We start from the raw sequence: 192,151 nt of genomic DNA, 5'->3' as shown, positions 1-192,151 counted from the left end.
TCTGCTCATCCGAGAAGCGGCTGCGTTTCATGTTCTGGTCCTCTCTTTAGGCCAGAACGAACTTCAAACCGGATTAAGTCAAAGGGGCAACGTCACTCTCGTCGAAATCTTCTCACCAGCCGAATGCGCAAACTACTTCAAGGCAGCAGGATATGAACCAGATTAAACCGAACGTGCTCTAGCTTGTCTTGATACCATGAAAGAGAAATATGGATTCCGTCGACGGCAGCACAAATTTCTCAACGGAAAAGCCATCAAACGATGGACCATATCTTTCTGTCACCGTTTCACTGGTCTTGAAATAGCGTACATGTCCGAATGCGTAGAAGCTTGGCACCGAGAAAATGCAGAATGTACCGGACCTAACCCAAGATATCAGTTCAAGATCCTTGTCGACATGCTCGAGTACTTCCGTGCAAATAACGGTGTCATAGGCTACGCTCTCGACTAACGACGTAGTCAGCGCGTTTCCTTGTGCGAATGTGAAAGGTAGCTTTCTTTCAGTGGCTTGCCGAACGGCCACGCTACTGAAATCCATACCTAGATATTCGCATTTAAAACGCTTGGCTAAGAAGGCTGCAAATTGTCCTGGCCCGCATCCAATGTCTAGAATGCTTCTACTGCCGTTGGTCGTCAGGAGATCAACAATCCGCTCCCACATCTGACGATAGGAGGTGTCCTCGCCGTCCTTACGATAGGATGCAGATTTCTCATAGATGTCGTCGTAATATCCGGCGGATGCTTCTATCGAACCACCGCCAGTGTGACCCCATCTTTCTAGTTCGCGAGTCGCAGTTTGCCACGCGTCGTTACTTGGATCGATCTTGATTGCCTCTGTATATGCTTTCCGCGCTTTCTGATGGTCTCCGACGAGTATGAATGCCTGCGCTAACCGGGCATGCCACCATGCCGGCGATGCCTCGCCTTTGAGATCAATAGCTGCAGAATATAGTTCAATTGCCTTGGAGAACTGTCCTGCGGCTTCTTCCAATTTTGCTTGCTGGACATAGATAGTTGCGCTCGCGCGCTTTTGCCCACTTTGTTGGCTCATATCTGGCCCGCCGCGAAATCTATCACGGGTACTCTTGCTCGGGTAGTGGATGCGCCATCCTCGCTATTGTATGTGAGCTTGGGATAATATCGTTGCTATATTTCTTGCGGCAGTGCCATCACCGTAAGGCAGAGCTTCGCTACCTTTTTTTCCGATCGCGTTCAGTATCGCGGTTGAAATGTCCGCTTGGGCTGGAGAAGCCAATCGATTCCAGCCCAACTCAATGAGTTCGACCCATTCCGTTTCGTCACGTAGCGTGACGCAAGGCACCTTATAAAAGAAAGCCTCTTTTTGCACTCCGCCGGAATCGGTAGCGATGACCGCAGCCTGGGATTCGAGCGCGACCATATCCAGATAGCCGAGAGGTGCTAAGGTCTTTACGTTGTTGAACGCCAACCCGCTCTCTCTCATGCGGCTAGCGGTGCGCGGATGCAGCGGAAGTATGACCGGCATTGTAGCGGCAACGGTTTCTAATCCGTCGACCAATCGTTTTAAGCGAGTCAGGTCGTCGGTATTCTCCGCGCGGTGAAGTGTGGCGAGAACATATCTTTGTGGTTCAACGCCGGCGACAGACAGTATGTCTCGTTTCGAGGCTGCCTCGGCAAACTGCAGTGCGGCATCGTACATTACGTCGCCGATCTGAAATATGCGATCAGATACGACGCCTTCTCGCGCAAGGTTTTCTGCCGCCACATTGGTCGAGGCGAACAGGATATCGGAAAGCTGGTCGGCGACGATGCGGTTGATTTCTTCCGGCATCGCACGATTGAAGGAACGGAGGCCTGCTTCAACGTGAGCTATCGGGATGTGGAGCTTCGCCGCCACCAGAGCCCCTGCCAGCGTGGAATTGGTGTCACCATAGACCATTACTCTGTCCGGCTTCAGTTCCTGAAGAACTGGCTCGATCTGCTGAAGCATTGTACCGGTCATGGCGCCGTGTCCGCCGCCATTTACGCCGAGATGGTACTGAGGCGCCGCAATGCCAAGCTCTTCGAAAAACACGTCAGACATGTCTGTGTCAAAGTGCTGGCCGGTGTGGATAAGGATCTCATCGATTCCGGCCCCCGAGAGGGCTTTGCTCACTGGCGCAACCTTAATGAACTGGGGTCTTGCTCCAACAATCGTAACCAAACGCACAGACGATACCTCCATGTTTTTTTGGTCAGTCGCACGTCTAGCTAGGCGGATCAAGAACAGACGGGCACTGAGCGTCTATCCCAACCACCACCAGCAGCCGGTCACCGAGCCATCAGAGCGATGGTCGGCGGTATGTCCCACTTGCGCGTTTTGCCGCGCCTATAGCTCCCTCCCTTTGCCGCTCCTGAGCGGTATCCACGATCACGAATCCAATCGGCGCAGGGTGCCAGGGCGTGGATCAAGAACAATGAATGCGAGAACATGGCCGTTGCGTGGCGCGTCTCCAGAGTGAATGGGCTTATCGCTAATAATACTGGCCGCAACTGCACTACTGATACCTCCGATCTCGGAACAGGCAATATCCTCAGAAACAACGATGCTATCTCGTAAACGAGTGCCTTTTGAGGATTCGGCGCCAGAACGGCTCTTTTGGGGAATCTGTTACCGGAACGATGTTATGCCCATTATTATTTAAGGCGCAGTGCTGTGTAAAACTTACACCGGCTTTCCTGTACACATCCATTGAAGACCACCGCTCAGTGTACCCTCTCCACTTTTCTGCCCAGGGAAGCAGATTGGGGTACCGTTTAGACAAGCTCTCTAGGTTAGTAACATGCATCCAGTGATAGACATTTCGGTTAATCCCACCGACCTTTTTCTTGAAGTTCGTCGGATATCCGAGTAGCGGAATATCATTCCACGATATCGGGATGCTCACGTTGTTAACACCGTGTGAGAGGTGAAGAGTCCGCACTCTTTTCCATTTGTTGATTCGGGTACGAGCCATATTTGCAGAAAGTGGGCAGTAATCAGCGTAACCAAGCTCGTGATAGATTTTTGTCGCGACCGGGGTGCTGATTTCCAGTTCCATCTTCCACTCTGACGGCCATGTTGCGCGGCTGATAACCGTTCGGATCTCGACTGACCGAGATTCATCGGTGCCAGATATGTAGCTCTCCCAGTTGGGCGACTTCATCTCTCCTTTCTGTGCAAACCAGTATTGCTTATCGCCACCCAGTACTGCGCCGCTTTTAATTCTGATTTCTATGCGCTTGCTGGCCACGATGCGCTGGTCAACAAATCCTGCGAGTTGGTATCTTGAATTGGCTAGGCGAGGTATGTCGTAGAAGGGCAACAGCTGCTCTAGAGCGGATATGCTTCCTTCGAGAAATTCCGATGCTTCGGCAAACCCCGATGCTCTTGCGTACGCATCGATTTGTATCAGGGCGGTAGTCCATCCATTCAGAATGAATACTGGCAATTCATGGGGAAATTCTTCGATCACAAATCCTCCTCCGAATTGCCGCATGACCCCGCCCGAGTTCACCGGCAATCTCAGACTTTCGAAAACCGCTTGAGCTACCACTTTGAAGTCGTCGTTACCTGTGGCAACCCCCAATTCGTAGAGGGGCATTAGATATCGGGCTTGAGTTAGCCCCGAATAGTGCTTCCCTCTCGTGGGGGCCAGCTCGTTTTCTTCATACCAGAAGACACGTCCGCCTTTGAAATTCTCCATCCTCTCAATGGCGGCTCGTCCAATTCTCTCGGCGGCCAGCAAAGCCTCCTGGCTCTTGTTCTTTTTGTACATCCACAAATAATCGCGGAGCATATACGCTCCATAAATGGGATGAGCTATCGTGCCGGAGTTTGTTCGTCGGGCCGGGAAACCATCCTCAAGCGAAACTGGTTTGTAGAATTCGTAAGCAGAACGGCGTGAGGCCGGAAGCGGATGAAAGCCATCAATTGTGAAAAGGTCCACGCCGGTCACCCTTTAAATTGCATGGCTGTGCCTACCATAGCAGCTGGTTCCAATGCAATTTGCAACTGAGACTAGCCTATGTGACTCGCTGTTCAGCGCAAGGGTGACCCAACCCGTCATTGCTGTCGCAGCGCGGTTGATTAGCGGGTGACGGCCATGGCGGAAGCGCAGGTGCTTCGCTCTGACAACAATCGGCGGCTTACGTCTCTGCGCTCTATGAGACGTCGTGGGCGATCAAGGCCATGGACCCGCTGCCGGAAGACGTGGCGGACGATGCACTGTGGCCATCTACCTAAACAGCCACCACCACCCACCTGCGAACGCGACCATCAGCAGCATGTCCACCATGTCGGTTTTCTGCGGCCGTACTGTGGTGATCGCCCAGCTTCATCATCACCAACGACAAGCCATTTGCCCGTCAGGTCGCCGACCACAACCGGACCTGCGCGGCGCAGCCGGCTTGCCGGAAATAGCATTCGGAAATCGGGGACGCTCGCAGTGAACATGGAAGAGGAAGCGATGGGACAATCCGCACAGAAGCTCATCGATAGCGTCATCGTCACCGCACTGGCGCGGTTGTCGATGCTCCTGGCGCTACCGACGCTGGGGCTGATCTTCTGGCTCTGCTCGAACTGGCAGGGCGACAAGCTGGCGACGATGCAAATGCAGATCGAGCAGACGCTGCACGATGCCACGGAGACGTCCCGGCTGGCGCTCAAGCTCTCCGACCGTCTCGTCGCGGTGGAGACGAACTAGGCACTATTCCGTGCTCGTGCGGTCAATTTGATCGGTCAGTCAGCAGGTCTGCCGTGGTGGTGCCGAGCGCCTTGGCCAGCTTTGCGACCACGGTGATCGTGGGGTTTCTCACCTGCCGCTCAACACCCGAGATATAGGTGCGGTCGATCTCTGAGGTCGGCAAGCTCTTCCTGGGACCAACCCAGAAGGCCTCGGGCTGCCTTGATGTTTCGGGCCAGTATCGCGCAAACGTCTTCCATGCCCAAGATAGGGCAGATATGTAGACGATGAGACAACGGACTGTGAGTCTCATTTTGCTTTCAAGTTACACTCGTTGACTATAGGCTACATCGCATTTTCATCGGGGATGGTGCGATGTGGGATACATTCGTCCAAGCATTTTCGTGGCTGCTACTAATCTCTTCGGAGGACAGGCACTCGTCTTCGTCGGCCTCATGCTCTGGACGATCTGGACCGACGCGATCAAGCCGAGACTAATCCCCGCCGACGTCATCGCCCGCGTAGCTGACGACATTATTGCCAGCTATCGCGCCCCTGAGCTTGAGGCTTTCGCCCGCCACGAGCGCGCGTGGTACGACAGCGACGGCGCGGAGCAGACCTATTGGTATCGCGTGCGGAAGGCCGTCAGGCGGCGGCTAGAGCGGGCGTAACACCTGTCCGCTCGCCGAACGTTGGCGATGTCCTCGGTCGCCTCGCAGCGAACCTGCAACCGCTACTTCTCATTGGGTAATCGTCTCTCCTCTAATCCCCCTAATTTCTTAACATTAAGCGATTTGAGGATTAATGTGAGGGAAATGAGGAAAGGTGCTGAAATGCAAACACGGTCTATCGATATTGATTTCGAGGTGCACAAGGCGATTGAGTTGGAGCGCTGGAGCTTCGATGAAACGCCCAACGAAGCGCTGCGGCGAATGCTGGGCATTGATGCTTCCGAAACCCAACGGCCTGAGTCCGAGTCGGTCACGCCCATCGCTAACGGACGCCCTTGGGTTGGCAAGGGGAAGTCGACGGGGTTGATCCTCCCTCATGGAACCGACCTCCAGATGGACTATAACGGCCAGCGGTTCACTGGGCACGTGGATAACGGTACTCTTGTGCTTGAAGGACAGCGGTTCTCCAGCCCGTCTGGAGCTGCCGATGAGCTTTGCAGAACGCGGGACGGTAGGAAAACGCGTCTCAACGGCAAGGAACTGATCCAGGTCCGGCTACCCGGCGAGAGTGGTTGGGTGTTGCTGAAGGAATATGAGCAGCGATTGCGCCGGAAGGCGAAGGCCGCCTGAACAGCAGGAAGCCTAGGCGTTATTCCGAGGGTGTGTTGTTGTTGGCGGCAAGGGGGGACGAAGCCGATGGAATATGTGACGCAGTATGATCCACCTGAAAAACGGCAAGCCAAAGCGCAAGGGGGCGTTGAGGAGCGGTTGACGGAGGCGAGTATAATGCTCGCAATGGCCCGCTATATCCTCGACAATGCCACAGAAGCGAAGGTGTCGATCCACCCTGACGGCGAGCACGCGAAGCGCTTCGATATTCCGGCTTGGCTTGGCACCGCTGGATTCGAGAAAACCGCGTCGCTTGGCAGCACTTCTTACGGCGGAACTTATCAGCGTGGACATGAGACTGTGATCGTCAATCCTCGGTCTGGCGTCGGAGACGTGGTAGGAGTGGTAGACGGCCGGTCCATCGTCATCGAATGCAAGGGCGGCACAATCAACAGCACTCACGCTGGCCAGCTATCGCGCCTTCGCCGTGGGCTATGCGAAGCGGTCGGCTTGTTGATGGCCCGTCCCTTTGATGGGGCGCGAGAAATCGCTGCGGTTTCCTGGACTCCAGAAACTGAGCGCCTCGCTGCGCGGATGGTGTCACGGTGTTCGCGAGCTGGAATTGAACTCGCCCTTGTCAGGCGTGACGGAGCAATCGTCTGGGTAGCTGAGGACTGAGAGAAGTGGTGCCGCTTGCGTGACTCGAACACGCGACCCCATCATTACGAATTATTTTTCGTAACAATATCAGAGATTTAGATGCTCTGCGAAATCGTTGGACCCCCTTGGACAAACCATTGGCCAGAATTCACTTTCAGGAGTCGAGCGATAGCATGGGGTATCACCCTGTTGTCACCCCTTTGATCCCGCGACACTACTAGAAGCCTACAGTTCACCGCGTGCCCTACTAATCGGTAGCGCCCCCCCCCGCCGGACCTCCCCCCATCAACGGCGTTCACAGTCTGGACCGGGGGCGGGAGTCCGTTGGCGTCGGGATGTCGCGGAAACGACAGGATAAGGTCGGTCGAATTCAGCCCTAATACCGCCAGCGCGTGGCTGCGGCTTCAGAATTGCTTCCCAACCTCTGGTCATGGGTAAGCTGCCCTGACTGGATATTGCAGCTAGGAATTGTATCGGGTGACTGACAGCCTGCGAGAGTTCTACGAAAGCCTGAATCAGGAGGAGCGAGCTCTCGCGGCTGAAGTCGCAACCGATCGACTCGGATTGCTGATGCGGATCGCGGTCAATGAGCTTGATCTCGATTTCGAAGGTGTGGATGTCGGAACCGAGCCTACCGGGGCCGACGAAGAGCGATCGTACCTCATGCGCATCGGCGTGGTCCGAATCGTTAAGTTGGCGATGCAGGCACACGCTCGCTTTGACGCGCCAACTGTCACCATACGGCGCAACCTTACATACTCGGGTGCGGTGCTCTCGCTGATCGGTGTGGCCGGGGCAATCGAGCACGGCCGACGAATAGCGCAGAGCTTAACCGCAAAGGGAGGGTGGATAGAGAGGCTGCCCGATCGTTTTCGTATCGTGCTGCCCGCGAAGCTAGCTGATCTCGAGCTGCACGAACGCGAGCTCGAGCGTGTTCAGAAGAGGCACTACCGAAGAACTTTTGCGGAGGACTACGAAACGACGGTCGGCGCCAAAATAGGCGACGAAGTCAGGTCTCTGCTTACCGATCTCGTCTATCCATTCGCGGAGCACTTCATTGGGTACGAGGCCGATCCAACGCTGGATTTCTATTTCTTCGGTCCCGCTTACAGCGACATGCTGCTCGCAAAGGGTTTTGACACATTCCACTTCTCGACAGCCTTCGGTGGCATCACCTTTGGGAACTACCAGCTTGCAGCTATCTTCATCGTATCAGTGGCAATGAAACACCGTGCATACGTGCGAGCACTCCTAGACAAGGAGCCTTCGATCAGGATTGAGGACGTCCTCACCGTGTCGGTTGAGACCCCAGGTTTTCTCGAGGGAATGCAGGCGTTTATCAATGAGTTTGGCGAGCAGCTCTACGGCCACGAGCCCGTCACGAATGACACCGTGCGCAGCATCTTCGACGTACTTTCCGTGAGCAGGCGAAATTTGTCGCTGCTCGATCGGCCGGGGGCTCCGATACCTCCGTTGATCCAGTGCTCCGACGATCATGTCATCAGACCCCTTGCGGGCGCTGATAGTGATGAAGTCATGCTGTTCCTTCTGAATTCATTGCAGCATAGTTTTCCGAAGGAATATGACCGAGCTCAACAGGCACGGGAAGGCGTGATGCAGCGAGCGGCTGAGAGGGTTATTCTGTCGGTGCTCCCAGCGCTGGAATTCCGCGGCAACATCAAGCTGAGGCAAGCCGACAAGGTTTTGACGGACATTGATCTGGTGATCGTCGACGCAGCAAACAATCGCGTGATTCTTGCGCAGCTAAAGCATCAAGACCCATACGGCGCAGATTTCGCGACGATGCTGGCGAGAACCGACCGGCTCAACCGTCAAGTTAGCGACTGGGTTCACAAGGTGCGTTCGTGGCTCGCCGCCGTGAGCACGGCCGAGCTTCGTGCTACTTTGCGGCTCGCATCCGGCTCTGCGAGACCCGAGGTTAGCCTACTTATTCTCACGCGGCATTACGCGCATTCGCTCCGAAAAGTTGTGGGCGGCGATGCCACATTTTCCAACTGGAATCAGCTCGTCACGGCAGTAGCGAGGCTTCAAGGACGAGCTGGCGAAGCCACGATGGGCGATTTGATGAAGGAGCTGAAAGTTCTGAGTACTCCGGAAGAGGAAGAGTATTTGCCGGAGCCGTCCAGTGTTTGGACTGTCGGGAACTTGCGTTTCACGGTCGAGCAGGAGCAAGCCTAGAGGCCAATGCGCTACGCCGAGTGGGCCGGAGCTGGGTTTGTGGGCGACCAAAGCTTGCTCCCTGTGAAATTGTTGTAGGATGATCGTCCCTCTGTTGTTATGGTCCTGGCGCTTCTGGACAAATCCAGATATTGTGCCTGTTAGGGATTGGCCCGAGTTTTCGTTGATCGCAATAAAGTAAAAATGGAAATTATCGCGCCTCTATGCCCGGAATATAGTAATATCGGGATCGTACATGAAGTCTTATAGTTTTGCGGATTTGTTCTCAGGCTGCGGCGGGCTGTCTCTTGGACTGTCGCTGGCAGGGCTGAACGGCAAGTTCGCGATTGAACGCGATCCGATGGCCTTCGAGACGTTTTCGGCCAATTTCATAGACAACGCCTCGCCAAAGGTCGCTTTTGATTGGCCGAATTGGCTCGCCAAGCGGGCGTGGGACATTGAGCTCCTCCTTGCTCAGCACAAGGATGACCTGATCAAGCTGCGAGGCACTATTGACGTGCTTGCTGGCGGTCCACCCTGCCAGGGTTTTAGCTTTGCTGGACGTCGCGTCGAGGACGACCCCCGGAACCTCCTCTTCAAAAAATACGTGGAGGTCGTGGACGCACTCCAGCCACAAGCCCTCATCCTGGAAAACGTACCAGGGATGCGCGTAGCCCACGCCCGTCGAAACATAGTGGGCCTTCCTGTTCCTGGTGAACACGCGGAAAAGCCAAGGTCTTTCTATGACAAGCTTGTCGATAGCCTCGATGTCGCTGGATACAGGATGGAGGCAATGTTGGTGGATTCCTCGCGGTTCGGTGTACCCCAGCGTCGTTCGCGCTTAATAGCAGTCGGTATCCGGAAGGACTTGTGCGAATGGCTAGATGGCGGAATTAGGAGACTATTCGTACTGCTCGACGAAGCGCGACTCACGCAGCTTCAGGAACTTGGCCTTCCCGAGGCCGTCAGTGCCTCTAGCGCGTTGTCCGACCTGGAGACTGTCGGTCGCGAGATGATCGCCTGCACAGACCCGGAATCCTCCAGCGGCTTCCGTGAGGTAAAGTATGGCAAGCCTACTACGACATATCAGAAGCTCATGCAGGCTGGCCATCAGGGAAACATGGACAGCATGCGGCTTGCGCGGCATCGGGACGACGTTCAGGAGCGGTTTCGTCGCATTCTGGTCGAGTGCCGCAAGGGTGTCCGCATGGACAACGAAAGCCGCAAAACCTATGGCCTGAAGAAGCACCGGATTTACCCGATGGCGAGCGACGAACCAGCGCCGACGCTGACCACCCTGCCAGATGACATTCTGCACTACTGCGAACCTCGAATATTAACCGTCCGCGAGAGCGCTCGTCTCCAATCTTTCCCGGATTGGTTTGTGTTCAAGGGAAAGTTCACGACCGGGGGCGACCGGCGCACCAAGGAATGTCCGCGCTACACACAGGTCGGCAACGCCGTTCCGCCGTATCTCGCGCGCGCTATTGGCATAGCCGTTCAAAATCTCCTTGAAGAAGTCGCGAGTAAGAAATCGGCGGTTGGTCAGGGCATAGCGGAGTTGCCAATAGCAGCGACGGCCTAGGGGGGCGTATGACTGGGGAAATCACCGAGGCGCCGTTTCCGGCGCAACTGCTGAATTGGGCCGGAAACCGGTCTGGTGGCGTGCGGCGCCTGTTCGACGCGGGTAGCGGCCGGCCAGGCCAAGCTGTCTTTGAGACCAACCTTTTGCATCGCCTTGAGGCATGGGCCAGATCGATTGCGTCGGAGTCCAACGGGGTCCCGCGCATCTTATTGCTGGTGGGGGGGCCTGGGAACGGGAAGACTGAGGCAATCGAATCCACCGTAGGCTGGCTCGACACGGCGCTTGGCGCCGAAGGCGAGCTTGCAGCGAAGCTCAAGAAATCATTCTTCCCGCCTGAGGGCACAGCCGTACCGAGGCTTGTTCGCGTGGATACATTGGGTCTCGGGGGCCGCTCGCGAAGGCTTGGCTTGTCGATCGTTCAGGATGCCTCTGCGGTAGTCGGTGCCACTGGGAAGCAAGCCGCGCAGCTCTTGCTCGATGAACTCGATGCAGTCCAAGCCGCCGGCGCCGAGGAGGCCTACTTGTGCTGCGTCAACCGTGGCGTGTTGGACGATGCCCTGATCGAGGCGATCGACCATGAGCGCGAGGGGCCGCGCCACTTGCTTGAAGCCGTCACGCGTGCAGTTAGCCTGACGCCAGACGCGCCCTCCTGCTGGCCGCTTGCCGGGTTTGCCGACGTAGCCGTTTGGCCGATGGACGCCGAATCGCTGTTGCTAAGGCCGGTGGCCGGCGGTGAGGAACCGGCGCGAAGCCTGTTTCGCACGGCATTGGATGCGGAGAAGTGGCCAGCAGCCGGCTCGTGCGCTGGCGGCACTTCCTGCCCGTTCTGCGGAAGTCGCGAGCGGCTAGCACACGGGCGCGCAGAAACGTCGCTCCTGCAGATTCTTCGATGGTTCGAGGTGGCAAGCGGAAAGCGCTGGAGCTTTCGCGATATGTTCTCCCTTGCATCCTACCTATTTGCCGGCCACCGGGTATCCCCACGCGAAGCAAGTCTAGAGCCGTGCGAATGGGCGGGAAAGCTCTTCGGTCTCGACGAGATTGCGCGCCGGAGCGGCAAGCCGTCGAGGGAACAATCGACCGCGATATTCCACTTGGTCGCGTCGCAATACCAGCACGCGCTATTTCACCGCTGGGAGCGCGACGCTGGCCCCGCCCTCCTCCGAGAGATCAAGGAGCTTGGGCTCGAAGACGACAATACTGCAATGGGCTTGCAGTGGTTTTTGTCGTCTCGTCGGACGGCATACTTGCCCGCAATGATAAGCAGCGCGCTCGACGGAGTGGCTGAGCTTCTGGACCCCGCCCTTACCGATCCCGACACGGAAGTGCAGGTCACAAAAAACACCCGCTTTGCTCTGCGCGAGCTTGACGTTCGGTTCAGCCGATCAGTGCTTGAAGGCCTTGACTATATTAGAAAACTACAAGTGCTCTCCAGGCTTGAGGTCGACCTGATCGAACGGCTGGCCAAGCTGGACGCGGAGCTCTCGCTTGGTGGCGTACGCCGAAAGCGGCCCGCGTCTGCCACCAATGTCCAGCGCTTCCTCCGTGACTTTGCATGCCGCCTAGTGCGACGCGCCCTTGGTGCGAGGACCGGCGCCGTACTCGACGCGCCGATCCTGAATGACTTCCAGCGAGTAGTGGAGGACACCGCTGGCGATGACCTATTCGACGTCGCGCAGGAAGTCGAACAGTTGCTTAACCGGAATCAGGACTTCGAAATCTCTTTGACGACGACGTTTGGCCAACCTCTTCCGCCGATGATTCGGCGCGCTACTCTGGTCGTGCCGTCGCGCTCGGTGCAGCCACACGATTCCAAGAAGGCCGGCCGGCCCGTGTCTCCGATCTGTTTCTTGATGGTTGGCGATGGAAGGTCGGGCCAGCCCATCGCGTTAACCTACGACCTCTTCAAGGCGGTGAAGGAACTTGAGAAAGGGATGTCGGTAGCGTCGCTGCCCCGGACCGTGCTTGCGCTGCTGGACACGACGCGAGCGCGCCTTTCAGGCCCGATCGTCAGGGACAAGCTCGTACTCGATCGCGCACGCATTCGGATTGGGTCAAGCGGTATGTCGGTTGTTCAACGGCGATCTGGATTCGCCGTTCGAAAGGAAGGCGGGGGTCGATGACACTAGCAAGATTCAGGGACGAACCCTGGCGCACCTCCCATCCGGCCTATCAGGATTCAGCGCTCGCGATGTCGCCTGCTCCCGAATATGCAAGCTCCGAAGTCATTCTGTCTTCGTTGTACCGGCACATCGGTCTGGAGGGTGCAACTGAGCGCACCGTGCCCCAACGCGGGCGCGACCTCGACAAGGAAGTCCAATGGTATCGCGACCGCGCGCGCAAGCCAGATTCGGCTTCACTCGACGCAGACACCTTCCACGTGCTGCTCCACTCCGTCCTCGAAAGCCCCAAGCTCCCCAATCAATCCTCGAAGCGTTTCTTGCAGGTCACTCCGCTCGTGCCCCAAGCCACCGTCTTTTCCGGATCGGCGAGGCTCAGCAGCAATTCTTGGCCGGCTGGTGCGTTGATCAGGCGCATGGTGTGGCTTGGGGCGCCGGACGTGGCAATAGCGAACGCTACTTGGCAGGCGCTGTTCGAGGCTCTTTCAGTTGCCGAAGCCGACGACATATTCGCCCGCTTCCTGCAAGCCGAGATCGAGGCTTGGTCGCCACAGCCAGCCTGGGCGGCTGTTGAGCCCGGCGAACAATCGACGCTCGATCCAACCGACACAAGTGGACTGGACTACCCAGCACGGCGCTTCGTCCGTGACCTTGGCTCGATCATTTCCGCCAAGGATTCCATGACCCGCCGACAATGGACCACCCTTCTGGAGGCGATTGTCAGGCTCGCTGCGGTCGCGCATGTAACTTGGCTGTGCGACGTCCATGCTAGGTTGTGGGATTGCATAAAAGGGGCGCTCGACGGCGGCGGGCCCATCGACGAAGCATCGGCGCGCTCAGCAATTTATCCCAAGACATTCCAGTTCCTGTCCTATGGTGATCGCGCCCTTCCCGGCATCAAGGACCGCGCGTCAGCCTTCCTGCAGGCCCGTCTTGGGCTCAACGCCACTCTATGGGCACTTCAAACCGTCGGTATTGAGATTGCGTCAATATCATCGGCAAGGGCCGTCGCAGAGGTTTGCAAGCGTGTGCGGGCGAGCGTGACAGAGATAGAGGCGACGGGAATTCGCGAGGCGTTGGCCGAAGTATCCGAACGTGAGACCCGTACCCTGCTGTGCAAAAAGGGAATCGGATCGAACATCATGGAGTTCGCGCGCCATGTCCTCGGCCAGCGGCAAGCTGCGAACCCCGCCTTGCGTGCATATGATCAGGGATTCGTGCTTCGCAAGCGCGGGACGAGCAATTCGAGCCCTTGGGTCGTCGGCCTGGGTCCTGTCAGCGTCCTGGCGCTCGTGCATTGTTCCCTGGCAGGCACCACGGGTCCAAGGTCGGTGCGCCGCCTTTCGCAGCATCTGGCCGGATACGGGACGATCGTCGACCACAGGGATATCGCGACGAACGACCTTGGTCACCAGTTGCGCATGCTCGGGTTGGTGCTCGACAGCCCTGATGCAGAAAGTGGCATGCTGCTCGTGCCGCCTTTTCCTAACCGTCTGGAAATAACCGCATGAATCATTTGGCATCTGCCATCGCGGACCTCATTCGCGACAAGCTCGCCCAATCGCCTGACGGCGACCAAGGCGAAGTGCGTTTGATCTTTCATGGTCCTCAAAGGGAGACATTGTCCGAAGTCTTTGACCTATTAACGGCCGATGGCGTGGTAGGTTCTAGGGTGCCCATATTGCTTCAGCTGCCTAGTTTGGCCGTGGGAGAGGAAAATCCACCGGTCGGCGTGTCTGGTCGGTGTGACGACACCCACTTGCTCAACCTACGCAATTCACCCTCCCAGCCCACATTTCTGGCCCTTGTTCCTCCGGGCCACCACAGCATGCGCTCGGTGACGTCAACGACCGACGAATTTGGCGTCGCGGCCGCCAACAACGGAGGCAACGTGCCGTTCGAGGATTGGTGGGCAGACGAGTTCGTTCAGGAACTAGTGCGCGTCGGCATTCGTAAGGCGGGTATCATGGACCCGCAGCAGCGCGACGACGCGCTCATATTGATTGGCCGGGCGGCTTCTGCCGCAGACGAAATGGATCCCGAGCGAACCCAACGCGCTGCAGCCTGGAAGGTCCTGTCGCGCCTATTCTCGGCGACGCCGGGCTCGACTGGCCTCACGCCGGGACAACAGGTCAGCCTTGCTTGCGGCATGCCACCGATGCATGACGGCGGAATATCGTCTCGCGATCAGTTGGGCGTCTTGGAGAAAATCGCGGATGCCATGTCCGATGGATTTGGCCCCGGCGTTCGCCGTGCGCAGGAGAACGCGAGCGATGAAGATAGTCGCCACCTCGATGCCTTCCTGACCCACTTGCGCGAGACCTGCGACCTTCCGACGGCCTTCGAAAGGGCGACGGCCGCCTACTACGCTCCGGACAATGGTTTGAATATGCCGGCAGCGCCGAATTGGTGGAGCGCACTGACAACCGAGAAGTGGTCGGAGTTGCTCACCGAGGATGTCGCCGCGCAGGGCGACATTCGAATGGGTTGCTCGAATAGCCTTGTCCCATTGGCAAAGGGCATGCCCATCCTCGTGGAGGGCAGTGTTGCACTTACCTTCGAGACAGTGGGCAAGGACGCGACAGATACCGTCGTGTCAATTGAGCGCGGCAAGGGCAACAAGCTTGGGGAGGTTCGGGTTGGCGACGAGGAGACTGCCTTCCTTGACGAAGCGCCGCCGGACCACAGGACGCCCCTTCGGTACGCGGCATCTGCCGAGGGTTTCAAGCCCGGGGCGATCAAGATCGTGTCGCTCGCGACCTGGCAACCCGGAATTTTCGTTGCCTGTCGGCTCGCCCGCAAGCTGACCCCGCCACGCAAACCTACGCGTCGCGCCAAGGGGGCACCAGAGCTGGAAGCCAGCCTGACCGTGCCTGGCGGTGGACGCTACGAACTGATGGTGTTCACATCGCCGGGAGTGAACCTGGCTGCTGAGGCGACTGGCACCGCGGACGATACCGAGGATCGCCTTGATGCCATGCAGCAGCTTTTCGTCCGTCCTGTGCGCCAGGGACTTCATCAGATCGAAGTTGAAGCAGAAACGAACTATCAAGTTGACATTGGCTTCAGCAAGCCAGCGGCGGACGGCTCGGTCTCGCACGAGACCTGCCGTGTATTCCTCGCGGTTGAGGACGTGGTCGAGCAGGGCTGCCGGAGCGAATTTGAGCGATTGATTCGTGCCAATCGCCGAGCAATCGAACCTTCAGAAGCCAAGCCTGTCGTCCAGCTGAACCGAAGTGCCAGAGCTTCCAGCCTGCAGGATTGGATGCTATCCGAAGACTCCGTGGGTAGATCGTACCTGCCGATCGTGCTTGCCGACGACTATGTAGATGCTTGGGTCCAACCCGTCTGGGGTACTGGCACCGGACCAATCTTCTCAACTGGGCGTTTCCTGCAGGACCCGCGCCCGGACGCCACCGAGTTCCAGCCGCCAGTTGGCTTCGTGGAAGCGAGGCAGCAACTTGCGGCGCGCATTCGGGGTTCTGGTGACCAAACCGGGCTGATGGAGTCGGCCGAGCTCGGCAAGTGGCTTGCTAGCGATGAGGACTTCCGCGCCGTTGTCGAACGGTATCTCGATGCCTACCAAGCTTGGCTGGCCGCCGAACCCGACGTAGCATGCTGGGTCGATGTGGGTATTGTCACGTCGCTGGATGATGATCGCAGGACAATATCCCGGGTCCCCGACGCGATTATCTTATCGCCGCTGCACCCCCTGCGTCTTGCATGGCACGCGGTTGCCCAAGGTGTGCTGCTAGAGGCTGAGTCCGGCGGCAATCCTTGCCCTGCGGTGAGTGTCCTAGATCCAGACTGTGTCCCCGACCTCTTGACGCTCTCGCTTAGATCGCCGGGTGGTATCGAGAAGGTTGATTTCCTGGCAGTTGAAAATGGCACCGACTATTGGTCGGTTTTGTGGAATGGCGAGCGACTTGGTCGCCTTCCCAGCCGCTCTCGAATCGCCCCCTTCGGCGAGGGCTTCGGCATCTCAGTCGGCGGCATTTCCGTTGGCTTTAGTGCGGCACAGGTCGCCCGCGCGCTGGAGGACGTGTCGGGCCTTTTGGCGGCGAAACCAGCTATTGGCGTCGTGGTGGCGAGTGCCGGTGGCACCACTGATGCATGCAATGAGGGACTTATCACTTGGTGCTCGGATCGTTACCGCGACGGCAACGGCCGCGCACTCCGCCAAGGGGCGGGGCCACGCGTCGTCGAAATATACGACCACCGCGACGGGGACTCGCGTCCCGACGACGCAACAATCGCAAACTTATCGGAGGATACCCGCAACGGCGTCCGGTGGTTCGACGGACAGCCAGCGACGGCGCGGCCCGATCTAGGTATTATCGCACAACTCGACATGTCCGAGCCCAGCACCGCTGCGGTTTCGGGTCGATCACCACTCGGGCATGGCGGCCTACTTCGGCATCGTGTCCGGCGTCAACTCCCTGGCGCGTTCCTAAGCGAGACGCGCCAGTCGCTCCCGGGGTCGAATTCTGGAGATGTTCTCGCCGACAAGGTCGCCGCTTGCCTGGGCACTTTGGAAAGCCTTGGCGATCGTCCCACCGGAATGCGGTTTGCGCCGAACGTCAATGTGGTGCGCGACATGCTCGAGACACGCCGGACCGACTTCGTCGCGGTCTCCTCCTCAGCGATTGATCCGGCTTGCTTCCTCGGCGGATGGCTGGAGGACGCATATCTTTGGGACTATGATATGCCATCCTATTCCCATCGGGCCGGCGATACGAACGGCTACTACCTGCTGTCGAGGGTCAAGCAGGCAGATCGCGAAGCTCTTTCAAAGGCGCTTAGCCGCCTCCCGGGATGCGCAGCCATCGAGCCGAACCAAGTTCAGGACGTTTTGCTCGAGATTGCTCGGCGCGGCATCCCCACGATTAGGGGCCTGGCCGGCGACAATGCCGGCGCAACGGGCGATCTGGGCTTGTTCGTAGCCGTTCGGTTGCTGCAGGATCGATTTAGGCTATCCAACATAGGCGAGAGCCTAGTTCCGGTCATCGACAGCTCAGGCGATGACATCACCGTCTGCATAATCGTGCCAGTCGATCCATTTCGGGGATATTTCTCAGACCTCGCAAAATCCTTGGGCAAGGATCGGAAAGACGCGTCTCTCTCTCGTCCTGACCTTCTGGTCGTGGGCATCCACCTCGGGACAAATGGCGTCCGAATTCACCTCACGCCTATCGAGGTGAAGTGCAGGCCTGGATCTGTGTTCCCGCAATCGGAGGTGAACGACGCGTTGGAGCAAGCGCGAACCTTCTCCAGGCTTCTTGCCAGCATGCTGCCGCACGACGGTCAGCCTGTCGCCTGGGCCATTGGGTTTCAGCATCTGCTGCTCTCGATCATCGGTTTCGGCATGCGAGTCTACAGCCAACATCCAGATGTTGTTGGCCGGGAGGCACAATGGACGTCGCTTCATGAACGCATCGCATCAGCCATCCTCGATCCACGACCATGCGTCTCGGTCGATCAGCGCGGGCGGCTGATAATTGTGGATGACAGTCCGCGCAGCGGAGCGCGCGATCGCGACGACGATGGTTTCGATGAGACCATCACAATAGGCAGTAGTGACGCTGGCCAAGTCGTCGCGGGCGATCCTCTGGCGTTCTATGAAAGTGTCCGGGCTAAAGTCGGGCAATGGGATCTCTTCCCAATCGTCGGCGAGTTCACAACCGGCCTCGTGGAACCCCACACCGACCCTAACGTGAAAGCAACCCCTGAGGCGCCGTTGGAGTCCAGCGGAGATGATGTCGCGGGGGCGGTGCCGGTCGAGCTGGCGCCGGTTCTAGCTTCGGCAGAGAGCTCTGCCTTGGCCACGCCGGACGAGGCTTCGACTGGGATCGTGCTGTCGATTGGCACCACTGTTGACAGTTTCCGACCCGGCGATGTCCAACTAAATATTTCGGATACCCGATTGAATCAGCTCAACATGGGCGTGGTCGGCGATCTGGGCACTGGCAAGACGCAGTTGCTGAAGTCGCTGATTTTGCAAATATCTGATGCATCGGCTGCCAATCGCGGCATCCGGCCGCGCTTCCTGATCTTTGACTATAAGCGGGACTATAGCAGCCCGGAATTCGTCAAGGCCACGGGCGCACGCGTGGTGAAGCCATACCGACTGCCGCTCAACTTGTTCGACACGAGCACTATCGGCGATGCCGCCGCGCCCTGGCTCGATCGGTTCCGCTTCTTTGCCGACGTGCTCGACAAGATCTATACTGGCATCGGCCCCGTACAGCGTGACAAGCTCAAGCGAGCCGTCCGCGCTGCCTATGACGCATGCCTACCTGGGCAGCAACCAACGCTCTACGATGTCCATGCTGCCTATGCCGAACTGCTTGATGGTAAGTCGGATTCGCCTATGGCGATCATCGACGACCTCGTCGACATGGAGGTGTTTGCTGCCAAGACAAGTGAGACACAACCATTCGACGAGTTTCTAGATGGCGTCGTAGTCATCTCGCTCGATGCCCTAGGCCAGGACGATCGCAGCAAGAACATGCTCGTAGCGGTAATGCTCAACATGTTCTACGAGAACATGCTTCGCACGCCCAAACGACCTTTCATTGGCAAAGGCCCGCAGCTTCGTGCAGTGGACTCCTACCTGTTGGTCGACGAAGCCGACAACATCATGCGGTATGAATTCGACGTACTGCGCAAGTTGCTGTTACAAGGCCGAGAGTTTGGGACCGGCGTTATCCTGGCATCGCAATACCTACGGCATTTCAAGGTGAATGCGACGGACTACCGTGAGCCGCTGCTTAGTTGGTTTGTCCACAAGGTCCCGAATGTCACCCCGGCTGAGCTTTCCGCGCTCGGGTTGACGGGCAGCGCCGCCGAGATGGCCGAACGGGTCAAATCGCTCCAAGTCCACCAGTGCCTATATAAGTCGTTTGACGTACCAGGCGAAGTGGTTCGGGGCTTGCCCTTCTTCGAGCTCGAGGCACGCCGGGGTACTGGGAACGGGTAAATAGTTGGGATGGTGGACACTCTAACCCCTGCTCAGCGTTCAGAACGTATGTCGCGAATTCGGTCGGCCAATACAAAGCCGGAAGTCGCGCTCCGAAAAGCGCTCCACCGACTAGGCTTTCGGTTTCGCCTGCATGGACGTCGCCTGCCAGGCAAACCCGACATCGTCTTGCCGAAGTATCGCACCGTTATATTCGTGCATGGTTGTTTCTGGCATCGACACGAAGGTTGTAAGATTGCCACGACACCCAAGACCAACACCGAGTTTTGGGTAGAAAAATTTAATCGGAACACTTTGCGTGATGCGGCAACGGCTGAGGAGTTGAAGAGGTCCGGGTGGCGAGTGATAATCGCTTGGGAATGCGATCTTGGCTCCGCCGAAAAAGTGGCGGCCAGATCGATTGAAATCGCCGAAGAAATTTGCAGCGGCGAGCAAAGCCATACCAGCTAACGGCGATTAGGATGAGGGCCACTGGCTAAACTGAAACGGCCGTTGCTCATGTTGCGTCCGCTCGCGCGCGTGCGCATATCGGATGGCGTTGGACAGGGTTTTCTGTCTTTGGATCAAAACTCTTTTTATGTCATAAGTCTCTGATATCACTAGTAATTTCACGTTATTGACGTTACGTTGAGTTGAGGCCAACAGGAGGTCTCAATGCCAAACTTACGTCTGACACGCCGCGCAGTTGATGAAATTCCCCATCCCGCCAGCGGCCAAGTTTTCTACCGCGACACTACGCTGACCGGCTTCGGTCTTCGCGTCGGCAAGCAATCCAAGGTCTACTACGCCGAGGGGTACGTGAACCGGCAGACCCGGCGCGTCACCATCGGCCGGGCCGATCTGTTCGCGGCGGAAATCGCCCGCAAGCGGGCGATGGCGCTCCTCGCCGAAATGGCGGAAGGCCACGACCCGAACGCCGGGAAGCGCAAGGAGGCGGTGGCCAAGGTCACGCTGGCTGACGCGTTCGATGGCTTCTTCATCGCTCGTCCGCACCTTTCGCCGCATACGGTGCTGAACTACACGAGGACCGCCAAGCTCCACCTCAAGGCATGGCGCAAGAGGCCGATCAACGAAATCACCCGCCAGATGGTGCTAAAACGGCATCAGGAGCTTTCCACCGAGATCGGGAAGACCACGGCCAACAACGTGATGCGGCATCTACGGTCGGTCTACAATTTTGCCGCCGCGACCCACGACGAGCTTCCGCCGAACCCGGTGCAGATTCTGACTCAGGCTCGGGCATGGCACCGCGAGCAGCGTCGGCAGACAGTCGTGGCGGCGCTGGACCTGCCGATGTGGTGGAAGGCCGTCATGGCCGAGCCGGACTATTCGCGCGACTTCCTGCTCATGGCGCTGTTTACCGGGATGCGCCGGGGCGAGTTGACGGCCCTGCGTTGGGACAACGTGGACCTGATCGCTCGTACGCTGCACCTGCCGACGACCAAGAACGGCGATCCGCTGAACCTGCCTCTGTCAGGGTTTCTCGTGGACCTGCTGACGGAGCGCAAAAGGCACGCGGGCGAGTCAGCATTCGTGTTCCCCGGCCCTGGTAAACAGGGGCACGTGATGGAAACGAAGAAGTTCCTGCTCCGGGTCAGCGCGGGGTCCGGCGTCAGCTTCACGCTGCACGACCTTCGGCGCACCTTCATCACCATCGCCGAAAGCCTCGACGTTCCTTACTATGCGCTCAAGCGCCTGCTGAACCATCGTGCTAACGGCGACGTGACGGGCGGCTATATCGTCGTGAATGCCGAGCGCCTGCGCGGGCCGGTGGAATTGGTCGCAGCCCGGATATTGGAGTTGGCCAATGCAAAATGAGGACAAATCGGGGAGCTTGGCCACCCCTTACGCCGATGGGCGGCTTGACCGCGAGCGCCGCTCCAGCGCCCGCATTGCCACTGATGGCCAACAGCGCAAGCTTCAGGAATTCGCGGCGGATGTCGCCATTGAATTCGACTTTGAAGACGCTGATCTGCTCTATGCCTTTCTGGTCCGCATGTGGCTGCTGATGGAAACCGGCTCAGCAGTTGCCATCAGCAACGGCAAGGTGGGTGTGCCGACCGATCAGCCAGAATTCAAATCGACGCATGACAGGTTGGAACGGCTGCGGGACCATCTGGCCGAGGCGGCGGCAATCCTTCGCGAAGTCCCGGATAACGAAACGCTCGGCGCCGTGCTGCACCACTCCGATAATTCAGGGGCGATGGATGAACATTACGAAGCCCTGCTGTCCCTGCTGGAAACCTGCAACCGGGCGGCGAACCTTGAAGGACGCGCCGGGCGTCGGCCAAACGAAGATTGGGTTCGTGACTTCTGTGTCGCCTGTCAGCAATTCTGGCTTCTGGCAGGAAAGACCGGCACCGCCATCGTCTTCCATACCGCTTTCCCAACTCCGATCACCCGCTGGACCGAGCGCGTTTATGTCGGTCTTCGCCGGCTCAAAGGCTTGCGAGACGACCTTTCCAAGTTGAAATCGACGGCGAAGGCGCTTTCCGCTTATCGGGGCTGAATCCAGCCCGATTTCCGGTGATATTTCCAGGCAGCTCGACACGGCATCGTCCTCCTATCAACAACAGGAGGACGCCATGTCCGACCGATCAAATCGACTGCTCACCACCAAGCAATTGCCGGACATCACGGGTCTGAGCCGGAGCTTCTTCGAGAAGGGCCGCATTTACGGCTATGGCCCACCCTTCATCCGCGTTAAGTCCGGCAAGCGCGCCGGCAAAATCCTCTACCGGCCTGCCGATGTCGAGCTTTGGCTTGCCTCGCAGGAGTTCGACCCGGAGGAGACGCGTCATGGCTGACCGTCTCGAACCTAATTCCGATCACGCGATTAACTACCTTCTCTGGATTAACCCCGATGCGCCGATCTATCTGGAACACATGGAAAGTGCCGGGCGAGAAAGTCCCACTGTGGAAACATACCAGCAGCACGATGCCGATTCCGCCAAGCGGTTCGTGACCGCCAATAACGGGCACGAGTTTCAGCGGAACCTCTATTACATGCCCAATGCGCGGCTGCTGAACGGAAAGCGCGCCAAGGCCAATGTGTCCGGCTCGGATTTTCTCTGGGCAGACCTCGACGGCAAGCATTTCCCCGGCAATGAAGCCGAGCGGTTGGATACGATCCTCGCGCTGCTGACAGAGGACAAGCGGAGACCCAAGGGCGTGCCGCCGCCGACGGCCATCATATTCAGCGGCGGCGGCTATCAGGCGCTGTGGAAGCTCAGCGAACCGATTCCCTCCGAGCAGGCTGAAAACATGAACAGGGCGCTTCTCGAAGCCTTCGGCGGCGCGTCGGGGCCAATCGCCGTCAGCCAGCTATTACGCCTACCGGGGACGGTGAATTGGTTGAATGATGGGAAACGCGCGGATGGACGCAAACCGGCATCGGCGCTGTTGCTGGACCCGCCGAATTTCTCGAAGCCGCCTACGACCTACCGGGCCGAAGATTTCAAGCTGCGGCTGCCGAAGGATAAGGCGCTGACCGTACCAGGAAGTAGGCAAACCGACATCATGCCGACTGAAATAGCGCCGCTTCCGCTACCCGAAGATCTTGGCGAGATCATTCCGTCGAACCTGAAATGGGTGCAAGTCATGGTTACGGGCGAAGACCCGCCCGACAAGACCTATCCGTCCCGCTCGGAACGTATGATGGCCTGCCTATGCTGGATGCTTGGCAACGGCGTTCAGCCGGGACATGCCCTGTCGATCCTGCTCGATCCCGACTATGCCATCGGCGCGCATGTCCGCGAGAAACCCAACTCGCTGCGCTACGGCCAGCGTCAAGTCGCCCGCGCGCTGATGACGATCCAGGCGGGTCGAGAGGACTGGCCGGAGGTGGACGAAAAGCTCCAGCCGATCAGGGACCATCCCGCCAACATACGTTATGCGCTGGCACGCCTTGGCGTCGAAGTACGGCGCAATATCTTCTCCTTCACGAATGACGTAGAAGGCATCGGGCTAGAAGGCCGCGACCTCAATGACGTGGCAGACATCCTGAGCAGCCGCTTTCAACTCAGCCTCAAGTTCAAGGCTTCGACGGCGGCGATCAAGACCGAGCTTGTCGCCATCGGCCACGAGCAGACCTATCATCCGATCATCGAGTATTTCGATGGCCTTGTATGGGATGGAAAGCCTCGCATCGATGGCCTATTGCGCGACTATGCCGGCGCCGACGACACGGAACTGAATCGCGAGTTCGGAGCCAAGTTCATGATTGCCGGCGTACGCCGCGTGAAGCGGCCCGGCGTCAAGTTCGACACGATGCTTGTGTTCGAGGGCAGTCAAGGCACGGGCAAGTCCAGCTTTGCTGAAACTCTCGCCGTGCGTGACGAATGGTTTTGCGGAAGCTTAAGCCTCAAGAGCGACGACAAGACCAAGGCCGAGCTTTTGGCCGGCGCGTGGATCGTCGAGGTGCAGGAGATGGATGGCATCCGAAAGGCGTCGTCGCACGAGTTGAAGAAGTTTCTGTCGACGCGGCGGGACAAATATCGCCGCGCCTACGGTCGGGATGCTCGCACCTATCCGCGCCAGTACGTGATTATCGGCAGCACCAACGATGAGAAATACCTGTTCGACCAGACGGGGAACCGGCGCTTCTGGCCGGTGCGCGGCGGGCGTATCCAACTCGACAAGCTCCGCGCCGACCTGTATCAATTACGGGCCGAAGCGGTGGTGCGCGAGGCTGCGGGCGAATCCATTTCGCTGTCCGAGCATTTGTGGAGCGCCGCGTGCGAACTCCAGAACTTGCGACTGGTCGAAGACGCCTTCGCCGGCGTTCTGGAAGATTGGTTTGCAGGCAAGACGGGCCGCGTCTCGATGGACAGCGTGAAGTTCCTGCTTGGCTTCGAGGGCGGCAGGCTCTCGTCTGTCGAGGTACAGCGGATCAAGGCTGAGATGGCGCGCCTCGGCTGGGAAGACCGCACCAATCGCCTCTACGATCTTGCGCAGCGCGAGCAGACCCAAAGGCGCGGCTTCGCGCGCGGGAGGCTCGATGAGCGCAAGGTAGAGTGGCTGGCGAAGCGGGGCGAAGGCGGCATGACGACATTGGTGCCGCTTACCAATCCTGCTGCCCAAAAGGAGCCGCCGTTTTGACGATGCTTGCGGACAGGCTGGCCGTAACCTGTAACGCCAACCTAAGCCCGGCAACATTTTGCAGCGCCAATTGGCCGGGGGAGTGCACCACTCCCCCGGTTTCTTATAACTTTCAGACCTTAAGTTACAGGTTACAAGTTACGCGCCGGGCAATGCCGCCTGCGCTTTGGGCTTTGTGAGCCGGCGATGACTGCAATGGCTTCAGACGCCCCTCAGAGCGCCGCTGGCGCGGGTTGGGCAGGTTGAGGGCTGGCGCGGCGGGTATGCTGCCGCGTCTGGCGCCCCTCAGATGTCCTCCGAAGCCGTTACCCCACAAACGCCTTCAGCATCTTCGCGGCGCGGTCGAGTTGGTCGTCGTTCATCCGGGACAGGGTGCGGTGAATATCGGTTAGAAGCCGTGCCCGCTCCCCGGTGCCCGGCATTGCGTCGGCGCCGAACAGGACGGATGCGGGGATGTCGAGTGCGGTCGCAATCTTCTCGGCCGTCTCGAAAAGCGGTGCAGCCACACCCCGCTCGATCTTGCCGATGGTCTCGCGTGAAATACCGGTCTGCCCGGAAAGCTGTTCAAGGGTCCAACCCTTGGCTTTCCGACGATGACGCACATTCGCGCCGAATAGTCGTTGAAGCTCCATACGCGCACCTCTCTCGGACAGAGGCGGCAACGCAGGACACAAATCGAGAAATGAGAGCTTTGTATTCTCATAAATGAGAACTATTAAATCTCTTTCATATCAAACAGGATGCTGTGGTTTAGTTCTTGATGGTTGGTGATATTCTACTCAAGGCTGTAGGCTGGCTGCTGATCGCCTTCTTCGGCGGGCAGGCCGTCATTTTCATCAGTCTGATCCTGTGGACGATCTGGAACGATGCCATCAAGCCGAGGTTGATCCCCGCCGCAGACATCGACCGCGTGGCTGATGATATCATCGCCAACTATCCCGACCCAGAACTGGAGGCGTTCACCCGCCATGAGCGCGCGTGGTACGACAGCGACGGTGCGGAGCAGACCTATTGGAATCGGGTGCGGAAAGCCGTCAGGCGGCGGCTACAGGACAAGCGGACATAGGGATGACGATCCGTGGGGAGATCGGGGAAGTGGTGCCGCCTGCGTGACTCGAACACGCGACCCTCGCATTACGAATGCGATGCTCTACCGACTGAGCTAAGGCGGCTCACCAAGCGCAGGGCAACCTACTATAGCCCTACTATTTTCTTCACTCCTCCGCCAACCCGCTGGCTTCGAACCTCATTCTCGGGGCGGACCCGCTAATTACGAATGATGTGCTCTACCAACTGAGCTAAGGCGGCGACCGGCTTTCGCAACGTGGCGCGAAACGGTGAGCGGGTGATAGCCGCATTGCGCGGCAAATTCAAGCGGCCTTCGCGCGGATTCTTCACAGAGTTGCATGATGGCGTTTCCGTCTGTTCCGGTGGAGATGTCTTTCCGGCCAAAGGTGCGACGCATCGGGCGTTGGATGATGCTGGAACGTTCTGATTGGCCATGATTCGTTTGCTCCGCAATCAGTCCGGATGGCTGCTCGGCAGCAACAGGGCGCGGTTTCGCGAAGGGTGAAGGTCGGGGCAGCCGCGGAAGTTCCAGGCCTTTTCCCCGCCAAAATACCGGCCGAAACCTTATATTGATGCCGCCGGGCGTTGCCTGATGGGCCGGCGGCGTCTAACCATCATGCAGGAACGACCCGCATCATGAGGAAACCGGTTTGGACCCGATCGAAAAGGCGATCCGCAACGCCTTCGAAAAAGGAAACGCCGACGACCGGGATTTTCGCGAGAAAGTCTACCGGGCGGCCTTTGCCGCGCTCGATCGCGCCCTGAAGGCGAATCCCGATCTCACCGTCGAGGCGGCCATCAACCGCCGCAAGGCGCTGCAGGCCAGGATTACCGACATCGAATCCGAATTCCAGCCTGCAGTAGCGGCGCTCGATCCGGCAGCCGGAGCTGCCCGTACCGCGCCGAGCCTCGATGAGGTGCGGCCCGGAAGGGGCGGCATGGCGCCTGATGTCGCCATCGAGCGGCGAACCGGAAACGCCTCGGTACGTGGCAAGGCTGCGCCTGCAGGCAAGGCAAAAGACGCACGGTCAGAGCGCCGGCCGCGCCGCTCGCGCTTTCCGTTCGCAGGGCTGCTCAGCACGCTGGTGGTTCTTGCCGTGATTGGCTTTGGTGGCTGGTGGGCGTGGCAGGCAGATCTGTTGAAGCCGGCCGGCAACGGCAATGACGGACCTGCCCGGATAAGCCAGGGCCAGGGAGGCGATGGTGCGCCTCTGAAGCCCGGACAATCGGACCCGAGCCGGGCGTGGATCGATGTGTTCACGCCGGCCGACGCATCCAGCGTGACGGCGCCGGGGCAGACCGCGGCCGATGTGATGCAGGATGGCTCGGGCAGTTTCCTGCGCATCCGCTCAGGTGGCCCGGACGCGGCCGTTCTGTTCGATGTCGGTCAAGGTGTGCTGGAAAGGCTTGCAGGCAAGCAGGCAACCTTCGACGTCGTCGCGCGCGGCGCCGATGGCAAGCCGACGCAGATGTCGGTGGAATGCAATTTCGGCGGCCTCGGTGGGTGCGGCCGCAAGCGCTATGCCGTGGGCGCCGATCAGGGGGATTTTCTGTTCGAGCTCGATTTCCGCGCGCAAAGCCCTGGCGCAGGCGGCACCATTGCCGTCAATTCGGATGTGACCGGCGAGGGCAAGTCGGTCGACATTTACGAGATCCGGGTGTCCGTGGCGCAGTAGCGCCTCAATCCAGCAATGCCTGCAGCGTCTCGATACGGTCGGCCTCGCCGGCCGGTTTGTCCCAGCGCAGCCGCGAGATGCGTGGAAAGCGCATGGCCACGCCGGATTTATGCCGCGTCGAGCGGTTCAGCCCTTCGAAGGCGATTTCCAGCACCAACCCATGCTGGCGGTCGGCGCGCACCGAGCGTACCGGGCCGAAGCGCTCGATCGTGTTGTCGCGCACGAACTTGTCGATCTGGAGCAGTTCCTCATCGGTGAAGCCGAAATAGGCTTTGCCCACCGGCACCAGTTCTTCCCCGCCGTCCGGCCCGGTCCAGACGCCGAATGTGTAGTCGGAATAGAAGCTGGAGCGCTTACCGTGGCCGCGCTGCGCATACATCAACACCGCGTCCACGGTGAAAGGGTCGCGCTTCCATTTGAACCAGGGGCCCTTCGGCCGGCCGGCGAGATAAGCGGAATCGCGCCGCTTCAGCATCACACCCTCGATGATCGGATGTGGCGGGTTGCTGCGCATCTCTTGCAGCGCCGGCCAGTCGGAAAACAGCGCCAGCGGCGAGAGATCGAAACGAGCTGGGTCGAGCCGGCTGACGAAGTCCTCAAGCCGCGCCCGGCGCTCCAGAAAGGGCAGGGTGCGGATATCTTCCGGGCCTTCCTGCAACAGGTCGTAGCAGCGGATGAAGACGGGATAGCGTTCACGCATCTTTGTGGAAACCGTCTTGCGGTTCAGTCGCTGTTGAAGGTCTGAAAAGCTGCCGGTCTCGCGCTGCGGGTCGCCCACCAGCAATTCCCCGTCGAGCGCCCCTTCGAAGCTGATCGCCTCCACCAGATCGGGGAAGGTCGGCGAGATGTCATCGCCGCTGCGCGAATAGAGCCGGCGGATGCCGCTTTCACACACTGCCTGAACGCGGATGCCGTCCCATTTCCATTCGGCGGCATAATCAGCCGGATCAAGCTTTTCGAGATCGCCGTCGCTCACCGGGTTGGCGAGCATGACGGGACGAAAAAGGGCCTTTGCGGCCGTTTCCGGTTTCGGACCTTTGCCTTCCAGCCAGGCAAACAGCTCGGTGTAGGGCGGCGTGAGCCCGTGCCAAAGTTCCTCGATTTGGGAGACATCGACATTTCCGAGGTTTGCGAGCGCCTGCTTTGCGAGTCGCGCCGAAACGCCGATGCGCAAGCCCCCTGTCACAAGCTTGATGATGGCGTAGCGGGCCGAAATGTCGGCGCGGTCGAGCAGGCGGGCCAGAACGCGCGGGCCGTCGGACCGGCTGGCGGCTTGCAGCGCGCCCACCACATCGGCCAGTGTAGGACGGATATTTAAAGTATGATATGCGGGCGGCTCGGGCCATACGAGGGACACGGTCTCGGCAAGGTCGCCGACATAGTCGTAGGAATAACCGAACAGAACCGGGTCCATACGCTCGGTTGCCAGCGTGCGCAGCATGGCTGGCTTGACTGCCGCAATCGACAGCTCGCCGGTGAGTGCTGCAAGCGCCAACCCCCGGTCGGGGTCTTCGACGGTGTGGAAATAGTCGGTCAGCAGGGTCAGCTTGCCATTGCGGGCAGGCGTCAGCACGAGGCGATCGAGCAGTTCGGCGAAGCGATGCATCAATCGCCCTCGTCCTCGTAGCCCACCAGATGCAGCGGCTTGGCGGCGATGCCGTCCAGTTCGCACCACCGCACCAGAGCCTCTTCGCGGCCATGCGTCACCCACACTTCGCCCGCACCGGTTTCGGTGATGGTTTCGGTGAGTTCGTCCCAGTCGGAATGGTCGGAGATGATCAGTGGCAGTTCCACGCCGCGCTGCCGGGCGCGCTGTCGAATGCGCATCCAGCCCGACGCAAAGCAGGCGACGGGATCGGGAAAACGCCGCGCCCAGCGGTCGGAGAACGCTGCGGGCGGGCCGATCACGATCTCGCCGGCGAAGTCCTGCCTGTCGCCGGTCTCGACCGTTGCCGGTTGGAGATCGCCCAGTTCGACGCCTCGACTTTGATAATAGTCGCAGAGCTTTGCCAGTGCTCCGTGAATATAGATGGTACGCTCATACCCGGCCTGCCGAAGCAGGCTGATGACCCGCTGCGCCTTGCCCAGCGCATAGGCGCCGACGAGATGCGTTCGGTCGGGAAATTGCTCGGCCGATTTCAGGAGCCTTGCGATCTCGTCGGACGGGTGCGGGTGGCGGAATACCGGCAATCCGAAGGTCGCTTCGGTGATGAACACGTCGCAGGGGATTGGAATGAACGGCGCGCAGGTCGCATCAGGCTGACGTTTGTAGTCGCCGGAGGCGACGATGCGCATGCCGCGATGTTCCACGCAGATCTGTGCGGAGCCCAGTACGTGGCCAGCGGGCTGGAACGTCACCTTCACGTCATTCAATGAAATCGTTTCGCCGAGGCGCATTGCCTGCGTCGATCCGGCGAATTCCTGGCCGTAGCGCAGCGCCATGATGTCGAGCGTTTCGGCGGTTGCAAGCACCGCGCCATGCCCTGCGCGGGCGTGGTCGGAATGGCCATGCGTAATCAGCGCGCTCGGCACCGGCCGCACCGGATCGATGAAGAAATCGCCCGGCGGACAATAAAGGCCTTCCGGCCGGGGGGAGAGAAGGTCGGCTGCGCGCATTGGCTCAACATAGGTATTTGCGCAGGCGGGAAAAGCCCGGCGTGACAGACGCAGCTAAAGAATGATCCCGTTTTGTTCGCAAAATCGCTTGGCGGTTTGGTTCTGTCGCGCTAGTTCTGGCGCGTGAACGACCAGAGCCGACCCGAGCCGAGCGAGCAATCCGCCATCCTGCCTGAACCGTTTCTGAAATGGTTCGCCGGCCGTGGCTGGCAGCCGCGCGCGCATCAGCTCGATCTGCTGGCGCGTGCGCAAGCTGGAAAATCGGTGCTGTTGATTGCGCCGACGGGAGCGGGCAAGACGTTGGCTGGCTTCCTGCCCACGCTGGTCGATCTGGCGAACCGGCCGAAGCGCCGGCCGGGGCAGGCGCGGCGAGGTGTCCATACGCTCTATATATCACCGCTCAAGGCGCTGGCCGTCGACATCGAACGCAATCTCGGCAAGCCGGTGGCCGAGATCGGCCTGCCGATCACCCTGGAGACGCGCACGGGCGACACGCCCGCGCACAAGCGCCAGCGCCAGAAGCTGGTGCCGCCGGACATATTGATGACCACGCCGGAGCAGCTTGCGCTGCTGATCGCCTCGTCGGATGCGCCGCGCTTCTTCGAGGACCTGCGCTACATCGTGCTCGACGAGCTGCATTCTCTGGTGACTTCCAAGCGCGGCCATCTTTTGTCGCTCGGGCTGGCGCGGCTCCGCCGCTTCGTGCCCGGTCTTCAGGCAATCGGGCTGTCGGCTACAGTCTCCGATCCGGATGAACTGCGCCGCTGGCTGGTGCCGCAGGATTTATCCTCCCGCTTGTGGGGAGGATCGGCACAAAGCGCCGGGGTGGAGATAACCCCTTCTGCGGACGCCCCTCCCGAGCGTAAGACGCCCATGGCCGACCTGATCGAGGTGGCCGGTGGCGCGAAGCCGGAAATCAGCATTCTGGACTCGCAAGAGCGCGTGCCGTGGGCGGGTCACTCGGCGCGCTATGCCATCCCCGAAATCTATGGCGCCATCCGGCGGCACACGACCACGCTGCTTTTCGTCAACACCCGCAGCCAGGCCGAGTTCCTGTTTCAGGAACTGTGGCGCGCCAACGACGACAATCTTCCGATCGCGCTGCATCATGGCTCGCTCGATGTCAGCCAGCGTCGTCGCGTCGAGAAGGCGATGGAGACGAACAGCCTGCGCGCCATCGTCGCCACCTCCACGCTCGACCTCGGTATCGACTGGGGCGATGTCGATCTGGTCATCCATGTCGGCGCGCCGAAAGGTGCGAGCCGGCTCGCCCAGCGCATCGGCCGCTCCAACCACCGCATGGACGAGCCCAGCCAGGCGATCCTCGTCCCCGCCAACCGCTTCGAGGTGCTGGAGTGCCGGGCGGCCGTGGAAGCCAACTATATCGGCGCGCAGGACACGCCGCCGCTGGTTGAAGGCGCGCTCGACGTGCTGTGCCAGCATGTATTGGGCAGCGCGGTTGGCGCGCCTTTCCACGCCGACGATCTTTTCAAGGAGGTGCGCACGGCAGCGCCCTATGCTGCGCTCGACCGCCACACTTTCGACCGTGTGGTCGATTTCGTCGCCACCGGCGGCTACGCACTGAAAAGCTACGAGCGCTATGCCCGCATCAAGCTGACGAAAGACGGCACCTGGCGCATCAGCCATCCGCGCGTTGCCCAGCAATACAGGCTCAATGTCGGCACCATCATCGAGGTGCCGGCGCTTACCGTGCGCTATGTGCGCGAGGGCAGGGGCATGGTGGCGCGCGGCGGGCCGGCGCTTGGCAAGATCGAGGAGGCGTTTCTGGAAACGCTGGTGCCGGGCGACACCTTCCTGTTTTCCGGCAAGGTGCTGCGTTTCGAAGGCATCCGCGAAAACGAATGCTTTGTCTCCAATGCGCCGGGCAAGGATGCCAAGGTGCCCTATTATGGCGGCGGCAAGTTCCCGCTTTCCACCTATCTGGCCGAGGTGGTGCGCGCCATGCTCGCCGATCCGCGGCGCTGGAAGCAATTGCCCGATCAGGTATCGGACTGGCTGCGCCTGCAATCGGAAAAATCCATCCTGCCGAAACGGGAGGATCTGCTGATCGAAACTTTCCCGCGCGGCGGGCGCCACTACATGGTGGCCTATCCCTTCGAAGGGCGGCCGGCGCACCAGACGCTCGGCATGCTGCTGACACGCCGGCTGGAGCGGGCCGGTGCGCGTCCGCTTGGCTTCGTTGCTACCGACTATGCGCTGGCGATCTGGTCGCTCGGCGACATGGGCCGCATGTTCGGGCGCGGGGAACTGCCGCTCGGCCAGCTTTTCGACGAGGACATGCTGGGCGACGATCTCGACGCCTGGCTGGCCGATAGCTGGATGCTCAAGCGCACCTTCCGCAATTGCGCGCTGATCTCGGGGCTTATCGAAAAGCGCCATCCGGGGCAGGAAAAAAGCGGCCGGCAGGTGAATGTCTCGGCCGACCTCATTTATGACGTGCTTCGCAGCCATGAGCCCGATCATATTCTCTTGCAGGCCACGCGCGCGGATGCCGCCATGGGGCTTCTCGATGTCAGGAGGCTTGGCGACATGCTCTCGCGTATACACGGTCGAATCGTGCATAAGGGGCTGGAGCAGATCTCGCCGCTGGCCGTGCCGATCATGCTGGAGGTGGGCAAGGAATCGGTGCAGGGCGATGCCGATGACACACTGCTCCTGGAAGCCGAGGACATGATCAAAGACGCCATGGGCACCCAATGAGCAGTCTGGCGCAGCGGGCGCGTCAACCGCGCGATGAGATAATCGTGATCGCCGGCGAGCGCGTGGTGTGTGATAGGCGCGGCGTGCTGTTTGCGCCCGATCTCGACCTGCTGGTGGTCTCCGACCTGCATCTGGAAAAGGGGTCGTCTTATGCGCGGCGCGGCGCGCTGCTGCCGCCCTATGACACGGCTACCACGCTTTCGCATCTTGCGGCCGTCATCGAGCATTACAATCCCCGCAACGTGATCAGCCTTGGCGACAGCTTTCACGATGGCGAGGGAGCCGCGCGCCTGCCTGAAATCTTCCGCCGCAGGCTGGAAGCGCTGATGGCAGGCCGTGACTGGTTCTGGGTCGCCGGAAATCATGATCCTCAGGCACCCGCCGGCCTGCCCGGCGACACGGTGGCGGAAATCCATGTCGGGGGCTTAAGCTTCCGTCATGAACCATCTGCCATGCCTGTCGAGGGTGAGGTCGCCGGTCACCTGCATCCTTGCGCCCGCATCGTCCAGCGTGGGCGCTCTGTGCGCCGGCGCTGCTTCGCCAGCGACGGCAGCCGTATCGTCATGCCGGCTTTCGGCGCCTATACCGGCTCGCTCAATGTGCTCGACCGTGCCTATCACGGGCTTTTCAACTGGGAGAGTTTCCGTGCCTATATGATGGGCTCCAGCCGCATCTTCGCTATTTCCGGCGCCATGCTGATGCCGGGATAGGCCTCAATCCTTCCTGAAGATGATACGCCCGAGCCAGCCGGTGAGCATGGCGAGCAGCACCGCCAATATGCCGAAGGACAGGCTGTGGTTGGTGGCGAAGCGGTAGATGGTCTGCTCGAAGCCCGACTTGTAGATGGCGAGCTGCGCCGAGGTTTCCTTCACGAACACGCTGTTGCGGAACAGGAAGGCCCGCGCGCGATGCGTGCCTACCGGCACGTTGGGGGCCAGCAACAGGCGCGCGCGAAACAGGTTTGCCGACAGGAACTGCACGCCGCCGATGCGCTCGCTGTAGAGGCCGGTTTTCTTCTTGAGTTCGCGCAGCGCCTGCGTGAACTCCTGTATCGTGGCCGGATTGTCGGTGGTGTCGGCCGGCTGGATGTGCAGGTTGTTGGCACCCAGCGAAAGCTGCCGGTATTTCTCCGGCTCGGAAATATCCTGCCAGGGCCGGGTGGTGGCAACCGAGTAGGAAGAGGGCACGTTGTCGAAGGTCTCGGACGCGGTGTTGATCCACATGCCGAGCACGCGATCCTTGCGGCGCACGACAACCGGTTTGCTCGGCCCTTCCAGCACCACGATCACGTCGTAGCGCCCCTGACGGGCCAGAAGCGGATCGGAATTTTCGATCGCTCCGAAAATGGTCAGGTCGGCGCCGGCGAAGTCGGCGGTGATGGCGATGCGGTCGGTGGAAAGGCCGATCTGGATCGTTTCCAGCGGCGGCTCGATGGCAAGTGCGGGAGCGATGACAGACGAGAATGTGAAAGCGAGGGCGGCAACCGCCGCCGCCAGCTTCATAGATGGCCTCCGCTGAGGCCGCTGAGCGAATAGAGATTGGCCGGTTTCACGAACAGGTCGAAGGCCAGGCGCAGCGCCACCGCCAGCACCAGCATCGCCAGCAGGGCGCGCAATTGCTCGCCGCGCAATTTCTGGCCGGCCTTGGCGCCATATTGCGCGCCCGCCACGCCACCCACCATCAGCACGAAGGCCAGCACGATGTCGACCGTCTGGTTCGTGGTGGCGTGCACGATCGTGGTGTAGGCCGACACGAAGATGATCTGGAACAGCGACGTGCCGATAACGACATTGGTCGGCACTTTCAGCAGATAGATCAGCGCCGGCACCATGATGAAGCCGCCGCCCACGCCCATGATGGACGACAGGAAGCCGATTGCCGCCCCCAGCCCCAGCACGGGGATGACGCTGACGAAAAGCTTGGAAGCGCGAAAGCGCATCTTCAGCGGCAGGCGGTGTATCCAGTTGTGCTGCCCCGACTTCTTGAGCGTCGGTGCAGCGCCGCTTTTGGTCTGGCGGATGGCGTTGACGCTTTCCACCAGCATCATGCCGCCCACCGAGCCGAGCAGGATCACATAAAGCAGAGAGATGAACAGGTCGAGTTGGCCGATGGCGCGCAGCACCGAGAACACATAGATGCCGAATGTGGAGCCGAATATGCCCCCCAAAAGCAGCATCGTGCCGAGCTTGAAGTCGAGCGTGCCGCGTTTGACGTGGGCCAGCGCGCCGGAAAACGATGAGGCGATGACCTGATTGGCGCCGGTCGCCACTGCGATTGCGGGTGGAATGTTGTAGAAGATCAGGAGCGGGGTGATGAGGAAGCCGCCGCCCACCCCGAACATGCCCGACAGGAATCCGACCGCCGCTCCCATGGCCAGAAGCACTGCGATGTTAGCCGACAATTCCGCGATCGGGAGATAAATTCCCACCGTTAAACTCTACAACTATGCGCCCGCCGGCGAAGCCTGTTTCTTGCCTTGGGTGATTGCACGCACTTGCGCCGACAATGCGGCGAAGCATAACTTCGCTGCACTCTAAAACGAAAAGCATGTCAACAGGTTAACATTCGCGGCGTTTGGCTGGTCACATAGCGCCATCCAGGACCTTGGTGGACAGGCCAAGGCCCCGCCACCTTCCGGTGACAGGGCCTTGGCTGATTGCGGCAGCGTGCGGGTTATTTCAGTGCCGTCAGGGCACGCACGACCTTCTCGTCAACCTCGCCGGTCGGCTCCAGGCCATTGGCTTTCTGGAACGCGGCCAGCGCGTTCCTGGTCTTCTGGCCCATCATGCCGTCGGCGTTGCCGGCGTCGTAGCCGTTCTTGTTGAGGATGTCCTGGATCGTACGCACCGCCTGCTTCATGTCCATCGAGGCGGTGGTGATCTGGTCAAGCTGCCAGGCTTCCGGAATATCGACCGTGTTGACGGCGGCGTCGAGCGGCATGGGCTTCCACAACTCGGCGGCGGCCTTGGCGCGGCTGAACTGCTCGGGCTTCAGCGCCTTCGCGATCTCATCGCGCTTGTTGGCGGCGTCCTTGTCGCCGGCCTTGGCCACCAGCGCGAACCATTTGTAGGACTCCTCGAGGTTCTGCGTCATGCCGACGCCCTTGGCGGCGAGGATGCCCAGATTGAACTGGCTGTCCGTGATCCCGAGCTCGGCCGCGCGGTTGAACCAGCGCACGGCTGCCTCGTTGTCGGGCGTGCCATCGGCACCCATGGCAAACAGCACCGCCAGATTGTGCATGGCGCTGGCATTGCCCTGATTGGCGGCGAGCTGATACCACATCTTGGCCTTGGCAAGGTCGGTTTCGACGCCGAGGCCCTTTTCGTAGAAATTGCCGATGCGGTATTGCGCCGGGGCGAAGCCCGTTTGCGCGGCCTTTTCGTACCAGTCGGCTGCGGTCTTCATGTCGGCTGCGACCTCGCGGCCATCGGCATAGCGCGAGGCGATCTCGAATAATGCCTTGGCGTCGCCGGTCTCAGCGGCTTCGCGCAGCGCCACCGGTCCGATTTCGAGCGGGATCACGATGCCACTGGTGGCGATCTGCGAGCCGGGGGCCGATGCTGTCGGAAGCGAACCGGTCACCGTGCTGGTATCGGGCTGATCCATCTCGGACGCAGGCGTGCCGGCAGCAGCCGGATCCGGTTCTGTCGCAGGCGACAGGGGTTCGAGCGGCATAGCAACGGGGGCGGCAGCAGACTCGGGCTGAGTTGTCGTGTCGGTCGACGTTGTGGCGGTGGTGGCCACAGCCGTGGCGCCCCCCTCGGCGGCAACGTTTTCCGCCCTGGCGGGCGCGTTCGCCGTGGTTTGGAAGGAAGGCGCGGGCGCATCAGTGGCGATTTTCGTGGCATCGGCCATCAGCGTCTTGCCGATCTGCAGCCCGGCCAGCGCCATCATGATCGCGGCGGCGGCCATCAGGATCGGCTTGCGCCGGGACTTGATGAACTCGCCGATACGCACGGCGCGCACGGGGCCTCCGGCTTCAGTGCCGCGCTTCAGCGTCTCGGCTTCGGCCGCGGCTGCCTGTGCCGCGCGGCGGGCGGCGGCGATGAAGTCGGCCTTTGCGGCGTCCGTCTCGACGGGCTTGACCTGCTGGCGCTCGTCGCGCACGCGCCGCATGATCGCGTTGAGGTCTGGCGCGCCGGAACCGGGTTCCAGCGGGCGATTTGCGAAAGCCGGATCCAGCGACTCGTCGAGATCCACGGCGGGAGCAGTTTCGGCAAGGGCAGTCGCGGCTTCCGGCTGGTCCTCGGACTTGATGGTCTTGTCGCGCTTGCGCCGGAACAGGCCGCCGAAGCGGGGGCGGGCAGTGGGCTCGGCGTCATCCGCCGTCTCGTCGCCAAGAGCGGCGGCGACGGCGGCATGGGCTGCCTGCGCCGGTGTGCGCTTGCCGTCGTCTGCCTCCGGCGTCTGCACGGCGTCATCGATCGGTGCGCCCGCCAGCGGCAGCGGCGCATCGACGTCGAGTGAGGGCGTTTCCAGAAGGGCAAGCTTGGCCTTGGCAGCGGGCTCGGACTGCGGCACGGGCGTGTCATGCTGGCTCTGTTCGAGCGAGCCGAGCCGGTCGACGATCTTGAGCAGCGTGTCGTGGATCGCCTCGAAGGTCTTGGTATTGCGCTCATCGGAGCGCCGGGTGAGCGTTTCCAGCACGCGCAGGTCTTCCGCGAGACCCGAAACCGCTTCGTTCTGCACTGTCGAGCCGGTGAGGGAGCGCACGGCGTTCTCGGCGGCATGGCGGGCCGCTTCCAGCAGCGTTTCGTGGCTGTTGGCGATGGAGCGTTCGATGTCGTCCAGGCGTGGCGCGATGTCTTCGAACTCGGGCAGCGGGCTTGCAGGCCGTGCCAGATGCTCGGACAGCGCGGTGACCTGCGCCTCGAGGTTGCGGACCAGATCGGGGTCGATGCCGGCAAACTGCTGCGCGGAATAGTCGAGACGGCGAGAAATGTCGTCGAGCCGCACCTCCAGCCCGCGAATGGACTCGTCGTCGGCTGCGGACTTTTCCGCGCCGATGCGGTCGGCAAGTGCGGCAAAGCGGGCATCGATGGCTTCCATGAGGCCGGTATCGTCGAAGCTGGCGGTCTGCCCGCGCTGATCCAGCCGGTCGGCCACTTCGTCCAGCCGCCGCTCCAGATCGCGGAACAATATGTTGCCCTGTTGCAGAACGTCGTCCTGGCGACGCTCGATCATGCTTGAAAACAGGTCGAGCCGCTGCTCGATGCCCTGGAAGATGCGGTCGGCGTCCGGCGCGGCTGGCGCATGGTCGATCTTGTCGGCTATGGTCGCGAGCTGCTGGCCCAGCCGTTCCACCGCCGCTTCGGGCAAATGTGTGTGCTGGGAGATATCGTCAACACGCTGCGACAGCAGGTTCAGTCGCTCCATCACTTCACGGTTGGGCCGATCCTCGACAACCACTTCCTCGATCTGCCTGGCCAGCGACGAAATCCTGGCTTCGATGCGCTGGAAGGGTTCGGGGTCGAAGCTGGTCTGGCTGATGGTCGCCGTGGACGCCACGATGGCGCGCGAGATTTCATCCAGCCGCTCCTCGATCTGGCTGAAGGTCTCGCTGCTGCCGTGCTCGCTCTGGCGGGCGAAGTGATCCACTGCCCCTGCCAGCATGCGCACCTTTTCTTCCAGTGAGCGCAGCGAGAGCGATTCCGGCAGGTTGTCGAGGGCCTGGCTGATCTGTTCCAGCCGCAGGGTCAGCGCATCGATCGCCGGGTCATGCGATTGCGCGGCCACGCGTCCTTCGAAATCGGTCCAGCGGCGGTCGAATTCGTCCCAGCGGCGATCGACAGAGCGAACCGTCTCTTCGCGAGCGAGCGTATCCAGCGCGCCCTTCACCTGCTCCAGTTCCAGCCGCAGCAGGTTGAGGCTCTTGTCGTCCGCGCGTTCTGAGAGCGCGTGGATCGCACCGGACAGGCGTTCGAACTCGACGGCAAGCTCTTCCGTGTCTGGGGTGGCGGTCGGTTGGTTCGTGCGCTCGATATCGTGCCGCATGGCTTCGAATTCGCGGCGCATGCCGGAGGCGACCTGTCCGCGCAGATCTTCGCGCAGGGCCTGCAATTCGGTTGCGATCTTGCCGAAAGCGGCAACGCTGTCTTCCTGCGCGCGGATGCGCTCGAGATCGCGGGCAAGGTCCTGGTAGGGCGCTTCGCCGGCAGCCGTCATGCGGCTTTCGCGCTCGCGCAGCTCGGCAAAACTGCGCGGCTGTTCGCGAACCGGCGCGACGCGCGGGGGGATGACCTGCTCGCGGGGTGCCTCTTCCGGCTCGGTGTGGCGGTTCAGGCGCTGCTGCAAATCCTCCAGCGAGCGGTTCAGCTCCTCCAGCGTGGAATACGACCTGCGTGGCCGCCCGGCGTTGAGGGTGTCGAGATAGGAGCGCTTGCTGTTCATCGAAACGTCCGCCGGTTGCTGGCGATAGCCAGTAGGAAATCCTGCGTCGGAACGGATTGCGCGCTTGCCCCTGCGATAACGTGTCGAGAGTTTGCCCCGCTCTCCGGAAGGCGTGAACAAATCGATACGGGATAATTCACGACAGGCCGACAAGCGCACCTTTCCTCCAACGTGGTAAACAACGCGTTAACCCGAAGGTGGTGTCGGTCATGATTGCGCCCGAAAAGACGTTAAAACAGTTTCTTCTTATGGACGCTTGCCAGACGAAGGCTTGGTAAGTATAGCATTTACGTAAACGTAAGCGGTGTGCGATATGCGCCCGCTGACGCTGAAATCCTGAAGAAACCGGAAGCCACGCGACAGGAGCCGCAGCCCCGCAGCTTCCCTAGCGCGTCGCTTGTCGACGCGTGCCAAACGGGCAAACAGAAAATGACGATGAAACTGATGAAGGCCGACAAGCCAGCCGCGACGCATGACGCCGCCAATGATGAAACCGCCGACGAACTCGCCCGCATTGGCGAGATCGCCAAGAAATATGGCGTTACCCTGCGCACGCTTCGCTTTTATGAGGACAAGGGGTTGCTGAGCCCCAAGCGCGACGGTGCCACCCGCCTCTACACCCGTCGCGAAGAGGTGCGCCTGAAGCTCATCCTGCTTGGCCGCAAGGTCGGCTTCTCGCTGCGCGACGTGAAGCAGATGCTCGACCTCTATGAGCCGCAGGGAAGCAATGTGAAGCAGCTTCGCCTTGCGCTCGACAAGTCCGAAAAACAGCTCGGCCGGCTGAACAAGCAGCGCCAGGCAATCGACGAGGCCATCGGGGAACTGACTGAAGTGATGACGGTGGTGCGTGAGAGGCTCGCCGAGGCGCGCCCGATGCCTGTCGCAGCCAACGGCTGAACCTGTCCACTGCCACGGCTATTGGAGCCGCGTGACGCCACTGGCGCCGCGCGGCTTTTTCTTTTTGGCGCACAGTGCTTGATGCAACTGGCTTTCGAGGCTGTGAATACGTTACGAATTGACGTTTACGCAAACGTCAATTATTGCTGGTGACCGGAAAGCGGACTTGACGCTTCACTGGCAAGCGCCAACTGCCGCGAAGTTGTGGAGGTGGTGTGATGCCGTCATACAGGGCGCCGGTTGCCGATACGCTTTTCGTGCTCAGGGAGGTGCTCGGTTACGACCGGCACAGCAACCTTCCCGGATTTTCCGACGCCTCGCCCGATGTGCTGGAGGCCATCCTTGCCGAAGGCGCAAAACTTGCCGAAAACGTGATCCAGCCCACCAATCGCACCGGCGATATCGAGGGTTGTGCGCGCCATGATGACGCCTCGGTGACGACGCCGGCGGCGTTCAAGGAGGCATACGGGCAATATTGCGAAGGCGGTTGGCTGGGGCTTGCCGCGCCGGTCGAATATGGCGGGCAAGGCCTTCCCTACACGATCCATTCGGCGGTTACCGAATATATGGTTTCGGCCAACATGGCGTTGATGATGTATCCGGGGCTTACACAGGGCGCTATCGCTGCACTCGTCGCCCACGGAACCGACGAGCAGAAGGACACCTGGCTGCCCAGGCTGGTCGAAGGCTCGTGGACTGGTACCATGAACCTGACCGAACCCCATTGCGGCACCGATCTTGGCCTGCTGCGCACAAAGGCGGTGCCCAATAGCGACGGCAGCTACAGGATTTCCGGCCAGAAGATCTTCATCTCGGCAGGCGAACACGACCTGTCCGCCAACATCGTGCATCTGGTGCTGGCCCGCATCGAGGGTGCCCCCGCGGGCACCAAGGGCATATCGCTGTTCATCGTGCCGAAATTCCTGCTTGATGCAAACAGTTTGCCGGGCAAGCGCAATGGCGTCTCCTGCGGCTCCATAGAGGAAAAGATGGGCATCCACGGCAATGCCACCTGCGTCATGAATTATGATGATGCCATCGGCTATCTGCTGGGCGAAGAGAATGGCGGGCTGAAGGCCATGTTCACCATGATGAACGAGGCCCGTCTCGGCGTCGGCCTGCAGGGCCTGGCATTGTCGGAAGCTGCCTATCAGGCCGCGACCGCCTATGCGAAGGAGCGCTTGCAGGGCCGCTCCCTGTCCGGCCCCAAGGCGCCCGACAAGCCGGCCGATCCGATCATCGTGCACCCCGACATCCGCCGCAACCTGATGACCATGAAGGCATTCAACGAGGCCGGCCGTGCGCTGGTGCTCTGGACGGCGCTGAATTCCGACATCTCGCACCGCGCGGACGACGAAGATCAGCGGCAGGCGGCGGGCGACTATGTCGGACTGATGACGCCGGTGGTGAAGGGCATGCTCACCGACAAGGGTTTCGAGCATGCTGTGATGGCGCAGCAGGTGTTCGGTGGTCACGGCTACATTGAAGAGCACGGCATGAGTCAGTTCGTGCGCGATGCCCGCATCGCCATGATCTATGAAGGTGCCAACGGCATCCAGGCGCTCGACCTCGTCGGCCGCAAGCTGGCTCTGGATGGCGGCCGCGCGCTGCAGGCGTTCTTCAAGGAGGTCGGCGATTTCTGCGAGGAAAATCGCGCCGACGAGGAGATGGCTCCCTACACCAAGACGCTGAAGAAGGGCCTCAACGATCTGCAGGCCGCCACCATGTGGCTGATGCAGAACGCCATGGCCAAGCCAGACAATGCGGGCGCGGCCTCTACCGACTATCTGCATCTCTTCGGCCTCGTCGCGCTTGGTTATATGTGGGGCCGCATGGTCAGGGCCGCCCATGACAAGCTGGCCAACGGCGCGGGCGATAACGCAGCCTTCTACGAGCACAAGCTGGTCACTGGCCGTTACTTCATGGAGCGCGCCATGCCCGAGACGGGAGCGCATCTGGCCCGCATATCGACCGGAGCGGACGCCATGATGGCGCTGCCGGCGGAGGCGTTTTAACCTCAATTCCTTTAGGAGTTAATCGTCATGCCTACGTCGCCCCCTCTCAAAAGAGGAGATCTGCTCGATGACGACCAATCCCGCCGAAGTGCTTAGCCTGCCCAAACCCGCCTGGGCCACCGAAGATGTCGCGATGCTCTACGACATGGCGACCAAGTTCCTCGCGGCCGAGATCGCGCCGCGTTACGAGGAATTCGAGAAGGCCGAAATCTTCGACCGCGAAAGCTGGTGGAAGGCCGGCGAGGCGGGGCTGCTCTGCGCCTCCATGCCGGAGGAATATGGTGGCTCGGGCGGCACGTTTGCGCATGAAAGTGCGATCATGGAAGCCATCAGCCATGTCGGTGTCGATGGTTTTGGCATCGCGCTGCACAATTCCATCGTTGCGCCCTACATCCTCCACTATGGTTCGGAGGAGCAGAAGACAAAATGGCTGCCGAAGATGGCGACCGGTGAGTTGATCGGCGCCATCGCCATGACCGAGCCGGGCGCAGGCTCCGACCTGCAGGGCGCAAAAACTTCCGCTGTCAGAGACGGCAGCCAGTATCGCATCAACGGCTCCAAAATCTTCATCACCAACGGCCAGCTCGCCAATCTCATCGTGCTCGTCACCAAGACGGATCCGTCCAGGGGCGCCAAGGGCACCTCGCTGATCGTGATCGAGACCGACGAGGCCGAGGGTTTCGAGCGCGGCCGCAACCTCGACAAGATCGGCCTGAAGTCCAACGACACGTCGGAACTCTTCTTCAACGATGTGCGCGTGCCGACCTCCAATCTGCTCGGAGCCGAGGAAGGGCAGGGGTTCGTCCAGCTCATGCAGCAACTGCCGCAGGAGCGCTTGCAGATCGGCGCAACCGCCATTGCCATGATCGAGCGCGCACTGGCCGTGACCATCGACTATGTCAGGGAGCGTCAGGCGTTCGGCAAGCCTATCCTCGAATTCCAGAACACCCAGTTCAAGCTGGCCGAACTGAAAACGGAGGCCACCATCGGCCGCGTCTTCTACAATGACTGTGTCCAGCGCCACATCAATGGCGGGCTCGACCCGGTCACGGCATCCATGGCCAAATACTGGCTGAGCGAATTGCAGGGCAAGGTCGTGGACGAGTGCCTGCAATTGCACGGCGGCTATGGCTACATGAATGAATACCCGATCGCGCGCATGTATCGGGACGCCCGCGTGCAGCGCATCTATGGCGGCACCAACGAGATCATGAAACTGCTGATCGCGCGGAGTTTGTGACGAGGAAAGTTGAACCACCCCGGCCCTTCCGGCCACCCCGCTCCTGCCGATCCGGCGGAGGTGTCGAGGCGAGGCCCGGACGGGGCGAATGATGCAAGCGAAGCCATGGCACCGTCGTCAGGTTTCGCTTTCGAGGAGAAAAATATGGCTGACGCTTTTGTCTATGATGCCGTGCGCACCCCGCGCGGACGCGGCAAGAAGGATGGCTCGCTGCATGAGGTCCCGGCCGTGCGGCTGGCGGCCCGCACGCTGGAAGCCATCCGTGATCGCAACGGGCTCGACACCTCGGCGGTCGATGACATCATCTTCGGCTGCGTCGATCCGGTCGGTGAGGCGGGCGCGGTCATCCCGCGCGCGGCCGCCTTCGAGGCCGGCTACGACACACGAGCGCCCGGCATGCAGATTTCGCGCTTCTGCGCATCCGGCCTCGACGCCATCAACCTGGGCGCGGCCAAGATCGCCCAAGGCGCCGATGACATCGTGATCGCTGGCGGGGTCGAGAGCATGAGCCGCGTCGGCATGGGCATGTCGGGCGGCGCCTGGTTCATGGATCCTTCGGTCGGTCTGCCGGCCTGGTTCGTGCCGCAGGGCATCTCGGCCGACCTTATCGCCACCAAATACGGTTTTTCGCGTGATGACGTGGACGCCTATGCGGTTGAGAGCCAGAGGCGCGCCGCCAATTCCTGGGAAAAAGGCTACTTCAAGAAGTCGGTGATCCCGGTGAAAGACCAGAACGGCCTCACTATTCTCGACCATGACGAGCATATGCGCCCGACCACCGACATGCAGGGGTTGGCCTCTCTCAACCCATCCTTCGTCATGCCGGGTGAGATGGGCGGCTTCGACGCGGTCGCCGTGCAGAAGCATCCCGAGATCGAGGCGGTCAACCATGTGCACCACGCCGGCAACTCGTCCGGCATCGTCGACGGTGCCGCTGCCGTGCTGCTCGGTTCCAAGAAGGCCGGCAAGGCGATGGGACTGAAACCCCGCGCCCGCATCCGCGCGTTCGCCAATATCGGCTCCGAGCCGGTGCTGATGCTGACCGGCCCGGTTGACGTCACCGAAAAGCTGCTCAAGCGCGCGAAGATGAAGCTGTCGGATATTGACCTGTTCGAGCTCAACGAGGCCTTCGCCTCGGTCGTGCTGCGCTACTGCCAGGCTTTCGACATTCCGCATGACAGGATCAACGTCAATGGCGGCGCCATCGCGATGGGCCACCCGCTCGGCGCCACCGGCGCGATGATCTTCGGCACCGTGCTCGACGAACTGGAGCGACGCGACCTCAACACCGCGCTTGTCACGCTCTGCATTGGTGCGGGCATGGGCACCGCGACGATCATCGAACGCGTCTGACCACCCCTTACCCTCCCCTTGTGGGGCGGGTCGGCGCGTCTGCGCCGGGGTGGGAATTATGATGAAGGGCACAGCCACCGTCACGACCATGCGCTGACGCCACCGGATTTCAAGGAGGGACCACTCCAATGGCTGAATACAAGAATTTCACCGTCGAAACCGACCCGGACGGCATCGCTCTCGTCACCTGGGACATACCTGACCGGTCGATGAACGTCTTCACCGAAGAGGTGTTGGACGAGCTCAACACGATCATCGATCAGGTCGCCAGTGACGCGGCAATCAGGGGCGCGGTCATCACCTCCGGCAAGGAGTCTTTCTCGGGCGGTGCGGACCTTACCATGCTGCAGAAGATGCTCGGCCTGTTCTACAAGGAGAAGGCCAGGGATCCCGAAAAGGCGATCAAGCTTCTGTTCGACAATGCCGGCCGCATGAGCCAGCTTTTCCGCAAGCTCGAAACCTCCGGCAAGCCATGGGTCTCGGCCATCAACGGCATCTGCATGGGGGGTGCTTTCGAGATGTCGCTGGCTTGCCATGGCCGCGTTGCGGCCGAGGGCGACAACGTCAAGATGGCTCTGCCGGAGGTGAAGGTCGGCATCTTTCCGGGCGCCGGCGGCACCCAGCGCGTGCCGCGCCTTGCCAATCCGCAGGATGCGCTGCAGATGCTCACTTCGGGCCAGAACCTCTCACCGCAGCGCGCCAAGGCCATGGGCCTCATTCACGCCGTGGCCGATCCTGCAAAGCTTATCGAGGCTGCCAAGGCGATGATTGCCGCCGGCCTGAAGCCGGTGCAGCCCTGGGACGAGAAAGGCTTCAAGCTGCCGGGCGGGCCGGTCTATTCGGCTGCGGGTGCCAATCTCTGGCCACCGGCAATCGCCATCCTGCGCCGCGAAACCTACGGCAACTATCCCGCCGCCGCCGCTATCCTGAAATGCGTCTATGAGGGCCTGCTGGTGCCCTTCGACACAGGCCTTAGGATCGAGCAGCGCTACTTCACCGAGATCATGCGGAGCAGGGAGGCGGCGGCGATGATCCGCTCGCTCTTCGTCTCGCTGCAGGAGCTCAACAAGGGCGCGCGCCGCCCCGAGGGCGTTGCTCCCACCAAGTTCAGGAAGATCGGCGTTATCGGCGCCGGCTTCATGGGCGCGGGCATTGCCTATGTCACCGCCAGGACTGGTATCCCGGTCGTGCTCATCGACCGCGACATGCCCGCGGCCGAGAAGGGCAAGGTGCACTCCGCCGACCTGATGGACGGTCTGGTCAAGAAGGGCCGCGCCAAGCCGGAGGAGAAGGAAAAACTGCTCTCGCTTATCACGCCGAGCGACGACTACGCCGCGCTGGATGGCTGCGACCTCGTCATCGAGGCGGTGTTCGAGGATTCCGAGGTCAAGAAGACGGCCACCGGGAAGGCCGAGGCGGTGCTGAAGTCGTCGGCGATCTTTGCCTCCAACACATCGACCATCCCGATCACCTCGCTTGCCAGGAACTCGGCGCGGCCGAAGAATTTCGTCGGCATCCACTTCTTCTCGCCGGTCGACAAGATGATGCTGGTGGAAATCATCCTCGGCAAGAAGACCGGCGACAAGACCCTTGCCATGGCGATCGACTATGTCCGCGCCATCAGGAAGACGCCTATCGTGGTCAATGACACGCGCGGCTTCTACGTCAACCGCTGCGTGCTGCGCTACATGTCGGAAGCCTTCAAGATGCTGATCGAGGGTGTACCTGCCCCCATGATCGAGAACGCCGCGCGCGCGGCGGGCATGCCGGTCGGCCCGCTGGCGCTTGCCGACGAGACGGCCATCGACCTTGCCCAGAAGATCATGAAGCAGACCATTCGCGATCTTGGCGAAAAGGCGGTCGATCCCGAGCAGATGAAGCTCATCGACACGATGGTCGACAAGCATGGCCGCTTCGGCCGCAAGAACGGCAAGGGTTTTTATGACTACCCTGAAAAGCCCGCCAGGAAGCACCTCTGGCCGGGCCTGAAGGACCTCTACAAGCAGCAGAACCCCGACAAGATCGACTACGAAGAATTGAAGCAGCGCTTCCTCGTCGTCATCGCGCTCGAGGCCGCGCGCGTGATGGAAGAGGGCATCGTCACCGACCCGCGCGAGGCCGATGTCGGCTCGATCCTGGCCTTCGGCTTCGCGCCCTATACGGGGGGTACACTTTCCTACATCGACGGCGTCGGCGCGAAAGAATTCGTCAAGCTCGCCAAGGCGTTGCAGAAGAAATATGGCGCGGAGTTCAAGGCCCCCAGGCTGCTCCACGACATGGCCGAGAAGGGCGAGACCTTCTACCAGCGCTTCAACCCCTATCCGAAGGACGAGGCCAGGAAGGCAGCCTGAGGCGGGTTGCTCACTCCTCCTGAGACAGATAGATCGCAGGCCGGGCGAGATTTCGACCTCGTCGGCTTGCTGCATAAATCGTCGCTTCCCTGATGCGGGACACATGGCGGCATCACACAGGTGAATTGAAATGTATGTCTGGGCACGTCTTGCCAGGATGGCACTCACAACCGGCCGTCGCGGCGACTATCGCATGGGCGACGAAAGCCGGTTGAGCTTCCGCTGCCTGCCCACCGACATCGATTTCAACTGGCACCTCAACAATGCGCGCTACATGATGCTGGCCGATGTCGGCCGCATCGATATCTTCTTCCGTGCCGGGCTGATTGCCAGGGCGCGCGAGAAGGGCTGGGCGCCGATGCTCGGCGGGTTGCAGACCGTCTTCGTGCGCGAAATCCGGCTATGGCGCAAATTCGATGTCGTCTCTACCGTCGAGACGTGGGAAGGCACGCAGATCGTCGGCCGACACAAATTCGTGCTCGACACGGGCGAGACGGCAGCGTTGATCCTGACCACAGCCGGCATCTATGACCGCCGCAATCGCCGCTTCATGGAGTTCGACGAGGTGCTCACCGCGCTCGGCCGCTGTGCCACGCCGCGCCCGCCGACGGAAGCCGAACGCATTTTCATGGCTTCCCATGCGGGTCTGCGTGTTTTGGCAAAGCAAGGTGGTTAGTCCCCTTAAAACAGGCGCATCCACAGCGTCAGCACGATGAACCCCGCCAGCACCGCGCAGGCGAACAGGTCGCTGATCATCGCGACGTTCTGCTTGATGTTCCGGTCGGTGTCCGTGGCATGGCGAACACCCGCTATGCCATAAAAGAGCGTGCCCGCGATTGCCATCGGCATCACGAAGCTCGGCGCGGCAAGCGACAGCGCGCCGACGACGCCTGTCGAAAAATTCGCCACGCCAAGCTCGCGTACGAAGGGCAGCGCATCGTTGTTTTCGATGCCGAATATCTGCCTGGAGGTGAAGCCGGGCTTGAAGAACTGGTTGAGCCCCGCCAGCAGAAGCCTGATGCCGACCATCCAGAACACGAACCACCGGCCCACGAGCGGTAGCAGCGCAGCGGTACTCTCCAGACTGGCATATTCCGACAGGATCGACCCGATCGGCAGGATCACCATCACAAGCAGAATGGTCACGGCATACATAGCTGTCTCGAACCGGTTGGCGGCCAAGGTTATGGATATGTGGCGCCGATCCGCACGGTCAAATGATCGATACTGCCGGCGCCACATTGCTTTCACCAGGGGCGACGAAGTGCTAGATTGGTCCGGTAATTGCGTATGTCAGGCCTGAAAGGATTGACAATGCGTATGTTGCTGAAAGTCTCGATCCCGGTTGCCGAGGGCAATCGCGCCATCAAGGATGGCAGTCTCCCCAAGATCATCGAGAAGCTGCTTGGCCAGCTTCAGCCGGAAGCGGCCTATTTCACGCTCGAAAGCGGCAATCGAACCGCCTTCATCGTCTTCGACCTGAAGGATACGACGGCGATGCCTGCAATCGCCGAGCCGCTTTTCATGGGCTTCAACGCGACGATGGATATGATGCCGGTGATGAACGTCGAGGACATGAGGACCGGCCTCAAGGCGATGCTGGAGGCGATGTGAACGTGCCGCCGGCCATCACCAAAGGAGGAAAGAGGGCGCTTGGCGCAATGGAAACAGCGCGACTCTGGACAAGCCCTATGCCGGGCGGTAGATAAAAGGAAAGGTATTTTTTCCTGTTTCACGACACAGGACCATGACTATGCTCTCGCATGAACGGGTTTGGGCCGCTATCGATGCGTTGGCCGAGCGCTATTCGCTTTCGGCCTCTGGCTTGGCGAAGCGGGCGGGACTCGATTCCACCGCCTTCAACAAGTCGAAGCGGGCTTCGCCGGACGGTCGCCCGCGCTGGCCGTCTACGGAATCGCTGGCCAAGATCATCGAGGCGACGAATTCCTCGCTGGAGGAATTCCTGGGTCTGATTGAACCGCGCGTGAAGAGCGAAGGCCTTCCTGTGCAGGCTTCCTCCGTGCCGCTTATCGGGTTTGCGCAGGCGGGTGCTGGCGGTTTCTTCGACGATGCCGGTTTCCCCGCAGGCCATGGCTGGGACATGATCGATGCGCCCGTGCGGACCTCGGGCAGTTCCTATGCGCTGCAGGTGCAGGGCGATTCCATGTTGCCGCTCTATCGCGACGGCGACGTGCTGATCGTGGAGCCGGACGCAACCGTTCACAAGGGCGACCGCGTGGTGGTCAAGACGCGCTCGGGCGAGGTGATGGCCAAGGTTCTGGCGCGCCGGTCGTCGAACGCAATCGAACTGGTTTCGCTCAACCCCGAGCATCCGAACCGCAATCTCGGTATTGAAGAAGTGGAGTGGCTGGCGCGCATCGTCTGGGCGAGCCAATAACATATCGAAAGGAACGGGCGATGCGTCCTGGTATCTTTCTCGGTTCCGTCGTTTTCATCGCGGGTCTTGGCATTGCCATCATGGCGGGCGGCCAAGCGGTGAGTTCCGACCAGGCGGCATCGTCGACACCGGGGGAGGACGAGGCCGTCTTCGGCAGCTTCGAACAGAAGGAGCCCGGCCCGCTGGATACGGCTGCCGATGCCGTTGTCGATGCGCTTGTCGGAACACATCATCCCAACGAACGGGTCGGCGCAAGCGGGAAAACGCTCGCGCAGGCGGCCACACAGCAGGCCGTAGCGCCTGACGCCCCCGCGGCAACAAGCAGCGGGTCCAACGCCACCGCCATGCAATACAAGAAGAAGACCCTCTATCGACCGGTTGCGGTCGATGCCGGTACCATCGATGCGATGGGCTATCGGCTGGTCATAGCCGGCGTCATTCCGCTCGAGCCGGAAGCCAAATGCGATTTCGAGGGCAAGGCGTGGCCGTGTGGCGTGCGTGCGCGCACTGAATTCCGTGCCTGGCTGCGCGACCGGGCGGTGACCTGCGAGGTGCCGACCGAGCCGTCGAGCCGCGCGATCTCGACGCACTGCCATATCGGGACGGACGATGCCGGCAAGTGGCTGGTGGAAAACGGCTGGGCCCGCGCTGAAACGGCGGGCCCCTATGCCGGGCTCGGCAAGCAGGCGCAGGATGCAAAGCGCGGCGTGTTCGGCAAGCCGCCGGCTCTCATGCCCGAAACCCTGGTTTCGCCGGAAGCCGCCAACCTGCCCGAACCACTGCCGGCGCCCGATATTACGGCTACGCCGCCAGCTGACCTTTCAGGGCCTTCTGAATGAGTTCGCGCGTTTCGGCGATGCCGTAGAGCGCGACGAAGGAACCGAAGCGCGGCCCGCGTTCCTGCCCGATAAGGACCTGATAGATCATCTGGAAGAAAGCCACGGACACGCCCGGGCCACCTTCGGGGCTCTTCTTGGCGTGGTCCTGATAGCGTTCGATCTGGCGCGCGACGTTGAGCGCGGCATTCTGCACCGCCTCGCCGTCGGCGCCTTCCGGCAACGCAGCCAACGCATCGGAAAGCTGCGCCAGCGCGTCGCGCTCGACGTCATCGGGCGCGCGGTAGGATTTGGTCGGCTTCACGAAGTCGTCGAAGTAGCGGATCGCGTAGTCCGCCAGCTTGTCCAGTTCGGGATGCGAGGCGGGGGTGACACCCGGCGCATAGCGCGAGATGAAACCCCACAATACATCCTTGTTCTGCGCATTGGACGCGCTGACCAGATTGAGCAGAAGCGAGAATGGCACCGGCAGGTCGATGGCCGGTGGGTTGCCGTCATGCATGTGCCAGACCGGGTTGCCGAGGCGGTTCTTCCAGTCCTGCTTCGGATAGGCCGCAAGGAAGGCGTAGTACTCATCCACCGCCTTGGGGATGACGTCGAAATAGAGCTTCTTGGCCTGTCGCGGCCGCTGGAACATATAGAGCCCCAGGCTTTCGGTCGGCGCATAGGTCAGCCATTCGTCGATGGTCAGGCCATTGCCCTTCGACTTGGAGATCTTCTGGCCGTTCTCGTCCAGGAACAGCTCGTAGACGAAATGCTCCGGCGCCCGCCCGCCGAGAATATTGCAGATGCGGTCGTAGATGGAGGCATTGGTCTGGTGATCCTTGCCGAACATCTCGAAATCGATGCCGAGGGCGGCCCAGCGCATGCCGAAGTCCGGCTTCCACTGCAGCTTCACATTGCCGCCCTTGACCGAAAGCGTGGTTTCGGTTCCGTCCTCGTCGTCGAAAGTGATGGTGCCGGCCTTGGCATCGACATGCTTCATGGGCACGTAGAGCACACGGCCGGATTTCGGCGAGATCGGCAGGAAGGGGCTGTAGGTCGCCTGTCGTTCCTCGCCCAGTGTCGGCAGCATCACCGCCATGATCTTGTCGTAGCATTCGGCCGCACGCAGCAGCATCTCATCGAAGCGGCCGGACTTGTAGTATTGCGTTGCGCTGGCAAACTCGTAGTCGAAGCCGAAAGTGTCGAGGAAGCGGCACAGCATTGCATTATTGTGGTCCGCAAAGCTTTCATAATCGCCGCCGAATGGGTTCGGCACCGCCGAAAGCGGAATGTGCAGGTAGGGTTCGAGCGCGGCACGGTCCGGTACGCTGTCGGGAATCTTGCGCATTCCGTCCATGTCGTCGGAAAAGCAGATGAGCTTGGTGGCTACCTTGTTTTCGGTCAGCACGCGGAAGGCGTGGCGCACCATGGTCGTGCGCGCCACTTCGCCGAACGTGCCGATATGCGGCAGGCCCGAAGGGCCGTAGCCGGTTTCGAACAGAACCGTTTTGGGGAACTCGCGACCTTTGTAGCGCGCGATGATCTTGCGCGCCTCCTCGAACGGCCAGGCTTTGCTTTCGGCGGCCGCCGCGAGGATTTCGGGGTTGAGATCGATCATGTTTGATCCCGTCATGTCGCTGTTCCTGCATCGTTTGCCGGCATTGTCAGCCGGCGCAGCGTGTGTGTGGAGGGTTTCGTCATTCTGCCTGCCGGCCAGCGGCGCTGGCGAGGGAGGTCATCACAGGTCTGTAAGCGTGCGGGGAGAAGGCGTCAACGATCTGCGCGGTTTTTCCTTGCGGCGGGCCGGGTGGCTTCCTACCTTCGACCCGCCCGCAACGAGGATTTTTCGCAAGAATGAAGACCCCCACTGCTCATGAAGCCATCATCTATCTCATGGTGGTCACCTCCGCTTCCGACAGCGACATGACGGATGTGGAACTGGCGCGCATCGGCGACGTGGTGCGCACTTGGCCGGTATTCGAGGATTTTGACGAGAACAGGCTGATCAGCGTGGCGCAGGATTGCCAGAAATTGCTGCATGAGCCGAAGGGGCTTGAAGGCATCATGGCGATTGCCGCCAAGGCCATTGCGCCCCGGCTCCACGATACGGCTTACGCGGCTGCGCTGGAGGTGGCGACGGTCGACCTCGAAATGCGGCTGGAGGAAGTGCGCGTTCTGCAATTGCTGCGTCGCCATTTGGGGCTTGATCCGCTGATCGTCACGGCGATCGAGCGCACGACCAAGGCTCGCCATCGCATGCTCACCTGATGTCCTGGCGCGTGCCCTAGTAAAAGCTCACCGGAAAATAGCGCAGATAGAGTTCCGTGAAGGTGCCCTTCACGGAGATGGAATGCAACGCATAGTTGAGTGCGTTCGCCAGCGCGGGATTATTCGCCTTCACTGCTATAGCGAGCCCGGTGCCCAGATATTCGGGCGCCATATAGGGACCGCCGGCAAAGCTGCAGCAGCCGGCCGCGTCCGAGCCGGCAAGCCAGAAACCGAGCTTCATGCCGTCGCCGAAAATGCCGGCGATCTTGCCCGCCTTGAGGTCGTTGAACATCATGTCCTGACTGGCATAGGTCGCGGCTTTCACGTTGGGAAAATAATCCCGCAGCATCCTCTCATGCGCCGAGCCGGCGACCACGCCGATCTGCTTGCCGGTCAGTTTACCATAGAGCGGTTCGTTCAAGGCCGATGTCGTCGGCATCACGAAACGTGCCGGAAACCGTAGATAGGGTCGAGAAAAGGCATATTTTGTCCGCGCTTCCTGCGTCACCGCAATGCCCGCGATGATCGCTTCTCCTTCATCCTTTTGCAGCGCGCCGTCGAGTTCGCCCCACGGCAATGCCTGGATCTGGCATTTGTCGGCAATTTCCAGTTCGGCGCAGATCGCGCGGGCCAGATCTACATGCAGGCCCGACAGCCTGCCTTCGCGATCGAGGAAATTGAAGGGCGGGAAATCCGTGGTGGTCAGGAAACGCAGCCGCGGGAGTGTCGCAAGGTCGAGCCTGGCAAGCTTTTCCTTCGCGTCCCACAATATCGGCGCTCGCGGTTCCTCGGCTCGTGACATGCTGCCGCAGAAGGCGAGGGCGCACATGATGGCGAGGGATAGCGGACGAAGTTTCACAGGCCTCTCTGGGTTGCGCGAAAGGATGGGGACGATTGACCCTGCCTGTTTTCATAGCGCCAAACGATGGCGATTCCCACCCTGTCGTCGCGGTTCCGGGGTGTTGTCCACCTGGGCAAAATATTCAACTTTAAGTAAGTGGCAACAGTTACAAAAGCATGCCTACGATTCGACGGGGTCTGCAACATTGAGGGTGTGTTGCCGTGGGCGATTGTTTGAAAACGCCATCCAGGTATGCCGGCGTGGGGCTTTGCCCGGCGCCGACGGGAAGCTCTGGTGTCCGAAGGCCGCGTTGTTTGCCCGTGCTGCACAACGCGGTTTCGGGCAACCGGCTTCGGAGGTGGCGCGATGGCTCTCATTGATGTTTCCGCCCATGGCTGGCGTGCGGCCCCGCTACCGCAGCTGAAGCAACGCCGCGCTGGCGCACGTGACGCGGTTCGCGCTGGCGCTCCGACATCGCAGGCGTTCTCCGGTCACGCGGAATGGCGCCCGCTGATCGAGCGCATGGGATTGCCTTCCGATGCCGCGTTGCGCATCGCCATGCAGGCGAACGTCAATGACACGGATTTCCAAAGCGAGCTTCTCGCCTCGGGAGCCGTGAGCGAGGAGGCATTCTTCCGCGCGCTGGCGGACGATCTCGGGCTACCTTTCGTGAGCAGGATCGACCCTGACAAGCTCATCATTCGCGAGGAGCAATGTCTGATGCTCCTGCGTCGGAATGACGGCCGCAGGCTGGTGAAGGTCGAGGAAGCCGACGGCATCGCCTATCTGGTCGCCCCCGAGCGGACTCGGATCAGCGTGCTGCATGCTCTGTTGAGGCGAAATCCGGGTGTGCGTGGCAGGTTGCGGGCTACGACGACCGGAGAGTTGCGTTCCGCGTTGCTGAAGCGAGCCGAGCAACCGTTGATGCGCATCGCCGTCCGCGACCTGTTCGACCGCTATCCCGAATACTCCGCGCGCATTGGCATCACCGCGTGGCAGGGCATGGTGTGGGGCGTGCTGGTCACGGCCTTCGTCATAGCGATGGTTCTGGCGCGCGATATTGCATATGCGGTGGCACATGGCCTGTTTTCGCTGTGCTTTATTGCCTGCATCGCCTTGCGCTTCGTCGCTGCCCGTTTCGTCACGCCACCGTTGCGGCCGCGCATTTCACCGGCGGAACGGCGCGAAATGCCGGTCTATTCCGTACTCATTGCCCTTTACGATGAAGCCGTCATGGTGCCGAGTCTGCTGGCGGCACTGGAGCGTATCGAATGGCCGCGCAGCAAGCTGGAAATAAAGCTCTGCTGTGAAGCCGACGACCGGTCGACGCTCGCTGCCATTCGCGCCTGCGCGTTGCCTTCCCATATCGAGGTGATCGAGACGCCGCCGCACGCGCTGCGCACGAAGCCCAAGGCGCTCTCCTATGCGCTGCCTGTCACGCGCGGCGACCTGATCGTGTTGTATGATGCCGAGGATCGTCCGCATCCGGCGCAGTTGATCGAGGCCTGGCAAAGATTTCGCGACCGTGGCCCGGAACTGGCCTGCGTGCAGGCGCCGTTGGAAATCGCCAACCGCGAGGCGTCTGTCATCTCGCGCATGTTCTTCTTCGAATATGCAACACTGTTTCGCGGGCTGCTGCCCTGGTTGTCGCGCCGGGGGTTGATGCTGCCTTTGGGTGGTACGTCGAACCATTTCCGGCGCGAAGCGCTGGAGGCTGTCGGCGGCTGGGATCCGTACAATGTGACGGAAGATGCCGATCTTGGCCTGAGACTGACGCGCTGCGGCTATCGGGCCGAGACGATCGATTGTCCGACGCTGGAGGACGCTCCGGAAGATTTCGGCACCTGGCTGCCTCAGAGGACCAGATGGTTCAAGGGATGGGTGCAGACGTGGCTGGTGCATATGCGCAATCCCGGGCGGCTTGCCGAAGAGGTGGGCTGGGGCTCTTATGCGGTGGCGCAGGTGCTCTTTGCCGGGCTGATCGTCTCGGCAATGATGCATCCGCTCCTGGCGGTGATGTTGCTCGATGTGCTTGTGGACATAAGGGCAGGGCAGCCGTTGGGTGCCTGGCGCGCCGTGCTGTTGCCGTTCGACATGGCCAACATTGCCTTCGGCTATATCTCCTTTCTGCTGCTCGGCTGGTACACGCTGCGCTCGCGTGAGCGCCGGGGCTTCTGGAAGATCATCCTGTTCGTGCCTGTCTACTGGTTGATGATCTCCGCTGCTGCCTGGCGTGCGATATGGCAATTTTGGCGGTGTCCCCATCATTGGGAGAAGACGCCGCATCGCAGCCCGGCACCGTTCAGGGCGAAGTGAAATTCAGGAAATCTTCTTCAGGAATTTCGTTCCCTTACCGATGATCTTCTTGTCGGGCACGCCGATGCCATCGGCATCGCGTCCCGGATAGGGCAGTTCGAGCAGAATGTGCCGCATCACCGCCAGCCGGGCGCGGCGCTTGTCGTTGGCACGTACGATCGTCCATGGCGCGTGGTCGGAATGGGTGCGCTCGACCATCTGGTCGCGCGCTTTCGTGTAGTCATCCCAGCGTATCATGCCGGCGACATCCATCGGCGAGAACTTCCAGTTGGTCAGCGGGCTGTGCACGCGGTCATGGAAGCGCTTGAGTTGCATTTCCTGACCGATGTCGAGCCAGAATTTGAAGAAGCGGACGCCGTCGCGAACGATCTGCTTTTCGAAGCGCGGGGTTTCGGCAAGAAAGTGCTCGTGCTGCTCGGGCGTGCAAAAACCCATCACCGGCTCGACGCCCGCGCGGTTGTACCAGGAGCGGTCGAAGGTCACGAACTCGCCCGAGGTCGGGAAATGCTCGACATAGCGCTGGTAATACCATTGTCCGCTCTCTCTTTCGGTCGGCTTGGTCAGCGCCACGTTGCGCGCGATGCGCGGGTTCATATAGGAGCGCAACACGCTGATGGTGCCGCCCTTGCCTGCGGCGTCACGGCCCTCGAACAACACCATCACGCGCTCGCCGGTCTTCTGCATCCAGGCCAGCAACTTCACCAGTTCGATCTGCAGGCGCTCCTGCATTTCCTGGTATTCTTTCAGCGGCATCTTTTCGTCATAAGGGTAACCGCCCGACTTGAGGGCCTTCTTGTCGATCCAGTCGGGCAGTTTCGGGTCTGCTATGTCGAACACGCGTTCGCGCCCGTCCACCCTGAGCGCGAGTGGTTCGATGCGAGCGGTTGCTTCGGGGGCGCTTTCCATGCCGGGGAGCCTTTCCTGTTTCGCAACTCATGCTATTGGGTGCAGGGCATCTGGTCCAGAATTGGAGTCGGGACGTCGCATGAGCGAAAAGGGCAGCGGGCGCGACAGGCTTTTCAGGCTTTTGGTCCATCGGTTCCGCCAGAACCGCTGGATGCTGGCGGCGGCACTTGCGGTGGCTATCGCCGTGCATCTGACCGCCCCCTCGGGCGCATGGCTGGTGGCAGGTGTTCTGGCGCTCTTCGTGGTTGCCGCGCTGGCGCCGAGCCGCACCGCCGACCAGAGACGTGTAGAGGCGGCCGAGGTCGCCAATGGCGCCGGGCTTGCCGGCCTGTCGAGTGAAAATCTTGCCGCAGCCGTCACAGATCCGCTGATCGTGTTCGATGGCGCGGGTGCCGTGGTGCATGCCAACGCTGCCGCGTCGGCAGCCTTCGGCGCGCTGTCGCCGGGCATCCTGCTGTTGCTCAAATTCCGCGCGCCCGAGATGCAGGAGACGATCCAGGCAGTCCTTTTCGGCCGCGAAACCGCGCGCGAGACCGACTATGTCGAGCGTGTGCCGATCGAGCGCGTTTATCGTGTCACGGCCTCGGCGGTGGGGCGCAATACCGGCCTTTACGTCATGGTCTTCAAGGACCAGAGCGAGGCGCGCCGCATCGACCGCATGCGGGCCGACTTCATCGCCAATGCCAGCCATGAGTTGCGCACCCCGCTGGCCTCCGTTTCGGGCTTCATCGAGACGCTGCGCGGCCCCGCCCGTGACGATGTCGCCGCGCGCGAGCAGTTCCTGCAGATCATGCAGGCGCAGACGGCGCGCATGGCCCGCCTGATCGACGACCTGCTCTCGCTGTCGCGGCTGGAAATGAAACCCTATTTCAGGACCGGCGCAAAAGTCGAGCTGAAGGACGTTCTGGACAGCGTTATCGCCTCGCTGGCGCCGCTCGCGGCCGATTCCGAGGTCGTCATCGAGCGCGACTTCTCCGACACCGCGTCAGCGGTGTTCGGCGACCGTGACGAGCTTATCCAGGTATTCGAGAACCTCGTGGAAAATGCCTGCAAATACGGCCAGAAGGGCGGGCGCGTCGTGGTGTCCGTCGCGGGACCGGAGGCCGATCCGGAAGGTGAAACGACGGTGACGGTTCGCGATTTCGGGCCGGGCATCCCTGAGGAGCACATCCCGCGCGTCACCGAGCGCTTCTATCGCATAGATGCCGAAACCAGCCGCGCGCAGAAGGGGACCGGCCTCGGTCTGGCCATCGTCAAGCACATCCTCACCCGTCACAAGGCATGGCTGTCGATCAGCTCGAAGCTGGGCGAGGGTGCAGCCTTTACCGTTCATTTTCCGCCGGAGTGATATGCGGTTGCTCGGCCAGGGCGCGGACGAGGATACTCCAATGACAACAATGTCTCGAACGGTACGCTGGCTGAGGCTTCTCGCGATCGCGAGCCTTTTCAGTCCCGCCCAGGCCTTCGCCGCTTCCAAGGGCAAGGTTCCCGAATGCACAGTCATTCTCGATGCGGCGTCCGGCAAGGCGCTTTACCGGGAAGGGGCGTGCGGCGAGCGGTTCAACCCTTTTTCGACCTTCAAGCTACCGCTGGCGCTGATCGGCTATGATGCGGATATCCTCGAGGATGCGCACACGCCGAACTGGGACTACAAGCCTGAATTCAAGGCGGTCAAACGCGACCGGAAGACGGTCGATCCGACGATATGGGAAAGGGACTCCGTTCTCTGGTTCTCGCGCGAGATCACGCGGCGCCTGGGCGAAGAGCGCTTTTCCCGTTACGTTTCGAAGCTCCAGTACGGCAACATGGATGCTTCCGGCGATCCGGGAAAGAACAACGGCCTTACCAATGCATGGCTTATGTCGTCGCTGAAGATTTCTCCCGACGAGCAGGCCGCTTTCGTACGGCGTATGCTCGTCCGGGAACTTCCGGTGTCGGGCAAGGCCTATGCCATGACCGCCGCCATCATCCCGCAGTTCCAGACAGGGAATGGCTGGGTTGTCCATGGCAAGACCGGCACCGGCTGGCTGCCGGGCAGGGATGGCAAGGCCGACCGAAACCGTTCCCTTGGCTGGTTCGTTGGTTGGGCGGAGCGGGACAATCGCCGGATCACTTTCGCGCGTATGCAGGTGGGCACCGGGAGGGCAAGCTCGCCCAAGGGACCGGAACTTAGAGCGCGTTTCCTCGACGAGTTGCCGGCACTGATGAAATAGATGCTGGAAAGACAAGCGTCGCTGTGTCGGCGCTTGTCCGTTCGCGGCAGGCAGCCTGTCTCATCAATGTTCTTGCGTAGCATCGCCCGCAAAAGCCGGACAATGCTGTGCGCTGAAGTCGTCCCCGGCTAAGCATTCTTTTTTCCGTCATGCAGGTGGCGTATGAACTGGGATTCAGGATCAAGATTCCCTGACGGGGCATTCGAGGAAATGCATCCATGCAGTCACATCACATTGTCCGCGCTTACGACGACGAACTGAAATATCTGACGCGCAAGATCGCGGCGATGGGCGGCCATGCCGAACGGCTGGTCGATCAGTCGGTGGCGGCGCTGGTGAATTCAGACACCTCGCTGGCGCGCAAGGTGATCGAGGATGACGCCATTCTCGATCAGGCGCAGCGTGAGATCGACGACAAGTCCATCCTCATCATCGCCAGGCGCCAGCCGGTGGCGGCGGACCTTCGCGAGATCATAGGCGCTATTCGCATCGCAGCTGATCTGGAGCGCGTCGGCGATCTCGCCAAGAATGTCGCTAAGCGTGTCGTGGCGGTGGCGGAAGGGCGTCAGCCGGTCAGTCTGTTCCGGGGGCTCGAGGCACTGGCCGAACTGGCGCTGACCCAGCTCAAGGAAGTGCTCGACGTCTATGCCTCGCGTTCCGTGGAACGCATCGAGTTCGTACGCGCCCGCGACAACCAGATCGACGCCATGTACACCTCGCTGTTCCGCGAACTGCTGACCTACATGATGGAAGACCCGCGCAACATTACGCCCTGCACGCATCTGCTGTTCTGCGCCAAGAACATCGAGCGTATCGGCGACCACGCCACCAACATCGCCGAGACGATCTTCTATGTCGTCACCGGCGATCAGATGCCCGCCGACCGCCCCAAGGAAGACAAGAGTCACCACGTGACGCTGCCTGTGGAGCACAAATAGGGTTTGCCCCCAATAAAAAACGCCGGGCAAAAAGCCCGGCGCGAGGTGGGAGCATTCTGCGGTAATCGGGGTCAGCGCGCGCGGCGGCGCTCCGCGGCCGGCTGGAAAGCGATCTTGGAGTGGTACCTGCAATAGGGGCCGGTCTCGCCGGCTTCGTTGCCGCAGAAGTGAAATTCTTCCGTCAGCGGGTCGCCGTTCGGCCATTTGCAGGTGCGCTCGGTAAGCTCGACGAGCTGCAGGCGGCGCGAGATCGGCACCACGACGTCTTCCACCGGACGCAGATACTGGCGAGCGACCGGCTCGGCGTCGAACTGCGCCTGCAGCGCGGTTGCGCCAACCGTGGCGGTGATGGTGCGCGTGGGCGCGGCGGCCGGGCGCGGCGCGGTCTTCACCGCGGTGGCGGTCGGCGCCTGCACGGTCTTTTTCTGGCGAGCCGGGGCGGCGGTTGCGCGGCCACGGCTCGACAGCTTGAGACGGTGCACTTTGCCGATGACCGCATTGCGGCTGACGCCGCCGAGTTGTGCTGCGATCTGGCTGGCACTCAGGCCTTCGGCCCAGAGTTTTCGTAAGGTTTCGACGCGCTCGTCAGTCCACATGAGAATGTGCTCCTGCTGCAAAGTGCGGCTCCCGGAATCCATTCCCGCCCCGGCCAATGCCGGGTCGACACCACATATACACGGGTGAATGAGTTTGCCGCACGAAATCTAGTTATTTCTTGATCGCAAATTAGCTTATCGGCCGACTCGGTGACAAGAGTCCGAGAAGCCACACGAATCCGTATTTTGGGGTTTTCCCCAACTTGCCCGCGAAATCGGTCCGCAGATCGCGGGGAATTCGGCTGGTTCAATACTTGTAGGCGACGTTTTCGTTGACTTCATGGCCGAAAACGAAATATGCCGGTCAAGGCCGCCATTTGGGCGGCTTTTTGGTTTTCGGCATCTGGAGATGCATGCAATGAGCGGTTCGGCGCTATACGATACTTTCGCGCGCGCGCCCCTGGCCTTCGAGCGGGGCGAGGGTTCCTGGCTGATCACGCAGGACGGACAGCGATATCTCGATTTTGCCGGCGGCATTGCCGTCAATTCGTTGGGCCACGGTCATCCGGCGCTGGTTGCCGCGCTGACCGAGCAGGCCGGCAAGCTGTGGCACACCTCCAACCTCTATGAAATCCCCGGCCAGACGCGCCTGAGCGAGCGGCTGGCGGCTGCGACCTTCGCCGACAAGGTGTTCTTCACCAATTCGGGCGCCGAGGCGCTGGAATGCGCCATCAAGACCGCGCGCCGCTACCAGTATGCGAATGGCCACCCGGAAAAGTTCCGCATCATCACCTTCGAGGGCGCCTTCCATGGCCGCACGCTGGCGACGATCGCCGCCGGCGGCCAGCAGAAATACCTCGAAGGTTTTGGCCCGAAGGTCGAAGGCTTCGATCAGGTACCGTTCGGCGACCTTGAAGCGCTTCAGAAAGCCATCACGCCCGAGACCGCGGCCCTCCTGATCGAGCCTGTTCAGGGCGAGGGCGGCATCCGCGAGGTGGCGGTGTCATTCCTGAAGCGGCTGCGCGAACTGTGCGACGAGCATGGCCTGCTGCTTATCCTCGACGAGGTGCAGAGCGGCATCGGGCGCACCGGCAAGCTGTTCGCCTATGAGTGGAGCGGCGTCGCGCCCGACATCATGGCGATCGCCAAGGGCATCGGCGGCGGCTTCCCCGTAGGCGCCTGCCTTGCCACGGCCAGGGCGGCCGAAGGCATGACGGCCGGCGTCCACGGCACCACCTTCGGCGGCAATCAACTCGCCATGGCGGTCGGCAATGCCGTGCTGGACGTGGTGCTGGAAGAGGGTTTCCTCGAAGATGTGCAGCGCAAGGCGCTGCTGATGAAGCAGGGGCTGGCGGCCGTGGCCGACGAGTTCCCGGACGTCATCGAGGGCGTGCGCGGCTCGGGCCTGATGCTCGGCCTGAAATGCAGGATGCCCAATGGCACGGTCAACGCTGCCCTGCGTGACCAGAAGTTGCTGGCGGTTCCCGCCGGCGACAATGTGATCCGCCTTCTGCCGCCGCTGACGGTCTCGGACGACGAGATCCGCGAGGCGCTGGAGCGAATCCGATCGGCAGCCGGGAGCCTGTCCGAAACCACCGCATAAGCTGAAACCGAGCCAGAGGTTCGAAATGACCAGTGGTATCCGCCACTTCACCGACCTTTCCACCATTTCCGCAGGCACGCTGCGCGGCATTCTCGACGATGCCAAGGCGCGCAAGGGAAGGCTGAAGGCCGGTGAACGATCGCGACCGCTGGACGGCAAGGTTCTGGCCATGATCTTCGACAAACCCTCGACCCGCACGCGCGTGTCGTTCGATGTCGGCATGCGCCAATTGGGCGGCGAGACCATCATGCTCACCGGCACGGAAATGCAGCTTGGCCGTTCGGAGACCATCGCCGACACCGCGAAGGTACTGTCACGCTATGTGGACGCGATCATGATCCGCACCACGTCGCATGACCGGCTGGTCGAACTCACCGAGAACGCGACGGTGCCGGTTATCAACGGCCTCACCGACGATACCCATCCCTGCCAGATCATGGCGGACGTGTTGACCTTCGAGGAGCATCGCGGCCCGGTTGCCGGCAAAACCTTCGCCTGGGTAGGCGACGGCAACAACGTGCTGCATTCGCTTCTGGAGGCATCGGCCCGTTTCAGCTTCAACCTCAATGTCGCCGTGCCGGAAGGCAGCGAGCCGATGCAGAAATTCATCGACTGGTCGCGCGACAATGGCGGCAAGCTGCATTTCACGCGCAGCGCCGAGGAAGCGGTCGAGGGCGTGGACTGCATCGTCACCGATTGCTGGGTATCCATGGGCCAGGAGCATCGTGCGCGCGGCCACAACGTCTTCTTGCCCTATCAGGTCAACGAGGCGCTGATGAAGCGTGCCAAATCCGATGCGCTGTTCATGCACTGCCTGCCTGCCCATCGCGGCGAGGAAGTGACCGACGAGGTGATCGACGGGCCGCATTCGGTGGTGTTCGACGAAGCCGAAAACCGCCTGCACGCCCAAAAGGCTGTGATGGCCTGGTGTCTGGGCGCCCACGCGTGATCCCGATGGCGTGAAGCCGCACGACAGGACGAGCGAACTCCGGCGGCGCGCAAAAGCTTGATCCGGCGGCCCTGCGTGCCTATTTGCGCCACATCACACTCGTATTTACGCTGAAACATGCGGCCCGGCGACATCGCCGGATGCCGCGACAAGGGATTTGGTCCATTGGCTGATAAAGAACGCAAGCTTGGCGAATTCGGCTTCGCCGGAGACGACGCGGTTGTGCCCTTCGAGGTCGGCCCGCTCGATGTGCGCGGGCGCATCGTGCAGATCGGGCCGCTTCTGGACACGATCCTGGCGCGGCACGACTACCCCGAGCCGGTGGCGCGGCTTCTGGCCGAGGCCGTCGTCGTCACCGTGCTGCTCGGCACTTCGCTGAAATTCGAGGGCAAGTTCATCCTGCAGACGCGCACGGACGGACCGGTCGATATGCTGGTGGCCGATTTTGCCACGCCTCATGCCGTGCGCGCCTATGCGCGCTTCGATGCCGAACGGCTGGAAACGCTGCTGGCCGCCGGCGAAAGCGCACCCGAAACGCTGCTGGGCAGCGGTGTTCTGGCGCTTACCATCGACCAGGGGCCGCACACCCAGCGCTACCAGGGCGTCGTGCAGCTTGAAAACACCTCGCTGGAGGAAGCGGCCAAGACCTATTTCCGCCAGTCGGAACAAATCCCGACCGATGTGCGCCTTGCCGTGGGCAAGCAGGTCGTTCCGGGCTCCGGCGGCCGTGAGCACTGGCGCGCCGGCGGCCTCCTTGCGCAGTTCCTGCCCAAGGCGCCGGAGCGTATGCGCACGCCCGACATTCATGGCGGGGATGGCGATCACGACCATGCCCCGCGTGAGTTGGCCGACAATGCCTGGCAGGAACTACTGGCGCTGTCGGCGACGATAGAGCCGACCGAATTGCTCGACCCCATGGTTGGGAGCGAGCGGCTGCTGTTCCGGCTCTTCAACGAGCATGGGGTGCGTGTCTTCGACAGCATCGAGGTGCGTGACCAGTGCTCGTGCTCGCGCGAGAAGATTCAGGGCATCCTGGGCGGGTTTTCGGCCGAAGAGATCGCCGAAAGTGTGGAAGATGGCGGCGTGATCCGCGTCAATTGCGAATTCTGCTCGAAGAAATACGAATTCGAGGCAGCGCAATTAGCCCCTACCGCTTGATCTGCGCGATGCTCCCATGGTTCCGGCGAGCGGCCGGAACCATGGGCAGCATGCCTGTAAGGGAGGTCAGTTCACCGTGCGCGACGTATCGGGCAGGTCGAGCGAGAAGGCGGGAATGTCCACATCGAACAGTTCGTCGCGTTCGTTGCGCATGGTGTAGCGGCCGACCATGATGCCCGACGGTGTGGTAAGTGGGCAACCCGACATATACTGATAACTGTCGCCGGGGTTGAGTTCGGGCTGTTCGCCGACAACGCCTGCCCCGCGTACTTCCTCCACGCGTCCCAGCGCGTCGGTGATGTGCCAGTAGCGTGAAAGCAATTGCACGAAATCGTCCGACTGGTTGGCGATCGTTACCCGATAGGCCCAGACATAGCGGTTTTCCTCCGGGTCGGAGCGTTCCTCGAGATAGAACGGCTCGACGCTCACTTCGATGTTGCGCGTTATGGCGCGGTACATGGCATCGGCACTCCTCAATCCCTGCGACAGAATCTGTTGCTATGCCCGGCAGGGTCAACAGCTTCCGGCATCATCATCGCGATTGTGATTTCCGCATGGCGGCGCGCCGCGTCCATCGGGCGCAATGCCGCAGCTGGCTTTCTCCAGCGTTGCCTGGTCCGTAGCCCGTGCGAAAACCCTGTCGCGCTTGCGGCCTCCATATCATAGCCTTCTGCAAGGAGAGGTCAGGGGATTCGTGTGAAATCAGTTCTTTGGTGTTGGCTGGTCATGGCCTTTTGCGCCGCGACACCGGCGGCCGCACAGGGCCAGTGGCAGGCAGTCGAGAAGGTTCAGACCTATGCAATCAAGGGCAAGACGGGGCCGGAACTCTATGCCTCGATAGGCGAGCACGGCCCGCAGGTCGGAAGCCTCAAGCTGCGCACCATCGCGCACACCAACTTCAAGCTCACCTGGTCGCGGAATTATCAGCGGCAGGATGACGGCTCCTGCGTGCTGGTTTCAGCGCGGCCCAATCTTGCCATCACCTACATGCTGCCCAAGCCGCGCGGGAAGCTGCCGGCCCTGATCCGCAAGAACTGGGATATATTCTACGCCGGTGTGCATGCTCATGAGCGGGTGCATGGCGAGATGATCAAGGATATGGTCAGGGAGATCGAGAAAGTCAGCATCGGCTTTTCCGCTCCAGACGATCCGGATTGCCGCAAGATCAGGACGGAGCTGACGAAACGTCTTGCCGAGATTTCTCTGATGCAGCGGCAGCGTAGCCGCGATTTCGACCAGGTCGAAATGAGCGACGGCGGCAATGTTCACCAGCTCATCCTCGCTCTGGTGAACGGCGGATAGGCAGGGTGTCTCGCAACAGGTTCAGGAGGTGGGCTCTTCCGTATAGGCCGCGAGATTGCCGAGTGTGGAGGCCATGCCCGCCTGATGATCCTCGACCCGTATGCCCTCCGGTACGTTCTCGCATGAAATGGTTACTTCGGTGCCGCCCGGAACCGGTCGCAGGCTGGTAGTGACGGTCATCTTTCCGGAGAATGCGGGATCGTCGGATAAGAACTCGATGATTTCCACCACGCGCTGGTCGGGAACCAATTCCTGGAATTGCCCCTCGAATATATCGGCGTCCCTGGTCGTCTTGCCCTGCACTGCGTGGTCGTCGCCGGAGTAGATGAAGGCCATGCGAAACGACCCGCCTTCCCGCGCGTCGAAGGCATGAATTCGTGCCGTCATTCCCGCAGGCGGGCGCCATTTCACGACGGCGTCAGGGTCGAGCAGCGCCTGATAGATGACCCGCGGCGGGGCGTGCACGATGCCCGAGGCGGTATCCATTCTTCTGGGGGGCATTCGATCCTCCTTCCAATGGATGATAGCGGCATCGCCGAAGAAAATCGAAGGCAAGGCGGCATTGCGCCGCCATCGCCCACGAATTCAGTTTTTAGGCTGCCGCCGCCTTCAGCGCGCGGTCGATATCCTTCAGCAGGTCATCTGCATCCTCGATGCCCAGCGACAGGCGCAGCGTGCCGTCGCTGATGCCGAGTTCAGTCCGCGCTTCGTCTGTCAGGTTTTTGTGCGTGGTGGTGGCCGGATGCGTGATCAGGCTCTTGGAGTCGCCGAGATTGTTGGAAATGACGATCACGTCGAGCGCATTTTCAAAGGCGAAGGCCGATTTCTTGCCGCCCTTGAGGTCGAAGCAGATCATCGTTGAGCCGCCCTTCATCTGCTTCCTGACAATGTCGGCCTGTGGGTGGTCGGCGCGGCCCGGATAGATAACGCGTGCCACCTCCGGACGTTCGGCCAGAAAATCGGCTACCCTGGCGGCATTTTCCGACTGCTGGCGCACGCGCAGCGGCAGCGTCTCAAGGCCCTTCAACATCGTCCAGGCGTTGAATGGCGAAAGGCTCGGGCCGGTATGGCGGAAATAATCCTGCAGGCTTTCCTCGATCCATTGCTTGTCGGAAAGGATAACGCCGCCGAGGCATCGGCCCTGGCCGTCGATATGCTTGGTGGCCGAATAGACGACGACATGCGCACCAAGCTGCAGCGGCTTCTGCATCAGCGGGGTCGCGAAGACATTGTCGACGATGAGCCGCGCGCCGATGGAGTTGGCAAGGGCCGCCACCGCCGCAATGTCCACCACTTCGAGCGTTGGATTGGTCGGACTTTCGAGGAAGAATATCTTCGTGTTGGGCCGCACGGCCCGTTCCCAGTTGGCGATGTCGCGGCCGTCTACCAGGGTTGCCTCGATGCCGTAGCGGGGCGCGAGGGTCTCCACCACCCAACGACAGGAGCCGAACAGCGCGCGCGCCGCCACGATGTGGTCCCCTGCCTTCAGGCTGCACAGGATCGCGGCCGTTACCGCTGCCATGCCGGACGCCAACGCGCGAGCTTCTTCCGCGCCTTCCAGCGCGCACATGCGCTTTTCGAACATGTCGACGGTCGGATTGGCGTAGCGCGAATAGATGAAGCCGGGATTTTCGCCCTTGAATCGGGCTTCCGCCGCTTCTGCGGTCTCGTAGACATACCCCTGCGTGAGAAACATCGCCTCGGCAGTTTCGCCGAATTCGGAGCGAAGCACTCCGGAATGGACAAGTTGGGTTGCAGGTTTCCAATCGCGCTTATCGTTCGTCATAGCCCTGATCCAAACACAAAAAAACCGGCCGCGAAAAGTCGCATGCCGGTTTGCAAACGGCCCTTTAGCGACTTGTTTAACGTGGCTGCAAGCCGACCGGCAAATCACCACGGGATAACGCCCCTTTAGACCTCGTGCCGGCTTGCGTCAATGGCACACATCATTAAACCTCCTTCGACCAAATTTCATGGAGCACGTATTGGCCAAGGCAGGCATTCTCCCGGATCGGGACATCGCGGCACTCTTCCAGTCGGGGGCACTGACCTCCGCACGCCCGCTCGACGCCGACCAGATCCAGCCGGCCAGTCTCGATCTGCGTCTGGGCGAAAAGGCGTATCGTGTGCGTGCGAGCTTCCTTCCCGGACCCGGCCACAGGGTTGGCGAAAAACTCGAGCGCCTGAAGCTGCACGAGATAGACCTGACTGAGGGCGCTGTGCTGGAAACCGGCTGCGTCTACATTGTGCCGCTCCTGGAGGGGCTGGTGCTGCCGGCTGACATTTCCGCCTCGGCCAATCCGAAGAGTTCCACGGGTCGCCTCGATATTTTCACGCGCGTGATGACCGACCATGGGCAGGAGTTCGACAAGATTCCGGCGGGTTATGCCGGGCCGCTTTATATGGAAGTCAGCCCGCGCACCTTCCCGATCATCGTGCGCACCGGTTCGCGCCTGTCTCAAATCCGTTTCCGCATCGGCAAGGCGATCCTGACGGAAGCCGAACTGCATGAACTGCACGGCGCGGAGACGCTGGTGGCCTCCGAGACTCCGAATATATCGGGCGGTGGCATCGCGCTTTCGATCGATCTCCAAGGGGGCAGGGAAGGGCTGATAGGCTATCGCGCCAAGCACCACACCGGGCTGATCGATGTCGACAAGCGTGCCGCTCAGGACGCCGATGACTTCTGGGAACCGCTCTATCGACGCGGCGCTGGCGAGTTGGTTCTCGATCCGGATGAGTTCTACATCCTCGTCAGCCGCGAAGCCGTGCACGTGCCGCCGGGGCACGCGGCCGAGATGACCCCGTTCGATCCGCTGGTGGGTGAATTCCGTGTCCACTATGCCGGGTTCTTCGATCCGGGTTTCGGTCATTCCTCAGCCGGCGGCACGGGCAGCCGCGCGGTACTGGAAGTGCGCAGCCACGAAGTGCCGTTCATTCTGGAGCACGGGCAGATCGTCGGACGCCTCGTCTATGAGTGCATGCTGTCACGCCCGAAAGCGCTTTATGGCGCAGACCTCGGCTCCAATTATCAGGCGCAAGGGCTGAAGCTCTCCAAGCATTTCCGGGTATAGCCGGGTTCCACGTCGCCGACCGGTCGCAACCGAAACAACAGGATCATATCGAGGTCGCAATTGGGGGGTTCGATATGCGAAGCGGCCGTGCTAAGCATATTCACGGCATCGCAGGAAAACTCGCCGTGAGGCTGGGAATTCTTCTGTCGCGGGCGGGGATTATCGATTGCTATGTACCTGCGGCAGCCAGGGATGATGCGGCATCGCGACGTGAGCATTGCATTTGATCTGGAACGGCTCGAGGAATAGAGGGACAGTCGCTGCCGTGACAAGATATTATTTGCGTCAGTATTTTGTCGCGATTTGCGATGCCCTTATTGCGCTCGCATCCTTTTATGCTGCCTATGCCGTGGTGATCGGCTATCCGGCGATGCTCTATCGTGTGCCGGGTCTGCACGAGAAGGCGATTGGCTTTACCGCCATCTGCGGCGTCTGCTTCCATTTTTTCTCGGTTACACGCGGCTCATGGCGATTCGTGTCGATCCCGGAACTGACGGCGCTCATCAAGGCGGTCGTCTGCGCGGTCCTTCTCTACACCATGGCGGCATTTCTGGTGTCGCGCGCTGACAACGTTCCCCGTAGCGTCCCCGTTCTTACGGTGCTTTTCCTGATCGGTGGCCTTTCCAGCATTCGCTTGGGATACCGTCTTCTGGTGGATGGATGGGACATTCACCTTTTGGGGCGTCGCCGCGCCTATCACAGGGCGGATCGCAATATCCTCATCTGCGGACTGACGGAAGAAGCGGAGGGTTTCATCCGTACCAGCCAGCGCCTGCGCAGCCGGCAGATGGCAGTCGTTGCCGTTATCGAAGACGGCAAGAAGATAGGACCGCGCTCGGTCCAGGGCGTGCCGATCTATCACAGCCTCGAGGCACTGCCGACGCTGGTCAGCCGTTATGCCAAGAACGGTATCAAGGTCACGGAACTGGTGGTTGCCGAGCGCCAGCCGAACCGGCGGCGGCTGAATGAATTGCTTGAACTCGCCACCTCGGCCGGCATCAAGGTATCCCGGCTTCCTGATGTGACACAGACTGCGTCCATCACCGCAAGTTCGCTGTGGGAGTTGAAGCCTATTGAACTCGGCGATCTGTTGGGCAGGCCGGAAGTCAAGCGGGATGTGGAAGACGTGGCCCGTCTGATCCGGGGTTGCGTCGTGCTTGCCACGGGCGCAGGGGGCTCGATCGGCTCGGAACTTTGCCGGCAGATCGCGGCTTTCCAACCGCGACGGCTGATCATCACCGACAATTCGGAATTGCACATCTATCTGCTGGACAAGGAACTGCGGGAGACTTTCCCGAATCTCGATATCGTCACCCGCATCGTGAATGTTCGCGAAGCCGAGCGTGTTTCCGAGGTTTTTGCCGAATATCGCCCGGACGTCGTTTTCCACGCGGCGGCCTTGAAGCATGTGCCACTGGTTGAAGAAAATCCGCTGGAAGGCATCAAGACCAACGTGCTCGGCACGCGCAACGTTGCCGACGCCGCGCTCGAATTCGGCACCTCCGCATTCGTGATGATCTCGACCGACAAGGCCGTCAATCCGACCAATATCATGGGAGCGACGAAGCGCGCAGCCGAAGCATATTGTCAGGCGCTGGACGTCGTTTCGTCCAACACCACCTTCAGGACCGTCCGCTTTGGCAATGTCCTGGGATCGAACGGGTCGGTCGTCCCCCGCTTCCAGGAACAGATCAATGCGGGTGGCCCTGTCACCGTCACGCATCCGCATATAGTGCGCTATTTCATGACGATACCGGAGGCAGTGCGACTGGTGCTCCATGCATCCGCCCATACGCAGTGGTGCAAGGGAGAACGCGGCAAGATCATGGTGTTGGACATGGGCAAGCCGGTCCGCATCGTGGATCTTGCCGAGCGGATGATCCAGCTTGCGGGTTTGCGCCCGCGCATCGACATAGACATCAAATTCACAGGTTTGCGTCCCGGCGAAAAACTGTTCGAGGAGCTCTTCGATCCCTCGGAAATCCAGGATCATCAAGACGACGAGGCGTTCGTGGTTGCATCGCCCCGTGTCATTGATCGTGCCCTGCTTCATCAGACGTTGTCGGGCATCGAGGCCGCTGCGCTGAGGGAAGATGCGAAAAGAGCGGTTGATCTTCTTCTGCACATCGTTCCCGAATATCACAAGGAAACGAACTCTCAGGGCGCTCCCGCTGTTTCAGCGCGTTAGGTCATGTGATGATAAAAAAGATTGACGCGAGCCGCTCGCCCTGAAAAACGAACGCAATCTTAAAAAAGCGATGCGGAGGCGAGGCAGGACGCCTACTGCCTCCGCGCTGCAGGTAAACTGACCGGAGCGCTGCTTTGGTCGATCTCTGTGGAGATGGGAACGTTGAACACACATTCCACCGCAAGCTTGAATCTGGCTGCTGGCTTTGAGCAGAAAACCGCGCGGATCGGTATTTTGGGTCTTGGCTATGTCGGCCTGCCATTGGTGCTTCGCTTCAGTGAAGTCGGCTACAAGGTCGTCGGTTTCGACATTGATCAGGCAAAGGTCGATATGCTGGCGCGCAAGCGAAGCTATATCGATCATATTTCAGCAGAAAAAATCGGAGTTGCCATCGATAATGGTTTTGAGGCAACGACCGATTTCTCGCGTGCGGCGGAAGTCGATGCACTGATTGTCTGTGTCCCCACGCCGCTCAACAAGCACCGCGAGCCCGACCTCAGCTTTGTCATCGATACGGTCGAATCCATTGTGCCCCATCTGCGTCCCGGCCAGGTATTGTCGCTGGAAAGCACGACCTATCCGGGCACGACGGAGGAGGAGCTGCTGCCCCGCGTGGAATCGCGAGGCCTCAGGGTGGGTAGCGATTTCTTCCTGGTTTACTCGCCCGAGCGCGAAGATCCCGGCAATCCGAATTTCACCACCCGCACGATCCCCAAGGTCTGCGGCGGGCACACTCCGGCCTGTCTCCAGGTCGGGCTTGCCCTGTATGGGCAGGTCATCGACCGCGTGGTGCCGGTGAGATCGACGCGTGCGGCCGAACTCACCAAGCTTCTGGAAAATATCCAGCGCGCCGTGAATATCGGTCTCGTCAACGAAATGAAGATGATCGCCGACAAGATGGGCATCGACATTTTCGAAGTGGTCGATGCCGCCGCAACCAAGCCGTTCGGCTTCACGCCCTATTATCCGGGGCCAGGCCTGGGCGGCCACTGTATTCCGATCGATCCGTTCTACCTTACGTGGAAGGCGCGCGAATATTCTCTGAACACCCACTTCATCGAACTCGCGGGCGAAATCAATCGCGATATGCCGCAATGGGTTGTAGGCAAGATTGCCGATGCGCTCAACGAACGTAACAAGCCCCTCAAGGGGAGCCGCGTGCTGGCGCTCGGCATTGCCTACAAGCGCGATGTTGACGACATGCGCGAGTCGCCCTCTGTGATGGTCATGGAACTGCTGCGCGACAAGGGGGTACATATCGAATATTCCGATCCCAATGTCCCGGTTTTCCCGAAGATGCGGGAACATCGCTTTGATCTCTCATCGGTGGAGTTGACGCCAGAGTCACTCGCCTCCTACGACTGCGTGGTCCTGCTCACCGACCACTCCCGCTTCTCCTATGATCTCATCCTCGAGCATGCTCAGCTGATCGTCGATACTCGCGGCAAATATCGCGACGTCCGCGAAAAGGTCGTCAAAGCCTGATAAAAAGCGAATTATGTCTGGTATGTGATCGCGCAGTCTGCCTTCAAATGCCGCCGGTGCGACGAAGCAGGGCGTACCTGGAAACTGCTGCCTGCGAAGGACTAGGCTCGTGCGGATCGCTTACCTGACTTTCGAAAAACCCGGATCGGGAGGCGTCGGAAGAAAGCTTACCCTGCAGCGGCGCTTCTGGGAGCGTGAGGGGCATGTCGTCCGTCACATCGTGTTGCGCGCACATGATTGCGCGGAAGAAGGCGGCGTTCACTTTCCTATACGCAAGACCATCCTGTCGCCGCTGTTTACTGCGAGTCTGAATGCAGGGCGGATTCGTGAGGAATTGAAGCAATTTGCGCCGGATGTCGTTTACATGCGGCAGATGTTGCGCTGGCCAGGATTGCACAGGATACTCAAAGGGTATCCTGTGGTCGAGGAGGTCAACTCCGATATCAATGGCGAGCTTCGTAGTTCGGGGAGGGTTGGGCTCGTGAAATTTGCCCTGCATCGCTGTGGACAGATTTTTATGCAGGGCATCGTGAGTGGAGAAGTTTTTGTAACTCGGGAGCTCAAAGCGAGGTATGGTACCTGGCATACGCCAAGTTGCGTCATCTCCAATGGAGCGATATTTCCGAAGAGCCTTCCTGACAAAATTCCTGTTCGTGATGCGCCCAGTTTGATCATGGTCTGCAGTTCTGATCAGGATTGGCACGGAATAGATATATTATTCGATATCTGCAGGAATCTTCCTGAGTACAAATTTCATATAGTTGGCCCATTTAAAGATTGCGGTGCGAATAATATTTTGTTCCATGGGGTGATGAACGACGCTGATTTGCGCCAACTATACAAAAAAATGGACTTTGGAGTTGCTGTGCTTGCGCTTGGGCGCAAGAAGATGACGGAAGCCTGCCCTCTGAAGGTTCGTGAATACGTGGAAAATGGGCTTCCGGTCATTGGCGGTTATGATGATACGGATTTGGGAAGCGCGCCTTACTTTCTGAAGATCGACCCCGAAAGCGATGATGTAATTGCGGAGATTCGGAGATTTGTCGACCGCTGGCGTGGAAAGGCGTTTCCATTTTCCGATGCGGAAAAGCGTCTCTCTTTTGCTTGTAAGGAAAGATCCAGGCTAGCTTTTCTGCAAAAGGTTTCAACTGTTGCGTAAGGACAAGAAAATACTTGTCGTAACCAATAGCTATCCGGCCTTGGGAACCGCCGAAAAGAGTTTTTTGATAGAGGATCTGCGTGCACTTCTAGCAAGCGGATTTTCCGTTACGCTTCTGCCGATAAGGGTTTGCTACAAGATCGACCTGGATTTGCCTGACGGGATTGATGTTGATTGCAATTACGCAAAAAGCTTCTCGTCAAGGAATATTGTCGGACGAGTTGGAGATTTAATATTAGATAAACTCTTTTGGGGAGAGGTTTTGGGGAGGCCAAAGCAGGCATTGCTATATAGATTTTGGAAGGAAAGTATAAGGCTTTCGGTGGGGCGGAAGGTTTTTCAAAGGTATTTAGAGCGTTTCGATGTTTTTTATACGCATTGGTTTACCGCTGATACAGCAGCGTTGGCCTGTGCGGGGGCGCGTCCGCTGATTACCAGAGCTCATGGTTACGATCTCTATGAAGAGATAGCCGTCAATAGTGGGCATATACCCTATCGCCGCCAATTGATGGATCGTGTGGATAGGATTGTCGTGTTGTCAGAGGCGGCAAAGCGCTATGTGATTGATAGATATGGGATACCTGCAGAGAGAATACTGAGAAATTCATTGGGTGTTTCCGATCAGGAGCATTACAACGAAGGAAGGCTCACCGAAGCCATCACCTTTGTTTCCTGCTCTTTTTCTGCGCCGGTAAAGCGGCTTCGTTTGATTGCCGATGCGCTTGCGGCATTTGCCCGAGCGCATCCCAATCTGAAGGTGACCTGGCATCATCTGGGGGCGTCGGAACGGCAAATCGGAATCGAAGGTTTTGTGGCGCCTGCGAACATGAACATTCAAGCGCGGCCGGCAATGCCGCGCGAACAGGTTCTCGATTTCTACACCCGTAATGAAGTCTCGTTCTTTATTAACCTGAGTTCTTCCGAGGGCATGCCCTTTGCAATGATGGAGGCGATGAGCTTTGGAGTGCCAGTCATCGCCACCGCCGTCGGAGGCGTGCCAGAAGCAGTCGGGAAGGGGGGCGGCGTTCTGGTGCCTGTCGACGCTTCCGCCGACGCTATCGCGCAGACTATCAACAATACGATCCGGCAGCCGGATTGGCGAGCGCGGTTGGGCGCAGAAGCCAGATTATGCCAGAGGACACATTACAGCGCGAAGAAGAATTCGCAGGCGTTTGCAAGCTTTGCTGCCTCGCTGTGCGAGTGAAAATCTTCGTTGAAGCAGCGGTGTGAGCGAGGTCGCCGGATGATTTTGTCCAATCTACCGCGTGACATGGGGTTCGTAACGCTTTAACGAAAGCCAGCCCCGCAACAACAACCTGGACAGGAGCATCATGGCATCCATCGCACATGTCGGCTACGGCTATTGGGGCAAGAATCTTGCCCGCAACTTTGCCGAGCTCGGGGTTTTGACCGCCGTTGTGGATTTTAATCCTGAGGCGGCAGCGGCAGCGGCCAAGGCACATGGCGCCCGCGCCGCATCGTTCGAAGAGGTGCTGGCCGATCCCGCCATAGACGGTGTTTCGATCGCCAGCCCTGCGGAGATGCACTTTGCGCAGGCAAGGGCTGCGCTGGAGGCCGGCAAGCACGTCTATGTGGAAAAGCCCCTGTCTCTGGACGTTGTCGAAGCGGAGGCATTGTGCGCGCTGGCTGAAAAGCGTGACCTGCGTCTGATGGTCGGACACCTGCTGCAATACCATCCCATCTATGTGCGCTTGCGCGAACTGGTGCATGCAGGCGAGTTGGGAAGCCTGCGCTATGTGTACTCGAACCGGCTTTCACTCGGCAAATTCAGGCGTGAGGAGAATGTCCTGTGGTCCTTTGCGCCACATGACATTTCGATGATCCTTGGTCTGTTCGGCGCCGAGCCCGCGCATGTCACCGCGCAGGGCAACGTATCCTTCACGCCGGGTGTTGCCGATATGGTGACCGTGCAGATGCATTTCCCCGGCGGGGGCAGCGGTCATGTCCAGACCTCGTGGATGCACCCCTTCAAGGAGCAGCGGCTGGTCGTTATCGGCGAAAAGGCCATGGCCGTTTTCGAGGACAGCGAGCCCGACTGGAACGCCAAGCTGAAAATCTATCGTCATGCGATCGACACCAGCGGTCCGGTGCCGATGCCGACCAAGGCGGATGCCGAGCGAGTCGTGGTGCCGCAATCCGAGCCGTTGAGAGCCGAATGCCGGCACTTTATCGAAGCGATCGACGGTGGCCTGACGCCGCGCACTGACGGTGCGGAGGGCCTGAGCGTGCTGCGCGTGCTGGATAAGGCCGAAAAGGCGCTGGCTGAAAATCTGAAACTTCAGGATATGAACAAGGCAACCGCGTGATGGACCAGAAATTTTTCGTCCACGAAAGCTCCTATGTCGATGATGGCGTGACGGTGGGAGACGGCACCAAGATCTGGCATTTCAGCCATATCCTGGGCGGCACCCGCATCGGTCGCAATTGCTCCATCGGCCAGAACGTCATGATCGGCCCGGACGTTTCGGTGGGCGACAATTGCAAGATCCAGAACAATGTCGCCCTCTATAAAGGGGTGGAACTGGAACAAGGTGTGTTCTGCGGCCCCTCCTGTGTGTTCACCAATGTGCTCAATCCGCGCGCGGAGATGGAGCGCAAGGACGAGTTCCGCACGACAAAGGTGCGCCGCGGCGCAACCATCGGTGCCAATGCCACCATAGTATGCGGCAATGAACTGGGTGAATATTGCCTGATCGCCGCCGGAGCGGTGGTGACGAAGACGGTGCCGGCATATGCGCTGATGGCGGGCGTTCCGGCGCGTCGCAGGGGATGGGTGTCGCGCGCGGGAGAAATCCTGGACGACACGCTGACATGCCCGCGCACCGGTGAACGCTACGAGCAGCAAGGCGAGACGCTGCGTCTCATCGAGGAACCTGCGGCCAACTCCTGATCGTCGGGTAACAATGCGGGTCATGCGAAGTGCACGACCCGCTTGCTCCTTCCGCTCGACCGGAAGGGGTCTTTTCAGCTTTCAGCTTCATCCGCTTGCTCGTATTCCACGCCGAGTGCGTCAAAATAATTGCAGGCATCCTCATCGCGGCGTGTTCCGATCAGGAGCACATTGTAGCGCCCGGCACTCTCGCAGGTGACGTTGAGCACGCATGCCGCTTCATCTACGATGCCATAGGCCCGGCCCAAATGTCCGGCAGGGCTCACCCAGACCTGCGGATTTTCGTTGAGATGGGGCCAATAGGCGGGCAAAGGAATGCTTAAGGTTCCGCTTTCCTCCGCTTCGATGTCGAAACGATAGATGTTTTCGCCGCGTGTAGGTGCCTCCACGAAGCAATGCCGCAGACGATGCGTGCCGCGCAGTTCGGGGTTCGGGTGGGCGATGTCGAAGGAGCCGGTGGTCTTGGAAAGGCTTCCGCCCACATGCAGTCTGGCGCTGGGGGCTGCAACCCCGATACCGACATTACCGGCCGATGTGATGACCATGCGCTGAACCCCGGTATTGGTGGTCTCGGAATAAGCGGGCGCGGTATAGAACTGCAACTGTGTGGCATCCGGCAGGTTCCAGCCGCCGCCACCGAAAAACACCTCGCGCTGGCCGTTCGTCGCACCACGATCCCACGAGCCGAAACAGACAAAGGGCGTGTTTGCATTGTCATGGCGGGCGCCGCACACCATGCCGCCCTTGGCCGTGGCGTCCGCATTGCTGTTCGACACGGTGATCGACAGATAGTCGCGGCTGGTCACGTGCAATCGTCCCTTCGCGGTGGCGGTGCCCAGGCCAACATCGCCCGACGACGGGTCGATGCTTAGCGCGTCGGTCCATGCCGAGCCATCGGCAGAGACCTTGATCTGGAACCGGTCGGACCCGAAACAGCCGATACCCGCGCGTGCCGACCAGTCGCTTTGGAAGAAGATAGCGGCCTCCTTGGCCACATCCGCCTTGTTGACGGTTATCTGCATGTTGCCGCTACCGGGCACAGTGTCGTCATGGCTGAAGAGTACGGCATCCGATTTCACGGCAAGTCTGTTGCCGTTGTCAGGCGCGGAGTTGATACCCAGGCTTTCGAGTTGCATGGTTTGCGGGTGACTGTCGTTCAACGACTGCCAATCCGAGCCATCCCATACGAGCAGTATTTCCTCGTTTTCGATCCAGCAGCACCAGCCTGTGCGTGGGGTGAGGCACAGCCATGTGCCATCGACGAAGCTCGCAATCGTATCGTCCCATCCGGTCCAGGCGCCTTCGCCCTCGTGCACCATGTAGCGATCACCCTCGGCGGCACCGGCTGGAGGCGTGGAAAGCTGGCGGCTGATGACGGAAAGCTGCACGAGCCCGTCCAGCATTTGCAGCGCTTCATTGTGGGTCACATGCTTCTGTGCCTGCGAGGGCATCAGGTAGGGGAGGGCGAGGTTGGGGGTGTTTTCCATGACATGTCCTGCGCTGGGGGTTTCTTGCGCAAGTGTATGGAGTGTGTGGAGATGGGGGATAAATTCCTGTCTCTACCAGAAAATCATCTCACCGAGCGTTCCGGATCGCTTCGAGATAATTTGCGGCGATCGTCTCGTAATCATAGTGTTGTCTGACAAAGGAGCGGCCGCGCGCTCCCATGGCATGGCGTTCATCGGCGCGCATGCCGATAAGGCGTTCGAGCGCGGCGGCAATCCGTACAGGATCGTCACTTCCGGTCACGATACCGCATCCGGAAGCTGTGACGGGATCGCCGGCAGCGGCCAGCGGCAGGACGACGGGAAGTCCGGCCTCCATGAAATCCATGATCTTGTTGAAGCTGATGCCATATTGGTAAAGCGCTTCATGGTTGCGCGCGCCGGCATAGCCAATGTCGCATTGACCAGTCAGCCATAGCGCTTCGGTCTTGGGAACCAGGGAAAAGAAGGCGATGTTGTCGAGGTCCAGTTCGCGCGCCTGTGCGACAAGCTGTGCAGTCGTGCCGCCGCTACCCGGCAGCAAAATGCCGTAGCGGTCTTTCAGGCCGCGGGTATTGAGTTGCGCACTTGCATCGAGCAGCCGATCGAGCGCATTGGGTATCCCCTGCGCTCCGGGGTGAATGATGATAACGCGCCCTTGGCTGCGCCATTCGCGGATTTTGTCGGCTGCAGCCTGCCCGACTTCGCTTTCCGGGGCGGAAGCTTCCAACGGATTATTGGCGACAACTCCGTTGGGCGCATGAATGAACTTGCCTCGCGCCAGCCCCTTCTTTCGCATATGCGGTTCCGCGCCTCCCGGAAGGGAAGCGACAAGATCGGATCTGGTATAGGCGAAACGTTCCGCGAGACCCGCCAGGAGAACGAAAGGATGGAAAGACGAAGTTCCGGTGATTTCCGTGATCGAGAGAGGCCAGATGTCCCGTACCTCGAATACCAGTTTTGCGCCGTATCGCCTGGCAAGCCTGAAGGCCGGGAAAACGGCGAAAGGATGCGGTGAACTGACAATCACGACATCCGGCTTCGACAGTTGATATTTCTCCGGTGTGGTTTTGAATATCGACATGCAGAAATCGAGCATGTTCAGCAGCCGCTTTGTGCCGTTTCCCTTATAGGGGCGGGCGTTCAGGCCTATGTATTTCAGGCCGTCGACAGTCTTTGTTTCGGGCAGGGGCGTATCGCTATCCAGAAGGTGATGGAAGCGGGCTACGAATACGGTGGTTTCGATGCCCATCCGCATCCATGCCTGCCCGAGGTTATAGGCCCTCGCAAATTTTCCTATTCCGGGACCGCCGGCATAGTGATTGAAGTACCAGATGTTCACGCGTCGCTCTGGGTCATCGAGTGTTGTCCGATCTTACCCTGTCACCCCTGCCGGCGCCGAATGCGGTTGCCAGGATCAAGTTTATGTCCGTCTTCAGTGACATGTCTTGCAGGTAGGTTGCATCGAGCGCTGCCAGCCGCACGGGATCCGACATATCCACTCCTGCAACCTGGGCCACGCCGGTGATGCCTGGGCGAAGGCGCTCCAGTCCGTAACCGCGGCGTGCCTCGATGAGCCTCGTTTGCGAGGGCAGACAAGGGCGGGGTCCTACAAAACTCATCTCCCCGCGCAAAATGTTCAGGAGTTGGGGCAGTTCATCGAGCTTCAGTCTCCGCAGGTGCTTGCCCAAAGGCGTAATCGCGGATGCACCCATTTCATGGCTCGGCAGGTTTCGCGTGTCACGATGCATCGTGCGCAGCTTGAGGCACACGAATGAGCGCTCATATCTGCCCACGCGCGTCTGCCGGAAGATGGCCGGTCCGGGAGAGGTCAGCCGAATGGCAATGACACAACCGGCTATTATCGGGCTGGCAACCACCAGGCCAATGACCGCCACGACAAGATCGAAGGAACGCTTCATGAAATATCCGCTTGAATTCCCGTTCTTATCAGAAATGCCGGCTGCGCAGGCAACTGCCGTCGCGAGCTTTGCGCGTTTTACCCAAGATGACGACGTCTCTTCATATATTCCTTCCCTGATTGCCTGATGGCCTCAGGTAAACCCTGGGAAGGATGAAAGCCGAAGGTATCGTAAAAGCGGGAAGCATCGACCCTGAGGTCGCCGGTCAATCCCGCGATCTGTCGACGCCGGCCGGTGATCGTTCCAAGCATGTCGAAGAATGCCGAGGGGCAGGAGAACAGCCGCGCCCGCATGCCCATTCCGGCCCTCAGTTCACGCATGAGGTCGGGTAATGAAATTGGCGAGGGGTCCGCGAGGCAATAGTTGCCGGAAGCGGTTATCGGCTTGTCGCCGTCGCAAAGTACGGCAATGGCCTCGGCAAGCGTGCGTACGCTGATGAAGCTCCTGCAATTGCCGATGCCGGCAAAGGGCAAGGGCAGTCCGGTTGCCGCAAGTGCCTGAAGACTTGCCCAGTTGCCCCTTGCATCGGCGCCGACAACCAGCGGCGGCCGCAGTGACACGGCAAAAGCGCCTGCTTCGGCCAACCGACGCACATGCCGTTCCGCCTCCCGTTTCGATCGCCCATAGGCAGTAATCGGCTCACTATTAGTCCGATCACCTATTGTTTCCGGTGTGGAGTTGCCGGTGATCGCCGCAAGACTGCTCAGATGGATGAAAGTGGCGATGTTCGAGCTTAGAGCTGCCTCGCACAGCGCGCTTGTTCCCTGCGCATTGGCCAGCATGAATTGTTCCTCGCGGTCACTTCGGTCGCCGGCGGCGATGTGCGCCAGCCCCGCGAGATGGACCACGGTATCCGCCCCGGCCATCGTTCCCGAGAGTTCGGATGCCGATGTCATATCTGCAATTTCGGTTACCGTGATGCGTGGTTCGTTCCGCCACTCGACGGGGCAACGGCCAATATCGCGCACCACAAGAAGCAGGTCTTTGTCTTGTGCGACGAGATGGGAGACGACATGCCGCCCCACGAACCCCGTCGCTCCCGTAACGAGTATGCGCTGCGTGGTCATTCAGTGGCTGATCCCTGGTTGACTGTTGCGGCAATCGCGCTGGTTGCTCCTGCCTTCCCCTTCGTATAAACCGCAAGCCTGTCGCTCAGGCGCGTCTTGGTCTGTCGGCGCCGGGCTATCCACGACAGAAGAGAGCTATCCCACATGGCAATACCGTTCATCGACCTCGCCGCGCAACAGGCGCGTCTGCGTAGCAATCTGGATGCCGCCGTTTCGCGCGTGCTCGACGAGGGCCAATACATCATGGGCCCGGATGTAGCACGTCTGGAAAAGCAGCTTGCCGAATTCTGCGGCGCCAAGCACGCATTGTCCTGCGCCAACGGCACCGACGCGCTTCAGCTTGCCCTGATGGCGCTGGGCGTGAAGGCAGGCGATGCGGTGTTCGTGCCGTCCTTCACCTTTGCCGCCACCGCCGAAGTCGTGCCTTTCGTCAACGCGACGCCTGTCTTCGTGGATTGCCTTCCCGACACCTTCAATATGGACCCGGAAAGCCTCAAGCGCGCGATCGTCCATGCAAAGACTGAGGGCCTGACGCCGAAATGCGTCATTCCAGTCGATCTTTTCGGTCTGCCTGCGGACTACGACGCCATTCTGGCGATCGCGCGGGAAAACGACCTCAAGGTGATCGGCGACAGCGCACAGGGCTGGGGCGGCAACTACAAGGGACGGATCACCGGTTCGCTGTGCGACATCTCCACCACCTCGTTTTTCCCCGCAAAGCCGCTCGGCTGCTATGGCGACGGCGGTGCCGTCTTCACCAATGACGATGAGCTTGCCGCATTGCTTGATTCCTATCGGGTCCACGGCAAGGGTTCGCACAAGTATTATAACGAGCGCATCGGCATGAACAGCCGCCTGGACACGCTGCAGGCGGCGATCCTGATCGAGAAGCTCGCCGTCTATGCCGACGAGATCGAGAAGCGTCAGGTTGTGGCGCAGCGTTACACGGCGGCGCTCTCCAACCGCTACGAGACGCCCTACATCCCGGAAGGGCTGGTCAGCATCTGGGCGCAATACACGCTCAAGACAGCCTCGGCAGAGGAACGGGACACCCTGCAGGCGCGCGCCAAGGCCGCCGGCGTGCCGACCGTGATCTACTACCCCGTGCCGTTGCACAAGCAAAACGCCTATAAGCAGTTCCCGAGTGATCCGGCCGGGCTGGGCGTCAGTGAGGACCTTTCCAGTCGCGTCGTCAGCCTGCCCATGCATCCCTACCTAGAGGCCGACGTGCAGGATAAGATCATCGCCGCGGTCATCGGCTGACGATTCCACCTAAGGTGGCCGCTCGCGTCATGCGCGGGCGGTCGCAAATTCGTGTTTGTCGGTATGCGGTGTAAAACTGCAGCAAAACCGCCCATCAGGAAACGGGCCGGAACGTCGTTGAAATATTGAAATGATTTGGAGCGGGTAGCGGGAATCGAACCCGCGCGTTCAGCTTGGGAAGCTGACAGGCTACCATTACATCATACCCGCGCAGCGCTTCGCTTATCATAGAGCCGCGTTGACCGGCAATCGCAAATCGCGAGACGGTTGCATTGCCAACAGGCTGATGCTTGAACCAGCGACCCAAAGTCGCCTATCTCCAGTCAATGGCAAAACCAAACGCGAATCGCAGGAGGACGACGGTGTCCGATTTTACGCGCTTTCTGGGTGATACGCCGCTTCGGATATTCCTCAAGCTGGTGGTGGTGTCGTTCCTCGTCGGCATCGTGATGAGTTATTTCGGCTGGTCGCCCTATGATGTCGTCTATCAGATCCGCGATTTCGCCCTGCAGATCTGGAACATGGGCTTCAAGGCCATAGACCGCTTCGTCGGCTATTTCCTGCTTGGCGCGGCTATCGTGGTGCCGGCCTTCATCATCCTGCGGCTGTTCAGCTATCGCCGCTGAAGACCGGCTGCGCACTTCGGTAACGGAGATGCTTCCTTGAACCACGCTCCGGCCGTTCAGCTTTCGAAGCCATTCGAGGTGAGCAATCGCCTCGTGCTTGCCATTGCCGTTCCGATGACGCTTGCCTACAGCACTACGCCGCTGCTTGGCCTTGTCGATACGGCGGTGGTGGGGCAATTCGGCGATGCCGCCTTGCTCGGCGGTCTTGCGGCTGGCGCCATCATTTTCGACGTGGTGTTTTCCAGCTTCAATTTCCTGCGCTCCGGCACCACGGGGCTGGTTGCGCAAGCCTTCGGACGCGACGATACGCTGGAACAGCGCGCGGTGTTCCTGCGGGCCTGTATCATCGCGATAGTCTGCGGTCTGGCGATGGTGCTGCTTTCGCCCTTCATAGCGACCCTGGGCGAATGGTTCATGGGGGCGGCGTCCGACGTCACCGCTGCTATGGACACCTATATTCGCATCCGGCTGCTGTCGTCGCCTGCCGCACTGCTCAACTATGCGATCCTCGGCTACTTCCTCGGGCGCGGCGAAGCCAATCTTGGCCTGCTGCTGCAATTGGTGCTGAACGGCGTCAACATTGTGCTGTCCATCTGGCTCGGGCTGCATCTGGGCTGGGGCGTGGCCGGCGTGGCATGGGGCACGCTGTGCGGCGAAACGATCACCGCGCTGCTCGGGCTGACGATCATCGCCCGGCGCTTTTCCCTTATGCCGAAGGTGGCGTGGGGCAGCATCTTCGCGCCGGCAGCCATGCGACGCATGCTGGCGCTCAACGGCGACATCATGATCCGTTCCTTCGTGTTGATGGGTGCCTTCACCTTGCTTACGAGGCAGGGCGCGCAGCTTGGCACGCTGACGCTCGCCGCCAATGCGGTGCTGATGCATTTCTTCATGGTATCGACCTATTTCCTCGATGGCTTCGCCACGGCGGTCGAGCAGCTTGCGGGCAGGGCGGTGGGAGCCCGCTATCTGCCGGCGTTCAACAAGGCGATCCGGCTGACCCTGCTTTGGGGGTTCGGCATGGCCGGCGTCGCCAGCGTCCTGGTGCTTTTGTGCGGCGACCATCTCATTACCGTCATCACCACGGCCGAGGAAGTCAGGGCCGAAGCGGCCTACTACCTGCCATGGGCCGCTTTCGCGGCGTTGAGCGGCGTCATGGCCTTCCAGATGGACGGTGTCTTCATCGGGGCAACCTGGTCGCGCGATATGCGCAACATGATGCTGCTGTCATTCGTGGCTTTCGCCGCTGCGCTTCTGGTGTTCGGGCATTACTTCGGCAATCACGGCCTTTGGGCCGCGCTGCATGTCTTTCTGATCACGCGCGGGCTGAGCCTGCTCGCCATCCTGCCGCGCAGCGTGCGCGCGACCTTTGCGGGCTGATCAGTCGAGCGGCCGGTCGGCCCAGTCGGCAAGCCGCGTGTCGCGGATTTCACGGATGGTTGCGATGTTCTGCGTTTCCAGAACGCGCCCCATATCCGCAACCACGCGCCCGGGCAGGGCGGGACCGGCATAGATCATGCTGGTGTAAAGTTGCACGAGGTCGGCGCCGGCGCGGATTTTCTCCAGCGCGGTGTCCGCCGAACTGACACCGCCCACGCCGATGATTGCGCGCTCCGGCCCCAGCAGGCGGCGCATCTTGGCAAGCACGACGGTCGAGCGTGCAAACAGCGGCTTTCCGGAAAGGCCACCGATTTCGTTGCGTGCGCTACTTGCCAGTGGCGGCCTGCCGATCGTGGTGTTGGACACGATCACGCCCTCTACGGCCTTCTCGGTTACTTCGGCGGCGATGTCTTCAAGGTCGCCTTCATGCAGGTCTGGCGCGATCTTGAGGAAAACCGGCGTCTTGCGGCCCAGCCGCTCGGCTTCCGTGTCGCGCGCGTCCATGACGCGCGCCAGCAGTTCCGCCAGGCTTTCGCGCGCCTGCATGTTGCGCAGGCCCGGCGTGTTGGGCGAGGAGATATTGACGGTCAGGTAGCTGGCATGGCGCGCAAAGCGCTTCACGCCCAGCTCATAGTCGGCGACACGGTCGGCACTGTCCTTGTTGGCGCCTATATTGACGCCGACGATGCCTGAACGCCCGGCGCGTGCGGCAAGGCGTTGCTCGCAGCGCGCATGGCCCTCATTGTTGAAGCCCAGCCGGTTGATGACCGCATCGTCCTGCGTCAGCCGGAAGATGCGCGGCTTCGGGTTGCCCGGCTGCGGCAGCGGCGTGACGGTGCCGATCTCCGCGAAACCGAAGCCAAGGCGCAGCAAGGCGTCTGGCACCTCGCCGTTCTTGTCGTAGCCCGCCGCCATGCCGAGCGGGTTGGGAAAATCGAGCCCGCACAGCGAAACCCGCAGGCGTGGGCTGGGACGCGTAGCGGTGGGCAGCGCGAGCCCGCATTTCAGTGCCCTGATCGAAAGCCCATGTGCCGTCTCGGGGTCGAATGAGAAGAGCAGGCCGCGGCCGAGCGTGTCGAAAAGGCTCATCAGGCTTCCAGTTCGGGAAATTCGTGCGCGCCATCATCGCCGAGCGGCAGCGGCTTCACCCAGATCACGCTGTCGAGGTCCAGCGGCGCATAGAGGTGCGGGAACAGCGCGCCGCCGCGCGAAACCTCATATTTCAATGCAGGACCGAGCTTTCCCGTGTCGATGGCGACGAGCAGGAGGTCCGGTTGCCCGCCAAAATGCTTGGCAGCGGTGTCCTTCACCTGTTCGGCCGTGGAGAAGTGAATGAAGCCGTCGGCAATGTCCACCGGCGCGCCGGTGAAGGTGCCCGCAGCTTCGGCGTCCCGCCAAAGCGCCTCGGGTGCAATTTTGTAGATGACCTGTCGCATGCGCGCCCTATAGTCCGAAAGACGCGGCGGGAAAAGCCTTGGGCGCGTGGGCGGGCCCGATTTCCGACGCAAATAGCGACCAGCCTGTCAGGGCTCGCGAATGGAGATGATATATGCGTTGCCTAGCCATTGCCGTCGCGGCGGCTTGCCTGTCGCAGACCGTGACCGGGGCGAGCGCCTCCGAGGATCGCTACCGTTTGGAAAAGAAGGACGGTGGCTATGTCCGCATGGACACGCAAACCGGAGCGATGTCGCTGTGCGAGGAGCGCTCGGGACAACTGGTCTGCAAGCTCGCCGCCGACGAGCGTGACGCCTATCAGAGTCAGATCGAGCAGTTGCAGGGCTCGCTTAAGACGCTCGAAGATCGGGTAACCGCACTCGAAAAGGGACGCGTCGCCGTGCCCGCGCCCGGCCTTCCCAGCGAGGAAGAATTCGAAAAAGGCATGGGTTATATGGAGCGCTTCTTCCGGCGCTTCATGGGGATAGTGAAGGATTTCGAGCAGGAAGAGAACAAGCCCGGCCAGAACCAGCCGGCAGATCCCAACAAGACCTGACGCGGGTTTTGCAGGCGGGATGGCTGGATGAGCGCTCCGGCCACGCTTCCTGCTTGAAATTCGACCTTCCCTCGCCGCATAATTGCGCGCTGATCCCGCGACCAACAACAACGACGAGCGAGGATTGTGGGAGGGCCATTTGCCGTCAGGCTACAAATTCGTGATTGCGGACGATCACCCGCTTTTCCGGGGGGCGATGAAGCAGGCGCTGCTGGGTGTCGGCGATGTGACGACCATTCTGGAAGCCGGGGATTTCGAATCGACCAAGGCCCTTGTCGCGGCCAATGAGGATATCGACCTGTTGCTGCTCGATCTTTCCATGCCCGGCACGAGCGGCCTGTCGGGCCTGATTTCGCTGCGCGGTATCCATGCGGCCCTGCCGATGGTCGTGGTGTCCGCGCACGACGATCCCGAAACGATCCGGCGTGCGCTGGAGCTTGGCGTTTCCGGCTTCATATCCAAGTCGGCCAGCATGGAGGAAATCCGCGAGGCGGTGCAGACCGTGCTTTCCGGAGGTATCGTCGCGCCGGCCGGCATCGATCTCGGCGTTGAACGCGATCCCGAGATTTCCGACCTCATCAAGCGCCTGCAATCGTTGACGCCGCAGCAGGCGCGCGTGCTTGGAATGCTGGCGGAAGGCCTGCTCAACAAGCAGATCGCCTATGAATTGTCAGTGTCGGAGGCGACCATCAAGGCGCATGTCTCCGCGGTGTTGCAGAAACTCGGTGTCGACAGCCGCACGCAGGCGGTGATCCTGCTGTCTCGGATCGGCGGCGATTCGCTGGCCGCAGCCGTGCAGTAATTTATTCGGCTGCGGGGGCCATGCGCCGCAGGCGCATCATCATGGAGCGCAGCACGGCCGGCTTGACAGGCTTGTTGATGACCGGGACGTCCGACATTTCCGCGGCCGTGCGCACTTCGTTTGAGCGGTCGGCGGTGAGGAGAACCGCTGGTATGTCCTTGTCGTAGCGACCGCGCAGTTGTGCGATCACGTCGAGGCCGTTTTCCCCGTCGAGGTGGTAGTCGGCAAGGATCAGGTCGGGTCGCCCGGCCGGCGGCACGGTCTCGATGGCGCGTGAGCCTGAATAGGTTTCGACCTTGCAGCCCCAGCCCTCCAGCAGCATGCGCATGCCTTCCAGAATGCGCGGGTCGTTGTCGACGCACAGGACGTTTAGTCCGTTCAGCACGGCTCCCGCCACGGGTTGCGGCTTGCTCTCCGCCGGCGGGCTTTCCTGCGCCGCCTGCGTGACCGGCAGGATGACGGAAAAGCGCGTGCCGTTTCCGGCTTCGGAGAACATGCGCAGTTCCAGTCGCAGCACGCGGGCGATGCGGTCCACGATCGAGAGGCCAAGCCCCAGCCCCTGCGCCTCGCGCGCGCCTTCGTCCAGGCGGGTGAATTCGCGGAACACCGTGTTCAGCTTGTCGGCGGGAATGCCGATGCCGGTGTCGATGACCTGGATTTCGGCCAGGTCGCCGCGTCGTCTCACGCCCACCACGATGCGGCCGCTGCGCGTATATTTGATGGCGTTGGAAACAAGGTTCTGCACCAGCCTCCGTAGCAGGTTGCGGTCCGTTTTCACCGCCAGCGATGAAGGCACGATCACAAGGTCGAGCTTCTTTTCGGCCGCCAGCGGCTGGAAATCGGTGGCGAGCTGGCGCAGCAGGCCGTCGAGACGGAACACGGTATCGACCGGCTTCATCGCGCCTGTGTCGAGACGTGAAATGTCGAGCACCGCGCCGAGAATGGTTTCTACCGATTCCAGCGAGGATTCGATATTGGCAACGGCGCCGCCGACCGGGTTCTTGCCGGCGGTTTCGAGCAGCGACGAGCAATAGAGCCGTGCCGCATTGAGCGGTTGCAGGATGTCGTGGCCGGCGGCGGCGAGGAAACGCGTCTTGCCGAGATTGGCTTCCTCGGCCAGCATCTGCGCCTGCGCCAACTCTTCATTCACACGCGTGAGTTCGACCGTACGGTCGCGCACGCGCTGCTCCAGCGATTCGTTTGCGCGCTTGAGCGCCAGATCCGCCGCGACCCGCGCTGATACATCGGCATAGGTGGCGACGATGCCGCCGTCCGGCATCGGGTTGGAGCGCAATTCGATGATGCGGCCGCTGCTGCGCAGATCGAGCTGCCAGGGACTTTCGAAATTGGTGAGGCGGTTCAGCACGGCACGGCGCGTTTCCGGCGTGATGTCGCCGCGCGCGACCAGGAAACGCAAGATGTGATCCAGCGAGACGCCGACCTGGCCCATTTCGTCGGGCAGGTCGAACAGTGCGCGGTACTGCCTGTTCCAGCAGGTCAGCCGGAAGTCCTTGTCGAAGACGGTGATGCCCTGTTCCATCTGGTCGAGCGCGATCTGCAGCAGGTCGCGATTGTGCTGCAGCGCTTCCGTGGCGTCGTCGAGCAGGCGGAAGGTATCGCGCGAGGCGCTGTCATGGCGCTTGAACAGCAGCGACAGGACGAGGCGCGCCGAGGAGGAGCCGACCGCGCTGGCAAGCAATTGCTCGGAAAAGCGTACCACCTCCATGCTGGCCTGTTCATTGCCATGCAGTTGCACGCCATTGTCGATCTCGAAGCGCTGGAAGGAACGCTCCGCACGCTCGACGCCGAGGTAGCGCGAGATCGTGTCCTTGAGGTCGTTGACTGTCACGGCCGTGCGGAAGCGGCGCAGGCTCGGCATCGGGCTGGTGTCGCGTGGCACGAAGATCGCAGCCTGGATGCGCTCCAGTGGCACCGACGCGCGCGACAGCGATCCCAGCACGAAGAACAGCGTGTTGATGGCAAGGCTCCACATCACGCCATGGTTGAGCGGTTCGGCGACCGTGCCGAAAAGCGATTGCGGCCGTAGCGCCTGCAAGCCGAACAGGCCATTGGCGATGATCGGTGTTTCGGGCGGCACCAGCGAGGGCAGCAGCAGCGTGTAGGCCCACACCCCAATGCCGGCGATCATACCGAGCGCCGCGCCGCGCGCATTCGCGCCACGCCAGATCATGCCGCCGATGAAGGACGGCGCGAACTGCGCGATTGCCGCGAACGACATCAGACCGATCGAGGCAAGCCGGGCGTTGTTGGTGCTTTCGCGATAATAGAGGAAGGCCGCGAACAGGATGATGAAGATCGAGGCGCGCCGGATATTCAGGATCAGTGCCGACCAGTCCTCGCTTGCGCCGGCTTCGGATTTCATCAGGCGGCGCAGGAAAAGCGGGATGACGAGGTCGTTGGAAATCATGATCGCCAGCGCCACGCTTTCCACGATCACCATGGCGGTTGCCGCCGACAGGCCGCCGATGAAGGCGATCATTGCCAGCAGGTCGCGGCTGGCGAACAGCGGCACAGAAAGCACGTAAAGGTCGCTGCTGGTGCGGTCGCCCACCATCACCAGGCCGGCGAAGGCGATGGGCAGCACGAACAGGTTGATGGCCACCAGATAGAGCGGGAACACCCACGTCGCCTTGCGCAACTCGCTCTCGCTGCGGTTCTCCACGATCATCACGTAGAATTGCCGTGGCAGCATGATAATGGCGAAACCGCTTATGACGATGGTGACCAGCCAGGTGCCGAGCGAGGTCGAATAGGACAGCGACCGCCCCACTTCCGCATTGGCGGCGAAAGCCTCGATCATCCTTGAGGGGCTGCCGAACAGGAAGAAGGTGACGACGATGCCGACCGTAAGGAAAGAGGCGAGCTTGACCACCGATTCGACCGCGACCGCCAGCACCAACCCGTCCTGATGCTCTGTGGCGTCGGCGTGCCGTGTGCCGAACAGTACGGCAAACACGGCCAGCAACATGGCCACGATCAGCGAGATGTCGCTGACGAAGGGGTCGAAGGAAGGCGGCGCCCCGTTATAGTGCTCGACCATCAGGCTGACCGAGCCTGAGATCGCCTTGAGTTGCAGGGCGATATAAGGCACCGCGCCGATGGTCGCGATCAGCGTGGCAATGCCTGCCACGGCAAAGCTCTTGCCATAGCGCGCGCCGAGAAAATCGGCCACGGAGGTGATCTTCTCCGCTTTGGCCAGCTTGACGATACGCTTCAGGAGAGGAAAGCCGAAGGCGAAGACAAGGATCGGGCCGATATAGATGGCCAGGAACTCGACCCCGCGACCGGATGCCTGGCCGACGGAGCCGAAGAAGGTCCAGGACGTGCAATAGATGGCGAGGCTGAGGGCATAGATGCCGGGGCGCGACAGGCCCGCGCGCCGGCGCGCGGCACGGCGGTCGCCAATGCTGGCAATGCCGAAAAGCAGCGTCACATAGGCGACCGCTATGATGACGACGACCCAGCCCTGCACGCTTTCTGTTCCTCCCGGCTTTCGCTTGCCATGCGTTTAAGGAGGCAAGCACAGCTAACTCCGCCTGTCCATCAGCCGTTGGAAGCTATTGGGGAAGGTGTGATGCTGTCGGAAGAAACGTGCATTTTCAGCATTTTGCAATTCAGGGTTTTTGTTATGATGCATGCGTTGGCCGTTCGCGAGGGCGGATTGGCGCGGCTGCGATCACCAAGGAGGGACCGGTGCTAAAGGAATTCCAGGAGTTTATCTCCAAGGGCAATGTTATGGACCTTGCCGTTGGCGTCATCATCGGCGGCGCGTTCGGCCTGATCGTCAACTCGCTGGTCGGCGACATCATCATGCCGATCGTCGGCGCCATTTTCGGCGGCTTTGATTTTTCCAACTATTTCCTGCCGCTGTCGTCGAGCGTTACCGCCGACACGCTGGCGGAAGCCAAGAAGCAAGGCGCCGTGTTCGCCTATGGCAACTTCATCACCGTGGTGATCAATTTCATCATCCTGGCCTTCATCATTTTCATGATGGTCAAGGGCGTGAACAATATGCGTCGCCGGCTTGTCGCCGAAAAGGCGGCCGAGCCTGCCGCACCTGCGCCCGATGTGGTGCTGCTGACGGAAATCCGCGACCTTCTGGCCAGCCGGAAATAGTTCTGGGGCAATGGAAGTTTCAAAACCCCGGCACGATTCCGGGGTTTTCTGTTTGCGCTTCGGGCAAAACCGGCTAGCAATTTCTTGTCATTGCAAGGATCAGCCATGTCTCTTGTCGAGAGTCTTCGCCCCGAGGCACGTCTTGCCCCGGAAAGCGGCATTGTTGCCGTCGCCAATTACGGGCGTGGCCGCGAAGGGCTCATTCCGCTCTGGGTAGGCGAGGGCGACCTGCCGACGCCGGCTTTCATTTCGGATGCGGTGACGAGGGCTCTTGCGGCCGGGGAGACTTTCTACACCTGGCAACGCGGTATTCCCGAACTGCGCGCCGCGCTGGCGCGCTACCATCAGCGGCATTTCGGCCGTTCATTCGCGGAGGAGGAATTCCTGGTCACTGGCGGGGGCATGCAGGCAATACAGCTTGCTATCCAGGCCACGGCCGGCGCTGGCGACGAGGTGATCTATCTTTCGCCGGCATGGCCGAATTTCGCCGGTGCCGCCGGCGTTGCCGGTGCGCAACCGGTGGCCGTCATGCTGGATCAGTCCGGCAATGGCTGGTCCTGCGACGTCGGCAAGATCGAGGCCGCGATAACCGGCCGGACCAGGGCGATTTTCCTCAACAGCCCGTCCAACCCGACAGGCTGGACCGCCGACCTCGAGACACTGAAGGCAATCCTCGATATCGCGCGTCGGCACAATCTCTGGATCGTCGCCGACGAGATCTATGCGCTGTTCTATTATGGCGGCCCGCGTGCGCCATCCTTCATGGACATCATGGAGGAGGAGGACCGCATCCTTTTCGTCAATACATTTTCCAAGAACTGGGCGATGACCGGCTGGCGCATCGGATGGTTACGCGTTCACCCATCGCTGCAGCAGGTGTTCGAGAATCTCATCCAGTATTCCACCTCGGGCGTCGCGCCTTTCATGCAGCGCGGCGCCGTCGCGGCGCTGGAGGAGGGGGACGGCTTTCTGAAGTCCCAGATCGAACGGGCGCGGCAGGCGCGCGACCTTGTCTGCAACATTCTCGGCGAAACCGGGCGGGCGCGCATCGACGCCCCGCAGGGAGCGTTCTATCTGTTCTTTTCGATCGATGGCGTCGAGGATTCGCGTTCTGCCGCATTCGAGATCGTCGACAAGGCCAATGTCGGCCTCGCGCCGGGTACTGCCTTTGGTCCGGGCGGCGAAGCCTACTTCAGACTCTGTTTCCACCGCCGCCTCGATCAGCTTGAAGAGGCCGCCACGCGCGTGGCCGCGTGGATAAAGCGCAGATGATTTCGTTTCAGTGCGGTTGCGGAGCCTTGCCGGAGTGGACTATGCAGTCTCCAACCGCGATACCGGGAAAGTACATCCGATGACAGACAATCAATCCTTCAAACTCACAAAGCATCCTTCGCCGACCTCGCCGGAAAAGCGCGCGGCGCTGATGGAGAATCCGGGCTTTGGCAAGATTTTCAGCGACCACATGGTGACCATGAGCTGGAATGCCGAGCAGGGCTGGCACAATGGCGAGGTCAAGGCGCGTGCGCCTTTTGCCATCGATCCGGCCGCGGCCGTGCTGCACTATGCGCAGGAAATCTTCGAGGGCATGAAGGCCTACCGCACCAAGGACGGCATCGCGCTGTTCCGCCCGGAGGAGAATGCCCGGCGCATGGCCATGTCGGCCGAGCGCATGGCCATGCCGGCTATTCCGGAAAAGCTGTTCATCGAAGCGGTCGAGGCGCTCGTGCGCGCCGATGCCGACTGGATCCCCGAAGGCGACGGCAGCCTTTACATCCGACCGTTCATGTTTTCCAGCGAGCCATTCCTCGGCGTGCGCCCGGCTTCGGACTATATTTTCTGCGTCATCGCCTCGCCGGTGGGCGCTTACTTCAAGGGCGGTTACAAGGCCGTGACCGTCTGGGTTTCGGACGACTACACGCGCGCGGCCCCCGGCGGCACCGGCGCTGCCAAGTGCGGCGGCAACTATGCCGCCAGCCTGATCGCGCAGGCCGAGGCGACCAGGAACGGTTGCGACCAGGTGGTGTTCCTCGATGCGGTCGAGCATCGCTGGGTCGAGGAACTGGGTGGTATGAACGTGTTCTTCGTGATGGACGACAACAGGCTGGTCACGCCGCCGCTGGGTGGAACCATCCTGCCCGGAATCACCCGTGCCTCGATCATCAAGCTGGCGCAGGAAGCAGGCCTGACGGTCGAGGAAAAGCCCTATTCCTTCGAGGAATGGCGCAAGGACGCGGAGAGCGGCAAGCTGCGCGAGGCTTTTGCCTGCGGCACGGCGGCGGTCGTGGCCGGTATCGGCTCGGTGCGCTTCAAGGACGGCTCGTTCTCGATCGGCAACAGCGGTGATGGCGAAGTGACCGCCAGGTTGCGCGCCAATCTCGTCGGCATCCAGCGCGGCAGTGTCGATGACGCGCACGGCTGGGTGCACGTGGTGCGCTGAAGCGCGACCCATCGTTTTGTGGAACGAAGAAGGCCCGGTCGAATTTCGACCGGGCCTTCTTTCATTCCGGGGTTTGCCGTGCCGCTCAGCCGCCCGATTTCGGTACCAGCAGCGGAATGATCCGTTCTGACTTGGCCACGGACGGCTGATCCGAAGTGCGATAGGGAATACCCAGTGCATTCCAGGTTTCGACCAGCGCGTCCTTGAGCGTCTCGATCAATGCGTCGTCATGGAAGGGGGTGGGCGTGATGCGCAGCCGCTCCGTCCCACGCGGCACGGTCGGGTAGTTGATCGGCTGGATATAAATGCCGTGGACACCGAGCAGGCGGTCGGACGCCATCTTGCACAGCTCCGGATCGCCGACCAGCACCGGCACGATATGCGTCTCCGACGGCATCACGGGCAGGCCGGCGTCGCCGAGGATCTTCTTGGTCTGCGCGGCTTGGCGCTGCTGCGCATCGCGCTCGACCTGCGAAGTCTTCAGGTGGCGGATGGAAGTGGCAGCGGCCGCGGCGATCGCCGGCGGCAGGGCGGTGGTGAAGATGAAGCCCGGCGCATAGGAACGCACCGCATCGATTATTGCGCTCGACCCGGTAATATAGCCGCCCAGCGTGCCGAAAGCTTTCGCCAGCGTGCCCTCGATGATGTCGATGCGGTGGGCAAGGCCGTCGCGCTCGGTGATGCCGCCGCCACGCGCGCCATACATGCCGACCGCATGGACCTCGTCGATATAGGTCATGGCGTTGTATTTGTCGGCCAGATCGGCAATCGCCTCGATCGGCGCAATGTCGCCATCCATCGAATAGACCGACTCAAAGACGATCAGCTTGGCACGTTCGCGCCCGGCGGCCTGCAGCAGGCTTTCCAGATGGGCCACATCATTGTGGCGGAAGATTTTCTTTTCCGCTCCGGACCGGCGCACGCCCTCGATCATCGAGGCGTGGTTCAGTTCATCCGACAGAATCAGGCAGTTCGGAAGGAGCCGGGCAATCGTCGAGATCGACGCTTCGTTCGAGACGAATCCGGAGGTGAAGACGAGGCCGGCTTCCTTGCCATGCAGGTCGGCGAGTTCATGCTCGAGTTCGACCAGCGGATGGTTGTTGCCGGAAATGTTGCGGGTACCGCCGGCGCCGGAGCCCATATGGCCGGCTGTGTTCTGGAAAGCTTCGACCACGCTCGGGTGCTGGCCCATGCCGAGGTAATCGTTGGAGCACCAGACGGTGATTTCCTGGACCTGGCCGTTCGCCCGGTAGAGGGCGCGCGGGAACTTGCCGACGATACGTTCCAGATTGGCAAAGACGCGGTAGCGTCGTTCGGCGTGAAGCTGGTCGATCGCTTCTTCGAAAAATCGCTGATAATTCATCATGGCTTCCCGGATTTCGGCAGGATCATAATGATGGCATGCTTTCCCGTCTATTCCATGAAATCGGGCAAAATGCCACGCCACCTTTGGTCGAAACATAGGGCTGTGTTAGCTGCTTGCCTTGATCCATGTCAAAAAAATGCGGTGGACGCACAGCACGACCGTGGATGGCATGCAGAAGGGTCCGATCCACAGTTTCCGGACTCGTCCGAAATGACTTTCCGATCGCGCGGTTCTTCGGATATGTAACTGGAATGTAGCCACCGTTGACGCGCATGGGCGGCAATGAAGCAACAGAAAAGAAAACTTTGAAATGCTGCCAATACTTGTCATAAACCTTGAGAGATCACGGGAGAGATGGGAGAAAATAGCTGAAAGCGGAAAGCGCGCAGGGTTGGCGATCGAGCGGGTCCCGGCTGTCGAAGGCGCCAGCATTCCTCCCGAGGCCCGGCCGGATTTCGATCCGGTGATGTTTCGACGCAACCATGGCGCGGTCGTGCTCGATGGCGAATATGGATGCTATCGCAGCCATCTGAGCGCGCTGCAAAGCATCGTCGACAACGGCTACGAACTGGCAGTGATTGCCGAAGACGATATTCAGCTTGCGGGTGATCTGGACAAGCGGGTCGAAGCCATCTTCGAAGCCTGTCCGCAAATGCAGCTTCTCAAGCTGGTCAATCATCGTATCAAGGGCTTCATCAGCTACGGTAAATCGGCGCTGGGCGACGAGTTCGGCAGGTGCATTCATGGGCCGCAGGGCTCAGGCGCCTGCTATGCGGTCACACAGGAGGGCGCACGGCAGCTTTTGCGCGCCCTTGCGACGATGGTACTGCCCTTTGATGTGGCCCTGGAGCGTGGCTGGGCTACCGGCGTGAAAACTTTCACCGTGCGTCTTCCTCTTGTCGCATTTGAGGATACAAGTCGGGCCGACACGACGATCGCGACCCGGAAAGACTATTCCGGCGCGAAACTGCCAACGCTGATGCGGGTTAGCGTTTTGTTTTTCCGGGCGCGCGAATATGTCTCGCGATCTGTCTATGCAATGAGTGGGAAATGAACACGATCATGGACCGCCCCGTCCTCAGGATCCTTGAAAACACCTGCATTGTCGTTCTGTTTCTCGTACTGGTTTCCGCCGCCTGGGTGGAGAAGGACAGCTATCGCTATGTCGCGATCACCCTCGTCCTGTGGGGGCTCGTCGCCTATGTCCGGGCCGATTTCAAGCCGTCGATAGGCTGGGCAGGCTTTGCCTGCATTGGATGGGCGTCATTCGTCGCAATACGTTATGTCGTGCTGTACATGAACCCTACAGTCCGTACCTATGGCGGTTCCGAAGGGATTTACCTGTTGCCGATCTTCTACATCACGGTCGGCTATATGATGTTCCGCTATTGGAAGTTTCTGAATCTCACGATCGTGCTGTTCATGCTCATCAGCCTGGCCATGGCGGCGATCACCTTGGACGGGATTTCGGTGTTCGACAGCGAACATCATGCATTCCTGATGATGAAGAATACCATCCACAGTTCGGTGGGCGCGGGGTTCCTCATTCTGGCGGCGCTCAATTTCAGCCGCTACGCCTACAAGCATGTCGCGGACGCCAGGCGTCGGTATGTCTATGAGGCGATTTCTTATCTCATTATCGCACTGTGCTTCGTCGGGCTCTATGGCGCAAAGTCCAAAGGGGTCTGGGCCGCGATGGCAATTGCACTCGTCGCGCAGGGATTGCTCGCGATACCCCGGATAAAAGGTGCGCGAGGCTGGGTGGCCGCAGGCGGATTCGCCGCCGCGCTGGTAGCTTTCGCCATCGTTCTGGATGGGGGCATCTGGAAGACGCTCGGTCCGACCTATGCCAGCGCCGACAGCATCGTGGGAGACATGGTCCGCAACGGCCAGCCGATTGACGCGGTGCAGGCGGCCATTGCGTCAGGCACTGTCCCAAGCAGCATGAACATTCGCCTCATGCTGTGGTCCAATGCGCTTGAGGTCTGGTCGCACAACATCCTGTTCGGCAGCGGTATCGCGTGGAAAGACCTGTGGGCTCATACGCAGTACCGGGATGTCGGCTTCGACCTCATCCACAACGGCTATCTGGAAGTTGCCGTCAGGTACGGGCTGCTGGGCTTGGCCTTCTATATCGGGCTCTATGCATGGGCGATCGCAAACGTACGATCGGCGTACAAAAACGACCTCATCCCACGCGAGGCCTTCGATTTCTATATCGTCTCGATGGTGTTTTTCCTGGTCACCATCTTCACCAATTCCAACAATCGCCTCGCCATCGGCGAGAGCTATATGATGGTTGCCGCCGCTTTCGGGTTCTGCTGCTTCTATTCGCTTCAGCAGACCGCCCGACAAAGGGTGGCTGTTGCGAATTATGCACAAGCCGGGGCTGACGCATGAGTGTTCTGGTAACCGGCGGCGCCGGCTACATCGGCAGCCATATGGTGTGGGAGTTGCTGGACGCCGGCGAACAAGTCGTCGTTGTCGATCGCCTTTCCACCGGTTTCGACTGGGCGGTCGCGCCTGAAGCCACGCTGGTGACGGGCGACATCGGCGACGATGCGCTGATCGACACGGTGATTCGGGAGCATGAAGTCGATTCCGTCATCCATTTCGCCGGATCGGTCATCGTGCCGGAGTCTTATGCCAACCCGCTTGTCTATTACGAGAACAACACCTGCAAGACGCGTTCGCTGATCGACGCGGCGGTGCGCGGGACCGTGCGTAACTTCATCTTTTCCTCGACCGCGGCCGTCTACGGAGCCGTAGGGCTGGAGCCCTTGCGCGAGGATACACGGCCGGCGCCGGAGTCGCCCTACGGCCTTTCGAAGCTGATGAGTGAATGGATGCTGCGCGATGCGGCCGCCGCGCATGGTCTCCGCTATACGGCGCTGCGCTATTTCAACGTCGCCGGTGCGGACCCGCATGGCCGCACAGGGCAATCCACATCGGGCGCGACCCATCTCATCAAGGTCGCCTCCGAAACCGCGCTGGGCAAGCGTTCGGGCATGAAGGTGTTCGGCACCGATTACGCGACGCCCGACGGCACCTGCGTGCGCGATTACATCCACGTCTCCGATCTTGTTGCTGCGCATCGGCTCGCGCTGCAGAGGCTGCGCGATGGCGGCGGCAATCTTGTTGCCAATTGCGGCTACGGTCGCGGGTATTCCGTGCTCGATGTCGTGGAGAGTGTGCGCCGCGTCCACGGGCGCGATTTCGAGGTAACGATGGATGCCCGCCGGCCCGGCGATCAGCCGTCGGTTATTGCGGATGCGGGCCTTGCCCGCAGGGAGTTGGGCTGGGTGCCGGTGCGGGACGATCTCGATGCCATCGTGGGCGATGCGCTGGCATGGGAGCGCATGCTGTCCGGCAAGAATTCGGTGCACCGCGCTTGACGCGGCAATCCGGCAAGCAAATGGAGCGTGAGTGACGACCAAAGAGCGTCGTCACGTTCCGGCGGTATTGGCGAGGGGGTGATTTCCATGAAGATTCTGGTGCTGGGCGCCGGCGTGGTCGGTACGGCGGCCGCTTACTATCTGGCGCGCGACGGCCATGAGGTGACTGTGGTCGAGCGCCACCCCGCGCCGGCACATGGAACCAGCTACAGCAATGCCGGGCTCGTTTCTCCCGGCGATGCCTATTCCTGGGCGTCGCCGGGGGCCTTGGCGGTGTTTCTGAAATCGCTTTACAGGCGCGATCTTGGCATCAGGGTGCGGCCAAGCCTCGATCCGGCCTTCCTGTCATGGACCTGGCGATTCCTGTTCCAGTGCACCGAGGCACGGGCGCATGCCAACACGGATGTGAAGCTGCGGCTGGCCCTTTATTCGCGCCAATGCATCAACGAGATCACCGCCGAAACCGGGATCGACTTCGATGAGCGGCGCAGGGGCATCGTCTATTTCTACCGCGACCAGAAGAGCCTCGACGCCGGCGCGAGGCATTTCCGTTACCTTGCCGAGCGAGGGCTGGAGATCGAACTGGCCGACCGCAAGCGGCTGTTCGAGGTGGAGCCGGGGCTGGCTCATTCAGGCGATCGGATCGCGGGCGGTATCTATTCACCAATCGACCAGACGGGCGATTCCAGGATGTTCGTCACGCGCCTTGCCGAACTGGCGACGGCACGGCACGGCGTGAAGTTCCTCTGCGACACCGCAGTCGAAGGGCTGGATATCGAGGCCGGGCGCGTGCGCGCGGTCCGTACCGCCAAGGGTCCGCTTACGGCAGATGCGGTGGTGCTCTCCATGGGGCCGGAAAGCGGGGTTTTCGCGCGCAAGGTTGGTGTCGACCTGCCCGTTTATCCGGTGAAGGGCTATACCGCGACGATACCGCTTGAGGACCCGGCACTGGGGCCGACCATGGGCGGTGTCGATGAAGATCGCTATGTTGCCTATTCGAGGCTCGGAAATCGCCTGCGCATGGCCTCGACCGCCGAGTTCAACGGCTTTGACCGCAGCTTCAGGCCGGATGATTTCACCCGCATGTTTCGTTCGGCGCGAGAGTTGTTTCCGGGTGCTATCGACGAAAAAAAGGCCGAGTGTTGGGCAGGCCTGCGCCCGATGATGCCCACTTCCGTGCCGGTTATCGGTCGTAGCCGCTACGACAATCTCTATCTGGACACGGGACATGGCCATGTCGGCTGGACCATGGCCTGCGGCTCGGGAAAATTCCTTGCCGATGTCGTCGCGGGCCGCACGCCGGACATCGATCCTCAAGGGCTTCTCCCCACTGCGTAAGCCCGCGAAGCCGCATCGCAGCAGGCGAAGCAATGGATTTCTTCAAGACCGCGCCGAGGCGACCAGCGCGGTCTTGTTATTTTCCGCCGCTTCCACAATCATCGACCCGGTTGGCCCAATCAATTGCCCGGTTTCGGGGCTGTCGCCCAAGCGGCAAAGCAGGCCACGTTGAACAAAAAGCGCAGCTTGGCCGAGGCCGAAGACTGCGCAAGGGGTTGAATGAGGAAGGAGTCCACCATGTCGAAAGTGATCAAGGGCGGCACCGTCGTCGCCGCGGATCGAACCTATGAGGCCGACATCCTGATCGAGGGTGAGCGCATCGCCGCGATCGGGCAGAACCTGTCCGGCGACACCGTGATCGATGCCAGCGATGCCTATATCATGCCCGGCGGCATCGACCCGCACACGCATCTCGAAATGCCGTTCATGGGCACCACGGCAGCCGAAACCTGGGAAAGCGGCACCTTCGCCGCCCTGTCGGGCGGCACCACCATGGTGGTGGATTTCGTTATTCCCGGACCCGACGGCATGCTGGCGGCTCTGGAAGAATGGGAGGGCAGAGCCACGCGGCAAGCATCGTCCGACTACTCCTACCACATGGCGGTCACCGACTGGTCCGAGCAGATATTCCACGATATGGGCAAGGTGGTCGATCACGGCATCAACACCTTCAAGCACTTCATGGCCTACAAGGGCTCGCTGATGGTGAACGACGATGAGATGTTCGCCTCGTTCCAGCGTTGTGCCGCGCTTGGCGCGCTGCCACTGGTCCATGCCGAAAACGGCGACATCGTCGCGGCCTTGCAGCAGAAATATATCGACGCGGGCATTCCTGGCCCCGAGGCGCACGCCTATTCGCGTCCGCCGGAGGTCGAGGGTGAGGCCACCAACCGCGCCATCATGATCGCCGATGCCGCCGGCGTGCCGGTCTATATCGTGCATGTCTCGTGCGAGCAGAGCCACGAGGCCATCCGGCGTGCGCGACAGAAGGGCATGCGCGTCTTCGGCGAACCGCTGATCCAGCATCTGACGCTCGATGAAAGCGAATATCAGAACCCCGACTGGATGCATGCCGCCCGCCGCGTCATGTCGCCTCCGTTCCGCGACAAAAACCATCAGGACAGCCTCTGGGCTGGCCTCGCCGCCGGTTCCTTGCAAGTGGTCGCGACCGACCATGCCGCCTTCACCAGCGAGCAGAAGACGCTCGGCCTCGATGATTTCCGCAAGATTCCCAACGGCACCGGCGGGCTTGAGGATCGCATGCCGGTGTTGTGGACGCGTGGCGTGGAAACCGGCAGGCTGACGATGAACGAGTTCGTGGCCGTTACCTCCACCAACATCGCCCGCATCCTCAATATCTATCCGCAGAAGGGAGCGATCCTGCCGGGTTCGGATGCCGATCTGGTGGTATGGGATCCGAAACTATCCAAGACGATTTCGGCCGGCAACCAGAAATCCATCATCGACTACAATGTTTTCGAGGGTATCAGGGTCAACGGCATGCCGCGTTACACGCTGTCGCGTGGCGATGTCGTGTGGTCGCATGGCCAGAATGACCAGCCGCAGCCGGGGCGCGGCAAGTTCGTCAAGCGTCGCCCGTTCCCGGCGGTCAACCAGGCACTGTCGAAGTGGAAGGAGATCACCGCGCCGCGCGCCGTGACCCGCTCGGCCGAGCATATGCCGATCGGCGTCTGAGGCGTCGCATTTGATGTCAATCCCATGCGGCCGCCGCATCCGGCAGATGCGGCGGCCGCTGTCGTCTATTGATTTTCGGTAATCCCGGGATCGGCAGCGCCGGTTGGTCATTTATGCCATGCCGCCGACCGTCTTTCGCAAGCGACGCGAAGCATAGTTTCAAGTAATCCCTGGTGCCTTGGTTGTAGAGCGCGGCCCCTTGCGAACTTTACCTTCCGCAATTGAGGGTCCCGCGATTAAATCTTTGTAATGTGCCGAAAAGCTCTAAATATGGCGACTTCACGCCCTACCTAGAATGGCATCGAATGATCCGTGGCGAGCGAAGAGCGGAAGCGCACTGACGGCTTCCGCGACGCTGGAAGGGCAGTTCCGGCGGAACGCGCCACGGCACGATCAACCACAGTAGGGACCAGAAAAATGTCCTCCTCAATCCTTCGCAAGCACCGCGTCGTTGCCCTGTTGGGCGCGGCATTGATCGTAACCCCGCTCCTGCTGTCGCCCGTCTTGCGGGCGGATGCCCAGGCAACGCTTTCCCCAGTCGCAAGCATCGTCACGCCAGGTAAGTCTTTCGCTCCCATCGTCACTGCCGACAAGCCTGCCGTAGTCACCATCATGAGCAAGATGCAGGTGGCCTCGTCGGATAACAATGGCGGCTCGCCGTTCGAGCGCGGTTCGCCTTTCGACGAATATTTCCGCCAGTTCTTCGGTCAGCGCGGCATGCCGATCCCGCAACCGCAGCCGAAGAGCCAGGAAGCTGAAGCACTGGGCTCCGGTTTCATCGTTGATCCCAGCGGCCTCATCGTCACCAACAACCATGTCGTCGAGGGCGCCTCCGAGATCAAGGTCATACTCGATGATGGTACGGAACTGACCGGAACGCTTGTCGGGCGCGACGCCAAGACCGATCTGGCTGTTATCCGCGTCAAGAGTGACAAGCCGTTGCCGACGATCCAATGGGGCGATTCCGACAAGCTGCAGACGGGTGATCAGGTGCTGGCGATCGGCAACCCCTTCGGCATCGGCACGACAGTGACGGCCGGCATCGTGTCGGCGCGTGGCCGCGACCTGCATTCGGGTCCTTATGATGACTTTATCCAGGTCGATGCCGCCATCAACCACGGCAATTCCGGCGGCCCGCTGGTCGACATGGAAGGCAAAGTCGTGGGCATCAACTCGGCCATCTATTCGCCCAATGGCGGCAATGTGGGCGTGGGTTTCGCCATTCCATCCGATCAGGCCGAGCCGGTGGTTGCCAAGCTCATCACGAGCGGCTCGATCGAGCATGGCTTCATCGGCGTACAGATCCAGCCGGTGACGCCGGATGTTGCCAATGCACTGGGCCTCAGCACGTCGTCGGGTGCGCTCATTGCCAATGTCACCGATGGCTCCCCGGCGGCTGAAGCTGGGCTGAAGACGGGTGACATCGTCACCGGATTCGGCGGCCATGAGATCAAGGATCCGAAGGATTTGTCGCGCGCGGTGGCCGATGTCAGCCCCGGTACGAAGGAAAAGATGACGATCTGGCGCGACGGCAAAAGCATGGATGTCTCGATTTCCGTCGGCAACAATGACAATGACGAAAAGACGGCGGAGACGCAAAGCAGCCCAAGCCAGACACCGGACGGCAGCTACAACGTGCCCTCGCTCGGGCTGTCGCTTGGTGACATCGACCGCCAGGTGCGTGAGGCGCTGAACCTCTCCACTGGCGAGAAGGGGGCGGTGGTGGTGAACGTCAATCCCGACAAGGCCGGCGGCGAGCAGGGCATGCGGGAAGGTGACGTGATTCTTTCCGTCAATCAGGTGCCGGTTCACAACGCTAGAGAAGCTAGCCGGGCCGTTGCCGAAGCGGCGAAGTCCGGAAAAAAGTCGGTGCTGCTGCTGGTCGATCGCGGCGGAACCCAGACTTTCGTGGCGATTCCTTTCGGCCGCGCCTGACGCATTTCAGCTCGAAACCGACCCATCCGGGCCTAAATGTCCGGATGGGTTTTTCGTGCGCATGGACGGATTGCCGTCAAAAAGCCGCGAGAGACTTGCTTAAGGTCGCCGTTCGCTGTGAAAACCCGGCGTGGAGTGGATTCGTATATGTGCTAGTCCATCGAGACCGTCAACATCTGGAGGCCGGCGTTCATCCATGAGTGAGCCTATTGTCGGAAAAGCGCGCCTGTATCAGCGTTTGCGCGCCTATTCGGGGCCGGTCGTCGCCATAGTGGTGACAGTGGTTGCGTTGTGGCTCTTTCACCGGATGACGGCGGGGTTGCGGCTGGCGGACATCAAGGACGCGCTGGGCATGATGTCGCGCTCGAGCATCGCCATTGCACTGCTTGCCACCTTCGTCAGCTATTGCGCTCTGGCCAGCTACGACATTGTCGCCTGTCGCATCGCCGCGCCCGGCAAGGTGCCGTGGCACAACGCGGCGCTGTCGGGCATGAGCGGCTATGCCTTCTCCAATTTCCTCGGCTTTCATCTGTTCACGGGCGGCGTGGTGCGGTTTCGTACCTATTCGCGCAGCGGGCTGGATGCCGGCGAAATCGGCCAGGTGGTGTTGCTGAGCTGGGTCGGCCTGTGGCTGGCCTTCACCGCGGTGGTGGGGCTGGCCTTGCTGTTCGATCCTGAAGGCGTGTCGCTGCTGCGTATCATGCACGCCTCGGCGGATCGCGTCATCGGTTTCGCCATCATTGCCACGCTGGTGGCGCTGTTCTTCTACGCTGGCCCGCAGGGGCGTGAATTGCGGCTGCTGAGCTGGCGCTTCCCGCTGCCGCCGCGCGGCATGCTGGTGCTGCAGCTTGTGGTGGGCGTGATCGATCTGGTCGCCTCGTCGGGCGTGCTTTTCGTGCTTTTGCCGGCCGATGCGCAAGCCGGCCCGGCCCTCTTCCTGACCGTCTATATGAGCGCCGTCATTCTGGGCTCGATCAGCCACGTGCCCGGCGGCATTGGCGTGTTCGAGGCCACCCTGATCGCGGGGTTAGGCTTGCAGGGGCGGGCCGACATACTCGCATCGCTGCTGGCCTATCGGCTGATCTACTATTTCCTGCCCTTCTTCATTGCCGTGGTGATGCTGGCGGCTGCCGAAGCCGGCATGATACGCGGCAAGCTGGCCGCCCGCTTCGTCGGCCCCACAAGGACGATCAAGGCCATGGTGCCGCTGGTGGCCGCCACCGTGGTGTTCATCTCCGGCGTCATCCTGCTGTTCTCGGGTGCCACGCCCGGCTTGCCGGGCCGGTTGGAAACGCTGGAACACTGGTTGCCGCTGCCTCTGGTGGAAACCTCGCACTTCCTGGGTAGCCTTGTCGGCCTGGCCCTGCTGGTGATCGCTCATGGTCTTCAGCGGCGGCTGTTCTCGGCATGGGCTGTGGCGGTGGGAATGCTGATGGCCGGAGCGGTGTTTTCGATCGCCAAGGGCTTGGATTGGGAAGAGGCGCTGACATTGGCGCTCGCGGCCGTGTTTCTGCTGCTCTCGCGAAGGGCGTTCTATCGCCGTGTGCCACAACGCATCTCCAGCCTTTCCTGGGAGTGGCTGGGGCTGGTGACGCTGGTGCTGGTCGCCACGATCTGGCTCGGCTTCTTCTCGTATTCCCACGTCGAATATTCCAACGAGCTGTTCTGGGAGTTCGCCTGGGAGGGCGGAGCGTCGCGTTTCCTGCGGGCCATGGTGGGTCTCGTGGTGGCGGCTGCTGCGCTCGGCGTGGCGACACTCATATACCGGCCCCCGCCGAAGTCGAAGCAGGCCGGCAAGCCCGAATCAGACGCAATCGCGGCGGTCATCGCCCACTCACCCGACACCCAGACCAACATTGCTTTCCTCGGCGACAAGGAATTTCTCTGGTCGCCGGATGGATCAGCCTTTCTGATGTATGCTCGGTCGGGCCGCTCGCTGGTTTCGATGGGCGACCCGGTCGGCGATCCGGAGCAGGTCGAGGACCTCATCTGGCAATTTCGCGACATGGCCGACCATGAGGCCATGCGGGCCGTTTTCTATGCGGTGCGCCCGGACAACCTGCCAGTTTATCTCGACATGGGATATGCGCTGCTGAAACTCGGCGAGGTGGCGCGCGTAAAGCTTGAGGATTTTTCGCTGGAAGGCCCAAAAAACCAGGAGCACCGCTATGCCGAACGCCGCGCCGCCAAGGAGGGGCTGATCTTCGAGGTCGTCGCGCGCAAGGACGTCCCCGCGATCGTGGAAGAATTGAGGCAGGTTTCGGACGCATGGCTGCGGGAGAAGGGCGGCAGCGAAAAGGGTTTTTCGCTCGGTCGTTTCGATCCGGCCTATCTGGCGCATTTCGATTGCGCTGTCATGCGCGACAGCCGGCACGGAAATCGGATCGTGGCCTTTGCCAACATCTGGCGCAGCGGCGGCATGAACGAAATATCCGTCGACCTGATGCGCTATCTCCCGGGCGCTTCGAAAGTGCTCATGGATGCGCTGTTCGTGCAACTGCTGCTCTATGGCAAGGAGCAGGGCTATCGCTGGTTCAATCTCGGCGCGGCGCCCTTGTCGGGACTTGCCGATCACGCGCTGGCGTCGCGCTGGAACCGCATGGCGACTTTCGTCTTTCGCCACGGTGACGACTTCTATCATTTCGAGGGATTGCGTGCCTTCAAGCAGAAGTTCTCGCCAGTGTGGACGCCTCAATATCTGGCCTGCCCGGGCGGGCTCAGCATACCGCAGGTGTTGCTCGACCTGAATGCCCTGATCTCCGGCGGTCTGGGCCGGCTCATCGGCGCCAGTTCGTTAAAGCCGAAGCGGCGGCGTCAACGCATGAAGCAGGTGGCTTGAGCGCCGTCCGCGGTTCAGCTCCGGTTTGAAATGCCTGCTTTGGCACGCGCGACGAGTTCCTGTTCATTGCGGCGTATGAACACCAGCCCGGCGACCACGAACAGGAGCGTCGCGACGAGGGCAAGCGCGCTTGCCGGCCCGGCGACTGCCCTGACGCGCTCGCCGAAGAAATAGGCGCCACCTCCAAACAGGACCGCCCAGCAGATGCCGCCGGCTGCGTTCATGGCCAGGAAATGGGACCAACTCATGCGGTTGGCGCCGGCAAGCACGGCGGCGAATATGCGCAGGAATGCAACGAAGCGGCCGAAGAAGACGATCTTGCCGCCATGTTTCAGAAACAGATATTGGCCAATCCGCAGCCTGCCTTCGTCAAGACGCACATAGCGTCCATATCTGGTAAGCATTTTCAGCCCGACCGTGTGGCCGACCAGATAGCCGATATTGTCGCCGATTATCGCCCCTGCGGCGGCCACCGCGATGACATCGACCAGTTCCATGCCGTGTGTGGCGCCGGCATAGAGAGCCGCCGAAACCAGCGCGGTCTCGCCGGGCATGGGAACGCCCATGCTTTCTGCGGTTACCACGGCAAACAGCGCCCACAAACCGTAGGTATGCATCAGCTGATGGAGCAATGTTGGCGAGATGAGTTCTGACATGGGCTTCGAAAATCGCGTTAGCGGGAATATGTGGCTGATCGGCGGCAGCGGGAGGGTCGTCCCGCAAAAATCCCGCCGGTAGCGTCCCGGTTGCGTCGTGGCCTCAGTTCCCGGTGACGTTGAGTGTGCGATATGATATTAACGCCGCATCGATAACAGGAGAGGTCTTCGATGAACAAACGCTTGTCTCTGGCTGCGGTTCTGGCGCTCGGCACGCTTGCCCTTGCCGGTTGCAACACGCCGCAGGAGCGCGCCTTGGGTGGCGGCGCCGTCGGCGCCGGCGTGGGAGCCTTGGCCGGACAGGCCATCGGCGGCAATACCGGCAGCACCGTGGCCGGTGCGCTGATCGGCGGCGTGGCGGGAGCCGCGCTGGGTGTAGCCACCACGCCGGGGATGTGCGTCTACCAGCAATATGACCGCCGTGGACGCCCGCTTTATGACCGTTACGGCAATCCGCGCACCTATGAGGCGCGCTGCAACTGATCGCGGCATGCCGATCAGTTTTTACCGCCCGTCTCTTCGGCTGAAGAGGCGGGCGTTTGCGCTGCTGGCTTCGGGTGGTGAGCGGTGGTGCCTTCAACGTTTCCGAGGATCGCCGGGGGAGGCGGGCGGAGGGTCCCGTGAGGGTGTCTATCGTTCGCCGGCGATGTCGCGACGCACCTTGTCGAGTTCCTCGGCATAGCGGCGCAGCATGTGGCCTTCGGTGAGCAGGGCGATCACCTTGCGCCCGACGAAATCCTGCACCACCGCCAGTTCCTCGCCGCCTGCGCGCGCGCACGTTTCGGCCGCGGCTTTCACGTTCATGGTCGGCACCAGAACCGTGTCGCGGTGCCTGGCGAAATCGACGACGGGCTCATGGTTCACATCGGCGGAGGGCGGTTGGGCATGGATTTCGGCGACGATGATCATGCCCAGATATTTCTTGTCGGGATCGACCGCGATGACGCGCTGGGTGGAGCCCAGTGGCACCGCTGTGCGGAAATCGGCCACCGTCATGTCGCCCGGAACGGTGCGCACGTCCTCGCGCATCATGCTGCCGACGGTTAGGTTGCGCATCCAGCCGATGTCCTGCGCGCCGCGGATCGTCTCGCCGCGCAGATGGAAACGCCAGGTCGAGAAGGAGAAGCCGAAGGTTTCGCGCACAAGCAACGACGAGACGATCGCCGCCGCAAGCACCACGCCGGTGAGCGCGAGATTGCCGCTGGATTCCAGCGCCAGGAAGGTCATGGTCAGCGGCCCGCCGATCACACCCACGGCCAGCGATGTCATGCCAACCATTGCCGAGACCAGCGGGTCGATGCCGATTTCCGGTGAAAGCACGGCCATTCCGGCGGCGAATATCTTGCCCAGCAGCGCCCCGAGGAAGAGCGAGGCGAAAAACAGGCCGCCGCGAAAGCCTGAGCCGAGCGACACGGCAGAGGCCAGCAGCTTGAGCAGGAATATCTGGACGATGACGGCGAGGCCGTAATTCATGGCCAGTTCCCGGTGCAGACCGCCATGGCCGCTCGATAGCACCTGCGGCGTCAGCAACGCGAGCATCCCGACGATCAGGCCGCCGATTGCCGGACGAAGCCAGGGCATGATACGGGCCTTGATGAAGAACCGTTCCACCAGCGTCACCAGCCGCATGATGCCTATGGAAACGCCACCGGCCAGCAGGCCCAGGATGATGAAGGGTACATATTGCGCCGCTGTCATTGGCGGAAGCTGGCCCAGATCGATCGGAAACTGCACCCCGCCCATATAGCTGGCGGTCAGTGACGCGCAGATCGCCGCAGCCATCACGGGCGCGATATTGGCGATCGAATAAACGCCGATGATAAGCTCGAACCCATAGAACGCGCCGGTAAGCGGTGCGCCGAAAGCGGCCGCGATGGCGCCTGCCGCGCCGCAACCCACCAATATGCGCACGTCGCCGCGCCGCAGCCCGAATTTCTGCGCGATCCATGAAGCGATGCCCGAGCCGGTCTGCGTGTAGGCGGCCTCGAGGCCGACGGATGCGCCGAAGCCGCTCGACACCATGGTCTGGCCGGCGACGATGAACGTATCGGTCATGGACAGCCGGCCGCCATAGAGCGCATTGGCTTCGATAGGATCCACCGGTGTGCGGTAGCGGCGCAGCTTGAGATATATGACGCTCAGGCCGAGGACCGCGCCGCCGGCGGCCGGCACCAGCGCCTGCCAGGGGCTGGACAGCGAGAACATCGCTGAAAGCCGTGCTCCGGCAGGCAGGCCGAAAAGCACCCAATGCATGAATTGCACGATGGAACCCAGGACGGTGGCGAGCGCGCCGGCGATCACGCCCACGACACAGGCAAGCAGCACGATGGTGATGCCGCGCGCGGTGAGAAACCGCCATGTTTCGCGAAGTTGGATGCGCAGTCGTCTGTAGGCGATGGCGGTCGGGGTCTCGGAATGCACGGCGACGTCCGTTCGACGGGAAACGAAATTGGCAATGGCACCCGTCATAGGACAATTTCAAGGTTGACGAAAACCGGCTTGTTTTCAAAGGCGTGGCAAAATTGTCCCATCGCTCGGGTTTCGTTCAGCCGTGGAGCCGCATTTGCGCCGGGCGGGCCAGAGGTGGAACTGCTGGCAGTCTCCACTGTTATCGGCTGCGAATGGCGATCAAAGGCGAAGCCATGCAGGCGATGGTGTTGGAAGCGGTCGGCAAGCCGCTGGTGTTCACCGAACGCCCCGATCCATTACCGGGGCCGGGCGAGATTCGTCTGGTGGTTGAAGCCTGTGCCGTTTGCCGCACTGATCTTCATGTCGTGGATGGCGATCTGCCTGATCCCAAATTGCCGCTCGTGCCGGGGCACGAGATCGTGGGGCTTGTCGATGCGGTGGGAGAGGGCGTCGATCCGGCGCGTGTCGGTCGCCGCGTGGGTGTGCCGTGGCTGGGGCATGCCTGTGGCGTGTGCGGCTATTGCCGCAACGACGCGGAAAATCTCTGCGACGCACCGCAATTCACCGGCTACACGCGCGATGGCGGCTTTGCCACGCACGTTTTGGCGGACGGTGATTTCACATTCGATCTCGACATGGAGGCCGATCCGGTCTCGCTGGCGCCATTGCTGTGCGCCGGACTGATCGGCTGGCGCTCACTGAAACGGGCGGGTTCGGGACGCAGGATCGGACTCTATGGCTTTGGTGCGGCAGCGCACATCATCGCGCAGATATGCGTGTGGCGGGGCCGTGAGGTCTATGCGTTCACCCGGGCGGGCGACAGGGAGGCGCAGCGTTTCGCGCGCGACCTCGGCGCAGTCTGGGCAGGCGGTTCCGGGACGCTGCCGCCCGAACCGCTTGACGCGGCCATCATCTTCGCTCCGGTGGGTGGGCTGGTGCCACAGGCTTTGCGTGCTGTCCGCAAGGGAGGATGTGTGGTTTGCGGCGGCATTCATATGAGCGATATCCCGGCCATGCCCTATTCGCTTCTTTGGGAGGAGCGAGAACTGGTTTCCGTCGCCAATCTGACGCGGCAGGATGGGCGAGAATTCTTCCCCGTTGCAACGGAGGCGGGCGTTCGCACCCACACAACGACCTATCCGCTCGACCAGGCCAACCTTGCTCTGGCGGATCTGCGTGCCGGCCGCTTCAGCGGAGCGGCGGTGCTGGTTCCGTGACACCGGTTACGGCTCATCGGGGCGGGGCACTCCTGCAAGTTCTATGCGCTCGGGCCGCAGCAGCTTGAGGCTGCCGTCGCCAGTTGCGGCGATGGTGTGGATGTAGAAGGCGGTCGGCATGTCGTCAGTCGCCTCCATGACGGGCGACGGGGCCGAGACGATCAGCAGGCCCTCGCACTGCCCGATCCAGTCGATATGCCGGTGTCCGTGCATCAGCACGGCGCGTCCGGCAAAAGGCTTCAGCCGGCGCAGGAACCAGTTCCCGTTGATGAGGGCGGTGCCGATGCGTTCCGACAGCGCTTTGGTCGCGTGAGGATATTCGATGGCATGGTGATGCAGCAGCACCAGCCAGCGCGCCTGCGGGTAGTTTTTTGCCACATGCTCGAATGCGCGCACCTGCTCGGCCGAAACCAGGCCAAGTGCGTTGGTGAAGGAAAAATGCGTGTCGGCATTGGAATTGAACAGTACGAGGCCAAGGCCGCTTGCTCCGTCCGGAGGCAGGATCATCGGAAATATCTCGCTCCAGAGTGTGGACAGCCGGCGTGAGAATCTCGGCCGGGCGGCATCGGCGAAACGTTCGATGGCCGGGCGCCAGGCTTCGAGCGCGGTGGCCAGGCTTGCGCCCAGCGTTCTGCCTTCGTGATCCACGACCCGGACGCGTGTGCCTTGTACCCATTCCATGCCGGACAGCATGCGCAACTGCCTCAGGCGCGGATTGGGGCTGGTAGGCAGGTCCATGCGCGCCGGGTTGGCGCGATCCACGATGTTGAGGTCGTGATTGCCGGGAATGATGAGCACCCTGTCGGCAAGGGTGGGATGCGCCTCCATGATCGTGAAGAATTCGGTCCATTCGGCCATCCGCCCGGCATCGGTGATGTCGCCGGTGATCAATATGTGGTCGAGCCGCGCGGCGCGGTCGATCTCTTCGAGCCTCACGAAAAGGCTGCGCAGACGGTCGTTGCCGCGCGGCCCGGCGCGGCCGCTTTCGATGCGGAAACCATAAGGCTCCCCGACGATATGGATGTCGGAGAGGTGAACGATCCGCCACCGCCGGGCATCGGCCGGGGCGGTATCGAAGCTTTCGAGGTCGCGCGGCTGCGACATGGTGGTGTCGGCAAATGCCCAGGTCAGTGCTCCGGCCGCCAGATAAACGCAGATCACCGCCACGCTGTTGGCGAGCGCGACGCGCGCCAGTTGCTCGATCGAGCCGACTTCCTGCAAGGCGCCGAACACATGGGTCGACGGCCACACCGCATAAAGCAGAAGCAATGCGAGCAGCGACACGAGAATGCCCGCGATGGCAGCGGCACCGGCGCGCCATCGCACGCGTGTCATTTGTGATGCGCCGGCAGGCAGCAGACGTTCCGCCAGGTGCCGCAGCCCTTCGCGACAGGCCCCGTAGCCGGGCTGGACGACGATCGAAGTCAGCGCCCAGAAGCTGTGTTCGGCAAGCCGCAGGAAGGCCCTGCCGCCATACCAGCCGACGGCAAGCACCAATAGAAGGATCAGCAGGGGCACAACGCCGTCGAGCGGTTCGAATACACGATCCGATAGCGTCTGGAACCAGGCGGCGGCCGCGATGGGAAACAGCCCGAGGAACAATCCGGGCAGGATCAGCAGGAGGAGCCACGCTATCGCCAGTTTCAGCAGGCTGATCTCGATCAACATGCTGCCGGCAATCGACGCAAGCGACCGCTTCTTCGTACTGGAGGCGTCGTCTTCTATGTCGCCGAACCGCGGGTCGATGAGGGGTCTCATGCCGTCACCCACCTCGGTTTCCGCCCGGCTCAGGCCGTGGTTCGAATCCGCCAGGCGCGGTAGAGCAGGCTGAGCGCATAGAGAATGAGCAAGGCCGTGACGATGCGCATCAACGTCGCCGCGCTCGACAGTGGCATGAACAACAGTGCAAGGCCGAAAATGGCATAGAGGCCGCCGCTGACCATGGCCGGCAACGGGCTTGCATAGCGATCCCGGTCAATTAGGCTCGATACGATCTCGACGAGCCCGGCAACGAGCGCCAGCAGGCCGACACAAGTGGCCAGGAAGGACAGGCTGAAGACATTGGTAAGCAGGCCGCTGGCCAGCACGATCACCCCTGCAACGATGCAGCAGAGATTGCGGATCAGCACCAGTTGGCCCCCGGCATTGCGGGATGCCCACGTCTCGCCGGACGCCAGCCCGAGAGCGCCATCGACCAGAAGCAGGCCGCCGCCGGCCAGCAACACGAATTTTACCGCTTCGGCGGGATAGAGGAAGGCGAGTAGCCCTGCGGCGATCATCACGATGCCGCGGAGTGCCGTCATTGTCGCCTGGTATCGCCTGGATTCGTTGGTTGCCATCGGTCCACGCTCCCTATGTGCGTTGCGAACGCTATCCAGCGTTGCGCCCTGCGTTGTTAAACGGATTACTTCGGAAGTCTCAGCGCTTGGGTCTCAAATGTGACTTGCACAGTATCCTTGATGCTTTCTTCCTAATGCGGAAATTTTACCCGAACTTGTGCCGCTCGGCTATGCCGGGATTACGTAGGCGTCCAGCGACAATGCTTCGATCACGCTTTGTTATCAAGAAGGTGACTGGCCGCCGCCACTCCGGCCCCTAGCTATTGCCGAAAATGTGCCTGTGTCGCTGCAAAGCCGCCGCTCTCCGAGCGATCCGGTTCGACCGCTGCGGTTGCGGAAGGTGACGCGAGGCACCTGTTCTTGCAAATAGCACTCGTGCGTTCCCCGGAAGGCGCGTCTGATGCTGAAGCGCATGATTGTCATGCTTGTCCTGACAGGGCTGGTTCTGGGCGGTATTTTCGGTTTCGAGGCGTTCCGGTCGTCGATGATCCGCAAATACATCGCCACGCTGTCGAATCCGCCGCAGACCATATCGACCATGACTGCGGGATTGCAGGAATGGCAGCCCAAGCTTGAGGCCGTGGGCAATGTGCGCGCGGTCAACGGGGCAAGCATCAGCGGACAGGTCGCAGGCACCGTTTCGGGCGTGCATTTCAAATCCGGCGCGGATGTGAAAAAAGGCGACCTGCTTCTGGAACTGGAGGCAAGCGACGACATTGCCCATCTCGACGCGCTGAAAGCGACGGCGGCGCTGGCCAAGATCAACCTGGATCGCGACACCAAGCTTGCCAGGACGGACACGGTGAGCAAGGAGGTGGTCGATACCGACAGGGGCAACTACCTCAATGCGCAGGCACTGGTCGAGCAGCAGCAGGCACTGGTCGATTACAAGTCCATAGCGGCTCCGTTCGATGGACGGCTTGGCATCAGGCAGGTCGATGTCGGGCAATATCTCGCCGCCGGCACAGCCATTGTCAGCCTCCAGCAACTCGACCCGATCTATGTCGATTTCTATGTTCCGCAGCAGGCGCTGGCGCAGGTCAAGGTCGGCCAGGCTGTCATGGTCAGGGTCGATACGTTCCCTGACAAGACCTTTCCGGGGCAGGTTGCGGCCATCAATTCGCAGGTCGATCTCGCCACCAGAAATGTCCAGATCCGCGCCAATGTGCAGAACAAGGACAAGTTGTTGCTGCCCGGCATGTTCGCGACCGTGGATATCGAGGTGGCCGCGCCACAGAAGTTCATCACACTGCCGCAGACCGCGATTGCCTACAATTCCTATGGAAACATCGTCTACATCGTGGACGACAAGGGCAAGGACGCCAACGGTCAGCCGCAACTGGTGGCGCGGCAGACATTCGTGACCACCGGTGCCACGCGCGGCGATCAGGTCGCCGTGCTCAACGGCGTGAAAGAGGGTGAGACGGTGGTGACAGCCGGGCAGGTGAAACTGCGTAACGGCGTGCCGGTCAAGATCGACAACACCGTCCAACCCACCAACGATCCCAACCCCAAGCCGGTGGACCAGTGATGCGCCCGGATCGCTCACGCGGCAGTCGAAAGGATCGGCGGTCATGAAGTTCACCGACATCTTCATCCGCCGCCCAGTGCTGTCCATCGTGGTCAGCCTGGTGATCCTGGTTCTGGGCCTGCGCGCTATCGGCTCGCTGCCGATCCTGCAATATCCGCGCACCGAAAACGCGGTCGTCACCGTCACCACGACCTATTATGGCGCCGACCCCGATGTGATTGCGGGCTTTATCGCCACGCCCCTGGAGAACGCCATCGCCCAGGCCAGCGGCATCGACTATATGAGTTCGACCAGCCAGAGCGGCGTCAATGTCATCACGATCTATCTGCGTCTGAACTACGATGCCGACAAGGCGCTGACCGAAATCAGCACCAAGGTCGCCTCGGTCATCAACCAGTTGCCGACCGGTACGCAGCAGCCGGTGCTGAACGTCAAGATCGGCCAGACAGTCGATGCCATGTATATGGGCTTCGACAGCGACGTGCTGCCGCGCAACAAGATCACAGACTATCTGGTGCGCGTCGTGCAGCCCAAGCTGCAGGCCGTGCCCGGCGTGCAGACGGCCGAAATACTCGGCGGCCAGAATTTCGCGCTGAGGGCGTGGCTGGACCCAGCAAAGATGGCAGCCTATGGCCTGACCGCCACGGATATATCCAACGCCCTGCAGGCGAACGATTATATTTCCGGCCTCGGCTCCACCAGGGGGCAGATGGTGCAGGTCAATCTCACCGCTTCCACCAGCCTGCATAGCGCCGAGGAGTTCGCCAATCTGATCATCAAGCAGTCCGGCGGCGCGGTGGTGCGGCTGAAGGACGTGGCCTATGTGAGCCTCGGCGCCGACGACTATGAATCGCAGGTGGCATTCGACGGCAAGCAGGCCGTCTATATCGGAATCCAGGTGGCGCCCAGCGCCAATCTGCTCGACGTGATCGCCGGCGTGCGCAAGGTGTTTCCCGAAATTCAGGCGGAACTGCCCCAAGGGCTGCGCGGCGCGATCGTCTACGACTCGACCGACTTCGTGAACAGCTCTATCCGCGAGGTGGTACGCACGCTTGTCGAGGCGCTGCTCATCGTCACGCTGGTCATCTTCGCGTTTCTCGGCTCGGTCCGCTCCGTGCTGATCCCGCTGGTGGCTATTCCGCTGTCGCTGATCGGCAGCTTCATAATCATGCTTGCGCTCGGCTTTTCCATCAACCTGTTGACGCTGCTGGCGCTTGTGCTCGCCATCGGACTCGTGGTGGACGATGCCATCATCGTGGTGGAGAACGTCAACCGGCACATCGATGAAGGCGTGAAACCCGTTCCCGCCGCGATTGCGGCGGCGCGCGAACTGGGAAATCCTATCATCGCAATGACCGTGGTGCTGGTTGCGGTTTATGTTCCCATTGGGTTCCAGGGTGGGTTGACGGGCGCGCTGTTCACCGAATTCGCCTTCACGCTGGTGGCTGCAGTGACCGTTTCGGCGATCATCGCGCTGACGCTGTCGCCAATGATGTGCTCGCGCATCCTGAAGGCGCGTGACGAGCGCGGTGGTGGCTGGCAGGAGCGGCTGACGGCGTTCATCGACCGCACTTTCGAGCGCGTGCGTAACCGCTATGAGCGCTGGCTGCACGGCAGCTTGAACTATCTGCCCGTGACGGGGGTGTTCGCCGTAATCGTGCTGGGGAGCATTTATTTCCTCTACGCCGGCGCCAAGAGCGAGCTGGCGCCGCAGGAAGACGAGGGCATCATCATCGTCTCGTCCACGCCAGCCGCCAATGCCACGCTCGACCAGAAACTGCTTTATTCCCGTCAAGTCTATGGCCTGTTGGCGCAGCACCCGGAAACGGCTCACGTCTTCCAGATCGACGCCCCCGGCACGGCCATCGCCGGCATGGTGTTCACGCCATGGGACAAGCGCACCCTGACCACCAACGATTTGCAGCCGGTGGTGCAAAAGCAGATGGACAGCGTGGCGGGCGTGCGCGCGGCTGTGTTCCAGCTGCCGCCGCTGCCGGGCAGTCAGGGGCTGCCGGTGCAGTTCGTTCTGACCACCACCAACTCCTTCGAGCGGCTCAACGAAGTGGCGCAGAACTTCCTGCAGGAAGCGTTGAAGAGCGGCATGTTCATCTTCCTCGACAGCGACCTGAAGATCGACAACCCGCAATCGGTCGTCGAGATCGACCGCAACAAGACCGCACAACTCGGCCTCAAGATGAGCGACGTCGGCGCAGCCCTGAGCAGCATGCTGGGTGGCGGCTATGTGAATTATTTCAGCCTCGACAACCGCTCCTACAAGGTCATCCCGCAGGTGCAGCAGCGCCATCGGCTGAATCCAGACCAACTGATGAACTACTATATCGGGGCTGCGAACGGCGTGCCGATTCCGCTGTCCACCGTGGCGAAGATCACCACACGGACGATCCCTGAATCCATCAACCATTTCCAGCAGTTGAACAGCGCCACGATACAGGGTGTAGCCGCCCCCGGCGTCTCGCAGGACGAGGCGCTGACATTCCTGCAGAACCTGGCCAGGCGCAGCCTGCCGCAAGGCTACACGGTCGACTATGGTGGATTGTCGCGTCAGTATATCCAGGAGGCGTCCGGTTTCGTCACCACCTTTGCCTTTGCCCTCATCATCATCTATCTGGCGCTGGCCGCGCTGTTCGAGAGCTTCCGCGATCCGATCATCATTCTGGTGTCCGTGCCGATGTCGATCGCCGGCGCGCTGATCTTCATCAGCATCGGTCTCGGCGGCGCAAGCCTGAACATCTACACCGAGGTGGGGCTGGTGACGCTGATGGGCCTCATCAGCAAGCACGGCATTCTCATCGTCGAGTTCGCGAACGAACTGCAGCATCAGGGCAAGTCCAAGCGCGAGGCCATCGAGGCGGCCTGCGGCATCCGCCTGCGCCCCATCCTCATGACCACTGCCGCCATGGTGCTGGGCGTGGTGCCGCTCATCATCGCCACCGGCGCGGGCGCGGTTTCGCGTTACAATATGGGCCTGGTCATCGCCAGTGGCCTCGCCATCGGCACCTTGTTCACGTTGTTCGTCGTGCCTGCGGTCTACATGATGATCGCGGCCGACCATTCGAAGCGGGCGGAGGAAGAAGAGTCGACCGCTCCACAAGCTCAGGAGTAAATGGGCATTCAGTTCTGGATAGCGCGGCCATGCGGTTGACCCTTCATGGATTGGTGTCGATAATTTGCCGACTCATGAATGTCAGTGATCTGTCGTCCGGCGACAGGCTGGAGAGGGGGAAACATGAAATCGTTCGTTCGTTCCGTGTTGGCTGCGGCCATGGCGTCGTTCATGGCGGTGAGTTCCGCCCATGCGCTCGTCGTCTATTCGAGTGTTGACGAAGAAAACGCCAAGAAACTGCTCGACGCCTTCACCAAGTCCACCGGCGTGGACGTGCAGATGGTGTTCCTGTCCTCCGGCCCGGCGCTGTCGCGTATCGAGGCCGAAAAGGCCCGTCCGCAGGCCGACGTCTGGTTCGGTGCGCCGAGCGAGAATCATATGCTGGCCAGGGAGCGTGACCTGACCGAGCCTTACGCCTCGCAGAACGCCTCGGCGCTTTCCGACGAGTTCAAGGACAAGGACGGCTACTGGCACGCCATCTACACCAACCCCGTCGCCGTTGGCGTCCGCACCGACATTCTCGAAAGCCGTGGCGCGCCGATCCCGGCCTCGTGGGAAGATCTGAAGAATCCGGCCTATAAGGGCCTGATCCAGATGCCGTCGCCACAGTCTTCCGGTACGGCCTATGCGGTCATCCTGACCCTGCTCAAGGAGCGCGGTGAGGACGGTGCCTTCGAATATCTCAAGGCGCTCAACCCCAACATCCAGACCTATACGCAGAGCGGTACCGCTCCCAGCGGCGCGCTGGGCGTGGGCGAAACGCCGATCGCCATCCAGTTTTCGCCGGGCTTCCTGAAGCTCGCCGACGAGGGCTATCCGGTCAACGTCGTGTTTCCGAGCGAAGGCGTCGGTTACGAGGTTGCCGCCATGTCGATCCTCAAGGGCGCGCAGAACATGGATGACGCCAGGAAGCTGGTCGACTGGATGACCTCGGCCGAAGGGCAGGGCGAGCTTGCCGCTACCAAGACCTACTTCCTGCCGATCCGTGGCGATGTGAGCGGCGGCGAGGGCGTTCCGACCCTCGACAAGATCAAGCTCGTCTCCACCGATCCGACCTTCGCCGCCGAGAACAGGCAGAGGCTTGTCGAGCGCTGGACGAAGGATGTGCTCGGCCAGTAAGGCGCCTTAGACCATTGTTTGCGAAAGCGCGTTCTGAACTGCGGTTGCTGGCGCGGGATCCCATCCTTCTCGCGCTGCTTGCCGTTGTCGCGGTATCGATCGTCCTGTTCGTCGTCTATCCGCTGGTCAGGGTGTTCCTGGCCAGCTTTCAGGTGGACGGCAACTGGACGCTCGAAGGCTATGCCGCACTTGCCGAGCGCAGGCTTTACCGCAACGCGCTGATCAACAGCCTGAGTGTCGGCGTTCTTGTCGGCCTCCTCGGCGTCGCCATAGGCTTCATCGCGGCACTGGTACTGACGCGGCTGGACGTGCCGGGCAAGCGCCTGCTGCACTACATAACCATCCTGCCCATCGTCTCGCCGCCCTTCGTCAGCGCGGTGTCGATCCTGTTTCTGTTCGGCTTCAATGGCCTGGTGACAAAGCAGCTTCTGGGTTTGCAGGATTTCTCCATCTATGGCTTTCGGGGCGTGGTGCTGTCGCAGGTCTTCACCTTTGCACCCATCGCCTATCTGTCGATGCGCGGCGTGCTGGCCTCGATCAGCCCGACGCTGGAGGATGCGGCGCTCAACATCGGCGCCACGCGCTGGCAGGCCTTCTGGAAGGTCAGCTTTCCGCTGGCGCTGCCCGGCATCGCCAGCGCCTTTCTGGTCGTCTTCATCGAATCCATGGCCGATTTCGGCAATCCGCTGGTGCTGGCGGGAGCGGGCTTTCCCATGCTCGCGCCGCAGGCCTATCTGGAGATCACCGGCTCGTTCAACCTGTCGCGTGGCGCAACGCTTGCCATCGTCCTGCTGATACCGTCGCTGACGGCCTTTGCCATCCAGCGCTATTATCTGGCCAAGCGCCAATACATCACCGTCACGGGCAAGCCGACGGCCTCGACCACAAAGGTGGTGAGCGAGCCGGTCAAATGGCTGCTCTTCGGCTTCGTGGTCCTGTTCGCGTTGTTTGTCACCGCATTCTATGCGGTCATCCTAGTCGGCGCGCTGACCAAGGTGTGGGGCTTCAACTACACGCCGACGCTGCAGCATTTCGTCTATGTCTTCAATGTCGGCTTCGACACGGTGAAGGACACGTTGATCGTGGCGCTGATCTCCACCCCGGTCAGTGGCCTGTTCGGCATGTTGGTGGCCTTCCTCGTAGTACGTCGCGTGTTTCCGGGCCGCACGGCGCTGGAGTTCGGATCGATCCTCAGCTTTGCCGTGCCGGGCACGGTGGTCGGCATCGGCTACATCCTGGCCTTCAACGCGCCGCCGCTGGTGCTCACCGGCACACTGACCATCCTCGTGCTCTGCTTCGTCTTCCGCTATGTGCCGGTCGGCATCCAGTCGGGCATAGCCGTGCTGCGGCAGATCGATCCCTCAATCGAGGAGGCGGCGCAGAATCTCGGCGCCGATGGCCTGACCACGTTCCGCAAGGTGACGCTGCCGCTCATCGCGCCGGCCTTTTTCTCCGGTCTCGTCTACGCGTTCGTGCGCGCCATGACGGCGATCAGCGCGGCCATCTTCCTGGTTTCGGCCAACTGGAACCTGATGACCGTGCAGATCCTCAACCAGGTCGGCTCGGGCCGGCTGGGCGTCGCGGCCGCTTACAGCGTGGTGGTGATCGTGATCGTCCTCATCGCCATAGCCGTGATCAGCACGCTCGTCAGCCGCTGGTCGCGCCACACCTCCATGGTGAGAAACTGATGACTTTGGGTATTCGCATTGCAGGTCTCAACAAGACCTTCGCCGGCCATGACGGGGTGCCCGTCGCCGCGGTCAAGAGCATCGACCTGAACATAGAGGAGGGCAAGCTGGTCACGCTGCTGGGGCCTTCCGGTTGCGGCAAGACCACGCTTCTGCGCATGATCGCCGGCTTCGAAGAGCCGACCGAGGGCGACATCTGGTTCGGCGACCGGCGCATGAACGATGTGGCTCCCAATGCGCGCGATGCCGCGATGGTGTTCCAGTCTTATGCCATCTTCCCGCATCTCGATGTGTTCGAGAACGTCGCCTTCGGCCTCAGGCTGCGCAAACTCCCGCGCAAGGAGATCGAGGAACGCGTGATGCGCGTGCTGGAGCAGACCGGCTTGTCCGGCTATGCTCGCCGCTCGCCCAACCAGCTTTCCGGCGGCCAGCAACAGCGCGTGGCGCTGGCGCGCTGCATCGTCATGGAGCCGCGCGTGCTCCTGTTCGATGAGCCACTGTCCAATCTCGACGCCAAGTTGCGCGAGCAGATGCGCGTGGAAATCCGTGAGTTGCAGCAGCGACTCGGCATCACCAGCGTCTATGTCACACACGATCAGGTCGAGGCCATGAGCATTTCCGACCGCATCGTCGTCATGAACGGCGGTGTCGTTGAGCAAGCCGGCACACCGCATGAGGTCTATGCCCGTCCGGCGACCCGTTTCGTGGCCGATTTCATCGGCAAGGCGAATTTTGTCTCCGCAAGGATCGCGGAAGCCGGCAGCGTTGAAATCGCCGGTACCCGCTTCGGCATGGAGGGGCTGCCGCAGGCGGCCGTCGCCAAGGATGTCACGCTGGTCATCCGGCCGGAAGCGGTACACCTGTCGCGCGACAAGGGCGATTTTGCCGGAACCGTGCGTCGGGTGATGTTCCTCGGCAATATCGCGGAGTATCTGGTCGATGTGCCGGGTGCGGGCGAATGGCTGGTCGACAGTCCCAATCCTGCCGAAACCGGACTGTTCGCGGTGGGCGAAACCGCGCATCTGACGCTTTCGCGCCCGTCGATCCACGTTCTGGGCTGAGGCCCTCCGCTTATGAAGGGGGTGATGAAAACCGGGAACAGAGCCCGCGGACAGCCAGTTTCCGATTTCTACAGGCTCATTCCTTCAGCCCCGCCAGGCGTTTCAGGAGCGGTCCCTGCAGGACTTGCGAATGCCCGACAGCGCAGAATGCAAAATTTCTCAACGATTGTGCGGCGCGGCTGCTGGTTTGGGCCATCCGCAGCATTCGCTCGCTAAGAGTGATCCAGCGCCTGCCGACTGGCCAACGCTCTGCCGTATAGTCCGCCAGCGTGCAGTCGCCAAGCCGGCGCACGAAGCAGGCGGCGTCCTCAATGCCGAGGTTCATGCCACGCGCGCCAATGGGCGAATGGGCATGGGCGGCGTCCCCGCCCAGAAATGCGCGGGCGCTCTGGTAGCGTTGCGCCTGCCGTGCGGGAATATGGAATGCGTCGGTGCGCAGAAGCTGCGAAACCCGATAGCTGCCCGGTATTCGCGCGAGGGCATCTGTCGTATTGGAAACTGCGCGAAAGCGGTTGTCTCCGATCGGGATGATGAAACCCACATCGCCGTTTTCATGCAGGAAAGCCTGGGCCGTCAGTGGCTCATACGGCCAGTTGGCGATTTCCGCGTCGGCGATGCTCCATTGCCGCTTGTGGGTGTAACCGTCGAAGGAGACACCCATGGCCTCGCGCACGGTGCTACCTACGCCATCGGCGCCGAAAACCTGATCGAAGCGGGCCTCCTGGAGACCGTCCGGTGTGTCGAGGCGCACCTCGATTGCCTCCGCGCCCTCGCTCATGCACACCAGTCTGGTACGCCACTCCACGCGCGCGCCGAAATCCCACAACACGTCGGCCATTATGGCTTCGGTATCCTTCTGGGGCAACGACAGCAGGAAATCGAATCGATGCTCGAGGGAGGAGAAGTGGAACACGCCGAGTTCGCGCCCGCCAAAATGGAAATGAAATCGCCGAATTCGCAATGCCTCGGACAGGAGCCGCTCTGACGTGCCGGATGGCTCGAGGATGTCCAGACTGTGCGGGCTGATGCCTACTGCCTTGCTGAGCGGGGTAGGGCCGTCCTTGCTGTCGATGATACGGGGCATGATGCCTTGCCGAGTCAGTTCGAGCGCTGCCGTCAGGCCGGTTGGGCCTGCGCCGACAATCAGGATGTTCGGACGCGCCAGAAAGCCCGCTATCAATTTCGTCCCCAGTACTGCGCCGTCGCTTCAAACTGCACTTGCACCGCCGATCGTGTTGCAACCGACGACGTGTGCGGACGACAACGCGCGACAACGACGATCGTTGCCAGAAACTTTGGCGTCGTGGGGATAGCCACGGAACGCCAAGCGACACGCGGCTTTGATGATTTTTTAGGAAAATAATGGTGCCCAGACGCGGATTCGAACCACGGACACGCGGATTTTCAATCCGCTGCTCTACCAACTGAGCTATCTGGGCCCGGAGGGAAGTCTTGCAACCCCCGAAAGCAGGCGGGTTATAGCATGAGATTTGCGCCTGTCCAGCGCCTGAATGCCGATTGTGCAAAGAAATCGGAAGGGCTTCGCCTGACGCGTGGATATCGAGCGCGGCGATCGGTTCTTCGCCGCGAAAAGCTACGAAAACAGGAGGTTGCGACACTTGAGGGTGGGCGCATGTCTCCGTTGCCGATACGGATTCCCGATGATACGGAGCCCGCTATCCGAATCGCAGACGAGGCGTCTTGGTGAAGGAGAGGCTGCGCTTGCGAAATGGGCACGGTGGCGCGCAGGGACTGGCAGGTTCAAGGTGGCTACAGCAGCCCAAGAGTCCTTCCAAAGATAGAAACCGGTTTTCGTTTGGAGACACCCGGTAGGGATGGACGCGACGGATCACCAAAGGTGGAACAATGGCGACCTATTCCTTGTCGTCTTCCTCTTCGCCTTCGCGTCCGGGGATGACATAGCTTCCCGAAAGCCAGCGGTTGAGGTCCACCTGCCTGCAGCGGTCTGAGCAGAACGGATAGGAGTCGCGCGTCGAGGGCTTGCCGCATTCGGGGCAGGCACGCTTCGGCCGTAGCGGCGTGACCTTGCTGGCGGTGTTCCTGGTGTTCATGCGCGCGGCCCCGCCAGCCAGCCGAAATGCACCGGAAAGCCCTCGGCGGTCAAAAGGCCGATCGTTTCATAGAGCGGCAGCCCGACGACATTGCTGTAGGAGCCCACCAGCTTGACGACGAAGGTGCCGGCAAGTCCCTGTATGGCGTAGCCGCCCGCCTTGCCGCGCCATTCGCCGGAGGCGAGGTAGCTTTCCAGTTCCTCGCGGCCCAGGCGCTTGAACCGCACGCGCGTTTCAACCAGGCGCTGGCGCAGCTTGCCGTCGGGCGTGATCAGGCAGACACCGGAATAGACGCGATGCGAGCGGCCGGAAAGCAGGCTGAGGCAGTTGTTGGCATCATCCACCATCTCGGCCTTGGGCAGGATACGCCGGCCCACGGCCACGACCGTATCGGCGGCCAGCACGAAGCTGCCGTTGTAATCCGTCTCGGATTTCAGCGAGGCATGCGCCTTCTCTGCCTTTGCCTGGGAAAGGCGCTTGGCAAGCGAGCGTGGATGCTCGGCGCGCAACGGCGTTTCGTCGATATCGGCCGGCAGAAGCCTGTCCGGCTCGATCCCGGCCTGCTGCAGAAGCTCGATCCGGCGCGGCGATGCCGAGGCAAGCACAAGCTTCTTTATGGCGCTCATCATGGACCTGTCGGTGGACGCAGCGATGCTGCAGCCTATTTGAAACGATAGGTGATGCGACCCTTGGTGAGGTCGTAGGGCGTCATTTCGACGAGAACCTTGTCACCCGTCAGCACGCGGATACGGTTCTTGCGCATGCGGCCGGCCGTGTGAGCAATGATTTCATGTTCGTTTTCAAGCTTGACGCGAAACATCGCGTTCGGAAGCAATTCCGTCACGGTGCCCGGAAACTCGAGGACTTCTTCCTTCGGCATTCTTTACCTTTGGTTTGGATGACATTCGACGACGAGGTCGGAATTTGGCCGGAACCTATATGATTACGGTCACTTTGTGAACACGCTTAATCATACGCCATTTTCCGCCTCGTCAGCCAGAAGACGATTGGCGATCCGTGCCTTCAGCCGCTCGCGAACATCGCGATAGGCGTCGAGTATCTGTTCACGCGTGCCGGTGACCGTGGTCGGGTCGGCGGTCGGCCAATATTCCACGTCGATGGCCATCGAACGGGTAAGTTCCAGCGCGGCGTGGTGCGCTTCCGGCGCGAGGGTGACTATGAGGTCGAAATAGTCGTCTTCCAGCTCTTCCATCGTGCGCGGCTGACGATCGTTGAGCGAGAGGCCCTCTTCTGCGAGTACCGCGTCCACGAAGGGATCGCGCTCGCCCACGCGCACGCCGGCGGAGGCAATGAAGGTGGAGGCCGGAAGCACCTTGCGCGCAAGCAGTTCGGCCATGGGCGAGCGCACGGCATTCATGCCGCAGACAAAGAGGATGGAGCGGGGCGCGGCTCTGGTCAGGATCAACCTCGCCAATGCAGCACGCAGACCAGCGTGAAGACGCGCCGGGCGGTGTTGAAGTCCATGTCGATCTTGCCGGCCAGCCGGTCCCTCAGCGTTTGCGAACCCTCGTTGTGGAGGCCGCGTCGGCCCATGTCGATCGCCTCGATCTGGCTGGGGGAGGCGGTGCGAATGGCGGCATAATAGCTTTCGCAGATCATGAAATAGTCTTTCACGATCCGCCGGAATGGCGTTAGCGACAGGATATGCGTCGTCACCGACTCGCCGCCCTCGCGCGCGATGGCGAAGACCAGTTTCGAATCGATCAGCGACAGCTTCAGCTTGTACGGACCGCCACCCTCGTCATTGGCCGGCTGGAAGCTGTTCTCCTCGATCAGGTCGAAGATCGCCACCGCCCGCTCATGCTCGATGTCGGGCGTCGAGCGACCGATCGATTCGTCGAGCTCGACGTCGATCAGTCTGGAGCGATGGCGGGCAAGATCGTGCATCCTTCACTCTAAAGATTGAGGCGGATCGCGACGGAGCGTCCGTGGGCTTCCAGTCCCTCGGCCTTCGCAAGGGCGATCGCGGCAGGCGCCAGCGCGCGCAACTGTTCCGGGCCGAGCTTCAGCAGCGAAGTACGCTTCATGAAGTCGAGCACATTGAGGCCGGACGAAAAGCGGGCCGAGCGGGCGGTGGGCAGCACGTGGTTCGGCCCCCCGACATAGTCGCCGATCACTTCGGGCGTGTGGCGGCCAAGGAAGATGGAGCCGGCATTGCGGATCCTGGGCAACATGGCGTCGGGGTCCGCAATGGCGAGCTCGAGATGTTCGGCCGCGATGCGGTTGGCCAGCGGGACCGATTCGTCGAGCGAACCGACCAATATGATCGCGCCGAAGTCGCGCCAGCTCGCTGCGGCGGTTTCGGCGCGCGGCAGCGTTTCGAGCTGGCGCTGGACGGCCTTCTCCACCGCTTCGGCGAAGACGTCGTCGTCGGTGATCAGGATGGATTGGGCGGAGGCGTCGTGCTCGGCCTGCGCCAGAAGATCGGCCGCGATCCAGTCCGGATCGTTGTCGCTGTCGGCAATCACCAGCACCTCGGAGGGGCCGGCGATCATGTCGATGCCGACAGTTCCGAACACCTGTCGCTTGGCGGCTGCCACATAGGCATTGCCGGGGCCGACGATCTTGGCGACCGGGCGGATCGTTTCGGTGCCGTAGGCCAGTGCGGCGACCGCCTGCGCGCCGCCGACGCGATAGATTTCCGTGATGCCGGCCAGATCGGCCGCCACCAGCACAAGCGGGTTGATGACGCCGCCGGAAGGGGGCACGACCATGACGATGCGTTCCACGCCCGCGACCTTTGCCGGCATGGCGTTCATCAGCACCGAGCTGGGATAGCTGGCGGTGCCACCGGGCACATAGAGGCCCACGGCTTCCACCGCCGTCCAGCGCGCGCCGAGTTCCACCCCCAGCGCGTCCACATAGTGGTCATCCTGCGGGCGCTGGCGCTGGTGATAGTCGCGGATACGGTCGCGCGCGAAGGTCAGCGCTTCCGCGGTTGCCGGGTCGGCATCGCGATAGGCCTGCTCGATCTCCGCGCGTGTGACGGCGATGCCGATCGCGTCGAGGTCGGCGCGATCGAACTTGCGCGTATAGTCGGCCAACGCCTTGTCGCCGTGTTCGCGCACCGTGGCGATGATGTCGCGCACCACGGCCTCCACGTCGGGCGAGGTTTCGCGCTTGGTGGTCAGGAATGCCGCGAAGCGTGTCTCGAAATCGGGATCGGAGGTGCGAAGCGTGATGGCCATGGAAAAGTTCGGGTGCTTTCAGATCTTGTGGAGGGGACGGGAACTGGCCTGCCAGACGCCGTCGAGATCGGCCAGGCGGGCCTCGATGCACTCGACTTCGAGCGCGATCGTGCCGCCACCGGAGAAATCAAGCTCGATGATGCCGGCCGGGTCCTCTTTCGGCTGGAAGCGTAGCGCCAGCAGCGACAGCACGTCCTCCGGTTTGTCGCGGGCAATACCGGTGGATTTCACCGCCAGCACGCGCGCGAAATCCAGAACGGCGCGACGGCGCTGGTAGCGGGGACGCAGGAAGCCGCTCCGGCTTTCCCAGGCGAAGCGGTTCATCGGCAGCATGAAGCGCTTGTTGGCGGCCGAATATTGCAGGCCGCCAATCTTCATTACGGCATCCTGCACATGAGCCGAAACGATCTTCAAATCCTGGTCGTCGAAGGCGACGAGTCTTAGCTGGTCCATATCCGCATCCGCGCCGAAGGCTTCGATCTTGTGTTATGCGCTCTTGGCCGTACACGCAACCGAAACGCCTATCGGCGGATGTGGATGCAGCCTTACGACGAAATGCGTTCGATGATCGCGCCGCAGCCCGACAGCTTTTCTTCCAGCCGCTCGAAACCCCGGTCGAGGTGGTAGACGCGGTTGACGGTGGTTTCACCTTCGGCGGCAAGCCCCGCGATCACCAGCGACACGGAAGCACGCAGATCGGTTGCCATGACCGGCGCGCCCTTGAGCCGGGTGACGCCGTCTACGATCGCAGTCTGCCCGGCAAGCGTGATATGCGCGCCGAGGCGAGCCAGTTCCTGCACATGCATGAAGCGGTTTTCGAAGATCGTCTCGGTGATCTTCGACTTGCCGCGCGCCATGGTCATCAGGCCCATGAACTGCGCCTGCAAATCTGTCGGGAAGCCGGGGAAGGGCTCGGTGATCACATCGACCGGGTCGATGCCGGTGCCGTTGCGGCGCACGCGGATGCCGTTTTCCACCGCCGAAATCTCGGTGCCGGTCTGGGCAAGCGTATTGAGCGCGTTCTGCAGAAGATCGATGCGGGCGCCTTCCAGAACCACGTCGCCGCCGGCCATTGCGACGGCCATGGCGTAGGTGCCGGTCTCGATGCGGTCGGGAATCACCTGATGGCGCGCGCCCGACAGCGCTTCGACGCCCTGAATGGTGATGGTGGAGGTGCCAGCACCCTCGATCCTGGCGCCCATCGCGACCAGGCATTCGGCGAGATTGACCACTTCGGGTTCACGGGCGGCGTTTTCCAGCACCGTCTCGCCGCGGGCCAGCGTGGCGGCCATCATCAGCACATGGGTGGCGCCGACCGAGACCTTGGGGAACACATAGCGGTTGCCAGTGAGGCGGTTCTTCGCCCTGGCGATGACATAGCCGTTTTCGACGTCGATTTCCGCGCCGAGCGCCTGCAGGCCGTCGATGAAGAGATCGACGGGCCGCGTGCCGATGGCGCAGCCGCCCGGCAGCGATACGCGTGCCTCGCCCATGCGGGCCAGAAGCGGGCCTATCACCCAAAAGCTCGCCCGCATCTTGGAGACGAGTTCATAGGGCGCGGTTGTGTCCACGATCTGGCGGGCGGAGAAGGTGATGGTGCGGGAATAGCCTTCCTGCTGGCGCTCGCGGCGGCCATTGACCGTATAGTCGACGCCGTGATTGCCGAGAATGCGGATGAGCTGTTCGACATCGGCCAGATGCGGCACGTTTTCCAGGGTCAGCGAATCGTCCGTCAGCAGCGAGGCGATCATGAGGGGCAGCGCCGCGTTTTTGGCGCCGGAGATGGGAATGCGGCCCTCCAGATGATTGCCGCCGACGATTCTGATGCGGTCCATACGAATCATTTCTCCGGGAAGCGGCCCGGTTTTAAGAGATTTAACGTTGTGGTCCGTCTAGACCATGCTCAAATGCCGTTCAAGGATAGCTGGAAAAGGTCGAGAACCCCCGCCACCCCGGTGGATTCACGTTACGCTGGGTCATCCTTGCCGGCCGCCGCGATGCCATCCGGCCTTTCGTCGGCGGCGCCTGTGCGGCGCGAGCGCGCCTGCGCCTTGCGTTTCAGGAGATTTGCGCGCAGTTCCGCCGCCAGACGTGCCTTCCGTTGGTCCTGAGTGGTGGCATGCGTCTTGCTGTCTTTCGTGGTCATGGCGGCTGCCCGAACGAGTCCCCCTGTTCGATCGTGAATGAGCGAACGCAATACATAGCATTGTGGCTGCGCCATGTCCGCGTGAAAAACATTCACAATAAGCGTCGAACATAACTTGCACTCTCGGAATTCCTGTGGCAGAAGTCCGCCGCATTCGAGGCGCTGCCGTAGCTCAGTGGTAGAGCACTCCCTTGGTAAGGGAGTAACCGGAGTGGCACCAATCCATTTTCCCGAACAATTTCATGACGATAGCACATAGTCGCATTTCGACTGGTGTAAGGTCTCGTAACCAAAATAGCGCCTTTTCGGTTACCCGAAGAGGTTGATCACATGGCCAATCTTGCGGGCGCGCGCCTCTGCCATCTTCTCGAAGTGGTCGGGACCGCCCTTGATCCACTCCCTTTCCTCGGCTGCTTCTTCACGCGACACGCCGAAGGTCCAGCGATGGTGGCCGAAAGGATTTTCGATCGCCACAACGTACCCCTTTTCCATGCCGCAATAGAGACACCAGATCAGCCGCCCTTCGAATCCGAACGGCGCTGAAAGCTCCCGGTCGCATTCGGCGCAAAAGCAGCCGAAACCTTCGCCGCGCTCAACAGCAGCATGACCGCTATGCGCGAAGAACTCTGGCGCCGAGTGAACAATTTGAAGATGTGCGATCATCCGGCCCTCTTTCTCCCCTTCTTCCCAAAAACCTTGTCGATCACTCCTGAGCCAGACTCTTCGTGCGCGTAGTGATTGAGCAGCACTTGGGGATCGCTCCAGCGGCCTTTCTTCGCCGTCGTCACCACGTCGATGCGGTTCCTGACGATCATCTCTGTGGCGAAGCTGTGCCGGCCGGGCTGATGTGTGCCGAGGTATGGCAATTTCGCTTTTTCGCAGATCCGTTTGATGCCTTTGTAGACCGATCCGCGAGAGATGAAGCCGAATAGACGATTGTTCGGCTTCATGGCACCTCGACCGCTGTCACGCTTGCCAGATCGCTTGCGCGACCATGGTATGCGCTCTTCCCACTCGATCAACCTCTCCTGTCTCCATATCCGAAGTTGCTGGATCTCGTAGACCATTTCGATGGTGATATCGGCCTCGCCGTCTTCCCCGTTCTTCATGTCGCGGAAGATGACCCTTCTCTCGACCAGATCGACGTCGGCCGAATCGTCCTCCAACTTGAGCGCGTCGGAAATGCGCGCGCCGGTCTGGAACATAAACAGCATCAAGGCGCTCAGACGCGGATCATCGCTGTGCTTGCGGAAGGCGTCGATGTAGGATCGATCGACGGCGCGTTTCGGCGCCGCTTTCGAACGCCGGGAAATACGGTCTTTCTTGGAAAAGCCCTTGATTTTCACCTGCGGGCAGCGGCCGGCGTCGGCGCTCAGGTTGATCACCGCCTTTGCCGGCGTGATGACCTGGCGGTTCCACGTCAGATAGGTGGCTTCGGGATATAGATCGATTGCCGCGGCGCGGACCATTTCGCCGGTCATGTCGGAAATGCGCGTTCCGCGGAAATGGTCGAGGATCGGAAGGATGAATCGGTCCGACTTGCCGGCGTTCAGGTATGCCTCGACGGCTTCCTCGAACAAATATCGTGCCTTTGGGCCGAGATCTCGATCGCGTTTCGCTTCGTTTTCTCGGTTCAGGCGGATTTCGTGCGCTGCGTCTTCGTCAGTTTCTCCCGTACTCTCGTGTACGCGCTGCTCACCTTCGTAGGTCCTGACCGTCCCGGTGAGCCACCAGAACCTCCCTCGCTTGTAGACCGTGAGCGCCATGACGATTTACTCCATACAAACAACTCGTCGATCTGCCTGGGCGAAATGAGCACCTTTTTATCGACATGGTAGCAGAGGCCGGCCTTGATGGCCTTCTCTCGAAGGGTGCGGGCAGACATGCGGATACCGCGCGCGGCGAACTGCTCTGACCAGAACTGCGGTGGACGGGCGACGGTCAGAATCTCTGGCGGCTGATCGTTCATGCCGCCGGCCCCAGCAACAGCGGCGGCATCGGCTCACCAGCGTATGCCGAAGCGATCCGTGAACGAACATGATCGCCAACCGTGATGCCGTCTGGCATTTGGATATGAGCGAGAAAGGCATCCTCGAATGTCTCGATGCCAGCTTCGACCGATTCAAGCTTCGCCTTGATGCAAAGGAACAGCGCGCGCCACCGTGAGCGGCAGGCTTGCTCCCATGCGTCGAGCGCTTGCTTGTCTGATCTCGCCCATCGTCCAGACGGCGTTTCAGTGAACTCTTTCGACTGACGATTCGGAAGCGGCAGCTTGAAGACGACACGCCGCCCTGACATCTCGAAAGCGATCATAGCCGCCTCGCTCGTCTCGAACGAAGCAAAGCTTGATGCGCCGTAGCGCCTGAGCGTGTGCTTGATCTCGCCTTCGGTCTTGGAAACGGCAACCGACGTGTTTTTGGCGTAAGTCATCAGATGATCTCCTCAGCAGCAAACGCAATCGCTCGATCCCATAGCTCCGGCGGCAAGTCCTCCCATTCCTTTCGGTGTTCCAGGCGTACGCGAACTTTGTCGGCTCCGTCACAGGCAATTCGGTTGCCCAAGTCTTCGACGACATCGTTCGGATTGATTTCGACACGATCAGCGAGCGTCAGACATTCTTCGCAGACGACTTCACCTTCAACAACCTGACCGCCGCAATCCGGATGTGTCTCGCATCCGCATCGCTCGCAGCAATGGCCGAGATTGGCTTCGAACCAATCGGCAGGGCAGATGCTGTTGGGGTTGCGCCCGTCCCAGATGGGAACCCGCGTCACAAAATCAGGATCGAATGTAGGATCGTATTCCTCGTCGTAACCTTGATCCGCCACCCATTCAGCGAATGCTTCCTCGGCGCTCCTGGCAAAAAAGGTCTGCCAGTCATATTCGCCGGGTGTGCCGACCACGTAGGCGAGCAAGGACGGCGTTTCTGCTGCCGCTGGTATTGGGAGTGGTAAAGACGGCAGAAGCGCTCCAGCGGCCACGGACGAGGCGCCCAGCAGCAAATTACGGCGTAAGATGTTCATGAGGTCACTTCCTCGTCAATTGAAGGCTCCAACCCGACGACGCCAAGCGCGCGCCGGTCGTATGGCCACTCTGTGGTTGGTATGACGACCACGGCCTCATTGTCGGGGTGGTAGTGCTCGAGGGCGTAGGCAGCGGCGATCAGGCGATCGTCTGGTGTGACGCTGATGCTGATCGATCCCCCTTCAACCTTCTGACGTTCCTTGGCTGCATCATTCCCGGCAAGCACGATCGATTTCGCTTCAAGCATCTCGGCGAGCGAGACGCCTTCCAGCGTTCCGATCTGCTCGCGATCCTTCAGGCCCATTTTGAAAAAGGCGCGGTCATTGATGGCAGAGATGATCTCCTGGGCGCGCTCTGGGGTCATCATTTGATCTCCGTGATCATGTCGCGCGCCGCGGCGAATACCTCGCTGGGATAAAACAACCGGCGCGTCGGCCGCGGTTCGCCTTCGTCATCGATGTCAATGAAGTGCCAATGGACGAGCTGGCATAGCGCGCTCCAGGCGCATTCCTCGTCCCACTCTGGCTCGTAGTAGCCGCTGACGGCACCGACCATGATAGTGCCTTTCCGGGGATGCGACGGCGGGTGCATGTATATCCAGCCGCGACCGTCGGCCGCCGGATTCTTGATCTCGCCCTGGATGATCAGATCAGCATGGACCGAACGGCCGCGCTCGAAATGCTTCCGCGCAGTGATGTAGCAACCGTGGTAGTTGTCGTGCTTCGCTGAGCGAAACTGCTTCCTGTCATCGCCGAGGAGCGGCAGGAGCGGCGCGGCGCGCTTGGAAAGCTTTTTGAGAATGCGGAGGTTCATGCCGCTCGCCTCCGCGCCCGAATGATCCTGCCGATCTGCATCATGGAGACTTCAACGGCTCCTGCGGAAACCGCCAGCGCTCGCTTGGAAAGCGCAATGTCGAAATGCTCGTGCGCCGTACCGGCCTTCTGGAGCCACCTCCGGTCGACAGCGATCAGGTCTGCCATCGCCAGAAGCTCGGCGGTGGTGTCGGCGACCATGTGGCACATCTTCATTCGGCCGTAGGACGCGCGCATGTTGTCGACAAATACTGTCATGAGGCGTTGTCCTCCAGGTATGTCGCCAGCTTTCGCAGGATGGTTGGATCGTCTTTCGCGTGACCGAGAATCAAGTTGCAGTGGTGGCAAAGCCAGCCACGAAACGCATTGGAGATATGACAGTGATCGAAACAAATCTTCCCGCCGGCACCGCAAACATCGCAAGAGATTGGCTTTGGCCGTCCCGCTAATTCTGCCAATTTACGTTGTCTGCGCTTCGCGTATGAGCGTCGCGCCAAAGCGTTTGCCTTTTCCCGGACTTCCGGCCGATTCTTGTTGGCGGCGAACCACTTTTGATGTCGTTTCATCGCGCCCTTGGGATCCTCCTGTCGCTTTCTGCGCTCACGATCCCTTATCTTTTGGCGGTTCCGTTCACGATAGCGCTGAACAGCCTCTCGGTTTTTACGGCGACGGGCCTCTTGCGTGCATTCGCAGACTGTCATTTCTGCCCCGCCATCGTCTTCTCATGCGCTTCCATGTGCTCGGGCAAAGCTCTGCCGCGAGAATCGTCCTTCTCGATCTCAGCCCATGGATAGCCTTCGCGAACCATCTGCCGATCGAGGCGCTGGTCCTCTTCACGAATCCTCGCCGCTCGCGCTGGCGACCGCACGCTGCCATAGAGATGATTGTCAGGATTCCAGTCCTGTCCGCTGATCGCCTCAACAAGCTTTATGAGTTCGTGCTGCCAGCGCATGTGACGGACGTGGATGAAACGATGATACCGGCCGGCGCAGTCACCGCGGAACCACACGAACCAAGCGGTGTCTCCCATCGTGTCGCCTGCGCTGTTCTTGTAGCGCATGTCGGCGACCTCGATGCCGATGTCCTCGAAGGACGTGAATCGCCCGTCACCGGCGGCAGCTTCGCCCAGCCAGAGCAACCAGTGCTTCGATGGCTGGCGGTCGAGCTGGTGCCATTTGAAACCGACGGCTTTCAGCCATTCCTCGGTGATGGGGAGAGAATCGCTCATGACCGCCACCCCAACAGGTCATATACCTCGAACCAGCGCCATTTTGGATCGTGCCGCCGCTGAATCGCATGGTAGGGATTGTGGCCCAAGGACACCCACGGCCGATCGCGCACGATCTGGAAATGCCACTCGCCGAAGCGAATGTTGACGAGGCAGTTGCTCATAAGAGGCTCCCCTGCGAACCTGCAGGACGCGGCCGAGATGGCTTTGCATCCTGCGGCAGCATCCACTTCGCGGGCGGGACCGGGCCATCGCCCTTCGCGAAGGGCAGCAGCTCGCGCCAGTCGAAGAAGCCGAGCCGGCCACCGACCGGGATGAATTCGACCGAGCGCGCGTCGGCTACGACCAGCCCCTTCGGTCCGAAGAACCAAGGGCTGTCCATTTCGGTTACGATGTCGATGATCGTGGCGATGCCGACGATGCCGCCGCGATGCAGTTCTGCCGCCGGCGGGCAGGTGAAGCCGCAATGCTTGAACCATGCTGCCGCGTCCTCGTATTCGTCGCGTGTCATGCCGCTGGAGGCGTGGATCGCGAAAGGGCCGCGGAAGTGGAGACCGGGATTGCCTTTCCGCCAGGATCGGTTCTCAACAGGCTTCCAGCCGAGAGCGAGAGCTGTCGCCCAAGGTTGGCGAACTGACAATGCAAAGTGCGGTAGGTCGATCATGATGCCCGCCTTTCCTGCCGAAATGGCTGTTCAAGAGCGAGCTTCGCGAAGTGGGCATGAATCTTTTCGGTGACGATCTCGACTGCCGGCTGACCACCGTTGCCGAAAATTCCTTTGACGAGTTCATCGGCCGCTCCAACTGGACCGAGCGGGCCAAGCGAAGGGTGATCCTTCATCTGGTGTGGGCCACGATCCCAATTGTCGAAGACCCGTTTCTGGGCGATTGCCAGCGCCTTCTCCTTCGTCATCGAGACGAAAATCCGCATCCCGACCGGCGGGACGAAATTCGGTATGAACACGTCCTCTCCCCAATCGGCATGGCTCATGTTGCCTGCGCCCGACCGCTTTCCGATGCCGAATGGCGACACACCATCCCGGCTGTTCCAGATCCATTCGATTTCGCCACCGTCGTCGCTGACGTATTTCATGAGCGCGTAGGCTTCGCCGAACTGGCGGGTGAGAATGCGATCCTTCATGCCGCGTCCCTCAATCCAGCCGAATGCAAGAACTGGAGCCATGCCCATTCGAGACACTTCTTGGCTTCGACCTCACAGGTCGACTTGCCTCCGGTCGGGCGCGATGTCCCATTCAGCCAGAAGCGCCAGCGCCAGTGGATTTCTTTACCGGCAGGCGGGAATACGGCGCCGATTACCATCTGATCGGATACGGCGAGACGTCGCCCAGCCGGGCATTGTGGCGCTTTCCAGTGAATCATGTTCCCCTCGACTGCGATTGCCGGACACTAACAAGTAACCAAATTGGTTACAAGTGAATCCTGCAAACTTATGCCTTGATGTTGGTATGCTTGGTAACGATATCAGCGCCCCCGTCGGCCCGAGAGTCGATCTCGGTCATGCTGGCTGCTATCTCCTCAGCCTTCGCCAGCTTGATATCCTTCGCATTGCCGCATTTCGGGCAGGCGGATCGGGACATGACCTTCGCTGCCTGATCAAGCCGCATCGGGAGATAAACTACTGGCCATACATGACCGCAGTCACAGCGGCCGTAGACGGCGTTCCCGGTCTTCATGCCATGTTCTCCACTATCTTGGTTGGCAGTTCATCAAAACGTGCAATCGCCCATTGGATGGCATGGCAACTCCAGATGAACTGATACGAATACTCCTCGAGCTCGTGGTCCCAGAAATCGACGAATTCCTGATCGCTGATATGGCATTTCCAGTCGAGCGCCTGCCTCACCGCTTCGTTGGTGGTGCTTGCTCCGAGGATGCCAGTCCACTCGTCGGCAATCGCCTCCCATGATCGGGCGCGATCTTCATCGCTGCCGAAGGTCCACTGAGCGAAGTCGTGCTCCAGGGCGGCCTTGTAGAGATCATGGCTGAAGGTACGGTGTCCGCCGTGCCTGTCGTGAGCTGTCAGCTTCTCGGCCCAATAGCCCGAGTTGATCCGCTCACCGCGGAAGAACTCGAACATGTCACGCAGCCGGGCAAAGACGAAGCTGCCCATGTCCCCGCTGATGCAGAGATAGCCCGGCCAGGTCGTGATGTTGAAATGGTAGGTGAAACTGCCGGATTGACGGAACGACAGGTGGCGAAACACCCCGTCCGCGTGGTGCACCGTCATCTGGTGGTTGGTGATGTTTTTCAGAAATGTCGCCTTCATGGCATCTTCGTTATCCAAGGTCACGTTACCACCTTTGGCCTTGCATTGTGTTCAACGCCATCGAGGAGCCGGCCGGCGCGGTGCTTGCCGACCTTCTCGATTTCAATGAGGCCCATGCCGGGGAAATCTCGGTTCTTGTCGCAATCGGCCTTGTTGATCACCTTGCCGGCGAGCGTTAGGTGCAGCTTGCTGCCGTGATGTTCCCAGCCCTTCGCAATCCATTCTCCATTTTGCTTGTGGTGAAACGGCACCCCGGCGGCGGCGCAGCGATCGCGAATGGCCCGAAACCAGCTAGGATGCGACGGCCGCGCTTTGTGCATTCCCTGATCGGTTTCGCCGCCGGTAATGACCCAATCAATCGAGGGAACATCGGCGTGCCCGATCAAATCCATGGTGCGTGCCAGAATGGTCGGGGTCCACGGCATGAGCGGACCAAGCAGCGGTTCGCATGACAGGAAATTGAATGCGGGTTTCAGACGGTCGGTAGCATAGAGCAGGTGCGGCTCGTTGAGTTCGGCGCGCTCCTGGTCCTCGATTGTTGTTCCGATCGCGGCGTTGCGTGGCCATGCGGAGCGCTCGCGAGGAAGCGTTGAAGTCCATCGCGTGCCGTCCTCTTTCAACCGCTGAGCCTCCTCGTAGAGTCGGACGATCAACTGCGGCCGCTTCGTCAACAGCAGCCACGTGAGGTTCGGCGTTGCGCGGATCAGGTCGAATAGATCACGTCGCCATTCCACGGGCACCTGATTGTCGAAAACGTCTGCCAGCGATGAGCAGAAGACGAACGGGCGCTTGCCGCTTGCCGCTGCCTTCCGGTCCCACGCCTTTGGCTTCGACCAGTTGCCGGGGGAAGTCCGCACGCGCGTGCCGTTGCCCTTTCCAGGCGCGCCCCACTGGACGCGGCCATACCGCTTATCCATCAGGGCCTCGGCATAACAGCCGTCGCAAGCCGGCGAGACTTTGGTACAGCCGATCCACGGATTAAAGGTGGCGTCACACCATGAAATTGCGGTGATCTCACCCATGGCTATGCCGCCTTCTGTGCTTCGGCATCGGCTTCGACCTCGATGAAGCCCGAGACGACATACAGCACGTCGAACCGATAGCCGGGGTTGGACTTGGCGAGGATTCGCGCCTGTTCCTCGGCGGCTTCCTGACTGCCGTATTCATACGGCCACTGCGACGGGCGAATCCTGTTCGTGCCGTCGCCACGGCGGAAGACGAAAAACCCGCCGCCGATGACCTCGCCCTTCCGAGCCTTCCTCGGGTCTTTCAGCCACCCGCCGTTTTTGTTTATCCCTGTCATTTTCCTCTCCTGTGGTAGGGTTACGCTGCCATGCCCGCGTTTTTTGCGAGTTCCTTCCGGGTGACGCCGATCATTTTCGAAATGACGTCCAGTGTCCGATCCTTGCTTTCCTGAAAGGTCTTCCTATCCATCGCTCGGTAGGACTGGCTCTTGGCCGTGAATCGAGTGACGGTGCATTCGTGGACGACGATGACGGCAAACTCGTCGGTCGGCTCCATAAACGCAGCGACACGCACTGCATCTTCTGGCGTTTCCAGAACGACAGAATGGCTGTCGTGGTATCCTGCCTTGATCAATGCATAGTGCCGAAGATGTTCGGTCGAAGGGAACCGATCATGGTACTCGGGAAGCTGGAGCCAGCATTCTTTGATCTGAGCGAAATAGTGCCTGTGGCTCTCGCCGGATCGATCTGCGGCCTCAGTGAGGCGGTATGTTTCACCAATGACGTAGATCTCGTCGGCGCGCTTGGCCTGATGCGGATTTGCTGGAATGAAGCAATCGCCCATCCACTGGAACAGGATTGGGCTGGCGCTCATTGGAACAATCCCGGCAGCCAGCGGAGAAGCATGTTGAAAAGCATCCCGGCTGCAAACCAATGGCCCTTTGCCGCAACCGCTTCGACGATCCGAAGCTTCCTCGACTTGGGCTGTTCGGGCTCGACCTCAGGTTCCTTCTTCTCTGATTTCCCGAGATCCTTCCAATGTTCGATCGGCAGAACGTAGGCGCCGGCGCAAATATCGGCGATACGCTGTAAACGCTTGGCCGCCTCAAAAGGCCCTTCCAGTCTTGTCATGCGGCGGGCTGACGCCTCGATCAGTTCACTGCAGAACAACGTCGACGCTTGTTCCACCTGCGGATCAACTTGATTTCTGGCGCTGAAGAAACTGTCGGTCATGCCGCCTCCGTGAGGCTGGCAAGCATCAAAAATGATGCCCAGGCTCTATCCAGTGCGATCTTTGCAGCGAGTTCTGTCGGTTCCTGCCCTGTTGTTGCGCAGACTTTGCCGTTCACCCACAAGCGCCATCGCCATTTGTGCTCCAGGCCGAGTGGCGGAAACACAGCACCGACGTCGATGTGTCCAGACACAGCAACTCGTCGATCGCCATCGTAGGATGGAGTGCGCCACTTGATCATACCGTGCGCTCCACACCCGGCACGTCGCCGTTATAGGGAGCAAATCCACGGAACTGGATGCCGGTATGCAGCAATTCATCCCATCTTCCGTCGCTGTCGCGATAGATGATCCGCTTCTCCCCGTAGTAGGCGAGGCATTCGCTGACGACGCGCTCGGCATCGTTCGTGACACTGGGCAGGTCGTCACGGCAATTGTCGGTAATGAACACGAAACCGGGCGTCACGGCCCATTCGGAATAGGACGCGTGCTTCATCCGATCTTCCTCCTGCTCTGCATCGGGCGGCTGGGCCACTTTCGCTTGCGCTTGTTCTGGCCGGTCTTGCCCTCCAGTCGCCTGGTCTTCGCGATCTCAGGAACGTCCTGGCTCGCAGTCTTGTCGGCATGGGTCGCCTTGTTCAGCGCGACGATGTAGTTGAGGTCGCAGGAGGCAGGGACCGTATCCTGCGTTTCAGGGTCCCACCGCCGACGCTGCAAAGCTGGCGAATGGTCGAAGTCGACGCCTTCTTTGAGCGGGTTGAGACGCGCGCCGCCCGGCTCCCTTCCACTCTGCCTGACGATGATCTCAATCTTTTCCCTGGTGGTTAGCGCGCGCGGCCGCCAGCCTTCGGGCGGACCGAAGACCTTGGCGCCGTGATCTGGAGCTATGGCGACACGCGAAGCCATGTCAGCCAGCCAGCAATGTCTTGGCTATCGCAGGCGATTCCTCCTGCGGTACCGGCTCCGGCTCGTAAGCGCGGATTCGGTCGACCAAGGCTGCGAGTTCTTCGTTGAATATAGCCACGGCGCGCGACATCTCGGCGATGTAGGTTTCATCGCGATAGGCGCGCTTAATGAAGAACGGCATACCGGGCCAGTAGACCGCTATGTCGATCCATTCTCGTTCCGCGACCCACAGGGCACCCTGACACTGAGCCTTGTGCTCGGGCGGGAAAGTCCCCCGCTCGATGCACTCGATCACAAGATCCGGCAGCTTGGACTTGATCTCCAGCATGCCGTTCTGGCCAACCAGCGAATCCGGAGAGCAACCCTTTTCGCCGTTGCGGATGAAGCCGACCTGCTTGACCTCGGCGTTTGTCAGGAAGGCGTATAGTTTGCGGGCTTCCGGCTCCACGGCATGGCCGCGTTCCATGTGGGAATTGGTGTACCCTTCTGTCGGCTTGCCAGTGATGACTTCGCCGGCCAGCTGGCGCATGTATTTCGCGCGGGTCTTACTGGCGGCTCCGCCCACACCGGACGCCATGACGGTAGCAAACATGCTGGCTGTCGCAATGCCAACTCGGCAGGCGTACCATTCAGGCGTACCCTGATCACAATCGAAAACCTGCATGGTCAACGGTCCTGCCCTCCCGTCTGGTGATTACGATGGCCGTAGGTGCGCAGGTTCTGGACGGCATGATCGAACCGTGAGGCCGGCAGATCGGGGATGGCCTCGATGTCGTAGACCTCGCAGAACTTTGGGGTCCACGCGCCGACTTCCTCGATCAGTCTCTGGAGTTCCCTGACCTGTTCCTCGCTGATCGGGCCATCTCCAGCCCGTCCATTGGCGATGGCGTTCCCGTCGTTGTCATCGCCAGTCGAGATGTTGAACAACATGCAAAGCAGGTAACGGCGCCCATAAGTGGCTGTGCTGCCAAAGGCTTGCGTTCCGGTCTTGTTGACAGTCCCCTTCGCTCCGGCACCATCGACCGGGATGCCGGCAATGTCGCTCTCGACATGACCGCCCGAATGGCTGATCTGCCACTTGATCTGGAGTTCGCCCAACTCATTGTAGCCGCACGGCTGAAATGTGACGCCGAAACCATGCGCGTGAATGATCGGCATGGCCTGTTCTTCGATAGCGGCAAGGTCGGCATAGTTCGATTTTGTATGGGTATTCCGTTGGTTCCGCGTGACGACCGGCAGTTCTTTTTGGCAAGCCGACATGGCCGCGAAATAGGCATTGCGCGCAGCAATCGCTGCGTCTTCCCGAGCCTGCAGGCGAGCGCGATCCTGCGCCTCGTAGTACATCGCGAAGACCTTTTCGGCCCGTTCGACCGGGAGACTCGGGTCCATCACAAGGCGCGACAGGATGGAAACAACCGGGTTGTCGCTTTCGGCCGCAGGTCGGGGCGCTACGGCCCGGTTCTGCGGTTCCTGAATATCAAGAGCGGTGCTCATCGTGTCGGCTCCTAAAATTTCATTGTGACGTGCGGGATCTCACCGGCGATGATCGCCAGCACGATTTTCTTGGCCATGGGTTCGCCTGCGCCCTGCGCCATAAGTGCGGCCTTAGCCTCGCCCATGATCTTTCCTCGATGCTCTCGGTCGGCGGCGCGCTCCTGGTCCTCTCGGCGGCTGCGCTCCAGCGCCTCAAGACGCTCGCGTTCCTCTCGCTCGGCTTTTTCACGGACGGCCCTTGCTTCGGCCTCGGCGCGGTCGATAGCATCCTGCGCCTTGCGCCGCTCTTCCTCGCGGGCTCGCTCAGCCGCGGCTTCCTCGCGGGACTTCTGCTCCGCCTTTTCACGCTCCCGGCGTTCCTGTTCCAGGCGCTCATGTTTGGCGGCTTCGGCGGCGAGACGGTCTTTCTCCATCCGCTCGGATTCCAGACGATCGCGCTCGGCCTTTTCGGCGCGCAGTTTTTCCAGTTCGATCCGATCGGCTTCGGAACGCTGATGCGCCTCATAGGCGGCTTTCACCTTGTCGAGAGCGATCCGATGCGCCACGCGCGCCTGATCCTCAAACTCGCCAAGCTCCGAATTGATGACGATTTTCTCTTCGAGTTCACGAAGCAGGATCAGGAAAGGCTGGGGCTCGCCGCCGATGAAACCGTTGCCGCAATCCTCAATCGCCTTGAGGATCGACTTGCAGTATTCGACGCGCGCCTCTTCCTGTTTCTCCCAATTGGTGAGCGGCTTGCGCGCCTCATCGGCGAGCGCTTCCATATCCTCACGAACCTGCCGGCGCTTTGCATTGACCGCATTGATCTGCGCGCTCGCGTCTTCATTGAGCTTCTTGCCGGCAGCATCGATCGCGGTCTTCTTTTTCGTCACCGCATAGGCGCGTGAAGCGATTTCCTTGCGGCTGGCGGCAGTCGACAGATCCGGCTCAAATGCTTTGATCTCGGCGGTGAGTTGACCGAGGAAGCGTGCATAGAGGTCGTCATCGATCAGCAACGCTGATGGGTTCGTCTCGACGATCGACGCGATATCGGGACTTTCGATGTGTTTGTTCACTGGTCTATTGCGTCCTTCTGCGTTTCACGTGTAACCAAAATGGCACCTTTTAGCGCAAGCGAAAGCTCGCCTCGCACAGTGCCCGCTGTGGTAGGAATTGCCGGCCGAACAGGCGCTTGGGCAGGGGACGAGCCCGTTCGGCCGGAAACGCGCAGATACTCGATACTGGACAAACCGAAGGAATATGAGGGAACGCGGTTGCATCGGTTATTTCCTTCTACGCAAGAAGGAATGTAACCAAAATGGCGCTTAATGCAATAGGGGAACCGGTGTGGTTACAAAAGAGATGAAAAAAAATCCATCAGATTGTGGAAATCTTTAGCTTGGCGCGGCCAAGTATGCTGATTTCGTCAGCGCTGAAGGTTTCATCGGGTACTCCGGGCATGCCTGAGCGTGCAATGATCTCACCCGTCTTGGTAATGACAAGTAGTCGGAGCTGCGGTGAGCCGTTGAAGTCCACGCTGTAGATGCCAGGGTTAGTGGCGGTTCGTATCGAGGTATCAAGGATTACAAAGTCACCACGTTTTGCTACCTCGCCGGGTAGATCGGACTCGACGATCATGATTTCGAAGTGATCGTGTGAAATTCCAGGCAGGATGCGAGATAGCAAGGCTCTGTCGATCGACATAGCCGGCATATCGGGTTCTTTGAGTTGGCTTTCAGACACCTCGTGGATGTTGATCGCGCGTTCCTTGAGTTTCGAAATGTCGGCTTTGTACAAGTCGAACGGAGAGCAGCCAAGCGCGGTGGCTAACTTGCGCGCCCACTCCATCGTCAGCTTTCGCTGGTCTTTCTCAAGGCGCCCGATTTGCTGCTTTGTCGCACCCACACGCTTGCCGAGTTCCTCCTGCGTGAGGCCGGCATCGAGACGAAGGCTCTTGAGCATGTTCTTCATGCTTCGCCATTAGCTCAAAAATATCCACAGGGGAACCAGACTGGTTCTTGACAAGTAGCCAAATTGGTTACAAATCAGATCCATGGATATTGTTCATCCCCTGAAGATTTGGCGCAAGGCAAATGGCCTTTCGACCATTGAGGTTGGCAGACGTCTCGGCTGCACACGGCAAACTGTGTGCCGCTATGAGGCTGGAACCCGAATTCCTGAGCGTTCTGTGCTCGACCGGATCATTATCATGACTGGCGGTTCTGTGACCGCAAACGACTGGGTGGGAACCCAGGCGTCTCAGGTTCTGTCTGGTCAGAGCGCGGACAAGGAGGCTGCTGATGCTTCTTCGGCGAACGCAGACTGATCCGAGGTACGATCAACAAGTTTCCCCGGTGCGAGCGAAGCGCATCGACACGCTCAACAACTCCCCATCCCGCGAGGCCAAGCGGTTCCCAGCAGTCGTCAATGTCGTGCGTCATTCGCAGCCTCCTTGTCACGGCGGCGAAACTGGCACGGAATCTATCGGAGGTGTCCAACAGAACGTCCGAGATTCCCAACAAGCCGTTCCTTCTCCTGTTTTTCGTGAGGAACCGATGCAAAACATTGCGTACGAATTGCAACAAATGGTCTTTCAGGCTGCGGGTACGATCCACCCAGGAATGTCAATCAAGGCGCAGTTGAACGCCGCTTGCGACAATCTTGGCTATCCGCGCGGAAACTGGCGCGTGCGAGAAGCATGGTATGGCACCGCCGGCAACTGGCGCGGTGAAGCAATCTTCGACATGATCGGCCGCTACAATCGGCTCGTCCAGAAACGTGCTGCTGGGGGGCGCGGTAATATGGCTTTGCCGCCTGCAGCCAACGATCCTTTCACCAACCTTTGTACATCCGTGGAGACTACCTGATGAACGCGGCTTACGACGCCTATTCACCGCGCGTTCCATCGAAGGCGCAGAAAGCTGCAGCGAAAGCCGTCACCGATCCGCGTGGTCGCGATCCCTCTGATCGTGCAACGGGCGAGATGTTCGATGATGAAGAGACTGGCGCGGCGGCAGCGCAAACCATTGCTGCCGGCCAACTCCGAGCCTTCATCGAGCGCATCGAACGGCTTGAAGAGGAAAAACAGACCGTCGCCGACGATATCAAGGACGTCTATGCCGAGGCAAAGGGCACCGGCTTCGACACCAAGGCCCTGCGCGCCATCATCCGCCTGCGCAAGAAAGATCAGGCCGAGCGCCAGGAAGAGGAGGCGATCCTCGACCTCTACAAGGCCGCTCTCGGGATGGAATGACGTACATTTACCGTGGGCTGATGATCCCCGGCCCATGGTTTCGTTCCCGGCAACAAAAGGGAGGCTTGGGAATGAAAGAAGATACACGATCGGCATTTGCCAGAGAGGTCGAGTTGATCCTTACTGGTCTATGCACGGTAGCAAGGAATGAAGGGGAGGAGGCAGCTGAAAGGCTTGCCAGAGCCCATCTCAGTGCATCTGTTGCGTTCCTGGAAGAAACATCAGGAAACGAACGAACGTTGCAAATCCTTGCTTCCACGATCGGCGCAATTCGGCCCACGCGTTCGGGCCATAGTTGATCGGCATACCATTTGTACTTCGTAGGAATGCCGCTCTGTCACAGTTGAGAGAGCGACATGAATGACACAAAAGCGTGGACATGGCGCCACGCCATAACGAGGTCAGGACTGCCGCCGACCACGCGGCATGTCTTGCTCACCGTTTCCCTGTTTATGAATGAAGTTGGCGGTGGCTGTTACCCAACTCAGAAGCAGCTTGCCGAAGCCACAGGCTTGTCGGAGCGTGCGGTGCGCGAGCATCTCGACGTTGCGCAGCGGGCCGGATGGATTCTGCGCTCGGAACATGGCTTTCGCGGACAGAAATGGCGCAATCACGAATATCAGGCGTGCTGGCCGGACCCACAAAATGTAGAAAAAGGTGCGGAACCAGATGCCGGTCCTTTTTTGGAAGGTGCGGAACCTGACGCAGAAAGGTGCGGAACGTCACGCCAAAAGGTGCGGAACGTGGTGCCGCCTACCAGTCCAGACACCAATCCAGATACCAGTCCACCAGACGCGCAAGCGCGTGGGGGTGAGGATCAATTCGATATTTTGTGGTCTGGCTGGCCGAAGGATCAGCTTCCCGACAATCAAGGGTCCGCCCGTAAGGCGTTCCTTGCCTTGAGCGTCGAGGATCGTGAGAAAGCCGTTTCCGGCGCCGACCTCTATCGGCAAACGATGCTCAAGCGCAGCAAACCTCGCCGGATGATCCCGTATCTCCGCGAGGCGTTATTCCTCGATTTCCACGACAACCCGACCATCGATAAGGACGGCGATTTCGTCTTCAAACCGGGTCATCCAGAATGGTCTGCATGGCTTGGAGTCATCCGACGCGAATACGGCGACGCAGCGGTTCAGCGGGCTGTGGCTCGTGGGTTTCTGTGCCGGAAAACAAGGTGGCCCGAGGGCTATTCGCTTGACCAGAAAGTAACCAAAATGGCACCTTACAAAAGTGATTTGGTTTCGGAGCCGGTAACCTCGGGCGCGCAATGACAAGCCTCTTTCGTGATAGTCCGCGGGACCTTGAGAAAAGGATCGATCGATTGATCGAACACTTCCGCCATGCGGAAAGCATCTTCTTCGTACAGGCCAAGCGTGGTCTGCCGACGCCTCGTGACCTTCTCTGGATATTGATCACCGATGCGGTGCGCACGGCACAGCATATGCCGGATCTGGATCGTGCCGCCGTGTCTCGGGTCGGTTCAGCCATGCCGGCGGCGCGCGATACCGAAAGCGATGCTCACCAGCGTCAGCTCTCGCGGCTGATGGACGGCATGCCAGAATATGACGCAACAGGCGTTCGCGTCGTGGTTCACGAAACCGACGTTGATCGGATGGTCGACATACTGGACCTGCTTCGTTTCGTGGTCGGAGGCCACAATGGCAGGGACGTGTTGCGGATGAAGCGATGCGTTGTAGCACGTGCTGCCGGACTGACTATCGAACAGTGCGGTCGCGTCTACGACAAGCATCGTCAGGGCTTCGACCGAAGGGCGATGTGGGACATTCGCACCCGTGTCCTTGGACAGATTTTGGCGGGGATTGAGCGTGAATTTGGCCTCGTCCGCACGAGCAGGTCGTTTCGTCGCCTCACAGTTCGGGAAATCGAACAGCGCGCCAAGGCCCGCAAGCACAGGGAGGCTGAGGCAAATGCGGAATGACGTCGCTATGCCGCGTGATGTCCTTCGCCGCCGGAAGATCGGTGGTTATGCCGCGCTTTGCGCCATTGGCATTGATGCCGAACCGGGCGTGTTCCGTGTAGGCGCAGTCGAAGACGTCGAAGTTCTGCTGTCCCGGCTCCAACTCGGAACTTGGCATGATCTCCATTTTTCCCGGCTTCTCTGGACGCCGGGTATTGAACTGGCGCGCACCGTAGCGGCCGACGCTGAGAAGTTCCTGTCCGACATCGGCGCGCATCTTGGAAGGCACTGGTATCGAACCGATCTTGACATCATCGATGACTTGTTCACGGCAGGGATAACCAAGCTCAACGCCAAGGCTTGGCATCCTCACGAATTGCTGGCCCGTCTTCAGACCCAGGCCAACCGCGAAGCAGATCGCTTTAGCGAGGGGGTCTTTTAGATGTTCCCAACAGCGGACCAGATAGCTATCGCTGTGGTGAGAGCCTGCCGACTGACAGGCAACGACCCCATTCGCACCGTATCGTTTTCAGAAACTTCCCGAGGCCGCTTCATCGCAATGGCGGCGCTACTCGAAGCGTTCCCTGATGCTCGTCGGATTGGACTTGGCCAATGCTTGCGATTTCCGACGCCTCGCGCCAGCCAGGCTGCCGTCATCACCGCCAGGAAACAGAAATGGTGGCGCGACGATTGGGTTGACGAGATTGTCGGCGTTCTCGTCAGCGATCAATACGATGATGAAGACGGCGAAGCGTCTGAGCCGAAAATCGTGGCAGCGCCTGCGCCCAAAACTGTATCGCTGCAACCAGAAATCCACTTCGACCAAACCGAGCGTCGGCTGATCTCCCGCATGTGGAGCAAGGGCGCCAACGCGGCATGTATCGGCGCTGCTATAGGCGCCGATGGCGACATGATCCGCATGTTCGCAAAGGCCAACCCTCACATCTGTCCGGCACGAGGTGAGGTATGAGCATCATCGTTCGCCTTCTCCGGATTTCCCGCCGCCTGCGCCGCCGCGCAATCCCGCGCGTCGTCTGCACTGGCATCACCATGAGGATAGATCATGTCAAAGGTTAAACTCCGCGCCGTCACCGACGAAAACCTTGATGTCGGACTCGATGATACCTTCGTCGAGGAAGCAAAGACTGAAATCCAGACACAGCATTCCGAGCCGAAAACCGTTCGGGAAATGGTTGGTGTAGCGGCTCGCACGCTCAAGCGCTGGATCGAGGAAATGCGCTCGGCCGAGGCTGATTTGGAAGCGGACAAGGCGGCAGCTACGGCCGAGTTCGAGAAGACCGTCGCAGATGCAAGGAACCTCATGGAAGATCGGCACACAAAGGCCGACCTCGACCTCAAGCAGCTTCGGGAGACGATGAAGTCTTTGGAGCCGGCCCGCGCCGATCTTGCGGAGAAGGTCTCCTGAAATGAATGACCGCGGTGACCCCGAAGACATCTGTGCCGAAGACTACGAACTGGAATCCTTCCGGACCGATAGCGGCGCGAGCATCATCCACCTGTGGCTTATCGTCTTCGGGATCCTGCTCGTTCTTTGCGTCACGATATTCTGGTTCATGACCGCAAGCGAGGCGCACGACGCGACGGCCGAGCGGAGCTACGCCATCGAATGTTGTCCCAACCGGGACTGTGGCCAGGTTCCGGCAGACTGGATTTCGGGAGGGCCGGACGGAGTCCGCATCATCCCAACCGGCGAGGTCATTCCCTATTCGGATACCAGGATCAAGCAAAGCCCGGATGGGCAGATCCATTGGTGTCGACCGCCGGAAGTCCCGTCGCCCCGTACGATCTGCATCTATCTACCGTTGGGAGGAGCGTAGTGGGCAAGCGATCGTCATTCCCCCGCAGGCCGCAAGACGCCTATGACACGCCGGCAGACGCCGTCCCCGCGCTGATCCCGCATCTGGTCGGAGTTCGGACCTTTGCAGAGCCATGCGCGGGCAACGGTTATCTGATCCGTCATCTTTCTCACTTCGGACTCGAGTGCATCTATTCCTCCGACATCAAGGAAGGCGTGAACGCGCTCGACGTGAGTGATTTCGGCAAGGTTGATGCTGTGATCACCAACCCGCCATGGTCGCGGGACGTACTGCACGCGATGATCCTGCATTTCCAGGCCATTGCTCCGACCTGGCTCTTATTCGATGCTGATTGGGCCTACACGTCTCAAGCAGGTCCCTTCCTCGACCAGTGCAGCCACATAGTCGCTGTTGGCCGCCTGAAATGGATCGAGGGCAGTAAGCACACGGGCAAGGACAATGCGGCGTGGTTCCGCTTTCATGCCCAGCACGTCGGTGGACCGAAACTGATCGGTAAAAGGTCAAAAACCGAACTGGCGGTGGCGGCATGATAGACGATAGAGCCAAGCTCGATATGGTTCGAGCATCGATCATCGCCAAGAGAACCTGGCTGGATAGTTTCTCCAGAGGGAGGAAGAAGCGCCCCGACCATGAGATCGAAAAGCAGAGGCATGACGTCTTGGTTCTTCTGGCTATCGAGGAGGACTACGTCGCAAAGGTCGAGAGGCGCGGATGAGACACACACGCTCGTCCGCCGAAGTCGAGATCCGAGACGCAGTGGTGAAGCGTTTCCGTGAACTCTGGCCTGACGCTCGCATCATACATGAAATGAACGTCGAGCACGGATCAAGTCGCGCCGATGTTGTCGCGGTCCAGCCTGACCGCCTCTGGATATGTGAGATCAAGAGCAAAAAGGACAAATTGGATCGTCTCTCTGGCCAGATCGCCGACTTCGGTCCGTGTTGTCATGGCATGATCGTTGCTGCGCATGAGAAATGGACCAAATCTCCGGGGATGGAGACCATGAAACACGGCATAATCAGGCAGATTCAATCACCGCTGAGCCTCGCGCTGGCCGGAACGCGTCGCTGTTATGATATCTGGGAATACCCAGAGCCGAACAGGGAAAGTCGTTGGCGCAACTGGTCCGAGCCATACCGAGCCGAAGTGCCTTGGTACCATCGAATGCTGATGTTGCTCTGGGCTGATGAAATCCGCTCCGTCGCCAGTGAGCATCGCGTTTCATGCGACCGCCGAACGCCGGCCTACAAGCTAGCTCCCGAGATTTCGCGCTTGCTTAGCGGCAAAGAAATTGAGACGGCGGTCTGCAAAATGCTGCGTGCCCGCGAGTTTGCGGAGGCTGACCCACCAATGGCGGATGAGGATAGCTCGGCCGCCGCTCGCCCCAATCTTTATCGTCAGGAGTCCATGCTTTGAACGGATATGAAGCGCGCGGTGTCTGGACCGGCTTGTATTGGCGTGGCGAGTTCAGGTGCGCAGACCAGGGGGATTTCCGCGTCGTGCAGATCAACGGCAAAGAAGGTCGTTTCGAGAGCAGAGAGACTGCCGAACTTGCGGCGCACAAGGCGCTCGCCGGCTATATGAACGGCAACCTTGTCCGTTTCGGTGGCTCCGTGTCCTTCAAAGAAGCGGCTAAGAATGCAGCGGATCAGATCTTTCGCAAAGGCGGCAAGGTCATTCCAGTGGAGCGGCGATCATGAAAGGCTTTCGAGAAGGATGGGCGGTCAAGGGTTCTAGCGCCATCGCTCACTATTTCCGGCGCCAAGGCGTTGGGATCGCCCGATCTCTGTGCGGCTCTCAGGATGCGCCTGCAGGATGGCTGCTCGCAGCCGGTCAAACGACGTGCTGCGAGCGGTGTGCCAGGATACGTGATGGGGAAGTCGCAAAACAGGCCGAGAAATCGACAGGGGACCCCCAGAGCGAGTGCGGACACTCTTTTGAGGGTGATGGAGGGGATTGCGCCTGACGCGCCTTGGCGGTCTTCTAGGGGCGAAATTAAAATGCCCGCCGCGAGGACCAGTCGCGACGGGCCGCTGCCCACGGAGAAAGCAGCGTTTTCCTTAACCCATTATCGAGGCGCCATCAGCATTACTCACGACGACCTCCCGGAACTTCCGCGATCCATCCGCATTGACGGCGATGCAAGAACGCTTCGAGCCTGTCACGATCATGCTGACCGTTGGCCAGATGCGAAACGTCACCTCCGTCATCGAGGTTGGCGAGGCGCTGCTTGACGCCAGATGGCCGGATAAGAAAAGCCAGGTCTACAAGGAAGCGGTTTCGGCCTGCGTGGCGTGGAGTGAAGGTCTTGCCACGCTCGAGAAGGTCCGTGAGGCGTTTCGGGATGCGGCCGCCGTTGCCGATGTGCTGATCAGGTAGCATCGTCGGCCTCCGGGAGATAGGCGCGAAGCAAGTCTATTTTGGCTTGCAGGCTTTCGATCTCAGACTGGAGCAGGTGCGGCGCAGCGTCCGCTATGCGCATCAATGTCTCCGCTGTCTCCTTGTGCGTGAAGGGACGTGCCGTCTCATGATGAAACCCTCGCAAAGCCGTCTGAAGCGAGGCATCATTGAGAATGTCATGGAACTGCTGTTGCTTAGGTGTCATCACGCGCTCCTTCTGCTTCGAGGGAGCGGAAGAGGGCTATCAGGAGGGCGATTGCGCCATTAGGTGATCCTGCCGGCTCCATTTCCCGCATGTAGTCGGTGCTGAATAGCAAGCGGCGCGGGCTGCTGATGCGCGCGATCCAGAGGCCGTTGTAACCTTCGAAAACGCTACGCTTCCACCCCGGCCTTACCCGCTCCACCAGCGCAACGGCTGCGTCGAGGCTGGCGGTGATTTCCGGCACGCGCATGCTGTTCATCAGCACGAAAGCGCCGTCTCGCTCTATGAGCAGAGTCTCCCCCTTGATCTGCTTACGTGTTGCATGGAACCATGCGCGGTCCTTGCCGGGAAATCGCAAGCCTAAATTCCATGAGGGCTGGTCATCAAGGCGGATGTAGCCAATAGGACCGCCATCCTCCTTGTGCTTGCCGACCGGCGAAGCGAAGAGATCGAACACGATTTCAGCATCCACCTCCCGATCCGACCCCGTCAGATTCTCCAGTCTCGCAATAAGGTCAGCGGTCATGGCTGGCTCCTTCGGTGGCGTGCTGGATGCGAACGCGAACGCGAACGATGCGGCATCCCTGCCGATAGGCTCGTTTCCAGCCCTGCCTTTCCGTCTCATCTTGACGAGCCCAATGTGCCCCTAAGTACTCGATAACGGCGGACCTTGTGTAACGGACGCTATTAGTAATTATGAACGGGTGCGGGCTTCCATTGCTCCAGGCAGCAGCCCACGCTAGTTCGTCTCGATAGATCGGATCGCCCATTTCACGCGCCTCCCTTCGGCCGAGCGGAGAGCGGAGCGGCGGTAAATGCTTTCACTGGTCCGGTTGCTGGGATAAGCGCGCGCCCTAACTCTCCGCGAACGACATATACCTCGTCACCTCTCGCCAGCTTGACCGGGATGCTTTCATTCTGGATGCCGTGGCCGCAACCGCTGTGTTCTCCGATCAGTTCCGCCAGCAGAGATTCATGGTTTTCTCCAAAGCTGACCTGTTCGCATGGGCCACCTCCGCAGGTGCATGGCTTTTCGGCCCACATGCATTCCGCCCCAGCTTCCACAGCTTCCACCTCTCCAGCAGGAACGATGCTGAAGCCGGCGGCTGTGAGGGCTGAGATGATGCGATCCGTCTTATCGAACATGCCGCAATCGCATGGGCCGCGTTCGGCTATGAAACCTGATGCGCGGCAGGCCGAACTATGGCCGCCTGGATTTAGCTCGCGCGCTATCGCGTCTCTGGCTGTCATGGTCCACCTCCCACATCATCGATGATCGGCAGGTGCTCGGATTTCCAGAGCGCCCATTCGATAATCTCAAGTCCGCAGTTATCTGCGAGGCCGCGCTCGGTGGTGGCACCCTTTGAGTCCTGCCAGCCAGGCAGGAGAACGATTGTGTCGGCTCGGTTACAGATGAAATCGCAATACTCCGCAAACGCTCGCCTCTTTGGGAAAACGCCTTCCGTCCAGCAGAATTCACGCGGGTTGTAGACCTCGTGGCCTTCCGCGCGCAGCGCAGTTGCTACGCTCATGAATAGCGTGTGGTTTTTCTCTGGCATCCCGGAGATCGGACCGCTCAAGTAGATCACGCGCTTCGCCATCTACTCGCCCTCCCGCCTTGCCGGATTTGCGAGGGCGCGGATCGCGGCGGCGGCTTTGTCAAAGCACCACGCGGTAGTCGCGTCTTCCTTTTCGCCACGACTGATTTCGGTGGGATCAGCCGGGCGCTGTACTTCGCACCGCTCCCACATCGCGTTGGCGATCTCGGAAAGGTGCTTCGCCGCTTCCTCCAGCGCCTCCCGCCTTGCCTCTGCGTCGGCAGGGGCGGGGATGGATGCGGAGAGGGCGGCGCGGGCACGCTCTATGTGATCCTCGGCTTCCTCGAGCGAATTTTGGTCTTGGCCGTATCCTGGCGTTTTGACGGCGTGATCGAGAAGCTCGACGAGCTTCTCCAGCATACCGGACAACCGCGCCTTGTCTGCGGCAAGGGCGTCGCGCTCGATGCGGGTGGCATGAAGCATTTCCTCGAAGTTATCCCGCTCGTTTTCGACGCGGCTGATCTCCGCCCGCGCCTCGGCAAGCTCGCGCTCACAGGAGGGGGCGGATACCACCACAGAGCGAATGCGCTGATCGTAGTCGGCTTGCGCGGCGGCTTTTGCGGCTTCTAGATCGTCACCGGCTTGACTGAATTTTCCTGCTTTTCCATTCCGTGTAACGCGCCAAGCGCCGCCTGCGTATGCGGTGTAAATCTCTCCGAACAGTGTTACCGCGTCGGCATCGCCGTTGCGATATTTCCCCCAATCCAGCGGCTCCACCTGTACCGGCTCGCCCCCGGCGCGGAGGGCGGCTTCGACTGCATCGATCTGCGCGACCATCCAACCTGGCTTCGCGTTCTCGGCTCTGCTGTCGAGCCAGATGCGCGCGTCCTTCACGAATTTCGCTACGGCGTCAGACATCTCCACCCTCCTTCGCGAGGGTGGAGCGGGCGACGCTGACGAGATCGTCATAGAAGCTCCACGGATCACCGGCGGGGTTTTCAGGCCGCCCCTCTGCGATGTTTGCGAGCGCCGCCTCCAGTTTCTTCACCCGTTCTTCTGCTGCCTCTGCGCGGGCAGAGAGAGCGAGGAGAGTGGTGGCGGCTTCGTGCTGGATAGGTGACGTTTCGAACCTTCGAACGAACTCGTTCGGGTTGTCGGGCTCTTCACCGGAGCCAACTGCCCCAAGGCCGTCCGTGATCGGTATACGATAGATCCCGCGCAACCGGTCCACCAGCCCAGCCACAACCCCGTCTCGCGCAGCGTGGGTGAGGTAGGCGGTTATGGCCGCGTCCAGTGCAGCGCGTTTGTCGAGCGTGGAGCCGTGATAGAGGGACCAAGCTGCTTCCAGCGACTTCGGGTCGAGGGTCATCGTGATACGCTCCTGTCTTTCGAAAAGTATGGGCAGGCCATGTTTCCCTCACATGAGCATCGTGCGGGCGTGAGCCTCGCGAAGCTGCGCTTCCATTGCCCGCGCCGTGCGCGAGACCTGGGCAAGCGTGTCGGCCAAATGATCGGCCCGGTTCGGGTCCACCGTCTTGATTGCGATCAACTCTCCGTCACGGAAACCGGATGCAATTGCCGACACGATCCGCTCCACCATGCGCTCCATACGGTTCATCGCAGCGACGTCATCCTTTGTTGGCTCCGGTCGGTTCTCGTGATCGAACATTCCGGCTTGCGCGATCCGGTCGCGAACGGCCTGCGCCGCGGCGCGGACGCCGGCCCAATCCTTGAGTTTCCCTGCGGAGAACAGACGGACGATATTCACCTGATCCACCTGCGGCAGATCGGCGATGTAATTGGCGTGTCCGAGCGGGAAGGCTCCTGAATCCACAAGCGTCTGGATCGTCTCGGCGAGATTGAGGAGCGCGGTTCGGTCAGTTATGCGGCGCGGTTGCGAGAGGCCGAGATCCTTCGCTAATCTCTGGACCGTCCAGCCACGGTCGAGCATCGCCTGAAATGCCTTCGCCTCTTCGATTGGTCGAAGATCCGCGCGGGCCAGATTCTCCACAATTGCCTGCAGCGCCATCTCATCGTCGTCTATGTCGACAACCTCACAGAGGATGGTTGGCTTCTTTCCGAGCAATCCTTCCTCTGCAAGTAGACAGTGCGCGCGCCACCGGCGCTCGCCGCCGACGATCTCATAAATTCCGCCCGGCCGCTGGCGAACCGTGATGGCCTGCATCAATCCGCGTTCTCCGATCGAGTTGGCCAGATCGCGCAGGGCGTTGGCCTCGAAAGTCTTCCGAGGCTGTGATGGGTTCGGATGGACCTGGGAGAGTGGGATGCGCTTTTTCATCACGCGCTCCCCTCGGTCTTAGCCGCCATCGCGGCGCGACCTTCGAGAATTTGGCCATATTCGCGAAGCTCGGTATCGATCAGACCCATGCGCCTCAAATCCCGCGCAGTCGGAACTTCGCCACCGTCGAGAAAGACCATTATGCTGGAGAACAGATGAAGCGCACCGGCCATGAACGCCTGCTCCAACTCCCGGCGCTGCATGTCGGACGGCTGCTCTGTCGGAAAGCAAGCAGCCATGTAGCCGACGAATCCTGCTTTGATGAGGAGGCCTTCGTCCGCCAGCTTGTGCGTCAGATTCTCGGCTTCGGTCTGGATCGGTGTCATGCGTTCGCGCCTGCGCTTTGCCTCACCCATTGGTCAGACCCTCCGCTACCAGCAGAGCACGGATCATGACGATCGCCGTATCTGCTTCGGTCCGTGTGCCGTAGATTCCCTCGTAGAGGGCGTGAGCTTCCGTGCCCCATGCGGGGCGCGGCTCTTTGCTGTTCGTGCGATGGGCAATGCGCCACGTCGCATCCATGAAGTGGAAGGCGTACATTCAGCGCCCCTCCTCAATCTTCTCTGAGAGCGGCCGGAGCACCTCTTCCCAAATCGCCTCACAGACGGGATTGGCGCTAAAGTCGGACACGACGTCCCAGCCATCGTTGCCGTAAATCAACTGGAACCAGCCGGCGCGCGTGCCGTCCTTGTCCCGGATGACGATCTGGTCTTCGTCGGTCGAGAACAGCGCGGCCATGATCTGGGCTTTGTCCGTCGAGCGTTTCACCACCCATTCCTCGCCGTCGTTGACGGACACGGCGTATCCGCGCTCGATGCAGGCACCGACCAGAGCGCGGCACAGACGGCGCTCGGCTCCGATGCGCTTGGCAAGCGCGGGGCTGTAGTTCCGATGGTCAGGATTGCGGGCATCCGCAATGGCTTCATCAAAGCCAGTCTTGATGGTCATGGTCATTCTCCGTGGTAGGGAACATGTTGCCAGAGGATCAAAATGTGTAGCCATATTGGTTACAATAATGGCGTCGGTCATCAGATGATCCGCTGGAACTTGCTCTTGAGGACTTCCGCCGAGATCGCGCAGCGTCTGCCGTCGGCTGCCTCGATCATAGCTTGGTCGACATTCTCGACATCGTTTCCGCGTACGGTCCATTGAATCCCGTTCCGATCAGTTGCCGTTGATCCGATGTAGGGAGAGGCATCGAGCGGAATGGGCTTGGCGGGATGACGGTATTGGCTCGGGATTTTGGGATGCTTCCACCCAGCGCCGCGGTCTTCCATGCCGTATTCGAAGACGTCCAGTCCGAGCGAATCCTGAAGCCAGGCAGAAAGATAACCGCGATGGCACCAATCCGCGTCCTTTTGCGGCGCCTCGTAGCAGAGCAGCGCGCAATCCTTCCCTGCGGACAGGTCTTCCAACTTTGCAACGGTCTTGGAAGGATCGAGCTTAGACAGGCTCTCGAAGAATAGCTGTTTGTAATCGCGGAGGTTCGCCGTCTGAAACCATGGGCCGGGAGCTAACTCGGGCATCCGGCGATAGCCGGCCGGGTAGGCGCGAGGAGTGCCGCGCGATACGCCGATTTTCTGGATTTCGGGAGGTAGATTAGTGAACCATGAACTTGTGTAGATGCGCATTGAGTGGCCGCTTTCTGTGGTAGGAGGTGACGATTGATATCATAGAGAACAGGCGCGAAATGTCACCATAAAGGTGTCGCAATGTAACCATTATGGCGCGTTGCTTTTGCTAAGCGCCTGGGTTAGATTCCCAGTGTCTTTTGCGCAGTCCTTCTGTGCAATCCTGTGGTAGGGATTAGACAGGCCGACTTGGGGAAACCCGGTCGGCCGCAATTTTATCGGGCGCCGTGTTTCTGTCGAAACTCGGGCGGGCCAGTGGACCCATCGGGTGACCATCTCGTAGCCATAGTGGCGCGGAAGCGACTTGATGTCGTCCATCTTTGTGCGACCGCATAGGATGCCGTTACCGGGATATTGGGGACCATCCTGCAGAAGGCGGAAGCTGGTTGCTTTCGGCTCTGCTGATACCCACAGGTCGAGATCGTCATTAAGTTCGATCCGGTGTGCGTAGTCGCATCGAAGCACCCACGCAAGGAACGCTTCGGAAAGATGGTACGGCGTTTGCAAGTCCCAGACCTTGCGGTTCTTCGCATCAATCATGGCGTAGCGCATAGCAAGCTCCGGTTGTTCATGCGGGATTCGATGACGGGCACCTTCACAGCCTCGAAGATTGCGCTGTGCCAGCGGGCAAGGTGTGTGTGGTATCGAGGGTCGAGGTTGCGTTGGCGGGCGCGTGCTGCTTCGCGTTCCAGCCATTCCAGACGATCGTTATCGGTGGGGTGATAGAGTAGCGCGCGGAAGGCATCCGCGAGCAGCATGTCGAGCGCGTAGTCGCCGGTGGCGCCGAGTGGGCTGACGTCGCCGTGCCAGTGGCCCCACATAGCCAAAGCGTCGAGAATCATAGGGGATGCCATGCCGATTACCCGCTGCTGTCGACGGACATGTCGAGGCCGCATTTGGCGCAATGGCCCCGGTGATAGCCGTAGCGCTCGCGTTCAGGATTGCTGGTGTTCACGTGCTCGTGCTGGCAGATAGCGAAGCGCGCAACGCGGCCTTTGCTACGGTCCCAAAAGATTACGTATCCTTCGCCGGTAAGCGCGCCACCTTGAGTGGTCTTGAGCCAGTATCGAGCCCAATGGCCCCAGTTCGAATTGCTGCCTTCGAACTTGGCGTTGTTGATGCCGTCGACGGTGACAAGCCCGCCGCCAGCCGCGATATGGGCGATTCCGGTTTCGAGCGGCAGTTCCTCGAAGTTCGGCAGCATAGCCTTGCCTTTGATGATCGGCATCAGGTCAGCTTCGAGATCAAAGCCGTTTCGCCGTCGCGGAGAGATTGATGTATCGGCCATCAGTCGCTCCCCTCAATCAATGTTCGCAGCAACGAGATCCGCAGTGTCGCGGCACTCAGGCAGGTTCGTCATCGAGGCGAAGTACCGCTGCACGCGCTGGGCGCTTTGGAACTGTGAAAGCCACTTCGCGCCTTCCGCCTGCCAGACCTCGTTCGAAGGGTCATCAACCAGGGCGCGGATGATCGCGTCTCCGTCAAAAGCAATGGTCGGGTGAGGATGGCGGATGCCCTCAGCGCGTCCGATCCACTCTGCACCGTGGCGCCAGCCTTCATCGTGCATGACGGTCCCGACGCGGTGGTTCACAAGGCGCTCGATGATGGCGTTGCAGCGGATGGCTGCGGGATCAGTTACGGGAATAGCGAAAGACATGGTCGACTCCGTGGTAGGGAAGATGTTGCAAAGAAATCATACCAAGTAACCAAAATGGTTACAATAGAACTATGCTAAAAATAGCTGCGGCTGCCGTCCTTCCAGAGCTTGACTGTCACGGTATTGACGTAGGTTCCGACCTCGGCAAAAGAGCCGGGAGGAAGGTCTCTGAACTGGCCTTTCATTCTCTCGACCAGCGCGCGGAAGGCCGTCGCCTTCTTTGTCTCGCGGAACTCGGTTCCGGCCGACATGATTGCTGCAATGCAGCCGTCTGGCTTGAGGAAGTCGAGGGCATGGACGAAGTGATCTATATCGCGCTCAAGATCGAAGGGCGGGTTCATCACGATTCGATCGTAAAGCCCGGTGACTGACGGTCGAAGCGACAGGAAGTCGGTGGCGTACACCTTGCGGTAGATGCGTTCCGCTTCGAGCTGGGCCGCAAGGTGCGGCTGCATCTCGACCACGTCCACTCGGTTGTCGAAGCGATATTCCTTTGCGTGACGCTCCCTGCCGCCAGACCAATTGTCCAATTCGCTGATGGTCCGTATGCAGCGCCGCGCCAGATTTCCGGTGCCGGCGCTCGGCTCAAGGATCGTCAGTGGTTCCTTGTCCTTGCTTTGCAGCAGCGGCACGCCCTTGAGGAGATCCTGGGCGGCAGCGTCCGGCGTTGGATAGAAGCCGAAATGCTTGGCCGGCGTGCGCTTCACGTTGGCGAACGGATCGGCTTCCTTGGTCATTCCGTCGCCGATGACCTCGCCGTAGTATTCGGCCAGCAGCTTGTTCACCTTCTCGACCAGATCGTCGCGCGTGAACCACAGGTGGGCATTGCCGTTCTTGTAGCCGACGACTTTGAAATACTCGCCGTGATGCTCGGACTGCCGAGGGCCATAACCGCGTCTCTCGTTGTCGATCTGGCCGATGATTCCGCCATAAGCGAGGTTCGGCTTGCGCCCGTCGAGGATGCAGAACGTCCGTTCGATGTCCATGATCGTGTCGCGCGTGGAGCCGTAGTCGAATGACCCGGAATAGCTGCTGAACGCATAGGTCAGGATCACGCGGCTGCCGACCTTGAATCCATCATGCGATCGAAAGCGCCGATCCAGCGTGGAGAATGCCGTGGCGATGCCGCGCCGAAAGATCATTTCGGCTTCGCCAGCCCACTTGTCGATTGTCGCGTAGATGTTGTCGGCCGTGACAGGAGGGATGCCCATGATCTCGTCCAGATTGACCAGTTCGTGCGTCTCGCCGCTACCGCGACGGTAGTTTTCCGGCACCCATTTCAAGCTGTCGCGCAACTCGTCCTTGGCCTTGCGGTCCATGAGCGCATCGAGGTCAGTCATCTGGACGAGGTATTGCCAGACGGAAATATCGATCAAGCGAACGGCCGTGCGGAAGAACTGATCGCGGTCGGGCAGCTTCACAGCTTGGAAGAACGCTTTCACTTCGTCTGCATCGCTGCTGTAGGCGCTGCTCGACGTGTGCTCGCCGGCGGCAGACTTCCAAAGCAGGGCGGCTTCCTTGAGTTTGGTATCGGCGCACTGAATGCTATCGAAAGCAGCATGGTAGGCGCCGACCGCCGCGTCTCGATACGCGACGATCTGCTCAATGGTGTTGCGAGGGATGATCGCGTTCATTTCGCTTCTCCGACGGGCTTGGCGCTCACGGCCTTGTGCATTTTCTGGAAGGTGAAGACGTCGCTGCGCTCGATGATGATCTCGTAGCGCTTGGAGCCGTCCGGCAGGGTGAACTCGTATTCGGTGGGCTTCGGCATCAGTCGAGCCTCGCGATTTCGTAGCTGCCGTCAGGCTGGATGATCGACAGCACCGCGCCGGGATAGAAAACGATCCGCTCGTCTCGCAGCTTTCGCTCTGCCACCGGCGGTAAGGCGCGATCTCCGGGATACTGGATGAAATCGCGGTCATCCTTGGTGAAGCCGGGATTCGGACGCCAGCCGCCATAGACGTAACGTTCATTGAATTGCTCGCGCGCCGGGCGGGGGTCATCATCGCTCAGGAAGCAAGGAACATAGCCCAGCCCATCCGGCGTCATTTGCGGATGGATCATCGTCCATCCGGTGCAGTCGACTTCGTAGCAGTTGATCGTCATGGCCTTGCTCCGCTCAACTGACATGGACATACCGGCCGTCAGGATCGTTCGCGCCGAGACCGCGATACACAAACCCCTCGTCCTCAATGGCGCGCGCGGTCAGATCGTCGTCATCCACGGCGGCGTTGGCGATCTCGGCTGCGATGGCTTTGGAAATGGCGGAACCGGCAAACAGGTTCTTGCCATCGACATAGACGCCATCGACGCTGACCTGGGGGGCGCCAGCATCAGGCACGACAGAAAGCTCAATCTCGCACTCAATGTCATAGATGACATCGATGCCGAGCGCTTCGTCGTGGATAGTGTGGCAGAAGGAATACCTCATCGGTCAGCGCTCCATGCCCAACTGACGACGCTCTGCGCGGGTTTCGGCGCTGTCGTGCCAGTTACCAACCTTGGCCATTTCTCGGGCGTCGGCCCGCTCCACTTTCGTCATCATCGCAAGGGAGCGCTCACGGTAGTTTCGGTAATAAATGCGATCAGCGGCGCGCTGGCGGGCATGCCAGTAGGCAAGGCGCTCATCGCGGCCAGCGGTTTCGCGCGGGGTGGTAGCCGCGTCGAATACCTCTCGCTTGATCCGTGCCCGGATGCCGTCAGCCTGACAGATGGTGCGGATGTTCTGTGCTGCGGTGGTCATTGGTCTGCTCCGTGGTAGGATTCGGAAATACGTTGTAACCACAATAACTTAGCAGGTAACCATATCGGTTACAAGGATAATAGCTTAAAAGGCCATCGCAAATTGACCTGATTTCTCCATGCGAACTGCAACACCAGAAGGTGTGAGGCGTGGCAAATTCGCGAGAAACCCGCGCTTTCCCCAAGCCGGATCGCCCTTGCGGGAATCGATCATTTCCTGCGGTGATGGCCGATGTGTTTCCTTGCCTTGATGGAAGGTCAGGCCGAACGGCGGCTTATGCAGCTTCGGCTCGGCAAGGCGCTTCCCATTGCCGTCGGAAAGCAGGCTGCTTTCCATGACGATGCGGCAGAGTTCATCAACCTCCATCTCCCCCTCGTCGGTGAAATAGCGCTCATGTGCGATACCGCCGATCATGAACGATCGATACCCTGTTTCACTGAAAAACGGTCGGTCGAGGTCGATAACCCTGCCGTCGAGGCCGGGACCGCCGAACAGGCCGGGGTAACGCACATCGGTCCGGCATCCGTGAACCGTCAACACAAAGCGCCCCGGCTGGCCGTGCATCGGGACTTCTCCGGGAATGGCGGCAAGCTGTTCGCCAAGCCATTGCGATGCCGAAATCCAGCAATCGAACCGCGACCGGCTGCGCGGGGGCCAAAGACGTCCGCCATTCTCGTGCTCTTCGCTGCGGCCATGCTCGGTGATGCGGTAGAGCACGTCGATGCAGGCCTCGATTACGAGATCGTATGGTCGCCGCCCAGCCTTGTCGCCGCGCATCATCGCGTGGTGGTATTGTTCGAGGGCTTCACTGGCGATCTGGACGAGATATTCGTTGCTGCCATCGCGGAGCATGGCGACGTTTTCCTCGATCTCCCGCCGGTGTTCTTCCGCTTCGATCTGCCAAGGCTGCTTCTTGGTAGCTTTCTTCGCCATGTCATGCCTCCATCCATCCTTCACCGTGAGGGCAGCGGAATGCCTTGGCGCAATGGCGTCCGCTCCCTCCCCATTCAAAATCGAGCGGATGCCAGACGCCGCAATGCCTGCAGGGGGCGCACAGCATCTGGCACCAGCCCTCACCATCGTAGAAACGCCGAATTGTCGTCGCGCCGTCGTCCCGCCAAACGGTCGACAAATGCGGGCCGTCTCCCGGCCACCGGCTGACGACAGGTGCCGGGCCGAACAGGTCCAGTTGCGCCGTGGCAGTGGAAGCGCTCAAAGCAGCCTCCCTTGCGCCATCTGCCACACGCCATCGCCCAAGGGCTCGAACGGGCCGCGCTGGAGGGATTGGCGGACCTTCTCGCGCCAGTGACGATTCCGTTGTGCCTTCGGGCTGTCGGCCAGCGCCCGGTAGAGCGTGTCGAGGTGGACCGCCTCGCCAGCTTTCTCGATGACTTTCGCAACCTCATCGACCCATGAGCCAACCGAGGCGAAGCCGAAGATCAGCGAGCGGAGGCGCAGCGGCACGAAGGCGCCCGGCAGGTCACAGGATGCGAGAACATCGGCATCGGCCGCACCGTAGGCACAGAAGACCGAGGGTGCGCCAGCATTGGCGTTGGCTCGAACGCCAGCAGCATCGTGGAAATGAAGCCGACCTTCGAGAAATAGCAGGGCGTCGGCGCCGCGCCACACCGTCTCGTGGAAAACCTGCGTTTCGGTGCGGGCGAAGATCAGAGCTATTCCTTGCCCATGCTCTGCCATACGGCCCATCCAGCGCCCGATGACGCTATTCGAATACGGCGGGTTCATCCAGACGCGACCGCGCCAAGGACGGATCAGCCCGTTTTCCTCGACGGTGTAATGCTGCCTGGCGGTCGGCCATGGTTGGTTGAGCGCAGCGCAAGGATCGAGGTCGAAGCTGTCCGCACCGCCGAGGGCATCCAGTACGTGTGGCGGTGTCAGCCACGTTTCCGTGCCGGCCCGCGCGCTATGATGGCTACCGATGGCCATTGGAACCTCGCGCAGTTCTGACCGCTGGCCACTCGAAGGCCATAACTTCGGTCTGCGTTTGATTGCCAAGACGATTGACTGCTTCGCCTCGTTCGAAACGTTTCAACGCGTCGGCGGGATCGACCGCCTGGATCGTGAATCGCTCGACGTGAAATGTGGTGCGGGTGATCTCGAAGATGGCCATGGTCAGGAATCCTTGGCGCATGCGCCGACCGGCGGCGAGAACGTGAAAACTACCGTATCGCCGTCCAGATCCTGTTGGATGCTGCCGGTGAGCAGGGCTTCAACGGCATCTCGCGGGAGACCGCCCCATGTGCCGCATACGACATCAATCATGTTCTTCCGGTCGCGCTCGAATTTATACCCATTCTTCGCCCAGGCGATCAGACCGGGCGCATTCAGAAAGGGAGAGGATGAAAGCCGATAGGTCTTCGGGGCTTCCGTGGTGGTCGTGGACATCGACTGTCTCCGTGGTAGGTGGAAGGAAAGGGAGGTTATGGAAGCACGCCCAGCCCTCTAAGGAAGGCTGAGAGCACGTCGCCTGTGAGCGCCAGATATGCCGCCCATGCCCATAGACAGATCATTGGCCAGCGCATGCCGCGGTCTCGTCGATCTCCTGCAGGTCGATCTTCGTCTGCTCGCCCTGCTCGTCGATGATGGTGAAGCAATTGGCGATGGAGTGCGGCCGGTGCATGACTTCCCATGCCCAGCGAGCGGCTTCCTCCGGACCGCCGTCGCCCTCGTAGTCGATGGTCCATTCGATCAAGTAGCGGGCCATCACGCTGGCTCCTTCTTCGGCTGTCTGGCGGATTGCAGCGCGCGGGCATGGCCAGCGTAGGTTCCCGCCATGTGCTCGTAGTGCTTTTGGAGGCCGCGCAGTGCTCGCGCGAGTGTTCCGTCCTCATATGCCCCGAGGAAAGGGGCGCGCAGGCCGAAACCAGCGCTCTTGACTGTGTACCAAGGACGATCATTGCCCTTGCCGGCGTAGTTGTCCCGGCGCACTACGACCAATGTGGAGAGGCGATTGAACCCGGAACTCTGCGTCCCGGTCGCTTCCATGTAGTCGTCGGTCGATGACTTATGGACCGTCCACGAATAGCCGGGCATGATCTTCGTCAGTTCGGCGCGGAACTCCTTCGGGGTCATGACGTAGCCTCCGCTTTCGCAATGGCCTCGGCGGTGCGAGGCTTGCCGTCCGCCTTTTCAAGCGCCGCGTCGATTTGCTGGATCACCGCCCAATTCTTGAAATCGGCCATGGTCCACTGGTGACGTGCTGCCAGCCACATTTCCTGCTTGGCCGCAATGAGTGCAGCGACAAGGTCTTTGGTCGGCTCGGGCGCTTTCTGCCGGCTCTCGATCAATGCGAACAGCCGCTCATAATTCGCATCCGGCATCCGCAGCGTTTCACGCACCGGGTTGTCTATGAACGCTTCCACCTGGTCGCGGTCGGATGCATCGGCCGTTCCCCAATTGCCGTCGATTACACCAGCGGCAGCAAGGTCGTGCTGGCCGAGATTGAGCAGGATGCGAATGGCGTTGTGAAAAGCGCGGGCGTCCATCACAGCACCGCTTTGATCGTGTTGTCGATCCGGTCGAAAAACTCCGTCGCCTTGACGACCTCGTGCTGGTTGGTCTTGTAGTTGTAGACCCGAATATGGACGCCATCACCGTAGGTCTTAGCGGCGATTTGGCATTCGCGGCGAACGGCAGAAATAGCCTGTTCAAGGATCGCGATGCGCCGAAGCGTGGCTTCCATAGCGGCTTTCGCGCCAGTCATCGCCTTTACTGCTTCCTTGTCCTTGGCGATCTGTTCTTCTGCTTTGGTGGTATCAGCCATGGTCCTCTCCGTTGATAAGGTGCCGTAATGGTTACAGTGTGCTTGACAAAACAGCCGTAGGAGAGGAAAAAGCAATCAAGCTCGCCCTTCCTCTCCGAGTAATTCAGCTTGCGATGGCACGCATTCCAGCGCCGCCATTTACCGGCCTCGAAAAGTTCGCGCGGTCGCCTGCCGCCTGACCGGCAGAAAAGGCCGATCCGTCACCTTTCATTCCGCCAGAGCGGCTACCTTTGCGAAGGCGCATGTCGAGTTGGTTGAAGGCGTGCTCGACCAGTTGCATTTTGACCACCACCAGCGAACGGCCATTTCCGGCCTTCTTCGCGTTGCGTTCTCGGATGAGGGCGTGCAGGCGACGGTCGATCCGGTCAAGACATCCGACCATGAAACCCTTCTGAAGCGCCCACGGGCCTTTGCCGCCACGATGGCCGCGTTCTTCCATGAACCGAATGGTCTGGTTGCGAACGAATAGGTCAAGGCTGCCCATGAGCCAGATGGCGAACTGGCGATCCTGTTCGGTGCCGAAGAAAGTATAGGTCGCTTCCTTCCGGTTCACCCAGACCTTGCAATCGCAGTATCTGGCGACGTTGTTCGCGAGATAGTCCTTGATGACGAAGGTCTTGAAGTCGTCGCGCGTCATGGCCTGCTTCGCGATCGTCTCGGCGTCGGCTTTGATGGCGTCCATCGTCAGGCCATACTTGTCCATCAGTTCGCGCGCCTTCTGCATGGCGGAAAGTGCTTCTTCTTCGGTCGCACCGGCTGCTGTGGTCTTGGCCATGAGCGCCTTGATGCGAGCTGCAACTTTCTTCTGCTGGTCAGTGGTGATGGTCATTTCAGGTCTCCGTGGTAGGAACTCATAAGTAACCAAATTGGTTACAGTGAACCTATACTTTTGCTGACCTGATGCAAGTGAAAAAGCGAGAGAAAATCAGTGTTTCAGGGCGTTGTGCCGAAAGAGTGCATCGCGCAAATCCTGCGCGTCATGGACGTCGAAAAATGGGGCTCAGTCTATAACTGCTGCTCTGGCACTTTCCGTTTCGAGCAGATCACGCTCGCCACGCATCCCGGCGTGCAGGTTCACTCCAACGACGTCTCGCTGTATTCGTCAGCCATCGCCGGCTATGTCATGGGCAAGCCGCTTGATTGGGAGTTCACCGGCGCGCTCGAGTTCGTCAACGAGTTCGATTATCAGGAGCCGGACCAGCGCCTCGCTGCCTTCGCAGTCGCCTTCAACCTGGGCCGCTTCGCCATCGGCAAGCCTAACGCCTACAAGGTCAAGCATCGAGACCACCTGATCGCGAATTTCGACAGCTACGTCGACAAAACACTGGAGAAGGTTCGGAAGCTTCCCGGCATGCTGCCGATCGCCAGCTATTCGCCGCGTGACTGGATCGAGCACATGGACGAGGCGATCGAGCGGAAGGCGGCAATTTTCAGTTTTCCTCCGTTCTTCAAGTGCCTCGCGCCCGAGCATCGCCTACTGACGGCCGACATGCGATGGGTGCCTTGCGGCGATTTGCGTGAGGGAGATGAGCTTTTCACCTTCGACGAATATCCGCAGCCCGGGAATCGCATGCGGCGCTGGCGGTACGCCACCGTCACGCACTCATCGCCTGGGGTGAAAGACTGCGTGCGGGTCAATCTCGACAATGGCGAGAGCATAGTCTGCACGGCTGATCACCCTTGGCTCGCATGGCGTGATGGTCCTCGGCCCATCGGGGACAGGGGCTGGGTCGAAGCAAAAGACTTGGTGCGGGCCAGCAAGTATCCGACGCGTGACGGGCTGATACACCACCACATCTATCGCAGCGTCCCGACGTGGACGCCGTCGGCGTCGTTCGATGATGGTTGGCTGTCGGGGATATTCGACGGCGAAGGTACGCTGGCGATGCCGGTTGGAAACGGGCATGGTTCCGCTACGCTCGCCATAGCGCAGGCTCCGGGATATGTCGCGGATCGCGCCGTCCACATTCTCCGTTCACATGGGTTTGACGTATCGTGGAGCGAGCGTCCGCCTCAGCAAGGGCACCACAAGCCGTTGCGCCAGATTTGGATCAATGGCGGGTTGCCAGAGATTCTTCGCGCCCTCGGCACATTCCGTCCTGGTCGCCTCATCGACAGGATGCGCAAAGATGTTGACGTCTCGCTTCTGAGTACCCGCAACAATGGCGGCGGCGACAAGATCCGCGTGGTGGATGTGGAGCCGCTTGGTCCGCAGCCGATCCAGAACATCAGCACGTCGAGCGGAACGTACATCGGGGAAGGCTACCTGATGCACAACTCCGGCTACGAGAAGATGTTCGAGTTCCTCAACGAGAACACCCGCTGGGAAGCTCCGAAGTACGAGATCTTCGATCCGAAGAACCTGCGCGGTCTGATCGACAAGGTTCGCAGCTCGGGCGTCCCGTTCTGCATCCTTTCAGACCAGATCTACGATGACCTGAAGCCGGAGATGGAATTTCACTCCGGGCGCGGCAAGCCTCACTACTGCTACGTCTCGACCGGTAAGTCTTCGTTCCTGCAACTGACGCCGAAGGAATCGCCCTTCCGGTACACGCCGGTGGACATCGATAAGATCGTTCCGGCCTCAACGGTGAGCATCGTCCCGGCCGAGGCCCGCCATATGACGTTCCTCAAGAACGTCTATCTCAAGAAAGGCATAATCCACACACCCGGCATGGCGAACTACATCGTTCATGTCGACGGGATGCTCGTGGGTGGCCTGATCTACGCCCTTCCGAAGTTCGGCGAGAAGAAATCGATCTACCTGCTCTCGGATTTCGCAATCTCGCGGGAAGGACGCTTGTCCAAGCTGGTGACCCGGCTCGCCTGCAACCGGGAAATCCTCCGCGATCTCGGCCGCCGCTTCATCAACCGCTACGACGACGTGATCACGACGGCCTTCTCCGATCATCCGGTCTCGATGAAATACCGCGGCATCTTCGATCTGACCAAGCGTGTCGAGAAGAACGAGCCCGCAGGCCGGTACATGCTCAACTACACGGGCGCTCGCCTCGACGAGAGCCCCGACGAAGCGTTCAGGTGGTGGTATGGCAAGCACTTCAAGCGAGGCAATTGACTGGAAAGCGCTCGACATCGAGCCGCGCAAAGTCGATCCGAACAAACTGAAGCGCCGGGAGAAGAATGCGCACTACATGCCGCCTGCCATGTTCAAGCGGCTGATCGAAAACATCCGGACCGATGGCCGCCTCACCACCACGGTCCTCGCCTGCCTGAACAAGGATGGATCGCTCGAGATACTTTCCGGGCATCACCGCACTGCCGCGGCAATCGAAGTCGGCCTGGCTGAGATCGACTGCCTCGTCATCACCTCGCCACTCACTGAAAAGCGCAAGGTCGCCATCCAGCTCAGCCACAACTCGATCAACGGCGAAGACGACAAGTCGCTGCTGGCGGACCTCTATGCTTCCCTCGACATCGACTCCAAGAAGTTCTCCGGCCTCGACGACAGCATCCTCGACATTGGTAAGGGCGTGACGGCTGCTGCCCTCGGCGCTGCCAACATCAAGTATGACGAGTTGCTATTCGCTTTCCTTCCCGAAGAGCGCATCGCCTTTGAGGCCGAGATGGAGAAGCTGGAGAAGCGAGCCAGGAATGCGCACATCAGCGTAGCGCCCCATGCGGTGTTCGACGACTTCTTCGACGCCATCATCCGCACCAAGCATCAGATGAACATCGTCAACTCGGGTATCGCTCTCTCAACAATGGCCGCTCTCGCCCTCGAACGCCTCGATCAACTGGAAGCCGAAAGGCAGGAACAGGCCGATGCAGCCTGACCGGCAATACTTCCCCGTGCGTCGTAACCAATCCCGCGCAAAGGCTTTTCCACTGTGGTGATCCGTGTAACGCCTAAGCCGGGCGACAAAAAAAGGCAACGCCAAAGCGCAAACCGGCTGCAAAAGGCGGGGCAAAGGCCAAAGCGCAGATCAAACCAGCGGCGAAGGCTAAGCCCCCACATGAGTCCCAAGAGTCCCACTCGCAGGCGCGGGCTGGTTCAGATGCTCGTGAGCGAAAGGGTGGGATGCCTCCCGCTTTCACCGAAAAAGACATTCCTCGCATCATCGAGCAACTGCGACTGTCTGGCGGCATCAAGACGGTTGCAGCGCAGCGGCTGAACGTTCACCGCAAGACGCTCCACCGTTTTCTCGAAGATCATCCAGAGGTTACGGAGGCGCTTCGAGATATCGATGCTGAGATCGCGGATGTTGCCGAGGCACAGGTCGTCAAGGCGATCAACGCTGGCGATATGCAGACTGTTCGCTGGTTCCTCGAATTGAAGGCAAAGGATCGCGGCTATGTGCGCCGTGTCGAGAATGTCGGCAAGAATGGCGGGCCGATGGAAGTCGTGGAGAAAACGGACCTATCTGCGTACACGGACGAAGAAGTCGCGATTATGGCGGCAGCGGCAAGGCGGCGCAAGGAGAGCCAGGCGTCTAATCAAGGGTGATCAATGGCAACGATCGCCCCTCCTTCGGATGACGAATGGATTCTGGAAGATGATCGGCGCGCCTGTAAGCGGCTATCAACGTTCATTGAACGAGGCTGGCACGTTCTTGAGCCAGGGCAGAAGTATCGGCACGGCTGGCACATCGATGCCATCGCGGATCATCTCGAAGCTGTCTCGAACGGTGAACTGACCCGGCTCCTGGTCAACGTCCCGCCCGGCACCATGAAATCCATGGCGTGCGGCGTCTTCTTCCCGGCGTGGGAATGGGGACCGCGCGGCATGCCGCATTTGCGGTTCATGGGAACGTCCTACAAGGACTCGCTGGCGATCCGCGACAACGTCAAGACGCGCCGCCTCATTCAGTCCCGCTGGTATCAGGAGCGCTGGGGTTCCGGCTTCGCCATGATCGGCGACCAGAACACCAAGACGAAGTTCGAGAACGACGCGACGGGCTTTCGCGAGGCGATGGCCTTCAACTCGATGACCGGCTCGCGCGGCGATCGGGTTCTGCTCGACGATCCGCTATCAGTTCAGATGGCGAAATCGGACGTGCAGCGCGAGGAGGCGAACGAGACGTTCCGCGAGGCGCTGCCGACCCGTCTCAATAATCCGGATTCGTCCGCCATCATCGTCATCATGCAGCGCCTGCATGAATCGGACGTCTCTGGCGCGATCATCGCCGGCGACTACGGCTATGAGCACCTGATGCTGCCGATGGAGTTCGAGCCGGAGCGCTGCTGCTACACCGTCGTCTTGCCGACGCACATGGACGTCAAAGCGATTGAAGCCCGCTACGATGCGGAAAAGCAGGCATGGTATCCAGAAGGCGCGGCAGTGCCGGAGGCACGGCGGGAATATGTCGCAAACATCAAGCCTCGGCTGGTCTATCGACAGGACCAGCGCACCGAGGACGGGGAACTGCTCTTCCCGGATCGCTTCCCGGCCTCAGTGGTCGAGCGCGACAAGACGATCATGGGCTCATATGCCTCTGCCGGGCAGTTCCAGCAGCGTCCGGCGCCGCGGTCAGGCGGCATGTTCAAGCGCGAGTGGTTCGACGGCAAGATCATCGGTGCGGCACCGGCGGGCACAGTCTGGGTGCGCCATTGGGACCTGGCCGCCACCGCCAGCGAGAAAGCCGACCGCACCGCCGGCGTGAAAATGGGGCTTACGCCCGAGGGCCGCTATGTCGTGGCCCACGTCATCAAGACGCAGTCGGAAGGCAATGAGGTCCGCAAGCTGATCCGCGCCATCGCCGATGTCGACGGAAAAGGCTGCATGATCTCGCTGCCGCAAGACCCCGGACAGGCGGGCAAGGTCCAAAAACAGGATTTCGTCGCGCAGCTCGCGGGCTTCAACGTGCGGGCTACTGGCGAAACCGGCGACAAGGTCACTCGCGCCGAGCCGTTCTCCGCTCAGTGCGAGGCTGGCAACGTGTTCCTCGTGCGCGGACCGTGGATCGAAGGCTATCTCGACGAACTCTGCCTGTTCCCAAACGGCAAGTTCAAGGATCAGGTCGACGCCTCATCCGGCGCATTCGCCCGGCTGCTGACCGCGCCGAAACCGAAAACCACGACTACAAGCGTGCAAGGGCTCTTCTAGATGGCTGACGTCACCAACAAGCATCCCGATTACGCAGATCGGGAAGCCGAGTGGAAGCAGATGCGCGACACGGCGCGTGGCGAAAGCAAAGTCAAGGCCGAGAAGGAAGAATACCTGCCGATGCCATCCGGCTTCCGGGCGTCCGACCACAAGGACAAGCTCTACGAATCCTATCAGAAGCGGGCGCAATTCCCGGACATCGTCAATCCGACGGTCGTCGGCCTGGCCGGAACTATTCATCGCACTGAGGCGCAGATCACGCTTCCCGAGCGGATGGAGCCAATCTGGGAGCGTGCAACGCCGGATGGCTTGCCTCTGGAAGCGCTTCATGCCCGGATCACCGCCGAACTGCTCACCACGGGGCGTTATGGTCTGCTCGTCGGCGCTCCCGCCGAAGGTGCCGAGGTGCCATGGATCGCCGGCTACACCACCGAAGCACTGATAAACTGGTCGACCGAGCGCGACTTCTTCGTGCTGGACGAAAGCGGGCTGGTCCGTGACGGCTTCGAGTGGAAGGACGAAAAGCAGTATCGCGTTCTCGAAATGAAGGAGGGTGCCTATACCGCCACGCTCTACAAGGGCGACAAACTGGCCGCCGGCGAAGAGGTGAAGCCGCAGGCGCGCGGGGGCGTTGCGCTCAAAGAAATTCCCTTCGTCGTCATCGGTGCTCGAGATTTGTCCGTGACGCCGGAAACTCCGCCGCTGATCGGTGTGGCGCGCTCGGCGGTTTCCATCTACCAACTTTCGGCCGACTATCGGTGGCAGCTCTTCATGACGGGGCAGGAAACCCCGACTTTCATCAACTGCGATGCACCGGAGACGATTGGCGCGGGCATCGCGATCTCGCTGAAGAGCGACAGCCCGGAAGTGACGCCCGATTTCAAGTATGTCGGACCGGCCGGCAAAGGCATCGAGGCGCACAAAACTGCCATTGTCGACGAACGCGAGGTCGCGGCGGCCGCCGGTGCCAAGCTGTTCGACACCGAAGCCAGTTCGCAGGAGTCGGGCGAGTCTCGCAAAGTGCGCTATGCCGCACAGACTGCTTCGCTGATCACCATCGCGATTGCTGGCGCCAAGGGTCTGGAAGCAGCCCTTCGCTTCGCTGGCCGGATGATGGGCTGCTCTGACGCCGAGATCGAAGACATCGTCGTCAAGCCGAACCTGTCCTTCATCAATTCGCGGCTGTCGTCGAGCGACCTGCAGGCGCTGGTCAAGTCCTGGCAGGATCACGCGATTTCATACGAAACGCTCTACGACAATTTGCAGCGTGGCGAAATTGCGTCTCCCGAGCGTGACGCTGAGGCGGAGCGGAAATTGATCGAGGACGAAATGGACGACGAGCCCGACCCGATCGTTGCCGGCGCTCTGCCTCCTCCGGTGCCGCCAACTGATCCCAACGCTCCCCCTGCAGAAAACCCAGGAGGCCAGAATGCCGCGTGATGAGGTCGAGAAGATCGACGCCATATCTCAGTCGGCGGTCGATTCATACTTGCATCGGTCGTCTGTCACCTATCTCGAATGCTGCATCTCCCTCATGCTCACGCATATGAGCCGTGAGCAAGTTGTTGAGATCCTGCGGTCGGAAGCGAACATGCTCGAGGAACTTGGCTGATGGCGAAAGCGCCCGCGAAAAAGCCGGTGACGAAGAAGGCCACCGCTTCCAGGCCGAAGGCGAGCACCAAGACTGTTGCCGTACCAACCGGCAGACGCGAAGAATCCATGTCCATCCGCAAGATCAGCAACGGCTACATCGTGCGCGAATCGTGGATGGAGGGGAACGGGCCCAACGCTAAGTTTCAGGAGCGCGAGACCTTCACCAAGGTCAAACCGAGTATCGTCCTTCCGAAATGATCGCCCTCATTCTTGGCTCGGCCGAATGCGTCGAGGAAGATGCTGCTGCTGCGCTCGCGCTGTTCGATCCCGATTGCGTCATTGCCGTCAACGACATGATCGCCCGTTGGCCCAGACCAATCGACCATGCCGTCACGCTCCATGTCGAGAACGCGCCACAATGGCTTGAGGCGCGGGCGCTGAACCAGTCTGACCGCCCGACGGTGTGGTCGCATAGCGGCGCATCGGCGCTGGGGCGGCTGTCCAAGGTCGCGGATCGGTTGCTTCCCGACTGGAAGGGCTCCTCTGGCCTCTTCGCTGTCACTGTCGCGCGCGAACTCTGCATGCGGGCTGTCCTGTGTGGCGTCCCGATGGATTCTCGCCGTCACGTGCCGGGCAAGTCGGCAGCCACATGGAGCGGCATGCCGTGGCCGGGTCGCGAAGTGCTCAACTACCGCGAAGGCTGGAACAAGCACTTCGACGAAATCGCGCCATTCGTCCGCTCGATGAGCGGCTGGACGCGCGAACTTCTCGGTGAGCCAGACGAGGAATGGCTGCTCGCCGAATAACCGCGCCATCTGGCGCAATTCCCTGCCCGCGGTGCGGGTTTCTCAAACGATAGGAGATCGCCGGTGGCGCTCAAGACCATTCTGGATTCGCTCGACGGTGTCGATGACGCATTCAAGGACCAATACGAGGAAAAGGACGGCAAGTTCGTCTTGCAGATCGAAGGCATCGACGATCACCCGGCTGTGGTGTCGCTTCGTAACGGCCACAACAACTCGAAGCGGGAACGCGACGAAGCGCGGCGAAAGCTGACCGAGGCCGAGGCGAAACTGCGTGTCCTGCCGGAAGGCTTTGACATCGCCGAGTACGAGCGCCTGAAGGCCGAGGACGAGGCCCGGCAGGCGGACCCCGACAACAAGGACGTGCGCAAGCAAGTCGAGACGGCGGTCGCGGCCAAGGATCGCCAGTGGCAGGCCCGCCACGAAGCGGCGATGAATGCCAAGGACGTGATCATCGCTGAACGCGATGGCACGATCGAAAGCCTGGGCGGCGATCTGCGCCGCACCCTCGTTGAGGATGGTCTCACCAAGGCGCTGGTCAAGGCCGGCATCAAGCCCACGCTGATGAAGGCTGCCCAGCGCATGTTCGAAGGTGATGTCGAAGTCGTCGAGGAAGACGGCAAGCGCGTGGCCCGGATGAAAACTGATCTCGGCGGCGACGAAGTCGAACGCTTCATCATGAACTGGTCGCAAAGCGAAGAGGCGAAGGATTTCATCGCACCGATGCGCGGCGCGGACGAGCGCGGCTCGGACACGCGCCGAAATGCAGGTCCGAATCCCTTTGCGAAAGACGGCTGGAACATCACCCAGCAGGGACGGCTCATCAATTCAGATCGTGCGAAGGCGGAACAACTCGCTAAGGCGGCCGGCTTCAAGGATCTCGACGAAGCGAACAAAGCAGTCGGGCCGAAGGCGGCCTGATCAGCAGGGCGGCGGTGCCGCCCACCCACCAACAGCCATGGCGGTGCCTGGCTGTTTTCACCCTGAAGACAGCCCAACTCCTAGAAAGGACATGACATGGCTGATACTCCCACGAAAGTTGCGGACGTAATCGTTCCGGAACGCTTCAATCCGTACTACCGCGAGCAGACCACCCGCGCGAACGCCTTCTTCCAGTCCGGCGTCATGGCGCCGGTGGACGATGTCTCGTTCGGCGGCGATGGTGGCACCGAGATCCATATGCCGTTCTGGAAGGCGCTCGGTGAGCGTGCCCAGCTTCTGGACGACGATGACGATCTCGAGATCAAGAAGATCGGCGTCGGTCAGGACAAGGCCGTGCTTCATGCACGTGCTCTCGTCTATGGTGCGACCGACCTCTCTGGCGATCTTGCTGGCGACGATCCGATGAACGCCATCGGTGCGGGCGTCGGTGAGAACTGGTCCTACGAGTTCAACATGGTCACCTTCGCCACCCTTAAGGGCGCGATGGGGGCTCTCGCGGCCGAATCGACGGCCAAGAACGTGCTGAACATTTCGGGCCTGTCTGGTGCGGCTGCATTCATCGATGGCGCTTCGTTCATCGACGCTGGCCAGCTCCTGGGCGATCGCAAGGACCGCATCACCGCCGTCGGAATGCACTCGGCCGTCGAAGCGTGGCTCAAGAAGAACGACATGATCGAGACCGTCCGCGACAGCGACGGCACCTGGCTCTACAACACGTTCCAGGACAAGCGCGTCATCGTCGACGACGCCAATGCTCCTACGGGCGGCGTCTACGATACCTGGCTGTTCGGCCCCGGTGCTCTGGGCTATGGCGAGGGCTCCCCGAAGAACCCGCTCGATATGGGTCGTGATGCACTGAAGGGCGGTGGTCAGGACTTCCTCGTCACCCGGCGTCACTTCGTGATCCACCCGCGTGGTATCGCGTGGGACCCCCAGAGTGGCGTGCCGGCGAAGAAAACTCCCTCGGATGCGGAAATCAGCAACGCGGCCAACTGGAAGCGCGCATGGGATCCGAAGAACATCCGCATCGTCCGCTTCCAGCACCGTATCGGTTAATGAACTTGTAACCGATATGGCACCTCTGTAACCTGATTGAATGCAGATTCGTGCCGTTCGCCAACGGACCTGCGCGATCTATGGACTGCGCAGGTCCGACAATTCGGAAATCCGTTACATTGGTCAAACGATGGGCGCGGTTGAGTTTCGCCTCAGCCAGCACTATTCGCAGGCCACTAATGGACGGAAGAGCCCGCTGAGTGGATGGATCCGCAAAGCATTTGCCGATGGTGTTTCCGTCGAAGCGGTAATTTTGGAGAGCGAGGCCACGTGGAACGTGGCAGAGCGCAATTGGATCAGCAAATTCAGAATCGACGGCGCACGTCTTCTGAATCTCACCGATGGTGGACAAGGTTCTGCCCGACAGGGTCGTCTGAACACGCAGGCCAAGCTATCCGAGGCTGATATCGTCGCCATCCGTGCATCGAAATTGTCGAGCCGAACTCTGGCAAAGCAGTTTGGCATCAGCGAACCGAACATCTGCGTGATCCGCTCAGGCAGTGCTTGGCAGCATGTCGGAGGTGTAAGCGCGCGCAAAGAGCGTGGGTCGCCTCTTCGAAAGTTCTTTGACGGCGAAGAGCCACTACCGTCAGCGATCGAAGCAGCCGTGCGCTACCAGTCCGGAGAGACGATGGAAGCGATCGCGGCTGCCTATCAGACCACCCGTCCTACGCTACTTCGGATGTTCCGGATGCTCGGCGTGAAGGCCAGAGACGGTGGTGTTCCAAAACGTCCGCTCGTCATCAACGGCAAGCAATACTCCGGCGTTCTCGCTGCGATGAAGGGCGAGAAGATCAGCCACGCCGCGTTGATGCGACAGGCGACATTTCAGTAACAGGAGAAATTTGACCATGCGCTTGTATCGCAGATCTGCCGTCGACACCATTGAACGCGAGGCTATCGCTGAAACCCGCCGCCGTTTCATGGAAGCGCTGGAGCGCGGCCTTTCTCATGATGAAGCGGTTGCCTACGCCAACGGGCATGAGACGCTTCCTACGGCACCGGCGCCGGCATCCAACACACCGGCATCGACGAGCAATCCCAGCACAGTCGAGCCACGCGAGAAACAGCGCGCCGTCGATCTGACCGGCTGGGAAGAACTGCCCTATGTTCCGCGGTCCGCCGGCGCACCGAACCTCAAGGCACTTGCTTCGCAGGTGTCCAACGATCCCATTCGCAACAAGGTACAGGCTGAAGAGGCGATCCGCGCCGAACTGGCGTTGCGAGAGAAGGAAGACGCCGAGGCGCGCGCGGCCGTCACCATTCCCGACGGCTGGGAAGCGCTGACTGTCGGGGAGCGCATCGCTCTCGCTGCAACCCTTACGACCGACACTGTCGAGACCGAGGGTGACGCTGAGCGCGTGATCCAGATCGAGCTTGCCCGCCGGTCCGCTGGCGAATGAGCAACGTCGTCAACCTGGGCGAGCGACGGCCGGATGTACATTGGACCGTCCACATAACGCAGGGATGGGACGGGCATCTGGAAGTGTTCGTCGAGGACATTTCCGACGACCTGGAGAGCCGCAAACGTGCCGCCGCTGCGCTCAGGCGTGCCGCAGAGGCAATAGAGCACGGGGAACCGTCAACATGAGCAACGTCATCGGTCTGAACGGTCACATTCCATCGAAGGCCGGTGAGCCGCAAGAAGCATTGATCCGGATCATTGAGGCGCTGCTCGAAAAGGCGAAAACAGGCGAACTTCAGAGTTTCATCGGTACTGGATTCGTCACCGATGGCGGCCGGCTCACCGCCTGGTTCGACCATGGTGAGAACGTCTACGAGATGATGGGCTCGCTCGCCTTCCTGCAACACGAATTTGCGAAACGCCACCCTGACGCCGGATGAGGTCTGAACGATGCCGCTTTCTCTCACCGTGGATTCTGTCACTCCGCAGGAAGTGGACGCCTATGCCGACGCGCGTGGCAGAACGGTGTGGACGGACGCTCCTTCCACCCCACCCGAACCGAAGCTCCAAGCCATTCGGCGAGCCACCGACTATCTGGCCGCGACGTATAATGGGCGGTGGCTGATCGAATTTCAGCCAAACGACGTTCCCGACGAAGTGACCTTCGCGATCTCCGAGGCGGCGGTGCGCGAATTGGAGGAGCCGGGATCGCTCTCGGAAGACCTCGATCCGAACGGGCGCATTGCCAGCATGTCGGCCGGCAGCGTCAGCATTACCTATGCCGACGGCTCGGCGCCTGCGGATGCCTTCACCGGCATTGAAAACCTGTTGCTGGCGGCTGGGCTTATCGGGCGCCGATCGAGCACGTCGGTAACATTCTTCGGACGCGCCTGATGGTCCGCAAATCCGACCGCCGGCGCGTCGAAGAACTGCTCGACAGGTTCGAGCCCGAAGTTCGCCGTGCCTTCCTCGACGCCATTGATGAACTGCGCAACGGCGTCGACCTTCAGGCGCTCATCCGAGCGCTGGAAACCGGTAACATCGATGCCGCGCTTCGAGCCGCTCATATCGAAGGCGCTGCGTACAGCGGGCTTCGGCGAGCAATCGAAGCGGTCTATGTCTCGGCGGGCAAAGACGCCGTTGACGCTCTTCCTATCCTGCGCGACTGGACCGGGATGAAAGTCGGGTTTCGGTTCGATCCGGATTACCCGCGCGCCGCGGAGTGGGTGCGCCAGCATTCCTCGGCCATGATCACCCGCATCGTCGAGGATCAGCGCGAATCCCTCCGAAATGCCCTGTCCGAAGGGCTGACGAAGGGAACCAACCCCCGGGCAGTCGGTGTCGAGATTGCGGGGAAGTTCGACCCTCGCACCGGCCGGCGCGCCGGTGGCATCATTGGCCTGACAGACAGTCAGCGGCAGTTCGTTGCCAATGCGCGTGAGGAACTGACATCCGGGATACCGAGCGAGATGGGCAACTACCTTACCCGGAAGGCTCGTGACCGCAGTTTTGATGCCGCAGTGATAAAGGCGATAGCCGAGGAACGTCCAGTGGACGCCGAAACACTCTCGAAGATTACTGGTCGCTATCAGGATTCACTCCTGAAAATGCGCGCTGATATGATCGCAAGGACCGAGACGACCCAGGCCACCAGCGCCGCGCGCCGGGAAGCGTGGCGGCAGACCGCCGAAGCGGCCGGCGTCGACGACACAATGATCGAGCGCACATGGCGGGCTACGAAAGACAAGAGGACGAGAGACAGCCATCGCGCCATGGACGGCCAAAAGATAATGGGACTGGACAGCGCCTATACCTCGCCGTCTGGCGCGATGCTTCGCTATCCCGGCGATCCGATGGCTCCGCTTTCGGAAGTCATACAATGCCGCTGCTTTGAAACTATGCGGATTCGTCTTCGGGGCCGTCCGGAATAATCCCCTCGACCTGATCCGAGTTTGCTTCGGCTGCGGCGACCAGTCCGAGTTGCAGGATTGTCATTGCTCGACGGGCTGCTTCAAGCGCTGTGTTTGCCCGCTTCGTGGCGCCAGGAGCATCACCTAGCGCATCTCGCGCGGCGACCAAACGGTCGTGGGCTTCATTGTCGCTCAGCGGCTTTTCATCTCGCATCGGCGGACATTATCGCCACTCATCCCGCAAAGGAAGCGCGCATGATCCATCATCGTGCATTGGTCCACGCCAAAGCGCATGTCGACGCCAACACCGTCCAGATCGGCGCCGGCACGAAGGTCTGGCAGTTCGCCTCCGTCACGCGCGGCACGGTGCTAGGCGATGATTGCAGCGTGTCGCCTCATGCGATGCTCGACGGCTCGATCTATGGCGATCGCGTCATCATCAGCGGAGGGGTGATGGCCGGCGCAGGCTTCAAGGTGGGCAACGACGTGTTCCTTGGACCGAATGTCGTCCTGTGCAATGACGCATGGCCTGCCGTTGATAAGGACGGATACGACGATGAGCGACTTCGCTCAAAGGAGTGGTTCACAGTCACCATTGGCAACGGCGCGACGATCGGCGCCGGCGCTGTGATCCTTCCGGGCAACCGCATCTATCCAGATGCAGTGGTGGCGGCCGGAGCTATCGTCAATCGGAATGTCCCCTCCGGCATGGTGTTCTGCAGAGGCGGCAGTATCAAGCCGAAGCCGGAGGACTGGCGCGAGAATCGCATGCGCTGGGTATCCTGATGCTGGTCGTCGCGACGCTTCTGTGGGAGCCGAACGCCACTTCGTTCAAGTTCTCTCGCTGCTACGACGAAACATGGGTGAAAAAGCTGTTCAACGGCTTCGAGCGCAATCTCGATTTGCCGTTCCGCAAGGTGCTTTACACTGATCGCATCCGGCCGCTGCATGATGACGTCGAACAGTTCGTCATTCCCGGTCTCGGTGCCGGTGGCTATGGCGACTGTATCCGACCCTACGAACTCGATGAGCCAATGATACTTGTCGGCCTCGACACAATCGCGACAGGCAATGTCGACCATCTAGCCCGGTATTGCCTCAACGCCGATGTCATCGCCTTGCCGCGTGATCCCTACCGGCTGGAGCAAGCCTGCAACGCCGTGGCACTGGTGCCGGCAGGCAACGGGCACGTCTACGAGCGCCATCGTGGCCAGAACGATATGGAGTGGATGCGAACGCAGCCGCACGTCTTCCTCGATGATCTCTGGCCTGGGCATGTCCAGAGCTACAAGGGAACGGTGAGGCAGACCGGTCTCGGCGACACCCGTATCGTATACTTTCATGGCGAGGAAAAACCGCATCAGCTCCCGCACGTCGAATGGGTGCGAGAGCATTGGCGATAGCGCAAAGGCGCAGCAACAGGCGAAATCGGTTTCGGGTTAGGGGTTAGGCGGGCAGGCGGAACTTGGAGAGCCAGGTCGGCCCGTGGCTGTTCCGCAGGCCGTACAGGTGCGGATATTCCTTTCCGTGCTTGTCGCGGGCAGGTATGCCGCGCCACCACGATTCACGCTGGAGAACGTCTTTCCAGTGCCGGCCCTCGACACTGGCGAACGTAACAAGCTCGGCCAATTCTTCGGGATGGAGAGGGCGAAGGTCGTCCATTGTCACGCCCTCCCTTCAGCCTTGGCGATGGCGGCGCGTACAATCTCCAGCGTGGCCGATTCCTCGGAATTGCGGGGCGGCGTTAGCGTGTCTGCGGCCAGTTTCAGCGCCGCCAGCATGTCCGGCGCGGCGGCGAACAGCCGCCCGATCTCCGCCGATGCGATGTGCTCACAAACAACATCGCAATCGTCGAAGATCGTGAGCCCGCCATCATCAGGCGCGCTTTGCAACAATTCCCATCTCGTCGCATCAATTGGCATTTCTCAAATCTCCATAGGCAAGCCGGCGCGCTCTGTCAGCGCGGCAACGGGTGCCGAGTGCATTCTCTGTGGTGAGGGGAGCGCGGGCCGTAACCCGCGCTTAGATCAGGCGAAGAACCGGAAGGCGGCCAGCGCGGCAACACCGGCGATCACCATCCCGCCGAGACGGACGGTAAGCTGCAAGGTCTGGCGCTCGATCAGGCTTTCCAGCCGCTGCAGGTCGACTTTCATCGAGTTCCGAAGCTCGGAAATGTCAGCTTTCGTAGCAATTTCGGGCATGACGTGATCCCGTACAGCTTCGGCATGGGCGTCCGCCTGCTTGGCCGGAATGCCAGCTTTCTGCAGCGCCTTGGAATAGCCAAGTGTATCATAAGCTATATTCATTGGTCGAAGTTTCTCCGTGGTAGGGATTGTTAACAACATCAATAACTTAGCATGTAACCATTTTGGCGACAAGGAGAAAGCGGACATTCGAGGAGAAAGAACGACCAAACCTGCTGTGTCGAGCGGCGTGGCTCTCGTCCTCGGATCGGCTGAGGGCGTCTGGCAGGAGATCGCTGCGGCTCAGGCGATGCATCGCTTCGATGCCGTTATCGCCGTCAACGACATGGTGATCTTCTGGACAGGGCCTCTCGATGCCGCGGTCTCCCTGCATCCCGAACGCATGCCCGAATGGCTTGAGTATCGCGCGGCCCGCCGCAATTCGCCGCCCGTGAAACTCGTCACCCATGCCGAATGGCCGGACTGGTTCAAGGTGGTCGGCCACATTCACGAACTACCAATCCCGTTCGATATCGTCACGCCATCCATGTTCGAGGGTCAGAAGGACAGCGGCTCCTCAGGGCTGTTCGCAGTCAAGGCCGCACTCCAGGATCTCGGCTTCGCCAAAGTGGTGCTCTGCGGTGTCCCGATGACGGTCGAAGCAGGGCACTTCAGATCGCCCTCCCTGCCGTGGGTCGGAGCCCTGCGCCACCGCGTCGGCTGGGAACAGGCTTTGCCCCACCTGACGGACTGTGTCCGGTCAATGAGTGGCTGGACCGCCGAACTTCTGGGGAAGCCGACAAAGTCGTGGCTCGATACGGCTTGACAAAATCGCCGTATGAAACCAATTTGGCACCAGTATCGACACAAGTGGTTACTTGATTTGTCGGGGTAGAGCAGCCCGGTAGCTCATCTGGCTCATAACCAGAAGGTCGTCGGTTCGAATCCGATCCCCGCAACCAGATCACCTTGGGAGGGTGACCGCGAGGCACAAGTCGGGTTTCGCCGCAGTGCCTCGCTCTTCCAATGCGGACGGCTCGATGAGAGGGCGGCGTTCCACGCCGCTCGAGTCAGGTGAGACTCCTGACGTCCGCTCCATAATGCGAGGCGGCGCGGCTGAAATGCCGGTTGAAACTCGGTAAGCCTCCCTGACGCGCTCCCGAAGGTTGAAAACCGAAAGGTTCCAAGAGGGATCAAGCGGCGGTCATAGTCCCTGCCGAAAGGTTGCCGAACACGGCCCGCCTCGCATTCCTGTGCCCCGCTTCCTCCCGCCTTATTCCGGCTATGGCGACAAAGCCGTTCGCTCGTTCCTGAGAAGAACTCGTGCGGGGCAGCCGTCTTGGCGGTCATTTTTGCGAGAAAGCGGCGGCGCCGGATCAATCCCGACCGGGCGGGGTATCCCGGCTCAACGAAAGGACGAACACATGCGATTGCGAAGTCTGTTCTTGCCAGCCTTCGGCCTATTGGCCGCTGCGCTGATCTATGTCCTGCCGGCCAGCGCCTTCGAGCGCGTTCCTGGCATCTATGCTGTCTCGATTGAGGCGAGCATGGATGCCATTCCTCCCTACGCGCTCACGCCAGTGATCGAGCATGTGGCCATGCGGAGCGATCCTCCGACCGTTCATGTCGATCGATTGCCTGTGACGGTTGCCATCGGACCGATCTACGCGTTGTCGATGCAGACCGACGGCCATTCGCTCACCCGCTATCACTTGCGCTGCTAGCGTGGCTTTGCATCAGGCTTCGGTGATCCCGCAGCCAACAATCCTTCCAGGTCTATAGCCTCGAACACAGCATTCACCTCCCCGAGAAATGTTCCCCACATAGGAACGCCATCTCGCTTGATGTTCTCGGGGAGGCCAGCCTTTCGGCACAGCGCGCGGGCTGCAGCCTCCTGATAGTCTGTCAACGATTGAGGCTTCCTCGACATGGCCAAATCTCCACTGGACGCCATGAAGGCGCAGATCGCCAAGGGCTTCAAGGGGAAACTGCGCAAGGGAATGATCCGACGCATGGTTCCCGGCACTGGTGTCGATGACTTCGGCGATCCGGTCGGTATGGTCCCGGCCGATTTCTCATTCGAAGGCATCCGCGAGAGCTTCGATGCCTCATGGGCCGCCAGCGCAGGGATACCGTCAACAGACGTCGGCATCCTTGTCCTTCTCGGCAGCACGGCCGTCGAGCCGAAACAAGGCGATACGGTCCAGATCGAGGGAATGTGGCATCAGGTACGCAGGGTACTGGACATTGATCCGGCCGGCGCTTCCATGCGGCTACAGGCCTACGAGGTGAGTGCGCCATGAGCGTCCAATGGTTCGGTGACAGCATCTTAGACAAGGTTCGGAAAGCCGCCATGCGCGGCGTCATCGACGGCACCGAGAGCGTGATCGAGGAAGGCAACTCCATGATCATGGACGGCCAGAAGACCGGTCGCATCTATCGCCGTCGCGGCGTCGAGCATCAGGCATCAGCGCCCGGCGAGGCTCCTGCATCTGATACCGGCCGTCTCGTGCAGTCGGCCCGCACAGAATACGAGCCTGCCGACCTGTCAGGCGAGGCGATCTGGTCGACGGATTACGCCGAGGATCTGGAATACGGCGCGGCGAACATGGCCCCGCGCCCGTTCGCCCGGCCCGCGCTGGCTAACAAGAAGGACGCAATCACGGCCGGCATTGAAGGTGAGATAGCGGCGGTGCTGAAATGACCGCGCCCACGCTCGAGGTGCTGGCCCCGCTGCGCGCTGCAATCATCGCCAATGCGGCGATCACGGCGAAGCTGGGGAAGTATCTCGGGGCACCATCGGTCCACACCCGTCGGCCGGTTCCGGTCGATGCGGGATATCCCATGGTGACGGTCGGTCCGATCATCGCCCGCACCGACGAGGATGGCATCAACACCTTCAGGCCTGTCGTCGTCATCGACATCAATACTTATGGCGAGGCCGCGGAGCACTACCGCAATGTCGAGGCCGTAGCTGACGTGATCTACGCCATGTTCCATCGCCAGCGGACGGCTATCACAGTGGCTGGCTATTCCGTAACGCAGATCACAGCTTCAGGACCGTCTCCCGCGCCTGCTGACGATGACCAGCACGTCGGCCGACGCGTCACGCTGACCATTCGACTATTCGCGAACTGATCCAACCGGAGGGAAACCAAGATGAACCGCAGGTCATTCCTGGCGGCGCTCGGCGTCGCGCCTATTGCTGCTGCCGGTGCCGCTACCGCTGCACCGAAGCCGTTGTCTGCGACTAACGGATATGTCGTTCCGTTGGATCATTACACCACCGGCGAATGCGGCCCGGAAGCCATCTTGCCATTGCGCCGCGGGTCCGACGGTCATCTGCCTTTCACCGGCATCCGTAGCGCGGACGGCAGGCTCGTCATTACGGTCGACCAGATCACCATCAAATCCTAAGCCGTCTCGCCCTTCGGCAAGGTATCTCAACATGAAAGGAAGCCGTCATGGCTGGAACAGACCTTTACCCGGTTGCCGGGATGCGCTTCTTCCTGGGTGGCGCAAAAGAGACCCAGGCTGAAGACTTCACCGCTGCCGATTTCGAGGATGAAATCTGGAAAGAGGTGGACGGGTTTGAGACGATGGGCGCCGCGGGCGATACCGCCGCGCTGATTGCCACCGACCTCATCAATCGCGGTCGAACGGTCAAGCAGAAGGGCGTGGCAAACGCCGGACAGATGCAGTGCAACTTTGCCATCCTCGCCGGTGACCCGGGCCAGACCGCATTGATCGCCGCTGGCGCCGCCAGCAACCGCAACAACTATGCGGTGAAGATCGTTGGCAACGACGCGCCCGCAACAGGAACTGATCCGAAGCCATCGGAGCGCCTTTTCGTTGCTCTCGTCATGGGCACGCCGGAACAGGGTGGTTCCGCGAACACTGTCCAGATGATGCAGGCCACACTGGAAATTAACAGCAACATCGTTAAGGTGGCGGCGACAAGCGGCAGTTAATCGAGCCACTTCCATATCCGCCGAGCGATTATGTTTCGAACCGTGGATCGGTCCAAGCCGAAGCGCTCGCCAATTTCACCATGAGATAGAGCCCCAGCCAAGCACCTGATCCGGCGAACGTCATTTTCGGTGATTTTCGCTTGGTGATTGAGGGTGCCGAACTGATACGTGCCGTGGTCGATCCGATCAGCGACGTTTTCAGTCGGCGTCTTCCACGACAGGTGCTGCTTGTTCACGCACCCGCCATATCCGTTGCCGCAGGAATGGGCGGCCTGGTGCTCCGTTGTCGGTGGCGAACCATGCTCTTCTTCGCAGACAAGCCGGGATACCAAGTGTGTCTTGCCGCCGCGCTTGATGACCGCATAGCCGAGTCCATTCCGATAGAAGGGCCATATGAGGCATTCGTCGGAATCGTGGCTGGGGATTGTCACCTCAAAGAAGTGCTTCGCAGCACCGTATGATGCTGAATGCCCATCAGTGTCGCCGTATTTCTTCCACCGGCGGTAATGCGGATCGCACCAACCGCGCGCAACAGCGCGCTTGTCGCAACCTTCGACAGAACATATACGGGGAGCAGCCATTTCGACCTCCTTACAGGTTGGCTTGGTTAGAGGATCGTCGCGGGTACCAGCCGCTTCGATCCTCGCTCCTTGTATAGCTTCAACCCTTTGAAAATACAAGGAAACCATCATGGACATATCCGCTTTAAAGCGCGATGCGAAAGCTGTTGCTGCCGGCCAGTGGATCGGCGACCTCCCAGGCATGGAGGATGCTCGCCTGTGTGTGCGCGGCCTCTCTAGCCCCAGCGTCGTCGTGATGCGGTCGGCCAAGGAGCGCAAAGTCTCCAAGAAGGGCCGCAATGCCGATGGCTCGCTCAAGCCCGACATTGCCCGCAAGATTCTCGGTGAAGTGCTGTTCGAGGGCGTCCTGATCGACTGGGATGGCCTAACCAGTGAGGGAAAGCCGCTGCCCTACGACAAGGCGCTCGCCGAGCAATGGTGCACCGATCCCGACTACGAGGCGTTTGCCGATGCTGTCGTTTACGCGGCCGGCATCGTGGACCGCGGCATCGCGGACACTACCGAGGACGTCGCGGGAAACTCGAAGCGCTCGTCTGCTGGCAACTCCAGTGGGGCGAGCGCGCCGAAGGACTGAGACAGGCTGCCGACGAACATGGCGGGAAGATATCGGATCATCTCTTCCCGCCGCAATGCCTGGCCGGTTATGAGCCGTGGCTGGACGCGTTCTGGGATGCTTCCACCGAACGGCAGTACGGAATGGGCATTGGACCGATCCCGGCAAGCGCTATCGCTGCGGCGGCCTTCATTCTCGGTCTTGATGAGATCGAGGCTGAAATGTTCACCCAGGTCACACGTCGGCTGGATCGAGTGTTCCTTGCCGACGCCGGTAAGAAAATGGGGCAGCGCGGCAATGCTGCACCTGCACAAGTTTCATCCAGACCGGCGTCAGTTGATCTCTTCGATGCGCTGTTCGGGTGATCGCTACTTGAACGGATCGATCGGCCCCTTTGCCGGGGGGATATCGGAGGCCTTCATCGTCAGTCGGATCGTCCCTGATTCCCCTTTGTAGGGGGAGCACTTTAGCAGTGCGCGCACTGCCGACTGTACGAATACCCTGGTTGCGGTGCTGTCCGCCTTGTGATCCAGAACCGTCGCATCCGTGACGAATCCGGTATCGTCAATCGCTACGTCGAACTCAGCCTTCGACAGTTGTCCGATGCCAGCCGGCAGATCCCAGCATGCTGCCGCTTTGGCAGCTACATCCTCAGCTTGCCCGGAAAACGCAGGCCCAGCCACCAGAAGAACCGTTCCGAATATTAGTGCACGCATATCGCCTCCCGCCAAAGAGCAGGACGATAGCGCGCACCAACCCACGAGGTAAAGCCATGGATATTGCTGGCCTCGTGAAGGTCAAGGTTCAGGCCGATCTTTCCGAACTGGATCGCGGGTTTGCGGAGGGGCGCTCGAAGTCGCAGGCATTCGATCGTGAAGCATCGCGAACCTTCTCCAATCTTGGCAGGAACGCGACTGTCGCCGGCTCTGCAGCCCGCGCTGCGAACGACAATATCGCTGGCAGCGCCACTCGGGCTGCGCTTGCCTATGACGGCCTCAATAAGGCGATGCTGCTGGCATCGAGCGCGATTGGAACGATCGCTGGCGCGGCGATAGGCACCGCTCTGATCAAATACTCGGACGCGTGGTCCGACATGCAGTCGCGCGTTGGCGCGGCAATCAAAGACATGGATGCCGCCCCGGCATTGATGCAGCGCATCGTGGACATCGCGAATGCATCATATTCGCCTCTGGACCAGACTGTCGAAATTTACAGCCGCAACGTATCGGTCCTTCGCGATCTCGGCAAAGGCGCGTCGGAAGCCGCCGATTTCACCGAGGCGTTGAACCATGCATTGGTTCTCACGGCAACGCGGGGCGAGCGCGCCGCATCGGTCCAGAATGCCTTGTCAAAGGCCATGGCCGTTGGGAAACTACAGGCCGATGGGCTTGAGACGATCCTCGCGAACGGTGGCGAGGTTGCCCAGGCTCTTGCCGACGAGTTGGGCACCACCGTCAACGGGCTTCGCAAGATGGCCTCGGAAGGCAAGATCACGGGCAGCGTGATCGCCGAGGCTCTCATTAAGCGCCTAGACGACTTGCGCGAACGCGCCGGTGAAATGCCTGCAACCATCGGCGATGCCTTCACCCGTATCCAGACGAACCTTACGGCTTTCATCGGCCAGATGGATAAAGCATCGGGCGCATCGGAGGCCGTCGCTACGGCTCTGCTTTCTCTGGCAGATAATATCGGGCGCGTCGTCACCTACGGCGCAACCGCCGTGACGATGTACGGAACTTATTATGTGGCGGCGTTCGTAGCTGCCAGAGTCGCCACGGTGGGACTAACCGGCGCGCTCACCCTATTGCGGGCTGCTCTTATTCGGACCGGGATCGGCGCCCTGATCGTCGCCGCAGGCGAACTCATCTACCAGTTCACCCGACTTGTAGAAGCCACCGGAAGCTTCTCTGGCGCATTGCAGGAGATGGGCAGACGTTCGGAGATACTTCTCGACGCTGTCGTTTGGTCGTTCCGGGCTGCTGCGGAAACCATTCAATCGATCTGGTATGGCGCGATGGCCGACATTCTTCGTGCAACCGAAGACAGCATGGGCGGTATACTTCGAACTCTGGGAGTGTCCGCTGAAAGTATGGGCACAGCCATCGAAGGCTTCACGGCTCGTGCGAAACAGATGGGAGAAGTCGCAGCGTCATCTGCCGCTATTGCTGCCGAGCAGTTCAAGACCGCCTTTGGCGAAATCAAATTGCCCGAATTCTCGGGTTCTGGCGGTTCCGGTAGGGCGGCCAGCGATCTCGGCAAAATAGACAAGGCGGCCCAAAAGGCAGCGAAAGCATACGAGCGCATAACCGAAAGGGCCGTCGAGTTCATCCGTCAGCAGGAACTGGAAGCCCAGGTCATCGGTATGACCCAGCAGGCGGCGCAGGCTTTGCGGTTCGAGCAAGACCTGCTCAACGAGGCCCGCCGCGCTGGTCTGAAGCTGACGGCCTCCGACAAGCAGGGGTTCAAGGCCCTTGCTGAAGCCATGGCAGAAGCCGAAGAACGCACTCGCGTTCTGACCGAGCGCTTCGAGTTCATGAAAGATCTGACCAAAGGGTTCTTCTCAGATTTCAAGAACGACCTGATCAACAACATGAGCCAAGGCATGTCGTTCTGGGAGAGCGCATGGCGAGCCATGGCAAATGCAGCGCTGAATGCACTGGATCGGATCGTCGACAAACTCATGAACGATGTTCTGGATGCGCTTTTTGAGGTCAAAGGCGCTGGTTCTGGCGGCGGCGGCCTGCTAGGCGGCTTGCTCGGGCTATTTGGGCTTGGCGGCGGCGGTGCTGCTGCGGCGGCTGATCCCTGGGCTGGTCTTCGCATGGCAAAAGGTGGCGCGTTCGCCAACGGCATCAGCGGCTTTTCCAATACCATCGTTGACCGCGCCACTCCGTTTCGGTTCGCCAACGGCGCTGGGATTATGGGTGAGGCCGGGCCGGAAGCGATCATGCCCTTGAAGCGCGGACCTGATGGCCGACTTGGCGTCAGCGCGCCCGGCGCGGCCAATCAGAACCAGCAGACCAACGTTAACATCACCGTCGATGTTCGTGGCGCCAATGGCAATACCGAAATCCGGGAGATGGTGGATCAGGGGGTCAAGGCTGGTCTCGCGAAATACGAGAAGGGTGCCTCCTACCGCGCTTCTCGCGATTTGCGCGATGCCGGTGCGCGGGGGTACATGCGATGAGCATTGTTCTTCCGAAGGTCGACTATCAGAGGGGGCGTCCACGGCTCAATGATCCGGTTTCCATGTCACGATATGGAAACCGAGCGATCTCCTTCATCCAGAACGGCGATAAATACTGGACTGCCGATATTGAAACCAGACCCCTTTATGATGACGAACTCGCCGCTATAGAGGCTTGGCTTGCCCGCGCCCGGAACGGCATGGAGACGGTCATCTACACGCCGATCGGCAAGCAGCGGCTCCCGCGTGCGTATTGGGACGACCCGAACAGCCTGATACCGGCAAAGAACGGGACGTTGAACACAATCACCAACGGGACACAGCTATCGGTGAGCGGTGTTGCCGCCGGCTTGTCATTGACCGATGGCGACCTTCTCTCACTGACCACCGGCGCCTATCACAGCCTGCACCGCGTCATGGCAGACGCTGCGGCTGCGGGTACGTCCTTGACGGTCGCAGTCGATCCACCGGTGATGTCATACATCTCAGCCGGCGCGACAGTCACTTTCAAAGAACCGAAGATGAACGCGCGCGTCGTTCCCGGCTCTGTCGATGTCGGTGACGGCGTTCTGCCGACAGCCAAATTCCAGCTTATCGAGGTGCCTCGCTGATGCGGGGCGGAAAGGAGAGCCAAGTCATGGATTTGAAGGATGAAGACCTGCAGCCGCTTCTTGGACTTTCAGATCAAGTCATGAAGATGTCGGAGATTGTCGATAGCCGGATAGCCCTGTTGGAAAGTCAGGTGTTGGCCTTGCAGGATCAGATTACCGAGTTGCAGGCGAGCAAGGCAGACGCCTTTGATCCAATGGAATTCCTGGCCAAGATTATGCCGGAACTGCGTCGCGAAATGATGCGGCAGCAAGCATTGTTTCGGCGCGATGAGAAACAGCTTGGGAGGTAAGATGAAACACGTCATCCGGCGCTGCGGCGACACGCTTACCGTTTCTTACGGCGACAAATCCGCGATTTTATTCTGCGCTTCCGAACTTGTGGCGGACAACATCGAGAGTCATCTGAAGGACATCGATGCCAAGCTTGAGAGCGCCCGCCTCGGTTTCTATCGGGACGCCTTCGGCGATGGTTCCCTTGGCATCACGGATCAATTCCTGCTCTAGCTCGTCATACCAGGGGCCGATCCCGCCACGCTGTTCCACCATCTCCTCGATCACCGTCCGCAGCGCGTGAAGCGATATCAGGTTGATGGCCTCCAAATTTGGAACGGTGCGCGCGTAGTTTATCGTCCGAAACGGTTTTTTCTCATTCATGTCAGTTCCCCTCCCGCGATCCCCTCGCATCAAAGTAAGTGGTCGAGGGAGAGTCTATAGCCTGGAGTTCACATGGCTTTCCCAACGCGCCTCCAGCAACTGCTCGACGAGGGCAGAGGCAAGATCGCCTCAGCCGTGCGCTTCGAGTTTGGCACCGGCACCTATGGCTTCTTCTCCGGCAAGGGCAGCATCGACTATGCAGGCCTGACCTATCATGGCAACACGCTGATATCGATCGACGAGCCGCCCTATGCGCTCGGCACCGCTGCCCAGCCGCTGACCATGCGTCTGCCGGCGAAAGCAGATTTCGGGCTCACGCCTGACAAGCTGCTGCTGATCGAGCAGGAGGAATACAAGGGCCGGCCGGTCACGCTGTACGACTTCTACATCGATCCCGACACCAACGCTTTCCTGCACGCGGAACCGACCTGGTACGGCTACGCCGATGTGATCGACCATCGCGAAGAAAGTGGCGATATGTGGCTTGAGGCCACGCTGGAAACCGGCGCCATCGACAACTTTCGCGAAGGCTACCGGTTCGCCTCCCACGAGGATCAGCAACTGGTGTCGCCCGGTGACATGTTCTTCGAACACGCTGCGAGGCTGCGCAATGAATACTTCAATTACAAATTCGAAGCGAAGTGACGGCTGGGATCGCGCCGTCGAGGATCTGGCATCGGCGCATATCGAGATCGCTCCGGAATGGGGACGCTCCGATTGCCTCATGACTGTGGGCGATGCCATTCAGGCCGTGGTCGGGATCGACCCGTTTGCGGAGTTCCGCGGCCGCTACAGGACCGAGGCGGGCGCGGCCCGTCACCTGCGCCGCAACGGCTGCGAAAACGTCAGGGATGTGTTCGAAACCTTCCTAGGCCTTGAGCCGGTCAACCGCTTCTCGGCACGCCGCGGTGACGTAGGCGTCATGCTTATAAACGACGAGTTCACGGCAGGTTTCATTTGCGGCAGCGGCTTCGCGGTCAAGCAGCCGCATGGCCTGACCTTCTTTCCGGCCACCGACATCGTGCAGGCTTACAAGGTAGGCGCATAGTTCCATGCCATTTCTAGCACCTATAGCTGCTTGGGCCGGTGGCCTGGTAGCGAGCGTCAGCGCGTGGGCGGCTGCCAGCCCCATTCTGGCCGGCATCGCACAGACTGCGTTCGGCCTGGCGATCCGTTTCGCCATCGGCCGGCTGATGCCGCAGAAGAGCCAGAGCCGCGCGGCCGAGCTCGAAACGCAATATGGCGCGAACATTCCACGCTCGGTGATCCTCGGCACCTGCGCGACCGAGGGCCACCACATCTATCGCAACAACTATGGTCCGGGCGGTCGCTACTTTCAGGACGTCTATGTCCTGTCGAGCTTCCGCATCACATCGGTGCCGCGTGTCCGCTATAACGGCAAATGGCGCGTACTGACCGAGCAGGACAGCGACGGCTACTGGCTCGTGCCGAACGAAGGCACCAGCAATGACGATCACGACAATGTTCGCGTCAAGTTCTTCTACGGCACCATGGATCAGCAGGCAGAGCCGACGCTGGTCAATAATGCCCGGCCGGCAAGCCGCTGGACGGCCAACCATCGCGGCGCCGGTAATGCTTATGCAGTTGTGTTTTCGGAGTTGCGCAAGCAGGGCGATGGTCTGACCGCTCCGGCCAAGCTGCTGTTCGAGGTCGTGGGCGCACCGCTCTATGACTGGCGTAAGGACAGCAGCGTTGGCGGTTCCGGCCCCCAGCGCTGGGACAATCAGGCGACGTGGCAGTATTCCGACAACCCGGTTGTCGAGCTCTACAATCTGGAGCGCGGCTTCTTCAACGGCACACAGCGCATGGTCGGCAAGGCCGTGCGGGCCAGCCGCCTGCCGCTCGGAGAATGGACGCAGGCCGCCAATATCTGTGACGAGGGCATGCCGGACGGCACGAAGCGCTACCGCGCACATGCCATTGCCAAGGACGGTCCCGGCGCCAACCACGACGCCAATATGACGCCGATACTCGATGCGATGTGCGGCACATGGGTCGAACGTGTCGATGGTGAGTTTCCGATTGCCGGCGCACCACAGGCCATCGTCGCCACCATTACCGACGACGACCTCAAGGTGGGGGCACCGCTACGCTTCACGCGCAAGCGCAAGCGCACCGAACTGATCAACACCGTTGCTGCGTCCTACCTCTCGCCTGCGGACTTCTACGAGACCAAGGATGCAGCCACCCGCATCGACGCCGGTGCACTGGCCGAAGACAGGGAGACGCTGGCCAGTGCGATTCCATTCGCTGCGGTCACGGATCCGAAGCAGGTCGACCGGCTGGCAGACATCGCTATCCGCGGCGCGCGGTATCAGGCATCGGCCGAGATCACCGTCCATCCAAAATTCCTCGACACGATCAAGGAGGGTCGCTGGGTCAGGTGGAACAGCGCACGGTATGGTGACCGGACGTGGCAGGTGCTGACGCGTCAGCTTGGCGCGCACAATTCTGATGGCGTTCGGGATATCTCGTTGACGCTGCAGGAAATCAGCAACGGCGTCTTCGATCCTACCGCATATGCAACCAACCCGCCCAACATCGTCATCGTCGATCCGCCGCAGTGGCTTGCCGAGGTTCAGAATTTTCAGGTGGTTCCGATATTAGTCAAGGCCGATGGCGTTGGGACACTGCCGGGGGCGCGGCTCTATTGGGACCCGATTGAAGACATCAGCGTCGTCGGTGTCGATATCAGGTATTGGCCGGAGAGCGAACCGACCGTTGCATTCCCCAAGCGCGCATCTGCCGACGAGACGGTTGTCACGATTAATGAGGGACTAACGGGCAAATCCGCATGGATGGTCAGCACAAAGCTGCGGGTGAACAATGGCCGCAGCGTTGCCTGGTCGGTGCCGACGCGCTTTGAAACGCTCGACGCCACCTTGCCCATCGAAGTCCAGATCGCCAATCTCGGTCAGGAAATACGCGACTTCGTCCGCGAGAATGTGCAGCAACTCGACACTGTGCGCGATCGCGTTGAATTCCTCGCTGCCAATACCGGTTCGGCCAACATTGAAGACATTGTCGAGCGCCAGAACTTCGTCAAGGAATTCGGCCGCACCAGGGCCCTGATCATTAAAGAGAGCGGTGAACGCGTCAGCGAGAATGCGGCGCTGGCCTACGACATCGTACTGCTCGACACACGCATCGAGGATGCCGAAGGCCTGATCGCCGGTCAGGCAAGCGTGCTCAGCGAAATGCGGACCGAG

At 60.7% G+C, this 192,151-nt stretch carries 210 protein-coding genes, 4 tRNA genes, 3 pseudogenes and 1 riboswitch; of the genes and pseudogenes, 115 read left to right on the top strand and 102 right to left on the bottom strand.

The window, feature by feature from the left end; all coding sequences use genetic code 11:
- Positions 1–178: 178 nt before the first annotated feature.
- From C7441_RS15290 to C7441_RS15280, 3 genes are all read right to left on the bottom strand, one after another.
- A complete protein-coding gene (locus tag C7441_RS15290; protein WP_109613625.1) occupies positions 179–1,051 on the bottom strand; it encodes a methyltransferase domain-containing protein in 873 nt (290 codons plus the stop codon).
- A gap of 63 nt (positions 1,052–1,114) precedes the next feature.
- Entirely contained in the window at positions 1,115–2,188 is a 1,074-nt protein-coding gene (gene wecB, locus C7441_RS15285) for a non-hydrolyzing UDP-N-acetylglucosamine 2-epimerase (protein WP_244916166.1), read from the bottom strand.
- A 379-nt stretch (positions 2,189–2,567) separates the two neighbouring features.
- Entirely contained in the window at positions 2,568–3,947 is a 1,380-nt protein-coding gene (locus C7441_RS15280) for a D-glucuronyl C5-epimerase family protein (protein WP_146201503.1), read from the bottom strand.
- 519 nt (positions 3,948–4,466) lie between these two features.
- Here C7441_RS15280 and C7441_RS15275 point away from each other — a divergent pair.
- Positions 4,467–4,703, top strand: a complete 237-nt coding sequence (locus C7441_RS15275; protein ID WP_146201502.1) for a hypothetical protein — start codon at positions 4,467–4,469, stop codon at positions 4,701–4,703.
- A gap of 22 nt (positions 4,704–4,725) precedes the next feature.
- On the opposite strand, the gene C7441_RS24575 is transcribed toward C7441_RS15275, so the two are convergent.
- Positions 4,726–4,866, bottom strand: a complete 141-nt coding sequence (locus tag C7441_RS24575) for a helix-turn-helix domain-containing protein (RefSeq protein ID WP_342353277.1) — start codon at positions 4,864–4,866, stop codon at positions 4,726–4,728.
- Positions 4,867–5,095: 229 nt separating this feature from the next.
- On the opposite strand from C7441_RS24575, the pseudogene C7441_RS15265 reads away from it, so the two are divergent.
- From C7441_RS15265 to C7441_RS15210, 14 genes and pseudogenes are all read left to right on the top strand, one after another.
- Positions 5,096–5,353, top strand: a pseudogene (locus C7441_RS15265) (hypothetical protein); the annotation flags it as partial.
- 162 nt (positions 5,354–5,515) lie between these two features.
- Positions 5,516–5,983 (top strand): hypothetical protein, encoded by a 468-nt coding sequence (locus C7441_RS15260; RefSeq protein ID WP_146201501.1) that lies wholly within the window; start codon positions 5,516–5,518, stop codon positions 5,981–5,983.
- A gap of 66 nt (positions 5,984–6,049) precedes the next feature.
- Positions 6,050–6,640 carry a hypothetical protein gene (locus tag C7441_RS15255; protein WP_109613620.1) on the top strand — a complete coding sequence of 197 codons (591 nt, stop codon included), beginning with the start codon at positions 6,050–6,052 and terminating at the stop codon, positions 6,638–6,640.
- 459 nt (positions 6,641–7,099) lie between these two features.
- On the top strand, positions 7,100–8,821 hold the full coding sequence (locus tag C7441_RS15250; RefSeq protein WP_146201500.1) for a hypothetical protein: 1,722 nt from the start codon (positions 7,100–7,102) through the stop codon (positions 8,819–8,821).
- Positions 8,822–9,056: 235 nt separating this feature from the next.
- Complete coding sequence (locus tag C7441_RS15245) at positions 9,057–10,385, top strand: DNA cytosine methyltransferase (protein ID WP_109613618.1); 1,329 nt, start codon at positions 9,057–9,059, stop codon at positions 10,383–10,385.
- Positions 10,386–10,393: 8 nt separating this feature from the next.
- On the top strand, positions 10,394–12,505 hold the full coding sequence (locus C7441_RS15240) for a hypothetical protein (protein ID WP_109613617.1): 2,112 nt from the start codon (positions 10,394–10,396) through the stop codon (positions 12,503–12,505).
- On the top strand, positions 12,502–14,013 hold the full coding sequence (locus C7441_RS15235; protein WP_109613616.1) for a hypothetical protein: 1,512 nt from the start codon (positions 12,502–12,504) through the stop codon (positions 14,011–14,013). Before C7441_RS15240 ends, C7441_RS15235 begins: the two co-directional genes overlap by 4 nt.
- Positions 14,010–19,481 (top strand): ATP-binding protein, encoded by a 5,472-nt coding sequence (locus C7441_RS15230; protein WP_109613615.1) that lies wholly within the window; start codon positions 14,010–14,012, stop codon positions 19,479–19,481. The genes C7441_RS15235 and C7441_RS15230 overlap by 4 nt, the downstream gene beginning before the upstream one ends.
- A gap of 9 nt (positions 19,482–19,490) precedes the next feature.
- Complete coding sequence (locus C7441_RS15225; protein WP_109613614.1) at positions 19,491–19,931, top strand: very short patch repair endonuclease; 441 nt, start codon at positions 19,491–19,493, stop codon at positions 19,929–19,931.
- Between the two features lie 204 nt (positions 19,932–20,135).
- Positions 20,136–20,402, top strand: a pseudogene (locus tag C7441_RS24395) (integrase arm-type DNA-binding domain-containing protein); the annotation flags it as partial.
- Positions 20,403–20,417: 15 nt separating this feature from the next.
- Complete coding sequence (locus tag C7441_RS15220; RefSeq protein ID WP_342353278.1) at positions 20,418–21,299, top strand: tyrosine-type recombinase/integrase; 882 nt, start codon at positions 20,418–20,420, stop codon at positions 21,297–21,299.
- Positions 21,289–21,990: a hypothetical protein gene (locus C7441_RS15215; RefSeq protein ID WP_109613612.1), complete on the top strand. Its 702-nt coding sequence runs from the start codon at positions 21,289–21,291 to the stop codon at positions 21,988–21,990. Before C7441_RS15220 ends, C7441_RS15215 begins: the two co-directional genes overlap by 11 nt.
- 76 nt (positions 21,991–22,066) lie before the next feature.
- The gene (locus C7441_RS24090) at positions 22,067–22,288 is read left to right on the top strand and encodes a helix-turn-helix transcriptional regulator (RefSeq protein ID WP_170125149.1); all 222 of its coding nucleotides are present in this window, start codon (positions 22,067–22,069) and stop codon (positions 22,286–22,288) included.
- A complete protein-coding gene (locus C7441_RS15210; protein ID WP_170125148.1) occupies positions 22,281–24,581 on the top strand; it encodes a virulence-associated E family protein in 2,301 nt (766 codons plus the stop codon). Before C7441_RS24090 ends, C7441_RS15210 begins: the two co-directional genes overlap by 8 nt.
- Before the next feature lie 497 nt (positions 24,582–25,078).
- Here C7441_RS15210 and C7441_RS24570 read toward each other — a convergent pair.
- Positions 25,079–25,213 (bottom strand): annotated as a pseudogene (locus C7441_RS24570) (helix-turn-helix domain-containing protein); the annotation flags it as partial.
- A 128-nt stretch (positions 25,214–25,341) separates the two neighbouring features.
- Here C7441_RS24570 and C7441_RS15200 point away from each other — a divergent pair.
- Positions 25,342–25,647 (top strand): hypothetical protein, encoded by a 306-nt coding sequence (locus C7441_RS15200; RefSeq protein ID WP_109613609.1) that lies wholly within the window; start codon positions 25,342–25,344, stop codon positions 25,645–25,647.
- A 30-nt stretch (positions 25,648–25,677) separates the two neighbouring features.
- Here the strand turns inward: C7441_RS15200 and C7441_RS15195 are convergent.
- Both C7441_RS15195 and C7441_RS23805 read right to left on the bottom strand, forming a co-directional pair.
- Positions 25,678–25,753: transfer RNA gene (locus C7441_RS15195), tRNA-Thr, on the bottom strand.
- A 94-nt stretch (positions 25,754–25,847) separates the two neighbouring features.
- Complete coding sequence (locus tag C7441_RS23805) at positions 25,848–26,084, bottom strand: hypothetical protein (RefSeq protein ID WP_146201499.1); 237 nt, start codon at positions 26,082–26,084, stop codon at positions 25,848–25,850.
- 215 nt (positions 26,085–26,299) lie between these two features.
- Between C7441_RS23805 and C7441_RS15190 the strand changes: the two genes are divergently transcribed.
- Positions 26,300–27,325, top strand: a complete 1,026-nt coding sequence (locus C7441_RS15190) for a hypothetical protein (protein WP_109613608.1) — start codon at positions 26,300–26,302, stop codon at positions 27,323–27,325.
- Between the two features lie 4 nt (positions 27,326–27,329).
- Here the strand turns inward: C7441_RS15190 and C7441_RS15185 are convergent, their stop codons facing one another.
- Together C7441_RS15185 and C7441_RS15180 are read right to left on the bottom strand one after the other, a co-directional pair.
- The gene (locus C7441_RS15185; protein WP_109613607.1) at positions 27,330–28,931 is read right to left on the bottom strand and encodes a cisplatin damage response ATP-dependent DNA ligase; all 1,602 of its coding nucleotides are present in this window, start codon (positions 28,929–28,931) and stop codon (positions 27,330–27,332) included.
- A complete protein-coding gene (locus tag C7441_RS15180) occupies positions 28,931–29,941 on the bottom strand; it encodes a ligase-associated DNA damage response exonuclease (RefSeq protein WP_109613606.1) in 1,011 nt (336 codons plus the stop codon). The genes C7441_RS15185 and C7441_RS15180 overlap by 1 nt, the downstream gene beginning before the upstream one ends.
- A 123-nt stretch (positions 29,942–30,064) precedes the next feature.
- Between C7441_RS15180 and C7441_RS15175 the strand changes: the two genes are divergently transcribed.
- Both C7441_RS15175 and pdeM read left to right on the top strand, forming a co-directional pair.
- Positions 30,065–32,662 carry a ligase-associated DNA damage response DEXH box helicase gene (locus C7441_RS15175; protein ID WP_109613605.1) on the top strand — a complete coding sequence of 866 codons (2,598 nt, stop codon included), beginning with the start codon at positions 30,065–30,067 and terminating at the stop codon, positions 32,660–32,662.
- The gene (pdeM, locus tag C7441_RS15170; protein ID WP_109613604.1) at positions 32,659–33,372 is read left to right on the top strand and encodes a ligase-associated DNA damage response endonuclease PdeM; all 714 of its coding nucleotides are present in this window, start codon (positions 32,659–32,661) and stop codon (positions 33,370–33,372) included. Before C7441_RS15175 ends, pdeM begins: the two co-directional genes overlap by 4 nt.
- 3 nt (positions 33,373–33,375) lie before the next feature.
- Here the strand turns inward: pdeM and C7441_RS15165 are convergent, their stop codons facing one another.
- The 3 genes from C7441_RS15165 to C7441_RS15155 all read right to left on the bottom strand — a co-directional run bounded on the left by C7441_RS15165 (position 33,376) and on the right by C7441_RS15155 (position 39,052).
- Positions 33,376–34,164: a TIGR02186 family protein gene (locus C7441_RS15165; protein ID WP_019172924.1), complete on the bottom strand. Its 789-nt coding sequence runs from the start codon at positions 34,162–34,164 to the stop codon at positions 33,376–33,378.
- Positions 34,161–35,090: a sulfite exporter TauE/SafE family protein gene (locus C7441_RS15160; protein ID WP_026060529.1), complete on the bottom strand. Its 930-nt coding sequence runs from the start codon at positions 35,088–35,090 to the stop codon at positions 34,161–34,163. Before C7441_RS15160 ends, C7441_RS15165 begins: the two co-directional genes overlap by 4 nt.
- Positions 35,091–35,335: 245 nt before the next feature.
- A complete protein-coding gene (locus tag C7441_RS15155) occupies positions 35,336–39,052 on the bottom strand; it encodes a peptidoglycan-binding protein (protein ID WP_109613603.1) in 3,717 nt (1,238 codons plus the stop codon).
- 429 nt (positions 39,053–39,481) lie between these two features.
- On the opposite strand from C7441_RS15155, the gene C7441_RS15150 reads away from it, so the two are divergent.
- The 6 genes from C7441_RS15150 to C7441_RS15125 all read left to right on the top strand — a co-directional run bounded on the left by C7441_RS15150 (position 39,482) and on the right by C7441_RS15125 (position 47,584).
- Positions 39,482–39,949, top strand: coding sequence for a MerR family transcriptional regulator (locus C7441_RS15150; protein ID WP_109613602.1), 468 nt, complete (start codon positions 39,482–39,484; stop codon positions 39,947–39,949).
- 218 nt (positions 39,950–40,167) lie between these two features.
- The gene (locus tag C7441_RS15145; RefSeq protein ID WP_109613601.1) at positions 40,168–41,964 is read left to right on the top strand and encodes an acyl-CoA dehydrogenase C-terminal domain-containing protein; all 1,797 of its coding nucleotides are present in this window, start codon (positions 40,168–40,170) and stop codon (positions 41,962–41,964) included.
- 67 nt (positions 41,965–42,031) lie between these two features.
- Complete coding sequence (locus C7441_RS15140) at positions 42,032–43,204, top strand: acyl-CoA dehydrogenase family protein (RefSeq protein ID WP_109613600.1); 1,173 nt, start codon at positions 42,032–42,034, stop codon at positions 43,202–43,204.
- Positions 43,205–43,348: 144 nt separating this feature from the next.
- Positions 43,349–44,557, top strand: a complete 1,209-nt coding sequence (locus C7441_RS15135; RefSeq protein ID WP_109613599.1) for an acetyl-CoA C-acetyltransferase — start codon at positions 43,349–43,351, stop codon at positions 44,555–44,557.
- Between the two features lie 128 nt (positions 44,558–44,685).
- A complete protein-coding gene (locus C7441_RS15130; protein ID WP_109613598.1) occupies positions 44,686–46,908 on the top strand; it encodes a 3-hydroxyacyl-CoA dehydrogenase NAD-binding domain-containing protein in 2,223 nt (740 codons plus the stop codon).
- 130 nt (positions 46,909–47,038) lie between these two features.
- The gene (locus C7441_RS15125; protein ID WP_026060533.1) at positions 47,039–47,584 is read left to right on the top strand and encodes a thioesterase family protein; all 546 of its coding nucleotides are present in this window, start codon (positions 47,039–47,041) and stop codon (positions 47,582–47,584) included.
- Between the two features lie 5 nt (positions 47,585–47,589).
- On the opposite strand, the gene C7441_RS15120 is transcribed toward C7441_RS15125, so the two are convergent.
- Positions 47,590–48,054, bottom strand: a complete 465-nt coding sequence (locus tag C7441_RS15120) for a DUF6790 family protein (RefSeq protein ID WP_146201498.1) — start codon at positions 48,052–48,054, stop codon at positions 47,590–47,592.
- 168 nt (positions 48,055–48,222) lie between these two features.
- Between C7441_RS15120 and C7441_RS15115 the strand changes: the two genes are divergently transcribed.
- The 3 genes from C7441_RS15115 (at position 48,223) to C7441_RS15105 (ending at position 50,145) form a co-directional block, all read left to right on the top strand.
- On the top strand, positions 48,223–48,522 hold the full coding sequence (locus tag C7441_RS15115; RefSeq protein ID WP_109613596.1) for a hypothetical protein: 300 nt from the start codon (positions 48,223–48,225) through the stop codon (positions 48,520–48,522).
- A 139-nt stretch (positions 48,523–48,661) separates the two neighbouring features.
- On the top strand, positions 48,662–49,306 hold the full coding sequence (locus tag C7441_RS15110) for a S24 family peptidase (RefSeq protein ID WP_109613595.1): 645 nt from the start codon (positions 48,662–48,664) through the stop codon (positions 49,304–49,306).
- 20 nt (positions 49,307–49,326) lie between these two features.
- Positions 49,327–50,145 carry a thermonuclease family protein gene (locus tag C7441_RS15105; protein WP_109613594.1) on the top strand — a complete coding sequence of 273 codons (819 nt, stop codon included), beginning with the start codon at positions 49,327–49,329 and terminating at the stop codon, positions 50,143–50,145.
- Here the strand turns inward: C7441_RS15105 and C7441_RS15100 are convergent.
- Complete coding sequence (locus C7441_RS15100; RefSeq protein WP_109613593.1) at positions 50,108–51,760, bottom strand: lysine--tRNA ligase; 1,653 nt, start codon at positions 51,758–51,760, stop codon at positions 50,108–50,110. The two genes, C7441_RS15105 and C7441_RS15100, sit on opposite strands and share 38 nt — an antisense overlap.
- 221 nt (positions 51,761–51,981) lie before the next feature.
- Between C7441_RS15100 and C7441_RS15095 the strand changes: the two genes are divergently transcribed.
- Positions 51,982–52,395 carry a tellurite resistance TerB family protein gene (locus tag C7441_RS15095; protein WP_109613592.1) on the top strand — a complete coding sequence of 138 codons (414 nt, stop codon included), beginning with the start codon at positions 51,982–51,984 and terminating at the stop codon, positions 52,393–52,395.
- A gap of 16 nt (positions 52,396–52,411) precedes the next feature.
- Here the strand turns inward: C7441_RS15095 and C7441_RS15090 are convergent, their stop codons facing one another.
- Complete coding sequence (locus C7441_RS15090; RefSeq protein WP_109613591.1) at positions 52,412–53,224, bottom strand: ABC transporter substrate-binding protein; 813 nt, start codon at positions 53,222–53,224, stop codon at positions 52,412–52,414.
- Between the two features lie 378 nt (positions 53,225–53,602).
- Between C7441_RS15090 and C7441_RS15085 the strand changes: the two genes are divergently transcribed.
- Positions 53,603–55,552, top strand: a complete 1,950-nt coding sequence (locus C7441_RS15085; protein WP_170125147.1) for a glycosyltransferase family 2 protein — start codon at positions 53,603–53,605, stop codon at positions 55,550–55,552.
- A 3-nt stretch (positions 55,553–55,555) separates the two neighbouring features.
- Here the strand turns inward: C7441_RS15085 and ppk2 are convergent, their stop codons facing one another.
- On the bottom strand, positions 55,556–56,458 hold the full coding sequence (gene ppk2 / locus C7441_RS15080) for a polyphosphate kinase 2 (protein WP_109613589.1): 903 nt from the start codon (positions 56,456–56,458) through the stop codon (positions 55,556–55,558).
- Between the two features lie 79 nt (positions 56,459–56,537).
- On the opposite strand from ppk2, the gene C7441_RS15075 reads away from it, so the two are divergent.
- The 3 genes from C7441_RS15075 (at position 56,538) to phoU (ending at position 59,609) form a co-directional block, all read left to right on the top strand.
- Complete coding sequence (locus tag C7441_RS15075; RefSeq protein ID WP_109613588.1) at positions 56,538–57,806, top strand: ATP-binding protein; 1,269 nt, start codon at positions 56,538–56,540, stop codon at positions 57,804–57,806.
- A gap of 49 nt (positions 57,807–57,855) precedes the next feature.
- Positions 57,856–58,671, top strand: a complete 816-nt coding sequence (gene blaOXA / locus C7441_RS15070; RefSeq protein ID WP_244916167.1) for a class D beta-lactamase — start codon at positions 57,856–57,858, stop codon at positions 58,669–58,671.
- A 218-nt stretch (positions 58,672–58,889) separates the two neighbouring features.
- Positions 58,890–59,609, top strand: coding sequence for a phosphate signaling complex protein PhoU (gene phoU / locus C7441_RS15065; RefSeq protein ID WP_109613587.1), 720 nt, complete (start codon positions 58,890–58,892; stop codon positions 59,607–59,609).
- A 71-nt stretch (positions 59,610–59,680) separates the two neighbouring features.
- On the opposite strand, the gene C7441_RS15060 is transcribed toward phoU, so the two are convergent.
- A complete protein-coding gene (locus C7441_RS15060) occupies positions 59,681–60,205 on the bottom strand; it encodes a GcrA family cell cycle regulator (protein ID WP_019172943.1) in 525 nt (174 codons plus the stop codon).
- Between the two features lie 358 nt (positions 60,206–60,563).
- Here C7441_RS15060 and C7441_RS15055 point away from each other — a divergent pair, with 358 nt between their 5' ends.
- The 3 genes from C7441_RS15055 (at position 60,564) to C7441_RS15045 (ending at position 63,855) form a co-directional block, all read left to right on the top strand.
- On the top strand, positions 60,564–61,748 hold the full coding sequence (locus tag C7441_RS15055; protein WP_019172944.1) for an aspartate aminotransferase family protein: 1,185 nt from the start codon (positions 60,564–60,566) through the stop codon (positions 61,746–61,748).
- A 25-nt stretch (positions 61,749–61,773) separates the two neighbouring features.
- Positions 61,774–62,697, top strand: coding sequence for an ornithine carbamoyltransferase (gene argF, locus C7441_RS15050; RefSeq protein ID WP_109613586.1), 924 nt, complete (start codon positions 61,774–61,776; stop codon positions 62,695–62,697).
- A gap of 117 nt (positions 62,698–62,814) precedes the next feature.
- Positions 62,815–63,855 carry an Hsp33 family molecular chaperone gene (locus tag C7441_RS15045; RefSeq protein ID WP_019172946.1) on the top strand — a complete coding sequence of 347 codons (1,041 nt, stop codon included), beginning with the start codon at positions 62,815–62,817 and terminating at the stop codon, positions 63,853–63,855.
- A 66-nt stretch (positions 63,856–63,921) separates the two neighbouring features.
- Here the strand turns inward: C7441_RS15045 and apaG are convergent, their stop codons facing one another.
- Positions 63,922–64,314 carry a Co2+/Mg2+ efflux protein ApaG gene (gene apaG / locus C7441_RS15040; RefSeq protein ID WP_019172947.1) on the bottom strand — a complete coding sequence of 131 codons (393 nt, stop codon included), beginning with the start codon at positions 64,312–64,314 and terminating at the stop codon, positions 63,922–63,924.
- 267 nt (positions 64,315–64,581) lie between these two features.
- Here apaG and C7441_RS15035 point away from each other — a divergent pair, with 267 nt between their 5' ends.
- Positions 64,582–65,157 (top strand): DUF922 domain-containing Zn-dependent protease, encoded by a 576-nt coding sequence (locus C7441_RS15035; protein ID WP_109613585.1) that lies wholly within the window; start codon positions 64,582–64,584, stop codon positions 65,155–65,157.
- A 21-nt stretch (positions 65,158–65,178) separates the two neighbouring features.
- Here the strand turns inward: C7441_RS15035 and C7441_RS15030 are convergent, their stop codons facing one another.
- Both C7441_RS15030 and C7441_RS15025 read right to left on the bottom strand, forming a co-directional pair.
- Positions 65,179–65,658: an SRPBCC family protein gene (locus C7441_RS15030; RefSeq protein WP_170125146.1), complete on the bottom strand. Its 480-nt coding sequence runs from the start codon at positions 65,656–65,658 to the stop codon at positions 65,179–65,181.
- A gap of 91 nt (positions 65,659–65,749) precedes the next feature.
- Complete coding sequence (locus C7441_RS15025) at positions 65,750–66,943, bottom strand: O-succinylhomoserine sulfhydrylase (protein ID WP_109613584.1); 1,194 nt, start codon at positions 66,941–66,943, stop codon at positions 65,750–65,752.
- Between the two features lie 44 nt (positions 66,944–66,987).
- A riboswitch (SAM riboswitch) is annotated at positions 66,988–67,064 on the bottom strand.
- A gap of 78 nt (positions 67,065–67,142) precedes the next feature.
- Here C7441_RS15025 and C7441_RS15020 point away from each other — a divergent pair.
- The 7 genes from C7441_RS15020 to C7441_RS14990 all read left to right on the top strand — a co-directional run bounded on the left by C7441_RS15020 (position 67,143) and on the right by C7441_RS14990 (position 75,974).
- Positions 67,143–68,231, top strand: a complete 1,089-nt coding sequence (locus tag C7441_RS15020) for a 2'-deoxycytidine 5'-triphosphate deaminase (protein ID WP_019172951.1) — start codon at positions 67,143–67,145, stop codon at positions 68,229–68,231.
- Between the two features lie 265 nt (positions 68,232–68,496).
- The gene (locus C7441_RS15015) at positions 68,497–70,419 is read left to right on the top strand and encodes a polysaccharide biosynthesis protein (RefSeq protein ID WP_244916165.1); all 1,923 of its coding nucleotides are present in this window, start codon (positions 68,497–68,499) and stop codon (positions 70,417–70,419) included.
- 153 nt (positions 70,420–70,572) lie between these two features.
- The gene (locus C7441_RS15010; RefSeq protein WP_109613582.1) at positions 70,573–71,904 is read left to right on the top strand and encodes a nucleotide sugar dehydrogenase; all 1,332 of its coding nucleotides are present in this window, start codon (positions 70,573–70,575) and stop codon (positions 71,902–71,904) included.
- Between the two features lie 109 nt (positions 71,905–72,013).
- Positions 72,014–73,063 (top strand): glycosyltransferase family protein, encoded by a 1,050-nt coding sequence (locus tag C7441_RS15005; protein WP_146201497.1) that lies wholly within the window; start codon positions 72,014–72,016, stop codon positions 73,061–73,063.
- Positions 73,056–74,267: a glycosyltransferase gene (locus C7441_RS15000; RefSeq protein ID WP_109613580.1), complete on the top strand. Its 1,212-nt coding sequence runs from the start codon at positions 73,056–73,058 to the stop codon at positions 74,265–74,267. The genes C7441_RS15005 and C7441_RS15000 overlap by 8 nt, the downstream gene beginning before the upstream one ends.
- 127 nt (positions 74,268–74,394) lie before the next feature.
- On the top strand, positions 74,395–75,390 hold the full coding sequence (locus C7441_RS14995) for a Gfo/Idh/MocA family protein (RefSeq protein ID WP_109613579.1): 996 nt from the start codon (positions 74,395–74,397) through the stop codon (positions 75,388–75,390).
- Complete coding sequence (locus C7441_RS14990; protein ID WP_109613578.1) at positions 75,390–75,974, top strand: acyltransferase; 585 nt, start codon at positions 75,390–75,392, stop codon at positions 75,972–75,974. The genes C7441_RS14995 and C7441_RS14990 overlap by 1 nt, the downstream gene beginning before the upstream one ends.
- Positions 75,975–76,048: 74 nt before the next feature.
- On the opposite strand, the gene C7441_RS14985 is transcribed toward C7441_RS14990, so the two are convergent.
- The 4 genes from C7441_RS14985 to C7441_RS14970 form a co-directional block, all read right to left on the bottom strand.
- Entirely contained in the window at positions 76,049–77,461 is a 1,413-nt protein-coding gene (locus C7441_RS14985; protein WP_109613577.1) for a DUF2793 domain-containing protein, read from the bottom strand.
- Between the two features lie 88 nt (positions 77,462–77,549).
- Positions 77,550–78,800 (bottom strand): glycosyltransferase family 4 protein, encoded by a 1,251-nt coding sequence (locus C7441_RS14980; protein WP_146201496.1) that lies wholly within the window; start codon positions 78,798–78,800, stop codon positions 77,550–77,552.
- A 13-nt stretch (positions 78,801–78,813) separates the two neighbouring features.
- Entirely contained in the window at positions 78,814–79,380 is a 567-nt protein-coding gene (locus tag C7441_RS14975) for a sugar transferase (RefSeq protein WP_109613575.1), read from the bottom strand.
- A 77-nt stretch (positions 79,381–79,457) separates the two neighbouring features.
- Complete coding sequence (locus tag C7441_RS14970) at positions 79,458–80,447, bottom strand: NAD-dependent epimerase/dehydratase family protein (protein ID WP_109613574.1); 990 nt, start codon at positions 80,445–80,447, stop codon at positions 79,458–79,460.
- A gap of 144 nt (positions 80,448–80,591) precedes the next feature.
- Between C7441_RS14970 and C7441_RS14965 the strand changes: the two genes are divergently transcribed.
- A complete protein-coding gene (locus C7441_RS14965; protein WP_109613573.1) occupies positions 80,592–81,710 on the top strand; it encodes a DegT/DnrJ/EryC1/StrS family aminotransferase in 1,119 nt (372 codons plus the stop codon).
- Positions 81,711–81,846: 136 nt separating this feature from the next.
- On the opposite strand, the gene C7441_RS14960 is transcribed toward C7441_RS14965, so the two are convergent.
- Positions 81,847–81,920 (bottom strand) — tRNA-Gly (locus tag C7441_RS14960).
- 152 nt (positions 81,921–82,072) lie between these two features.
- Between C7441_RS14960 and C7441_RS14955 the strand changes: the two genes are divergently transcribed.
- Complete coding sequence (locus tag C7441_RS14955) at positions 82,073–82,336, top strand: DUF6460 domain-containing protein (RefSeq protein ID WP_019172961.1); 264 nt, start codon at positions 82,073–82,075, stop codon at positions 82,334–82,336.
- A 36-nt stretch (positions 82,337–82,372) separates the two neighbouring features.
- A complete protein-coding gene (locus C7441_RS14950) occupies positions 82,373–83,716 on the top strand; it encodes an MATE family efflux transporter (protein ID WP_109613572.1) in 1,344 nt (447 codons plus the stop codon).
- Here C7441_RS14950 and C7441_RS14945 read toward each other — a convergent pair whose 3' ends face one another.
- Positions 83,717–84,808: a quinone-dependent dihydroorotate dehydrogenase gene (locus C7441_RS14945; protein WP_425326591.1), complete on the bottom strand. Its 1,092-nt coding sequence runs from the start codon at positions 84,806–84,808 to the stop codon at positions 83,717–83,719. It abuts the gene before it with no gap.
- Entirely contained in the window at positions 84,805–85,152 is a 348-nt protein-coding gene (locus C7441_RS14940) for a DUF952 domain-containing protein (protein ID WP_109613570.1), read from the bottom strand. Before C7441_RS14940 ends, C7441_RS14945 begins: the two co-directional genes overlap by 4 nt.
- A gap of 113 nt (positions 85,153–85,265) precedes the next feature.
- Between C7441_RS14940 and C7441_RS14935 the strand changes: the two genes are divergently transcribed.
- Both C7441_RS14935 and C7441_RS14930 read left to right on the top strand, forming a co-directional pair.
- Complete coding sequence (locus C7441_RS14935) at positions 85,266–85,706, top strand: hypothetical protein (RefSeq protein ID WP_109613569.1); 441 nt, start codon at positions 85,266–85,268, stop codon at positions 85,704–85,706.
- A gap of 139 nt (positions 85,707–85,845) precedes the next feature.
- Positions 85,846–86,508, top strand: a complete 663-nt coding sequence (locus C7441_RS14930) for a response regulator transcription factor (RefSeq protein WP_109613633.1) — start codon at positions 85,846–85,848, stop codon at positions 86,506–86,508.
- 1 nt (position 86,509) lies between these two features.
- On the opposite strand, the gene C7441_RS14925 is transcribed toward C7441_RS14930, so the two are convergent.
- Positions 86,510–90,001, bottom strand: a complete 3,492-nt coding sequence (locus C7441_RS14925; RefSeq protein ID WP_109613568.1) for a NahK/ErcS family hybrid sensor histidine kinase/response regulator — start codon at positions 89,999–90,001, stop codon at positions 86,510–86,512.
- Positions 90,002–90,222: 221 nt separating this feature from the next.
- On the opposite strand from C7441_RS14925, the gene mscL reads away from it, so the two are divergent.
- The 3 genes from mscL (at position 90,223) to C7441_RS14910 (ending at position 93,082) form a co-directional block, all read left to right on the top strand.
- Entirely contained in the window at positions 90,223–90,645 is a 423-nt protein-coding gene (gene mscL, locus C7441_RS14920; protein WP_026060546.1) for a large conductance mechanosensitive channel protein MscL, read from the top strand.
- A 105-nt stretch (positions 90,646–90,750) separates the two neighbouring features.
- Positions 90,751–91,917 carry a pyridoxal phosphate-dependent aminotransferase gene (locus tag C7441_RS14915; RefSeq protein ID WP_109613567.1) on the top strand — a complete coding sequence of 389 codons (1,167 nt, stop codon included), beginning with the start codon at positions 90,751–90,753 and terminating at the stop codon, positions 91,915–91,917.
- A gap of 79 nt (positions 91,918–91,996) precedes the next feature.
- Positions 91,997–93,082 carry a branched-chain amino acid aminotransferase gene (locus C7441_RS14910; protein ID WP_109613632.1) on the top strand — a complete coding sequence of 362 codons (1,086 nt, stop codon included), beginning with the start codon at positions 91,997–91,999 and terminating at the stop codon, positions 93,080–93,082.
- Between the two features lie 85 nt (positions 93,083–93,167).
- Here C7441_RS14910 and hemA read toward each other — a convergent pair whose 3' ends face one another.
- Positions 93,168–94,445, bottom strand: a complete 1,278-nt coding sequence (hemA, locus tag C7441_RS14905; RefSeq protein WP_026060547.1) for a 5-aminolevulinate synthase — start codon at positions 94,443–94,445, stop codon at positions 93,168–93,170.
- Positions 94,446–94,758: 313 nt separating this feature from the next.
- Between hemA and C7441_RS14900 the strand changes: the two genes are divergently transcribed.
- The 7 genes from C7441_RS14900 (at position 94,759) to mprF (ending at position 105,650) form a co-directional block, all read left to right on the top strand.
- The gene (locus C7441_RS14900; RefSeq protein ID WP_109613566.1) at positions 94,759–95,502 is read left to right on the top strand and encodes a glycosyltransferase family 25 protein; all 744 of its coding nucleotides are present in this window, start codon (positions 94,759–94,761) and stop codon (positions 95,500–95,502) included.
- A gap of 8 nt (positions 95,503–95,510) precedes the next feature.
- Positions 95,511–96,848, top strand: coding sequence for an O-antigen ligase family protein (locus C7441_RS14895; RefSeq protein ID WP_210205662.1), 1,338 nt, complete (start codon positions 95,511–95,513; stop codon positions 96,846–96,848).
- The gene (galE, locus tag C7441_RS14890) at positions 96,845–97,843 is read left to right on the top strand and encodes a UDP-glucose 4-epimerase GalE (RefSeq protein WP_109613564.1); all 999 of its coding nucleotides are present in this window, start codon (positions 96,845–96,847) and stop codon (positions 97,841–97,843) included. Before C7441_RS14895 ends, galE begins: the two co-directional genes overlap by 4 nt.
- 87 nt (positions 97,844–97,930) lie before the next feature.
- Positions 97,931–99,181, top strand: a complete 1,251-nt coding sequence (locus C7441_RS14885; RefSeq protein WP_109613563.1) for a D-amino acid dehydrogenase — start codon at positions 97,931–97,933, stop codon at positions 99,179–99,181.
- Between the two features lie 237 nt (positions 99,182–99,418).
- A complete protein-coding gene (gene hydA / locus C7441_RS14880) occupies positions 99,419–100,876 on the top strand; it encodes a dihydropyrimidinase (RefSeq protein WP_109613562.1) in 1,458 nt (485 codons plus the stop codon).
- A gap of 417 nt (positions 100,877–101,293) precedes the next feature.
- Positions 101,294–102,811, top strand: a complete 1,518-nt coding sequence (locus tag C7441_RS14875) for a DegQ family serine endoprotease (RefSeq protein WP_109613561.1) — start codon at positions 101,294–101,296, stop codon at positions 102,809–102,811.
- A 196-nt stretch (positions 102,812–103,007) separates the two neighbouring features.
- Positions 103,008–105,650 (top strand): bifunctional lysylphosphatidylglycerol flippase/synthetase MprF, encoded by a 2,643-nt coding sequence (gene mprF / locus C7441_RS14870; protein WP_109613560.1) that lies wholly within the window; start codon positions 103,008–103,010, stop codon positions 105,648–105,650.
- A gap of 14 nt (positions 105,651–105,664) precedes the next feature.
- Here mprF and C7441_RS14865 read toward each other — a convergent pair whose 3' ends face one another.
- Entirely contained in the window at positions 105,665–106,267 is a 603-nt protein-coding gene (locus C7441_RS14865) for a DedA family protein (protein ID WP_244916164.1), read from the bottom strand.
- Between the two features lie 210 nt (positions 106,268–106,477).
- Here C7441_RS14865 and C7441_RS14860 point away from each other — a divergent pair, with 210 nt between their 5' ends.
- Positions 106,478–106,789, top strand: a complete 312-nt coding sequence (locus C7441_RS14860) for a hypothetical protein (protein ID WP_019172979.1) — start codon at positions 106,478–106,480, stop codon at positions 106,787–106,789.
- A 147-nt stretch (positions 106,790–106,936) separates the two neighbouring features.
- On the opposite strand, the gene C7441_RS14855 is transcribed toward C7441_RS14860, so the two are convergent.
- Complete coding sequence (locus C7441_RS14855; protein WP_109613558.1) at positions 106,937–108,775, bottom strand: chloride channel protein; 1,839 nt, start codon at positions 108,773–108,775, stop codon at positions 106,937–106,939.
- A 173-nt stretch (positions 108,776–108,948) separates the two neighbouring features.
- Between C7441_RS14855 and C7441_RS14850 the strand changes: the two genes are divergently transcribed.
- Positions 108,949–109,932 carry a zinc-dependent alcohol dehydrogenase family protein gene (locus C7441_RS14850; RefSeq protein WP_109613631.1) on the top strand — a complete coding sequence of 328 codons (984 nt, stop codon included), beginning with the start codon at positions 108,949–108,951 and terminating at the stop codon, positions 109,930–109,932.
- A 6-nt stretch (positions 109,933–109,938) separates the two neighbouring features.
- Here the strand turns inward: C7441_RS14850 and C7441_RS14845 are convergent, their stop codons facing one another.
- Together C7441_RS14845 and C7441_RS14840 are read right to left on the bottom strand one after the other, a co-directional pair.
- Complete coding sequence (locus tag C7441_RS14845; protein WP_109613630.1) at positions 109,939–111,690, bottom strand: metallophosphoesterase family protein; 1,752 nt, start codon at positions 111,688–111,690, stop codon at positions 109,939–109,941.
- A 29-nt stretch (positions 111,691–111,719) separates the two neighbouring features.
- Positions 111,720–112,235 carry a DUF308 domain-containing protein gene (locus C7441_RS14840; RefSeq protein ID WP_019172983.1) on the bottom strand — a complete coding sequence of 172 codons (516 nt, stop codon included), beginning with the start codon at positions 112,233–112,235 and terminating at the stop codon, positions 111,720–111,722.
- A 436-nt stretch (positions 112,236–112,671) separates the two neighbouring features.
- Between C7441_RS14840 and C7441_RS14835 the strand changes: the two genes are divergently transcribed.
- From C7441_RS14835 to C7441_RS14815, 5 genes are all read left to right on the top strand, one after another.
- Positions 112,672–113,802, top strand: a complete 1,131-nt coding sequence (locus C7441_RS14835; RefSeq protein ID WP_019172984.1) for an efflux RND transporter periplasmic adaptor subunit — start codon at positions 112,672–112,674, stop codon at positions 113,800–113,802.
- Positions 113,803–113,845: 43 nt separating this feature from the next.
- Positions 113,846–116,926 (top strand): efflux RND transporter permease subunit, encoded by a 3,081-nt coding sequence (locus C7441_RS14830; protein ID WP_109613557.1) that lies wholly within the window; start codon positions 113,846–113,848, stop codon positions 116,924–116,926.
- Between the two features lie 123 nt (positions 116,927–117,049).
- Positions 117,050–118,045: an ABC transporter substrate-binding protein gene (locus C7441_RS14825; RefSeq protein WP_210205661.1), complete on the top strand. Its 996-nt coding sequence runs from the start codon at positions 117,050–117,052 to the stop codon at positions 118,043–118,045.
- 44 nt (positions 118,046–118,089) lie between these two features.
- Complete coding sequence (locus tag C7441_RS14820; protein ID WP_210205660.1) at positions 118,090–119,733, top strand: ABC transporter permease; 1,644 nt, start codon at positions 118,090–118,092, stop codon at positions 119,731–119,733.
- The gene (locus C7441_RS14815) at positions 119,733–120,794 is read left to right on the top strand and encodes an ABC transporter ATP-binding protein (RefSeq protein ID WP_109613554.1); all 1,062 of its coding nucleotides are present in this window, start codon (positions 119,733–119,735) and stop codon (positions 120,792–120,794) included. The genes C7441_RS14820 and C7441_RS14815 overlap by 1 nt, the downstream gene beginning before the upstream one ends.
- A 76-nt stretch (positions 120,795–120,870) precedes the next feature.
- On the opposite strand, the gene C7441_RS14810 is transcribed toward C7441_RS14815, so the two are convergent.
- The 21 genes from C7441_RS14810 to C7441_RS24280 form a co-directional block, all read right to left on the bottom strand.
- On the bottom strand, positions 120,871–121,974 hold the full coding sequence (locus C7441_RS14810) for an FAD-dependent oxidoreductase (RefSeq protein ID WP_109613553.1): 1,104 nt from the start codon (positions 121,972–121,974) through the stop codon (positions 120,871–120,873).
- A gap of 183 nt (positions 121,975–122,157) precedes the next feature.
- Positions 122,158–122,233, bottom strand: a tRNA-Phe gene (locus C7441_RS14805).
- 435 nt (positions 122,234–122,668) lie between these two features.
- Positions 122,669–122,866, bottom strand: a complete 198-nt coding sequence (gene yacG, locus C7441_RS14800) for a DNA gyrase inhibitor YacG (protein ID WP_019172990.1) — start codon at positions 122,864–122,866, stop codon at positions 122,669–122,671.
- Complete coding sequence (locus C7441_RS14795; protein WP_109613629.1) at positions 122,863–123,492, bottom strand: Maf-like protein; 630 nt, start codon at positions 123,490–123,492, stop codon at positions 122,863–122,865. The genes yacG and C7441_RS14795 overlap by 4 nt, the downstream gene beginning before the upstream one ends.
- Positions 123,493–123,527: 35 nt before the next feature.
- Complete coding sequence (infA, locus tag C7441_RS14790; RefSeq protein ID WP_019172992.1) at positions 123,528–123,746, bottom strand: translation initiation factor IF-1; 219 nt, start codon at positions 123,744–123,746, stop codon at positions 123,528–123,530.
- A 90-nt stretch (positions 123,747–123,836) separates the two neighbouring features.
- Positions 123,837–124,301 (bottom strand): arsenate-mycothiol transferase ArsC, encoded by a 465-nt coding sequence (locus tag C7441_RS14785; RefSeq protein WP_019172993.1) that lies wholly within the window; start codon positions 124,299–124,301, stop codon positions 123,837–123,839.
- Positions 124,289–124,774, bottom strand: a complete 486-nt coding sequence (locus tag C7441_RS14780; protein WP_109613552.1) for a UPF0262 family protein — start codon at positions 124,772–124,774, stop codon at positions 124,289–124,291. The genes C7441_RS14785 and C7441_RS14780 overlap by 13 nt, the downstream gene beginning before the upstream one ends.
- 8 nt (positions 124,775–124,782) lie before the next feature.
- Positions 124,783–126,075: a histidinol dehydrogenase gene (gene hisD, locus C7441_RS14775; RefSeq protein WP_109613551.1), complete on the bottom strand. Its 1,293-nt coding sequence runs from the start codon at positions 126,073–126,075 to the stop codon at positions 124,783–124,785.
- Positions 126,076–126,093: 18 nt separating this feature from the next.
- Positions 126,094–126,528 (bottom strand): DUF2948 family protein, encoded by a 435-nt coding sequence (locus C7441_RS14770; protein ID WP_109613550.1) that lies wholly within the window; start codon positions 126,526–126,528, stop codon positions 126,094–126,096.
- Positions 126,529–126,620: 92 nt separating this feature from the next.
- The gene (gene murA, locus C7441_RS14765; RefSeq protein WP_109613549.1) at positions 126,621–127,910 is read right to left on the bottom strand and encodes a UDP-N-acetylglucosamine 1-carboxyvinyltransferase; all 1,290 of its coding nucleotides are present in this window, start codon (positions 127,908–127,910) and stop codon (positions 126,621–126,623) included.
- A gap of 131 nt (positions 127,911–128,041) precedes the next feature.
- Positions 128,042–128,221 (bottom strand): hypothetical protein, encoded by a 180-nt coding sequence (locus C7441_RS14760; RefSeq protein ID WP_109613548.1) that lies wholly within the window; start codon positions 128,219–128,221, stop codon positions 128,042–128,044.
- A 309-nt stretch (positions 128,222–128,530) separates the two neighbouring features.
- Positions 128,531–128,884 (bottom strand): hypothetical protein, encoded by a 354-nt coding sequence (locus tag C7441_RS14755; RefSeq protein ID WP_109613547.1) that lies wholly within the window; start codon positions 128,882–128,884, stop codon positions 128,531–128,533.
- Positions 128,881–129,987, bottom strand: coding sequence for a tyrosine-type recombinase/integrase (locus C7441_RS14750; protein ID WP_109613546.1), 1,107 nt, complete (start codon positions 129,985–129,987; stop codon positions 128,881–128,883). Before C7441_RS14750 ends, C7441_RS14755 begins: the two co-directional genes overlap by 4 nt.
- Positions 129,988–130,186: 199 nt before the next feature.
- Positions 130,187–130,651: a hypothetical protein gene (locus tag C7441_RS14745; protein ID WP_210205659.1), complete on the bottom strand. Its 465-nt coding sequence runs from the start codon at positions 130,649–130,651 to the stop codon at positions 130,187–130,189.
- Positions 130,651–131,244 (bottom strand): hypothetical protein, encoded by a 594-nt coding sequence (locus C7441_RS14740; protein WP_146201495.1) that lies wholly within the window; start codon positions 131,242–131,244, stop codon positions 130,651–130,653. Before C7441_RS14740 ends, C7441_RS14745 begins: the two co-directional genes overlap by 1 nt.
- On the bottom strand, positions 131,241–131,612 hold the full coding sequence (locus C7441_RS14735) for a hypothetical protein (protein WP_109613543.1): 372 nt from the start codon (positions 131,610–131,612) through the stop codon (positions 131,241–131,243). The genes C7441_RS14740 and C7441_RS14735 overlap by 4 nt, the downstream gene beginning before the upstream one ends.
- Positions 131,609–132,058: a hypothetical protein gene (locus C7441_RS14730; protein WP_109613542.1), complete on the bottom strand. Its 450-nt coding sequence runs from the start codon at positions 132,056–132,058 to the stop codon at positions 131,609–131,611. Before C7441_RS14730 ends, C7441_RS14735 begins: the two co-directional genes overlap by 4 nt.
- Positions 132,055–132,315, bottom strand: a complete 261-nt coding sequence (locus C7441_RS14725) for a DUF4031 domain-containing protein (RefSeq protein WP_109613541.1) — start codon at positions 132,313–132,315, stop codon at positions 132,055–132,057. Before C7441_RS14725 ends, C7441_RS14730 begins: the two co-directional genes overlap by 4 nt.
- Positions 132,312–132,758 (bottom strand): endonuclease domain-containing protein, encoded by a 447-nt coding sequence (locus C7441_RS14720; RefSeq protein ID WP_109613540.1) that lies wholly within the window; start codon positions 132,756–132,758, stop codon positions 132,312–132,314. Before C7441_RS14720 ends, C7441_RS14725 begins: the two co-directional genes overlap by 4 nt.
- A complete protein-coding gene (locus C7441_RS14715; RefSeq protein WP_146201494.1) occupies positions 132,755–133,285 on the bottom strand; it encodes a hypothetical protein in 531 nt (176 codons plus the stop codon). Before C7441_RS14715 ends, C7441_RS14720 begins: the two co-directional genes overlap by 4 nt.
- 160 nt (positions 133,286–133,445) lie before the next feature.
- Complete coding sequence (locus C7441_RS24280; RefSeq protein WP_210205658.1) at positions 133,446–133,796, bottom strand: hypothetical protein; 351 nt, start codon at positions 133,794–133,796, stop codon at positions 133,446–133,448.
- A gap of 209 nt (positions 133,797–134,005) precedes the next feature.
- Between C7441_RS24280 and C7441_RS23800 the strand changes: the two genes are divergently transcribed.
- Positions 134,006–134,608 carry a hypothetical protein gene (locus C7441_RS23800; protein WP_146201493.1) on the top strand — a complete coding sequence of 201 codons (603 nt, stop codon included), beginning with the start codon at positions 134,006–134,008 and terminating at the stop codon, positions 134,606–134,608.
- Positions 134,609–134,732: 124 nt separating this feature from the next.
- Here the strand turns inward: C7441_RS23800 and C7441_RS23795 are convergent, their stop codons facing one another.
- The 13 genes from C7441_RS23795 to C7441_RS14650 all read right to left on the bottom strand — a co-directional run bounded on the left by C7441_RS23795 (position 134,733) and on the right by C7441_RS14650 (position 142,116).
- On the bottom strand, positions 134,733–134,978 hold the full coding sequence (locus C7441_RS23795; protein WP_146201492.1) for a hypothetical protein: 246 nt from the start codon (positions 134,976–134,978) through the stop codon (positions 134,733–134,735).
- Positions 134,975–135,571, bottom strand: coding sequence for a hypothetical protein (locus C7441_RS14700; protein ID WP_210205657.1), 597 nt, complete (start codon positions 135,569–135,571; stop codon positions 134,975–134,977). Before C7441_RS14700 ends, C7441_RS23795 begins: the two co-directional genes overlap by 4 nt.
- A 20-nt stretch (positions 135,572–135,591) precedes the next feature.
- On the bottom strand, positions 135,592–136,593 hold the full coding sequence (locus tag C7441_RS14695) for a phage Gp37/Gp68 family protein (protein ID WP_109613536.1): 1,002 nt from the start codon (positions 136,591–136,593) through the stop codon (positions 135,592–135,594).
- Between the two features lie 2 nt (positions 136,594–136,595).
- Positions 136,596–136,874: a hypothetical protein gene (locus C7441_RS14690; protein ID WP_109613535.1), complete on the bottom strand. Its 279-nt coding sequence runs from the start codon at positions 136,872–136,874 to the stop codon at positions 136,596–136,598.
- Positions 136,875–136,894: 20 nt separating this feature from the next.
- Positions 136,895–137,410, bottom strand: coding sequence for a hypothetical protein (locus C7441_RS14685; protein ID WP_109613534.1), 516 nt, complete (start codon positions 137,408–137,410; stop codon positions 136,895–136,897).
- On the bottom strand, positions 137,407–137,769 hold the full coding sequence (locus C7441_RS14680) for a hypothetical protein (RefSeq protein WP_109613533.1): 363 nt from the start codon (positions 137,767–137,769) through the stop codon (positions 137,407–137,409). The genes C7441_RS14685 and C7441_RS14680 overlap by 4 nt, the downstream gene beginning before the upstream one ends.
- Complete coding sequence (locus tag C7441_RS23790) at positions 137,766–138,008, bottom strand: hypothetical protein (protein WP_146201490.1); 243 nt, start codon at positions 138,006–138,008, stop codon at positions 137,766–137,768. The genes C7441_RS14680 and C7441_RS23790 overlap by 4 nt, the downstream gene beginning before the upstream one ends.
- On the bottom strand, positions 138,005–138,262 hold the full coding sequence (locus C7441_RS14675) for a hypothetical protein (protein ID WP_109613532.1): 258 nt from the start codon (positions 138,260–138,262) through the stop codon (positions 138,005–138,007). The genes C7441_RS23790 and C7441_RS14675 overlap by 4 nt, the downstream gene beginning before the upstream one ends.
- Positions 138,259–138,672 carry a hypothetical protein gene (locus C7441_RS14670; RefSeq protein ID WP_109613531.1) on the bottom strand — a complete coding sequence of 138 codons (414 nt, stop codon included), beginning with the start codon at positions 138,670–138,672 and terminating at the stop codon, positions 138,259–138,261. The genes C7441_RS14675 and C7441_RS14670 overlap by 4 nt, the downstream gene beginning before the upstream one ends.
- A gap of 1 nt (position 138,673) precedes the next feature.
- Positions 138,674–139,336 (bottom strand): lambda exonuclease family protein, encoded by a 663-nt coding sequence (locus tag C7441_RS14665; RefSeq protein ID WP_109613530.1) that lies wholly within the window; start codon positions 139,334–139,336, stop codon positions 138,674–138,676.
- A 2-nt stretch (positions 139,337–139,338) separates the two neighbouring features.
- Complete coding sequence (locus tag C7441_RS14660) at positions 139,339–140,166, bottom strand: ERF family protein (RefSeq protein WP_109613529.1); 828 nt, start codon at positions 140,164–140,166, stop codon at positions 139,339–139,341.
- Between the two features lie 11 nt (positions 140,167–140,177).
- Positions 140,178–141,221, bottom strand: a complete 1,044-nt coding sequence (locus C7441_RS14655; RefSeq protein ID WP_146201489.1) for a hypothetical protein — start codon at positions 141,219–141,221, stop codon at positions 140,178–140,180.
- A 301-nt stretch (positions 141,222–141,522) separates the two neighbouring features.
- A complete protein-coding gene (locus C7441_RS14650) occupies positions 141,523–142,116 on the bottom strand; it encodes a helix-turn-helix domain-containing protein (protein WP_109613527.1) in 594 nt (197 codons plus the stop codon).
- An 82-nt stretch (positions 142,117–142,198) separates the two neighbouring features.
- Here C7441_RS14650 and C7441_RS24620 point away from each other — a divergent pair, with 82 nt between their 5' ends.
- From C7441_RS24620 to C7441_RS14580, 14 genes are all read left to right on the top strand, one after another.
- On the top strand, positions 142,199–142,471 hold the full coding sequence (locus C7441_RS24620; RefSeq protein WP_109613526.1) for a helix-turn-helix transcriptional regulator: 273 nt from the start codon (positions 142,199–142,201) through the stop codon (positions 142,469–142,471).
- On the top strand, positions 142,446–143,012 hold the full coding sequence (locus tag C7441_RS23785) for a hypothetical protein (RefSeq protein WP_146201488.1): 567 nt from the start codon (positions 142,446–142,448) through the stop codon (positions 143,010–143,012). The genes C7441_RS24620 and C7441_RS23785 overlap by 26 nt, the downstream gene beginning before the upstream one ends.
- Before the next feature lie 116 nt (positions 143,013–143,128).
- Positions 143,129–143,398, top strand: coding sequence for a GapR family DNA-binding domain-containing protein (locus C7441_RS14635; RefSeq protein ID WP_109613628.1), 270 nt, complete (start codon positions 143,129–143,131; stop codon positions 143,396–143,398).
- A 356-nt stretch (positions 143,399–143,754) separates the two neighbouring features.
- On the top strand, positions 143,755–144,669 hold the full coding sequence (locus C7441_RS14630) for a helix-turn-helix domain-containing protein (protein WP_109613524.1): 915 nt from the start codon (positions 143,755–143,757) through the stop codon (positions 144,667–144,669).
- A gap of 50 nt (positions 144,670–144,719) precedes the next feature.
- Positions 144,720–145,337 carry a hypothetical protein gene (locus C7441_RS14625; RefSeq protein WP_146201487.1) on the top strand — a complete coding sequence of 206 codons (618 nt, stop codon included), beginning with the start codon at positions 144,720–144,722 and terminating at the stop codon, positions 145,335–145,337.
- Positions 145,327–145,758 (top strand): hypothetical protein, encoded by a 432-nt coding sequence (locus tag C7441_RS14620; protein WP_146201486.1) that lies wholly within the window; start codon positions 145,327–145,329, stop codon positions 145,756–145,758. The genes C7441_RS14625 and C7441_RS14620 overlap by 11 nt, the downstream gene beginning before the upstream one ends.
- The gene (locus tag C7441_RS14615; RefSeq protein ID WP_109613521.1) at positions 145,759–146,286 is read left to right on the top strand and encodes a hypothetical protein; all 528 of its coding nucleotides are present in this window, start codon (positions 145,759–145,761) and stop codon (positions 146,284–146,286) included.
- Between the two features lie 93 nt (positions 146,287–146,379).
- The gene (locus C7441_RS14610; RefSeq protein WP_109613520.1) at positions 146,380–146,742 is read left to right on the top strand and encodes a hypothetical protein; all 363 of its coding nucleotides are present in this window, start codon (positions 146,380–146,382) and stop codon (positions 146,740–146,742) included.
- Between the two features lies 1 nt (position 146,743).
- On the top strand, positions 146,744–147,154 hold the full coding sequence (locus tag C7441_RS14605) for a hypothetical protein (protein ID WP_109613519.1): 411 nt from the start codon (positions 146,744–146,746) through the stop codon (positions 147,152–147,154).
- On the top strand, positions 147,154–147,684 hold the full coding sequence (locus C7441_RS14600) for a hypothetical protein (RefSeq protein WP_109613518.1): 531 nt from the start codon (positions 147,154–147,156) through the stop codon (positions 147,682–147,684). Before C7441_RS14605 ends, C7441_RS14600 begins: the two co-directional genes overlap by 1 nt.
- Positions 147,681–147,869 carry a hypothetical protein gene (locus C7441_RS14595; protein ID WP_109613517.1) on the top strand — a complete coding sequence of 63 codons (189 nt, stop codon included), beginning with the start codon at positions 147,681–147,683 and terminating at the stop codon, positions 147,867–147,869. The genes C7441_RS14600 and C7441_RS14595 overlap by 4 nt, the downstream gene beginning before the upstream one ends.
- Positions 147,866–148,570 (top strand): hypothetical protein, encoded by a 705-nt coding sequence (locus C7441_RS23780; protein ID WP_146201485.1) that lies wholly within the window; start codon positions 147,866–147,868, stop codon positions 148,568–148,570. The genes C7441_RS14595 and C7441_RS23780 overlap by 4 nt, the downstream gene beginning before the upstream one ends.
- Complete coding sequence (locus C7441_RS14585; RefSeq protein ID WP_109613515.1) at positions 148,567–148,854, top strand: hypothetical protein; 288 nt, start codon at positions 148,567–148,569, stop codon at positions 148,852–148,854. The genes C7441_RS23780 and C7441_RS14585 overlap by 4 nt, the downstream gene beginning before the upstream one ends.
- A gap of 439 nt (positions 148,855–149,293) precedes the next feature.
- Positions 149,294–149,533, top strand: a complete 240-nt coding sequence (locus C7441_RS14580; RefSeq protein WP_109613514.1) for a DUF982 domain-containing protein — start codon at positions 149,294–149,296, stop codon at positions 149,531–149,533.
- Here the strand turns inward: C7441_RS14580 and C7441_RS14575 are convergent.
- The 29 genes from C7441_RS14575 to C7441_RS14440 all read right to left on the bottom strand — a co-directional run bounded on the left by C7441_RS14575 (position 149,526) and on the right by C7441_RS14440 (position 164,237).
- Entirely contained in the window at positions 149,526–149,759 is a 234-nt protein-coding gene (locus C7441_RS14575; protein ID WP_109613513.1) for a hypothetical protein, read from the bottom strand. The two genes, C7441_RS14580 and C7441_RS14575, sit on opposite strands and share 8 nt — an antisense overlap.
- Positions 149,749–150,282, bottom strand: a complete 534-nt coding sequence (locus C7441_RS14570) for a hypothetical protein (protein ID WP_146201484.1) — start codon at positions 150,280–150,282, stop codon at positions 149,749–149,751. Before C7441_RS14570 ends, C7441_RS14575 begins: the two co-directional genes overlap by 11 nt.
- Before the next feature lie 245 nt (positions 150,283–150,527).
- Entirely contained in the window at positions 150,528–150,902 is a 375-nt protein-coding gene (locus C7441_RS14565; RefSeq protein ID WP_109613511.1) for a hypothetical protein, read from the bottom strand.
- Positions 150,903–151,003: 101 nt separating this feature from the next.
- Positions 151,004–151,357, bottom strand: coding sequence for a DUF4406 domain-containing protein (locus tag C7441_RS14560; protein ID WP_109613510.1), 354 nt, complete (start codon positions 151,355–151,357; stop codon positions 151,004–151,006).
- Positions 151,358–152,212 carry a hypothetical protein gene (locus tag C7441_RS14555; protein ID WP_146201483.1) on the bottom strand — a complete coding sequence of 285 codons (855 nt, stop codon included), beginning with the start codon at positions 152,210–152,212 and terminating at the stop codon, positions 151,358–151,360. It lies immediately after the preceding gene.
- The gene (locus C7441_RS14550) at positions 152,205–152,663 is read right to left on the bottom strand and encodes a hypothetical protein (RefSeq protein WP_109613508.1); all 459 of its coding nucleotides are present in this window, start codon (positions 152,661–152,663) and stop codon (positions 152,205–152,207) included. The genes C7441_RS14555 and C7441_RS14550 overlap by 8 nt, the downstream gene beginning before the upstream one ends.
- A gap of 48 nt (positions 152,664–152,711) precedes the next feature.
- Positions 152,712–153,593, bottom strand: coding sequence for a ParB/RepB/Spo0J family partition protein (locus C7441_RS14545; RefSeq protein ID WP_109613507.1), 882 nt, complete (start codon positions 153,591–153,593; stop codon positions 152,712–152,714).
- A complete protein-coding gene (locus tag C7441_RS14540; RefSeq protein ID WP_109613506.1) occupies positions 153,593–153,949 on the bottom strand; it encodes a hypothetical protein in 357 nt (118 codons plus the stop codon). Before C7441_RS14540 ends, C7441_RS14545 begins: the two co-directional genes overlap by 1 nt.
- Entirely contained in the window at positions 153,942–154,133 is a 192-nt protein-coding gene (locus tag C7441_RS14535) for a hypothetical protein (protein ID WP_109613505.1), read from the bottom strand. Before C7441_RS14535 ends, C7441_RS14540 begins: the two co-directional genes overlap by 8 nt.
- A complete protein-coding gene (locus C7441_RS14530; RefSeq protein WP_146201482.1) occupies positions 154,134–154,541 on the bottom strand; it encodes a hypothetical protein in 408 nt (135 codons plus the stop codon). It abuts the gene before it with no gap.
- 80 nt (positions 154,542–154,621) lie between these two features.
- Complete coding sequence (locus tag C7441_RS14525) at positions 154,622–155,224, bottom strand: DUF488 domain-containing protein (RefSeq protein WP_146201481.1); 603 nt, start codon at positions 155,222–155,224, stop codon at positions 154,622–154,624.
- 90 nt (positions 155,225–155,314) lie between these two features.
- Positions 155,315–155,776: a hypothetical protein gene (locus C7441_RS14520; protein ID WP_109613502.1), complete on the bottom strand. Its 462-nt coding sequence runs from the start codon at positions 155,774–155,776 to the stop codon at positions 155,315–155,317.
- Positions 155,761–156,078, bottom strand: a complete 318-nt coding sequence (locus tag C7441_RS14515) for a hypothetical protein (RefSeq protein ID WP_146201480.1) — start codon at positions 156,076–156,078, stop codon at positions 155,761–155,763. The genes C7441_RS14520 and C7441_RS14515 overlap by 16 nt, the downstream gene beginning before the upstream one ends.
- A gap of 5 nt (positions 156,079–156,083) precedes the next feature.
- Positions 156,084–156,512, bottom strand: a complete 429-nt coding sequence (locus tag C7441_RS14510) for a hypothetical protein (protein ID WP_146201479.1) — start codon at positions 156,510–156,512, stop codon at positions 156,084–156,086.
- Between the two features lie 12 nt (positions 156,513–156,524).
- Complete coding sequence (locus tag C7441_RS14505; RefSeq protein WP_109613499.1) at positions 156,525–156,881, bottom strand: hypothetical protein; 357 nt, start codon at positions 156,879–156,881, stop codon at positions 156,525–156,527.
- Between the two features lie 74 nt (positions 156,882–156,955).
- On the bottom strand, positions 156,956–158,515 hold the full coding sequence (locus C7441_RS14500) for a DUF4942 domain-containing protein (protein ID WP_109613498.1): 1,560 nt from the start codon (positions 158,513–158,515) through the stop codon (positions 156,956–156,958).
- A complete protein-coding gene (locus C7441_RS24085; RefSeq protein ID WP_170125145.1) occupies positions 158,512–158,652 on the bottom strand; it encodes a hypothetical protein in 141 nt (46 codons plus the stop codon). The genes C7441_RS14500 and C7441_RS24085 overlap by 4 nt, the downstream gene beginning before the upstream one ends.
- Positions 158,652–158,987 (bottom strand): hypothetical protein, encoded by a 336-nt coding sequence (locus C7441_RS14495; protein ID WP_109613497.1) that lies wholly within the window; start codon positions 158,985–158,987, stop codon positions 158,652–158,654. Before C7441_RS14495 ends, C7441_RS24085 begins: the two co-directional genes overlap by 1 nt.
- A gap of 13 nt (positions 158,988–159,000) precedes the next feature.
- On the bottom strand, positions 159,001–159,312 hold the full coding sequence (locus C7441_RS14490) for a hypothetical protein (protein ID WP_109613496.1): 312 nt from the start codon (positions 159,310–159,312) through the stop codon (positions 159,001–159,003).
- A gap of 3 nt (positions 159,313–159,315) precedes the next feature.
- On the bottom strand, positions 159,316–159,624 hold the full coding sequence (locus C7441_RS14485) for a hypothetical protein (RefSeq protein ID WP_109613495.1): 309 nt from the start codon (positions 159,622–159,624) through the stop codon (positions 159,316–159,318).
- An 84-nt stretch (positions 159,625–159,708) separates the two neighbouring features.
- A complete protein-coding gene (locus C7441_RS14480; RefSeq protein WP_109613494.1) occupies positions 159,709–160,557 on the bottom strand; it encodes a hypothetical protein in 849 nt (282 codons plus the stop codon).
- A gap of 279 nt (positions 160,558–160,836) precedes the next feature.
- Positions 160,837–161,571, bottom strand: coding sequence for a DNA N-6-adenine-methyltransferase (locus C7441_RS14475; protein ID WP_109613493.1), 735 nt, complete (start codon positions 161,569–161,571; stop codon positions 160,837–160,839).
- Entirely contained in the window at positions 161,558–161,755 is a 198-nt protein-coding gene (locus C7441_RS14470; RefSeq protein ID WP_109613492.1) for a hypothetical protein, read from the bottom strand. Before C7441_RS14470 ends, C7441_RS14475 begins: the two co-directional genes overlap by 14 nt.
- Before the next feature lie 2 nt (positions 161,756–161,757).
- Positions 161,758–162,030 (bottom strand): hypothetical protein, encoded by a 273-nt coding sequence (locus C7441_RS14465; protein ID WP_109613491.1) that lies wholly within the window; start codon positions 162,028–162,030, stop codon positions 161,758–161,760.
- Between the two features lie 121 nt (positions 162,031–162,151).
- The gene (locus C7441_RS14460; RefSeq protein WP_109613490.1) at positions 162,152–162,349 is read right to left on the bottom strand and encodes a hypothetical protein; all 198 of its coding nucleotides are present in this window, start codon (positions 162,347–162,349) and stop codon (positions 162,152–162,154) included.
- A complete protein-coding gene (locus C7441_RS14455) occupies positions 162,349–162,717 on the bottom strand; it encodes a hypothetical protein (RefSeq protein WP_109613489.1) in 369 nt (122 codons plus the stop codon). The genes C7441_RS14460 and C7441_RS14455 overlap by 1 nt, the downstream gene beginning before the upstream one ends.
- A complete protein-coding gene (locus C7441_RS14450; RefSeq protein WP_109613488.1) occupies positions 162,714–163,130 on the bottom strand; it encodes a hypothetical protein in 417 nt (138 codons plus the stop codon). Before C7441_RS14450 ends, C7441_RS14455 begins: the two co-directional genes overlap by 4 nt.
- Entirely contained in the window at positions 163,130–163,408 is a 279-nt protein-coding gene (locus C7441_RS14445) for a hypothetical protein (RefSeq protein ID WP_109613487.1), read from the bottom strand. Before C7441_RS14445 ends, C7441_RS14450 begins: the two co-directional genes overlap by 1 nt.
- A 103-nt stretch (positions 163,409–163,511) precedes the next feature.
- Positions 163,512–164,237: a DUF2786 domain-containing protein gene (locus C7441_RS14440; RefSeq protein ID WP_109613486.1), complete on the bottom strand. Its 726-nt coding sequence runs from the start codon at positions 164,235–164,237 to the stop codon at positions 163,512–163,514.
- A gap of 99 nt (positions 164,238–164,336) precedes the next feature.
- Here C7441_RS14440 and C7441_RS14435 point away from each other — a divergent pair, with 99 nt between their 5' ends.
- The 18 genes from C7441_RS14435 (at position 164,337) to C7441_RS14350 (ending at position 178,584) form a co-directional block, all read left to right on the top strand.
- A complete protein-coding gene (locus C7441_RS14435; protein WP_109613485.1) occupies positions 164,337–166,484 on the top strand; it encodes a Hint domain-containing protein in 2,148 nt (715 codons plus the stop codon).
- Positions 166,456–167,202, top strand: coding sequence for a ParB/RepB/Spo0J family partition protein (locus tag C7441_RS14430; RefSeq protein WP_109613484.1), 747 nt, complete (start codon positions 166,456–166,458; stop codon positions 167,200–167,202). The genes C7441_RS14435 and C7441_RS14430 overlap by 29 nt, the downstream gene beginning before the upstream one ends.
- Positions 167,203–167,447: 245 nt before the next feature.
- Positions 167,448–167,873 (top strand): helix-turn-helix domain-containing protein, encoded by a 426-nt coding sequence (locus C7441_RS14425; protein ID WP_109613483.1) that lies wholly within the window; start codon positions 167,448–167,450, stop codon positions 167,871–167,873.
- A 3-nt stretch (positions 167,874–167,876) separates the two neighbouring features.
- Entirely contained in the window at positions 167,877–169,472 is a 1,596-nt protein-coding gene (terL, locus tag C7441_RS14420) for a phage terminase large subunit (RefSeq protein WP_244916163.1), read from the top strand.
- The gene (locus C7441_RS14415) at positions 169,473–170,912 is read left to right on the top strand and encodes a DUF4055 domain-containing protein (RefSeq protein WP_109613482.1); all 1,440 of its coding nucleotides are present in this window, start codon (positions 169,473–169,475) and stop codon (positions 170,910–170,912) included.
- A complete protein-coding gene (locus C7441_RS14410) occupies positions 170,902–171,084 on the top strand; it encodes a hypothetical protein (protein WP_109613481.1) in 183 nt (60 codons plus the stop codon). The genes C7441_RS14415 and C7441_RS14410 overlap by 11 nt, the downstream gene beginning before the upstream one ends.
- Positions 171,084–171,323 (top strand): hypothetical protein, encoded by a 240-nt coding sequence (locus C7441_RS14405; RefSeq protein ID WP_109613480.1) that lies wholly within the window; start codon positions 171,084–171,086, stop codon positions 171,321–171,323. The genes C7441_RS14410 and C7441_RS14405 overlap by 1 nt, the downstream gene beginning before the upstream one ends.
- Positions 171,320–171,871, top strand: a complete 552-nt coding sequence (locus C7441_RS14400; protein ID WP_109613479.1) for a hypothetical protein — start codon at positions 171,320–171,322, stop codon at positions 171,869–171,871. Before C7441_RS14405 ends, C7441_RS14400 begins: the two co-directional genes overlap by 4 nt.
- Positions 171,872–171,934: 63 nt before the next feature.
- Positions 171,935–172,789, top strand: coding sequence for a hypothetical protein (locus C7441_RS14395; RefSeq protein ID WP_109613478.1), 855 nt, complete (start codon positions 171,935–171,937; stop codon positions 172,787–172,789).
- Between the two features lie 96 nt (positions 172,790–172,885).
- Positions 172,886–173,866, top strand: a complete 981-nt coding sequence (locus C7441_RS14390; RefSeq protein WP_109613477.1) for a methyltransferase — start codon at positions 172,886–172,888, stop codon at positions 173,864–173,866.
- Between the two features lie 40 nt (positions 173,867–173,906).
- Positions 173,907–174,701 carry a GIY-YIG nuclease family protein gene (locus C7441_RS14385; protein WP_109613476.1) on the top strand — a complete coding sequence of 265 codons (795 nt, stop codon included), beginning with the start codon at positions 173,907–173,909 and terminating at the stop codon, positions 174,699–174,701.
- 16 nt (positions 174,702–174,717) lie between these two features.
- Positions 174,718–175,269 (top strand): hypothetical protein, encoded by a 552-nt coding sequence (locus C7441_RS14380; RefSeq protein ID WP_109613475.1) that lies wholly within the window; start codon positions 174,718–174,720, stop codon positions 175,267–175,269.
- Positions 175,266–175,457, top strand: a complete 192-nt coding sequence (locus tag C7441_RS14375) for a hypothetical protein (protein WP_109613474.1) — start codon at positions 175,266–175,268, stop codon at positions 175,455–175,457. Before C7441_RS14380 ends, C7441_RS14375 begins: the two co-directional genes overlap by 4 nt.
- Entirely contained in the window at positions 175,454–175,711 is a 258-nt protein-coding gene (locus C7441_RS14370; protein WP_109613473.1) for a hypothetical protein, read from the top strand. The genes C7441_RS14375 and C7441_RS14370 overlap by 4 nt, the downstream gene beginning before the upstream one ends.
- A gap of 10 nt (positions 175,712–175,721) precedes the next feature.
- On the top strand, positions 175,722–176,165 hold the full coding sequence (locus C7441_RS14365; RefSeq protein ID WP_146201478.1) for a DnaT-like ssDNA-binding protein: 444 nt from the start codon (positions 175,722–175,724) through the stop codon (positions 176,163–176,165).
- Positions 176,165–177,202, top strand: a complete 1,038-nt coding sequence (locus C7441_RS14360; RefSeq protein ID WP_109613471.1) for a phage minor head protein — start codon at positions 176,165–176,167, stop codon at positions 177,200–177,202. Before C7441_RS14365 ends, C7441_RS14360 begins: the two co-directional genes overlap by 1 nt.
- Positions 177,203–177,265: 63 nt before the next feature.
- Positions 177,266–177,967 (top strand): acyltransferase, encoded by a 702-nt coding sequence (locus tag C7441_RS14355; RefSeq protein WP_244916162.1) that lies wholly within the window; start codon positions 177,266–177,268, stop codon positions 177,965–177,967.
- Positions 177,967–178,584, top strand: coding sequence for a hypothetical protein (locus tag C7441_RS14350; RefSeq protein ID WP_109613469.1), 618 nt, complete (start codon positions 177,967–177,969; stop codon positions 178,582–178,584). Before C7441_RS14355 ends, C7441_RS14350 begins: the two co-directional genes overlap by 1 nt.
- A 43-nt stretch (positions 178,585–178,627) precedes the next feature.
- Here the strand turns inward: C7441_RS14350 and C7441_RS14345 are convergent, their stop codons facing one another.
- From C7441_RS14345 to C7441_RS14335, 3 genes are all read right to left on the bottom strand, one after another.
- Complete coding sequence (locus C7441_RS14345; RefSeq protein WP_109613468.1) at positions 178,628–178,843, bottom strand: hypothetical protein; 216 nt, start codon at positions 178,841–178,843, stop codon at positions 178,628–178,630.
- A 2-nt stretch (positions 178,844–178,845) separates the two neighbouring features.
- Positions 178,846–179,076: a hypothetical protein gene (locus C7441_RS14340; protein ID WP_109613467.1), complete on the bottom strand. Its 231-nt coding sequence runs from the start codon at positions 179,074–179,076 to the stop codon at positions 178,846–178,848.
- A gap of 132 nt (positions 179,077–179,208) precedes the next feature.
- Positions 179,209–179,487, bottom strand: coding sequence for a hypothetical protein (locus tag C7441_RS14335; protein ID WP_109613466.1), 279 nt, complete (start codon positions 179,485–179,487; stop codon positions 179,209–179,211).
- Between the two features lie 16 nt (positions 179,488–179,503).
- Between C7441_RS14335 and C7441_RS14330 the strand changes: the two genes are divergently transcribed.
- The 8 genes from C7441_RS14330 (at position 179,504) to C7441_RS14290 (ending at position 183,335) form a co-directional block, all read left to right on the top strand.
- Positions 179,504–180,190 (top strand): hypothetical protein, encoded by a 687-nt coding sequence (locus C7441_RS14330; RefSeq protein WP_146201477.1) that lies wholly within the window; start codon positions 179,504–179,506, stop codon positions 180,188–180,190.
- 58 nt (positions 180,191–180,248) lie between these two features.
- Positions 180,249–180,326 (top strand) — tRNA-Met (locus C7441_RS14325).
- Positions 180,327–180,788: 462 nt separating this feature from the next.
- Positions 180,789–181,088, top strand: coding sequence for a hypothetical protein (locus C7441_RS14320; protein WP_146201476.1), 300 nt, complete (start codon positions 180,789–180,791; stop codon positions 181,086–181,088).
- 204 nt (positions 181,089–181,292) lie between these two features.
- The gene (locus C7441_RS14310) at positions 181,293–181,667 is read left to right on the top strand and encodes a hypothetical protein (protein ID WP_146201475.1); all 375 of its coding nucleotides are present in this window, start codon (positions 181,293–181,295) and stop codon (positions 181,665–181,667) included.
- The gene (locus C7441_RS14305; protein ID WP_109613461.1) at positions 181,664–182,068 is read left to right on the top strand and encodes an HK97-gp10 family putative phage morphogenesis protein; all 405 of its coding nucleotides are present in this window, start codon (positions 181,664–181,666) and stop codon (positions 182,066–182,068) included. The genes C7441_RS14310 and C7441_RS14305 overlap by 4 nt, the downstream gene beginning before the upstream one ends.
- Positions 182,065–182,502, top strand: coding sequence for a hypothetical protein (locus C7441_RS14300; RefSeq protein WP_109613460.1), 438 nt, complete (start codon positions 182,065–182,067; stop codon positions 182,500–182,502). Before C7441_RS14305 ends, C7441_RS14300 begins: the two co-directional genes overlap by 4 nt.
- Before the next feature lie 21 nt (positions 182,503–182,523).
- On the top strand, positions 182,524–182,781 hold the full coding sequence (locus tag C7441_RS24275) for a twin-arginine translocation signal domain-containing protein (RefSeq protein ID WP_109613459.1): 258 nt from the start codon (positions 182,524–182,526) through the stop codon (positions 182,779–182,781).
- Positions 182,782–182,828: 47 nt separating this feature from the next.
- On the top strand, positions 182,829–183,335 hold the full coding sequence (locus tag C7441_RS14290) for a hypothetical protein (RefSeq protein WP_109613458.1): 507 nt from the start codon (positions 182,829–182,831) through the stop codon (positions 183,333–183,335).
- On the opposite strand, the gene C7441_RS14285 is transcribed toward C7441_RS14290, so the two are convergent.
- A complete protein-coding gene (locus C7441_RS14285; protein ID WP_170125144.1) occupies positions 183,332–184,027 on the bottom strand; it encodes a hypothetical protein in 696 nt (231 codons plus the stop codon). The genes C7441_RS14290 and C7441_RS14285 overlap by 4 nt on opposite strands.
- Here C7441_RS14285 and C7441_RS14280 point away from each other — a divergent pair.
- Entirely contained in the window at positions 184,026–184,490 is a 465-nt protein-coding gene (locus tag C7441_RS14280; RefSeq protein WP_109613456.1) for a hypothetical protein, read from the top strand. The two genes, C7441_RS14285 and C7441_RS14280, sit on opposite strands and share 2 nt — an antisense overlap.
- A complete protein-coding gene (locus C7441_RS24615) occupies positions 184,487–184,834 on the top strand; it encodes a phage tail assembly chaperone (protein ID WP_425326590.1) in 348 nt (115 codons plus the stop codon). Before C7441_RS14280 ends, C7441_RS24615 begins: the two co-directional genes overlap by 4 nt.
- 3 nt (positions 184,835–184,837) lie before the next feature.
- Here the strand turns inward: C7441_RS24615 and C7441_RS24075 are convergent, their stop codons facing one another.
- Positions 184,838–185,185: a hypothetical protein gene (locus C7441_RS24075; protein ID WP_170125143.1), complete on the bottom strand. Its 348-nt coding sequence runs from the start codon at positions 185,183–185,185 to the stop codon at positions 184,838–184,840.
- A gap of 56 nt (positions 185,186–185,241) precedes the next feature.
- Between C7441_RS24075 and C7441_RS14270 the strand changes: the two genes are divergently transcribed.
- The 3 genes from C7441_RS14270 to C7441_RS14260 are packed head-to-tail and all read left to right on the top strand — an operon-like array spanning position 185,242 to position 188,557.
- Positions 185,242–187,656 (top strand): tape measure protein, encoded by a 2,415-nt coding sequence (locus C7441_RS14270; RefSeq protein ID WP_170125142.1) that lies wholly within the window; start codon positions 185,242–185,244, stop codon positions 187,654–187,656.
- Entirely contained in the window at positions 187,653–188,267 is a 615-nt protein-coding gene (locus tag C7441_RS14265) for a TrbG/VirB9 family P-type conjugative transfer protein (protein ID WP_109613453.1), read from the top strand. Before C7441_RS14270 ends, C7441_RS14265 begins: the two co-directional genes overlap by 4 nt.
- 26 nt (positions 188,268–188,293) lie before the next feature.
- Positions 188,294–188,557, top strand: a complete 264-nt coding sequence (locus tag C7441_RS14260) for a hypothetical protein (protein WP_146201473.1) — start codon at positions 188,294–188,296, stop codon at positions 188,555–188,557.
- Between the two features lie 67 nt (positions 188,558–188,624).
- Here C7441_RS14260 and C7441_RS14255 read toward each other — a convergent pair whose 3' ends face one another.
- The gene (locus C7441_RS14255; RefSeq protein ID WP_244916161.1) at positions 188,625–188,921 is read right to left on the bottom strand and encodes a hypothetical protein; all 297 of its coding nucleotides are present in this window, start codon (positions 188,919–188,921) and stop codon (positions 188,625–188,627) included.
- 72 nt (positions 188,922–188,993) lie between these two features.
- On the opposite strand from C7441_RS14255, the gene C7441_RS14250 reads away from it, so the two are divergent.
- The 3 genes from C7441_RS14250 to C7441_RS14240 form a co-directional block, all read left to right on the top strand.
- A complete protein-coding gene (locus C7441_RS14250; RefSeq protein WP_109613451.1) occupies positions 188,994–189,566 on the top strand; it encodes a hypothetical protein in 573 nt (190 codons plus the stop codon).
- The gene (locus C7441_RS14245; protein ID WP_109613450.1) at positions 189,532–189,969 is read left to right on the top strand and encodes a DUF6950 family protein; all 438 of its coding nucleotides are present in this window, start codon (positions 189,532–189,534) and stop codon (positions 189,967–189,969) included. The genes C7441_RS14250 and C7441_RS14245 overlap by 35 nt, the downstream gene beginning before the upstream one ends.
- A gap of 4 nt (positions 189,970–189,973) precedes the next feature.
- Positions 189,974–192,151 (top strand): phage tail protein (locus C7441_RS14240; protein WP_109613449.1); only part of this gene is annotated, 2,178 nt, incomplete at its 3' end.

The sequence above is a fragment of the Pseudaminobacter salicylatoxidans genome (assembly GCF_003148475.1).
Classification (GTDB): domain Bacteria; phylum Pseudomonadota; class Alphaproteobacteria; order Rhizobiales; family Rhizobiaceae; genus Pseudaminobacter; species Pseudaminobacter salicylatoxidans.
Note: the sequence above shows the minus strand (reverse complement) of the source record. Positions and strands in the feature narration are given on the sequence as shown.

Excerpts from the sequence above, each read along its gene's own strand:
- C7441_RS15290 (WP_109613625.1), bottom strand. The coding sequence starts at position 1,051 with ATGAGCCAACAAAGTGGGCAAAAGCGCGCGAGCGCAACTATCTATGTC.
- C7441_RS15275 (WP_146201502.1), top strand. The coding sequence starts at position 4,467 with ATGGGACAATCCGCACAGAAGCTCATCGATAGCGTCATCGTCACCGCA.
- C7441_RS15260 (WP_146201501.1), top strand. The coding sequence starts at position 5,516 with ATGCAAACACGGTCTATCGATATTGATTTCGAGGTGCACAAGGCGATT.
- C7441_RS15255 (WP_109613620.1), top strand. The coding sequence starts at position 6,050 with ATGGAATATGTGACGCAGTATGATCCACCTGAAAAACGGCAAGCCAAA.
- C7441_RS15245 (WP_109613618.1), top strand. The coding sequence starts at position 9,057 with ATGAAGTCTTATAGTTTTGCGGATTTGTTCTCAGGCTGCGGCGGGCTG.
- C7441_RS15240 (WP_109613617.1), top strand. The coding sequence starts at position 10,394 with ATGACTGGGGAAATCACCGAGGCGCCGTTTCCGGCGCAACTGCTGAAT.
- C7441_RS15235 (WP_109613616.1), top strand. The coding sequence starts at position 12,502 with ATGACACTAGCAAGATTCAGGGACGAACCCTGGCGCACCTCCCATCCG.
- C7441_RS15230 (WP_109613615.1), top strand. The coding sequence starts at position 14,010 with ATGAATCATTTGGCATCTGCCATCGCGGACCTCATTCGCGACAAGCTC.
- C7441_RS15225 (WP_109613614.1), top strand. The coding sequence starts at position 19,491 with ATGGTGGACACTCTAACCCCTGCTCAGCGTTCAGAACGTATGTCGCGA.
- C7441_RS15215 (WP_109613612.1), top strand. The coding sequence starts at position 21,289 with ATGCAAAATGAGGACAAATCGGGGAGCTTGGCCACCCCTTACGCCGAT.
- C7441_RS24090 (WP_170125149.1), top strand. The coding sequence starts at position 22,067 with ATGTCCGACCGATCAAATCGACTGCTCACCACCAAGCAATTGCCGGAC.
- C7441_RS15210 (WP_170125148.1), top strand. The coding sequence starts at position 22,281 with ATGGCTGACCGTCTCGAACCTAATTCCGATCACGCGATTAACTACCTT.
- C7441_RS15200 (WP_109613609.1), top strand. The coding sequence starts at position 25,342 with ATGGTTGGTGATATTCTACTCAAGGCTGTAGGCTGGCTGCTGATCGCC.
- C7441_RS23805 (WP_146201499.1), bottom strand. The coding sequence starts at position 26,084 with ATGGCCAATCAGAACGTTCCAGCATCATCCAACGCCCGATGCGTCGCA.
- C7441_RS15185 (WP_109613607.1), bottom strand. The coding sequence starts at position 28,931 with ATGCATCGCTTCGCCGAACTGCTCGATCGCCTCGTGCTGACGCCTGCC.
- C7441_RS15180 (WP_109613606.1), bottom strand. The coding sequence starts at position 29,941 with ATGCGCGCAGCCGACCTTCTCTCCCCCCGGCCGGAAGGCCTTTATTGT.
- pdeM (WP_109613604.1), top strand. The coding sequence starts at position 32,659 with ATGAGCAGTCTGGCGCAGCGGGCGCGTCAACCGCGCGATGAGATAATC.
- C7441_RS15165 (WP_019172924.1), bottom strand. The coding sequence starts at position 34,164 with ATGAAGCTGGCGGCGGCGGTTGCCGCCCTCGCTTTCACATTCTCGTCT.
- C7441_RS15155 (WP_109613603.1), bottom strand. The coding sequence starts at position 39,052 with ATGAACAGCAAGCGCTCCTATCTCGACACCCTCAACGCCGGGCGGCCA.
- C7441_RS15150 (WP_109613602.1), top strand. The coding sequence starts at position 39,482 with ATGACGATGAAACTGATGAAGGCCGACAAGCCAGCCGCGACGCATGAC.
- C7441_RS15145 (WP_109613601.1), top strand. The coding sequence starts at position 40,168 with ATGCCGTCATACAGGGCGCCGGTTGCCGATACGCTTTTCGTGCTCAGG.
- C7441_RS15140 (WP_109613600.1), top strand. The coding sequence starts at position 42,032 with ATGACGACCAATCCCGCCGAAGTGCTTAGCCTGCCCAAACCCGCCTGG.
- C7441_RS15135 (WP_109613599.1), top strand. The coding sequence starts at position 43,349 with ATGGCTGACGCTTTTGTCTATGATGCCGTGCGCACCCCGCGCGGACGC.
- C7441_RS15130 (WP_109613598.1), top strand. The coding sequence starts at position 44,686 with ATGGCTGAATACAAGAATTTCACCGTCGAAACCGACCCGGACGGCATC.
- C7441_RS15125 (WP_026060533.1), top strand. The coding sequence starts at position 47,039 with ATGTATGTCTGGGCACGTCTTGCCAGGATGGCACTCACAACCGGCCGT.
- C7441_RS15115 (WP_109613596.1), top strand. The coding sequence starts at position 48,223 with ATGCGTATGTTGCTGAAAGTCTCGATCCCGGTTGCCGAGGGCAATCGC.
- C7441_RS15110 (WP_109613595.1), top strand. The coding sequence starts at position 48,662 with ATGCTCTCGCATGAACGGGTTTGGGCCGCTATCGATGCGTTGGCCGAG.
- C7441_RS15105 (WP_109613594.1), top strand. The coding sequence starts at position 49,327 with ATGCGTCCTGGTATCTTTCTCGGTTCCGTCGTTTTCATCGCGGGTCTT.
- C7441_RS15100 (WP_109613593.1), bottom strand. The coding sequence starts at position 51,760 with ATGACGGGATCAAACATGATCGATCTCAACCCCGAAATCCTCGCGGCG.
- C7441_RS15095 (WP_109613592.1), top strand. The coding sequence starts at position 51,982 with ATGAAGACCCCCACTGCTCATGAAGCCATCATCTATCTCATGGTGGTC.
- C7441_RS15090 (WP_109613591.1), bottom strand. The coding sequence starts at position 53,224 with ATGTGCGCCCTCGCCTTCTGCGGCAGCATGTCACGAGCCGAGGAACCG.
- C7441_RS15085 (WP_170125147.1), top strand. The coding sequence starts at position 53,603 with ATGGCTCTCATTGATGTTTCCGCCCATGGCTGGCGTGCGGCCCCGCTA.
- ppk2 (WP_109613589.1), bottom strand. The coding sequence starts at position 56,458 with ATGGAAAGCGCCCCCGAAGCAACCGCTCGCATCGAACCACTCGCGCTC.
- C7441_RS15075 (WP_109613588.1), top strand. The coding sequence starts at position 56,538 with ATGAGCGAAAAGGGCAGCGGGCGCGACAGGCTTTTCAGGCTTTTGGTC.
- blaOXA (WP_244916167.1), top strand. The coding sequence starts at position 57,856 with ATGTCTCGAACGGTACGCTGGCTGAGGCTTCTCGCGATCGCGAGCCTT.
- phoU (WP_109613587.1), top strand. The coding sequence starts at position 58,890 with ATGCAGTCACATCACATTGTCCGCGCTTACGACGACGAACTGAAATAT.
- C7441_RS15060 (WP_019172943.1), bottom strand. The coding sequence starts at position 60,205 with ATGTGGACTGACGAGCGCGTCGAAACCTTACGAAAACTCTGGGCCGAA.
- C7441_RS15055 (WP_019172944.1), top strand. The coding sequence starts at position 60,564 with ATGAGCGGTTCGGCGCTATACGATACTTTCGCGCGCGCGCCCCTGGCC.
- argF (WP_109613586.1), top strand. The coding sequence starts at position 61,774 with ATGACCAGTGGTATCCGCCACTTCACCGACCTTTCCACCATTTCCGCA.
- C7441_RS15045 (WP_019172946.1), top strand. The coding sequence starts at position 62,815 with ATGCGGCCCGGCGACATCGCCGGATGCCGCGACAAGGGATTTGGTCCA.
- apaG (WP_019172947.1), bottom strand. The coding sequence starts at position 64,314 with ATGTACCGCGCCATAACGCGCAACATCGAAGTGAGCGTCGAGCCGTTC.
- C7441_RS15035 (WP_109613585.1), top strand. The coding sequence starts at position 64,582 with ATGGCCTTTTGCGCCGCGACACCGGCGGCCGCACAGGGCCAGTGGCAG.
- C7441_RS15030 (WP_170125146.1), bottom strand. The coding sequence starts at position 65,658 with ATGCCCCCCAGAAGAATGGATACCGCCTCGGGCATCGTGCACGCCCCG.
- C7441_RS15025 (WP_109613584.1), bottom strand. The coding sequence starts at position 66,943 with ATGACGAACGATAAGCGCGATTGGAAACCTGCAACCCAACTTGTCCAT.
- C7441_RS15010 (WP_109613582.1), top strand. The coding sequence starts at position 70,573 with ATGGGAACGTTGAACACACATTCCACCGCAAGCTTGAATCTGGCTGCT.
- C7441_RS14995 (WP_109613579.1), top strand. The coding sequence starts at position 74,395 with ATGGCATCCATCGCACATGTCGGCTACGGCTATTGGGGCAAGAATCTT.
- C7441_RS14990 (WP_109613578.1), top strand. The coding sequence starts at position 75,390 with ATGGACCAGAAATTTTTCGTCCACGAAAGCTCCTATGTCGATGATGGC.
- C7441_RS14985 (WP_109613577.1), bottom strand. The coding sequence starts at position 77,461 with ATGGAAAACACCCCCAACCTCGCCCTCCCCTACCTGATGCCCTCGCAG.
- C7441_RS14975 (WP_109613575.1), bottom strand. The coding sequence starts at position 79,380 with ATGAAGCGTTCCTTCGATCTTGTCGTGGCGGTCATTGGCCTGGTGGTT.
- C7441_RS14970 (WP_109613574.1), bottom strand. The coding sequence starts at position 80,447 with ATGACCACGCAGCGCATACTCGTTACGGGAGCGACGGGGTTCGTGGGG.
- C7441_RS14965 (WP_109613573.1), top strand. The coding sequence starts at position 80,592 with ATGGCAATACCGTTCATCGACCTCGCCGCGCAACAGGCGCGTCTGCGT.
- C7441_RS14940 (WP_109613570.1), bottom strand. The coding sequence starts at position 85,152 with ATGCGACAGGTCATCTACAAAATTGCACCCGAGGCGCTTTGGCGGGAC.
- C7441_RS14935 (WP_109613569.1), top strand. The coding sequence starts at position 85,266 with ATGCGTTGCCTAGCCATTGCCGTCGCGGCGGCTTGCCTGTCGCAGACC.
- C7441_RS14915 (WP_109613567.1), top strand. The coding sequence starts at position 90,751 with ATGTCTCTTGTCGAGAGTCTTCGCCCCGAGGCACGTCTTGCCCCGGAA.
- C7441_RS14910 (WP_109613632.1), top strand. The coding sequence starts at position 91,997 with ATGACAGACAATCAATCCTTCAAACTCACAAAGCATCCTTCGCCGACC.
- hemA (WP_026060547.1), bottom strand. The coding sequence starts at position 94,445 with ATGAATTATCAGCGATTTTTCGAAGAAGCGATCGACCAGCTTCACGCC.
- C7441_RS14900 (WP_109613566.1), top strand. The coding sequence starts at position 94,759 with ATGCTGCCAATACTTGTCATAAACCTTGAGAGATCACGGGAGAGATGG.
- C7441_RS14895 (WP_210205662.1), top strand. The coding sequence starts at position 95,511 with ATGGACCGCCCCGTCCTCAGGATCCTTGAAAACACCTGCATTGTCGTT.
- galE (WP_109613564.1), top strand. The coding sequence starts at position 96,845 with ATGAGTGTTCTGGTAACCGGCGGCGCCGGCTACATCGGCAGCCATATG.
- C7441_RS14885 (WP_109613563.1), top strand. The coding sequence starts at position 97,931 with ATGAAGATTCTGGTGCTGGGCGCCGGCGTGGTCGGTACGGCGGCCGCT.
- hydA (WP_109613562.1), top strand. The coding sequence starts at position 99,419 with ATGTCGAAAGTGATCAAGGGCGGCACCGTCGTCGCCGCGGATCGAACC.
- C7441_RS14875 (WP_109613561.1), top strand. The coding sequence starts at position 101,294 with ATGTCCTCCTCAATCCTTCGCAAGCACCGCGTCGTTGCCCTGTTGGGC.
- mprF (WP_109613560.1), top strand. The coding sequence starts at position 103,008 with ATGAGTGAGCCTATTGTCGGAAAAGCGCGCCTGTATCAGCGTTTGCGC.
- C7441_RS14865 (WP_244916164.1), bottom strand. The coding sequence starts at position 106,267 with ATGCATACCTACGGTTTGTGGGCGCTGTTTGCCGTGGTAACCGCAGAA.
- C7441_RS14860 (WP_019172979.1), top strand. The coding sequence starts at position 106,478 with ATGAACAAACGCTTGTCTCTGGCTGCGGTTCTGGCGCTCGGCACGCTT.
- C7441_RS14855 (WP_109613558.1), bottom strand. The coding sequence starts at position 108,775 with ATGACGGGTGCCATTGCCAATTTCGTTTCCCGTCGAACGGACGTCGCC.
- C7441_RS14850 (WP_109613631.1), top strand. The coding sequence starts at position 108,949 with ATGCAGGCGATGGTGTTGGAAGCGGTCGGCAAGCCGCTGGTGTTCACC.
- C7441_RS14845 (WP_109613630.1), bottom strand. The coding sequence starts at position 111,690 with ATGAGACCCCTCATCGACCCGCGGTTCGGCGACATAGAAGACGACGCC.
- C7441_RS14840 (WP_019172983.1), bottom strand. The coding sequence starts at position 112,235 with ATGACGGCACTCCGCGGCATCGTGATGATCGCCGCAGGGCTACTCGCC.
- C7441_RS14835 (WP_019172984.1), top strand. The coding sequence starts at position 112,672 with ATGCTGAAGCGCATGATTGTCATGCTTGTCCTGACAGGGCTGGTTCTG.
- C7441_RS14830 (WP_109613557.1), top strand. The coding sequence starts at position 113,846 with ATGAAGTTCACCGACATCTTCATCCGCCGCCCAGTGCTGTCCATCGTG.
- C7441_RS14825 (WP_210205661.1), top strand. The coding sequence starts at position 117,050 with ATGAAATCGTTCGTTCGTTCCGTGTTGGCTGCGGCCATGGCGTCGTTC.
- C7441_RS14815 (WP_109613554.1), top strand. The coding sequence starts at position 119,733 with ATGACTTTGGGTATTCGCATTGCAGGTCTCAACAAGACCTTCGCCGGC.
- yacG (WP_019172990.1), bottom strand. The coding sequence starts at position 122,866 with ATGAACACCAGGAACACCGCCAGCAAGGTCACGCCGCTACGGCCGAAG.
- C7441_RS14795 (WP_109613629.1), bottom strand. The coding sequence starts at position 123,492 with ATGAGCGCCATAAAGAAGCTTGTGCTTGCCTCGGCATCGCCGCGCCGG.
- infA (WP_019172992.1), bottom strand. The coding sequence starts at position 123,746 with ATGCCGAAGGAAGAAGTCCTCGAGTTTCCGGGCACCGTGACGGAATTG.
- C7441_RS14780 (WP_109613552.1), bottom strand. The coding sequence starts at position 124,774 with ATGCACGATCTTGCCCGCCATCGCTCCAGACTGATCGACGTCGAGCTC.
- hisD (WP_109613551.1), bottom strand. The coding sequence starts at position 126,075 with ATGGCCATCACGCTTCGCACCTCCGATCCCGATTTCGAGACACGCTTC.
- C7441_RS14770 (WP_109613550.1), bottom strand. The coding sequence starts at position 126,528 with ATGGACCAGCTAAGACTCGTCGCCTTCGACGACCAGGATTTGAAGATC.
- murA (WP_109613549.1), bottom strand. The coding sequence starts at position 127,910 with ATGGACCGCATCAGAATCGTCGGCGGCAATCATCTGGAGGGCCGCATT.
- C7441_RS14760 (WP_109613548.1), bottom strand. The coding sequence starts at position 128,221 with ATGACCACGAAAGACAGCAAGACGCATGCCACCACTCAGGACCAACGG.
- C7441_RS14755 (WP_109613547.1), bottom strand. The coding sequence starts at position 128,884 with ATGATCGCACATCTTCAAATTGTTCACTCGGCGCCAGAGTTCTTCGCG.
- C7441_RS14750 (WP_109613546.1), bottom strand. The coding sequence starts at position 129,987 with ATGGCGCTCACGGTCTACAAGCGAGGGAGGTTCTGGTGGCTCACCGGG.
- C7441_RS14745 (WP_210205659.1), bottom strand. The coding sequence starts at position 130,651 with ATGACTTACGCCAAAAACACGTCGGTTGCCGTTTCCAAGACCGAAGGC.
- C7441_RS14740 (WP_146201495.1), bottom strand. The coding sequence starts at position 131,244 with ATGAACATCTTACGCCGTAATTTGCTGCTGGGCGCCTCGTCCGTGGCC.
- C7441_RS14735 (WP_109613543.1), bottom strand. The coding sequence starts at position 131,612 with ATGATGACCCCAGAGCGCGCCCAGGAGATCATCTCTGCCATCAATGAC.
- C7441_RS14730 (WP_109613542.1), bottom strand. The coding sequence starts at position 132,058 with ATGAACCTCCGCATTCTCAAAAAGCTTTCCAAGCGCGCCGCGCCGCTC.
- C7441_RS14725 (WP_109613541.1), bottom strand. The coding sequence starts at position 132,315 with ATGACAGTATTTGTCGACAACATGCGCGCGTCCTACGGCCGAATGAAG.
- C7441_RS14720 (WP_109613540.1), bottom strand. The coding sequence starts at position 132,758 with ATGACAGTCTGCGAATGCACGCAAGAGGCCCGTCGCCGTAAAAACCGA.
- C7441_RS14715 (WP_146201494.1), bottom strand. The coding sequence starts at position 133,285 with ATGAGCGATTCTCTCCCCATCACCGAGGAATGGCTGAAAGCCGTCGGT.
- C7441_RS24280 (WP_210205658.1), bottom strand. The coding sequence starts at position 133,796 with ATGACACGCGACGAATACGAGGACGCGGCAGCATGGTTCAAGCATTGC.
- C7441_RS23800 (WP_146201493.1), top strand. The coding sequence starts at position 134,006 with ATGAATCTTTTCGGTGACGATCTCGACTGCCGGCTGACCACCGTTGCC.
- C7441_RS23795 (WP_146201492.1), bottom strand. The coding sequence starts at position 134,978 with ATGAAGACCGGGAACGCCGTCTACGGCCGCTGTGACTGCGGTCATGTA.
- C7441_RS14700 (WP_210205657.1), bottom strand. The coding sequence starts at position 135,571 with ATGAAGGCGACATTTCTGAAAAACATCACCAACCACCAGATGACGGTG.
- C7441_RS14695 (WP_109613536.1), bottom strand. The coding sequence starts at position 136,593 with ATGGGTGAGATCACCGCAATTTCATGGTGTGACGCCACCTTTAATCCG.
- C7441_RS14690 (WP_109613535.1), bottom strand. The coding sequence starts at position 136,874 with ATGACAGGGATAAACAAAAACGGCGGGTGGCTGAAAGACCCGAGGAAG.
- C7441_RS14685 (WP_109613534.1), bottom strand. The coding sequence starts at position 137,410 with ATGAGCGCCAGCCCAATCCTGTTCCAGTGGATGGGCGATTGCTTCATT.
- C7441_RS14680 (WP_109613533.1), bottom strand. The coding sequence starts at position 137,769 with ATGACCGACAGTTTCTTCAGCGCCAGAAATCAAGTTGATCCGCAGGTG.
- C7441_RS23790 (WP_146201490.1), bottom strand. The coding sequence starts at position 138,008 with ATGATCAAGTGGCGCACTCCATCCTACGATGGCGATCGACGAGTTGCT.
- C7441_RS14675 (WP_109613532.1), bottom strand. The coding sequence starts at position 138,262 with ATGAAGCACGCGTCCTATTCCGAATGGGCCGTGACGCCCGGTTTCGTG.
- C7441_RS14670 (WP_109613531.1), bottom strand. The coding sequence starts at position 138,672 with ATGGCTTCGCGTGTCGCCATAGCTCCAGATCACGGCGCCAAGGTCTTC.
- C7441_RS14665 (WP_109613530.1), bottom strand. The coding sequence starts at position 139,336 with ATGCAGGTTTTCGATTGTGATCAGGGTACGCCTGAATGGTACGCCTGC.
- C7441_RS14660 (WP_109613529.1), bottom strand. The coding sequence starts at position 140,166 with ATGAGCACCGCTCTTGATATTCAGGAACCGCAGAACCGGGCCGTAGCG.
- C7441_RS14650 (WP_109613527.1), bottom strand. The coding sequence starts at position 142,116 with ATGAAGAACATGCTCAAGAGCCTTCGTCTCGATGCCGGCCTCACGCAG.
- C7441_RS24620 (WP_109613526.1), top strand. The coding sequence starts at position 142,199 with ATGGATATTGTTCATCCCCTGAAGATTTGGCGCAAGGCAAATGGCCTT.
- C7441_RS23785 (WP_146201488.1), top strand. The coding sequence starts at position 142,446 with ATGCTTCTTCGGCGAACGCAGACTGATCCGAGGTACGATCAACAAGTT.
- C7441_RS14635 (WP_109613628.1), top strand. The coding sequence starts at position 143,129 with ATGTTCGATGATGAAGAGACTGGCGCGGCGGCAGCGCAAACCATTGCT.
- C7441_RS14630 (WP_109613524.1), top strand. The coding sequence starts at position 143,755 with ATGAATGACACAAAAGCGTGGACATGGCGCCACGCCATAACGAGGTCA.
- C7441_RS14620 (WP_146201486.1), top strand. The coding sequence starts at position 145,327 with ATGCGGAATGACGTCGCTATGCCGCGTGATGTCCTTCGCCGCCGGAAG.
- C7441_RS14615 (WP_109613521.1), top strand. The coding sequence starts at position 145,759 with ATGTTCCCAACAGCGGACCAGATAGCTATCGCTGTGGTGAGAGCCTGC.
- C7441_RS14610 (WP_109613520.1), top strand. The coding sequence starts at position 146,380 with ATGTCAAAGGTTAAACTCCGCGCCGTCACCGACGAAAACCTTGATGTC.
- C7441_RS14605 (WP_109613519.1), top strand. The coding sequence starts at position 146,744 with ATGAATGACCGCGGTGACCCCGAAGACATCTGTGCCGAAGACTACGAA.
- C7441_RS14595 (WP_109613517.1), top strand. The coding sequence starts at position 147,681 with ATGATAGACGATAGAGCCAAGCTCGATATGGTTCGAGCATCGATCATC.
- C7441_RS23780 (WP_146201485.1), top strand. The coding sequence starts at position 147,866 with ATGAGACACACACGCTCGTCCGCCGAAGTCGAGATCCGAGACGCAGTG.
- C7441_RS14580 (WP_109613514.1), top strand. The coding sequence starts at position 149,294 with ATGCAAGAACGCTTCGAGCCTGTCACGATCATGCTGACCGTTGGCCAG.
- C7441_RS14575 (WP_109613513.1), bottom strand. The coding sequence starts at position 149,759 with ATGACACCTAAGCAACAGCAGTTCCATGACATTCTCAATGATGCCTCG.
- C7441_RS14570 (WP_146201484.1), bottom strand. The coding sequence starts at position 150,282 with ATGACCGCTGACCTTATTGCGAGACTGGAGAATCTGACGGGGTCGGAT.
- C7441_RS14565 (WP_109613511.1), bottom strand. The coding sequence starts at position 150,902 with ATGTTCGATAAGACGGATCGCATCATCTCAGCCCTCACAGCCGCCGGC.
- C7441_RS14560 (WP_109613510.1), bottom strand. The coding sequence starts at position 151,357 with ATGGCGAAGCGCGTGATCTACTTGAGCGGTCCGATCTCCGGGATGCCA.
- C7441_RS14555 (WP_146201483.1), bottom strand. The coding sequence starts at position 152,212 with ATGTCTGACGCCGTAGCGAAATTCGTGAAGGACGCGCGCATCTGGCTC.
- C7441_RS14550 (WP_109613508.1), bottom strand. The coding sequence starts at position 152,663 with ATGACCCTCGACCCGAAGTCGCTGGAAGCAGCTTGGTCCCTCTATCAC.
- C7441_RS14545 (WP_109613507.1), bottom strand. The coding sequence starts at position 153,593 with ATGAAAAAGCGCATCCCACTCTCCCAGGTCCATCCGAACCCATCACAG.
- C7441_RS14540 (WP_109613506.1), bottom strand. The coding sequence starts at position 153,949 with ATGGGTGAGGCAAAGCGCAGGCGCGAACGCATGACACCGATCCAGACC.
- C7441_RS14535 (WP_109613505.1), bottom strand. The coding sequence starts at position 154,133 with ATGTACGCCTTCCACTTCATGGATGCGACGTGGCGCATTGCCCATCGC.
- C7441_RS14530 (WP_146201482.1), bottom strand. The coding sequence starts at position 154,541 with ATGACCATCAAGACTGGCTTTGATGAAGCCATTGCGGATGCCCGCAAT.
- C7441_RS14525 (WP_146201481.1), bottom strand. The coding sequence starts at position 155,224 with ATGCGCATCTACACAAGTTCATGGTTCACTAATCTACCTCCCGAAATC.
- C7441_RS14520 (WP_109613502.1), bottom strand. The coding sequence starts at position 155,776 with ATGCGCTACGCCATGATTGATGCGAAGAACCGCAAGGTCTGGGACTTG.
- C7441_RS14515 (WP_146201480.1), bottom strand. The coding sequence starts at position 156,078 with ATGGCATCCCCTATGATTCTCGACGCTTTGGCTATGTGGGGCCACTGG.
- C7441_RS14510 (WP_146201479.1), bottom strand. The coding sequence starts at position 156,512 with ATGGCCGATACATCAATCTCTCCGCGACGGCGAAACGGCTTTGATCTC.
- C7441_RS14505 (WP_109613499.1), bottom strand. The coding sequence starts at position 156,881 with ATGTCTTTCGCTATTCCCGTAACTGATCCCGCAGCCATCCGCTGCAAC.
- C7441_RS14500 (WP_109613498.1), bottom strand. The coding sequence starts at position 158,515 with ATGAACGCGATCATCCCTCGCAACACCATTGAGCAGATCGTCGCGTAT.
- C7441_RS24085 (WP_170125145.1), bottom strand. The coding sequence starts at position 158,652 with ATGCCGAAGCCCACCGAATACGAGTTCACCCTGCCGGACGGCTCCAAG.
- C7441_RS14495 (WP_109613497.1), bottom strand. The coding sequence starts at position 158,987 with ATGACGATCAACTGCTACGAAGTCGACTGCACCGGATGGACGATGATC.
- C7441_RS14490 (WP_109613496.1), bottom strand. The coding sequence starts at position 159,312 with ATGAGGTATTCCTTCTGCCACACTATCCACGACGAAGCGCTCGGCATC.
- C7441_RS14485 (WP_109613495.1), bottom strand. The coding sequence starts at position 159,624 with ATGACCACCGCAGCACAGAACATCCGCACCATCTGTCAGGCTGACGGC.
- C7441_RS14480 (WP_109613494.1), bottom strand. The coding sequence starts at position 160,557 with ATGGCGAAGAAAGCTACCAAGAAGCAGCCTTGGCAGATCGAAGCGGAA.
- C7441_RS14475 (WP_109613493.1), bottom strand. The coding sequence starts at position 161,571 with ATGGCCATCGGTAGCCATCATAGCGCGCGGGCCGGCACGGAAACGTGG.
- C7441_RS14470 (WP_109613492.1), bottom strand. The coding sequence starts at position 161,755 with ATGGCCATCTTCGAGATCACCCGCACCACATTTCACGTCGAGCGATTC.
- C7441_RS14465 (WP_109613491.1), bottom strand. The coding sequence starts at position 162,030 with ATGTCCACGACCACCACGGAAGCCCCGAAGACCTATCGGCTTTCATCC.
- C7441_RS14460 (WP_109613490.1), bottom strand. The coding sequence starts at position 162,349 with ATGGCCCGCTACTTGATCGAATGGACCATCGACTACGAGGGCGACGGC.
- C7441_RS14455 (WP_109613489.1), bottom strand. The coding sequence starts at position 162,717 with ATGACCCCGAAGGAGTTCCGCGCCGAACTGACGAAGATCATGCCCGGC.
- C7441_RS14450 (WP_109613488.1), bottom strand. The coding sequence starts at position 163,130 with ATGGACGCCCGCGCTTTTCACAACGCCATTCGCATCCTGCTCAATCTC.
- C7441_RS14445 (WP_109613487.1), bottom strand. The coding sequence starts at position 163,408 with ATGGCTGATACCACCAAAGCAGAAGAACAGATCGCCAAGGACAAGGAA.
- C7441_RS14440 (WP_109613486.1), bottom strand. The coding sequence starts at position 164,237 with ATGACCATCACCACTGACCAGCAGAAGAAAGTTGCAGCTCGCATCAAG.
- C7441_RS14430 (WP_109613484.1), top strand. The coding sequence starts at position 166,456 with ATGGCAAGCACTTCAAGCGAGGCAATTGACTGGAAAGCGCTCGACATC.
- C7441_RS14425 (WP_109613483.1), top strand. The coding sequence starts at position 167,448 with ATGCCTCCCGCTTTCACCGAAAAAGACATTCCTCGCATCATCGAGCAA.
- terL (WP_244916163.1), top strand. The coding sequence starts at position 167,877 with ATGGCAACGATCGCCCCTCCTTCGGATGACGAATGGATTCTGGAAGAT.
- C7441_RS14415 (WP_109613482.1), top strand. The coding sequence starts at position 169,473 with ATGGCTGACGTCACCAACAAGCATCCCGATTACGCAGATCGGGAAGCC.
- C7441_RS14410 (WP_109613481.1), top strand. The coding sequence starts at position 170,902 with ATGCCGCGTGATGAGGTCGAGAAGATCGACGCCATATCTCAGTCGGCG.
- C7441_RS14405 (WP_109613480.1), top strand. The coding sequence starts at position 171,084 with ATGGCGAAAGCGCCCGCGAAAAAGCCGGTGACGAAGAAGGCCACCGCT.
- C7441_RS14400 (WP_109613479.1), top strand. The coding sequence starts at position 171,320 with ATGATCGCCCTCATTCTTGGCTCGGCCGAATGCGTCGAGGAAGATGCT.
- C7441_RS14390 (WP_109613477.1), top strand. The coding sequence starts at position 172,886 with ATGGCTGATACTCCCACGAAAGTTGCGGACGTAATCGTTCCGGAACGC.
- C7441_RS14385 (WP_109613476.1), top strand. The coding sequence starts at position 173,907 with ATGCAGATTCGTGCCGTTCGCCAACGGACCTGCGCGATCTATGGACTG.
- C7441_RS14380 (WP_109613475.1), top strand. The coding sequence starts at position 174,718 with ATGCGCTTGTATCGCAGATCTGCCGTCGACACCATTGAACGCGAGGCT.
- C7441_RS14375 (WP_109613474.1), top strand. The coding sequence starts at position 175,266 with ATGAGCAACGTCGTCAACCTGGGCGAGCGACGGCCGGATGTACATTGG.
- C7441_RS14370 (WP_109613473.1), top strand. The coding sequence starts at position 175,454 with ATGAGCAACGTCATCGGTCTGAACGGTCACATTCCATCGAAGGCCGGT.
- C7441_RS14365 (WP_146201478.1), top strand. The coding sequence starts at position 175,722 with ATGCCGCTTTCTCTCACCGTGGATTCTGTCACTCCGCAGGAAGTGGAC.
- C7441_RS14360 (WP_109613471.1), top strand. The coding sequence starts at position 176,165 with ATGGTCCGCAAATCCGACCGCCGGCGCGTCGAAGAACTGCTCGACAGG.
- C7441_RS14350 (WP_109613469.1), top strand. The coding sequence starts at position 177,967 with ATGCTGGTCGTCGCGACGCTTCTGTGGGAGCCGAACGCCACTTCGTTC.
- C7441_RS14345 (WP_109613468.1), bottom strand. The coding sequence starts at position 178,843 with ATGGACGACCTTCGCCCTCTCCATCCCGAAGAATTGGCCGAGCTTGTT.
- C7441_RS14335 (WP_109613466.1), bottom strand. The coding sequence starts at position 179,487 with ATGAATATAGCTTATGATACACTTGGCTATTCCAAGGCGCTGCAGAAA.
- C7441_RS14320 (WP_146201476.1), top strand. The coding sequence starts at position 180,789 with ATGCGATTGCGAAGTCTGTTCTTGCCAGCCTTCGGCCTATTGGCCGCT.
- C7441_RS14310 (WP_146201475.1), top strand. The coding sequence starts at position 181,293 with ATGGCCAAATCTCCACTGGACGCCATGAAGGCGCAGATCGCCAAGGGC.
- C7441_RS14305 (WP_109613461.1), top strand. The coding sequence starts at position 181,664 with ATGAGCGTCCAATGGTTCGGTGACAGCATCTTAGACAAGGTTCGGAAA.
- C7441_RS14300 (WP_109613460.1), top strand. The coding sequence starts at position 182,065 with ATGACCGCGCCCACGCTCGAGGTGCTGGCCCCGCTGCGCGCTGCAATC.
- C7441_RS24275 (WP_109613459.1), top strand. The coding sequence starts at position 182,524 with ATGAACCGCAGGTCATTCCTGGCGGCGCTCGGCGTCGCGCCTATTGCT.
- C7441_RS14290 (WP_109613458.1), top strand. The coding sequence starts at position 182,829 with ATGGCTGGAACAGACCTTTACCCGGTTGCCGGGATGCGCTTCTTCCTG.
- C7441_RS14280 (WP_109613456.1), top strand. The coding sequence starts at position 184,026 with ATGGACATATCCGCTTTAAAGCGCGATGCGAAAGCTGTTGCTGCCGGC.
- C7441_RS14285 (WP_170125144.1), bottom strand. The coding sequence starts at position 184,027 with ATGATGGTTTCCTTGTATTTTCAAAGGGTTGAAGCTATACAAGGAGCG.
- C7441_RS24075 (WP_170125143.1), bottom strand. The coding sequence starts at position 185,185 with ATGCGTGCACTAATATTCGGAACGGTTCTTCTGGTGGCTGGGCCTGCG.
- C7441_RS14270 (WP_170125142.1), top strand. The coding sequence starts at position 185,242 with ATGGATATTGCTGGCCTCGTGAAGGTCAAGGTTCAGGCCGATCTTTCC.
- C7441_RS14265 (WP_109613453.1), top strand. The coding sequence starts at position 187,653 with ATGAGCATTGTTCTTCCGAAGGTCGACTATCAGAGGGGGCGTCCACGG.
- C7441_RS14260 (WP_146201473.1), top strand. The coding sequence starts at position 188,294 with ATGGATTTGAAGGATGAAGACCTGCAGCCGCTTCTTGGACTTTCAGAT.
- C7441_RS14255 (WP_244916161.1), bottom strand. The coding sequence starts at position 188,921 with ATGAATGAGAAAAAACCGTTTCGGACGATAAACTACGCGCGCACCGTT.
- C7441_RS14250 (WP_109613451.1), top strand. The coding sequence starts at position 188,994 with ATGGCTTTCCCAACGCGCCTCCAGCAACTGCTCGACGAGGGCAGAGGC.
- C7441_RS14245 (WP_109613450.1), top strand. The coding sequence starts at position 189,532 with ATGAATACTTCAATTACAAATTCGAAGCGAAGTGACGGCTGGGATCGC.